The sequence below is a fragment of the Cupriavidus sp. GW823-FHT07B10 genome, from assembly GCF_058794355.1.
Window position 1 is genome coordinate 439,410 of the sequence record NZ_JBXAGS010000001.1, and the last position, 225,127, is coordinate 664,536.

Here is a 225,127-nt window from a genome sequence, read left to right on the forward strand (position 1 = left end):
TCGGGGCCGATCAGCTTTGCGCTGGGCGGCACCGAGTGGACCATCCCCGGCTATATGGTGTGGTTCGCGGCGGGCTATGCGGTGATCGGCTCGCTGGTGGCGCACGTGGTCGGCCGCCCGCTGATCGGCCTGAACTTCCAGCAGGAGCAGTATGAGGCGGATTTCCGTTTCACGCTGGTGCGCCTGCGCGAGAACAGCGAGCCGGTGGCGCTGTACCGCGGCGAGCCCACCGAGCAGGCCGGCCTGCGCGCGCGCTTCGACCGCATCCGCGCCAACTGGAACCAGCTGATGCGCTATACGCGGCGGCTGACCTTTGTCAGCTCCGGCTATGCGCAGTTCGCCATCATCTTCCCGATCCTGGTGGCGGCGCCGCGCTACTTCGCCGGCAAGATGACGCTCGGCGGCCTGATGCAGACCAGCTCCGCCTTCGGCCAGGTACAGGGCGCGCTGTCGTGGTTTGTCGACAGCTACGCCACGCTGGTGGGCTGGAAGGCGGCCGCCAACCGCCTGATCGATTTCCAGGAAGCGATCCGCGTGGCCGAGCGCCAGGACCTGGCGCCGGGCGGCGTGCGCGATATCGAGGTGGAACATACCGGCAAGCCGCAGAATGGCATCACCATCGACGGCCTGGCGCTGGCACTGCCGGTACGCGCCGCGCGCAGCGCGGCCGTGGGCCAGCGGCCGCTGGTGGCGCCGTTCTCGCTGTCGGTCGCGCCGGGCGAGCGCTGGCTGGTCAGCGGCCCGTCCGGCTGCGGCAAGAGCGTGCTGTTCCGCGCGCTGGCGGGGATCTGGCCGTACGGCAGCGGCACCGTGACCATGCCCGACGGCGCGCGCATGCTGTTCCTGCCGCAGCGCAGCTACCTGCCGATCGGCACGCTGGCCGATGCGCTGGCTTACCCGGACGCCGGCACCGTGCATAGCGCGGAAGCGCTGCAGGCGGCGCTGCGCCAGGCGCGGCTGGCGGCGCTGGCGGACCAGCTCGACGTGTTCGACAACTGGGCGCTGCGGCTTTCGCCGGGCGAGCAGCAGCGTCTGGCCTTCGCGCGCGCGCTGCTGCAGAAGCCGGACTACCTGTTCCTGGACGAAGCCACCAGCGCGCTGGACGAGGAAACCGAAGGCGCCATGTACCGGCTGATGGTGGAGTCGCTGCCGCAGGCGGCCATCATCAGTATTGCCCACCGCAGCACCGTGGCGGCCTATCATCAACGGCGCCTGCGTTACGTGCCGCAGAACGGGGAAGCGGCCCGGGCTGCGCAAGCCGGCGAGCCTGGGGTAAGCTATCGGGTCGTATGCGAAGCGTGATGCCGTGCCGTACCGGCAGCATCGCGCGGCAATCACCCCCTCAGGAGCGACCCTAACCGGGCCGCGATCATCATGGCAGGCCTGGAAAAAGACACCCCTCATCCCACCGCGCTGACCGTCCATACGCAATCCCGCGTGCTGGAGATCGGCTTCGACAACGGCCGCAGCTTCCGGCTGCCGTTCGAGCTGCTGCGCGTGTATTCGCCGTCCGCTGAAGTCCAGGGCCACGGCCCGGGGCAGGAAGTGCTGCAGACCGGCAAGCGCGAGGTGGGCGTCAACGCGGTCGAGCCGGTCGGCAACTACGCGATCCAGATCCGCTTTACCGACGGCCACGATACCGGCATCTATTCCTGGGACCTGCTGTACCGCCTCGGCGACAACCAGGATGCGCTCTGGCAGGACTACCTGCAGCGCCTGGAAGCCGCCGGCGCCGACCGCGACACCCCGATGCCCGCCGCCGGCGCTGCCGGCGGCCACGGCTGCGGCCATCACTGAGCCGCGCCGAACCGATTACCCTGGAGTCTGAAAGATGAGTGAAACCCACTTCGGGTTTGAAAAGGTCGACGAAGCGGAAAAGGCCGACAAGGTTGCCGGCGTGTTCCATTCGGTGGCGAGCAAGTACGACGTGATGAACGACCTGATGTCGGGCGGCATGCACCGGCTCTGGAAGATGTTCACCATCGCCCAGGCTGGCGTGCGCCCCGGCCACAAGGTGCTGGACATCGCCGGCGGCACCGGTGACCTGGCCAAGGCGTTCGCGAAGCAGGCCGGCCCGACCGGAGAGGTCTGGCTGACCGACATCAACGAGTCGATGCTGCGCGTGGGCCGCGACCGGCTGCTGAACAAGGGTATCGTCACCCCGGTGTGCCTGTGCGACGCCGAGCGCATTCCGTTCCCGGACAACCATTTCGACCTGGTGACCGTGGCCTTCGGCCTGCGCAACATGACGCACAAGGATGCCGCGCTGGCCGAGATGCGCCGCGTGGTCAAGCCGGGCGGCAAGGTCATGGTGCTGGAGTTCTCCAAGGTGTGGAAACCCCTGGAGAAGGCCTACGACGTCTATTCTTTCAAGGTGCTGCCGTGGCTGGGTGAGCGGGTGGCAGGGGATGCCCCCAGCTATCGCTATCTCGCGGAATCGATCAGAATGCATCCAGACCAGGCTTCACTTGTACGCTTGATGGAACATGCCGGCCTGGAAAATGTCGAATACTTCAATCTGACGGCCGGAGTGGTGGCGCTCCACGTCGGGCGCAAGTATTAAGAAGACTTGAAATCGCCATGCCTCGCCCGCATATAGGGTGAAACTGACAGGGGATAGCAGAATATGTCGTCATTTCGTGGAAAATTCCTGGTTGGGTCGCTGATTACCGCGATTGCCTTGGGATTGATGTTCGACGCCAATGCCAAGCGCATGGGCGGCTCGCGCAGCATCGGCAAGCAATCTGAGTCGGTCACGCAGCGCCAGCAGGCGCCGCAGCCCACTTCGCCGACCCAGCAGGCGCAGCAGCCCGCACAACAGGCGGCTCCGGCAACGGCCGGTGCGGCCGGCGCGGCCGCGGCCGCGGCGCCCAAGCGCAACTGGGGCGGCATCCTGGGCGGCATCGCCGCCGGCCTGGGTATCGGCTGGCTTCTGTCGCACTTCGGTCTGGGCGGGGCGGCACTGAGCTTCCTGTCCAATCTGATCCTGATCGCGCTGGTGGCGTTCGCTGCGATCTGGCTGATCCGCAAGTTCCGTGGCGGCAGCAAGCGCACCCAGCAGCCGGCCTACGCCGGCGCCGGCAACGCGCCGAACCTGGGCCGCAGCGCCGAGCCCATGTTCCGCGGCGAGCCGACGCCTGTGTCTTCGGGTAGCCCGGCTGGCCCGGCCGCCAATACGGTACTGCCGGCAGCATCGGCAGCCCCGGTCGCGGCCGATGCGGTGGCCCAGCAGCCGTGGGGCGTGCCGGCCGACTTCGATACCGAAGCCTTCCTGCGCAACGCCAAGGTTCATTTCGTGCGCCTGCAGGCCGCGTGGGATGCAGGCAACCTGGACGACATCCGCGAGTTCACCACGCCGGAGATGTTCGCCGAGATCAAGATGGACCTGGCCGACCGCGGCGCCGAGGTCAACAAGACCGACGTGGTCACGCTGGAAGCCCAGCTGCTCGGCATCGAGTCGGCTGCGGCCCAGCATATCGCCAGCGTGCGCTTCTCGGGCATGATCCGCGAGAAGTCCGGCGAGGCGGCCCAGCCGTTCGGCGAGGTCTGGAACCTGGCCAAGCCTGCCAGCGGCACCGGCGGCTGGCTGCTGGCCGGCATCCAGCAAGAGTCCTGATGCCGCACCCCGCGGCGGTGATGCGCCGGGGGGAGTAGCTTAGAATGGAGGCCCACGCGAAAGCGTGGGCTTTTTTTGTTTGGGACGCCCGACCTGCGGCGTCGCTGCCTGCCCGCCAACCGCGCTGTCATGAATACTCTGCCTTCCGCCCTGGCCATGCCCGCCATCTCGGCGCTGAACCACCTGCTTGAGCAGGAGCCGTGGGCCCGCAACCAGCTCACGCCGTTTGCCGGGCGCGTGATCCGCTTCGATGCGGCCGCCTTCGTGCTGTCGCTGAAGGTGACGGAGCACGGCTGCACCGAACCAGCGCCCGAGGCCGAGGCGCCCGCGGTGACGCTGCGTGTGCCGGTGCAGCAGTGGCCGCTGGTGGCCGCCGACGTGGCCGAAGGCGGCCAGGCCGCCGCCATGCGCCATGTCCGCATCGAGGGCGACGCCGAGCTGGCCAACACCATCTCGACGCTGGCGCGCAACCTGCGCTGGGACGCCGCCGAAGACCTGTCGCGCGCGCTGCGCGGCATCCTGGGCGGGCCGGTGAGCGACAGCGTGGCGCAGCGCGTGGTCGACGGCGCGCGCCAGGTGCATGAGCAGGCCACGCGCGTGGGCCGCGCCCTGGTCGACAACGTCACCGACTACCTGCTGGACGAGCATCCGACCCTGGTGCGCCACGCCGCGCTCGATGCCTTCGGCACCGACGTGGGCCGGCTGCGCGACAGCCTGGCCCGGCTCGAAAAACGGCTGGAGCGGCTGGAGCGCGCCGGCCCGCCGCCGGCTTCCGGACAGTCGGGCCAGTCCGGCAAGCTGCCGTCGCCGCACCGCTGAGCCGGCCGCGCCCCGATCCCATCCACCAACAACATGACTGCCTGCCCGGCCCTGTGAAGACTCCCGAATGACCCGCCTCCTGCGCCTTGGCAAGATTCTCTTCGTCATCCTCTATTACGGCCTGGACGAGCTGGTGCTCTCGGGCTTCAGCAGCCGCAGGATCCGCTTCCTGGTACGCGTCATCACCATCGGGCGCAAGCTCGAGATGCCGCGCGGCGAGCGCCTGCGGCTGGCGCTGACGCGGCTGGGCCCGATCTTCGTCAAGTTCGGCCAGGTGCTGTCGACCCGGCGCGACCTGATGCCGGCGGACATTGCCGACGAACTGGCCAAGCTGCAGGACCAGGTGCCGCCGTTCGATTCGGTGGTGGCGGTGAAGATCATCGAGCGCGCGCTGGGGCGGCCGCTGGACCAGCTGTTCGAGACCTTCGAGCACCAGCCGGTGGCCAGCGCCTCGATCGCACAGGTGCACTTCGCCACGCTCAAGGGCGGCCCCTGCCACGGCCGCGAGGTCGCGGTGAAGGTGCTGCGCCCGGGCATGCTGCCGGTGATCGACAGCGACCTGGCGCTGATGCGCGACATGGCCACCTGGCTGGAACGCTTCTGGGCCGACGGCAAGCGCCTGAAGCCGCGCGAGGTGGTGGCCGAGTTCGACAAGTATCTGCACGACGAACTCGACCTGATGATCGAGGCGGCCAATGCCAGCCAGCTGCGCCGCAACTTTGCCGACACCAGCCTGCTGCTGGTGCCCGAGGTGTTCTGGGACTGGTGCAGCAGCACCGTGTTCGTGATGGAGCGCATGCACGGCATCCCGATCTCGCGCACCGAGTCGCTCAAGGCCGCCGGCGTGGACATGCACCAGCTGGCGGAAGAGGGTGTCGAGATCTTCTTCACCCAGGTGTTTCGCGACGGCTTCTTCCATGCCGACATGCACCCGGGCAATATCCTGGTGTCGGTGCAGCCCGAGACCTTCGGCCGCTATATCGCGCTGGACTTCGGCATCGTCGGCGCGCTGTCCGAGTTCGACAAGAACTACCTGGCGCAGAATTTCATCGCCTTCTTCCGGCGCGACTACCACCGCGTAGCACTGCTGCACGTGGAGTCCGGCTGGGTGCCGCCAGACACCCGTGTCGAAGAGCTGGAAAGCGCCGTGCGCGCCTGCTGCGAGCCGTACTTCGACAAGCCGCTCAAGGAAATCTCGCTGGGCATGGTGCTGATGCGCCTGTTCCAGACCTCGCGCCGCTTCAATGTCGAGATCCAGCCGCAGCTGGTGCTGCTGCAGAAGACGCTGCTCAATATCGAAGGCCTGGGCCGCCAGCTCGACCCCGACCTGGACCTGTGGAAGACCGCCAAGCCTTTCCTGGAGCGCTGGATGCACGAGCAGGTGGGCTGGAAGGGCGCCTGGGAGCGGGTCAAGGTGGAGGCGCCGCTGTGGGCCAAGATGCTGCCCGACTTCCCGCGCCTGGCGCACCAGTTCCTGGAGCGGCGCGCGCTGACCAGCAACGGCGAGCAGGACAAGCTGCTGGCGATGCTGGTGGTGGAGCAGCGCCGCACCAACCGGCTGCTCGGCACCGGGCTGCTGTTGCTGGGCGGCTTTGTCGCCGGCATCGTGCTGACGCATGTGCTGGGCTGGGCGGGCTACTGGTAGCGCACCCAGGCTGATCCATCTTTGAGGTGACCATGAGCGACCCTGCCAAGCCCGTGCCGACCTTCGCCACCCGCAACGCCGCCGACCCGGCATTCTGGGACGAGCGTTTCGAACAGGGCTTCACGCCCTGGGACCAGGGCGGCGTGCCCGAGGAATTCCGGCAGTTCATTGAAGGCCGTGCCCCATGTCCGACCCTGGTGCCAGGCTGTGGCAACGGCTGGGAGGCCGCGTGGCTGTTCGAGCGTGGCTGGCCGGTGACGGCAATCGACTTCTCGCCGCAGGCGGTGGCGTCGGCGCGGCAGACTCTGGGGCCGGCGGGGGTAGTGGTGCAGCATGGCGATTTCTTTGCCTTCACGCCGCAGCCGGCGTGCGAGCTGATCTACGAACGGGCCTTCCTGTGCGCGCTGCCGCCGGCGATGCGGGCCGACTATGCCGCCCGGGTCGCGCAACTGCTGCCGCCGGGCGGCCTGCTGGCCGGCTACTTCTACCTCGGCGAAAACCGCGGCGGGCCGCCGTTCGCGATGCCGGCCGAGGCGCTTGACGCGCTGCTGGCACCGGCCTTCGAGCGACTTGAGGACCGGCCCACGGCCGCGCCGCTGCCGGTGTTCCAGGGGCAGGAGCGCTGGCAGGTCTGGCGCCGCCGGTCCGGCTGAAGCAGCCGCCGGCCAGCCCTTGTGGCGCAGGCGATGCTCCGCGTGGCGCATTTGCGCCAGCGGGGAATTTTTTTCGCCCACGCTGGTCTGCGTCGCTATAATCCGCGTTTTGATTCGGCTACGACCGCAGCCCCGGCCGCGTTTTCCGCCCAGCGCGAGAACTCCAGGCAGCTCGATATGCGGCCCCGACCGATGAATTGGACTCCGGGCAGATGCGCGCAAGCAACGTGCACTCATGCGCCGCCCGGCATTCGGTTTCTCGCCACAAGGGCACTTCTGCATAGGGCAGCGGCATGCTGATCTGGTTCGTCATCATCTACTGGGTAATCTCGGTCGGCATCGGCCTGTGGGCGGCGCTGCGCGTACGCAACACCACCGATTTCGCCGTCGCCGGGCGCAGCCTGCCATTCCATATCGTCACCGCCACCGTCTTCGCCACCTGGTTCGGCTCGGAGACGGTGCTGGGCATCCCCGCCGTATTCCTCAAGGAAGGCCTGTCGGGCGTGGTCTCCGACCCCTTCGGCTCGTCGCTGTGCCTGATCCTGGTGGGCCTGTTCTTCGCCCGGCCGCTGTACCGGATGAACCTGCTGACCATCGGCGACTACTACCACAACCGCTATGGCCGGCTGGCCGAGGTGCTGACCACGCTGTGCATCGTGGTGTCCTACCTGGGCTGGGTGGCGGCGCAGATCAAGGCGCTCGGGCTGGTCTTCTATACCGTCTCGGACGGCGCGCTGTCGCAGGAGGCCGGCATGATGATCGGCGCAGCCAGCGTGCTGGTCTATACGCTGTTCGGCGGAATGTGGTCGGTGGCCATCACCGACTTCATCCAGATGATCATCATCGTGATCGGCATGCTCTATATCGGCTACGAGGTCAGCGGCCAGGCCGGCGGCGTCACGGCGGTGGTGTCGCACGCGGCCGCGGCCGGCAAGTTCGAGTTCCTGCCGTCGCTGGATTTCATACAGATCATCGGCTTCGCGGCGGCGCTGTTCACCATGATGCTGGGCTCGATCCCGCAGCAGGACGTGTTCCAGCGCGTGACCTCGTCGCGCACCGAGCAGATCGCCGGGCGCGCCTCGGTGCTGGGCGGCGTGCTGTACTTCTGCTTCGCCTTTATCCCGATGTTCCTGGCGTATTCGGCCACGCTGATCGACCCCGGCATGGTGGCCAGGTACATCGACACCGATTCGCAGCTGATCCTGCCGAAGCTGATCCTGCAGCACGCACCGATGTTCGCCCAGGTGATGTTCTTCGGCGCGCTGCTGTCGGCGATCAAGAGTTGCGCGTCGGCCACGCTGCTGGCGCCGTCGGTGACCTTTGCCGAGAACATCCTGCGCCCGTACTTCCGCCACCTCGACGACCGGCAGTTCCTGCGCGTGATGCAGACCGTGGTGCTGGTATTCACCGCGCTGGTGACGCTGTTCGCACTTAACTCGCACCTGTCGATCTTCCATATGGTCGAAAATGCCTATAAGGTCACCCTGGTCTCGTCCTTCGTGCCATTGGCCTTCGGCATGTTCTGGAAGCACGCCACCCGCCAGGGCGGGCTGGCGGCGATCCTGCTGGGCCTGTCCTCCTGGCTGACCTGCGAGCTGGCCTTTGCCGATGCCGTGGTGCCGCCGCAAATGGTGGGCCTGCTGTTCTCGATCAGCGGCATGGTGATCGGTTCACTGCTGCCGCAGTGGATTGCAGATCACGCGCCGGTCAAGGAAGTGCATATCGCCTGACGGCTCGGGGTCTGCCACCCCCTCATTTCCGGCGATCAGGCGGCCCCGGAACGGTTTATAATTCAAGGCTTTGCATCGTCGCACGGGAATTTCCCGCGGCCGCCATGGCCCGCGCCGATGTCCGCCTTTGTACCAATTCCGAAGTTTTCTCGCGAAATAACACCATGCCGATCTATGCCTACCGTTGCGACGCCTGCGGCCACGGGCGCGATGTGCTGCAGAAAATGAGCGATGCCCCGCTGACGGACTGCCCGTCGTGCGGCACCGCCGGCGCGTTCAAGAAACAGCTGACCGCTGCTGGTTTCCAGCTCAAGGGCTCGGGCTGGTACGTGACCGACTTCCGCGGCGGCAGCGCCGGCGCGCCGGCAGCGACCGGTGCCGCTGGTGGCGCCGCTGCAGCGGCGGCCAGCACCCCGGCGGCGGCTGAATCGCCGGCCAGTCCTGCCTCGTCCGCTTCGGCCACGCCCGCGGCAGCCGGCGGCTGCGGCAGCGCCTGCGCCTGCCATTGAGCCGGACCCGCCCCGTGGTTGCCAAGAAGACTTCCGCCCTGAAAACCTGGTTCCTGACCGGGCTGCTGGTGCTGGTGCCGCTGGGCATCACGCTGTGGGTGCTCAGCCTGATCATCGGCACGATGGACCAGAGCCTGGCGCTGCTGCCCGAGGCCTGGCGCCCGGACCGGCTGATGTTCGGCAAGCGCGTGACGGGCCTGGGCGCCATCCTCACGCTGCTGGTGATCCTGCTGGTCGGCCTGCTGGCGCATAACTTCATCGGCCAGCGCCTGGTGCGCTGGTGGGAAGCGCTGCTGGGCCATATCCCGGTGGTGGGCCCGATCTACACCAGCGTCAAGCAGGTCTCGGACACGCTGCTGTCGTCCTCGGGCAACGCCTTCCGCAAGGCGCTGCTGGTGCAGTACCCGCGCGAGGGCTCGTGGACCATCGCCTTCCTGACCGGGCGCCCCGGCGGCGACGTGCAGAACCACCTGCAGGGCGAATACGTCAGCGTCTACGTGCCGACCACGCCGAATCCGACCTCGGGCTTCTTCCTGATGATGCCCAAGGCCGACACCATCGAACTCGACATGACCGTCGACGCCGCGCTCAAGTACATCGTCTCGATGGGCGTGGTGGCACCGGCGGAATTGCCGCGCAAGAACGGCAGCATGTCCCGGCCGGCAGCCCCGGCCAATCCGGCCGGCAGGGCCAGCAGCGAGGAAACGGTCGAGACGACCGATCCTTAAGCATCCAATCTGATCACGGGCCGCCCGATGTGCTTCGGGCGGCCGCGTTTTACCGGGAATCTCCTTATGTCCTCCATGCGTACTCACTACTGCGGTCTGGTGACCGAACAATTCTCGGGCCAGGAAGTGGCCCTGACCGGCTGGGTCCAGCGCCGCCGCGACCATGGCGGCGTGATCTTCATCGACCTGCGCGACCGCGAAGGCCTGGTGCAGGTGGTGTGCGACCCGGACCGCCCCGAGATGTTCAAGGCCGCCGAAGAGATCCGCAATGAGTTCTGCATCCGCGTCACCGGCAAGGTCCGTCCGCGCCCGGCCGGCACCGAGAACGCCAACCTGACCTCGGGCAAGATCGAGGTGCTGTGCCATGAGCTGACCGTGCTGAACCCGTCGGTCACGCCCCCGTTCCAGCTCGACGACGACAACCTGTCGGAAACCACGCGCCTGACGCACCGCGTGCTGGACCTGCGCCGCCCGCAGATGCAGTACAACCTGCGCCTGCGCTACAAGGTGGCGATGGAAGTGCGCAAGTTCCTCGATGCGCAGGGCTTTATCGACATCGAGACCCCGATGCTGGGCAAGAGCACGCCCGAAGGCGCGCGCGACTACCTGGTGCCGTCGCGGGTCAACCCGGGCCATTTCTTCGCGCTGCCGCAGTCGCCGCAGATCTTCAAGCAGATGCTGATGGTCTCCGGCTTCGACCGCTACTACCAGATTACCAAGTGCTTCCGCGACGAAGACCTGCGCGCCGACCGCCAGCCGGAATTCACGCAGATCGACTGCGAGACCTCGTTCCTGACCGAGCAGGAGATCCGCGACCTGTTCGAGGACATGATGCGCACGGTGTTCAAGAACGCCATCGACGTCGACCTGGACGCCAGGTTCCCGGTGATGGAGTTCCGCGAGGCCATGGCCCGCTTCGGCTCGGACAAGCCTGACCTGCGCGTCAAGCTGGAATTCACCGAGCTGACCGAGGTGATGAAGGACGTCGACTTCAAGGTGTTCTCGAGCCCCGCCAACAGCGACAACGGCCGCGTGGTCGGCCTGCGCGTGCCGGGCGGCGGTGCGATCTCGCGCGGCGAGATCGACGCCTACACCCAGTTCGTCGGCATCTACGGCGCCAAGGGACTGGCCTGGATCAAGGTCAACGAAGTGGCCAAGGGCCGCGACGGCCTGCAATCGCCGATCGTCAAGAACCTGCACGACGCCGCCATTGCCGAGATCCTCAAGCGCACCGGCGCCCAGGACGGCGACATCATCTTCTTCGGCGCCGACAAGGCCAAGGTGGTCAACGACTCGATCGGCGCGCTGCGCCTGAAGATCGGCCACTCTGACTTCGGCAAGGCCAACGGCCTGTTCGAAGACACCTGGAAGCCGCTGTGGGTGGTCGACTTCCCGATGTTCGAGTACGACGAGGAAGACGCGCGCTGGGTGGCCATGCACCACCCGTTCACCAGCCCCAAGGACGAGCACCTGGAATACCTGGAGACCGACCCGGGCAAGTGCCTGGCCAAGGCCTACGACATGGTGCTGAACGGCTGGGAAATGGGCGGCGGCTCGGTGCGGATCTTCCGTTCGGACATCCAGAGCAAGGTGTTCCGCGCGCTCAACATCAATGACGATGAAGCCCGCGCCAAGTTCGGCTACCTGCTGGACGCGCTGCAGTACGGCGCGCCTCCGCACGGCGGCCTGGCCTTTGGCCTGGACCGCATCGTCACGATGATGGCCGGCGCCGACTCGATCCGCGACGTGATCGCCTTCCCGAAGACCCAGCGCGCCCAGGACCTGCTGACCCAGGCCCCGAGCTCGGTCGACGAGAAGCAACTGCGCGAACTGCACATCCGCCTGCGCGCCACGGAGCCCAAGCCGACGGCCTGAGTTGCCTGAAGTCCGCAAGGAAGCCGCGCGATTGCGCGGCTTTTTTGCTTTATGCGCAACGTCTGGCCGCCTGCGCTGTGAGGCGCGCGGCGCATTGGTTTCGATTTGTTACCGGTCGGAACGAAGGGCGCCGCGGCGGGGTCTGCTCTCTTTGACACGTAATTTGCCGAGCGGCCTCGCAATGAAGGCTTCCGGCACTCGGGAGGAAATTCGTGACCCTGGATATCGACCTGATCCGCCAGTTCCTGCTGGCCCATGACCAAACCATCCTGACCTGGCTGGTGGCCGGACTGGTGATGATGCTGCTGGCGCGCTTCGAGCTGCGCCGCGCCGTGCGCCGCTCGGCGCAGGCCATGTCTGAATCGGTGGCCACCACGGTGGCCGCCTGCGTGCCCGACATCGCCCATGCGGTGCAGTCGGCCGCGCCCGCCGCGGCGGGCGAGCCGGTGGAAATGCAGCGCGCCGAAGCGCTGCGCCGGCTGGCGCTGGATACCGTCGGCGTGGTCATGACGCGCGGGCGCTGGCTGGACGAGCTCGGCAACCTGCGCCTGGCCGACGACGCCTTGCTGGCCGGCCAGCGCGCCGACGGCGCCGACCCGCTGCTGGTGGTGGCGCCGCAGCCGGTGGTGCAGGCCTACCTGGATGCGCAGCGCGTGTTCGAGGACGAGGCCGCGCAGGTGCAGGCACTGCGCCGCGACGCCCAGCGCGTGCAGGAGGCGCTGCAGGCCCTGGACGCCGAGGTTGCCCATATCGAGCAGGAAACCGGCAGCATCGTGCTGCGTTTCGAGCAGGTCAACGCGCAGGCGGCGCAGGGCATGGATGGCGGCGATTACCAGCGCTTCCTGATCCAGAAGTACAACTCGCTGGGACAGCGCGAGAAGGAAATCGCGCTGGAGCGCACGCGGCTGCAGGGCGAGGTCCGGCACCGCGCCGACGCCCTGGCCACGCACGCGCATGGCGCGTCCAAGCGCTACCGCCAGGCGCTGGCGCCGCTGATGGACCAGCTGCGTGCGGCCTGGGGCCACGGCGATTCGCCCCAGGTGTTCGACACCTGGCAGCGCACTGCCGCCGACGAGCCGTACCTGGCACCCCGTGCCACCTATGGCGCGCGCAGCGCCGCCTGAAGGCCGCCGAGGGTCGACCCGGGCGTGCGCCGCCACGCTTTCGCGTGGCAACGTGGCACGGCTGCGCTATCCTTGGGTTTGTCCTTTCGCCCAGACCCATGTCCTACAAGATCCCGGAATCCGTGCTGGTGGTGATTTACACGCCAGATCTTCAAGTCTTGCTGCTGGAACGCGCCGATCGCCCGGGGTTCTGGCAGTCCGTGACCGGCAGCCTCGACACCCTGGACGAACCCCTGGCCCTGACCGCCGCGCGTGAAGTGGCCGAGGAAACCGGCATCATCGCCGGCGAGCACCAGCTGACCGACTGGGCCCACACCATCCAGTACGAGATCTACCCGCAGTGGCGCCACCGCTACGCCGAAGGCGTCACGCGCAATACCGAGCACTGGTTCGGGCTGCGCGTGCAGGAGGCGCTGCCGGTGACGCTGGCGCCACGCGAACACCTGCAATACCAGTGGCTGCCGTGGGAGCAGGCGGCGCAGCAATGCTTTTCCAGCAGCAATGCCGAGGCCATCCGCCAGCTCGCCTGGCGCGCGGCCGGGGCTGGCGCTGGCGAGCGGCAGGCGGTATACGGAGCGCAGCCATGAAGCTGCGCGTGGTCACCTACAACATCCACAAGGGAGTGACCGGCATCTCGCGGCGCCCGCGCATCCAGAACGTGCGCGCCGGCCTGCATGCGATGGATGCGGACATCGTCTTCCTGCAGGAAGTGCAGGACCGCAACGACCGGCTGGTGGCTGCGGCGCTGTTCGATCCGGAGCATACGCAGCTCAACTACCTGGCCACTGACGCCTATCCGCACTCGGTCTACGGCCGCAACGCGGTCTATGACTACGGCCATCACGGCAACGCGATCCTGTCGCGCCACCCGATCCTGATGTCCGAAAACCTGGATATTTCCGACCACCGCTTCGAGCAGCGCGGGCTGCTGCATGCGGTGGCGGATGTGCACGGGGTGGAAACGCACCTGATCTGCGTGCATTTCGGCCTGTTCGCGCGCAGCCGCGTGCGCCAGGCCGAGGCCCTGGTGGAGCGTGTGCGCAACGTGGTGCCCGCGGGCATGCCGCTGGTGATCGCCGGCGACTTCAACGACTGGAACCACCGGCTCGATGCGCAGATCTGCAATACGCTGGGCGCGGTCGAGGCCTCGCACGCGCGCGGTGCGCGGCTGCATACCTTCCCCAGCCATATGCCGTGGTGGCAGCTCGACCGCATCTATGTGCGCGGCTACGAGATCGAGCGCGCGCATGCGCTGACCGGCCGCGACTGGGCGCAGCGCTCGGATCACGTGCCGCTGGTGGCGGAACTGGGGCATCCGCGGGGCGAGCTGGCCATGCCCGCGGAGCCCGCCGGCAAGGCCGCCTGAATTCAGCGCGCGCTGTCCGGATAGTCGCGGATGAAGGCGAACACCGCCTGCGGGTCGTTCAGGTCCAGCACCGGCAGCGCGGTCATGGCGGCCACTGCGGCAGGGTCGTCGCTTGCCACCGCCACCACGCCCGGCACCTCGTCCCACAGCGGCGTGCGCCCCAGTGCCGGGCGATATACCTCCAGCTTGGGAAAATCACTGCGCTTGTAGCCCTCCACCAGCACCAGTTCGGTGTCGGCCGGCAGCACGGCGAGCGCATCGTCCAGTTCGGGGGAGGGCACCGCTTCCGGGTAGTGGCGCATCAGCGTCAGGTGGCGCGCGCCGACCAGCACGACATTGGCGCAGCCGGCCTCGCGCATGCGCCAGGAGTCCTTGCCGGGCGTGTCGGGGTCAAAGCCGTGATGGGTATGCTTGACGCCGGCCACGCGCAGGCCGGCGGCGACGAAACAGGGGATGAGCTGGTCCAGCAGCGTGGTCTTGCCGCTGCCGGACGATCCGGTAATGCCGAATACCTTCACAATGGGTTCCGTGGGGGCGTCAGTCGTCGCTTGCCCGTCGCTGGCTGCGCGGGCAAGCATCAGTCTCGACGATAGCAGAGATGCGCCTGCCAATGTGCGCGCGGCGCCTTGCGCCCGGCAATCTGTCCGATAATCACGGCATGTCACGGATCTCCCACTCCGCTCATGCCGACACCCGCGCGCACGACCCCGCAGCGGCCGGCGACCACGCGCCGCGCCGCCACATGCTGCGCTGGACCTGGCGCCGCGGCAAGCCCACCACCGGCAATGCGGTGCGGCTGCTGCACGGCGGCCAGGACTTCTTCCCCGCGCTGATCGCCGCCATCGACCAGGCCGCGTTCCAGGTGATGCTGGAAACCTACATCTATGCCAATGACGAGGTCGGCCGCGCGGTCAGCGACGCGCTGATCCGCGCCGCCGCGCGCGGCGTGACCGTGCGCGTGACCGTGGACGGATTCGGCGCCGGCGACATGCCCGCCGAGCTGGCCGCGCGGCTGCGCGCCGGCGGCGTGCAACTGCGCGTATTCCGCATGCTGCGCGGCTTCCGGCTGGCGCGGCGCCACCTGCGCCGGCTGCACCGCAAGCTGGCGGTGATCGACCGGCGCGTGGCTTTTGTCGGCGGCATCAATATCATCGACGACCACAACCACGGCCCGTTCGAAGGCGCCAACCTGGGGCCGCGCTATGACTTCGCGGTGCAGGTCGGCGGCCCGCTGGTGGACGGCATCGCGCTGTCCGCCGAGCGGCTCTGGTGGCGCTTGTCGCTGCGCGATATGCACGGCACCGAACGCGCCGCCGCGGTGGCCGACTACCCGCTGGTCACCGACCTGCCGCCGCGCCCGGAAGCCGCGGGCGGCGTACGCGCCGCGCTGCTGCTGCGCGATAACCTGCGCAACCGCCGCACCATCGAGCGCGAATACCTGCGCGCGCTGGGCGCCGCGCGCCACGACGTGATCCTTGCCAACGCCTACTTCCTGCCTGGCCACAAGATGCGGCGCGCGCTGCTGGCCTGCCGCGCGCGCGGCGTGCGCGTGCGGCTGCTGCTGCAGGGGCGGGTCGAATACCGGCTGCAGCACTACGCCACCCATGCGCTGTATGCCTCGCTGCTGGAGGCCGGCGTCGAGATCTACGAGTATGCCGAGAGCTTCCTGCACGCCAAGGTGGGCGTGGTCGACGAGACCTGGGCCACGGTCGGGTCGAGCAATATGGACCCGTTCAGCCTGCTGCTCGCGCGCGAAGCCAACGTCGCCGTTTATGATGCGGCCTTCGCCGCTGAACTGCGCACCGCGCTGGAATACGCCATTGCGCACCGCAGCGTGCGCGTGATGCCCGAGGTGCATGCGCGCCGCTCGCCGCTGCACCGGCTGGCCAACTGGGCGGCCTATATGCTGCTGCGCCTGGGTGTCGTCATTGCCGGTGTCGCGGGGCGCTATTGAACGACAGCCGCGAACGCGGTGTGCGTTTGCTGCCATGCGGCAGGGCGCTCGCTGCAACCGGTCGCGGCGCAAGCCATGACCGACATGACGGACATGCTGCATTGCAGTCCGTTTAGAAACAGCGGTCTAATTAAAAGCTTGATGGTCGGCTGCTGCGCCAGAATAATCTGAACGACCGTTCTTTTTTGGCTTAGACTGCGTGCATTCGCGGTATGCACCGGCAAATCCGCCGGTTCGGCCGCAAGCAAATAATGCAACGTCAGGGTCATACGCGGGGCCGCAGCAGGGCCCCGCAGAACGGAGAAAAAACATGCGACACCAGTCAGCCCGTCTCGAATCCGCCGCCGCCTCCCCCGCGCCAATGCGCAAGGGTGAAATGACGCGCGTGGCGATTCTGGATGCCGCACTGGAATTGTCGTCCCGCGACGGGCTCGAAGGTCTGACCATCGGGCTGCTCGCGGAACGCATGCAGATGAGCAAGAGCGGTGTCTTCGCGCATTTCGGTTCGCGCGAAGACCTGCAGGTGGAGGTGGTGCGGGAGTATCACCGCCGGTTCGAGCAGGAGGTGTTCTATCCCTCGCTGCAGGAGCCGCGCGGCCTGCCCCGGCTATGGTCGATGGTGCGGCGCTGGATGGAGAAGCGCATCCAGGAAGTGACGACTGGATGCATCTACATCAGCGGCGCCGTGGAGTACGACGACCGTGCCGGCAGCCTGGTGCGTGACGAGCTGGTCAAGAGCGTCACCATCTGGCGGGCAGCGCTCACGCGCGCCATCAACCAGGCGCGGGAGGAAGGGCACCTGCGCGCGGACTGCGATCCGCGCCTGATGCTGTTCGAGATGTACAGCCTTGAACTAGGCTTGCATCATGACGCCCGTTTCCTGCGCCTGCCTGACAGTGCCGAGCTTGCCATGGTCGCGCTCAACAAGCTGATTCAGTCTTACCGTACCTGAGGTCGCCCCGGTCGGACCGTATCGCGCAAGCGGGACGGGCGGCGTGGCGGCATCGCACAACTCCAAGGAGTCTCAGATGGGCCAGTACACCGCACCGTTGCGCGACATGCAGTTCGTGCTCCATGAACTGCTCGGCGCCGAAGCCGAACTCAAGGCGATGCCGCCGCACGCGGACATCGACGCGGACACCATCAACCAGGTTATCGAGGAAGCCGGCAAGTTCTGCTCGGACGTGGTGTTCCCGCTCAACCAGGTGGGCGACCGCGAAGGCTGCACCTACGTCGGCGACGGCGTGGTCAAGGCTCCCACCGGCTTCAAGGAAGCCTACCAGCAGTATGTCGAGGCCGGCTGGCCGGCGCTGGCGTGCGATCCCGAGTTCGGCGGCCAGGGCCTGCCGATCGTGATCAACAATGTGGTCTACGAGATGCTGAACTCGGCCGGCCAGGCCTGGACCATGTACCCGGGCCTGTCGCACGGCGCGTACGAGGCGCTGCACGCGCACGGCACGCCAGAACTGCAGCAGACCTACCTGCCCAAGCTGGTCTCCGGCGTGTGGACCGGCACCATGTGCCTGACCGAGCCGCACTGCGGCACCGACCTCGGCATCCTGCGTTCCAAGGCAGAGCCGCAGGCCGACGGTTCCTACCTGATCTCGGGCACCAAGATCTTCATCTCGGCCGGCGAGCACGACATGGCCGAGAACATCATCCACCTGGTGCTGGCACGCCTGCCGGACGCGCCGGGCGGCACCAAGGGCATCTCGCTGTTCGTGGTGCCCAAGTTCATCCCCGATGCCAACGGCAACCCGGGCGAGCGCAACGGCATCAAGTGCGGCTCGATCGAGCACAAGATGGGCATCCACGGCAACGCCACCTGCGTGATGAACCTGGACGGCGCGCGCGGCTGGATGGTGGGCGAGCCCAACAAGGGCCTGAACGCCATGTTCGTGATGATGAACGCCGCGCGCCTGGGCGTGGGCGCGCAGGGCCTGGGGCTGACCGAAGTGGCGTACCAGAACTCGCTGGCCTACGCCAAGGACCGCCTGCAGATGCGCGCGCTGACCGGCCCGAAGGCGCCGGACAAGCCCGCCGACCCGATCATCGTGCACCCGGACGTGCGCCGCATGCTGCTGACGCAGAAGGCCTACGCCGAAGGCGGCCGCGCCTTCAGCTACTGGACCGCGCTGCAGATCGACCGCGAGTTGTCGCACCCTGACGAAGCCGTGCGCAAGCAGGCCGGCGACCTGGTCGCGCTGCTCACGCCGGTGATCAAGGCCTTCCTGACCGACAACGCCTTCACGTCCACCAATGAGGGCATGCAGGTGTTCGGCGGCCACGGCTATATCGCCGAGTGGGGCATGGAGCAGTATGTGCGCGATGCGCGCATCAACATGATCTACGAAGGCACCAACACCATCCAGGCGCTGGACCTGCTGGGCCGCAAGATCCTGGGCGACATGGGCGCCAGGATGAAGGCCTTCGGCAAGATCGTGCAGGAATTCGTTGAAGCCGAAGGCACCAACGAAGCCATGCAGGAGTTCATCAACCCGCTCGCCGACATTGGCGACAAGGTGCAGAAGCTGACCATGGAAATCGGCATGAAGGCGATGGGCAATGCCGACGAGGTTGGCGCTGCCGCGGTGCCGTACCTGCGCGTGGTGGGCCACCTGGTGTTCTCATACTTCTGGGCCCGCATGGCCAAGATCGCGCTGGAGAAGGAAGCGAGCGGCGACAAGTTCTACACCGCCAAGCTGGCCACGGCACGCTTCTACTTTGCCAGGCTGCTGCCGGAAACCGCCGCCGAGATCCGCAAGGCGCGCGCCGGTTCGGCCACGCTGATGGCGCTGGACGCAGACCTGTTCTGAGTCGACTCTACCCGTCGTTCCCGGCCGGGAACGACGGCTTCGCATCTGTCTAACGCTCACTAATCCAGGAGCGAGCATGTCCAATTTCATCGTCAAGAAGGTCGCCGTGCTGGGTGCCGGCGTCATGGGGGCGCAGATCGCCGCCCACCTGATCAATGCGCGCGTGCCGGTGGTGCTGTTCGACCTTCCCGCCAAGGAAGGCCCCAAGAACGGCATCGCGCTGCGCGCCATCGAGAACCTGAAGAAGCTCTCGCCCGCGCCGCTGGGCATTAAGGAAGAGGCCGGCCTGATCCAGGCGGCCAACTACGAGGACGACATCGCGCTGCTCAAGGAATGCGACCTGGTGATCGAGGCGATCGCCGAGCGCATGGACTGGAAGCACGACCTGTACAAGAAGGTCGCGCCGCACCTGGCCTCGCACGCGATCTTCGCGACCAACACCTCGGGCCTGTCGATCACAGCGCTGTCCGACGGGTTTGATGCGGACCTGAAGTCGCGCTTCTGCGGCGTGCACTTCTTCAACCCGCCGCGCTACATGCACCTGGTGGAACTGATCCCGACCGCGACCACGCAGCCGCAGATCCTCGACCAGCTGGAAGCCTTCCTGACCACCACGCTCGGCAAGGGCGTGGTGCGCGCCAAGGACACGCCCAACTTCATCGCCAACCGCGTCGGCATCTTCTCGATCCTGGCCGTGTTTGCCGAAGCCGAGAAGTTCGGCATCCCGTTCGACGTGGTCGATGACCTGACCGGCTCCAAGCTGGGCCGCGCCAAGTCCGCCACCTTCCGCACCGCGGACGTGGTCGGCCTGGACACCATGGCGCACGTGATCAAGACCATGCAGGACACCCTGCACGACGACCCGTTCGCGCCGGTGTACAAGACCCCGGCCGTACTCAAGGGCCTGGTCGACGCGGGCGCGCTGGGCCAGAAGACCGGTGCCGGCTTCTACAAGAAGGAAGGCAAGGCCATCAAGGTGCTCGACGCCAAGACCGGCCAGTACGTCGATGCCGGCAAGAAGGCCGACGAGATCGTGGTGCGCATGCTGAAGAAGGATGCGGCCGAGCGCATCAAGCTGCTGCGCGAGTCGACCAACCCGCAGGCGCAGTTCCTGTGGGCGGTGTTCCGCGACGTGTTCCACTACATCGCCGTCTACCTGGAGCAGATCGCAGGCTCCGCCGCCGACATCGACCTGGCGATCCGCTGGGGCTTCGGCTGGAACTCGGGTCCGTTCGAAGACTGGCAGTCGGCCGGCTGGAAGCAGGTGGCCGAGTGGGTCAAGGAAGACGTGGAAGCCGGCAAGGCGCTGTCGGCCGCGCCGCTGCCGGCATGGGTATTCGAGGGCCCGGTGGCAGAGAACCAGGGCGTGCACGCCGCTGCCGGTTCGTGGTCGCCGGCGACGCAGTCCTTCGTCGCGCGCAGCAAGCTGCCGGTGTACCAGCGCCAGGCATTCCGTGCCGCGATCAAGGGCACTGCCGCGGCCGATCCGCGCAAGGCCGGCCGCACCGTCGAAGAGAACGACGCCGTGCGCATCTGGGTGAGCGAAGGCCAGGACGACGTGCTGGTGGTCTCGTTCAAGAGCAAGATGAACACCATCGGGCCGGACGTGATCGACGGCCTGACCCGCGCCATCGACCTGGCCGAAGCCGGCTACAAGGGGCTGGTGGTGTGGCAGCCGACTTCGCTGCAGCTGGGCGCACCGGGTGGCCCGTTCTCCGCCGGCGCCAACCTGGAAGCGGCCATGCCCGCCTTCATGATGGGCGGCGCCAAGGGCATCGAACCGTTCGTGAAGAAGTTCCAGGACGGCATGATGCGCGTGAAGTACGCCTCGGTGCCGGTGGTGTCCGCGGCGTCCGGCATTGCGCTGGGCGGCGGCTGCGAGCTGATGCTGCATTCGGCTTCGCGCGTGGCCGCGCTGGAGACGTATATCGGCCTGGTCGAAGTGGGCGTGGGCCTGGTGCCGGCCGGCGGCGGCCTGAAGGAAGCCGCGCTGGCGGCCGCGCGCGCGGCGCAGGCCGCGGGCAGCACCAACATCCTGCAGTTCCTGACCAGCCGCTTCCAGAGCGCGGCCATGGCCAAGGTCTCGGCCTCGGCGCTGGAAGCGCGCCAGATGGGCTACCTGCAGCCGTCCGACAAGATCGTCTTCAACGTGCACGAGCTGCTGTACGTGGCGCAGAACGAAGTGCGCGCGCTGGCCAGCGCCGGCTACCGCGCGCCGCTGCCGACGCTGGTCCCGGTGGCCGGCCGCTCGGGCATTGCCACCATCAAGGCATCGCTGGTCAATATGCGCGACGGCGGCTTTATCTCGGCGCACGACTTCCTGATCGCCAGCCGCATCGCCGAGGCGGTGTGCGGCGGCGACGTCGAGGCCGGCTCGCTGGTGAGCGAGGACTGGCTGCTGGCGCTGGAGCGCAAGGCCTTTGTCGACCTGCTCGGCACCGGCAAGACGCAGGAGCGCATCATGGGCATGCTGCAGACCGGCAAGCCGGTGCGTAACTAACAGGGCAAGCGAGGAACCGACATCATGAAACAACTGCAAGACGCATATATCGTTGCGGCCACCCGCTCGCCGATCGGCAAGGCCCCGAAGGGCGCGTTCAAGAACACGCGCCCGGACGACCTGCTGGCAACCATCCTGAAGGCTGCCGTGGCGCAGGTGCCGGACCTGGACCCGAAGCTGATCGAAGACGCCATCGTCGGCTGCGCGATTCCTGAGGCGCAGCAGGGCCTGAACGTGGCGCGCATCGGTGCGCTGCTGTCGGGCCTGCCCAATACCGTGGGCGGCATCACCGTCAACCGCTTCTGCGCCTCGGGCGTGAGCGCGGTGGCGATGGCTGCCGACCGCATCCGCGTGGGCGAGTCCGACGTGATGATCGCCGCCGGCGTGGAATCGATGAGCATGGTGCCGATGATGGGCAACTCGCCGTCGATGTCGCCGGAGATCTTCACCCGCGACGAGAGCGTGGGCATCGCCTACGGCATGGGCCTGACCGCCGAGAAGGTGGCGCAGCAATGGCAGGTCAGCCGCGAGGACCAGGATGCGTTCTCGCTGGCCTCGCACCAGAAGGCCATCGCGGCGCAGCAGGCCGGCGAGTTCAAGGACGAGATCACGCCGATCGAGATCGTCGAGCGCTTCCCCGACCTCGCCAGCGGCCAGGTGAACGTGAAGTCGCGCACGATCTCGCTGGACGAAGGCCCGCGCCCGGAGACCTCGCTGGAAGGCCTGGGCAAGCTGCGCCCGGTGTTTGCCAACAAGGGCAGCGTCACCGCCGGCAACAGCTCGCAGACCTCCGACGGCGCCGGCGCGCTGATCCTGGTCTCGGAAAAGATCCTCAAGCAGTTCAACCTGGTGCCGCTGGCGCGCTTCGTCTCGTTCGCGGTGCGCGGCGTGCCGCCCGAGATCATGGGCATCGGGCCCAAGGAAGCGATTCCGGCGGCGCTGAAGGCCGCGGGCCTGACCCAGGACCAGCTCGACTGGATCGAACTGAACGAGGCCTTTGCCGCGCAGTCGCTGGCGGTGATGCGCGATCTGCAACTGGATCCGGCCAAGGTCAACCGCATGGGCGGCGCGATTGCGCTGGGCCACCCGCTCGGTGCGACCGGTGCGATCCGTTCGGCCACGGTGGTGCACGCGCTGCGCCGCCATAACCTGAAGTACGGCATGGTGACCATGTGCGTTGGCACGGGCATGGGCGCCGCAGGTATCTTCGAGCGCGTCTGAACGCGCCTGCGGGACGGTCCCTCGGGACTGTCCCGCCCTTCTGCATCAGGTGAAGAAAGCAGTAACCGGGGGCTGCCGCCCGCGACGCGGGTCACCAGGTAGGGAGGAGACAATAATATGCAGGAGACAGCCATCCTGGCCGATGCCGCGTGCGATCTGCCGCGCGACGTCATGGCCCAGCTGAAGGTCCACACGATTCCGTTCCGCATCCGCGCGGGCGAACACTTTGTCGCCGATACGCGCGATGAAGACGCGCTGCCCACGCTCTACCAGCAATACCTGATCGGCCGCCAGGACCACTACGCCGAATCGATCCCGCTGCTCGAGCGCGAGCTGGAAGAACACCTGCTGCGCAACGTGGTGGCCCACTGCGACCGCGCCATCCTGTTCACCATTGCCAGTTCGCGCAGCAAGCTGTATGCGCATGCCACCGGCGCGGTGATCGGCACCGTGGCGCGCAGCGTGCGCCTGCGCAAGGAAGCCGGGCGCACGGGCCTGTTCGACCTGACCGTGGTCGACACCGGCGCGATCGGGCCGGGCCAGGCGCTGATCGTGCGCGAAGCCGCGCGCATGGCCGCCGCCGGCGCCAGCCCGCAGGCGGTGCGGGAAGCGGTCGAGACGCGCCTGCGCGATGCCGCCCATATGTTCCTGGTGCCCGACGAGCTGCTCTACATGTACACGCGCGCGCGCCAGAAGGGCGAGGGCAGCATTACCTGGGGGCGCTATGTGATGGGCAGCGCCTTCAATATCCGCCCGGTGGTGCGCATGCACCGCGGGCACACCGAGGCCATTGCCAGGGCGCGCGGCTCCGAGGAGGGTGCGCGCCGCGTGCTGCAGCATGCCGAGCAGTGCATCCGCGGCGGCGACCTGATGGTGCCGGCGATCTCGGTCTGCTATGCCGGCCCGCTCGATGACGTGCGCGCGATGCCGGCGTTCCAGTCGCTGGAGCGCACCGCGCGCGGACAGGGCGTGGCACTGATGCTGGCGCCGATGAGCCTGACGGTGGCGCTGAATGTCGGCGCGCGCGCGTTCGGGCTGAGCTATCTTTCCGAATCGCCGCCGCCTTTTGAATAAACCCAGCAATGCATCCACAGATGAGGACACCATGAGCATCCGCACCGGCATCGAGCAGGGCATCCTGACCATCGAGTTCGACCGCATCGACAAGAAAAACGCCATCACCGCGGCGATGTACCAGGCCATGGCCGACGCGCTGCGCGTGGCCGAGACCGACCGCAACGTGCGCGCCATCCTGCTGCGCGGCAAGCCCGAGATCTTTACCGCCGGCAACGACCTGGAAGACTTCATGCAGCGCCCGCCCACCGCCGGCGAAGGCGCGGAGCAGGCGCCGGTGTTCCAGTTCCTCTACCAGATCAGCCACGCCACCAAGCCGATCGTGGCAGCCGTCAGCGGTGCCGCGGTCGGGGTGGGCACCACCATGCTGCTGCATTGCGACCTGGTCTATGCGTCCGATACGGCCAAGTTGTCGCTGCCGTTCGTGCAGCTGGGCCTGTGCCCGGAGGCCGCCTCGAGCCTGCTGCTGCCGCGGCTGGTCGGCTACCAGCGCGCGGCCGAGAAGCTGCTGCTGGGCGAAGCCTTCAGCGCGCAGGAGGCGCTGGAGATCGGGCTGGTGACGCGGGTGCTGCCGGTGGCCGAGCTGCACGACTTTGCGTTGGAGCAGGCGCGCAAGCTGGCGGCCCTGCCGGCGTCGTCACTGCGCGAGACCAAGCGGCTGATGAAGGCGGGCGATGTGGCGGTGGTGGAAAAGCAGATGGCCGACGAGGGCGCGGTGTTCCGCAGGATGCTGGTGGCGCCGGAGGCGAAAGAGGCGTTTGCTGCCTTCTTCCAGAAGCGCAAGCCGGATTTTACGAAGTTCGAGTAAGGCCCACGCCTGTCCAATCCCGCTTGTTTTCTCCCCTCTCCCGCTCGCGGGAGAGGGGAGAAAACAGCCAGCAAGCGCTGGCTTATCCCTTCAAGCCGACGGCAGCATCCGCGGCTGCCGCGATTCATCCGTCGCCACATACGTCAGCGTGGCCTCCGTCACCTTGACGATCTCATTGCTGTGGCGCATCCGTTGCGCGTAGACCTCGACCGACACCGTGATCGAGGTACGGCCGGTCTTGACGATGTCCGCATAAAAGCTGACCAGGTCGCCAACGAACACCGGATGCTTGAACAGGAAGGAGTTGACCGCGACGGTGGCCACGCGGCCCTGGGCGCGTTCCACCGCCGGGATCGAGCCGGCGATATCCACCTGCGCCATGATCCAGCCACCGAACACGTCGCCGTGCACATTGGCGTCGGCGGGCATGGGCACCACGCGCAGAGCGGGATTCTTGCCGGCGGGCAGGGCGGGGACGGTGTGGGGAGCGTTCATGACGGTGTGTGGTGGACTGCGGAAGGAGGCGGGGCGCGGCGAAAGACCCTTCGCCTGCCACGTAATGCGAACTCTGCGACAATCGCGCATTGGCCCGAATTCTAACGTATGCGCCGCTATTCCACGACCGCCGAGCCGGCCCCCGCTCCTGCTTCAAACACGCTCTTTCCCGGTCAGCGCGCGCCCCGCAGCGACTGGCAGACGGTGCGCAACCTGCTGCCCTATGTCTGGCACTACAAGTGGCGCGTGATGCTGGCGCTGGCGTGCCTGGTGTCCGCCAAGGTGGCCAACCTGGGCGTGCCGGTGCTGATGAAGCAGCTGATCGACAGCATGAACCTGCAGCCGGGCGATCCGCGCGCGCTGCTGGCCGTGCCGGTCGGGCTGATCGTCGCCTACGGGCTGCTGCGGCTGTCGGCGACACTGTTCACCGAGTTGCGGGAGATGCTCTTTTCCAAGGTCACGCAGAGCGCCGTGCGCGAGATCGCGCTGCAGGTGTTCCGGCACCTGCATGCGCTGTCGCTGCGCTTCCACCTGGACCGGCAGACCGGCGGCATGAGCCGCGACATCGAGCGCGGCACGCGCGGCATCCAGTCGCTGATCTCGTACTCGCTGTACAGCATCCTGCCCACGCTGGTCGAGATGGGGCTGGTGATCGGCTTCTTTATCCTGCACTACGACATCTGGTTCGCGGCCATCACCGGCTGCGCGCTGGTGGGCTATATCGTCTTTACCATCGTGGTGACGGAATGGCGCACGCATTTCCGCCGCCGCATGAACGAGCTCGATTCGCGCGCCAACCAGAAAGCGATCGATTCGCTGCTCAACTTCGAGACCGTCAAGTACTTCGGCAATGAAGAGTACGAGGCGCAGCGCTACGACGAGAACCTGCGCAAGTACCGCACCGCGGCGATCCGCTCGCAGAACTCGCTGTCGTTCCTGAACTTCGGCCAGCAGACCATCATCGCACTGGGGCTGATCCTGATCCTGTGGCGCGCCACCGTGGGCGTGGTCGACGGCAAGCTCACGCTGGGCGACCTGGTGCTGGTCAACACCCTGATGATCCAGCTCTATATCCCGCTGAACTTCCTCGGCGTGATCTACCGCGAGATCAAGCAGGCCACCACCGACATGGACCGCATGTTCGTGCTGCTGGGCACCAACCAGGAGGTGGCCGACGCGCCCGGCGCGCAGCCGCTGCAGGTCAGCGGCGCGCAGGTGCGTTTCCGCGACGTGCGCTTCAGCTATGAGCCGGACCGGCTGATCCTGGATGGCGTGGATTTCACCATCGCGGCGGGCACCACCACCGCGGTGGTCGGGCACAGCGGCTCGGGCAAGTCGACGCTGGCGCGGCTGTTGTTCCGCTTCTACGACGTCAACGGCGGCGCCATCGAGATCGACGGCCAGGACATCCGCGCGATCACGCAGGACAGCCTGCGCCGCGCCATCGGCATCGTGCCGCAGGACACGGTGTTGTTCAACGACAGCATCTTCTACAACATCGCCTACGGCCGGCCAGACGCCAGCCGCGACGAGGTCATCGCCGCCGCGCGCGCCGCGCAGATCGACAGCTTCATCCGCGAGCTGCCGCAGGGGTACGACACCCCGGTGGGCGAGCGTGGCCTGAAGCTGTCCGGCGGCGAGAAGCAGCGCGTGGCGATCGCGCGCACGCTGCTGAAGGACCCGCCGGTGCTGGTCTTCGACGAAGCCACCTCGGCGCTGGATTCACGCACCGAGCAGGCGATCCAGGCCGAGCTGATGCGGCTGGCGCAGAACCGCACCACGCTGCTGATCGCGCACCGGCTGTCCACCGTCGTGCATGCCGACCAGATCCTGGTGATGGACCACGGCCGCATCGTCGAGCGCGGCACCCATGCCGAGCTGATGCGCGCGCGTGGCCGCTACGCCGAGATGTGGGACATCCAGGCGCGCGCCGCCGCCAAGGGCGGCGAAGCCGTGGGCGCGGATGCGCTGGCACTCGACGTGGGCGACGCCACGCAGGACGCCTGACGGGACTGCATTCTCCTGTATCCGCGTGCACCAAGGGGCGGCGGGCATTGTCGACAATCATTGCCGACGATGGCGCTGCGGCAATCGCCTCGCACACTTTTGGTTCGGCAATCGCTTGCGGGCACGCCCTGAAACGGGGCTGAAAAACCTGGCACGTCCCTTGCGGACGAATCCCTCCGAGATCACGATCAACGGAGAGATTCCATGCCTCATTTCCACGCTGCGCTAGCGTCCCCCGGCGTTTGCGCTGCTGCCGCCGAGAACCATGAACATACCGGCACGCGCGCGTCCCGCACTGCGGCACGGCGCCGCCTGCTGAAGCTCGGCGTGATGATCGGCACCAGCCTGGTGCTGTCGACACAGTTCGCCGGCGCGGCCCACGCGCAGGCTGCACCAACCAAGGTCCGCTTCCAGCTCGACTGGCGCTTCGAAGGGCCGGCGGCGCTGTTCCTGCTGGGCGAGCAGAAGGGCTACTACAAGGCCGAGAAGCTCGACGTCTCGATCGATGCCGGCAACGGCTCGGGCAACGTGGTCAACCGCGTGGCCTCGGGCACGTACGACATGGGCTTCGCCGATATGTCGTCGGTGATGGAGTTCTACGGCAACAACCCCGACGCGAAGAACAAGCCGGTGGCCGTGATGATGGTCTACAACAACACGCCCGCCGCCGTCCTCGCGCTGAAGAAGTCCGGCATCCGCGCGCCGAAGGACCTCGCCGGCAAGCGCATGGGCGCTCCGGTGTTCGACGCCGGCCGCCGCGCCTTCCCGATCTTCGCCAGGGCCAACGGCTTGCAGGCGTCCTCGTTCAACTGGCAGGCAATGGACCCGACGCTGCGCGAGACCATGCTCACGCGCGGCGACCTCGATGCCATCACCGGGTTCTCGTTCACATCGATCCTGAACCTGAACGCGCGCGGCGTGAAGGATGAAGACATCGTGGTGCTGCCGTACCCGCAGTTCGGCGTGAAGCTGTACGGCAACGCGGTGATCGCCTCCGAGGATTTCATGAAGAAGAACCCCGAGGCGGTGAAGGCCTTCCTGCGCGCCTTCAGCAAGTCGGCGCGCGACGTGATCGCGCGGCCGGAAGAGGGCATCAAGGCGGTCAAGGCGCGCGACGGCATCATCGATGAGAAGCTGGAAGTGCGCCGGCTCAAGCTGGCGCTGGACAGCGTGGTCAAGTCGCCGGACGCGAAGGCCGAGGGCTTCGGGCGCGTCAGCAAGCCGCGCCTGTCGCTGATGGCCTCGCAGGTGGCCGATGCCTTCGGCACCAAGGGCCGCATCAACCCCGATGCGCTGTGGACCGACGCGTTCCTGCCCAGCGCGGCCGAACTGGATGTGCTGCGATGATGACGCGCCAGGCTGCCTTCATGCCCGCCTCCGGCGGGAGCGCCGCACCCGTGGCCGCGGAGCCCTTTGTCGATTTCAACCGGGTCTGGCTGGCCTATAACGACGAGCTCGCGCACAAGGGCGAGTTCGCGGTCGAGGACATCTCGCTGCAGGTGGCGCCGGGCGAGTTCATTGCCATCGTCGGCCCGTCCGGCTGCGGCAAGTCCACCTTCATGAAGCTGGCGACCGGGCTCAAGGCGGCCACGCGCGGCGTCGTGAGGATTGCCGGCGAGAAGGTGACCGGCCCGCTCAAGCAGGTCGGCATGGCCTTCCAGGCGCCCACGCTGCTGCCGTGGCGCACCACGCTGGACAACGTGATGCTGCCGCTGGAGATCGTCGAACCATATCGCTCCACCCTGCGCGCACGTCGCGACGAGTACGTCGAGCGCGCGCGCAAGCTGCTGCATACGGTGGGCCTGGCCGGCTACGAGGACAAGTACCCGTGGCAGCTGTCCGGCGGCATGCAGCAGCGCGCCTCGATCTGCCGCGCGCTGGTCCACGAGCCGCGCATGCTGCTGCTGGACGAGCCCTTCGGCGCGCTCGACGCCTTTACGCGCGAGGAGCTCTGGTGCGTGCTGCGCGACCTGTGGCAGGCACAGCGCTTCAACGTGATCCTGGTCACGCACGACCTGCGCGAGGCCGTGTTCCTGGCCGACACCGTTTACGTGATGAGCCAGCGCCCGGGCCGCATCCTGATGCGCAAGGAGATCGACCTGCCGCGCCCGCGCGACCTGGAACTGACCTATACCGAGCCATTTGCCGACCTGGTGCACGTGCTGCGCGAGAAGATCGGCCATGTGCGCCAACACTGAGGCAAAGCTACCATGATGACTCTCACTTCCGCGCAGGAGCGCCGCGTGCAGCGCGTGGCGCCCTGGCTGCTGCTGGCCGCGGTGCTGCTGCTGTGGCAGGGCGCGTGCATGGCCTTCGGCGTGTCCGACTTTATCCTGCCGACACCATCGGCGATCGTGGCCTCGCTGGTGGAATATGCCGACGTGATCGCCGGCCATGCGTGGCGCACCTTCTGGACCACCATGGTGGGCTTCGGCGTGGCCATCGCCGTGGGCGTGCTGCTGGGGCTGGCAATGGGCTCGTCACGGCTGCTCTATGCCGCCAGCTATCCGCTGATGACGGCCTTCAACGCGCTGCCCAAGGCCGCCTTCGTGCCGATCCTGGTGGTGTGGTTCGGCCTGGGCGCGGGTCCGGCCATCCTGACCGCGTTCCTGATCTCGTTCTTCCCGATCATGGTCAATATCGCCACCGGGCTGGCCACGCTGGAGCCGGAACTGGAGGACGTGCTGCGCGTGCTCGGCGCCAAACGGCGCGACGTGTTGTTCAAGGTCGGTCTGCCGCGCGCCATGCCGTATTTCTTCGCCTCGCTGAAGGTGGCAATCACGCTGGCCTTTGTCGGCACCACGGTGTCGGAGATGAACGCCGCCAACGAGGGCATCGGCTACCTGCTGGTGTCGGCCGGCTCGGCCATGAAGATGCCGCTGGCCTTTGCCGGGCTGGTGGTGATCGCGGTGATGGCGATGGCGATGTACGAGCTGTTTGCGGTGGTCGAGAAGCGCATGACCGGCTGGGCGCATCGTGGCTGACGGCTTGCCGCCGGACAGGTGACGGAGGCCCGGGCGCGGGTGGATAATCCGCGTCATGGAAATCAAATGGCTTGAAGACTTCGTCAGCCTGGCCGAGACGCACAGCTTCTCGCGCTCGGCCGAGCTGCGCCACGTCACGCAGCCGGCGTTCTCGCGCCGCATCCAGTCGCTGGAGGCGTGGGTCGGCACCGAGCTGATCGACCGCTCGAGCTACCCCACCAGCCTGACCCCGGCCGGCAAGGTGTTCTACGAGCAGGCGCTGGCCATGCTGGCGCAGGTCAGCGAGACCCGTGCGCTGATGCGCGGCCAGCGCTCGGCCAACGCCCAGGTGCTGGAGTTCGCGGTGCCGCATACGCTGTCGCTGACCTTCTTCCCGGAATGGCTCAAGGCGCTGGAGCGCAGGATCGGCACGCTGCCGTGCCGGCTGCGCGCGCTCAACGTCCACGACGCGGTGCTGATGCTGGTGGAGGGCGGCTGCGACCTGGTGATGGTCTACCACCACGCGCGCCAGGCGATCCAGCTGGATCCGGCCCGGTACGACATGCTGGTACTTGGTACCGAGCGGCTGTCGCCCTACAGCGTGCCGGACGCTGCCGGCAAGCCGCAATTCCGGCTGCCCGGCACCGACAAGAAGCCGGTGCCCTTCCTCAGCTACACGCCCAACGCCTTCCTCGGCCGCATGGTCGACCTGCTGCTGGCCGACACCTCCGAGGCGCTCAAGCTCGACAAATGCTACGAGACCGACATGGCCGAGGCGCTCAAGGTGATGGCGCTGGCCGGCCACGGCATGGCCTTCCTGCCCGAAAGCGCGGTGCGCGAGGACGTGGCCGCGGGCCGGCTGGTGCGGGCCGAGTCGGCGCGCGGGCTGCCGTTGTCGATCGACATGGAAATCCGCCTGTACCGCGAGCGCCCGGGCGAGAACGGCAACGAACGCCGCGCCGGGGCACGGCGCAAGCGCCAGCTGGTCGACCAGGTGTGGTCGACCTTGTCGGCGGCCCAGTCCGGCCAGCCGGCCGGCTCCCCGGTTTCCGCCAGATGACAACGTTATGCAGGTTTTGCATGACCGGATGAGCAAACGGCATTGGATTCGGGCGGGGCGCCAGCCCTAAGCTTGCGGGCATTCTTCACACCGGAACCAACCGATGTCTTCCGCAGCACCGACCAATATTGCTGGCCAAAAGCACGCACTCCCGTCTTACCTCAATGCCGACAATCTCGGCCCCTGGGGCATCTACCTGCAGCAGGTCGACCGTGTCACGCCTTACCTGGGCTCGCTGGCACGCTGGGTCGAAACCCTCAAGCGCCCCAAGCGCGCGATGATCGTCGACGTTCCCATCGAACTGGATAACGGCACCATTGCCCATTTCGAGGGCTATCGGGTGCAGCACAACCTGTCGCGCGGCCCGGGCAAGGGCGGCGTGCGCTTCCACCAGGACGTGACCCTGTCCGAGGTGATGGCGCTGTCGGCCTGGATGTCGGTGAAGAATGCCGCGGTCAACGTGCCCTACGGCGGTGCCAAGGGCGGCATCCGCGTCGATCCGCGCACGCTCTCGCACGCCGAGCTGGAACGCCTGACGCGCCGCTACACCAGCGAAATCAACATCATCATCGGGCCGAGCAAGGATATTCCGGCGCCGGACGTGAACACCAACGCCCAGGTCATGGCCTGGATGATGGACACGTACTCGATGAACTCCGGCAGCACGGCCACCGGCGTGGTGACCGGCAAGCCGATCTCGCTGGGCGGCTCGCTCGGCCGCCACGAAGCCACCGGCCGCGGCGTGTTCGTGGTCGGCTCCGAGGCCGCGCGCAATATCGGCCTGGAGATCAAGGGCGCGCGCGTGGCGGTGCAGGGCTTCGGCAACGTGGGCGCGGTGGCGGCCAAGCTGTTCCATGAGGCCGGCGCCAAGGTGGTGGCGGTGCAGGACCACCGCACCACGCTGTTCGACCCGGCCGGCCTGGACGTGCCGGCGATGATGGAATACGCCTCCCACAGCGGCACCATCGAAGGCTTCCGCGGCGAAGTCCTGCGCACCGAGCAGTTCTGGGAAGTCGACTGCGACATCCTGATCCCGGCCGCGCTGGAAGGCCAGATCACGGTGCAGAACGCGCCCAAGATCACGGCAAAGCTGGTGATTGAAGGCGCCAACGGCCCGACCACGCCGCAAGCCGACGATATCCTGCGCGAGCGCAATATCCTGGTCTGTCCCGACGTGATCGCCAACGCCGGCGGCGTGACCGTGTCCTACTTCGAATGGGTGCAGGATTTCTCCAGCTTTTTCTGGACCGAGGAAGAAATCAACCAGCGCCTGGTACGGATCATGCAAGAAGCCTTCCGGGCAATCTGGCAAGTGGCACAGGACAACAAGGTGACGCTGCGCACGGCGGCGTTTATCGTGGCCTGTACGCGGATCCTGCAGGCGCGCGAGATGCGCGGCCTGTATCCCTGATCCGGGCACGGGAAACGGGATAAGGCACTGCCATGGTGCAATGCAATAATCGTCCCGCTCCCCATGGCTCATGACCGTCAGACGCGGTCTCCGGCAAGCGCCGGAGACCGCGTTGTCGTATCCGGACGCCGTGCGCAGTGATTGCCCTGAAGTGGGGTTCTAGGAGAAAACCCAGTTGTATTGCGGCGGATGCTGCGCAATACTGTTTCACCAGTGGGGGTTTTATCTCTAGAATCCCGCTTTCTCTTCATGGTCAAGGAGATGTTATGAATTTCGCCAAGCTGGCTGCCCTGATGATTGCCGGGGGCGTGATGTGCGGGACGGCACAGGCAGCTGAACAACTGACGGGCACGCTGAAGAAGATCAAGGACACCGGCGTCATCACGCTGGGCGTGCGCGAGTCGTCGATTCCGTTCAATTACAACCTGGGCGGCGTGCGTCAGGTCGGCTATTCCTACGATATCAACATGAAGATCGTGGAAGCCATCAAGGACCAGCTCAAGCTGCCGAACCTGCAGGTCAAGGAAATCCCGATCACCTCGCAGAACCGCATCACGCTGCTGCAGAACGGCACCATCGACATCGAGTGCGGCTCCACCACCAACAACCTGGAGCGCCAGAAGCAGGTTGGGTTCACCAACTCCATCTTCATCATCGGCACGCGCATCATGGTGAAGAAGGACGCCGGCATCAAGGACTGGGCCGACCTGAAGGGCAAGAACGTCGTCACCACCGCCGGCACCACGTCGGAGCGCCTGCTGCGCAAGATGAACGACGACCAGAAGCTGGGCGTGAACATCATCAGCACCAAGGACCATGGCCAGTCGTTCCTGACGCTGGAATCGGGCCGCGCGGTCGCGTTCATGATGGACGACGCGCTGCTGTACGGCGAGCGCGCCAAGGCCAAGAACCCGGCCGACTGGATCGTGGTGGGCAAGCCGCAATCGCGCGAGTCCTATGGCTGTATGATCCGCAAGGACGATCCGCAGTTCAAGAAGCTGTCCGATACCGTGATCTCCGGCATGATGAAGGACGGTTCGATCAACACCCTGTACACCAAGTGGTTCATGACGCCGGTGCCGCCGAAGGGCCTCAACCTGGACTTCCCGCTGTCCGAAGACATGAAGGCGTTGTTCAAGACGCCGAACGACAAGGCGCTGGACTGACCTGCCGTTGACAGCAGTGTGAAACGGAAGGCATGTCCTTCCGTTTCTTTTTGAGGACGCAACATGAACTACAACTGGCATTGGGCAGTTTTCCTCGAACAGGCCGCCCAGAACGAGACCTACCTGGACTGGATGATCTCGGGCCTGAAGGTAACGCTCGCCCTGGGACTCTCGTCCTGGGTCATCGCCCTGGTCATCGGTTCGGTGCTCGGCGTGCTGCGCACCGTGCCCAACAAGTGGCTGGCGGGCATCGCCGCCACCTATGTGGAAATCTTCCGCAACATCCCGCTGCTGGTGCAGCTGTTCATCTGGTATTTCGTCGCGCCCGAGCTGCTGCCCGGTGGCGAGGCGATCAAGCAGATGAACCCGTTCGCGCAGCAGTTCCTGGCCGCCATGCTGTGCCTGGGCACCTTCACCGCCGCGCGGGTCTGCGAGCAGGTGCGCTCGGGCATCAACTCGCTGGCGCGCGGGCAGAAGAATGCCGGCCTGGCGATGGGCTTCACGCTGCCGCAGACGTACCGCCACGTGCTGCTGCCGATGGCGTTCCGCGTGATCGTGCCGCCGCTGACTTCCGAATTCCTGAACATCTTCAAGAATTCGGCGGTGGCTTCGACCATCGGCCTGCTGGAACTGGCGGCGCAGGGCCGGCAACTGGTGGACTACACCGCGCGCCCGTATGAATCGTTCATCGCGGTCACGCTGATGTACGCGCTGATCAACGTGACGGTGATGCTGATCATGCGCTGGGTGGAAGCCCGCACGCGCGTGCCCGGCTTTATCGGCGGCAAGTAAGGGGGCGCCATGGCTTATTCCTTCGATTTCACTTCCATCACCCCTGCCACGCTCGAGGTCCTGGGCGAGGGCATGATGGTCTCGCTCAAGATCACCGTCACCGCGGTGGTGGTGGGCATCGTCTGGGGCACCATCCTGGCGATGATGCGGCTGTCGTCGTTCAGGCTGCTGAACTGGTTTGCGCAGGGGTACGTGACCATCTTCCGCTCCATCCCGCTGGTGATGGTGCTGTTGTGGTTCTTCCTGATCATTCCGCAGGTGCTGCAGAACCTGTTCAACCTGTCGCCGGCGACCGACCTGCGCATGACGTCCGCGCTGGTGGCCTTTGCGCTGTTCGAGGCCGCGTACTACTCGGAAATCATCCGCGCGGGCATCCAGAGCGTGTCGCGCGGGCAGATGTTCGCGGCGCAGGCGCTGGGCATGACCTATGGCCAGTCGATGCGGCTGGTGATCCTGCCGCAGGCGTTCCGCAACATGGTGCCGCTGCTGCTGACCCAGGGCATCATCCTGTTCCAGGATACGTCGCTGGTCTACGTCAGCGCGCTGGCCGACTTCTTCGGCCAGGCCTACGGCATCGGCGAACGTGACGGCCGCATCGTCGAGATGCTGCTGTTCGCCGGCGTGGTGTACTTCGTTATCTGCTTCTCCGCTTCGCTGCTGGTCAAGCGTTACCAGAAAAAGGTGGCTGTATGATCGAAATCAACAATGTCTCCAAGTGGTACGGCGCCTTCCAGGTGCTGACCGACTGCACCACCAAGGTCGCCAAGGGTGAAGTGGTGGTGGTGTGCGGCCCGTCCGGGTCGGGCAAGTCCACGCTGATCAAGACCGTCAACGCGCTTGAGCCGTTCCAGAAGGGCGATATCCTGGTCGACGGCACCTCGGTGGGCAATCCCAAGACCAACCTGCCCAAGCTGCGCTCGCGCGTGGGCATGGTGTTCCAGAACTTCGAGCTGTTCCCGCACCTGTCGATCACCGAGAACCTGACTATCGCGCAGATGAAGGTGCTCGGCCGCTCCAAGGACGAGGCGATGGCCAAGGGCCTGAAGTACCTGGACCGCGTGGGCCTGAAGAGCCAGGCGGAGAAGTACCCCGGCCAGCTGTCGGGCGGCCAGCAGCAGCGCGTGGCGATCGCCCGTGCGCTGTCGATGGACCCGATCTGCATGCTGTTCGACGAGCCGACTTCGGCGCTGGACCCGGAGATGGTCAACGAAGTGCTGGACGTGATGGTGCAGCTGGCGCAGGAAGGCATGACCATGATGTGCGTGACCCACGAAATGGGCTTCGCGCGCAAGGTGGCCAACCGCGTGATCTTCATGGACCAGGGCAAGATCGTCGAGGACTGCGAGAAGGAGGAGTTCTTCGGCAATATCGAACACCGCTCCGAGCGCGCCAGGCAGTTCCTGTCGAAGATCCTGCATCATTGACCGGCCTGGCAGGGCAAGCAAAAAGGGACGCCTCGGCGTCCCTTTTTTCGTTCCCGATGGCTCAGGTGCAGGCCGTGTTGGCCGCGTTCTTCGCCTGCACTTCAGGCGGGATCGGCACCGTCAGCGTCATGGTCGGGTGCCCGTCCTCGAACATGATCAGCTCGCCCGGGGCGAAGCGGGTCCAGGTCTCGTTGTCGGTCAGCGGCTGGGTGGCGATCACCGCCACGCGGTCGTCCGGTGTGGTGACCTGGGCGAAGTCGATCGACAGGTCGGCGTCGATCAGGTGCGCGGTCGAGAACGGCCACTGCCGCACGATGTAGTACAGGTGCGTGGAGCAGTGCGCGAACTGGGCCTGGCCGTTGCACAGCAGGTAGTTGAACACGCCATGCAGCGTGATCTCGCGGGTGATGTCGGCCAGCGCATGGCACAGCTCGTTCAGCGGCGGCTGCGAACCCGGGAAGCGCTTGCGCAGGCCCTGCATCAGCGTGCAGAAGGCCAGTTCGCTGTCGGTATCGCCCACTGGCTGGTAGACGCCGGACAGGAACGGGGTGAAGCCCTTCAGGTCGCCGTTATGGGCAAAGATCCAGTGGCGGCCCCACAGCTCGCGCATGAAGGGGTGGCAGTTCTCCAGCAGCACGGTGCCCTGCGTGGCCTTGCGGATATGCGAGATGACGTTCTTGGACTTGATCGGGTAGCGCTTGATCAGGTCTGCCACCGGCGAGGTGCCGGCGGACTGGTTGTCGATAAACAGGCGGCAGGCCTTGTCCTCGAAGAAGGCCACACCGAAGCCGTCGGCGTGATGGTCGGTCAGGCCACCACGCGCGGCAAAGCCGGTGAAGGAGAACGTCACGTCGGTCGGCGTGGCGCAGTTCATGCCTAGCAGCTGGCACATATCGGGGCACCGGTCGGCAGCGGGCTGCCGCTTTGCAATAGAATGCAGACATTATCCCGCGCACCCGGGCCGCTGCCAAGCAGCGTCGGCCGGCCGCGCGCGGCGACCGGCCATCCTGCACGTATCTCCCCAATAACCATGCGCCAATACAAGATCGCCGTGATTCCCGGAGACGGAATCGGCACGGAAGTCATGCCCGAGGGCATCCGCGTGATGGACGCCGCGGCGCGGCGCTTCGGCATCGACTTCCAGTGGGACCACTTCGACTTTTCCAGCTGCGACTACTACGCCCGCCACGGCAAGATGCTGCCGGACGACTGGTTCGACACGCTGGTCAAGTACGACGCCATCTACTTCGGCGCGGTGGGCTGGCCTGATGCCGTGCCTGACCACGTCTCGCTGTGGGGTTCGCTGCTGCAGTTCCGGCGCTCGTTCGACCAGTACGTGAACCTGCGCCCGGTGCGGCTGATGCCCGGCATCAGGAGCCCGCTGGCCGGCCGCCAGCCTGGCGATATCGACTTTTATGTGGTGCGCGAGAACACCGAGGGTGAATACTCCAGCATCGGCGGGCGCATGTTCCCGGGCACCGAGCGCGAGATCGTGGTGCAGGAAACCGTGATGAGCCGCACCGGCGTCGACCGCATCCTGAAGTTTGCCTTCGAGTTGGCACAGAAGCGGCCGAAGAAGCACCTGACGTCGGCGACCAAGTCCAATGGCATCTCGATCACCATGCCGTACTGGGACGAGCGCGTCGAGGCGATGGCGGCCAGCTACCCCGGCATCAAGGTCGACAAGTACCACATCGACATCCTGACCGCGCATTTCGTCCAGCATCCGGACTGGTTCGACGTTGTGGTGGCCAGCAACCTGTTCGGCGACATCCTGTCCGACCTGGGCCCGGCTTGCACCGGCACCATCGGCATCGCGCCGTCGGGCAATATCAACCCCGACCGCACCTTTCCCAGCCTGTTCGAGCCGGTGCACGGCTCGGCCCCGGATATTGCCGGGCGCGGCGTGGCCAACCCGATCGGCCAGATCTGGTGCGGCGCCATGATGCTGGAGCACCTGGGCCATGAAGCAGCCGGCGCCGCCGTACTGGGCGCGATCGAAAAGGTGCTGGCCGCGGGCCCCGAACACGCGCCGCTGACGCGCGACATCGGCGGCAAGGCCGGCACTGCCGACCTGGGCCTGGCTATCGCGGAGGCGCTGTGAGCGCGGCGGTCGCGGGCGATCCCCGCGCCTTGCTGCTGGACAGCTTCCACGCGGCGGTGGCGGCGGCCGATCCGCTGCAGATCGTGGCGCAGCACCTGCCACCCCCGCACGCGGGCGGCCGCACGCTGGTGGTGGGCGCGGGCAAGGCCGCGGCGTCGATGGCCGCGGCGGTCGAGCGTGCCTACGCTGGCAAGGCCACGCTGGAGGGGCTGGTGGTCACGCGCTACGCCCACGGGCTGCCGACCGACCATATCCGCGTGATCGAGGCCGGCCATCCGGTGCCCGACGAGGCCGGCGAGCAGGCCGCCGCCGATATCCTGGCCAGCGTGCAGTCGCTGACGCCGCAGGACCGGCTGCTGGTGCTGGTGTCAGGCGGCGGCTCCAGCCTGCTGTCGCTGCCGGCCGAAGGCATCCCGATGGCTGACCTGAAGGCCGCCACTCGGGAACTGCTGCGCTGTGGCGCGCCGATCACCGAGATGAATATCGTGCGCAAGCATGTCTCGCGCATCCAGGGCGGGCGGCTGGCGCAGGCAAGCCGTGCACCGGTGACCACGCTGATCGTCTCGGACGTGGCCGGCGACGATCCCAGTGCGATCGCCTCGGGCCCGACCGTGGCCGACCCGAGCACCTTTGCCGATGCGCTGGAGATCCTGCGCCGCTGGGGCGCGCAGGTGCCGGCCAGCGTGCAGGCACACCTGGAGCGCGGCGCCCGCGGCGACGTGCCGGAGACGCCCAAGCCGGGCGATGCACTGTTCGCCCGGGTCGACCACCGCATGATCGCCACTGCACATGGCAGCCTGCAGGCGGCCGCGGCGCTGTTCCGCGAACGCGGCATCACCCCGGTGGTGCTGGGCGATACCGTGACCGGCGAAGCGCGCGAAGTGGCCCGCGTCTACGCCGCGCTGGTGCGCGAGATTCGCGCGTACAATGCGCCGTTTGCCGCGCCCGTGGCGCTGATTTCCGGAGGTGAGTGCACGGTCACTTTGCCTGCCGGCGGTGGCGCCACGAAGGCACGGGGCGGGCGTTGCTCCGAATTCCTGCTGTCGCTGGCGGTCGAGCTTGACGGCATGCCCGGCGTGCATGCGATCGCGGCCGACACCGACGGCATCGACGGTTCGGAAGACAATGCCGGTGCGCTGGCCGATCCGACCACGCTGGCGCGCGCCGCGGCCGCCGGCCTGCCGGGACTGCGCCAGCTGGACGCGCACGACGCCTGGGGCCTGTTCGATGCCATCGGCGACCTGGTAGTCACCGGCCCGACGCGCACCAATGTGAACGACTACCGCGCCATCCTGATTCTCTGATTTCGACGAACGCCAGCCGCCGCCGCGGCAGGCCCAAGCTAGCCATGACCCAGAAGCTCACCATCACCCGCCCGGACGACTGGCACCTGCACCTGCGCGACGGCGCGGCCCTGGCCGCCGTGCTGCCCGACACCGCGCGCCAGTTCGCACGCGCCATCATCATGCCCAACCTGAAGCCGCCCGTGACCACGGTGGCGCAGGCGCAGGCCTACCGTGCCCGCATCCTGGCGGCGCTGCCGGCCGGCCTGCAGTTCGAGCCGCTGATGACGCTGTACCTGACCGACAACACCACGGCCGAAGAGATCGCCGCGGCCAAGGCCAGCGGCTTCGTGCACGGCGTCAAGCTGTACCCGGCCGGCGCCACCACCAACAGCGACGCCGGCGTGACCGATATCCGCCGCTGCTACCCGGCGCTGGAAGCGATGCAGCGCGCGGGCCTGCCGCTGCTGGTGCATGGCGAGGTGACCGACCCCAGCATCGACATCTTCGATCGCGAAGCCGTCTTTATCGACCGCGTGATGACGCCGCTGCGCCGCGACATGCCAGAGCTGAAGGTGGTGTTCGAGCACATCACCACCAAGGATGCCGCCGAATACGTGCGCGACGCCAGCGGCCCGGTCGGCGCCACCATCACCGCGCACCACCTGCTCTACAACCGCAACGCCATCTTCACCGGCGGCATCCGCCCGCACTACTACTGCCTGCCGGTGCTCAAGCGCGAGACCCATCGCGAGGCCCTGGTGGCGGCCGCGGTCTCGGGCAGCCCGCGCTTTTTCCTGGGCACCGACAGCGCGCCGCACGCGCGCGGGCTGAAGGAGCACGCCTGCGGCTGCGCCGGCTGCTATACCGCGCTGCATGCGATGGAGCTGTATGCCGAGGCCTTCGACGCCGCCGGCGCGCTGGACAAGCTGGAAGCCTTTGCCAGCTTCAACGGCCCGGCCTTCTACGGCCTGCCGCGCAACACCGGCACGCTGACGCTGGAGCGCGAGGACTGGGAACTGCCGGCCGAGCTGCCCTATGGCGACACCACGCTGGTGCCGCTGCGCGGCGGCGAGACGCTGCGCTGGAAGGCCCGCTAAACCCTGCTGCGGCCTTGCCCATGCAGGCGCAAGCGGGCGACGAGCCCTTCGTCGCCGCGCTGGCCGGGATCGACTGGTCCCGGCCGTGGTTCCAGCTGTTTGCTGCGCAGGGTGCCGCGCTCGCTGCGGCGGTGCAGGGCGGCGCCGATCTGCGCGCGCTGCTAAGTGCGCATGCAGCCCAACTCCGCCTGTGCAATGCCCGCGGCCTGCCGCTGCGTTTCATTGCCCAGCATGCCTTGCCGGAAGGCAGCGCCTATGAGGCGCATATCCATGCCACCGGCGAGATCCCGACCCGCGACAATCTCCACGATTTCTTCAACGCGCTGACCTGGCTGCATTTCCCGCAAGCCAAGCGCGTGCTCAACCAGATCCAGGCCGAGGTCATTGCGCGCGAAGGCGTGCAGACCACGCGCGGCAGCGTGCGCGATGCGGCGACCCTGTTCGACGAAAATGCGGTGCTGTTTGTCAGCACCGACCAGGACCTGGCGGATGCGCTCAAGGGGTTTGCGTGGCAGCGGCTGCTGGTCGAATCCAGGCCGGCGTGGGGCAGGGCCTGCACGGTGGTGCCGTTCGGCCATGCGCTACTCGAAAAACTGGTGCAGCCGTACAAGTCGGTCACTGCCCATGCATGGGTGCTGCCGCTGGCGCCGCAGCAGGCGGCAGGCCCGTGGCTGGACGTCATGCTGGCGCAATCCCTTGCCGCTGCGGCCCAGGCTGGCGCGCTGCGCGGCGGGCGCAGTTTTGCGCCGCTGCCGGTGATGGGTATTCCGGGCTGGTGCGACGATAACGCCGAACCTGGCTTCTACGCCGATACCTCTGTGTTCCGCCCAGGACGGCGCGCCGGCTGAAGGCGCCGCCAATCGGTGTTAGACTGCGGGCCGCAAAGCAGGCCAGGCAACCGCTGCCTGCACCGCAAGGTGCAGGGGGAGGAAAGTCCGGACTCCACAGGGCAGGGTGTTGGCTAACAGCCATCCACGGCAACGTGCGGAATAGGGCCACAGAGACGAGTCTTGCCGCCGGGTTCGCCCGGCGGGAAGGGTGAAACGCGGTAACCTCCACCTGGAGCAATCCCAAATAGGCAGGCGATGAAGCGGCCCGCTGAGTCTGCGGGTAGGGAGCTGGAGCCGGCTGGTAACAGCCGGCCTAGAGGAATGGTTGTCACGCACCGTTTGCCGCAAGGCGGGCGGGGCGCACAGAATCCGGCTTATCGGCCTGCTTTGCTTCTTCTTCCGGCATGACCCGGCGCCACCACGGCGTACCGGGTCTGCATCTTCCTTTCAGGCTTCGACGATTTCCATCGTGTGCGTGATCTCGGCCGTCTTGGCCAGCATGATCGACGCCGAGCAGTACTTTTCGTGCGACAGCTTGATGGCACGCTCGACCGTGGCGGAGTTGAGATTCTTGCCGGTCACCACAAAATGGAAGTTGATGCGGGTGAAGACTTTGGGGTCCTCGCCGGCGCGCTCGGCCTGCAGCTGCACGCTGCAGCCGGAAACGTCCTGGCGGCCGCGCTTGAGGATCAGCACCACGTCATAGGCGGTGCAGCCGCCGGTGCCGAGCAGCACCATCTCCATCGGCCGCGGTGCCAGGTTATGGCCGCCGCCGTCGGGCGCACCGTCCATCGCCACGATATGGCCGCTGCCGGTCTGGGCCACGAAGCTCATGCCGTCGGCACCCATCCATGTCACTTTGCATTCCATTTTGTTCGTTCCTGTCGTTTATATTGTGTGCTTCCGATCACAGGCGCATGATCTCGAATCTTGCAATTCTCAGTATATGGCATCGCCCGGCTTGGGTTGCTGACGCCCAAATCCCTATGAAATCTGAGGGTTTCCTCTAGTATGACAGCTCAATGACATACCTTGATTTTTCGTAAGTCATTGATTTTTAATCGAAATGCCCTGTCTGGTGCGTCACGTTTTTCTTTCCGCAATACGAAATTGCATTTCGCAGTACAAATTTTGCTTGCACTGGGGAAAACCCCATGTATAATTTGAATCATTGAACGACGGCACTGACAGCGCGCCAGAGTGCGAAAGCGAAGCCCCAGGGCAAGCCGCACCGCCCGCCAGTCCCTCCGTCGATCTCCCAGTGTCTCCTCCACCCTCCTCCTTTGGTGGATTCAAACCCAAGCTCAACCGCTTGGGTTTTTTTTCGCCCCTGCGTTCTGGCGCGCTAAGCACTGAAAAGCGCGCGACGCTGCCCTGGTTTGGGCCCGCGATGGCGGCGACCTTGACGAAAAGGTCAGTCTTTGCTTGTGTGGTTCCGGTAGCCGCCAGTATAATGGAAGGCTTTCCGTCATACCCGCGGAAGAAAGAGCAGGATCAGGCCAGCCCTCACGGGCCAGCCACAAGACTTGCAGGGGCGAGTACAAGCCTTCGCGAGTCGGATTTCGGGTACGAACTAATAGTCAGGAAAAATCATGAAGACCTTTTCCGCCAAGCCTCATGAGGTAAAGCGCGACTGGTACGTGATTGACGCGACGGACAAAGTCCTCGGCCGTGTCGCCAGCGAAGTGGCACGCCGTCTGCGCGGCAAGCACAAGCCGGAATTCACTCCGCACGTCGACACGGGTGATTACATCATCATCGTCAATGCAGCCAAGCTGCGTGTCACGGGTACCAAGGAAACGGACAAGAAGTACTATCGCCATTCGGGCTACCCGGGCGGTATCTACGAAACGACGTTCGGCAAGATGCAGCAGCGTTTCCCGGGCCGTGCCCTGGAAAAGGCTGTCAAGGGCATGCTGCCGAAGGGTCCGCTGGGCTACGCGATGATCAAGAAGCTGAAGGTTTACGCCGAAGCCGAGCATCCGCATGAAGCGCAGCAGCCCAAGGCGCTGGAAATCTAAGGAGGCCAATCCATGATCGGTAACTGGAATTACGGTACTGGCCGCCGCAAGAGCGCTGTGGCTCGTGTCTTCATCAAGTCGGGCAAGGGCGATATCATCGTCAACGGCAAGCCCATCAAAGAGTATTTCGCTCGCGAAACCTCGCTGATGATCGTGCGCCAGCCCCTGGAACTGACCGCTCACGCTGAAACGTTCGACATCAAGGTCAACGTGACCGGCGGTGGCGAAACCGGCCAGGCCGGCGCAGTGCGCCACGGCATCACCCGCGCCCTGATCGATTACGATGCGACCCTGAAGTCGGCCCTGTCGAAGGCTGGCTACGTCACGCGCGATGCACGTGAAGTCGAGCGTAAGAAGGTCGGCTTCCACAAGGCGCGTCGTCGCAAGCAGTTCTCGAAGCGCTGATGCGTTTTCGCAGGTCCGGTACTGCCGGATCTTGCGAGACCAAAGAAACCGCACGCTGGCCGTGCGGTTTTTTTTCGCCTGCAGGGTACGGAAATACTCTGGCCTGCCGAAAAAGCGATTGGGCAGCCATACTTTTGTGGGGTATGGGCTGCGCGCGGCTACAATCACGCCCTGTCGCCATCGGCAAGTGCTGCTTGCCGGCGCGAATGCGCCACGGCCGGAGGATTCGGCACGAACGAGAGAGGAGTGAGAGTGATGCTGTTTTCGAAAAAGAAGGGCCTTTCGATCGATACTCTGATCGGCGAAGACACCGCCGTCGACGGCGACCTGGTATTTGCGGGCGGCCTGCGCCTGGACGGCCGCGTGCGCGGCAACGTCACCGCGGCGCCGGGCAAGCCGAGCATGCTGGTGGTCAGCGAGAAAGGCATGGTCGAGGGCGAGATCAGCGTCGGCCACCTGGTGCTCAACGGCACCGTCAAGGGCCCGGTGCAGGCCACCGACCTGCTCGAACTGCAGTCGCATGCCCGCGTGCTGGGCGACGTGCGCTATGCGGCGCTGGAAATGCACCAGGGCGCGCTGGTCGAAGGCCGCCTGATGCCGCTGGTGCAAGGCGAGATCAAGGCGCTGCCGAACCTGGTCGAGGCGGCGCCGGCGGTCGAAGTGACGGAAGCGGCGGACGAGGCTGCTGTCACGGACCGCGCAACGCCCGCTGCCGACACCCAACCCACTGAAAAGGCCGCCTGAGCGGCACCCGCCATGCCGGGAACCCCTTGAAAACACAGGGTTTCGGCACGATCTTTCAGTAGCGCTTAGAATACAGGCGTATCGTGCGACACGCACTATCGTGTCCGGGCAGCTCCAACGTAAGGAGCATCGACCTTGTTGGGACACGGAAAGGCTTCTGCCAGACCGTCTAATCCCAACCAATTTCTTGCTTAGACGAACCCAGCCGAACAGCCAGGGGGAGTCCGATGTGCTGCGGGAGCCGGAGTATTGGCTACCCGCGGTTTGCTTTCTGCTGGATGAATTTCCAGCCATTGCCCAAGGGCGGGGACGCTCGCCTTTGGGCGAGTTTCTTTGTAAACGCCTCCTCTACGGAGGGTGCGGGCGGTTGCGCAACGTTAGTTTGGTTGCGAAGTCGTTACACGGCATTCAAACCGACCCAGTCGGGTCGGCGCTGTACGCCTTGGGACGGAGGTCTGCGCTCGAAAGAGTTCACCCACCGTCAAGCGCTCGCCAATATGGGAGCACATGAAGTAGGAAGTGAGGTCCCGGAGCGCAAGCTCTGCGCGTTATGGTTCGGTCGAATGTGCCCGTGAGGGTGTTTCGATAGAGAACCTGCTATGCGACTAGCAGTAGCCTAAGGGGACATGCGTCACTGGTAACGGTGGGGTGTGAAGCTCTCCTGACAATGTTTCCCCCGCAAGGGTGTCGCCTAGTCGTGAGACTGGACGGCAGAGACTCCGAGCAGCAATTGGGGTTGAGGAGCTAGGCTGGCTGGCATGGGCAACGTATGTGAACTGCTGGTAAACGTCGTCAGTATTGAGATGCCAAAGCTGCTGATAGGCATCAACCAAAAGGTGTGCGGTTGGTTGTTCCGCTGGTACGCCGGAACACGTCGCCATACAACCGCCGGCGGAAAGGCAGGCCCTAACCCGGTCGTGTAATGCGCAGGGAACGTGGTAAGCCCGTATGGCTGCCGGAGCGCAGTTTGGCTCAGGCAGGCGAACCGCAAGGAACGCTGTTGGCTGTGCGGGTATGGGAGGTTGGAGAAAGCGAATGCCGGGCTGTAATGGCTCGGATAGGGATTGAAACATCATCCCACGCGAAAGCGGGCAGACTTCCAACTGGTCAATCGTCGCAGGACGGCTGACTAATCTCGCTTGTTTAAATTTTCTTCCCTTGAGGGGCAACACGTCCCTCAAGGGGCGTGCTGTCTCTTGATGTTGGGGAAGATCCTCAAGATAGGAGAGCAGCATGGAAGCATTGATCCGCAAGGATGAATCTGCGCTCTCCGGCGGGCCGCAAACCTGGGGTGCCATTGATTGGCGCCGCGTGGAGCGGAACGTCCGAGAGATGCAGATTCGAATTGCGAAGGCGACACAGGAAGGGGATTGGCGCAGGGTGAAAGCTTTGCAACGGTCTCTGACCCGCTCGTTTTCTGCCAAGGCATCGGCAGTGAAGCGAGTGACGGAGAACCAAGGTAAGCGAACGGCAGGCGTCGATCGCGAAAAATGGGACTCGCCTGAAACCCGATGGGAAGCCATCGGGCGGTTGAAGCGCCGGGGATATAGACCTTTGCCACTACGGAGGGTTTTTATCCCCAAGGCCAACGGGAAGGAGCGCCCTTTGGGCATTCCGACCATGTTAGACAGAGCCATGCAAGCGCTGTATTTGCTGGCCCTGGAGCCGGTGTCCGAAGGGACGAGCGATCCGAACTCCTATGGGTTTCGGATCAACCGCTCTACCGCGGACGCCATGTCTCAGCTATTCCTAAACCTGTCCAGAAAGGCTTCGGCCCAATGGATCTTGGAAGCGGACATCAAAGGCTGCTTTGACCATATCAGTCACGACTGGCTGGAAAGCAATGTCCCTATGGACAAAGCAATCCTTCGGAAGTGGTTGAAAGCTGGCGTGGTATTTCAAGGCCAGCTTCAGGCGACCGAAGCCGGAACACCGCAGGGGGGCATCATTTCCCCCACTCTGGCAAACGTTGCGCTGAACGGGTTGGAACGACAACTGGTTAAGTCTCTCGAGACTAAACTGGGCGTGGTCAACACGAAGAAGCTAAAAGTGAATGTGGTGCGCTATGCGGACGACTTCGTGATCACTGGCAGTACGCCGGAGATCCTAGAAAGCGAAGTGAAGCCGTGGGTGGAACAGTTCCTGGCAGTACGGGGGCTGACGCTATCGACGGAGAAAACGCGGATCGTCAATATCGCTGACGGCTTTGACTTCCTCGGGTGGAATTTCCGGAAGTATTCGGGAACGCTGCTCATTAAGCCGAGCAAGAAGAATGTGCAAACGTTCTATCGCAAGGTGAAAGGGGTCATCAGTGCCAACAAGACGGCGAAGCAAGTGAACATCATCAACTTGCTGAACCCGATGCTAAGGGGCTGGGCGCAGTATCACAGCCCGGTGGTTGCGAAGGCCACGTTCAACCGCCTGGAGTACGCAGTATCCAAGGCTCTATGGCGGTGGGCGAAACGGCGACATCCACAGAAGACCACCGATTGGGTGCGGAAGAAGTACTACGCGCCAGTCGGGGATCGGAGTTGGGTGTTTGGAACCACGATCGTGGATGACGGCGGCAATAGCCGATGGGTGGGGCTTTATTCCCTTGCGGGTACGCCTATCCAAAGGCACAAGAAGGTTCGAGGGGACTATCACCCCTTCGACCCAGCGCAGGAAAGATACGGCGAAACGCTGCGTCAGGAGCGGATGTTAAACAACATGTCGCACCGGAAGCAGTGGATTAAGCTCTACATTTCCCAGCGGGGCTTGTGTGCGGTGTGTGAGTGCAAGATCACCAAAGAGACAGGATGGGAAGATCATCACATCGAGTACCGTACATACGGAGGCTCGGACGCTCTAGGGAATCGTGTGCTGCTACACCCTGATTGCCACAAGCAAGTGCACCACCACGGCAGACCCGTAGTGAAACCGGTACAATAAACCGTACTTTGAAAGGCTTGAGCCGTATGCGGGGAAACTCGCACGTACGGTTCTTAGGGGGGGATGGGTCAGCAATGACCTGTCCCTACCCAACTAAACAGGAGAACCCCCCATGAACGCAGTCGCAGAGGCACCCGTTACCGAGGACGTGCCGGCACCGTTCGTCTTTACCGACAGCGCCGCCGACAAGGTCAAGCAGTTGATCGAGGAAGAGGGCAATGCCGAACTGAAACTGCGCGTGTTCGTGCAGGGCGGCGGCTGCTCCGGCTTCCAGTATGGCTTCACCTTCGATGAGGAAGTCAACGAAGACGACACCACCATGGTCAAGAACGGCGTCACCCTGCTGATCGACTCGATGAGCTACCAGTACCTGGTCGGCGCCGAGATCGACTACAAGGAAGACATCAACGGCGCGCAGTTCGTGATCAAGAACCCGAATGCCTCGACCACCTGCGGTTGCGGCTCGTCGTTCTCGGTCTGACCGGCACCGGCCCAGAAAAAAACGCACCTTCGGGTGCGTTTTTTCTTTTCCGCGATGGCTTACCGCGCGGCGCGCCAGACCACGGGAAACCAGTCTTCGCGCATGCGCTCGCCGGTCTGCTGATCGATGCCGGGAAAGGGCGGTGAGGTGCGCCCGGGCCGCTGCATGAAGCGCACGTCGTCGCCCAGGAAGCGCGCCGAGAACGCTCGCCGGCGCCCGCTGCCGGTATTGCCGGCAGCGCCATGCACGGTACGGAAGTCGAACACCACGGCATCGCCTGGCTCCAGTTCCGGTGCGAGCAGGGTGTAGCTGCCGTCTTCCACGTCCGGCATCTCCATGAAGGCGTCGTTACCTCCATAGAAGTTCTCGTTGCTGGCCCAGCGCTTGGGCCGCACCAGCCGCGTCCAGCGGTGCGAGCCGGCCACCACGCGCAGGGTATTGGCCTGCGTCACCGGGTCCAGCGGGATCCAGTAGCTCGCGGTCTGGGTGCCGTCGACACAGTAGTAGGGCAGGTCCTGGTGCCACGGCGTGGGCTTGGCCGTGCCGGGCTCCTTGACCAGGATGTGTTCGTGGAACACCTGCACCGCCTGCGACTGCATAATGCGCCCGGCAATGGCAGCCGCCGGCGACTGGCGGATAAAGTCATCGAACGGCGTAATGCGCTGCCAGTTGCAGTAGTCCTCGAAGAAGCGCCCGCTTTCGCCGGGCCGTACGTTCTCGATGGCGAAGGGGCCCGGCTCGGCCAGGTTCTGCGCAAAGCCGTCGCGCAGCCGTTCGACCCAGTCGGTGAAAGCGCCGCGCAGCACCAGCACGCCGTCGCGCTGGTAGGTGTCGATGTGTTCCTGGGTGATGTTCATGGCGATATTGTGTGGGGGCGATGTGCCCAGTATCGCCATGCATTGGGGATAGGAAAAGCATATATTTCCTATGTTGCGATATAGGAAATCATGATCCCCTTCTCTTTCCGCCAGCTCGAATACTTTGTCGCCGCAGCCGAGCACGGCAGCATCAGCGCGGCGGCTCGCGCGCGCCATGTGTCGCAGCCGTCTGTCTCCACCGCGATCGCGCAGCTGGAAGACACTCTGGGCGAGCCTCTCTTCAGGCGCCAGGTCAGCCGTGGGTTGTCGCTGACGCCCGCCGGTCAGCGCCTGCTGGGGCGGGCACGAGACATCCTTGCGCTGGCGGCCGGCCTCACCGTGGACGACGCCACCGGCCGGGGGTTGACCGGCCAGCTCTCGCTGACCTGCTTCCAGGACCTCGGGCCGTACTTTGTGCCACGTCTGCTGGCGGGGCTGCGCCGGCACCATCCGGGCATCTCGGTGACCTTGTTCGAGGCCGACCTGGCGACCGTCCACCGCACGCTGCAGGCGGGCAAGGCCGAACTGGCGCTGACCTATGAACTGGGGCTCGATGCCCGCACCGAGCGCCGCACGCTGGCGGAACTGGCACCCTATGCGCTGCTGCCCGCCGGCCATCCGCTGGCAAGCGGCACCGATGTGAGCCTGGCCGACCTGGCCGGCGAACGGCTGATCCTCGAGGACATCCCGCAGACGCGCGAGTACTTCCTGTCGCTGTTCTGGGCGCATGGCCTGCACCCGGTGCTGCACCAGTACACGCAGACCTTCGAGATGCAGCGCGGACTGGTGGCGCACGGCTATGGCGTGGCGCTGTCGTGCACGCGCCCGGCCGGCGACCACAGCTACGACGGCGTGCCGATCGCCTGCCTGCCGCTGCGCGAGCCGGTGACGCCGCAGCGCGTGGTGCTGGCGCGCTCGCCGGCCATGCGGGCCTCGCCGCTGGCACAAGCGTTCATGGATTGGGTGGAGGCGGGCGGCGCGATGCGCCTGCCTTAGCGCGGATAGATCGCGCCCAGCACGCGCGGCCCGGCGGCGCCGGTCACGGTGGGCACGTTGCCGGGCAGGCGCAGCAGGCACTGGCGTGCCAGCCAGGCAAAGGCGATGGCTTCGACCTGCGACACCGGCACGCCGTAGTCATCCGAGGTCTCGATGGCCACGCCGGGCAATGCCTGCGTCAGTCGTGCCATCACGAACGCATTGCGGGCGCCGCCGCCGCAGACGATCAGGCGGCGCGCATCAGGCGCATGGGTGCGCATGTCGCGCGCGATGGCCTCGGCAGTCAGCGCGGCCAGTGTCGCCTGCACATCGGCAGGCGCGAGGTGTTGGAACGAGGCGAGACGGGCTTCGAGCCAGCCCGGATGGAACAGGTCGCGCCCGGTGCTCTTGGGCGGTGCTGCGCTGAAGTAGGGCTCGGCCAGGCACTGCGCCAGCAGCGCGGCGTCGACCCGCCCGCTGGCGGCCCAGTCGCCGTTGCTGTCGAAGGGAAGCCCGCGGTGGCGGCCGACCCAGTAGTCGAGCAGCGCATTGCCCGGGCCGCAGTCAAAGCCGCTGACGGCGCCGCCCGCCGCGGGCAGGATGCTGATATTGGAGATGCCGCCGATATTGCAGGCAACGCGGGTTTCGGCGTCGCTGCCGAACAGCGCATGGTGCAGCGCCGGCACCAGCGGCGCGCCCTGGCCACCGGCGGCGAGGTCGCGGCTGCGGAAGTCCGCCACCACGTCGATGCCGGCGAGCTCGGCCAGATGCGCCGGATGCTGGCTTTGGCGGGTGTAGCCGATGCCGTCGTACAGGCCCGGCCGGTGGCGGATAGTCTGGCCGTGGGCGCCGATGGCGGCCACCGCGGCCGCGTCGACCTGGGCCTCGCTCAGCAGTGCCGCCACGCAGTCGGCGTAGACCTGCGCCAGTGCATTGGCTGCCAGCGCCTCGCGATGGATCTCGTCCTCGCCCGGCTGCTGCAGGGCAGAGAATGCCGCGCGCAGCGTGTCGGGGAAAGGCTGGCTGGCGGCCGCCAGCACGGCGGGCCGCGCGCCGCTGAAATCCACCAGCACTGCGTCGGCACCGTCCATGCTGGTGCCGGACATGATGCCGATATAGCGTTCGCTGCCAGGCGCGGGCTGGGTCACGATGGGCGCGGTCAGTTGGAGGCGGTCAGCACGTTGTAGGTGCGCAGCGCATTGATGCGGCTGAGCAGCCCGCTGGTGTAGGTCAGGAATTCCTGGCGCGACTTGCCGGTCAGCGTTGGCGATTCCATCAGCGTGATGGTCAGCGGGTTCTGCGGCACGTCGTTGAAGCGGAACTCATAGTGCAGGTGCGGGCCGGTGGCCCAGCCGGTCGAGCCGACATAGCCGATCAGCTGGCCCTGGCGCACCGGCTGGCCCTGGCGCATGCCGGCAAAGCCGGACAGGTGCGCGTAGTAGGTCGAGTAGCCGTTGGCGTGGTTCAGGATGACGATATTGCCGTAGCCGTTCTGCTGGCCCACGAACTCGACCACGCCGTCGCCGGTGGCCAGCACCTTGGTGCCGGTCGGGGCGGCGAAGTCCACGCCCTTGTGCTGCGCCCAGTCATGATGCAGCGGATGCTCGCGGCCGCCGAAGCCCGACGACACGCGCGAGAATTCCACCGGCGAACGCAGGAACGGCCGCTTCATGCTGCGCCCGTCGAAGGTGTAGTAGGCGCCGCCGTCCTTGCTGTCTTCGGGCGCGAACCACAGCGCCTGGTGCAGCTGGTTGCGGTTGATCAGCTCCAGTGCGACCACGCGGCCGTTGCGCACGAAGGTGCCGTCGCGGAAGCCCGCTTCGTAGATGATGCGGAAGCGGTCGCCGCTGGCGATGTCGTGGTGGAAGTCGATCACGCCGGAGAAGATCGACAGCATCTGCTGCACGACTTCGTCGGGCACGTTGGCCGCGTCCATGGCCTTGAAGAAACCGCCCGCGGAAATCGCGCCCGAGGCCATCTCATAGTGCACGTCATTGTCGACGCGCTGCACCTTGGCCTTGTAGGCGGCGGCGGTGTTGTCGCTGGCCGCGCGCACGCGTTCGATCACCAGCTCGCGCGAGGCGGCTGCGTCGCCGCCCAGGTTGGCCTGCAGCGACACCAGCGTGTTGCTTTCGTCGATCTCCGCCTGCACCGCCTGGCCGGGGTTCAGGTTGAACAGGCCGCGCGCGGTCGGGTTCTTGACGATGAACGCCTGCGCGTCGGCATCGTCCACGCCCAGCCGCTTGAGCAGGCTGGCGATGGTGTCGCCGCGCTGCATGCGTTCTTCGCGCACGTAGACGGCCTGGCTGTCGGTAAGCTGTTCAAGTTGCTCGCGCACGTCGGGCATGCGCAGCGCCTGCTGCGTGCGCGGTGCGAGCGGATCGTCAAAGGCGCTGCGCGGCGCAACGCCCATCGCCGCGGCCATGCCGAGCGTGAAGATTGCGCCCACCGAGGCCGTCAGTTGTTTGCGCCGCCGCGCGTGCTGGGGGTTGGTCGGATCGACAAGAACCACCAGCTCACGCGCGAAAACTTCGCGGAGTCTGGACCACATCACGTAAAATTCAACCTTGGTCTGAGCACCGCTGCCGGGGACGATGTGTCTCGTCTGCCTTCCTCCCCCGAGGTGCGGCGCGGGCTCTTCACTGTTATTTGGCCGCCTGCATTGCTGCATAAAGTGGCGGGTGGCGCACTGGAAAGGCTTCCGTAGGCGCCGGGAATCGCGGATTATACCAAAATCCGGCTCTGGCGGCTGTCAGGAAATTTCCTAAAATTTCAAGTATTTCAAAGACTTACGTCATGACTGAAGTTGCCACGGGCCCTACGGCCAAATACCCCCTGACGCCGTCGGTGATGCAGGCCCTGGAAGTCTCCAAGCGAGGCTGCGACGAACTGCTGATCGAATCCGAATGGGCGCAGAAGCTGGCGCGCAGCGAGGCCACCGGCGTGCCGCTGCGCATCAAGCTGGGCCTGGATCCGACCGCGCCCGACATCCATATCGGCCATACCGTGGTGCTGAACAAGCTGCGCCAGCTGCAGGACCTCGGCCACCAGGTGATCTTCCTGATCGGCGACTTCACCTCGACCATCGGCGATCCGTCGGGCCGCAACAGCACGCGCCCGCCGCTCACGCGCGAGCAGATCGAGGCCAACGCCCAGACCTACTACCGCCAGGCCAGCCTGGTGCTGGACCCGGCCCGCACCGAGATCCGCTACAACAGCGAGTGGTGCGATCCGCTGGGCGCGCGCGGCATGATCCAACTGGCGGCCAAGTACACCGTGGCGCGCATGATGGAGCGCGACGACTTCACCAAGCGCTTCCGCTCCGGGATTCCGATCTCCGTGCATGAGTTCCTGTACCCGCTGATGCAGGGCTATGACTCGGTCGCGCTCAAGTCAGACCTGGAGCTCGGCGGCACCGACCAGAAGTTCAACCTGCTGGTCGGGCGCGAGCTGCAGAAGGAATACGGCCAGGAGCCGCAGTGCATCCTGACCATGCCGCTGCTGGTGGGCCTGGACGGCGTCGAGAAGATGTCCAAGTCCAAGGGCAACTACGTCGGCGTGACCGAGGCGCCCAACGAGATGTTCGGCAAGCTGATGAGCATCTCGGACGACCTGATGTGGCAGTACTACACGCTGCTGTCGTTCCGCCCGCTGGCCGAGATCGAGCTGATGAAGCAGGAAATCGCGCTGGGCCGCAATCCGCGCGACTGCAAGGTGCTGCTGGCGCAGGAAATCGTGGCGCGCTTCCACAGCCAGGCCGATGCCGAGAAGGCGCTGGAAGACTTCAACCACCGCGCCCGCGGCGGCGTGCCGGACGATATCCCGGCAGTGAGCCTGACTGGCGCGCCGCTGGGCATCGCGCAGCTGCTCAAGCAGGCCAACCTGGTGCCGTCCACCTCGGAAGCCAACCGCAATATCGAGCAGGGCGGCGTCAAGATCGATGGCGCCACGGTCAGCGACAAGGCCACCAGGGTGGCAGCGGGCACCTATGTCGTGCAGGTGGGCAAGCGCCGTTTCGCGCGCGTGACGCTGGCCTGAGGCGGCCGGGATGATCGCGCTGATCCAGCGGGTGGCCCAGGCCCGCGTCACGGTCGAAGGCCGCACCACCGGTGAAATCGGCGCCGGCCTGCTGGCGCTGGTCTGCGCCGAGCGCGGCGACACCGAGGCGCAGGCCGAGCGGCTGCTGGCCAAGATGCTGTCGTACCGGGTGTTTTCCGATGCTGCCGGCAAGATGAACCTGCCGGTTCAGAACATGGACGGCAACGGCAACGCCGGCGGGCTGCTGGTGGTTTCGCAGTTCACGCTGGCGGCCGATACCAACAGCGGCACGCGGCCGAGTTTCACGCCCGCTGCCTCGCCCGAGGACGGCCGGCGCCTGTACGAGCATTTCGTGGCGCAGGCGCGCGCCGCCCATCCGCAGGTGCAGACAGGCGAGTTCGGCGCGATGATGCAGGTCAGCCTGGTCAACGACGGCCCGGTCACCTTCTGGCTGCGGGTGCCGCCGGCCTGAACAGATTCCAAGCTGCCGCGCCCCGGCGCGGCACCAAGACAGGAGAGACAAATGAAACTCTGGAGCAAGTCCTTCAACGACAACGCGCCGATTCCCGGCGAGTTCGCCTTCTGCGTGCCCGACGCCGCCGCCCACGTGGCCCTGTCGAATAACCGCAATCCCGACCTGCGCTGGGAAGACGCCCCGGCCGAGACGCGCTCGTTCGTGCTGATCTGCCACGACCGCGACGTGCCCAGCAAGGGCGACGACGTCAACCAGGAAGGCCGCGAAGTGCCGGCCGCGCTGCCGCGCGTTGACTTCTTCCACTGGGTGCTGGTCGACATCCCGCCGGGCCTGACCTCGATCGCGGCGGGCTCGCACAGCGACGGCGTGATCGCGCGCGGCAAGCCGGGCCCCGAAGCCACCGGCGGCACCGCCACCGCGGGCGGCCTGCGCCACGGCATCAACGACTACACCGGCTGGTTCGCCGGCGATGCCGACATGAAGGGCGACTACTACGGCTATGACGGCCCGTGCCCCCCGTGGAACGACACGCTGCTGCACCACTACGTGTTCACGCTGTATGCGCTGGACATCGACCGGCTGCCGCTCGATGGCACCTTCACCGGCGCGCAGGTGCGCGAGGCGATCCAGGGCCATGTGCTGGCGCAGGCCAGCCTCACCGGCACTTATACGCTGAACCCCAATCTGGCGAAATAACGTCTGGCCGGCGCCGCGCCAGCCGCGCGGCGCCGGCCTCAAAGGAAATCCCGAAGGAAACGGCATGTCGCAAAGCCCCGGGCCGCATTCGCTGGCCTATACCCACCTGATCGTGATCCGCCACGGCGAAACGGCCTGGAACCGGGAGCGCCGGCTGCAGGGCCAGCTCGACATTCCCCTGAACGAGACGGGCCGCGCCCAGGCGCGCGCGCTGGCCACGGCGCTGGCGGGCGAGCCGATCGATGCGGTCTATGCCAGCGACCTGTCGCGTGCGATGGAAACCGCTGCGCCGCTGGCCGAGGTGCTCGGGCTGCAGGTGCGCCCCGATGCGCGCCTGCGCGAGCGCAGCTACGGCACGCTGCAGGGTAAGACCTACGCCGAAGTAGCCGAGCACCTGCCCGAGGATTTCGCCCGCTGGCAGGCGCGCGTGCCGGACTACGCGCCGCCTGAAGGCGAATCGCTGCTGGGCTTCCATGAGCGCGCGGTCGAGGTGGTGCTGGCGCTGTCGCGCCGGCACCCCGGCGAGCGCATCGCGCTGGTGGCGCACGGTGGCGTGCTTGACTGCCTGTACCGCGAGGCCACCGGCATGACGCTGGAAGCACCGCGCCAGCATGAACTGCTCAATGCCAGCGTCAACCGGCTACGCAGCGACAGCAGCCACCTGACGCTGGCGCAGTGGGGCGATGTCAGCCACCTTGAAAACCTGGCGCTGGACGAGGTGGACCGGCGCGTGCCTTAGCGCTACACGCGGACGCGGAACGGGGTGAAGTCGGTATTGCGGTCGAAATAATCCTCGTTCTCGGCCCGCTTCAGGAACCCGACTACCTTGTACGTCACCGGTGTCATCACCACTTCCCAGCCGGTCTTCAGCACGTACTGCGCCACTGCCACCTGGATCACCTTCTCCAGCGGCCAGATGCCGTAGAACGCGATCACGTAGAACAGCGACGAGTCGACCAGCTCCCCGGCCAGCGTAGAGCCGATCGTGCGCGTCCACAGCCACCTCCCCGAGGTCCACAGCTTCATCTTGGCCAGCACGTAGCTGTTGGTGAAGCTGCCGCAGCAGAAGGCGATCAGCGAGCCGAGCGCAATCCGCCAGGTGTTGCCGAACACGTCCTGCAGGCTTTTCTGGTAGTCCGCCATGAAGGGCGCCACCGGCATGTTCAGCACCACCAGGCTCATGAAGGTGGCGAAAGCCAGCGCGGCAAAGCCGGCCCAGACCACGCGCCGGTCGCGGCCGTAGCCGTAGACCTCGGTCAACACGTCGCCGAAGATGTAGGAGATCGGGAAGAACAGCACGCCGGCGCCGAAGGTCACCGTGCCGATCACGGGCAGCGTCACCTGTGCCGCCTTGGCCGCGCCGATCAGGTTCGAGCACAGCAGCACGGTGACAAAGGCCACCATGACGAAGTCATAGTAACGGTAGACGCGGCCAGCGGGGCCTGCGCTGGCGGGGATGGCGGACATGGGGGCTCCCGGTCGGACGCGCTGGCGCGCGGTGTTTTGGGCGCGATTATGCCAGCGGACCCCGGATTCTGCCGCGGCATGCGCAAGCGTTGCTGCGGCCGCCTGAAATGAAAATTCCCGGCCGAAGCCGGGAATTTCAGGTGGAGCGGCGCAGCCGGTGGCCGGGTCAGATATCCAGCTTGCTGATCTTGGAGCCGTTTACCGAGACGTCGAACATCAGGCCGGCATTGGTCTGCACGAAGGCAATCACCGGCTGCTGGCTGGTCAGGGTGTCGAGCCTGCCGTCCGCGCCGACCTTGGCCACCGCCACGTTGGCATCGGCGCCGGCGGTCCAGCCCTTGCTGGCAACAAACTTGTTGTAGGCCTCCGGGGTCATGAACATGATGATGACGGCCTTGGACTGCCCGCCGGCGGTCAGCCCGACCGAGGCCTGCGTCGTGCTGTAGTAGCCGACCGTCGCGCCCTTCGATCGCAGCGCACCCTCGCCGTACTCGCCGCCTACCACCAGGCCGGCCGAGATGACACGCGGGAACACCAGGACTCCTTGCGCACGCTGCGCCAGGTCGCGTGCGCCGGGGTTGGCGGAGAACAGCCGGTTCAGCGCTCCGTCCACCCCTGCATCGATTTCCTGCTTCTTGGCGACCGGGTCCTTCGAGGCGCTGGTGCCGGTGGTGGTGCAGCCTGCCGCCATTGCGGTGGCAACGAGCAGGCCCGATCCGGCAACCCGGGTAACAAAGTGGCGACGATTCATAGGTAACCTCCTGATGGGAAAAGTACCGCGTCTGGCTCAGTGGCTCAGTTGGCTGCGGCTGCCGCGGGTGCCTTGACCGTAATGGCCACGACTTCACGGTAGACGATCTTGGCCATCTGGCCCTGCTTGATGCCGTTCAGGTCGATGGCCGGATCCTGCACTTTCACGGTGCGCAGCGTCTCGCGCGGACCGCGGAAGGTGATCAGGCGCTTGGCCGGGTCGACCTTGGTGATCTGTGCGGTCACTGTGGTGGTGATCTCGCGCATGATGCCGGGCTTGCCGCCCTCGGCGGCGCGCGTGGTGCGGTCGACCGATTCGGCCAGTGCGGTGGCCTTGCTGTCGACCGGCTCAAGCGCGGCGACCAGCGCGGCGCCACGCGCCACGGTGAGGATGTCGCCCTTGCGGATCTGGCCAAAGTTGCGGGCCTCGTCGCCAGCCACCAGTTCGACCACGTTGCCGCGCGGGCCCTGGACCAGCACGGCCTTGGATTCGGGATCGATATCGACGATCTTGCCGCTGATGACCGCCTCTTCGGCCACGCCGACCGGCGCCGGCGGGCGCTGGGCGTTGGCACTGCCGGCGGCGAACGCGGTGGCGGCGAGGGCTGCGGCGAGCAGGCTGGACGAATGGCGAATCATTGGCTTTCCTTGACGTATTTGTGAAGGTGCCGTGCCTGGCGGGGCGCGGCCATCGCAGCACCGGGCCGGTGCCGATAAAGCCATTGTGGACAATCGGCCACGGGCCAGCAATCCACTTCGAAAAAATTTGGAGCGCGAAATTAAAACGTTTAATTGGTGCTGCGCCGGGGCCCTGCCAAGGCGCTGTTGCTGCTTCGTGCTGTCAGGCGTCGCCGAACAGTTCGCTGGCGCCGCTGCCTTGCGGGTTGGCCAGGCCGAAATGCCGGTAGGCGGCAGCCGTGGCCACGCGCCCGCGCGGCGTGCGCTGCAGGTAGCCTTGCTGGATCAGGTAGGGCTCGAGCACGTCCTCGATGGTGTCGCGCTCCTCGCCGATGGCCGCGGCCAGGTTGTCCACGCCCACGGGGCCGCCGCCGAACTTGTGCAGCACGGCTTCCAGCAGCTTGCGGTCCATCAGGTCGAAGCCGACGCTGTCCACGTCCAGCATGGCCAGCGCCGCGTCGGCCATGGCGCGAGTGATGTTCCCGTCACCCTTGACCTCGGCGTAGTCGCGCACCCGGCGCAGCAGCCGGTTGGCGATACGGGGCGTGCCGCGCGCGCGCCGGGCGATCTCCAGCGCGCCCTGCGGGTCGATACGGGCATGCAGCAGCTGCGCCGAGCGCGTGACGATGCGGGCCAGCTCATCGGCGGTATAGAACTCCAGCCGCGCCACGATGCCGAAGCGGTCGCGCAGCGGGTTGGTCAGCATGCCGGCACGCGTGGTGGCGCCCACCAGCGTGAACGGCTGCAGGTCGAGCTTGACCGAGCGCGCCGCCGGGCCCTCGCCGATCATGATGTCGATCTGGTAGTCCTCGAGCGCCGGGTACAGGATCTCCTCGACGACCGGCGAGAGCCGGTGGATCTCGTCGATGAACAGCACGTCGTTGGCTTCCAGGTTGGTCAGCAGCGCGGCCAGGTCGCCCGGGCGCTCCAGCACGGGGCCCGAGGTCTGGCGCAGGTTGACGCCCATCTCGCGCGCGATGATGTGGGCCAGCGTGGTCTTGCCCAGGCCCGGCGGGCCGAACAGCAGCACGTGGTCCAGCGCCTCGCGCCGGTTGCGCGCGGCGTGCATGAAGATATCGAGCTGCCCGCGCACCTTTTCCTGGCCGACATACTCGTCCAGCAGCTTGGGCCGCAGCGCGCGCTCGAACGCCTCCTCCTGCGACGAGGCGGGGGTGGCGGCAATTACGCGGGCGGGGGCGGCAAGCTTGTCAGTTTCGATCATGGTGGTCAGGGGCCCGGACAGCGGCAACAATCCGCCATTCTACGCGCCTATGCAGGTCTCAAGCCTTGGACAATGCCTTGAGCGCCAGCTTGATGCCGTCCGACACGCCGGTCCCCGCCGGCACCTGCTTGATCGCGGCGGCGGCTTCCTTTTCCGAGTAGCCCAGCGCCAGCAGCGCATTGAGCACGTCGACGGCGCTGTCCGGCACCGCCGGCGTGCCCGGCACGTGGCCCAGCTCCGCGCCCAGCTTGCCCTTGAGCTCCAGCAGCAGCCGCTCCGCGGTCTTCTTGCCGATGCCGGGAATGCGCGTGAGGCGGCCGGCTTCCTGCAGCGTGATGGCCTGCGCCAGCTCGGGCACCGACATGCCCGACAGCACCGCCAGCGCCATGCGCGCGCCGATGCCGGTGATCTTGATCAGCTCGCGGAAGGTGTTGCGCTCCGATGCGGTGCCGAAGCCGTACAGCAGGTGCGCGTCCTCGCGCACGATCAGCTGCGTCAGCAGTGTCACCGGCTGGCCCACCGCGGGCAGGTTGTAGAAGGTGCTCATCGGCACGTCCACCTCGTAGCCGACGCCGTGGCAGTCGACCAGCAGGTGCGGGGGATTCTTCTCGATAAGGGTGCCGGCGATGCGTCCGATCATGGTGCGGAGGAGGGAATGGAAGGTGGGGGTCAGGGACCAGGCGGCCGCAAGTGTAGCCCAGCGGCCGCCCTGCCGGGGTCAGCGCGCCGGCGTATCCACCGCGCGCCGGCCCAGCGCCGGGTCGTCGGTGAAGAAGCCATCGATGCCGGCCGCGATAAAGGCCTGCACTTCCCGCTCCATGCCGGACGGGCTGCGCGTGGCGTCGTCGCCGCCGGTCTGGAGCGCCTTGGGCAGGAAGCTGTTTTCCGGACGGAAGGTGTAGGGATGGACGAACAGCCCGGCAGCATGCGCCTGGCGCACCACCGGCGTCGGCGCAGCCAGCGCGCCCTGCGCATCGCGCGGCACCACGCTGCTCTTCTCGGGGCCGATGCCGTCGGCATAGGCTGCCACCTCGCGCAGGCCGGTTGCGCCCAGCATGTCGCCGAAGGTGCGGCCGTCGCCCGCCAGCTTCCAGTCGGCCGGGCCCTTGCGCGGGTTGCCGATGAGCTGCACCAGCTTCACGTTGGGCTGCCCGCTGCCAAGCGTGCGCCGCAGCGCGCGCAGGCTGCCGGTCTCGAAGCATTGGATAAACACGGGTGCGTTGCGCAGGTAGGGTTGTGCCCGCAGCGCGGCCACCAGCTTGTCCTCGAGCGGCAGCCCGATGCCGCGGAAGTAGCTCGGGTGCTTCAGCTCCGCGTAGATGCCGATGGGTTTGCCGGTGCGCAGCGCGGCCTGCTCGGCCAGGCGCACGATCTCGTCGAAGGTCGGCACCTCGAACTGGTCGTTCAGGCGCGCATTGTCCGGGCGCAGGCGCGGGATGCGCTCACGCGCGCGCAGCGTCTTGAGCTCCGCCAGCGTGAAGTCTTCGGTGAACCAGCCGCTCAGGCGCTCGCCGTCGATCACCTTGGTGCGCTTGCGCTCGGCGAACTGCGGCAGTTCGGCCACGTTGGTGGTGCCGGTGATGTCGTTCTCGTGGCGCGCTACCAGCACGCCGTCGCGTGTCATGACCAGGTCGGGCTCGATGGCGTCGGCGCCGTCCTCGATGGCTTTGGCGTAGGCGGCAAGTGTATGTTCGGGGCGCAGCGCGCTGGCGCCGCGATGGGCGATCACCAGCGGTTTGGGAGGCTGGGTGGCGGCGGCCGCAGGCGCAGCGCTCGCGGCGGGTGCCGGCACCGGAGCCGCGGACACGGGCTTAGGGCGCGGCGCGGTGGCGCAGCCCGCGACCAGCGCGGCGCAGGCCGCGGCGGCCGGAAACAGCCAACGCCGGAAGGCAAGAACAGGGAAGAGGCTGGGGCGCCGGCGCGGCGCGCTCAATCGGGACTGACTAGGCATGCAGCGTTCCTGTGGTGAGACCAAGGCCCGATTGTAAGAGATGGGGAAGCGGGCACAGCAAGCGCCAGCCGCTGGCGTGTTCAGCCGACCAGCCGCCCGCGCCGCACGCGCATGCCTTTGCGCACCAGGTCGGGCGCCAGGCCCGACAGCGTGCCCAGGGTATCGCTGCCGTTGGCATGGCAGATCGCCACGCCGAGCGCATCGGCCGCATCGCTGCCGGGCTGGCCGGGCAGCATCAGCAGCCGCGTCACCATTTCCTGCACCTGCGCCTTGTTGGCGCGGCCGTAGCCGACCACCGCCACCTTGAGCTGCAGCGCGGTGTACTCGAACACCGGCAAGCCGTAGCCCACCAGCCCGCAGATCGCCGCGCCGCGGGCCTGGCCGAGCAGCAGCGTGGACTGCGGGTTGACGTTGACGAAGACCTTCTCGATCGCCGCGCAGTCGGGTGCATAGGTGCGCGACACTTCGCTGATGCCGTCGTAGAGCGTCTTCAGCCGTTCCGGCAACGTTGAATTGCCGTCGCTCTTGATCGTGCCCGAGGCCACGTAGGCAAGCTTGTTGCCGTGCTTCTCGATCACGCCGAAGCCGGTGGTGCGCAGGCCGGGGTCGATGCCTAGGATTCGCATTGGGTGGGTAGGATGGATGCCGTCGCTAGTGTATTGCTTTTTGCACCGGCACCTAAGGCAAAAAGCGGTTTCGCTTTCCCTTGCAGGAGAACGAAACCGCTTCGGAGCCGGCGGCCTTGCCAGGCAAGGCCGCAAGCCTGCCAGTGCTTAGTGGCGGAAGTGGCGCGTGCCGGTCACCACCATGGCGATGCCGCGTTCGTCGGCGGCGGCGATCACTTCGTCGTCGCGCATCGAGCCGCCCGGCTGGATCACGCAGGTCGCGCCCGCGTCGACCACCACGTCCAGGCCGTCACGGAACGGGAAGAACGCGTCCGAGGCCACTGCCGAGCCGGCCAGCGTCAGGCCGGCATTCTGCGCCTTGATGCTGGCGATGCGGGCCGAATCCACGCGGCTCATCTGGCCCGCGCCCACGCCCAGCGTCATGCCGCCGCCGCAGAACACGATGGCATTGGACTTGACGAACTTGGCCACGCGCCAGGCGAACATCAGGTCGTCCATTTCCTTCGGGTTCGGGTGGCGGCGCGTCACCACGCGCAGCTCGGACGGCTGCACGTTCCTGGCGTCCGGGCTCTGCACCAGCAGGCCGCCGCCGACACGCTTGAAGTCATACTGGTTGATGCCCTGGCCCAACGGGATCTCCAGCAGGCGCACATTCTGCTTGGCCGCGAACACGGCACGCGCGCCGGCGCTGAACGACGGGGCGATCAGCACTTCGACGAACTGCCTGGCCACGGCCTGCGCGGCGGTTTCGTCCAGCTCGACGTTGAAGGCGATGATGCCGCCGAAGGCCGAGGTCGAATCGGTCTTGAAGGCCTTGTCATACGCTTCCAGCGCATTCGCGCCCAGCGCCACGCCGCACGGGTTGGCGTGCTTGATGATGACGCAGGCGGCGCCGCTGGCGGCGTCGAACGACTTGACGCATTCCCAGGCCGCGTCGGCGTCGGCGATGTTGTTGTACGACAGTTCCTTGCCCTGCAGCTGCACGTAGTTGGCCAGCGCGCCGTCCACGGCCCTCAGGTCGCGGTAGAACGCGGCGGACTGGTGCGGGTTCTCGCCGTAGCGCATTTCCTGCACCTTGTCGAAGGCGAGGTTCAGCGTCTGCGGGTAGGCGCTGCGGCCCTGGTGCGACTTGTCGGCACCCAGGCTGGTCAGGTAGTTGGTGATGGCGCCGTCGTACTGGGCGGTGTGCGCGAACACCTTGGTGGCCAGGCGGAAATTGGTGTCGTAGCCGACGCTGTTGGCGTTGGCGCGCATTTCGTCGAGCACCACGGCGTAGTCGGCCGGGTCGACGATCACGGTCACGTCGCGATGGTTCTTGGCCGCCGAACGCAGCATGGTCGGGCCGCCGATGTCGATGTTCTCGATCGCGTCGGGCAGGGTGCAGTCATCCTTGGCCACGGTCTGCTGGAACGGGTACAGGTTCACCACCAGCAGGTCGATGGTCGGGATGTCGTGCTCGGCCAGCGCGGCCATGTGCTCGGGCAGGTCGCGGCGCGCCAGGATGCCGCCGTGGACCTTGGGATGCAGTGTCTTGACGCGGCCGTCGAGCATTTCCGGGAAGCCGGTGTAGTCGGCCACCTCCGTCACGGGCAGGCCGCTGTCGGCCAGCAGCTTGGCGGTGCCGCCGGTGGAAAGCAGCGTGACGCCGAGCGCGTTCAGTTCGCGCGCGAAATCGACGATGCCGGTCTTGTCGGAAACGGAGAGTAGGGCTTGCTTGATCATGGCTGTGGGAGACGCTTCAAATTCAAAGTAAACCGTGCTGCTGCAGCTTCTTGCGCAGCGTATTGCGATTGATGCCCAGATAGGCGGCGGCCAGCGACTGGTTGCGCTCGGCGCGCACCATCACGGCTTCCAGCAGCGGCCGTTCGACCGCCTCGAGCACCATGTTGTACATATTGGACGGCTCTTCGCCGTCCAGGTCGCGAAAATAAGTGTCCAGGCTTTCCCGGATGCACTGGTCGATAGCGTTGCGGCTCATGCGGCAAGCAACTCCCCGTTTTTGTTGTTGTTCGCTTCGTCTTGGTCTTGTGCTGCGTCGTCCACGTACACCAGCCGGTCAGAGATCTGCGCCTGCTCGTCGAAGAACGCATTGACCGCCGCCAGTTGTTCGGCGGTGCTCTCCAGTGTGTTCATGCGGTGGCGGAACAGGTTGGCGCCGCGCAGCCCGCGCGTGTACCAGGCAATATGCTTGCGCGCGGTGCGCACGCCGGTGAATTCGCCATAGAAGGCGTAGTGGTCTTCCAGGTGCGCATTCATGATGGCACGGATCTCGGCCACTTCCGGCGACGGCAGCATCTCGCCGGTCTTCAGGAAGTGCTCGATCTCACGGAACAGCCAGGGCCGGCCCTGCGCCGCGCGGCCGATCATGATCGCGTCCGCGCCGGTCAGCGCCAGTACTTGCTTTGCCTTCTGCGGCGTGGTGATGTCGCCGTTGGCGACCACCGGGATCGAGACCGCTGCCTTGACCGCGGCAATGGTCTCGTACTCGGCGTCACCGTGGTACAGGTCGGCGCGGGTGCGGCCGTGGATGGTCAGCATGCTGATGCCCGCGTCCTCGACCATGTGCGCGATGCGCAGCGCATTGCGGTTCTCGCGGTTCCAGCCGGTGCGGATCTTCAGCGTGACCGGCACCCGGTCGCCCACGGCGCCGACCACGGCCTGAACGATGCGCACCACCAGCGGCTCGTTCTGCAGCAGGGCCGAGCCGGCGGCGACGTTGCACACCTTCTTGGCCGGGCAGCCCATGTTGATGTCGATGATCTGCGCGCCGCGGTCCACGTTGTAGCGCGCGGCCTCGGCCATCATCGACGGCTCGGCGCCGGCGATCTGCACGGCGATGGGTTCGACCTCGCCGGCGTGGTTGGCGCGGCGCATGGTTTTCTCGCTCTTCCACAGCTGTGCGTTGGACGCCACCATTTCCGACACCGCATAGCCCGCGCCGAGCTGCTTGCACAGCTGGCGGAAGGGCCGGTCCGTCACGCCCGCCATCGGGGCGACAAACAGGTTGTTGCGGAGTTGGTGAGGTCCGATCTGCACGGTTGGGCGGCGGTTCTGAGAGGCCGTCCCGGTGACCGTAGCGCGCCCTCGCGGCGTGGATGGCGCCAGGGAAGGGGTCGGGACAGCCTGCTCTGAGACGGAAGACGAAACGGAAAAACATGCCCCTGCCGAAACTGCAGCCGGCCTTGGATCGGGACATGTGCGAGGGCAGGATTCTACCGCCAAACCATCGCCATTGCCCAAGATTTGAGCATCCGGAGCGCAACCGGGCAGGGGCCGTGGCGCAAACGCCGCCATGCGCGTGGCGCTTGCGCCACTGGCGGGGTCAGCGACGCATCCCGAACATCATGTGGCGCGCCAGCGCATGCCGCAGCGGCGGCAGGCAGGCCAGCACGGCCAGCGACGCGCCCCGCGCGTGCGCGGCCAGCGGGTAGGCGATGCCGAACACACGTGGCAGCAGGTCGGTCACGCCGATGGTGACGGCGCGGTCGAGCCGGTGGCGGCTGGCGAAGGCTTGCAGCGCCTGCGGCGTGCAGGCGCTGCGCAGCGAATCGGCCAGCGCGAAGGCGTCGCGCAAGCCCAGGTTGAGTCCCTGTCCGGCCACCGGGTGCAGCGTTTGCGCGGCATTGCCGACCGCCGCCACGCGGCCGTTGACGGTCACCGGGGCCGCATTCAGGCCGAGCGGGAAGGCATGGCGCTTGCCGGCCAGCGTGAAATGGCCCATGCGGTCGCCAAAGGCCCGGTCCAGTTCCGCCGCGAACTCCCCTTCCGGCAGCGCGATGCGCCGCGCGGCCTGGTCCGGCGGGCAGCACCACACCAGCGCATAGCCCGGCACGCCATGCTCCTCGTGCGGCAGCAGCGCCAGCGGGCCTTCGTCGGTAAAGCGCTCCCAGGCCCAGCCCGGCTGCGGGCGCGAGCAGGTCACATGGGCGATCACCGCGGTCTGGCGGTAGTCGCGCGTGCGCGCGCCGCGGCCCTGGTGGGCGGCCTGCTGGTGGAACAGCCCGCCCTCGGCCTGCACCACCAGGCGCGCGGCCAGGTGTGCCACCTGGCCGTCGTGGCCGGTGCCGGCCAGTTGCACGGCGCCGGCATCGGGATCGTCCGCGGCGCTCGGCGCAGGATCCTGTGCGATCTGGTCGATGCGGGTCTCGAACACACGCTGCAGCCGGCCTTCGCCCGCCGCCTGCGCGGCATGGGCGAGCGCGCGCTCCAGTGCCTCGCACAAGTCGCCGTAGCGGACCACGTAACCGAGCGCCGGCACGCCGTAGTCGTCATGGTGCAGCCGCACATGGCCGAAGCGGCCGCGCTGCGAGACATGGATATGCTCGATCGGGCTGCCGGGCACCGGCCAGGCGCCGATCTGCTCCAGCAGCTGGCGGCTGCCATGCGACAGCGCGATCGCGCGCGGATCGCGCGCGGCGCGCGCCGGCGTGGCGGCATCGACCAGTGTCAGGCGCCAGCTGGTAGTGCGGAGCAACTGGCAGGCCAGCGCCAGCCCGACCGGGCCGCCGCCGACGATGGCGATATCGCGCAGGCTTTGGAAATCAGGCTGCGCGGCCGGCATCGTCGCTGCCTCCTGCATGACCCGCATCCGCCTCCGTTGGTGCTGCCGCATCGCGCTTCCAGCAGATCGCATCCGAGCGCGATTTGCCGGCCGCGGCGTCGCGCAGCGCGTTCTCGAGCTTCTGGTGGTTGAAACCCGGCAGTGCGCGCAGCTGCTCAAGCAGTGCACCATGGTTGGCGGCATTCAGCGGCGCCACGCAGCCCTGGCCCGAATCGGGCGTGCCGATCAGGATCAGCCAGGCCGTGCCGGCCCAGGGCGCGCGGTCGGACACCCGGACCACCACGCGCTCGAGCGTGTCCCAGGCGACTTCCTCGCGCTGGCCGTCGGGGCGGTGCACCACCACGCGGTCGTCGTACAGGTTGATGATGAAGGGTTCGGACGGATCGGGCCGGCGGTCGCTGCCAGCATTGCTGCCGCTGCGGGCCTGGCCCGGAAAGATCCTGCGCAGCCAGCCGATCATCGCAGACCTCCGGCCGCATTGGCGTTATCGCGCATCAGCGCCTCGATCTCGTCGGCCAGCACCGGCACGCCGCGCGTGATCAGCTCGCAGTCGCCGTCGGTGACCACGGCGTCGTCCTCGATGCGGATGCCGATATGCCAGTAGCGCTCGGGCACGTCCTCGGCCGGGCGCACATAGATGCCGGGCTCGATGGTCAGCACCATGCCCGGCTGCAGCGGCCGCCACGGGCGCTCGCCTTCGCCGCCGTGGCTGGCCACGCGGTATTCGCCCACGTCATGGACATCCATGCCAAGCCAGTGGCCGGTGCGGTGCATGTAGAAGCGGCGGTAGCTGCCGCTGGCGAGCACGTCGTCGAGCGTGCCTTCCTTGTTGCGGTCGAGCAGGCCGGTATCGAGCATGCCCTGCGCCAGCACGCGCACGGCGGCGTCATGCGGCACGTTGTAGGGCACGCCGGCGCGGGTCTCGGCGATGGCGGCGTCCTGCGCGGCCACCACCAGGTCGTACAGCTCTCGCTGCGCCGGCGAGAAGCGGCCCGAGACCGGGAAGGTGCGGGTGATGTCCGAGGCGTAGCCGTCGAACTCGCAGCCGGCATCGATCAGGCAGAGGTCGCCGTCCCTCAGTTCGGCGGGGCCGGCGCGGTAGTGCAGCACGCAGGCGTTGGGGCCGGCCGCGACGATCGAGTTATAGGCCACGCTCTGCGCGCCATGGCGGCGGAACTCATAGAGCAGTTCCGCCTCCAGGTGGTATTCACGCAGTCCGGCGCGGGTGGCCTGCATGGCCCGTACATGGGCCCCGGCGGAGATCTGCGCCGCGCGGCGCATGGTGGCCAGCTCGCCGGCATCCTTGAACAGGCGCATTTCGTCGAGCACGGTGCGGATGTCGAGCGCAACCGACGGCGCGGCCACCCCGGCGCGGCCCTGCATGCGCACGGCGTCCATCCAGCGCCGCATCTGCACGTCGGTGCGGGTCGAGTCGGCCAGCGGGTAGGCAATCTGCGCGCGGTTGGCCAGCAGCGGCGGCAGCGCGGCGTCGATCTCTTCGACCGAATGCGCTTCATCGAAGCCGAACGCGGCGCGCGCGCCATCCGGGCCGAAACGGAAACCGTCCCAGATCTCGCGCTCTTCATGCTTGGGGCGGCAGAACAGGATGCTGCGGTCGGCATCGGCGGGGTCGCCCGGCGCGCCGGCCACCAGCACCAGCACGGCCTCGGGCTCGGTAAAGCCGCTCAGGTAATAGAAATAGCTGTCGTGCCGGTACGGGTAGTCGCTGTCGCGGTTGCGCATGGCTTCCGGCGCCGTGGGCAGGATCGCCACACCGCCGCCGCCGGCGCGCAGGTGCTGCAGCACACGGGCGCGGCGGTCGCGGCAGGCGGCGAGGAGGGCGTTGTCGGGTGAGGACATGGTAGGGCCTGGGATGAGGAGGATCAGGGCGATTCTACCGCCGCTGGCGCCTCGCTGGCCGCGGGATCGTCCGGGCGCCTTGCCAGCCCCCGCCCAGTCAGTCGACCTAGCGCCCGTGCGCCGCCACAGGCGCTGCTGTCGCAAGCGCCGCATCCAGCTCGGCCAGCTGCGCCGGCGTGCCCACGTTCTCCCAGCGCCCGTCGAAGCGTTCGCCGGTAGCGGCGCCGGCCTCGATGGCCTCCCAGTAGTAGGGTGTCATCGGCATTTTGGTGCCAGGTTCGATGGCGGTGAAGAGGCGCGTGTCGTACAGGCCGATATTGCCGAATGTCAGCCGTTCGCCACCGTTGGCCAGTGTCCCGTCGAGCGTCAGCAGCCCGTTCGGTTCCAAGGTGAAGTCGCCGTTCGGGTGAAAGTCCGGGTTGGGCACCATCACCAGGTGCATGCGCGGGGCGGGCGCGCCGGCCATGTCGTGCGCGCGAGGCAACAGCCTGCGGAAGTCGTAGTCGCAGAAAATGTCGCCCGACACGGCCAGGAAGATCTCGCCGCGCTCCGGGTGCGCGGACAGCAGTGGCAGGGCCTGTGCGATGCCACCGGCGGTTTCCAGCGCAGTGCCCTCGGCAGAATAGGCCAGCCGCACGCCAAAACGGCTGCCGTCTCCCAGCGTGGCTTCGATCTGTCCGCCCAGCCAGGCATGGTTGATGACGATGTCGCGCAGGCCGGCACGCGCCAGCGCCTCGATCTTCCAGACGATCAGTGGCTTGCCGCCCACCGCCAGCAGCGGCTTGGGGCAGGTATCGGTCAACGGACGCATGCGGTCGCCGCGGCCGGCGGCGAAGATCATGGCCTTCATCAGAACAGAGCCTCCAGGGCAAGCAGCGCGGCCATGCCACCGGCGATGGTCCAGCCCACGCTGCGGGTTCGAGCGGCGATCAGGATGGCCACCACGCCGGCCACCAGCCGCGCGTTGGCGGGGGTGAGGGCAAGCTCGCCATGCTGCATCAGCAGGTCAGGGGCGATCAGCGCCGACAGCATCGCTGCCGGCACGAACTGCAGCGCGGTGCGGAACCACGACGGCAGCCGCACGCGGCCTTCCACGGCGATGAACGACAGGCGGATCAGGAAGGTTGCCAGGCCCGCGGCAAGGAAGACCCACAGCAGGGTCATCGCACTCATGCGGCCTCCTTGCCGGCTGTTCCGCCTGGCGTGGCATCGGCGCCGCGGCTGGCCGGGCGTTGCCCGGGGCGGTTGCCGCGGCCCAGCAGCAGCATGCCCACGGCAATGCCGCCGAGCGCCGCCACCATCAGCCCGAGCTTGTGCGGCAGGCTGTAGCAGGCCACCGCCAGCACGCTGGCGGCCAGCGCCGCGGCCACGTGCGAGCGGTGCTTCAGGCCCGGCACGATGATGCCGATGAAGGTCAGCGGCAGGAAGAAGTCGAGCGGCCAGTCGCGCGGCACCTGGGCGCCGACCAGCACGCCGGCCAGCGTCGACAGCTGCCAGCTGGCCCACAGCGCGAAGCCGCCGCCGAAGTAGTACCAGTGGCGGTAGCGGGCGCGCGGGCCGCTGTCGCCAAGCCGGTGCGTCATCGCGGCAAAGGCTTCGTCGGTCAGCAGGTAGGCGATCAGCGCCTTCCAGCGCCGCGGCAGGTGCGCGAGCGTGGGCGCGATGGTGGCGGAATACAGCGCATGGCGCAGGTTGACCATGGCCACCGTCAGCGTGATCACCACTGCCGGGGTGCCGGCGGTCCACAACTGGGTCAGGATCATCTGCGAGGCGCCGCCGAACACGACCACGCTCATCGCGCAGGCCAGCCACGCCGGCATGCCGGCGCCGACGGCCAGCACGCCGTAGATCAGGCCGAACGGCACCACGCCCAGCAGCATCGGCGCGAGCGCGCGCGCGCCGGCCAGCCATTCGCCGGCGGCGGTGATGGCGGGCGCGCGGTGGTCGCGCAGAACGGGCTGGTTGTCGGGCACGGCGTCAGAACGTGTAGCCGGCCGGGCTGGCCACGCCTTCGAGCGCGTCCAGTAGCCGGATCAGCTTGCGCAGTTCGGTGTAGCGGCCGGCCACCTGGCGGGTGTACTTCATCACCAGCGGCAGGTTGGCGAGGTAACCGTCCTTGCCGTCGCGGTGGTACAGGCGGGCAAAGATGCCCAGCACCTTGAGGTGGCGCTGCAGGCCCATCCACTCAAAATCGCGATAGAACTCGCCAAAGTCGGCGCTGACCGGCAGGCCGGCCTTGCGCGCGCGCTCCCAGTAGCGGATCAGCCAGTCCAGCTGCTGCTCCTCGTCCCATTCGATATAGGCGTCGCGCCATAGCGAGACCGCGTCGTAGGTGATCGGGCCGATCACCGCGTCCTGGAAGTCGAGCACGCCCGGGTTGGCGCCGCCGTCGAGCACCATCAGGTTGCGCGAGTGGAAATCGCGGTGCACGTAGACCTGCGGCTGCGCAAGGATATTGGCGAGTAGCGCTTCAGTCACTTCGCGCAGGTCCGCCTGCTGGGCCTCGGTCAGAGTGGCGCCCAGGTGCCTGGCCACATACCACTGCGGGAACAGGTCGAGCTCGCGCTGCAGCAGCGCGCGGTCGTAGGCCGGCAGTTCGCCGGGGCGGGTGGCGGCCTGGATGCGGACCAGCGCGGCGGCCGCGTCGGCGTACATGGCGTGGGCGGTGGAGTCATCGAGCCGCGACAGGTAGGTCTGGTTGCCAAGGTCGGCCAGCAGCAGGAAACCCTGCTCCAGGTCCTGCGCCAGCACGGTCGGCACGGTCACGCCGGCCGCGCCGAACAGCCCGCATACGTGGATGAACGGGCGGCAGTCCTCGTGCGCCGGCGGGGCGTCCATCACGATGGCGGTGGGATGCGCCGGATGGCCGGTGCTGACGCGGAAATAGCGCCGGAAGCTGGCGTCGGCCGAGGCGGGGGCGCAGGAATCGGGATCGGCGGACCAAGTCGGGCCAAGTCCGGATACCCAGGCCTTGAGCTGGTCCAGGCGCGGGTCGTGGGGGAGAGCTGCCATACAGATACGTGTGGGGAACGGGCGCAGAGTGGAAACGTAAATGAAACCGAAAGTAAGCGGGAAGGCGACCCTAGGTTGCCCCGTATAATACCCGACCAGACCCGGGCGCCGGGCGGCCCCCGGGTGGGGCCATTCGGTGCCCCGCAGCCTGCTCCGGCGGGGGCTGGCGGCTTGCAGGCGGGCCGCAGCCGACGCCGAGACTGACAACCCGTGCGAATGACCGAACAACGACGATCACCGAACAACAGGGCCTTGCCTTCGCCTGCCCCAACCAGCGTTCCTGCCCGAGCCAGGCGCGCCGGCGGCCTGCACGCGGGCGCACTGCGGCCGCTGGTGCTGGCCATGGCCAGCCTGTCGGCCGGCGCACACGCGCAGATGTCCGGTTCGGCGATCCCCGATCTCGACCAGGTCGAGCCGGTGTTCGAAGCCGCGCCGAAAGCGCCGCCGCTTCCGGTGGAATCCGGCGAACTGGTGCCGCGGCTTGCCGAACCCGGCAAACAGTCTGACGCCGGCTCCGACGCCCCGACCTTTATCGAGGCCGACCGCATGACCGGCTACAGCGAGCGCGGCGTCGAGCTGGAAGGCCATGCCGAGCTGCGCCGTGACGGCGGTGCGATCAAGGGCGACAAGCTGACCTACGACCAGGACACCGACGAAGCCTTTGCTCAGGGCAATGTGCGCATGTCGCGCAGCGGCACGCTGGCGGTCGGTCCCGAGGCGCGGATGAAGGTCGAGGCCAACGAAGGCTATATGCTGTCGCCGGACTATTATTTCCAGCAGACCGGCGGCTCGGGCAAGGCCGAGCGCATCGACTTCCTGGACAAGGACCGCAGCACCGCCAGGCACGCGTCATACACCACCTGTTCGCCGGACAACGCCGACTGGTATTTCAGCGCGAACCGGATCGACCTGGACAACGACCGCCAGGTGGGCGTGGCCTACGGCGGCGTGCTGAATTTCTTCGGCGTGCCGATTGCTGCGGCGCCGGCGTTCAGCTTTCCGCTGAACGACGACCGCCGCAGCGGTTTCCTGCCGCCGCTGATGGGCTACGGCTCGCGTTCGGGCTTCGACCTGACCACGCCATACTACGTCAATATCGCGCCGAACCGCGACCTGACCATCTATCCGCGGCTGATGACGGAGCGCGGCCTGCAGCTCGGCGGCGAATACCGTTATCTGGGCCAGGGCTACAACGGGCGCCTGCGCGCCGAGTTCCTGCCGGACGACAAGAAGACCAATTCGAACCGCTGGGCCTACTCGATCCAGCATAACCAGAACCTGGCCAAGGGTCTCAATGCCTACCTGAATGTGAACCGGGTATCGGACGACCAGTACCCGGACGATTTCAACCGCAGCGTGTCGCAATCGACGCTGCGCCAGTACACGCAGGAAGGCGGCGTTACTTATAACTGGCAGGATTTCACGTTCCTGGCCCGGGTGCAGAAGTTCCAGACGCTGCGCCCAAGCGAGCCGTCGTACGAGCGCGTGCCGCAGCTCAACGGCAAGTACATCCGCTATGACCTGGGCGGCTTCGACGTGCAGGTGGAAGCGGACTACACGCGCTTCCGCATTCCGCTGACGTCCACCGGCTTCCAGCAGCCGCAGGGCGAGCGCATGTTTATCCAGCCGAGCATCAGCTACCCGATCGTACGGGCGGGCTGGTACGTGACGCCGAAGGTCACCTTCAACGCGACCCAGTACCAGATGGAGGCGGCCTCCAACACGCCTACGGTGCAGAATAATTTCTCGCGCGTGCTGCCGACCATGAGCCTGGACTCGGGCATGACATTCGAGCGCGAGGCACCGACGGTCAGCCGCCTCTTCGGCGTGAACTATGTGCAGACGCTGGAGCCGCGCCTGTTCTACGTGTACACCCCGTTCCGCGACCAGAGCCAGTTCCCGCTGTTCGACACGGTGCAGTCCGACTTCGGCTACGGGCAGATCTTCAGCGAGAACCCGTTCACCGGCTACGACCGCGTCGCCGACAACAACAAGCTGACCGGCGGCCTGACCACGCGCCTGATCGAAGCCGACACCGGAATCGAGCGCTTCCGCGGCACCATCGCGCAGCGCTACGACTTCACCGGCCAGCGCGTGCAGATCAACGGCACGCTGGCGGATCCCAAGGCGGGTTTCTCGGATCTGCTGGCGGCCACCACCATCCAGATGTTCCGCGGCTATTACCTGGACGCGGGGGTGCAGTACAACCCGGACAGCGACCGGATCAACTACGGCAACGTGGCGGTCTCTTACCGGCCCGAGTCGCGCAAGGTGATTAACGCAGGCTACCGCTACCGCCGACCGACCTCGGTGACCGACAACACCGCGATCGACCAGTTCGAGGTGTCAAGCCAGTGGCCGATCACGCGCCGTGCCTACGGCATCGCACGCTTTGCCTTCGACCTGGCCGCAAGCCAGATGGTCGATGCGCTGGCCGGCGTCGAGTACGCCGCCGACTGCTGGGTCGGCCGCGTGGTCTACCAGCGCTTCCGCAACACCACGCAAGGCTACACCGGGCGGGTCTTCCTGCAGGTGGAGTTCCGTGGCCTTTCCAAGATCGGTTCCAACCCGTTGAACATCCTGCGCCTGAACGTGCCCGGCTATGAGCCCGTGTCGGCCAAGCCGGTGCCGACGACCCAGTTCGATCACTATGAATGACGGATTACGATGAAACGTCAAGAATTCGCCGTGTTTTCCTTTCTCCTGACGTCCTGGCATCGCTTGCTGCTGCCGGCCGTGCTGGCCGCCATGACGGTGCCGGCTGCCGCGCAGCTCAAGGCGCCCGGGACGGCGCCGCGCTCCAGTGGCATCTTCGTGCCGCAGGCGTCTGACGTCGCGGCGCCGTCGAGCCAGCCCAAGCTGGGCGTGCCCCAGGCCGGCGGCCAGAAGCGTTCGCAACTGGTCGACGAAGTGGTGGCAGTCGTCAACAACAGCGTGATCACGCGGCGCGAGCTGCTCGACCGTGCCGACGAGATCGAAGGCCAGCTGCGTGCCGCCGGCCGCCCGGTGCCCGCGCGCGCCGACCTGCTGGGCGAGGTGCTCGAGCGCCTCGTAATGGAGCGCGTGCAGACCCAGGCCGCACAGGAGGCCGGCATCCGCGTGACCGACCAGGAAATCGACCGCGCCATCGAATCGGTGGCACAGCAGAACCGGCTGAACGCGACCGAGTTGCGCCGCCGCGTCGAGGCCAGTGGCATGACCTGGACCAAGTACCGCGAGGAACTGCGCAAGCAGGTACAGGTGATCCGCCTGCGCGAGCGCGAGGTCGATTCCAAGGTGCAGGTCTACGACGGCGAGATCGACAACTACCTGGCGGCGCGCGGCGGCCAGGGCGCCGCCAGCGGTCCGACCGAATACAACGTGGCGCAGATCCTCGTGCGCGTGCCCGAGAATGCCTCGGACGCACAGAAGCAGGCGCAGCGCGCCAAGGCCGAAGGGCTGCTCAAGCAGGCCCAGGGCGGTGCCGACTTCGCGCAGCTGGCGCAGGCCAATTCCGAGGGCCCCGAGGCGGCCCAGGGCGGCGCGATGGGCTTCCGCGAGATCGGCCGCCTGCCGGCACTGTTCGCCAACGCCGTGGTCGACCTGCAGGCTGGCGGGGTGGCGCCGCAGGTGGTGGAAAGCGCGGCGGGCTTCCATGTGGTCAAGCTGGTGGCCAAGCGCGCGGCGCCGGCATCCAGCCCGGCCGCGGCCTCGAAGATCACCCAGACCCAGGTGCGCCACATCCTGATCCGCACCGGCCCCAACATGCCCGAAGCCGAGGCGCGCCGCCAGCTCAGCACGCTGCGCGACCGCATCACCCACGGCGGCGATTTTGCCGACGCGGCCAAGCGTTTCTCGCAGGACGGCTCGGCGCAGAACGGCGGCGACCTCGGCTGGGTCTCGCCGGGCGAGCTGGTGCCCGAGTTCGAGCAGGCGATGAGCCGCCTGCGCCCGAACGAGATCTCGGAGCCGGTGGTCACGCAGTTCGGCGTGCACCTGATCCAGGTGCTCAACCGGCGCGAGACCGAGATGTCGCCCGAGAAGCAGCGCGACTTCGCCCGTGCCGAAGTCCGCGAACAGAAGCTGCGCGCAGCCTATGATGACTGGGTGCGCCAGCTGCGCTCGCAGGCGTACGTGGAGTACCGGGTCAACCGGCAGCGCTGAAGCGCCGGTCCCCGATCCGCTGACCTGACATGCCCGACCCGCTAGCCCTTGCCATCTCGACCGGAGAACCCGCCGGCATCGGTCCCGATATCACCATCGGGGCGTTGCTGCAGCTGGCGGGCGCCAACAATGGCGTCGGCGGCGGGCAATACCGCTTCCATGTGCTGGGCGATGCCCGCCTGCTGGCCGATCGCGCTGCGGCGCTGGGCGCCACGCACGCCTGGGAGCGGCGCATTGCCGACGGCGACGTGGTGGTCGAGGACATCCCGCTGGCGGTCGCGTGCGAGGCCGGGCGGCTCGACGCGCGCAACGGCCCCTATGTGCTGAAGCTGCTCGATGCCGCCATCCGCGGCTGCCGCGCGCGCGGCAAGGCCGCGCCCCGGTATGCCGCAATGATCACGGCGCCGGTGCAGAAGAGCACCATCAACGACGCCGGCGTCCCCTTCACCGGCCATACCGAATACCTGGCCGAGAGCGCCCGCGTGCCGCGCGTGGTGATGATGCTGGCCGGTCCGCAGCCCGCGCACGACGGCGCCATGCTGCGCGTGGCGCTGGCCACCACCCACCTGCCGCTGCGCGCGGTGCCCGATGCGCTGTCGGTGCCGCTGCTGGTGCAGACGCTGTCGATCATCGATGCCGACCTGCGCCGCTACTTCGGCATCTCGCGGCCGCGCATCCTGGTCACGGGCCTGAACCCGCACGCCGGCGAAAGCGGCCATATGGGCCGCGAAGAGATCGACATCATCACGCCCGCGCTGGCGCAGGCCAAAGATGCCGGCATCGACGCGCGCGGGCCCTTTCCGGCCGACACGCTGTTCCAGCCGCGCCACCTGCGCGATGCCGACTGCGTGCTGGCGATGTACCATGACCAGGGGCTGGCGCCACTGAAATACGGCACCTTCGGCCACGGCGTGAATATCACGCTGGGGCTGCCCTTTATCCGCACCTCGGTGGACCATGGCACCGCGCTCGACCTTGCCGGCACCGGCCAGGCCGAACACGGCAGCATGATCGAGGCCATCCGCAGTGCGGTCACCATGGCCGGCCACGCCAATGGCCGGCGCCCTGGCAGCAACGGTGCCACGGGCAGCCATCCTGGCCACACCCATTCCGGCCTGCAGCCGCCATGCTGAAGCTGGACGAATAACCCATGCGTTCAAACGTGCACCAGGGCCATGTGGCCCGCAAACGATTCGGGCAGAACTTCCTGGTCGACGACACCATCATCCACGGCATCGTCAATGCCATCAGCCCGCAGGCCGACGACGTGCTGGTCGAGATCGGCCCCGGCCTGGGCGCGCTGACCGACCCGCTGCTCGAACGGATCCCGCAGATGCAGGTGGTTGAGCTGGATCGCGATCTGGTCGAGCGCCTGCGCCGCCGCTATGGCGAGCGCCTGCAGGTCCACGCCGGCGATGCGCTGGCGTTCGATTTCGACAAGCTCGCCGTGCCCGGCCGCCCGCTGCGCATCGTCGGCAACCTGCCGTACAACATCTCCAGCCCGCTGCTGTTCCACCTGATGGATTTCGCCGACCACGTGCGCGACCAGCACTTCATGCTGCAGAAAGAGGTGGTGGAGCGCATGGTGGCCGAACCCGGCAGCAAGGCCTTCGGCCGGCTCTCGATCATGCTGCAGGTGCGCTACTACATGGAACACGTGCTGGACGTACCGCCGGGCGCCTTCAATCCGCCGCCCAAGGTCGATTCCGCCGTGGTCCGCATGATCCCGTGGCCGCGCCACAGCGACGGCCGGCTGCGTTCGCCGCATGCCGATTGCGACATCACCGTGCTGGGCGACGTGGTCACTGCAGCGTTCTCGCAGCGGCGCAAGGTGCTGCGCAACACACTCTCGTTCCTGCGCGACCAGGTCGACTTCGATGCGATGGGCTTCGACCTCGGCCGCCGCGCCGAGGAAGTGCCCGTCGGCGAATATGTCGAACTGGCCCGGCGCCTCGGTGGTACGCCATCCGGCCGGGCCGGACAGGCCGCCTGAGGCCCGCGCATCCCGATTCCCGAATTTCCCGCGACTATTTCGTGCAAGACCGTCCCATGACAGCCCAGACCCAAACCAACCGGCGTCCCGTGATCCTGACCGGCGACCGTCCCACCGGCCCGCTGCACCTTGGCCACTATGTCGGCTCGCTGAAGAGCCGCGTGACGCTGCAGGACACGCACGAGCAATACGTGCTGCTGGCCGACACCCAGGCCATGACCGACAACGCGCACGATCCCGACAAGGTGCGCCGCAACGTGCTGGAAGTGGCGCTGGACTACCTGGCCGTGGGCATCGACCCGGCCAAGACCACCATCACCGTGCAGTCGCACCTGCCGGCGCTGGCCGAGCTGACGCTGATGTACCTGAACTTCGTCACGGTGGCGCGGCTCGAGCGCAACCCGACCATCAAGGAAGAGATCCAGGCGCGTGGCTTTGGCCGCGACATCCCGGCCGGCTTCCTGTGCTACCCGGCATCGCAGGCCGCGGACATCACTGCCTTCAAGGCCCACGTGGTGCCGGTGGGCGAAGACCAGGCGCCGCTGATCGAGCAGACCAACGAGATCGTGCGCCGCATCAACCACCAGGTCGGCCGCGAAGTGCTGCCCGAATGCAAGGCCCTGATCCCCGAGTTCGGCCGTCTGCCTGGCGTCGACGGCAAGGCCAAGATGAGCAAGTCGCTGGGCAACGCGATCGCGCTGGGGGCTTCGCCCGAGCAGATCAAGGCTGCGGTGCACAGCATGTACACCGACCCCAACCACCTGCGCGTGTCGGACCCGGGCCAGGTCGAGGGCAACGTGGTGTTCACCTACCTGGATGCGTTCGACCCCAACACCGAGGAAGTCAAGGCGCTGAAGGAGCACTACCGGAAGGGCGGCCTGGGCGACATGGTGCTCAAGCGCCGCGTCGAGGGCATCCTGCAGGACATGCTGGCCCCGATCCGCGCGCGCCGCGAAGAACTGGCCAAGGATCCGGACTATGTGTTCGACATCCTGCGCCAGGGCACCGCGAAGGCACGCGCACTGACCCAGCAGACGCTGGACGAAGTGCGCGACGCGCTCGGCATGTTCTCGTTCGAGGCACGCCGCTGAGCGTCAGGCAGCGGCGGCTCCGGCGCGGCGATTGACCAGCACGATGCCGGCCAGCACCAGGAGTGCCGCCACGGCAAAGCACGGGCCCACCGCGTCGTGCATCAGCACCACGCCGAAGGCGACCCCGAACAGCGGCGTCAGGAAGGAAAATACCGACAGCCGCGACGCCAGGTAGCGCCGCAGCAGCCAGAACCAGGTCAGGTAGCTGGCAAACGCGATCAGCACTGACTGGTAGAACAGGCTCGCCAGCACCACCCCGTCGATCTGCACGGTTGCGGTCTGGCCGGCGGCCACCGCCATCGCCAGCAGCATCACCGCGGACACCGCCAACTGGTACAGCAGGGTCTTGCTGGCCGGGGCGCTGGCCAGCGGGCTGGCGCGCACCACCAAGGTGGTGGCGGCCCACAGTGCGCCGGCGAGGATGCCAAGCGCATCGCCCGGCAGCGTGCTGCCCTGCGCCGACGGCGCGGCAATGCCATCGGCAAAGGCCAGCGCCATGCCCGCGAACGCGAGCGCCACGCCCAGCCACTGCCCCGTGTGCAAGCGCTCGCCCGGCACCACGAAATGCAGGCCCAGCGCGGTGAAGATCGGTGCGGTGTACAGGAACACCGCCATGCGCGAGGCCGTGGTGTGTCCCAGCCCGACGAAGATGCAGAAGAACTCCGCGCCGAACAGCAGCCCGGCCAGCAAGCCGGCGTTCAGCGTGCCGTCGCGCCGCCACAGCGGCGTGCCGCGCCAGGCGGCAAAGCCGAACACCAGCAACGCCGCCACCGCCGAGCGCACGCCGGCCTGCAGCACCGCGCCCATCAGCGGCGCGGTGACCTTGATCACCACCTGCTGCAGGCCCCAGGCGGCGCACAGCACCACCATCAGGCCCACGGCGATGCCGTCGAGCGGCTGCCGGGTCAGGGCTTGCGTGCTCATCGCCAGCGTTCGTCAGGGACGCCTGGCGTCGCGGGTCGAATGGCGCTCGATCAGTTCGATCTTGTAGCCGTCCGGGTCTTCGACAAAGGCGATCACGGTGGTGCCGCCCTTGACCGGGCCGGCTTCGCGCGTGACTTTGCCGCCGGCGGCGCGGATGCGCTCGCAGGCGGCCGCGGCATCGTCGGTCTCCAGCGCGATATGGCCGTAGGCCGTGCCCAGGTCATACTGGTCGACGCCGTAGTTGTAGGTCAGCTCCAGCACCGCGGTCTCGCTCTCGGGGCCGTAGCCGACGAAGGCGAGGCGGTACTTGTACTCAGGGTTGTCGCTCTGGCGCAGCAGCTGCATGCCGAGCACGCGGGTATAGAAATCGATGGAGCGCTGCATGTCGCCGACGCGCAGCATGGTGTGGAGGAGTCGCATTTGAGGGCCTTCAACTGTTTTAGGTATAGGAAGGCGCCATTTTAGTGCGTTTGGCCGAAACGTACCGGTCCGCTCCCGCCCGCTCAGAAAGTCGGCAACAGCTCGGGCGGGTGTGCCCGCAGTTGCGCGCGCGCATCGCGGAACTCGGGGAAGATCGATTCCACGGTCTGCCAGAAGCGCGGGCCGTGGTTCATTTCCTTCAGGTGCGCCAGCTCGTGCGCGGCGACATAGTCGATCATCGACAGCGGGAAATGCATCAGGCGCCAGTTCAGCCGGATCTTGCCGTCGGCGGTGCAGCTGCCCCAGCGCGTGGCGGCCGAGGTCAGCGCAAAGCCGGTGTGGCGCACGCCCAGCTTGTCGGCGTAGATATCGAGGCGCTCGGCCAGCAGCCGGCGCGCCTGCTGCTGCAGCCAGCCCTGCACGCGGTCCTTGATCTGCTGCTCGTCGGCATGGCCCGGCAGCGCCAGGTGCAGCACGCGGCGGTCGGCATCGAACAGCAGCGCGCCGAGCGGCGACTCCAGCGACAGCGTCAGCGGCTGCCCCAGGAAGGGCAGGCTGGCGCCGTCGCGCCATTGCACCGTGGGCAGGATGCGGCGCGACTCGCGGTGGCGCCACTCGCCCAGCTTGTTGAAGATCCAGCGCTGTTTTTCCAGGATGGCCGACTCGATGTCCGCCAGCGTGACCCAGCGCGGCGCCGTGATCGACAGGCCGCGGTCGTCGATGGTGAAGCCGATGGTGCGGCGCGCCGAGCGCTTGAGCGTGTAGTGCAGCGGCCGTTCGCCGATACGCAGCAGGCGTGCATTGGGTTGCGGCACCGGCCAGGCGGGCTGCTGCGGCGGCTCCGGCGCAGGCGGGGCCGCAGGCTGCGGCGCCTGGGCGGACTCCGCCAGCGGCAGCTCCAGCTGCGCGCCGTCGGCGTCGGTGGCGGGTCGCAGCAGCTTCATGCGGCGGGCCCGCCCGGGGCCGCGCTCCGGTAGCTCTGCGGATCGATGCGGCGCATATCGCGCTCGATCCATTCCGCCACCTCCTGGTTGAGCTGGTCCGCGGTCTTGTTGGCCGAGGCGATCGCCGGGCCAACCGAGATCGTCACCATGCCCGGGTGCTTCAGGAACGAATTGCGCGGCCACACCCGGCCCGAGTTGACCGCCATCGGCAGCACCCAGGCGCCGGTTTCCACCGCCAGGCGCGCACCGCCGCTCTTGTAGCGCGCCTTCTCCAGGCCCGAAGGCGTGCGCGTGCCTTCCGGGAACATGATGATCCAGGCGCCTTCGGCCAGCCGCTCGCGGCCCTGACGCGCGGCCGAGGCGAAGGCGCGGGTGCCTTCCTTGCGGTTGATATGGACCATCTTCAGCATGCCCAGCGCCCAGCCGAAGAACGGCACCAGCAGCAGCTCGCGCTTGAACACGAAGCACAGCGGCTTGGGCATCAGCGCCACGTAGGCCACGGTTTCCCAGGCTGACTGGTGCTTGGACAGCAGCACCACCGGCTTGTCGAGCATCACGTCCATATGCTCATGGCCTTCAATGCGGTACTGGATGCCGCAGATGCCGCGCGCGGCCCAGATCACCAGCAGGGGCCAGCCGCGCACGAAGCGGAAGCGCTGGTCGGCATTCATGAACGGGAACACCAGGAAGCAGGCGCAAGCGTACGGCGGCGTCAGCACCAGCAGGTACAGCGCAAACAACAGGGAACGGAGAAACGTCATGCGGGGGGGCGGGGGTGCGAATAGGGAATGGATGCGGGCGGTCAGCCGGCGCTATGAGTGGGTGGGCGCTGTGCGCCGCCGTTGCCGGTCAGCCAGCGCGCAAACGCGAGCAGGTCGTCGTGCACTTGCGTGCCCGGCGGCAGGGCGCCCTGGTCGAGGGTCTTCTGGCCCTTGCCGCTGCGTACCAGGTGCGGCGCGCAACCGACCGCCACGCCGGCTTCCAGGTCGCGCAGCGAATCGCCAACGATGGGCACGCCGCGGAGCTCGATGCCGAAGCGCTCGCTGATCTGCTCCAGCATGCCGGGCTTGGGCTTGCGGCAGTCGCAGCCGTCCGCGGCGGTATGGGGGCAGAAGAACACCGCGTCGACGCGCCCGCCCAGGCGCGCGAGCAACGTGTGCATCTTCTCGTGCATGGCGTTGAGCGCGCTCATCTCGAACAGCCCGCGGCCGATGCCGGACTGGTTGCTGGCGAGGACCACGCGGTAGCCGGCCTGGTTCAGCGCGGCGATGGCCTCCAGGCTGCCGTCGATCGGCACCCATTCATCGGGCGTCTTGATGAACTGGTCGCTGTCGAGGTTGACCACCCCGTCGCGGTCCAGGATGACAAACTTGGGCGGCGTCTGCGGCATGTGCGGCTCCGGTGGCTGAGATCAGGCGGCCAGCTTGGAGATGTCGGCCACGCGGTTGGCCATCGCGTGCAGCGAAGCCAGCAGCGCCAGGCGGTTGGCGCGCAGCTGCGCATCCTCGGCCATCACCATCACATCATTGAAGAAGCGGTCGACGGCATCGCGCAGCTGGGCCAGGTCGCGCAGCGCGGCGGTGAAATCGCCGCTGGCGAAGGCGGCTTCCACGGCCGGGCGCACGCGCTCGATGGCGGCGTGCAGCGCGCCTTCGGCCTCTTCCCGGAACAGCGCCGGATCGACCGCGCCGACTGGCTCGGTGTTCTTGCGCAGGATGTTGGTGATGCGCTTGTTGGCGGCGGCCAGGGCCTCGGCCTCGGGCAGCGCGGCAAAGGTGCGCACGGCTTCCATGCGGCCCAGGATGTCGTGCAGCTGGTCCGGGCGCAGGCTGACCACGGCCTCGACTTCGTTGGTGGTGTAGCCCTTGTCCTTCAGGTAGCCGCGCACGCGGTCGTACAGGAAGTCGGCGATTGCGTCGGGTGCCGGCTTGACTGCAGCGATGCCGGCAAAGGCCTGCTGCGTCAGCGCCAGCAGCGACGACAGCGACAACGCCAGCGGCTTTTCGATCAGCATGCGCAGGATGCCCAGCGCATGGCGGCGCAGTGCGAACGGATCCTTCTCGCCGGTGGGCTGCAGGCCGATGCCCCAGATCCCGACCAGGGTCTCGAGCTTGTCGGCCAGCGCCACGGCGGTGCTGACCGCGCCTGCGGGCAGCGCATCGCCGGCAAAGCGCGGACGGTAGTGTTCGGAGCAGGCCAGTGCCACGTCTTCGGCTTCGTCGTCGTGGCGGGCATAGTACGTGCCCATGGTGCCCTGCAGCTCGGGGAACTCGCCGACCATGTCGGTCAGCAGGTCGGCCTTGGCCAGTTCGGCGCCGCGCATCGCGGCGGCCTTGTCGGTCGGCACGCCGCTGCCGTTGAGGGCGTCAGCGATATGGCCGGCGATCTGCTGCAGGCGCTGCACGCGGTCCAGCTGGGTGCCGATCTTGTTGTGGTAGACCACGCTGGCCAGCTGCGGCACGCGCGACGCCAGCGTCTTCTTGCGGTCCTGGTCGAAGAAGAACTTGGCATCGGCCAGGCGCGGGCGCACCACGCGCTCGTTGCCGGTGATGATCGACTGCGGCGTCTCGGTGGCCAGGTTCGACACGATCAGGAAGCGGTTGCGCAGGTGGCCGTCGGCATCGGTCAGCGCAAAGTACTTCTGGTTGGTCTGCATGGTCAGGATCAGGCATTCCTGCGGCACCGCCAGGAAGGCTTCCTCGAAATGGCAGGCATAGACCACCGGCCATTCCACCAGCGAATTGACTTCATCGAGCAGCGACTCGGGCATGATCACCTGGTCGGCGCCGGCTTCCTTGAGCAGCGCGGCGCGCATGCGCTCGCGGCGCTCGGCGTAGCTGGCGACCACGTGGCCGGCGGATTCCAGCCGCTGCGCATAATCATTGGCATGCGCGATCTCGATCACGCCATGCGACAGGAAGCGGTGGCCCTGGGTCAGGTTGCTGGCCTGCAGCCCCAGCAGCGTCACCGGCAGGATCTCGGCGCCGAACAGTGCGATCAGGCTGTGCGCCGGGCGCACGAAATGCACGGTGCTGCCGTCCGGGCGCTGGTAGCTCATGACCTTGGGGATCGGCAGCTTCGCAATGGTGTCTTCCAGCGCTGCCTGCACCGCGGCAGCCAGTTCGGCGCCGCGCGCGGTATAGCGGTAGAAGAAGGCCTCGGCCTTGCCGTCGGAGGCGCGCTCCAGCGACTGCCAGTCGATCTCGGCAACGCCGACCGACTTGGCCAGCGCAGCCAGCTTCTTGGCCAGCGGCGCGGTGGGCTCGCCGTTGGCGTCCAGCGCCACCGACAGCGGCAGGACCTTCTCGCGCTGCTCGCGGTCCGGCGCGCTGCGGCGCACGCCCGACACCAGCGCGGCCAGGCGGCGCGGGGTGGCGAACGGCGTCACGGTGGCGCCCGGCTCAAGCAGGTCGCGCTCGCCCAGGCCGGCGAACAGGCCCTGCGCGAAGGCGTCGCCCAGGCGCGCCAGCGCCTTGGGTGGCAGCTCTTCGGTGAACAGTTCGATCAGCAGCGAGTCGGTCATGGGTTGCGACATGAATCGTATCCAACAGGTTGTAGCGCGCGCCGCTTGTCAGCAGCGCGGCGAAAGATTAGGTTCCACTCCGGACAGCAGCCACAGGCCGTTCTGTTGCCGGAATTGCAGCGTGGTGTAGGCGCATTGCGCGGCCGCCGCGGCGCTGGCCGCGCCGTTGCTGCCGCCGCGGCTGCCTGCAGCCGGGAAGCGTGCGTCGATGCGGCGCAGGCGCTTGTCGTAGCGGATCTCGTCGATGCGCCCGCCCACCCAGAAATCGATCTTCGGCGGCAGCTGCGCCGCCGAATAGTAAGTCTTGACCGTGCGGCGGGTGCGGCCGTTGCGGGTCTCCATCTCCACCCACGTCAGCGGGTAGCGGATCGCGCTTTCATAGGCGCGCAGCGGCACGCGGTGCCACCCCAGGTCGCGCTGGCCGGACAGGTCGCACGAGAACGAGCGCACCAGCTGCGCCCACTGGTCGAGCGCGTTCAGCGACGGGCGCCATTGGCGCGCCATGGCCAGCTGCAGCGCCTGCGGATCGGCCTCGCACACATTGCTCAGTTCGGCCGGCAGCATCAGCACCTGCGCGCTGGGTGCCGCCTGCGCGCGCGCGCCGATGGCATTGCCGGCGGCGGCGAGCGCGGCGATCGCCATGGCGCAGCACAGCGCGCTGCGCGCCAGTTGCGTCATGCCCGGGCTCCGCCGTTGCCGCACATCGGGAAGCCGAGGGCCTCGCGCGAGTCGTAGTAGGCCTGCGCCACCTGGCGCGACAGGTTGCGGATGCGGCCGATATACGCCGCGCGCTCGGTCACCGAGATCGCGCCGCGCGCGTCCAGCAGGTTGAAGGTGTGGGCGGCCTTGAGCACCTGCTCGTAGGCGGGCAGCGCCAGGCGCGTGCCGGCGGCCTGGCCTTCCTCGGCGCCATCGCCGTTGCCCATCAGCCGCTTGGCTTCGCCTTCGTGCTCGGCGAAATGGCGGAACAGGATCTCGGTGTTGCTGTGCTCGAAGTTGTAGGTCGACTGCTCGACTTCGTTCTGGTGGTACACGTCGCCATAGGTCAGGCGGCGCGTCTCGCCGTTCTCGACCCACTCGGTCCAGATCAGGTCATAGACGTTCTCGACCTTCTGCAGGTACATCGCCAGGCGTTCGATGCCGTAGGTGATCTCGCCGGTGATGGGCTTGCAGTCGATCCCGCCCACCTGCTGGAAGTAGGTGAACTGCGTCACTTCCATGCCGTTGAGCCAGACTTCCCAGCCCAGGCCCCAGGCGCCCAGCGTGGGGTTCTCCCAGTCGTCCTCGACGAAGCGGATGTCGTTCTGCTTCAGGTCCAGGCCGAGCGCCTCGAGCGAGCCCAGGTACAGCTCCAGGATGTTCTCCGGCGCGGGCTTGAGCACCACCTGGTACTGGTAGTAGTGCTGCAGGCGGTTGGGGTTCTCGCCATAGCGGCCGTCCTTGGGGCGGCGCGACGGCTGCACGTAGGCGGCACGCCACGGCTCGGGGCCGAGCGCGCGCAGGAAGGTGTGTACGTGGGATGTGCCGGCGCCGACCTCCAGATCGATGGGTTGCAACAGCGCGCAGCCCTGCCGGTCCCAATAGGCCTGCAGGGTCAGAATCATTTGTTGGAAGGTCAGCATATGAAGACTAGGTAGAGGCACCCGGGCGCGGTCGCGGCGCCCGGCATGCAGGCCGCGCGGCGCGTGCCGGAGCCGGCGCATGCGGATTTTGCCAAACCCTGAATTCTATCGGCTTTTTGGCGAGGCGCCCCGTTTGGCGGGGCCGGCTAGGTCACGCACCGATGGTGGAGGATGTCCGCCAATGTCGGTCCTACGCAACGCATCGGGAAAATACCGAGGCGGATTTCAGGTTTGGCCGCTGCTGGCCGATAACGTTTTTGTATACAGTATGAGTAAGCAACCCGTTTCAGAGCGTTGCGATTGACAGTCCGTGCCGGCATGGCGGGCACGGCGGCTGCTGGCTGGCACCGCAGTAGCCGTTTGTCGGTAACTGATTATTGATGGGGACTTGGCATCATGGCACTTCTTTCTCGCAAACCTTACCTGGTCGCAATCGCGGTCATGATCGCCGCGGCCACCGTGTCCGTGGCGACCGGGCTGCTGAACTGAACCGGCTGGCGCCCACCTGAGGCGCCACCACCGGCACCGCAATCCAGCGCCGGACGGTGGCGGCGATCCCGCCGGGTCCGGTGCCTGCGCCAGCCTGTGCCTTCAGTCTGCACCGCGCAGCTTGCGCACACGCCAGGCAGCAAGCCCCAGCACCAGTGCAAACAGCGCCAGCACCGGCGCGTTCCCCCAGCGGATATAGGGCGTCAGCCCCTGCATGCCCTGCACCTCGGCCGCCAGCGTGCCGACCGTGAAGGTCGGCAGGCGTTGCTGCACCGAGCCGTCCGGACGCACCACCGCGGTCATGCCGGTATTGGTCGAGCGCAGCATCGGCCGGCGCGTTTCCAGTGCGCGCATGCGCGAGATCTGCAGGTGCTGGTCCAGCGCGATGGTGTCGCCGAACCATGCCAGGTTGGTCAGGTTGGCCAGGACATTGGCCGGCGCCGGCTGCTGGCGCAGCGTCTGCGCGATCTCCTCGCCGAACAGATCCTCGTAGCAGATATTGGGCGCCACGCGCACGCCGCGCACCGGCAGCGAGGCCTGGTCGAGCCCGCCGCGGCGGAAGTCGCCCAGCGGCATCTTCATCATGTCGACGAACCAGCGGAACCCCAGCGGGATGAATTCGCCGAACGGCACCAGGTGGTGCTTGTTGTAGCGGTACAGGCGTTCGGTCTCGGGGCCCAGGCCGAAGACGCTGTTGGTGAAGTCCACCGGCGAGTCGGCGCCGGCGGCGCCGAACAGCACCGTGGTGCCGCTGGCCAGCGCGTAGTCGCGCACCGCCACGGCCACGTCGACCGGCAGCTCCTGCAGGATGACCGGGAACGCGGTTTCCGGCGTGACCACGAGGTCGGCCGGCGCGGCGGTGATCATGTCGCGGTACAGCTCGATCGAGCGCTGGATGCCGGCGGGCTCGAACTTGATGTCCTGGGCCACGTTGCCTTGCAGCAGCCGCACCGACAGCGGCTTGCCGGCGGGCGTGGTCCAGGCCAGCGGCGCCAGCGCGGCGCCCGCGGCGGGCAGGGCCAGTGCCAGTGCCAGGGCGCCCAGCGCCCGGCCGCGCTCGCCGCGACCCAGCCCGCGTACTGCAGCCGCCAGCAGTGCCGCCACCGCGGCTGCCAGCGCGCCGATGCCGTACACGCCAAGCAGCGGCGCGAAGCCGGCCAGCGGGCCATCGGCATGGGCATATCCGCCCGACAGCCACGGGAAGCCGGTAAACACCACGCCGCGCAGCCATTCGGTGAGTCCCCAGGCAGCGCCGAAGGCCAGCGGCGCCAGCAGCGTGGCCCGGGGCAGGCGCGCCGTCAGCCGATGCCACAGCGCGCCGGCCAGTGCCGGGTAGAGCGACAGGAAGCCCGAGAACAGCACCACCGCGAGCGCGGCCATCCACGCCGGCATCTCGCCGTAGACGTGCATGCTGATATAGAGCCACCAGATGCCGGACAGGAACCAGCCCAGCCCGAAGGCATAGCCAGTGGCGGCGGCCAGGCGCGCGCGCGGCGCGTCGGCCATCAGCGCGGCCAGGCCGGCCAGCGACAGGATCTGCAGCCACCACCAGTCATGGGGGGCAAAGGCTTGCGTATGGGCGATGCCGAGCACGCCGGCCAGCAGCAGCCGCGCCATGGTCGCCGTGCGCGAATGCGCGCGCGTGCCAGGCACGCCCGCCGGGGCGGCGTCGGCAGCGGCGGCGCCGTTGAGGATCGGGGCGGAACGCTTCATGCGCCGGCCGCGCCCGCGTTGTCGCCGTTGGATTCCCGGTGCACCTGCAGCAGGTGCACCTGGCGCGCGTCGGCGCGCAGCACTTCGAAGCGGATCGGCGGCAGGGTGATGACCTCGCCGCGGTGGGGCACGTGGCCCACGTGGTTGGATAGCAGCCCGCCCACGGTATCGACATCGTGGTCGGAGAAGGCGGTGCCGAAGGCGTCGTTGAACTGGGCGATCTCGGTCAGGCCGTGCACGCGCCAGCTGCCGTCGGGCATCGGCAGGATATTGTCCTGGTCTTCGTCCAGGTCGAACTCATCCTCGATGTCGCCGACGATCTGCTCCAGCACGTCCTCGATCGTCACCAGGCCTGCCACGCCGCCATACTCGTCGACGACCATGGCGATATGGTTGCGGTTGATGCGGAAGTCGCGCAGCAGGATGTTCAGGCGCTTGGACTCGGGGATGAACACCGCCGGGCGCAGGGTCTCGCGCAGGTCGAAGGCGGGGTCGGTGTAGTAGCGCAGCAGGTCCTTGGCCAGCAGGATGCCGATGATGTTGTCACGGCTGCCTTCATAGACCGGGAAGCGCGAGTGCGCGGTCTGCTGCATGAAGGGGATGAACGCCTCCGGGGCATCCGCGATATTGACCATATCCATCTGCGCGCGCGGCACCATGATGTCGCTCGCGGTCAGTTCGGAGACCTGGAACACGCCCTCGATCATCGACAGCGAGTCGGCGTCGATCAGGTTGCGCTCATGCGCTTCCTGGAGCACTTCGAGCAATTCCGCGCGGGTGTCCGGCTCGGGGGAAATCAGGTCTGACAGGCGTTCGAGAAGCGATCTGGGCCGATCGGCCTGCTTCAGGTAAGCGGGCTTCGAACTGGGATAAGGGTCGTTCATTTCGCGGCGAGCGCGTGGTGGAGATCGTCTGAAGGATACACTAAAAGCCTGGCCGTCCCGTGACGGCGGGCGGTGGCCTGCGACAATATGTGCAGCAGGCGGCGCCCGGTCGGCGCCGCCCGTGAGAAAGGAATTACGCGGGGATCACGCGGTGCGATCGCCCTGGTAAGGGTCGGCGTAACCGAGCGCCTGCAGCGTTTCGGTCTCGATCGCCTCCATTTCCTCGGCCTCGGCGTCTTCCTCGTGCTCGTAGCCTTGCGCATGCAGCACGCCGTGCACGATCAGGTGCGCATAGTGCGCTTCCAGCGGCTTGCGCTGCTCGCGCGCCTCGGTTTCCACCACCGGGCAGCAAAGCACGATATCGCCCGTGACCGGGTCTTCCTCGTTCTCCGCATAGGCAAAGGTCAGCACATTGGTGGCGTAATCCTTGCCGCGATAGGTGCGGTTCAACGTGCGGCCCTCTTCCTCATCGACGAAGCGGATGGTCAGCGCGGCGTCGGCATACAGCGCCGACTTGACCCAGGTCTCGATCTTGCGGCGCGGCGGCAGGCCGGCGCGCTTGCCGACGCCGTCGCCGTTCTGGATCTCGAGTTCGAGTCCGGGCGGGGTGGCCGGCGTGCCCGTGGTGGTGACCACCGGCGTGGCGGTCACGGCCACCGACAGCGAGTCATGGTTGTCCGGGCGCACCAGCAGGCCAGCCTGCTGGTTGGTGTCGGTGTGCTCGGCCAGCAGCGCGACCACGCCGTCGGCGGCCTGCGACAGGTCCAGCGTCAGGCTGCGGCCGTCGGGCAACTGCACGCGCAGCGCGTGCGCGGCGCTCTTGCGCGCGCGGCCGTCGCCGTCGAACAGGGTCAGGCTCACGGCGGAAGACTTGGATTTCTGGGATTTCAATTAAGCGTCCTTGTGCTGGGCGTGGTATTCGTCATAGGCATCGACGATGCGGGCCACCAGCGGATGGCGCACCACGTCGATGCTGGTAAAGCGGGTGCAGGCAATGCCGCGCACGTCGCGCAGCACGTGCAGCGCCTCCACCAGGCCGCTCTTCTGCCCCCTGGGCAGGTCGATCTGGGTGGTGTCGCCGGTGATCACCGCCTTGGAGCCGAAGCCGATGCGCGTGAGGAACATCTTCATCTGCTCGGGCGTGGTGTTCTGCGCCTCGTCCAGGATGATGAAGGCATGGTTCAGCGTGCGCCCGCGCATATAGGCCAGCGGCGCGATCTCGATCATCTGGCGCTCGAACATCTTCTGCGTGCGGTCGAAGCCAAGCAGGTCGTACAGCGCGTCATACAGCGGGCGCAGGTAGGGGTCGACCTTCTGCGCCAGGTCGCCAGGCAGGAAGCCCAGGCGCTCGCCGGCTTCCACCGCCGGGCGCGTCAGCACGATGCGCTTGACCGCGTCGCGCTCCAGCGCATCGACCGCGCACGCCACTGCCAGGTAGGTCTTGCCGGTGCCGGCCGGGCCGACACCCAGCGTCAGGTCGTGCGACAGGATATTGCGCAGGTAGTCGCGCTGCGCCACGGTGCGGCCCTGCAGGCCGGTGCGGCGCGTGTGCAGCACCGGCGATTCGTCGCCGATCTCGCGCTCTTCGACATTGTCGCCGTTGCCGGGCAGGTAGCTGCCATGCGCGGACAGCTGGCGCGTTTCCACCAGGCCCAGCTGCACGTCGTCGATCGACAGCGGCGTGCGCGCCTGGTTGTAGAAGCGCTCCAGCGCCGTTGCCGCATCCTGCGCGTTGCCGCCGCGCACCGTCATGCGGTGGCCACGGCGCTGGATGTTCACGTCCAGCGCCTGCTCGATCTGGCGCAGGTTCTCGTCGAGCGGCCCGCACAGGTTCTGCAGCCGGGTGTTGTCGTCCTTGGGGGCGACGAATTCTGCGGAAGGGATTTTCATCGGTAGGCGATGGCCTCGCTGGATGGTGCCTGGTTACTGCCGAACCACGATCTCGCCGCGCAGCGAGTGCGGGAAGGCCTGCGTGATGCTGACATCGACCAGCTGGCCGACCAGCCGGTCGCGGCCTGCCTGCGGCACGCCCGGCAGCGCAAAGTTGACCACGCGGTTGTTCTCGGTGCGCCCGTGCAGCTCGGTCGGATCCTTGCGCGCGGGGCCTTCCACCAGGATGCGCTGCACCGTGCCGACCATGTTCTGGCTGATGCGCTGCACGTTTTCCTCGATGGTGGCCTGCAGGCGCTGCAGCCGGCGCAGCTTGACCTCGTGCGGGGTGTCGTCGTGCAGGTTGGCAGCGGGCGTGCCCGGGCGGGGGCTGAAGATGAACGAGAACGAGGTGTCGTAGCCGATCTCTTCGATCATCGCCATCAGCTTCTCGAAGTCGGCATCGGTCTCGCCGGGGAAGCCCACGATAAAGTCCGAAGACATCGACATATCCGGGCGCAGCACGCGCAGCTTGCGGATGATGCTCTTGTACTCCAGCACGCTGTAGCCGCGCTTCATCGCCATCAGGATGCGGTCGGACGCATGCTGCACCGGCAGGTGCAGGTGGTTGACCAGCTTGTCGCAGCGGCCGTACAGCTCGACCAGGCGCGAGGTGAATTCCTTCGGGTGGCTGGTGGTGTAGCGGATGCGCTCGATGCCGGGGATCTCGGCCACGTACTCGATCAGCAGCGCAAAGTCGGCGATCTCGGTGGTGTCGCCCATTTTGCCGCGGTAGGCGTTGACGTTCTGGCCCAGCAGCGTGACTTCACGCACGCCCTGTTCGGCCAGGCCGGCGACTTCGGCCAGCACGTCCTCGAACGGGCGCGACACTTCCTCGCCGCGGGTATAGGGCACCACGCAGTAGCTGCAGTACTTGGAGCAGCCTTCCATGATCGAGACAAAGGCGCTCGGGCCTTCGACGCGTGCCGGCGGCAGGTGGTCGAACTTCTCGATCTCGGGGAAGGAGATATCCACCTGCGACTGGCCGGTGCGCTGGCGGCGCGCGATCAGGTCGGGCAGGCGGTGCAGCGTCTGCGGGCCGAACACCACGTCGACATAGGGTGCGCGCGAGACGATGCTGGCACCTTCCTGGCTGGCCACGCAGCCGCCCACGCCGATCACCAGGTCGGGTTTGACGGCCTTGAGCGCCTTCATCCGGCCCAGTTCCGAGAACACCTTCTCCTGCGCCTTCTCGCGCACCGAGCAGGTGTTGAACAGGATCACATCGGCGTCTTCGACGTTGTCGGTGGGTTCCAGCCCCTGGCTGGCGTTGAGGACGTCGACCATCTTGTCCGAGTCGTACTCGTTCATCTGGCAGCCGTACGTCTTGACGAAAACTTTCTTCATATGCCGATCTCAGTGGTTGACCTGGGGGCATCAGGATGTTGCAACAACACGGCCGGCGCGTGGGGCACGCTGGTCGCACTTCCGGGGGACTACGATTTCTTCTTCAGCGCCTTCTGTTCCGGCTCGCTCAGCACCCAGGCGGTCAGCAACTGGCCGTACAGGTCCAGCTTGTACCGCACCGGCAGCTTCTGGCCCGCCACCGCGGCACTGGCCAGCAACTGGTTGTCGGAGCCGAACAGGCGCAGGCCCGGCGCCACGCCGACGGTCTTGCCGTCGAGCGTGGCCGTCTGCGGGGCACCGGCAGACGGCGTGGCGATAACGAGCCTGGCCGCCTGCGCATCGTCCGGGATCGCCCGCACCGGCTGGGCCATCGCGCTTGCCGCACCGAGCAGCAGGGCGGCGGCGCAGGCCAGCGCTGGCAACAGCCTGCGGGCGCGCCCGGGTTGGACAGACTCCGGCGCCTCGCGGCGCGCATCACGACCTGCTGGCATGGGGGAGAACTCCGACAAATGGGACGACGCGTTGGCGGGAATGGCCCAAAGGCGGGCGCAACCCGGCATTTTACCCCGCTGGCGGCCTGGCCGGGTCGGCGATGCGGCGGGGCTCAGAACAGGCAGGATGCCTCTTGCAGCACACGCTGCTTGGACACCGTGCCCATCAGTTCGCGGCCGGCGCTGTCGCGCACCAGCGGGATGCGGTTGATGCCGTGCTCGGCAAACACCGCCAGGGCGTCGCGCAGGCGCGAATCCGGCGTCAGCGCGGGGAAGTCGCGCTCGGCCAGCGCCAGCACGTCGTCCGCGGCGCCCTCGCGCTGGGCGCGCTGCAGCGCATGGATTGACAGCGCGCCCAGCAGGCGGCCATCCGCTTCGACCAGATAGAGGTAGCGCGTGCCGGTCTCGGCAAACTTGTCGGCTGCGGCCGACAGGGTGGCGTTGGGGTCGAGCACGGTATCGGTCGGGTCGCACAGGCCCGCCAGCGTCAGCGTGCGGGCGTGTTCGGCCGCGGCCGAGGCCTGCGCGCGCTCGGCGATCACGCTGTACAGCGACAGCGTCTGGCAGCGTGACGCGGTGTAGTACGCCGCCACTGCGCCGATCATCGACGGCAGCAGCAGCGCGGGCGCCAGCGTCATCTCGAACACCATCAACACCGACATCAGCGGCGCCTGGCTGGTGGCCGCCAGGAACGCGCTCATGCCCACCAGCGGCAGCAGCGGCGCCGCAGCGGCCGCCGTGCCCTGCATGCCGATGGCCAGCAACTGCCCGAGCGCCGCCCCCACGAACAGCGACGGCGTGAACACGCCGCCGACCGCCCCCGAGCCCATGCTGATCACCGTAGCCACCAGCTTGGCCAGCAGCACGCCGGCCACCGGCACGCTCAGCGGCTGCTCCTGCAGGATGGTCTGGATGGTGGAATAGCCGTTGCCAACCACCTCGGGCACCGCCATCGCGAGCACGCCGACCAGCGCCCCGCCCAGCGTCAGCCGGGCCACCGGGCCGCCAGGCATCGCTGCAAAGCGGCTGCGCGCAAAGCCCGCCGCACGCATGAACAGCGCGCCCGCAATGCCGGCGGCCACGCCCAGCGCGGCCGCGGCCAGCAGGATGTGCGGGCGCAGGTCGGGGGCGATATCCAGGCCCGGGTAGAGCGGCTGCAGGCCGCCGTGCCACTGGCTGACCATGGCACCGGCCACCGAAGCCAGGAAGAGCGGCATCAGGCGCTGCACCGCGAGCGCCCCGAACACCACTTCGGCAACGAAGACGGCAGCGGAGAGGGGGGTGTGATAAACGGTGGCAAGGCCCGCCGCGGCCCCGCAGGCGGTCAGCATGCGGCGCATGTTCGAGCCGCCGCCGCGTTCCAGCCGGGTCGACGGGAACAGCGAGCCGCACAGCGCCGCCAGCTGGATCATCGCGCCTTCCTTGCCGACCGAGCTGCCGCTGACGATCGAGAAAAACGACGAGAGCGCGCGCAGCAAGGTGATCCGCACCGGCAGGCGGCCGCTGCCGCTGGCCACCGCTTCCATGTAGTCGGTGGCGCCGCCGTGGCTGCCGGCCAGGCGATTGGCCAGCACCAGCAGGCTGCCCGCCAGCGCGCCGCCCACGGCCGGCACCACCACACGCCACGCCAGCGCCAGCGTGGCGAATACGGCGACCACGTCGGCATGGCTGGAAAACAGGACCACGCCCGCGCCATCCAGCGCCTCCTTGAACAGCGTGGTGGCAATGGCCGCGACGATCCCGACCGGGATGGCCGCGAACAGGGTGACTTCCTGGTCTTCGAGGAAACGCAAGCGCATGGCGGCTTTCCGGGGCACATGTGGAGCGGGTGCGGAGCCGGAGAGGGGCGGGCAGAGGCTGTCATGATAGCGCAGCGCCACCCGCGCAGACCCGATGTGCGCCGGCGCGCATGCGGGGCCGCGCGCGGTGCAGAACCCGCTGGTCCCGGACTGGTACACTACCGCTCTTTCCTTCGCGGGCGGGCCGGTGCCCTGCCATGCCGGCTTCCCGGCGTTCGCGTTCCGATTCCGATCCGATTACCAGGAGCCATCCGGCGTTTGGCGCACCGCGTGCGCAGCGATGGCCCAAGCAGCAATTCATGTCTTTTTCTGAACTCGGCTTGTCCGACAAGATTGTGCGTGCCGTGGCCGAACAGGGCTACACCACGCCGACTCCCATCCAGGCCCAGGCGATCCCCGCCATCCTCAAGGGCGGCGACCTGCTCGCCGGCGCGCAGACCGGCACCGGCAAGACCGCCGGCTTTACGCTGCCGATGCTGCAGCTGTTGTCCGACTCCGCGGCGCGCGGCGCCAATGGCGCGCAGCGTCCGGCCCGCCTGCCGGTGCGCGCACTGGTGCTGACGCCCACGCGCGAACTGGCCGCCCAGGTCGAGGAGAGCGTGCGCAACTACGGCAAGTACCTGCGCCTGCGCTCGATGGTGATGTTCGGCGGCGTCGGCATCAATCCGCAGATCGAGCAGCTCAAGCGCGGCGTCGAGATCGTGGTGGCCACGCCCGGCCGCCTGCTGGACCACGTGTCCCAGCGCACCATCGACCTGTCGCAGGTGGAACTGCTGGTGCTGGACGAAGCCGACCGCATGCTCGACATGGGCTTCATCCACGATATCCGCAAGATCCTCAACGTGCTGCCGGCCAAGCGCCAGAACCTGCTGTTCTCGGCGACGTTCTCCGACGACATCCGCGCGCTGGCAGACCGCCTGCTGAACAACCCGGCCTCGATCGAGGTGGCGCGGCGCAATACCACGGCCGAGACCGTGGACCAGCGCGTCTACCCGGTGGACCGCGAGCGCAAGCGTGAACTGCTGGCCCACCTGGTGCGTCAGCATGACTGGCACCAGGTGCTGGTGTTCACCCGCACCAAGCACGGCGCCAACCGCCTGGCCGAGCAGCTGACCAAGGACGGCCTGTCGGCACTGGCGATCCATGGCAACAAGAGCCAGTCGGCGCGCACGCGCGCGCTGTCGGAATTCAAGTCCGGCACGCTGCGGCTGCTGGTGGCAACCGATATCGCCGCGCGCGGCATCGATATCGACCAGCTGCCGCACGTGGTCAATTTCGACCTGCCCAACGTGCCCGAGGACTATGTGCACCGCATCGGCCGCACTGGCCGCGCCGGCGCCGAGGGCGAAGCGATCTCGCTGGTCTGCGTGGACGAGATTGCGCTGCTGCGCGATATCGAACGCCTGATCAAGCGCAAGCTCGAGCAGACTGTGCTGCCGGGCTTCGAGGTCGACCCGAGCATCGCACCCGAGCCGATCCAGAAGGGCCGCCAACAGCGTGGCGGTGGTGGCCAGGGGCAAGGACAAGGCCAGGGCCGCGGACGCGCCCAGGCGCGTCCGGCCGGCAACGAAGGTGAGGGCGCCCAGCGCCAGCGCCCGGCGCGCGAAGCGCAGGCTGCGCCGCGGCAAGCCCAGGGCGGCCAGCCGCGCACGCGGGCTGCCGAAGGCGGCCCGCGCGGCAACGGTGCAGCCAACGGCAACCGTGGCGGCCAGCCCGCCGGCGGCGCGCGCAATCCCGCACCGCGCCGCGACGGCCAGGAGCCGGCGCGCCAGCAACGGGCCGCGGCGCAACCCGCGCGCCAGCCGCACGACGCGGCCCCGGCACCGGCGCGCAATCGCCGTCCGGCGCCGCAGGCCGCGCTGCTCGGCGGCAACCGCAAGCCGGCGCGCTGAGCGGGACAGGCTGACACCATGCACGCGTCCGACACCCCGGCCGACCCCGGCGTTCCCTACGCCGGCCTGACGCCGGAGCTGATGCTGGACGCGCTGGAAGGCGCCGGCCTGCGCCCCGACGGGCGCCTGCTGGCGCTCAACAGCTATGAGAACCGCGTCTGGCAGCTGGGCATCGAAGATGCCGCGCCGGTCATCGCCAAGTTCTACCGTCCGGGCCGCTGGACCGATGCGGCCATCCTGGAAGAACACGCCTTCGTGCAGCAACTGGCCGATGCCGAGATCCCGGCCGTGCCGGCCATGGTGCTGGCACCGGGCGCGGCTGGCACGCTGCTGCATCACGCCGGCTTCCGTTTCGCGGTATTCCCCCGCTGCGGCGGCCGCGAGCCGGCGCTGGACCGTTCCGACACGCTGACCTGGCTCGGCCGCTTCATCGGCCGCATCCACGCGCTGGGGGCGACGCAGCCCTACCAGGCGCGCCCGGCGCTAAATCTTGAAACCTTCGGCGTTGCCCCACGCGACTGGCTGCTCGCCAGCGGCTGCATTCCCGCCGACCTGCTGCCCGCATGGCAATCGGTGGCCGACCTGGCGCTGGACGGCGTGCGCCGCTGCTATGAGCGCGCCGGCGAGGTGCGTCTGCTGCGCACCCACGGCGACTGCCATCGCGGCAATGTGCTGTGGATCGGCGAGGACGACGCGCGCGGCGGCACCCATGGCGCAACGGGCCCGCATTTCGTTGACTTCGATGACAGCCGAATGGCGCCGGCGATCCAGGACATCTGGATGCTGCTCGAGGGCGACCGCGCGGCCATGCAGGACCAGCTGGCCGACATCGTTGCCGGCTATGAGGACTTCGCCGAATTCCAGCCGCGCGAACTGTGGCTGGTGGAAGCGCTGCGCACGCTGCGGCTGCTGCACTACAGCGCCTGGCTCGCCAGCCGCTGGGCCGACCCGGCCTTTCCGGCCGCGTTCCCTTGGTTCGGCACGGCGCGCTACTGGCAGGATCGCATCCTGGAACTGCGCGAACAGGTGGCGCTGATGGACGAAGCGCCCCTGTGGGGCGCCTGAGGTCTACCGGTCGGCGCCGCCAGGGCGCCGGTTTTCCACTACTTTGCTCAACCCTTCTTTTCCGGCGCCTTGACCAGCAGCACCGGGCACTCGGCCTGCGCCAGCACGCGGCCTGCGACTGAACCGATCACCGCATCGAAGAACGAACCGCGGCCATGCGTGCCCATCACGATGGCCGCGGCGTCGACCGAGCGCGCACAGGCGACGATGCGCTCCGGCGCGAAGCCGTGCAGCGGGTGCCGCTCGAACGGCACCTTGGCTGCGGACAGGATCTCGCAGACCGTCGCCATGGCCTTCTCGCTGGCCTCCTTGTGCCAGTCATCGATGGTCTCCTTGCTGACAAAGGCGCGCACCTGGCCGCTTACTTCCGGCGCTACATGCACGACATGCACGGTGAAGCCGCTCTGCAGCAGCTTGCCTTCGGCGATAAAACGGGCCGCGGCGTCGCTGAAGGCCGAACCGTCGGTGGCGAGCACGATATTGGTCATGTTGGAAATCTCCTGGATGGGGGCTGTCGGCAGGCGGTGCGCCATGAGGCGGCACCGCCATCTGGAACCATCATGGCACCTAGTGTCCTGCCAGGACCCGATTTAGATCAAGTCGGATCGGATTTATCCGATTTCGCCGTGCGATAGCCGGCCGGCTGACGGATTCCGTCAAGCCGGCTGAAGCATTTGGCCATTGCCCCGTCAACGCCGTGGCGCGTAGCATGCTCCCGAGCCCCGCGGCAGGCATTCGCACGTCCGCGCTGCCGCAGGCACGGCCCATCCCATACCAATTCAATGCAAGCTGTCCCCCGGCCATGGCCCGGGCGGGCGGCGATTCCGGAGACGACGATCATGAGTGAGCGTGGCAACCTGCTGCCCCTGCGCGGTATCAAGGTGGTGGAATTCGAAGGCATCGGCCCCGGCCCGTTGTGCGGTGCGATGCTGGCCGGCCTGGGCGCCGAGGTCACGCTGGTGACCCGGCCGGTCGCGCCGGATGCCCGCCGCATCCTGCGCGGCCAGCCCGTGCCGCCTGAGATGGAGCTGGAGCACGGCAAGCGCGTGGTGCAACTGAACCTGAAGTCTGCGGACGACGTGGCCGCCGCACTGGACCTGGTGGCCGGCGCCGACGCGCTGATCGAAGGGCTGCGCCCGGGCGCGATGGAGCGCCTCGGCCTGGGCCCGAAGGCGTGCCATGCACGCAATCCGCGCCTGGTCTACGGGCGCATGACCGGTTGGGGCCAGACCGGCCCGCTGTCGCAAAGTGCCGGCCACGACCTCAACTACATCGCGCTGACCGGCCTCTTGTCGATGGCTGCGCGCGAAGGCTCACTGCCGATGGTGCCGCCGACCGTGATGGGCGATGCCACCGGCGCGCTTGGCCTGGCATTCGGCATCACCAGCGCCATCCTGAGCGCGCGCGCAAGCGGCGAGGGCTGCGTGGTGGATGCGGCCATCACCGATATCGTCGCCATGCTGGGCTCGCTGGTGCAGGTGTCGCGCGCAGCCGGCACGCTCGGCGGCCCGCAACCGAGCCCCTTCCACGATTCGCCGTTCTATGACGTTTTCCCTTGCGCCGACGGCCGCGCCATCACGCTGGGCGCGCTCGAGCCGCAGTTCTACCGCGAGCTGCTCGAGCGGCTCGAGCTGACCGACATCGACCCCGCCACGCAGTATGACCGTTCCCAGTGGCCCGCGGTGAAGGCCCGCATTGCCGCTTGCATCGCAGGCAAGTCAAGCACTCACTGGGAGGCGTTGCTGGGCGGCACCGACGTGTGCTTTGCGCGCGTGCTGACCCTGGACGAGGCCGCGCGCCATCCGCACAACCAGGCACGCGGCACGTATCGGCTGTGCCGGCAGGGCGAGCGCGAGGTGCCGCGTTCGGCGCCGGCGCCGCGCTTCCTGCCCGCGGGCACGGAATGACCTGGGGCCGCGGCACCGATGCCGCGGCCTCTCGAATCGGCTTGATCGGTTCGGCTACCATGCGGCATCCACCCAGACCGGAGACCCATGCCATGGCCGAACCCAGCCTGCAGCAACTGGTGACGGAGTTCGCCTGGGGCACGGTCTGGACTCGCGACGGCCTGGACCGCAAGCAGCGCAGCCTGGTGTCGATGCTGATTGCGCTGAACCGGCCGCAGGAGCTGGCCGGGCATCTGCGCGGCGCGCTCGCCAATGGCGTTACGCCGCAGGAACTGCGCGAACTGATGGTGCACAGCGCGATCTACTGCGGATTCCCCGCGGCGCTGGATGCCAGCCGCAAGCTGACTGAAGTCCTCGACGCTGCCAACGGGTAACGCCGACCGCGGCATCGATACGAAAACAGCGATGCAGAAGAGTCTGACTCTGATGCAGATTTTGCCGCATCTGCGCGGCGAGGATTCGGCGCATCAGGATCTCTCCGGCCCCTTAACCTTGGCACCAGGCCAAGCCATGCAAGTCGTTAAGGAGCCTCAAATTGCATCTCGCGCTGATCGTCGACGAACCCTCCCGGTTCCGCACCACGCTGTCCGCTGAAATCCGCGCTGAGTTGGGCGCCGGTGAAGTACTGGAAATGGACGGCATGCAGGAAGCATTCCGGCTGGTCCGCGAGCAACGGCCGGGGCTGGTGCTGGTCGATATCGAGTGCTTCGGCAATCCCGGCATCGACTTTGTCCGGTGCGTCTCGGCGACGCAGCCCACCGTGCCCTTGCTGGTACTGTCCGACAGCGACGCCACCCTGGCCTCGGTGCGGGCGCTGCGCGCCGGCGCCCATGGCTTCGTGGTCAAGCAGCGTGGGCTGGCCGAGGTGATGCAGGCCGTACGCGGTGTGCTGAGCGGCTACCTGGTCTTTCCCATGCATACGCTGGAAACCGTGCGCCAGATCGGCGAGCAGCGGGAATCCGGCTTTGCGCGGCTGAGCAACCGCGAGATCACCATCCTGCAATACCTGGCGCGCGGCCATTCCAACAAGTCGATCGCGGCGCAACTGCTGATCAGCAGCAAGACGGTCAGCACGCACAAGGCCAACATCATGGCCAAGCTCAATGTCGGCTCCCTGGTCGAAATGGTGGACTACGCGCGCCGGCATCAGCTGGTGTGGTAACGCGCACCCCGGGCGGCTTGCGGCACCATGCCGCCATCGCGGGTAGACTGTTGGCGTGTGTGACGAATCCGAACTTTTCGCCCGATGCCACCGACCCTGAATGCCGCCGCACGCCGCCTGGGCGCTGTCGTGCTTGCCTGTGCCGCCGCATGCCAGGCCACGCCTGCCTTCGCCAACGAACCGATGTGGTTTGCGCAGGGCCGACCGGTGCCGGCGGCCCGCCAGGCCGTCGATGCGCTGGCCGCGGCCGCGGCCGACGGCCTCGACCCGCGCGACTACGATGCCGACGCCTTGCGCCAGGCCGTGGCCCAGGCCGCCAGCGGGCCAGCATTGCCGCCGGACGCGGCCGCACGCGTGGATGCGGCGCTGAGCGCCGCGATGGAGCGGATGCTGGCAGACCTGCACGGCGGGCGCGTCAACCCGCGCGCGGTCCATGCCAACTTTGCCCCCCAGGCGGAACGGCCCTTCGATGCCGCCATCTGGCTGCGCGATGCCGTCAGGCAGCAACGGCTGCCCGATGCCATCCGCCAGGCAGCGCCCACCTTCCCGCTCTATGGCACGCTGCGGGAGGCCCTGGCGCGGTACCGCGAGATCGCGAAGCAGCCGGCCTGGGGGCAGCCGCTGCCACCCTTGCCGGCGAGCAAGCTGACGCCGGGCCAGCCCTGGGCCGGTGCCGCGGCGCTGGCTGCACGCCTGGTTGCGCTGGGCGACCTGCCCGCCGGCACCCAGGTGCCGGCCCGCTACGAAGGGACCCTGGTCGACGGCGTCAAGGCGTTCCAGTCGCGCCACGGCCTGGAGGCCGACGGCGTGATCGGCGCGGCCACGCTGGCACAACTCAACCTGCCCATCGCCAGCCGTGTGCGGCAAATCGAACTGACCATGGAGCGGCTGCGCTGGACGCCGCTGGACGGTCCGCGCATGATCGTGGTCAATGTGCCGGAATTCATGCTGCGCGCCTATGAGATCCGCGACGGCAAGCTCGACATCAAGCTCGAGATGAAGGTGATCGTGGGCAAGGCACTGGATACGCGCACGCCGTTGTTCGAGGAGGATATGCGCTACATCGAGTTCAGCCCGTACTGGAACATCCCGCCCTCGATCGCGCGCCGCGAGACCGTGCCGCACCTGCGCCGCGATCCGGCCTATTTCAACCGGCAGGGCCTGGAGTTCGTCACCGGCGACGGCAAGGCCGTGACCACGCTGTCCGAGGAAAATCTCGAGGCAGTGCTGAACGGCCGCATGCGCATCCGCCAGCGGCCGGGCCCGCTGAACGCGCTGGGCGATATCAAGTTCGTGTTTCCCAACAACGAGAACATCTACCTGCACCACACGCCCTCGCCGCAGCTGTTCAAGCGCGGCCGGCGCGACTTCAGTCATGGCTGCATCCGCGTGGAAGCCCCAGTAGCATTGGCCCAGTTCGTGTTGCACGATATGCCGGACTGGAACGAGACCCGGATCCGCGAAGCGATGACGCGTGGCAAGTCCAATACGGTGCGCCTGCAGCAGCCCTTGCCGGTGGTGCTGGCCTACGGCACGGTCATTGCGCGCGCCGATGGTCGTGTATCCTTCTTGCCTGACATTTACGGTCACGACAAATTGCTGGAGAAGGCACTGCGGCAACGCAACGGACGGCCCCAGCAACCAGCTATTGCAAGCGCCTCTGGCACCACCCGCTGAGGCGCCACTGGCACATTCAGAGGAAGTACCATGACTGATGCGACGCGCCAGGCACGCCGCCGCTTTCTTCATACCGCCGGAGGCCTGGCCCTTGCCGCCGGCCTGATGCCGCTGGCGCCGCGCCAGGCGCTGGCAGGCCTGCCTGCAAACCGGGCCCTGGCTGGCCTGCCGGACGCCCGCACGCTGGCGTTCGACCACACCCACACCGGCGAACGCGTGTCGTTGGTCTATGCCGTTGGCGACCGCTTCGTGCCCGACGCGCTGACTACGCTCAACGGCTTCCTGCGCGACCACTATTCCGGCAAGGTCGGCATGATCGACCCGCAACTGTTCGACCTGCTGTTCCAGGTCCGCCGCGAGCTTGGCACCGACCAGCCGTTCCAGGTCATTTCCGGCTACCGCAGTCCGACCACCAATTCGCGCCTGCGCAACACGCGCGGCGGCGGCGTGGCCAGGCACAGCCTGCACATGGACGGCAAGGCCATCGACATCCGCCTGGCCGGCGTGCCGCTGGCGGACGTGCGCGACGCGGCCAAGTCATTGCAGGGCGGGGGCGTCGGCTTCTATGAGTCTGACCAGTTCGTGCACATCGATACCGGGCGCGTGCGTTACTGGTAAGCGTCGTCTGTGGCCGCCCCATGATGGGCGGTTCTCGTTTGCGCGCCCTGGTAACGACCCAAAGCAAAAAGCCGCGAACCCATGCGGGATCGCGGCTTTTTAAATAGATGGTGGCGAATCAGGGACTCGAACCCCGGACCTGCGGATTATGATTCCGTCGCTCTAACCGACTGAGCTAATTCGCCAACGAAGACTGAGATTATACCTGGGCTTTCGATGCTGTCAACACCTTCGTGTGAAGATTTTGCACGAAGGGCCCATGCATAAAAAAACGGCAGGCCGAATGGCCTGCCGTTTCCGTTAGTGCCGGACGACTGCTCAGTCGTTGGCGTAGATGTTCACGTCCTTGGTCTCGCGGATGAACAGCGCGCCGATCACGAAGGTGATGGCTGCGATGATGATCGGGTACCAGAGACCGTAGTAGATGTTGCCGTTCTGGGCCACCAGCGCAAACGAGATGGTGGGCAGCAGGCCGCCGAACCAGCCGTTGCCGATATGGTAGGGCAGCGACATCGAGGTGTAGCGGATGCGGGTCGGGAACAGCTCCACCAGCATGGCGGCGATCGGGCCGTACACCATGGTGACGTAGATCACCAGGATGACCAGGATCACCAGCACCATGATCGTGTTCATCTGTGCCGGGTCGGCCTTGGTCGGGTAGCCGGCGGAGGCCATCGATTCACCAACCTCCTTCTTGAACGCCGCGATCTGCTTCTTGCTGGGCTCGTCGAAGCTGTGGCCGTTCACCAGCTGCGCGTCGAAGGCCTTGATCTCCTTGTCGCCGATCTTGACCGTGGCCACGGTGCCGGCCGGGGCCTCGACCACTTCATAGCTGGCCGATGCCTGGGCCAGCGTGCGCTTGGCAATGTCGCAGGAGCTGCGGAAGTCGATCTCGCGGGCGATCGGGCTGCCCTGGAACGAGCACTGCTTCGGGTCGGCGGTGACCACGATCTGGGCGCTCTTCTGGGCGCGCTCCAGAGCCGGGTTGGCGTAGTGGGTCATGGCCTTGAACAGCGGGAAGTAGGTCAGCACGGCCAGCGCGCAGCCCGCCATGATGATCCACTTGCGGCCGATCTTGTCCGACAGCGAGCCGAAGAAGATGAAGAACGGCGTGCCGAGCACCAGTGCGCCGGCGATCAGCAGGTTGGCCGTCTTGGCATCGACCTTGAGCACCTGGGTCAGGAAGAACAGCGCATAGAACTGGCCGGTGTACCAGACCACGGCCTGGCCGGCGGTCAGGCCGAGCAGGGCCAGGATCACGATCTTCAGGTTGCGCCACTGGCCGAAGGACTCGGTCAGCGGGGCCTTGGAGGTCTTGCCCTCTGCCTTCATGCGCTGGAACGCCGGCGATTCATTCATCGACAGGCGGATATATACCGACACGCCCAGCAGCAGGATCGACACCAGGAACGGGATGCGCCAGCCCCAGGTCTCGAAGTTGGGTCCGGTCATTTCGCGGCACAGCAGGATCACGATCAGCGACAGGAACAGGCCCAGCGTGGCCGTGGTCTGGATCCACGAGGTATAGGCGCCGCGCTTGCCGTGCGGTGCGTGCTCGGCCACGTAGGTGGCGGCACCGCCGTACTCGCCGCCGAGCGCCAGGCCTTGCAGCATGCGCAGTGCGATCAGGATGATCGGCGCGGCCCAGCCGATGGTGGCATAGCCCGGCAGCAGGCCGACGATGAAGGTCGACAGGCCCATGAGCAGGATCGTCACCAGGAAGGTGTACTTGCGCCCGATCATGTCGCCCAGGCGGCCGAACACCAGCGCGCCGAACGGCCGCACGATAAAGCCGGCGGCGAATGCGAGCAGCGCGAAGATGAAGGCCGAGGTGGGATCCAGTCCGGCGAAGAACTGCTTGGCAATGATTGCCGCCAGCGAGCCGTAGAGATAAAAGTCGTACCACTCGAACACCGTGCCCAGCGATGAGGCAAAGATCACCTTGCGCTCTTCGGCTGTCATCGGTGCGTTCTGCGCGCCCCCTGCGGGCACCGCAACGTTTTGCACGTTTGCCATATTGTCTCCTCCGTCTGGAATGGATCTCGGGTGGGCGTGGCGCGGGAAAGACCGCGCGGCTGGCCGCTATGCCTGAGTTGCAGAGGATTGTGGGTGGCGAAACTTACTGCGTTCTGACAGAACGGGGCACGGAATCGTCAAAGAATATCGGGGTATACGCTAGCCGTGGGCGCGAGTTTGGCTGCTGCGCTGCGGGGCGCAATTCACTTGTGTGGCGGAATGGCGCGCTTTGCAGGGCTGCGGCTATGCAGCATCAGTGCCTGTTCCGCGCGAGGCGCCCTGCGAAGGCGCAGGGGCGGGCGCGGCCAGGCTATCGGCGTCCGCTTCGCCGTCGGCGCGGTTCATGCGCCAGGCGTAGAGCGCGGCCATCAGCACGTAGACCACCAGCGCGCCTTGCGCGCCGACCCAGAACGAGAACGGCCAGCCAAAGAAGTCGAAGCGCAGGTCGCGCGCAAACCATGCCACCACGAAGGTGACGGTGAACCAGATCGCGAGCAGGCCGCAGATCCAGCGCAGGTTGCGCCGCCAGGCCTGGCGCTGGCGGGCTTCGGCACTATCGGGGGCGGGGCTGTCGTTCATGCGGGCGGCAGGTAGTCGGGCCGGCGCAGCGTCACGCGGAAATGCGCGCCGGCCAGCCGTGGCGATTGTTGGTAGACGTGGTCGGAAATCTGGACGTCGCCGCCGTGCTGCTGCACGATCTCGCGCACGATGGCCAGGCCCAGGCCGCTGCCTTCGGTATTGGTGCCGAGCACGCGGTAGAAGCGCTCCATCACGCGCTCGCGCTCGGCCGGCGCAATGCCCGGGCCGGTGTCTTCCACATCCAGGTAGGCGAACGGCTCGAAGGCATCGGCGCTGACGCGCACCGTGGCGTGCCCGCCGCGCGGCGTGTAGCGGATGGCGTTGTCGAGCAGGTTGTTCAGCATCTCGGTCAGCATCAGGCGGTTGCCTTGCACCATCACCGGATGTTCGTCGGCATCCAGGCCCAGGTCGATGTCGCGCGCCCAAGCCTGCGGCAGCCAGTCCTTGACCACCTCGCGCGCGAGCGCCGCCAGGTCCAGCGCGGCCATGCCGCCGGTGCCCGCCAGGTTTTCCATGCGCGCCAGCGACAGCAGCTGCGTGACCAGGTGCGCGGTGCGCTCAGAGCTGCCGGCGATCTGCGCCAGCGAGCGCCGCAGCTCTTCCGGCGACTGCTCGCGCTGCGCCAGCTCGGCCTGCATGCGCAGGCCCGCCAGCGGCGTCTTCATCTGGTGCGCGGCATCGGCGATAAAGCGCTTCTGGGTCTGCACCGACTGGTCCAGGCGCGCCAGCAGGTCGTTGAACGAACCCACCAGCGGCGTGATTTCCTGCGGCGCGGCGCGTTCGTCGATCGGGCTGGTATCGCCGGGGTTGCGCGCGCGGATGCGCTGCTGGATCGCGGTCAGCGGCGCCAGCCCGCGCGACAGCCCGAACCACACCAGCACCACCGCCAGCGGCAGGATCACGAACTGCGGCAGGATCACGCCCTTGATGATCTCGTTGGCCAGGCGCGCGCGCTTGTCCAGCGTCTCGGCCACCTGCACCAGCACCGGCTGGCTGCCGCTGACCTGCTTCAGGTCGATATAGGTGTAGGCCACGCGCACGTCGTTGCCGGCCACGCGGTCATCGCGCAGGGACACCAGCCCCGCGTGGCCCTGGTCCTCCTCGGACGGCAGCGGCAGGTCGTGGTCGCCGGCGATGTATTCGCCGCGCTTGCCGACCACCTGGTAGTAGATGTTGTCGGTCTCGTCGGCGCGCAGGATCTCGCGCGCCGACAGCGGCAGCTGCAGCGTGATGCGCCCGTTGACCTCGCGCACCTGCTGCGACAGCACGATGGCGCTGGCTTCCAGCGCGCGGTCGAAGGGCCCGTTGGCGATCGACTTGGCCACCAGGTAGGTCACCGCGATGCTCATCGGCCAGAGCAGCAGCAGCGGCGCCAGCATCCAGTCGAGGATCTCACCGAACAATGAGCGCGGCGCGGAATTTGCCGCGCTTTCCTCCAGGTGCGGCAACGCGTCGGCCAGATCCTGGTCGGTAGTGTCCGGGGCCGGGGCGGCGGAAGGAGGGGGTGGCGCGGGGCGGGGCACGCGCCGCCAGGGCAGTCGCAGCAGGCTCATCTCGGCGAGGTTGCGCTCAGGTCAGTCGCGTGGCCTGCGGTGGGGTCGGATCAGTGATGCGTGGCCACCGCCGGCTGGAATTTCTCCAGGCAGTAGCCAAGCCCGCGCACGGTGGCGATGCGGATGCCGCCGACTTCGATCTTCTTGCGCAGCCGGTGCACGTAGACCTCGATGGCGTTGTTGCTGACTTCCTCGCCCCATTCGCACAGGTGGTCCACCAGCTGCTCTTTCGATACCAGGCGGCCGCTGCGTGTCAGCAGGATCTCCAGCAACCCGATCTCGCGCGCGGACAGGTCCAGCATCTGCTCGTTGAGATAGGCGATGCGTCCGACCTGGTCGTAGGCCAGCGGCCCGTGCCGCATCAGCGTGGCGCCGCCGCCGGCGCCGCGCCGCACCAGCGCGCGCACGCGCGCTTCAAGCTCGGACAGGGCAAAGGGCTTGGCCATATAGTCGTCGGCGCCCAGGTCCAGGCCCTTGACGCGCTCGTCGACGCTGTCGGCGGCGGTCAGGATCAGCACCGGCAGCATGGCGCCGCGCGCGCGCAGGCGCTTGAGCACTTCCAGCCCGGACATGCGCGGCAGGCCCAGGTCCAGGATCAGCAGGTCGAAGGTCTGGGTCGACAGCGCGGAATCGGCTTCCAGGCCGTTGGTGACGTGGTCGACGGCGTAACCCGAGTGGCGTAGCGAGCGCGTCAGGCCGTCCGCCAGCACGTCGTCATCTTCGGCGATCAGAATGCGCATGGTTGTCTCCACCCTGGCCGGCATAGCCGGCGCCGGCGGAATGGGGCGCGATGGGGCTTGCCAAGCATACTGTTTTTTTATACAGTACCCGCACGTTCCGCTGGGGCTGCCCGGGGAGACCCCCTGGAGAGCGGCCGCGCAGACAGCCGGGCCGGCGCTGGAGCCGGAAAATGCCGGTGCCGCGCCACATGCGGCCTATTTATACACCATTGATTCAAGGACGACCATGGACGACAAGAAGGCAGGTGCCGGCGTGAGCGCCGAGAAGCAGAAGGCGCTTGCCGCCGCGCTCTCCCAGATCGAGAAGCAGTTCGGCAAGGGCTCGATCATGCGCCTGGGCGACGGCGAGGTCGAGAAGGACATTCAGGTGGTATCCACCGGTTCGCTCGGCCTGGACATCGCGCTTGGCGTCGGTGGCCTGCCGCGCGGCCGCGTGGTCGAGATCTATGGTCCGGAATCGTCGGGCAAGACCACGCTGACGCTGCAGGTCGTGGCCGAGATGCAGAAGCTGGGCGGCACCTGCGCCTTTATCGACGCCGAGCATGCGCTGGACGTCAGCTACGCCAACAAGCTGGGCGTCAACGTCGGCGACCTGCTGATCTCGCAGCCGGACACCGGCGAACAGGCGCTGGAAATCACCGACGCGCTGGTGCGCTCGGGCTCGATCGACCTGATCGTGATCGACTCGGTGGCGGCGCTGGTGCCCAAGGCCGAAATCGAAGGCGAAATGGGCGATTCGCTGCCCGGCCTGCAGGCCCGCCTGATGAGCCAGGCGCTGCGCAAGCTGACCGGCACCATCAAGCGCACCAACTGCCTGGTGATCTTCATCAACCAGATCCGCATGAAGATCGGCGTGATGTTCGGCTCGCCGGAAACCACCACCGGCGGCAACGCGCTCAAGTTCTACGCCTCGGTGCGCCTGGATATCCGCCGCATCGGCTCGATCAAGAAGGGCGACGACGTGATCGGCAACGAGACCAAGGTCAAGGTGGTCAAGAACAAGGTCTCGCCGCCGTTCCGCGAAGCCTTCTTCGACATCCTCTACGGCCAGGGCATCTCGCGCCAGGGCGAGATCATCGACCTGGGCGTGGACGCCAAGATCGTCGAAAAGTCCGGCGCCTGGTACAGCTACAACGGCGACAAGATCGGCCAGGGCAAGGACAACGCGCGCGAATACCTGCGCGAGAACCCTGACATCGCCGACGAGATCGAGAACAAGGTGCGCGCGGCGCTGGGCGTGGTGGCCATGAACCCCACGGCGGCTGCCACGCCGGTAGCGGTCGAAGACTGACCGCGCCAGCGGCCATTGCGCCATCCGGAAGGCCGGGGCATCGCCGATGCCCCGGCCTTTTTGCTTGGCGCGGATCCCCTCCATCCACAGATTCCGGCAACCCATGGCAACCCGTCCCCCGCTTTCGCTGAAGGCCCGCGCCGTCGGCTACCTGTCGCGCCGCGAGCACAGCCGTGCCGAGCTGGCGCGCAAGCTGGCGCCGCATGCCGAGTCGGCCGAGCAGCTGGAGCAGTTGCTGGACGCGCTGGAGCGCGAGAACTGGCTGTCGAACCAGCGCTTTGCCGACAGCCTGGTGCACCGCCGCGGCGCCCGCTACGGCACCGCGCGCGTGATGCAGGAAGCCAAGACCCACAAGCTCGGCAGCGAGCAACTGGGCGATCTGCAGGAGCGGCTGCGCGCCACGGAAGTGGAGCGCGCCCGTGAGGTCTGGCGCAAGCGCTTCGGCACCCCGCCGGACACGCCCGAAGCGCGGGCCAGGCAGATCCGCTTCATGGTGGCGCGCGGGTTCTCGCGTTCGGTCGTCGGCAAGATCATCCAGGGTGCGGACGAAGACTACGGCGACGACGGTGGCGAGGCCTGATGCGCCATGGTCGGCCGACAATCCCGCTGCGACAGTTGCTGCACAAGGATGTTCCCGGCCAAAGCGGCGCGGCATGTTAAACTCCCCCGGTTTTCGGTGCTCCGGCACCGCCGTTCCCCAGCCCCCGTATTTCCAGCCTGGCCATGCCTCTGTCCCAGCCCGTCAACCGCTCCCAGCGTCACCGTCGCGCCATTACGGCCGAGGCGTACCAGAGAGAGGACGGCTTGTGGGATATCGAGGTGCGCCTGACCGACACCAAGCCTCGCGACATCGAACTGGCCGGCGACCGCGTCCGCCCGGTAGGCCAGCCCCTGCACGACCTGTGGTTGCGCGTCACGATCAATGAGGAAATGACGGTGCTGGATGCCGAGGCCTGCTCGGACTGGGTGCCGTATCCATCTCATTGCGACACGATCGGCCCGGCTTACCGCAAGCTGATCGGCCTGAACCTGCGCAAGGGCTTTCGCAAGGCCGTGCGCGAGCGCCTGGGCGGCATGCACGGTTGCTCACACCTGACCGAGGCCGCTGGCGTGCTGCCCAGCACGGCGATCCAGGCCTTTGCCGGTGAAGTCATCAATATCCGCGACAACGGCGAGGACGACCCGAATCCGGAGCCGCCCTATCAGTTGAACGGCTGCCACGCCCTGCGTTTCGATGGCGAGGTGGTTCGTCAGTTTTACCCGCGCTGGTATGGTCACCAGCCGACGCCCAAGGTACGGGCCGAGGCAGCACCTGCCGTCGCAACTGCGCCTCAGGCGCCGCCCGCGGCCAATGGCGACCGCGGCAATGATGGCAACGACGCTGTCCCGGCCGAGCGGCCGACCGGCACCTCCGGCTGATTCTCAGGATTGGCCAGCCTGACGAGAGAGTTCGTCTTCTTTCAGATTCTTCCCTTCTACCTTTTACGCCTACCCGAAAGGAAACACGCATGAATATCCATGAGTATCAAGGCAAGGAAATCCTGCGCAAATACAATGTGCCGGTTCCGCGCGGCATCCCCGCGTTCTCGGTTGACGAGGCCCTGAAGGCCGCAGAAACGCTCGGCGGCCCGGTGTGGGTCGTCAAGGCTCAGATTCATGCGGGTGGCCGCGGCAAGGGCGGCGGCGTGAAGGTTGCCAAGAGCATCGACGACGTCAAGACCTACGCTTCGAACATCCTGGGCATGCAGCTGGTCACGCACCAGACCGGCCCGGAAGGCAAGAAGGTCAACCGTCTGCTGATCGAAGAAGGCGCCGACATCAAGAAGGAACTGTACGTTTCGCTGGTGGTGGACCGTGTTTCGCAGAAGGTCGCGCTGATGGCCTCGAGCGAAGGCGGCATGGACATCGAAGAAGTCGCCGCCCACAGCCCGGAAAAGATCCACACCCTGATCATCGAGCCGTCGGTTGGCCTGACCGACGCTGAAGCCGACGACATCGCCCGCAAGATCGGCGTGCCCGACACGAGCGTGGCGCAAGCCCGCCAGGCCCTGCAAGGCCTGTACAAGGCGTTCTATGAAACCGACGCTTCGCTGGCTGAAATCAACCCGCTGATCCTGACCGGCGACGGCAAGGTCATCGCGCTGGACGCCAAGTTCAACTTCGACTCGAACGCGCTGTTCCGTCACCCGGAAATCGTTGCCTACCGCGACCTGGATGAAGAAGACGCCAACGAAATCGAAGCCTCGAAGTTCGACCTGGCCTACATCTCGCTGGACGGCAACATCGGCTGCCTGGTGAACGGCGCCGGCCTGGCCATGGCCACCATGGACACCATCAAGCTGTTCGGCGGCGAGCCGGCCAACTTCCTCGACGTGGGCGGCGGTGCCACCACCGAGAAGGTGACCGAAGCCTTCAAGCTGATGCTGAGCAACAAGAACGTGCAGGCCATCCTGGTCAACATCTTCGGCGGCATCATGCGTTGCGACGTGATCGCCGAAGGCGTGATCTCCGCTTCCAAGGCCGTGCACCTGACGGTGCCGCTGGTCGTGCGCATGAAGGGCACCAACGAAGACCTCGGCAAGAAGATGCTGGCCGACTCGGGCCTGCCCATCATCTCGGCCGACACGATGGAAGAAGCCGCCCAGAAGGTGGTGGCCGCTGCCGCTGGCAAGTAAGCCGTCGCACGAACGCAACCATACGCGAACGCGGGCGGTGCGCAGGCGCTCCCTTGAGCCCCTGTGCGCGCCGCTCGTAGCCAAGCAAAGGATTACAGCATGTCGATTCTGATCAACAAAGACACCAAGGTCATCACCCAGGGCATTACCGGCAAGACCGGCCAGTTCCACACCCGTGGCTGCCGCGACTACGCCAACGGCAAGAACGCCTTCGTAGCAGGCGTGAACCCCAAGAAGGCCGGCGAAGACTTCGAAGGCATTCCCATCTACGCCAGCGTCAAGGACGCCAAGGCCCAGACCGGCGCCACCGTGTCGGTCATCTACGTGCCGCCCGCAGGCGCCGCTGCCGCGATCTGGGAAGCCGTTGACGCCGACCTGGACCTGGTGGTCTGCATTACCGAAGGCATCCCCGTGCGCGACATGATGGAAGTCAAGGACCGCATGCGCCGCGAGAACAAGAAGACCCTGCTGCTGGGACCGAACTGCCCGGGCCTGATCACGCCGGACGAAATCAAGATCGGCATCATGCCGGGCCACATCCACCGCAAGGGCCGCATCGGCGTAGTGTCGCGCTCGGGCACGCTGACGTACGAAGCCGTGGGCCAGCTGACCGCGCTGGGCCTGGGCCAGTCGTCGGCTGTCGGCATTGGTGGCGACCCCATCAACGGCCTGAAGCACATCGACGTGATGAAGATGTTCAACGACGATCCGGAAACGGACGCCGTGGTCATGATCGGTGAGATCGGCGGTCCGGACGAAGCCAACGCGGCTTACTGGATCAAGGAAAACATGAAGAAGCCGGTGGTTGGCTTCATCGCTGGCGTGACCGCGCCTCCGGGCAAGCGCATGGGCCACGCCGGCGCGCTGATCTCGGGCGGTGCCGATACCGCCCAGGCCAAGCTGGAAATCATGGAAGCCTGCGGTATCAAGGTGACCAAGAACCCGTCGGAGATGGGCCGCCTGCTGAAGGCAATGCTGTAAGTCGTACCTCGCCATTCCAGCGAGCGCTGGAATGGCGAACCAGGCAATGCCCCCGCCCGCGCGGGGGCATTGTCATTCTGGAGGACGGATTCGGCGTGGCTTCCGGCACGAAACATTACAGGATTGAAATCTAATCGAAAGGTTCGTGCGGTAAACAGTCATGTCCGTGTTTCGAGACATCCGAAATCCCGTCAGATGACGGGTGTGCAACCTATAAAATTCGAGGAGCCCTCCCGTGGAACTGCTGTCTTCCACCACATTCTGGATTGCGTTGGGATCGATCATCCTGACCAATATCGTCCTGTCCGGCGACAACGCGGTGGTGATCGCGCTCGCCTCGCGCAACCTGCCGCCCGCCCAGCAGAAGAAAGCCATCTTCTGGGGCAGTGCCGCCGCCATCATCATGCGCGTGGTGCTGACCGTGGCCGCGGTCAAGCTGCTGAGCCTGCCGTACCTGAAGATCGTCGGTGCCGTGCTGCTGGTCTACATCGGCGTGCAACTGCTGACCGGCGATGACGATGAGGAAGGCCACGACGGCAAGGACAATATCTGGGCCGCCATCCGCACCATCCTGATCGCGGACCTGGTGATGTCGCTCGACAACGTGGTGGCCGTGGCCGCCGCCGCGCAGAAGGGCCCCGAGGGCAGCCAGCTGATGCTGCTGATCATCGGCCTGGGCCTGTCGATCCCGCTGATCGTGTTCGGCAGCACGCTGCTGCTCAAGGTCATGGAGCGCTTCCCGGTCATCATCGTGCTGGGTGCCGCGCTGTTGGGCTACCTGGCCGGCGAAATGCTGGTCAGCGACCCGGTCGACGCCGCCTGGTTCGAAGTCCACGTGCCGCACGCCCACCTGGTATTCGGCGCCGCCGGCGCGATCATGGTGGTGATCATGGGCAAGCTGCTGAGCCGCCGGTCGGCACAGGCCGCCTGACGAGATTTCGCCCAGGCGAGAAGGGCGGCCAGCTGGCCGCCCTTTTTCGTTGGCGCGCCGCAAGGCGGCCGTCGGTGCCTTGGCCAACTAACTCATGTGAGTGATCGCACATTTTGTCGCTTCGCGCGGCGGTAGCGAGCGCAAGTGACAAATTTTGGCGCATACGGCATGCATCCCCCTGATGGGTGACGAAATTTGTCGCTTTTCACCCCCAACCGATGGGGGATGCCGCTGGCACGGTTACTGCTCAATAGTCCCCGCGTCACGAAACCGAAGACGTGCAACGCTCAACTAAAATCTCTTCGAGGGGTCAAATCATGCAACGGGTACAACAACTGAAGAAGCTGGGCCGTCGTGTCCAGAAGGGCTTTACGCTGATCGAACTGATGATCGTGGTGGCGATCATTGGTATTTTGGCGGCTATTGCGATTCCGCAGTATCAGGATTATGTGACGCGGTCGCGTTGGTCGGACGTCTATTCGCAAGTTGCCCCTTTGAAAATGGCCATCGCTGAGTGCAGTCAAGTCAATAACGGCGTAATCGATGCCAAATGCGATACTGATGTACTCTTGAAGACGGCCACTGGCTATCCGGCACTTCCGGCGCCGACCAATGCCACTGTAACCTTGACCGCGAAGACCGGGGCAGTTGTGATGACGGGTAAGGCTGCACTGCTCGGTTGTGAAGTCACGCTGACTCCGGACAATACTAGCAACGCGAACGCGATTAAATGGGCAGCTACCAACACTGGTGCCGCGCCCTGTACCAAGGCAAAAACGGGTATCTGATTCTGTCTGATTGCTACCTAAAGAAGAAGCGCCTTCGGGCGCTTTTTCTTTAGGTAGCGCCCAAGCTATCATGCGCCTTTCCCCTAACCAGGCGCCTCAATGCCGCCGTCCCGGACCAACATCCCGTCGGCTGCCCTCATCGCAGCCATCGTCTTTCCCCTGCTAGTCTCCCGGCACACGCTGCCGCTCGCGACGTTCTACGGCGAATGGACCGCCGCGCTCTGCGCGCTCGCCGTCCTCGCGATCCATGCGGGTCGCCGCCCAGTGGCATCGCCTGGAGTGTCGCTGCCGTGGGTGACACTGCTGTTTCTCTGGCTGGTCGTCGTCGGACTTGTCTCGGGCGCCACTGGCCATCACGACATCACTGGTAGCCGCCTCACCACCATCCTCACGCTGTTCCTGGGCGCAGCGGTGACATGCGCCGCATGGTCGTACCGAGGCACGCCTGCGGCATCCACTCAGAACATCGGAGACACCCTCGCCACCGCCTTCTTCATCGCCGGCCTGCTGGGCACCCTCACGCAATGGGTGCAGCTGTTCCATCTCGAACCCCGCGCCTTCGGCCTCGTCTCCAGCTATTTCTACGACAACAACCGCCGCCTGTGGGGCAACCTGAACCAGCCCAATCACCAGGCCACCGTTGAAGGCCTGGCGCTGGTGGCATCCGTGTGGCTGGCCTCGCGTGGCCGCCTACGTTTCCCGATGTGGCTAGCCGCCGTGGCCCTGCTGGAAAGCGGCATCGTGCTATCCGGTTCGCGCACTGGCGTGCTGCATGTTGGCCTCGCTGCGATCTACGCGCTGGTCGCGGCGTGGCTCACGCGAGGCGGGCGGCGCGACTCGGACCCAATGCAGCGGCCAGTCGGTCTGCTCGTCGCAGCCGTAGCAATGGTGGCGATGCTACTGATCCTGCAACCCGCAATCCGCGCCGCAGGGCAAGCCTTCGACTGGCGTCTGTTCGACACCATCGCGCAACTCGAAGCCGAAGACCAGATGTCCGCGCGCGGCGCACTGTGGACCCACGCGCTGGCAATGTTCCGCTCCCACCCGTGGTTCGGCGTCGGCTGGGGCGAGTTCGGCTGGGCGCAATTCCAGCAGTTGCAGCAAGTCGGCGTGAAGGTGGAGATGTCCCTGCACGCCCACAACGCCATCCTCGACCTGCTGGCAAAGACGGGCATCGTCGGTACCGCCGGCGTAGGCCTGATCCTGCTGGCGTGGCTATGGCGCGTGATTCGCGTTCGCTTGTGGCACGGCGATAGCGAAGAGCGCAAGCAGACCGTGCTGGTTCTCACCTGGCTGGCGATGCTGTGCGCGCATTCGATGCTCGAATACCCGCTGCATTATCTCTATTTCTTCCTGCCGTTCTGCTTCATGCTCGGTTGGCTGGAGCCGTCGGGTTTCGGGCGTTGGCGCGTGCCGATGCCAGTGGCACGTGGGCTGGCGCTCGCGTTTGTCGTGGTGGCTGTGGCCGTGCTGGCCACCATGTGGCAAGACTACCGCCGCGCCGAAGCCCGCGAATACGCCAGCAGCGAAGGCCGCAACGCCTTGCCGATGCCGCGCTTCTGGTTCCGCCAGCACGCGCAGGCCGACGCTGCCGGCCTGGCCACCATTACGCCGGCCAATGCGGCAGAGTTGTTGCCCGCCCACATCGCCGCCGTCCACCTGCTGCCTACGCCGACCATGATCGCGCGCACCGCATGGCTGCTGGCGCTGACCGGCGATCCTGCGCAAGGCCGCCAGTGGATGGAACGGCTGCGCTGGTACTACCTTGGCGATGAAGTCGCGCAATACGCCGAGATTGCGAAGGCCTGCCGCGACCTGACGCCAGACGAACGCCCGCAGGCATTCTGCGCATGGGTCGGCGACCGTTCGCGTCGGTATTCCGAATGGCGCCGGGACTGACCTAGTAGTACGGATACGGGCTGTAATAGACCGGTGGCGGAGGCGGCGGATAGTAGTAGTACCGTGGTGACGGCGGCGCAGCGGCGACGCGTCCGGGGGCCGGCACGCGGTTGCCGCTGGCGTACATGCACTGTACGTAGGCGGCATCGTATTGCTGTTGCGTGCCGTAGCCGGCGTACTGGGCATTGCCAGCGCCGACCGCCGCGCCAGTCAGCAGGCCGACGCCCGCACCCACCGCCGCACCCGATCCGCCATTGAACGCCGCGCCCGCCGCTGCGCCCAGCGCGGTGCCGACCACGGCGCTGCCGACGGCGGCATTGTTGGCGGCCTGCGAGGATGAGACACCGCCCACCCGCCCGAAGGCGAACTGGCGGCAGTTGTAGTCGTCGGCGCGGAACTGGTCGAAGCTCTTGCCGGTGCCCGGCAGCACCATCACGCTGGGGCCGGCAGGCATCACGGCGCAGGCGCCGAGGGTCAGGGTAGCCACGGCCAGCGTGGCGCGGGTCAGGGCATGCATGGTGTCACCCCGCATCAGAAGTTGGCCGGCGGCTGTGCCGGTATGCGCTGCCAGCCGCCGGGGCAGGACTGCACATAGGGGTAGTAGCCTTCGGGCTGGTCGCAGTGGTACCACCAGCCCTGCTGCGGCGCTACGCCGTCCGGGCCGGGGACCGGCACGGGGCCGTTCGGACCCTGTTCGATGTACTGCGGCGGCGCCGCGGGTGCGGTGACCACGGCGGGCGGGTAGTAGTACGGGGCGGGGTAGCCATACGGGTAGCCGCCATAGAACACGCCGGGCCCGAAATAGAGGCCCACGCCGACGCTTGTGCGTGTCTTGATGAAGCCGCCGCGTGCGTCGCTATCGTGCAAAGCGGCATCGTGGAGATCGGCCCGCCCGGCGAGGGCGGCGCCGCTTGCGGCCGTGGCCGCGAGTGCCAGGGCGATCTGGCAGAGCATGCGCCCGTTCATGGTATCCACCTCATCCCCGCGCGCACCGCATGGCACGCCACGGACAGGGTCAGCAGGCCGCAACCAGCGGCGGGCCTGCAATCATATTGAATACCAAATTGTCCCGCGCCGGCGCCACGGCGGCCCGGCTGGAAATGCGGCGTTACCTCTATTACCGGGGAACGACCCTGGCGTAAGACATCGTGACACTGCCCATCGCGGCGCGTGTTGCAGGCGTCACGTGCGGAGGTCAGCCGACCGCCACCCAATCCCCCGACTTGCCCCCATGCTTTTCCAGCAACTTCACATTGCCGATCACCATGCCGCGGTCCACCGCCTTGCACATGTCGTAGATCGTCAGCAGCGCCACCTGCACGCCGGTCAGCGCTTCCATCTCCACGCCGGTCTGGCCGCGGGTTTCGGTGCGCACGGTGCAGGCTACGGTGGCGGTGGCCTCGTCCAGCGCGAACTCGACCGCCACCTTGGTCAGGCCGATCGGGTGGCATAGCGGGATCAGGTCGGCGGTGCGCTTGGTGGCCATGATCGCCGCCACGCGGGCGATGCCGATCACGTCGCCTTTCTTGGCGCTGCCGTCGCGCACCAGCGTGAAGGTGGCTGGCTGCATGGTGATGGTGCCGGTGGCCACGGCGACGCGGTGGGTGCTGGCCTTGTCGCCGACGTCGACCATGTGGGCTTGTCCGGCGGTATCGAAATGGGTGAGCTGGGTCATGATCGAGAGCTTCAGTGCGAACTGCGTGCTGGTGGCCGCCGGCGTCCCTGGGAAGCATCCGATGGGAACGGCCACGGGAGGCCGCTATCATAGCAACATGCCAAAACACCCATCGCTTCGCAGGTCTGCCGCACGCGGCCCCGGCGCCGTGGCGGACGCTGTTCCCGCCGGCTCCGCGTCACATCGCGCAGGCGCCGGCCATTGCCGCGCTGGCGGCGCATGGACGCCATGGCGGCGGCCGCTGGCGGCGCTGCTGGCGCTGACGTTCGCGGCGCCGGCCTGGCCCCAGGGTACGCCGCGCACGGCCCCGGCGCCAGCCACGCCGGTGGCGGCTGCGCCCGCGGCCCGGCCCCCGCAGCCGGTGCCCGCCATCTCGGGCGAGGCCAGCGACCAGGTCTATGACAACCTGAACCGCAGCGTGAAGGCGGGCCAGAAGTCCGAGTTCGGCCTGCGCACCAACAACGCGGTGGTGGAGGCCGGCGGCGTGCAGCTGCCGGACCTGGGCGACCCGTCCACGGCGTCGCTGTCGCCCGACATGGAAAAGCGCCTGGGCGACCGCATCATGCGCGATATCCGGCGCGACCCGCTGTACGTGCCGGATCCGCTGCTGTCCGATTACCTGAACGCGCTGGGCTACCGGCTGGTGCAGGCGGCGCGGCGCCAGAATATCTCCGGCTCGACCGGTGCGGGCACCTTTGCCACCGGCTTTGACCTGTTCGCGGTGCGTGACCGCAGCATCAACGCGTTTGCGCTGCCGGGCGGCTATATCGGCGTGCATACCGGGCTGCTGGTGCAGTCCGATACGGAATCGGAACTGGCCTCGGTGCTGGGCCATGAAATCGGCCACGTGATGCAGCGGCATATCGCGCGTGGCATCACCTCGCAGGACCAGTCGATGTGGATCGCGCTGGCCTCGATGGTGCTGGCGGGCCTGGCCGCCACGCGCAGCCCGGACGCCGCGGCGGCGCTGGCCATGGGCGGGCAGGGCGCGGCCATCGCCAACCAGCTGTCGTTTTCGCGCGGGGCCGAGCGCGAGGCCGACCGGGTCGGCTTCCAGATCCTGACCGCGGCGGGGTTTGACCCGCAGGGCATGCCCGATTTCTTCATGCGCCTGCAGCGCGCATCGGGGACCGCGGAAAACTCGGTCCCGTCTTATGTGCGGACTCACCCGCTGACCTCCGAGCGGATTGCCGACATGCAGGACCGCGTCAGCCATGCCAGCAAGCGCAAGGTCGCCAACACGCCTGAATACGAGTTTGCGCGGATGCGGGCCCGCGTGATCCAGGAATCGTCGCCCAGCGACCTGCAGAACCTGCGCGCGGCGCTGCGCACGCAACTGCCGGGAGCAACGGCACTGCGTGCTCCGGCGCTGCACTACGGCCTTGCCTTCACCGAGCAGCGGCTGGGCCGCTACCCGGCCGCCGAACAGGAGCTGGCCGAGGCGCGCCGTCTCTACGGCAATATTCCCGGCGCCTCCTCGGGCAGCCCCATGCTGGACGTGATGGCGGTGGAACTGGCGCGCGCGCAGGGCCGCGTGCCCGAGGCGCTGTCCCAGGCCAGCGCGTCGATGAAGGCGTTCCCGCTGTCGCATGCGGTGGCGATTGCCTATGCCGATACCCTGGTCGGCTCAGGCCGCTATGAAGAGGCCGTGCGCTTCCTGCGCGAACGCACGCGCCAGGAGACCAGCCGCAGCGAATGGTGGGAGCTGCTGGCGCGCGCCTACGCGGGCCAGGGCAAGCGCTTGCAGCAGCACCAGGCGCTGGCCGAGAAGTATGCGATGGACGGCGCCTACCAGGCCGCGATCGAGCAGTTGCAGATCGCGCGCAAGGCCGGCGACGGCGACTTCTACACGCTGTCCGAGGTCGATGCGCGCCTGCACCAGCTGGAGCGCCAGTACCGCGAGGACAAGCAGGACAGCAAGGGCATGCCTAACTGAGGCAGGCGTTCAGCCAGCCGGCGGCGCCGGCTGGCGCACGAAGCCAAAGCGCCTGGGCACCTCGCTCTCGGCAACCGGCTCGATCGGGATGTCGCGGCCATTGTGGTGGAATACGCCCAGGTCAGTGCCGCAGGCTTCGCCATGCCAGGTGCTGGCGCCGCTGAACAGTTCCAGGTCGTGGTCGTGCAGCAGGGCGGCCTGCTGTGCCGGCGGGCTGCCTTGCGCCATGCCCTCGACCGTGCCGGCCAGCACCACGTTGCCGTGCTCGTCGGCGTAGCAGGCCTGCAGCGTGAAGGCCTGCTGCGTGGTCGTGCGCAGCGCGCCTTCATGCAGCCGCACCACCCACGGCGCATAGCCCAGCGAAACGAACACCCGCTGCGGACCGTTCTGGAAGTACCAGGCGCCGCGCTCGTCGCACAGGTAGTTGCGTTCGATAAAGCCGATCAGCGCTTCATGGCGGATGGGGTCGCCCGAAAGCCCGTGCTGCTGGGCGTACTCATTGCGCAGGCGCCACTGGCCGCGGCGGTCCAGTGCCAGCCAGCCGTAGGCGTTGGGCACGTTGGGCCAGCGTGCCATGGCTTGCCTGACGATCTCGTCCATGTCTGTCTCCTCGGCGGGCCGTGGGGGGACTGCGCCCGCCTCACATCATGCCGTCAAAAAATCTCAGGATCCGTGCCGGCAACCATTCGATGTCGCCGCTGAAGCTCCCGTCGGGCAGCAGGGGCAGGTGCCGGCGCCAGCCCTCGGGCGGGGTCATGAAGCCGACATGGCCGCCGTGCTCGGGCTGTTCCAGCCATACCTGGGGGCTGGCGTCGGCCGGGCCGGGCAGGTGCCGGGCCGGCAGGAAGGGATCGTTGCGCGCATTGAGCACCAGCGTGGGCACGGCGATGTCGCGCAGCACGGGTTTGCTGGCGGCGCGGCGCCAGTAGTCGTCGGTATCGACAAAGCCATGCAGCGGCGCGGTGACGACGTTGTCGAAGGCGTACAGGTCGCGGCTGGCCAGCATCGTGTCGCGGTCGAACAGCCCCGGGAACTGCCCCAGCTTGGCCAGCGACTTGCGCTTGAGCGTCTGCAGGAACATGCGCGTATAGACCAGGTTGAAGCCGGCTGACAGCGCCGCGCCGCCGGCAGCCAGATCCAGCGGCGCGGAGATCGCCGCGGCCGCATGCACGTGGCCGGCGCTGGTGCCGTCCTCGCCCAGGAAGCGCAGCAATGCGTTGCCGCCCAGCGAGATCCCCACCACCAGCAGCTTGCGCCCGTTGGCGCAGTGGCGCTGGCGCATGCGTTCCAGCACCCAGCGGATCTCGGCCGAATCGCCCGAATGGTAGAAGCGCGGTGCCAGGTTGAGCTCGCCCGAGCAGCCGCGGAAATGCGGGACCACGCCCTGCCAGCCGCGCAGGGACAGCGCATGCATCAGCGCCTGCGCGTAGTGGCTGCCGGAATCGCCCTCCAGGCCGTGGAACATCACCACCAGCGGCGTGTCCGGGCGCACCGGGTGGGTGGTCCAGTCGAGGTCGATGAAGTCCTGGTCGGGGGTATCCCAGCGCTCGCGGCGGAAGCTCACGCGCGGCGGGCGGCGCGTGAAGCGCGCGGGGATGATGGTCTGGGCATGGCCGCCGCGCAGCCACCAGGGCATCGGCACGCCTTCGCCGTAGCCATGGCCGGGCGCCGTGGCGGGATCAGCCTGGGCGGCGTGGACGGCCTGGGGAAGGCGGTGGTGCGGAAGCTGCGTCATGCCGGCGTGGTGTTGCAGCAGGCCGCGGCGCGGCGGCCATGCGGGTTCAGTGCAGCGCCTGCCCCGGCGCGGCGGCCACGGCGGCAACCTGCACCGCGTTGGCCGGGCTGCAGTGGATATGCGCCAGGCGCCAGCCTTCGTGGTTCTGCATCAGTACATAGGTGGTGTGCACGTACAGGTCGGCCTCGACGCGGTCGCCGCCGAAGCGCAGCGCCTCGGTCACGTCGAAGATCGACACGGCCATCGACGCATGGCTGCTGGTCTCGATTGCATCGACCAGCACCGGCTGTTCTTCCAGCAGTTGCAGGAAGGCCTGGCGCAGCTGTTCGTGGCCGATCAGGCGCTGGCCGTCGGGCAGCACGCAGGTGATCGAGTCTTCGTCCAGCCACAGGCGCAGCGCGCCGTCTGCGTCGCGCAGCTTCAGCGCTTCGCGAAAGGCTTCGACGATGTCTTCGGCGGAATCGAACAGGCGGGCAAAGCGAGGCATGGTGGCAGTAGAAGTGGCGAGGGCAGTGAGGTCAGGGCCGGTGCAGCAGCTTGCGCAGCTCGACGAACACCATTTCAGGTTCGATCTCTTTCAGGCAGCGCAGGTGGCCCAGCGGGCACTCGCGCTTGAAGCAGGGACTGCACTCCAGTTGCAGCCACATGATACTCGCTGCCTGTGACAACGGCGGCGTGTGGCGCGGGTCGCTCGAGCCGAACACCGCCACCTGGGGCCGGTTCAGCGCCGCGGTGACGTGCATCAGGCCGGAGTCGTTGCAGACTGCGGCTTCGGAGAGCGCCAGCAGGTCCACGGCGTCATCCAGCGAGGTCTGGCCGCACAGGTTGCGCACGAACGGGGCCTCGCTGACGATCTCGGCGGCGATCTCGGCGTCCTTGGCCGAGCCCAGCGTGATCATCTGCGCATACGGGTAGGAACGCCGCAGCATCTGCGCGAGCCTGGCGAAATGCCCGGCCGGCCAGCGCTTGGCCGGGCCGAACTCGGCACCCGGGCAGAACGCGATCACGCGCGTGTGCGGGGCGATGCCAAAGCGCTCGGCGGTGGCCGCCATGCGCGTCGGGTCGACGCGCAGGCGCGGCTCGGGCAGGTCTTCGGGCAGGCGCGCGCCGGGCTTGAGCGCCAGGCGGGCGTAGTGCTCCACCATCGGCGGGCGCTTGTCGCGCGGCGGGTTGGCGTGGCGCACGTTGAGCAGGCCGAAGCGGGCTTCGCCGCGGTAGCCGATGCGCAGCGGGATGCCGGCCAGCCAGGGGACCAGTGCCGACTTGAGCGAGTTCGGCAGCACGTAGGCGAGGTCATAGCCTTCGTTCTTGAGCTGCTGCGCGAACATCAGCCGTGCCGACAGCTGCAGCTTGCCGTGCGCGAGGTCGGACGGGAACACGCGGCCGATCTCCGGCATGCGCGCGAGCACGGGCGCGACCCACTTGGGCGCGAGTGCGTCGATAACCAGGCGCGGATGGCGCGCCTTGAGCAGCGCAAAGAGCGGCTGCGCCATCAGGGCGTCGCCGATCCAGTTGGGGGCGATGACGAGGGCTTTCTTCATGGGCGGGGCGCTTGGAGCCGGCACGGGAGCGTCGGCGCGGACGCCGGCAATGCCGACGCTCCGGGGCGCCTGCAAGCGGCCCGGAGCGTCAGGATCGTGCGAATGCGGGCGGCTCGGGTCAGTGGTGGCCCTTCAGCACGGTGCCCGGCTTGAGCTTGTAGACGGTGCCGCAGTACGGGCACTTGGCTTCGCCGGTGTCTGCCACGTCGAGGAACACGCGCGGATGGTAGTTCCATGCCGGGGTGTTGGCGGTCGGGCAATGCAGCGGAATGTCTTCAGCGCCGATTTCGATGATGGTGGCGGTTTGCGTCATGGTGTTGCAGGGAGTGATGCTTATTGTTCGATGAAAACAGAGGGTGTGCCTCGCCCGGCAGTGCCGGGCGCGCGCAACAGGGGCTGGCAGCCGGTGCTCAGACCAGCGTCAGCCACTTCTTGTACTTTTCGTTGGTGCCGCCCACGGCGGCAAAGAACGCGTCCTGGATCTGCTTGGTCACCGGGCCGCGGCGGCCTTCGCCGATGACGCGGTCGTCCAGTTCGCGGATCGGCGTGACTTCGGCGGCGGTGCCGGTGAAGAAGGCTTCGTCGGCGCAGTACATCTCGTCGCGGGTGATGCGCTTTTCACGCACCTCGATGCCCAGGTCGCGCGCGATGGTCAGGGTGGCGTCGCGGGTGATGCCGTCCAGGCACGAGGCCAGGTCCGGGGTGTAGATCACGCCGTTGCGCACGATGAAGACGTTCTCGCCCGAGCCTTCGCTGACATAGCCCTCGGTGTCGAGCAGCAGCGCTTCGTCGTAGCCCAGGCCGGTGGCTTCCTGGTTGGCCAGGATCGAGTTGATGTAGTAGCCGCTCGCCTTGGCGCGCACCAGCGACACGTTGACGTGGTGGCGCGTGAACGACGAGGTCTTCACGCGGATGCCGCGCTCCATGCCTTCCTCGCCCAGGTAGGCGCCCCACGGCCAGGCCGCGATTGCCACGTGGATGGTGTTGCCCTTGGCCGAGACGCCCAGTTTCTCGTCGCCGACCCACACGATCGGGCGGATGTAGCAGGATTCCAGCTTGTTGGCGCGCACCACTTCTCGCTGCGCCGCTTCCAGCGTGGCCTCGTCGAAGGGCATGACCATCTGGAAGATCTTGGCCGAATTGAACAGGCGGCGGGTGTGCTCCTTCAGGCGGAAGATGGCGGTGCCTTCGGGGGTCTTGTAGGCGCGTACGCCCTCGAACACGCCCATGCCATAGTGCAGCGTATGCGTCAGCACGTGGATCTTGGCGTCGCGCCATTCGATCAGCTTGCCGTCCATCCAAATCTTGCCGTCGCGATCCGCCATCGACATGTCTGTTCTCCCTGCGCCGTGGAAATAGCAAAAACGATATTGTAAGCCCGGGGGGCATGGGTCACAACGCGGTGCGGGCGCCGCTGCGGTCTAGAATTCTCTTTTTCGGGCATTCTTGCCCTGTTCCGCGCACCGTGCCGCCGCGCTGGCGGCCTTGATTCCCACACTCGCCGTGCCTTTGACCCCACATCCCGGACCCGATGTCCCGCCTGACAGGGCTTCCGACCCCGGCGGCGCGTCCGCGCCGCAGGCCGGCTGGCAGCAGGCGCTGGAGGCGCTGCGCGCGCTCGCCGGCAGCGAGCCTGCCGCCGGGGGCGAAGGCGGCAGGCGCCTGCTGTGGGCGCTGACGCTGGATGCCGACGGCGCGCCCGGCACGATCGAGCCGCTCGAGCAGGTGCGCGGCGCGCGCGGCTGGGGCAAGCCCAGGCCGGTGCCGCTGGCGCGCGTGGCCGAGGACGACCGGCTGGAGCCGTGGGACGCCCGCGTGGCCCGCGCCATCCGCCGCGACCAGTCGCACAACCGGCGCTACGTGCTCGACCGCGCCGCCGCGGCGATGGCGCTGGTGGGGCACCCGGGCGTGGTGCTGGCGCATGCGCCGTCGCAGACGCTGGAGGTGGTGGAGGACGCGCCCGCGCTGGAAGCGGTGCGCAGCGCCGGCCGCTACGTGCTGCGCATGTTCCCGCCGGTGCGCGAGGCGCCGGCGATGGAAGCCTTGCTGCCGGCCGCCGCGCGCCAGGAGGCCGAGGCCCTGCGCCAGCTCACGGTGGTGCGCGACGGCCCGCACCGGCTGCGGCTGATCCGCTTTACGCCGGCGCAGTTCGAGGCTGCCCGGCTGATCGGCGATGGCCTGGCGATCCCGGAGGACGGCCACGCCCAGCTCGACCAGACCTTGCGCGCGCTGGCCGGCCAGTTCCAGGTCCAGGCCGACCAGGCGGGCGGATCGCGCGCGGTGGAGGCTGACGCGCGCCTGCGCGCCGAGGTGGCACCGTTGGGCGGGCTGGCGGGGCGCGGCATTTCGCTGCGGCTGGTGGTGACGCCGCTGGGGCCGCTCGGGCCGCGGCTCGCGCCCGGCGCCGGACGCGAGCGCCTGATGGCGGCGGTGCGCGGCGAGACCCTGGCCACGCAACGCGACCTGGATGCCGAGCTGGCCAGCGTGGCCGAGGTCTTCGCGGCATTGCCGCAGCTGGTGGCGCTGGCGCCGCCGGGCGGCGAATACACCTGGATGCTGGACGATCCGGAGGACGCGCTCGCCGTGGTCGAGGCGCTGCCCGGACTGCCCGCCGTGCAGGCCGTGGAATGGCCGCGCGGCAAGGAGATTCGCGTGCTGCCGGCCGACCTGCGGCAGCTGGGCGTGCAGATCGAGAGCCGCGGCGCGTGGTACCGGCTGGCCGGCGAGCTGCGCGTGGCCGAGGGGCTGGTGCTGGAGCTGGGCAAGCTGATCGACTGGACCGGCAGCCACGCCGGGCGCTTCGTGCCGATGGGGCAGGGCGTCTACGTGGCGCTGACGCGCACGCTGCGCGGCCGGCTGCGCGACCTCGCCGGCGTCGGTGAGCATGTGCCCGACGGCATTCGCGTCCCGCAGATGGCCACGCCGTGGCTGGATGACGTGCTGGCCGGCGCCGGCGTCGATCCCGATGCGCATTTCCGCCAGCGCATCGCCCGGCTGCGCGCCGCGCGCGAGGCTGACATCGCGCTGCCTGCCACGCTGGCGGCTGAGCTGCGGCCCTACCAGGAGGCTGGCTACCGCTGGGCCATGACGCTGGCGGCCTCGGGCCTGGGCGCCTGCCTGGCCGACGACATGGGCCTGGGCAAGACCCTGCAGGCGCTGGCGGTGCTGGTGGCGCGCGCCGGCGGCGGCGCCGCGCTGGTGATCGCGCCGACTTCGGTGTGCGGCAACTGGGCGGCCGAGGCGCGGCGCTTTGCGCCCACGCTCAACGTCCATGTCTATGCCGAGGGCGATCGTGAGACGCTGCTGGCGCAGGCCGGGCCGCATGACCTGGTGATCATCTCGTACACGCTGCTGCAGCAGGCCAGCAAGGCGTTCTGCGCGCGCGAATGGCATACCGTGGTCGCGGACGAGGCGCAGGCCTTCAAGAACGCGGTCACGCGGCGGGCGCAGGCCATGTTCGCGCTGCCGTCGGGCTTCCGCATGGCGCTGACCGGCACGCCCGTGGAGAACCGGCTGGCCGAGCTGTGGTCGGTGATGCGGTTCTGCAATCCGGGCTTGCTGGGCTCGCTGGCCCGCTTCAACGAACACTTTGCCAACCCGATCGAGCGCGGCGGCATGCGCGAGGCGCGCCAGCGGCTGCGCCGCATGATCGCGCCGTTCGTGCTGCGCCGGACCAAGACGCAGGTGCTGGACGAACTGCCGCCGCGCACGGAGCTGGTGATTCGGGTCGAGCCCGAGCCGGTCGAAGCCGCGCACTACGAGGCCCTGCGCCGCCAGGCCCAGACCGAGGCCGAGGCCGCGCTGGCGCGCGTGGAAGCGGCACGCAAGGCCACCAAAGGCGCGCCTGCCGGGGCCCGTGCGCGCGCCCTGGCGCAGGCCCAGCACCAGGCCCAGGCGCGCATCCACGTGCTGGCGCAGCTGATGCGGCTGCGGCGCGCCGCGTGCGACCCGCGCCTGGTCACGCCGGAACTCAGCGGCCAGCTGTCCGAAGGCGCCAAGGTGCGCGCCTTTGTCGAGCTGGCCAGCGAGCTTGCCGCGAGCGGCCACAAGACCCTGGTGTTCAGCCAGTTTGTCGACTTCCTGCAGCTGCTGCGCCAGGGGCTGGAGCGCGCCGGGCTGGCGCCGCAGTACCTGGACGGCGCCACCCCCGCGGCCGAGCGCACCCGCCGCGTGGCCGCCTTCCAGGCGGGCGAGGGCGATGTCTTCCTGATCAGCCTGAAGGCCGGCGGCTTCGGCCTGAACCTGACCGCGGCCGACTACGTGATCATTGCCGACCCCTGGTGGAATCCCGCCGCCGAAGACCAGGCCATGGGCCGCGCGCACCGCATCGGCCAGCAGCGCCCGGTGACGGTGTACCGGCTGATCAATGCCGGCACCATCGAGGAGCGCATCGTCGACCTGCACCGCGACAAGCGCGCGCTGGCCGACGGGCTGCTGGAGGCCGACGACGACAGCGCCGCGGGAACCGGCGCGCCGCTGCCGGACGTGGACGAGCTGGTGGGGTTGCTGCGGCGCTGAGGCGATGCCGAGGAGGCGTACATATGCCCCGATCGAATACCCTCAAGCGAACACGGTCGTTTGGTTTTGGCAGGAACCTTGCTATCGTGTGGCGCTGGCCCGGGGCTCAGATCCCGGTCATCATTGTGCCGACCCGCCGCGCCGGGTCTTATCTTGCTGATACTTACCGACGGTGCCCCCCATGCCTACTTCGTCCCGCCTGCTTCCGCGCTTGTCCTTCCGTTCCGCTACCGGCCTGGCCGCGCTGTGCGCCGCCGCTGCCATCAGCACGGTCAGCTCGCCCGCCCGCGCGCAAGGGGAGTGGCCGACGCAGCCGGTGACGATCCTGATGGGCTTTACTGCCGGCTCCGGCGTCGACATCGTCGGCCGCACGCTGCAGGAGTCGCTGCAGAAGTCGCTGAAGACCACCATCATCTACGACTACCGGCCGGGCGCCGGCGGCAACGTCGCCTCCGAGGTGGTGGCGCATGCCAGGCCGGATGGCTACACGCTGCTGCTGGGCACCGCCGCCACGCACGGCATCAACCCGGCGCTGTACAAGAACCTGCCGTTCGACGCCGAGGCCGATTTCACCCCGATCGCGCCGCTGGTCGAGGTCTCCAACGTGCTGACCGTCAACCCGGCGGTGCTGGACGTGAAGTCGGTCAAGGAGTTTATCGAGAAGGTCAAGGCCAACCCGGGCAAGTACAACTTTGCCTCCACCGGCAACGGCACCGGCACGCACCTGGCCTTTGCCGAGTTCAATGCGCGCGCCGGCCTGGACATGGTCCACGTGCCCTACAAGGGCGGCCCCGACGCGCTGCAGGCGGTGGTGAAGGGCGAGGTCTGCTGCATCTTCAACCAGGTGCAGAGCGTGCTGCCGCAGTACCGCGCCGGCAAGGTGCGCCTGCTGGGCGTGACCACCAAGCAGCGCGTGCAAGTGATTCCCGACGTGCCGACCATTGCCGAGAGCGGCCTGCCCGGCTTCAACAGCACCATCTGGTTCGGCTTCTTCGGGCCCAAGGGGCTGGATCCGAAGATCGCGCGCAAGGTCAACGATGCGGTGAAGGTGGCGCTGGAAACGCCGGCGATCCGCCAGAAGCTGATCGATGCCGGCAACACGCCGCGGGTCGAGACCGTGGATCAGTTCAAGGCTACGGTGAAGGGGGATCGGCAGAAGTGGGCGGGGGTGGTCAAGACCGTGGGCGCGTCGATCGACTGACGCGCGCCGGCCTCGGTCAGGTCCGTACCCCCAGCCGCGTGAGCAGGTGCGCCAGTTGCGCCTGCGTGCCCGTCCCGGTCTTGGTGAAGATCGCCTTGAGTTGCGTGCGCCCGGTCTCGCGCCGGATGCCGATCAGCTCGCACGCCTCGGGCAGGCCGATGCCCGATGACAGCTGCAGTGCCAGCCGGGTCTCGGCCGGCGTGAGGCCGTAGAGGTCGCGCAAAACGGCTGGCAGCGTCATCGGCGCGGTGCCGGGCTCGTGGATCGCCACCAGCACGCTGGGGCGCTGCCAGTCCATCGCCAGATGGTGTGCAGGCGGCAGCGGCAGCAGCACGACCTGGGCCTGGCGGCCGGCGCTGTCGGCCGCACGCAGCGCCTGCGCCGGCTGCGGGTTGGCGGGGTTGCATGCCGCCCGCAGCGCCTCGGCAAACGGGCGCGACAGCTGCCAGTCGGCTTCCTCGCGCACGGCTATGGGGGGCGGCGCCACGGCGCGGGTTTCGACCGACACCGCCGGCAGCAGCCGGCGCACCCAGGTCTCGCCAATGCTGTTGGCCAGCAGCGGCTTGCCGTCGTCGCGGAACACGATCACGCCGAACGGCAGCCGCTCCATCAGTTGCGCCGACGCATGCGCCAGTGTCGACACCTGGTGGGTGCGGTCGCGCAGCGCCATCGCATGGCGCATGTGCGGGATGGCCCAGTCGAGCGCGCGCGCGTCTTCGGGCGAATAGTGGTCGTGGCCCTGCGGGCGCTGCAGCGACAGGAACACGTCGTAGTGCGGCTGGCGCTCGATCAGGCAGGCCATCACCGACGACTGTTCGAATTGCCGCAGGAACTCGCCGTAGAAGGGCGACTTGCGCATCGCCTGCGCGCCCAGCTCGCGTGAATCGATATACCAGTTGCCCACCGACATGCGCCTGGCGAACGGCAGGGCCGGGTCGATGGCAACGTACTGTTCGCTGTAGGCGGCCACTGCCTCCGGCATGGGGTTGACCTCCTGGTTCACCAGCACGCGCTCGTTGACCGTGTCGAGCACCAGCAGATGGGCATGCGTGCTGCCGCTGGCCTGGCACAGCGCGCCCAGGCTGCGCTGCCAGGCATCGGCATCGAAGATCCCCTCGTACAGCGCGCGAATGGTGTCGTGCATCTGTGTGTCGCTCATGGCTTCCCTTCTTTTTACTTCTTTTATTTTTAGCACTTTCTTCGCGGGGCAACGGGCGGGCCGCGGGCGCGGCGCCGGCCCGCTGCCGGGCGCGTGGTGTTCAGGCCTCGTCCAGCGCCGCGCCCAGGCGCGAGAGCAGATGCGTCAGCTGGGCCTGGCTGTTGCAGCCGGTCTTGTGGAATATGGCCTTGAGCTGGGTGCGCGCGGTTTCGTGGCGGATGTTCAGCTGCTGGCTGGCTTCGGGCAGGCCCTGTCCGGTGGCGAGCTGGGTGGTCAGCCGGGTCTCCGCCGGGGTCAGTCCGTACAGGTCGCGCAGCACCGGCGCCAGCAACAGCGGCGCGCTGTCCTGCTCATGCACGATCACCAGCGCCGCCGGTTCCTGCCATGGCGCGGCAAAGGCGTGCGAGGGCGGCAGCGGCAGCACGATCACCTGCGCGCAGGCGCCGTTGCCGTCGGTGGCGCGGGCGGCCTGCGCGGCGACCGCGCGCTGCGGGTCGCAGGCGGCCTGGACCATGTCGGCGAACGGGCGCGACAGGTTCCAGTCCGACACCTTGCCGGCCGGGTCCAGGCGCCGCGCCCAGCGCTCGCCGGCGCGGTTGCTCAGCAGCACCTGGCGCTGCGGCGAGAACACCAGCAGGGCAAAATTGAGCCGCTCCACCAGCTGCGTCGACAGCCGCGCCAGCACCGTCAGCCCCAGCGTGCGGTCGCGCATGGCCATGGCGCTGCGCATATGCGGGATGATCCAGTCCATGCCGCGGGTGTCGTCGGGCGAGAACAGCGGCTGCGTGCGCGCGCGCTGCATCGAGAAATAGACTTCGTAGTGGGGCTGGCGCTCGACCAGGCAGGCCACGTAGGAGCGCAGGTCGTAGCGGTGGAAGAAGTCGCGGTAGAACGGATGGCGGGCCATGGTGCCTTCGCCCAGTTCGCGCGCGTCGATATACCAGTCGCCCGGCCGAAGGCGCGGCGCGAACTGCTTGGCCGGATCGATGGCCTGGTAGTCCGATTCGTACTCGGTAAACAGTTCCACCACCGGATTGACGATCTCATTGACGGTGACCTGGTCGCGGACGGTGTCCCAGACCATCATCGAGGCATGTGCCGTGTCCGCCAGTTCCGTCAGGGTGCGCAGGCTCTGCTGCCAGGCACCGGGATCGAGAATGCCCTCGTACAAGCCACGGATCGCTCCGTGCATGTCGGCTTCTTTCATCTGACTCACCCCCTGCATTCGCGACAAGGAAATGCGCGGCGCCGGCGCTGCGTCTGATCGCACACCGGCTGCATTCTTTTTGGCTGCTTGTTATTTTGGCCGCCTGTTGTCATGGCCGTTTCAAGACCGGCTCTGGCGCTTTTTGCGTGTCTGTTATAGCAGACGTTGCATACATTACCGCACTCGGGGGTCAAGAGGGGCATGGAGCTGACCCTTCTTTCGTGGGGAGGTATGTCACTAGCACCCTGTGGGGTTGCCCTGAATGTGCCGCAAGGGCCGCATGCTAAGTGCGTAACGGTCCGGAATCGGCAAAGCGTTGACCACGATCAGGTAAAATGCCCGTTTCCCCGAATTCCAGCGAAATCTCGCGCCATCCATCGCCATGACCTCTGTCCTGCGTCTTTCCGACCTGATTTCCCAAGGCAAAATCTCCGGCAAGCGGGTGTTTATCCGCGCCGACCTGAACGTGCCGCAGGATGACGCCGGCAACATCACCGAGGACACCCGCATCCGCGCCTCGGTGCCGGCCATCGAGGCCTGCCTGGCTGGCGGCGCAGCGGTGATGGTCACCTCCCACCTGGGCCGCCCGACCGAGGGCGAGTTCAAGCCCGAGGACTCGCTGGCGCCGATCGCCACGCGCCTGTCCGAGCTGCTGGGCAAGCCGGTCAAGCTGGTGCAGAACTGGGTCGACGGCGTCGAGGTGGCGCCGGGCCAGGTGGTGCTGCTGGAAAACTGCCGCGTGAACAAGGGCGAAAAGAAGAACAGCGACGAACTGGCCCGGAAGATGGCCAAGCTGTGTGACGTCTACGTGAATGATGCCTTCGGCACCGCCCACCGTGCCGAAGCCACCACGCATGGCATCGCCAAGTACGCCCCGATCGCCTGCGCCGGCCCGCTGCTGGCCGCCGAGATCGACGCGCTGGGCAAGGCGCTGGGCCAGCCGGCGCGCCCGCTGGTGGCGATCGTGGCCGGCTCCAAGGTCTCGACCAAGCTGACCATCCTGAAGTCGCTGGCCGACAAGGTCGACAACCTGATCGTCGGCGGCGGCATCGCCAATACCTTCATGCTGGCCGCCGGCCTGAAGATCGGCAAGTCACTGGCCGAAGCCGACCTGGTCGGCGACGCCAAAACCATCATCGACATCATGGCCAGGCGGGGCGCCTCGGTGCCGATCCCGGTCGACGTGGTGTGCGCCAAGGAATTCAGCGCCACTGCCGCGGCCACCGTCAAGGACGTCAAGGACGTGGCCGACGACGACATGATCCTGGACATCGGCCCCAGGACCGCCGCGATGCTGGCCGAGCAGCTCAAGGCTGCCGGCACCATCGTCTGGAACGGCCCGGTGGGCGTGTTCGAGTTCGACCAGTTCGGCAACGGCACCAAGGTGCTGGCCCAGGCCATCGCCGAATCGAAGGCGTTCTCGATCGCCGGCGGCGGCGACACGCTGGCGGCCATTGCCAAGTACGGCATTGCCGATCGCGTGGGCTATATCTCCACCGGCGGCGGCGCGTTCCTGGAATTCCTGGAAGGCAAGAAGCTGCCCGCATTCGAAGTGCTGGAGCAGCGCGCCGCAGGCTGACGCATCCGCCGGGCCCGGCGGTATTGCCGGGGCCCTGAACCAGGAATTCCGCGCATGACTCGTTCCACCAAGATCGTCGCCACCATCGGCCCCGCCTCCAGCTCGCTGGAAATCCTGACCCGCATGATCGCGGCGGGGGTCGACGTGGTGCGGCTGAATTTTTCGCACGGCACCGCCCAGGACCATCTCGACCGCGCCCGCCTGGTGCGCGAAGCCGCGCAGGCATGCGGGCGCGAGGTCGCCATCATGGCCGACCTGCAGGGCCCCAAGATCCGCGTCGGCAAGTTCGAGCACGGCAAGATCACGCTCAAGGTGGGCGATCCGTTCATCCTGGATTCGAGCTGCCAGCTCGGCAACGAGCAGCGCGCTGGCCTGGACTACCAGGACCTGCCGCGCGACGTCGGCCCGGGCGACCTGCTGCTGCTCAACGACGGCCTGATCGTGCTGGTGGTGGACCGTGTGTTCGGCAGCGAGATCTTCACCACCGTGCGCGTGGGCGGCGAGCTGTCCAACAACAAGGGCATCAACCGCCAGGGCGGCGGGCTGTCGGCGCCGGCGCTGACCGCCAAGGACATGGACGACATCAAGACCGCCATGGCCCTGGGCGCGGACTACGTCGCCGTCAGCTTCCCCAAGAATGCCACCGACATGGAAATGGCGCGCCAGCTGACCGCCGTGGCCGGCCAGCCGCACGGCCACAAGGCCCGCATGATCGCCAAGATCGAGCGTGCCGAGGCGATCCGCCCGGGCGTGCTGGAAGAGATCCTGCAGGCGTCCGACGGCATCATGGTGGCGCGCGGCGACCTGGCCGTGGAAGTGGGCAATGCCGCCGTGCCGGCGCTGCAGAAGCGCATGATCAAGCTGGCGCGCGAGGCCAACAAGCTGACCATCACCGCCACCCAGATGATGGAGAGCATGATCGTCAACCCGGTGCCCACGCGCGCCGAGGTCTCGGACGTGGCCAACGCCGTGCTGGACGGCACCGACGCGGTGATGCTGTCGGCTGAAACCGCCGCCGGCCGCTACCCCGTGGAGACGGTCGAGGCCATGGCCGCGGTCTGCATCGAAGCCGAGAAGTCCGAGGTGGTGCAGCTCGACACCGATTTCCTGAACCAGACCTTCTCGCGCATCGACCAGTCGGTGGCGATGGGTGCGCTGTTCACGGCCTATCATTTGCAGGTGAAGGCGATTGCCGCGCTGACCGATTCCGGCGCCACCGCATTGTGGATGAGCCGTCACCGCATCCATGTGCCGATCTATGCGATGACGCCCAACCTGGCCTCGCAGCGCAAGATGCAGCTGTACCGCAACGTGGTGCCGCTGCCGCTGCAGTCCAGCGCCGACCGCGACACCGCGCTCGAGCAGGCCGAAGAGCTGCTGCTGGCGCAGGGCGTGGTGCAGCGTGGCGATTTCATCGTGCTGACCATCGGCGAACCGATGGGGCAGCCGGGCGGTACCAACACCCTGAAGATTGTCAGGGTGGGGTATTGAGCGCCGACAGAAAAATACAGAGACACCCAATTTTTATTTAGGAGTTAGACATGCCACTCGTATCGATGCGCCAGCTGCTGGACCACGCGGCCGAGAACAGCTACGGCCTGCCGGCCTTCAACGTGAACAACCTCGAGCAAGTGCAGGCCATCATGCAGGCGGCCGACGAGGTCAACGCCCCGGTGATCATGCAAGCCTCGGCCGGCGCGCGCAAATACGCCGGTGAGCATTTCCTGCGCCACCTGATCGAAGCCGCGGTCGAAGCCTACCCGCACATCCCCGTGGTGATGCACCAGGACCACGGCCAGTCGCCGGCGATCTGCCAGGGCGCGATCGACCTGGGCTTCTCGTCGGTGATGATGGACGGCTCGCTGCGCGAAGACGGCAAGACCCCGGCCGAGTACGAGTACAACATCGACGTCACCCGCAAGGTGGTGCAGCTGGCCCACGCCGTCGGCGTGACCGTGGAAGGCGAACTGGGCTGCCTGGGCTCGCTGGAAACCGGTGAAGCCGGCGAAGAAGACGGCATCGGCGCCGTCGGCGTGCTGGACCACTCCATGCTGCTGACCGATCCGGAGCAGGCCGCCGACTTCGTCAAGGCCACCCAGCTGGACGCCCTGGCCATCGCCATCGGCACCTCGCACGGCGCCTACAAGTTCACGCGCAAGCCCACCGGCGACATCCTGGCGATCAGCCGCATCAAGGAAATCCACGCCCGCATCCCCAACACCCACCTGGTGATGCACGGCTCGTCGTCGGTGCCGCAGGAACTGCTGGAAGAGATCCGCAAGTTCGGCGGCGACATGAAGGAAACCTACGGCGTGCCGGTCGAGGAAATCCAGGAAGCGATCAAGTACGGCGTGCGCAAGATCAACATCGACACCGACATCCGCCTGGCCATGACCGGCGCGATCCGCCGCTTCTTCGCCGAGAACCCGAGCAAGTTCGACCCGCGCGAATACCTGAAGCCGGCCCGCGAAGCCGCCAAGCAGGTGTGCAAGGCGCGCTACATCGCCTTCGGCTGCGAAGGCCAGGCCGGCAAGATCAAGCCGATCGGCCTGACCGATATCGCGCAGCAGTACAAGGCGGGCAAGCTGTCGCAGGTCGTGCAGTAAATGTCCCTAGTCCGCCTTCCGCGCTAGGGGAAGGCGGATTGCAGTTCCGGCCGCCGCGGCACGCATCCAGCGCCCGGCGGCTTCGCCGTTTTATCGGAACCATCATGTCCAACGCTCTCTACCAGTCCTCCATCAACTCGCTGCCGCTGCTGGGCCACGGCAAAGTGCGCGACAACTATGCCGTCGGCAATGACAAGCTGCTGATCGTCACCACCGACCGCCTGTCGGCGTTCGACGTCATCATGGGCGAGCCGATCCCCGACAAGGGCCGCGTGCTGAACCAGATGGCGAACTTCTGGTTCCGCAAGCTCGCGCACATCGTGCCGAACCACGAGACCGGCATCGCGCCCGAGACCGTGGTCGCGCCGGAGGAAGTGGAGCAGGTCAAGGGCCGCGCCGTGGTGGTCAAGCGCCTGCGGCCGATCCTGGTCGAAGCCGTGGTGCGCGGCTATCTCGCCGGCAGCGGCTGGAAGGACTACCAGGCCACCGGCAAGGTGTGCGGGATCGAGCTGCCCGCCGGCCTGCAGAACGCGCAGAAGCTGCCCGAGCCGATCTTCACCCCGGCCGCCAAGGCCGAGATGGGCGAGCACGACGAGAACATCTCGTTCGCCGAAGTCGAGGCCCGCATCGGCATCGCGCTGGCGCGCCAGATGCGCGATATCTCGATCCGCCTGTACAAGGAAGCGGCCGAGTTTGCGGCCACGCGCGGCATCATCATCGCCGATACCAAGTTCGAGTTCGGCCTGGACGACAATGGCGTGCTGACGCTGATGGACGAGGTCCTGACCGCCGATTCGTCGCGCTTCTGGCCGGCCGATTCGTACCAGGTGGGCACCAACCCGCCGTCGTTCGACAAGCAGTTCGTGCGCGACTGGCTGGAAGCCGTGCGCATCGACGGCAAGCCCTGGCCCAAGACCGCGCCGGCGCCGCAACTGCCGGACGAGGTGATCGAAAAGACCGCCGCCAAGTACCGTGAAGCGCTGACGCGCCTGACGGGCGAAGAACTGCAGTAAGTTATCAATTTCCCGACGGTGTTCTCCCTCTCCCCTCAGCGGGAGAGGGGTGGTTTAGCAAGGCGCCACGCGTCGGGAAACGCCAGCCCTCTCCCCCGGCCCCTCTCCCGCAAGCGGGAGAGGGGAGCAAACAATCAAGGATCTGAAGTGAGCAAGCAAGACAAGCCGCTGGTCGGCGTGGTGATGGGCAGCAGTTCCGACTGGGACGTGATGCAGCACGCAGTGGCCATGCTGAAGGATTTCGGCGTGCCGTTCGAAGCCCAGGTGGTGTCCGCGCACCGCATGGCGGACGACATGTTCCGCTTTGCCGAGAGCGCGCGCAGCCGCGGCATCCGCGCCATCATCGCCGGTGCCGGCGGCGCCGCGCACCTGCCCGGCATGATCGCCGCCAAGACCATCGTGCCGGTGTTCGGCGTGCCGGTGCCGTCCAAGTACCTGCGCGGCGAGGATTCGCTGCTGTCGATCGTGCAGATGCCCAAGGGCGTGCCGGTGGCCACCTTCGCCATCGGCGAGGCCGGTGCCGCCAATGCCGCGCTGCACGCGATCGCCACGCTGGCCACCACCGACGAGGCGCTGGCCGGCGCGCTGGAAGCATTCCGCGCGAAGCAGACCGAAGCCGCGCGCGCGATGACTTTGCCACTGTAATGCTGCCGCTGTAATCATCCGGACATCCCACGGAACCTAGCAATGCCCACCGATATCCATCCCTATCTCTCCGAAGCCCACACGCCGGAATCGCGCGCCGAGTTCGGCGTCGACCGTCCCGACGCGCCCATCCTGCCTGGTGCGTGGCTCGGCATGCTGGGTGGCGGCCAGCTCGGCCGCATGTTCACGCATGCGGCGCAGGCGATGGGCTATCGCGTATGCGTGCTCGATCCGGACCAGGACAGCCCGGCCGGTTCGGTGGCGGACAAGCATATCTGTGCGCAATACACCGACGAGGCCGCGCTGGCCGAGATGGGCAAGCTGTGCCAGGCGGTAAGCACCGAGTTCGAGAACGTGCCGTCGCTGTCGCTGGACCGGCTCGAGCAGCTGGGCGCCTTTGTCGCGCCGCGCGGCTACTGCGTGTCGATCGCGCAGAACCGCATCGGCGAGAAGAAGTTCTTTGCCGCGTGCGCCGAGCGCACCGGCGTGTCGCCGGCCCCGCACTGGGTGATCCAGCACGATGCCGATGTCGACCAGCTGCCCGACCACGTGCTGCCCGGCATCCTCAAGACCGCGCGCATGGGCTACGACGGCAAGGGCCAGGCGCGCGTGAAGACGCGCGACGACGTGCGCGCCGCCTGGAACGCCATGCAGCATGTGCCGTGCGTGCTGGAGCAGATGCTGCCGCTGGCTTATGAGGTCTCGGTGCTGGCCGCGCGTGCCGCGGACGGCTCCACCGCCACCTGGCCGCTGGCCGAGAACGTGCACCGCGACGGCATCCTGTTCTCGACGGTGATGCCGTCGACCAGCGTGTCGCCCGAGATCGCCGACCGCGCGCGTGCCGCAGCGGCTGCCATCGCCACGGAGATGGGCTACGTCGGCGTGCTGTGCATCGAGTTCTTCGTGCTGACCGACGGCTCGCTGGTCGCCAACGAGATGGCGCCGCGCCCGCACAACTCCGGCCATATCACCATGGATGCGTGCGAGACCAGCCAGTTCGAACAGCAGGTGCGCGCCATGGCGCGGCTGCCGCTGGGCAGCACGCGCCAGCACTCGGCCGGCAAGATGCTGAATCTGCTGGGCGACGTGTGGTTCGAGTTCGGCCTGGAGCGCACGCCTTCCTGGGACGAGGTGGTGGCGCAACCCGGCGCCAAGCTGCACCTGTACGGCAAGGGCGATGCGCGCCCGTCGCGCAAGATGGGCCACGTCAACTGCGTGGGCGAGCATGCGGAAGCGGCCGCCGCCGCCTTTGCCGCCGCCGCGCAGGCGCTGCATATCCCGCTCTGAAGCCATAGCTCCAAGGAACACGATGTCGCCGCGCATGCCCACGGCCGCTGAACTGGACGAAGCCGTCCGCCTGCTCGAGGCCGGGCAACTGGTCGCCTTTCCCACCGAAACCGTCTACGGGCTCGGTGCGGATGCCGAGAACCCCGAGGCGGTCGCCCGCATCTTCGCGCTCAAGGGCCGGCCGTCGAACCATCCGGTGATCGTCCACGTGGTGGACGGCGCCGATATCGGCTACTGGACCGACGAGGTCCCCGAGGCAGCGCAGCAACTGATCGACGCGTTCTGGCCCGGCCCGCTGACGCTGATCCTGAAGCGCGCCGCGCATATCCATCCGGCCGTCGCCGGCGGCCAGGACAGCATCGGCGTGCGTTGCCCCTCGCACCCCGTGGCGCAGGCGCTGCTGGCGCGCTTCAAGCGCGGCCGCGGCGGCATTGCCGCGCCATCGGCCAACAAGTTCGGCCAGGTCAGCCCGACCACCGCGCAGCATGTGCGCGATGAATTCGGCGATGCGGTCTATGTGCTGGAAGGCGATGGCGTGGAGGTCGGTATCGAATCGACCATCGTCGACCTGTCGCGGCTGGACCAGGGCATCGGCCCGGTGCTGCTGCGGCCGGGGGCGATCACCGCGGCGATGATGGCGCAGGTACTGGGCGCGGCCCCGCTGCCGCCCGACGCGGCCGCGCCGCGGGCTTCAGGCACGCTCAAGGCTCACTACGCGCCGCACACACCGCTGCTGCTGGCCGATGCGCAAGCAGCTTCGGCGCAGCTGGCCTCGCTGCCGGACGATGCCCGCGTGGCGTGGGTCGGCCGGGCGCCGCTGGTGGACCAGCGCTGTACCTGGGTGCAGGCGCCTGCGGATGCGGCGGCCTATGCGCGCGAGCTTTACCGCTTGCTGCGCAAGCTCGACAAGCAGGGCTATACGCAGCTGATGTTCGAGGTGTTGCCTGAAGGGCAGGATTGGGCGGGGGTGCGGGATCGGCTGGAGCGGGCAGCGGCGGCGTTTGGGGGATAGGGGGCGGTGGCTTGCCTGGGGGCTTTACTTCGTTGAAGCTCCGGCCCTCTCCCCAACCCTCTCCCGCAAGCGGGAGAGGGAGCACACAGGCGGTGGTTCCTGACTCATGCGGTGCAAATAACCTGCCGGTTTGCTCCCCTCTCCCGCAAGCGGGAGAGGAGCCAGGGAGAGGGCCGGCGTGTGCCAAGCACGATGCCGCCAATTCAGCCGCCCAGCAGCCTCAGCGCCGTATACACCGCCATCCCCACCACGATCATCCCCACCATCTTCCGCGTCAGCAGGTAGAACAGCGTGGCCGCAATCCCCGCCATCAGCTTGTCGTTGGAGAACGCCACCGTGAAATGCCCCTGCCAGGTCATCAGGTCCGGCAGGATGATCGCCGCCAGCGCCGCGGCCGGTGCATAGCGCAGCGCCCGCGCGATGCGGTCGGGCACGGTGACATGCTCGCCGGCCATCAGGAACAGCGCGCGCGTGACGATGGTGACGACCGCCATGCCAAGGATGGCAATCCAGATTTCAAGATGGCTCATGCGCGGTCTCCCGGCGGCGTTTCCGGCGCGGCGGCGTTGGTGACCTCGGGGGCCTTGGGCTTGCGCCGACGGATGCCGCGCAGTGCCGCGCGCGCGGCCAGGTCGTCGCTGGCCATGCCGGCGGCAATCGCGCCCACCACTGCCACCACCAGGCTGAGACGGTACGGCAAATCGAAGCAAAGCAGCGCCAGCACCGCCGACACCACCACTGCCAGCAGCGTCGAGCGCGAGTTGATGGTGGCGATCATCACCGGGATCAGCGCCATGGTGCCGGCCAGCCCCAGGCCCCAGCTGTCGGGGAACAGACTGGCCAGCACGATGCCGATGATCGACGACAGCTGCCACATGCAGAAGTTGGTCAGCGCCATGCCCCAGAAGTAGCCTTCCTTGCCGGGCTCGTAGCCGGGCGTGCTGTACTTCTGCAGGAAGTAGACGAAGTGCAGGTCGCCGTTGAACGAGCCCAGGATGGTGCGCCGCCATAGCGGCATGTAGCTGAAGTGCGGCTGCATGCCGGCGCTGAAGATCACAAAGCGCAGGTTGACCACGGCCGCGGTCAGCCAGATGGTCCACAGCGGCAGGCCCGCGGCGAACAGCGGCAGCACGGCCAGCTGCGCCGAGCCGGCATAGACCAGCAGCGACATGCCGATGGCTTCGGGCACGGTCATTACGGATTTGCTCATCGCCACGCCGGTCACCAGGCCCCAGGAGAAGACCGCGGGCAGGGACGGGGCAAAGTAGCGCGCGCCGTCGATAAAGCCGGCGCGTTCGGCGGGTGCGAAGCGATGCCAGAGGCGCAACCACACCGGGGGTTGTCGGGAAGTCATGTCAGAGGGCGAGGGGGCAATGCAGGCCCGGGGCCGAGGGCCGGCCCGGAAGGCTGCCGCCGCAGGACGCGGCCGGCACCCTGGCATTATAGGGGCGGATCGGACGCTGGTAAGCGTCCGCTTAACAAAATGCGGCCGCGGCGTTGGCGCCAGGCCACGGCGCCGCGCCGCGGCCTGCCCGGCGCGGACTCAGGGTGCGCCGCGGTACACCCATTGCAGCAAGGCGTCGTGTGCTTCCAGCGCCTGCGCGGCATTGGGATGGTTGATCATGCTGACCACCACGTAGCGGCCGCCGTCGGCAGCATCCACATAGCCGGCCAGCGCGCGCACGTCGGCCAGCGTGCCGGTCTTCAGGTAGCCGTTGCCGGCCGCGTTGGCGCGCGTCAGGCGGTTGCGCAGCGTGCCGTCGACGCCCAGCACCGGCAGCGAATCGATCAGCACCGGCCCCACGTTGCTGGCCGCGGCCTGCTGCAGCAGGCGCGCCATGTCATAGGCGCTGATGCGTTCCTCGCGCGACAGGCCCGAGCCGTTGTCCAGCACCAGGCCGGGCATGTCCAGCCCCTGGCGCGCCAGCCAGCGCTGCACCACGCGGATCGAGCGCCCGGTGCTGGCCGGGCCGCCGCGGTCCATTTCTGCGCCGATGGTCAGGAACAGCTGGCGTGCCATCACGTTGTTCGAGAACTTGTTGATGTCGCGCACGATGTCTGCCAGCGGCAGGCCGTAGTGGCGCGCCAGCAGCACCGCGCCGCGCGGCACCTTGCCGCTGCGCAGCGCGGGCATATGGGCAAAGCGTCCGCCGGCGCGCTGCCATTCGGCGACGAAGCCGCCCCATGTGAACTCCGCATGCGACAGCGTGGCGATATTGAGTACGTGCTCGCCGCAGTCGCTGGCATAGTCGCCCGAGAACGACGCCAGCACGGTGCCGTCCGCCTGCGGCAGCACGCTCGGGCTGGCGCTGGACTGCCAGTCGCCGCAGCGGCCGTTGGTCAGCGTGAGCCGGTTGTCCAGCTTGAGCTGCGCCAGCTCGGGCGTGACGCTGACTGCCACGGTCTGGCTGGCCGGGTCCGGCGTCAGCGTGAATGACAGTGTCTTGAACGCATACAGCAGCGCATCGGGGCCGACGTTGTAGGCGCGCTGCACTTCGCCGTCGATGGTGCCGTTGCCGTCCAGGCCATCGGCAAAGTAGCTGCGGTCCAGCACCAGGTCGCCGTTGATGCCGGTAGCGCCCCCGGCGCGCGCCTTCGCCACCAGCTTGGCCATTTCCTCGGGCACCAGCTTGGGATCGCCGTGGCCGCGCAGGTAGACGTTGCCGTTGACGGTGCCGTCGAAGCCGGGCTGGGCGTCGGCATAGAGCGAGGTCTGCCAGCGGTAGTCGGGCCCCAGCAGCTGCAGCCCGGCAAAGGTGGTGACCAGTTTCATGGTCGAGGCCGGGTTCATCGGCTGCTGCGCATTCCAGCTGGCGCGGGCGGTGCCCGCGCCCAGCCTGACCACGTAGAAGCTGGCGGCCGACGCCGGCACGCCGGCTCGGCGCAGCGCCGCGGCCACCGGGGCCGGCACGCCGGCGCTCACCAGTGCGGGATCGGCAGCGGTTTTTGCGGCGGTGGCGGCCTTCGCCGCTTTTGCCGCCTTGACCGTCTTGGCGGGCGCCTTGGCTTGCGCCGGGGTGAGCGCGGGACCGCCGGCCAGCAGCACGGCGGCAAGGATGGGCGAGAGCAGTGGCGACAGGCGGCGCAGCAGGGTGCCGGGTCGCAATGCAGTAGGCGCGGCGATTGTTCTTGGCATGGCGGCCATGTTAACGCATGGCCGCAGGCCGGCGGATGACAGTCTTGCCGACTGCCCTCAGCCGGCGCGCGGCGGCGCCAGCCGAGCCAGCAGCGACTTCAGCGTGGCCTGCTCGGCCTCGCTCAGCGCCGAGCCGACGTGCGCGTCGTGCGCCACCACCGCCTGCGTGGCGGCTTCCAGCGTGCGGCGGCCGGCTGCCGTCAGCACCAGGCTGTAGGCGCGGCGATCGCCGGCTGCCGGGCGGCGTGCCACCAGGTTCATCTCTTCCAGCGCGTCGACCAGCAGCACCGCCCCCGAGCGCGCGATGCCGAGGATCTGCGCCAGTTCGGTCAGCTTCAGGTGCGGGTTGCGCGAGATGATGATCAGCGCCGAAAAGCGCGGCGGCGTGATCTGCCATTGCGCCAGCGACAGCACGAAATCTTCATAGATGCGGATCTGCGCGCGGCGGATGGCGTAGCCGATCAGATTGTCGAGCACGCCATAGTCGATGTTCGGCACATGCGGGTCGAAACCGGCATCGGCACCGCCGCTTGCGGCCGGATCCGGCGCAAGCGGGTCTCGCGCCTTACGCCGCGCGGACGCGGCGGTGGTGCTGCGCGGGCGCGGGGGTGCGGCGGGCGGTGTGCCGGATGCGTCGGGATTCATTTCAGCAGTTTCCAGTTGCCGTTGTCGATGGTCAGCATAACCCGCCCGCGCTGGTCGAAGCCATAGTGGTCTTGCCCACTGTAATTCAGCACGCCGTGCGAGACCACGATGTCGCGCTCGGTCTCCAGTGCCTGCCGCAGCGCCTGGCGGAATGCCGGCGTTCCCGGCCTGGCGTGCCTGAGCGCCACCGGCACGATGCGCTCCAGCACCAGCCCGGCGTCGTAGGCGTGGGCGCCGAACTGCGTGCGGCTGTCGGCCCCGTATTGCTTCTCATAGCGGGTGACGTAGTCCAGCCCCGGCTTGCGCACCGGGTCGCCCGCGGGCAACTGCTCCGGCACGATCACCGGCCCGGCCGGCAGGATCGCGCCATTGACCATGCGCCCGCCGATGCGGATCAGGTCCTTGGTGGCCGCGCCATGGGTGTGGTAGATGGTGCCGCCGTAGCCGCGCTCGCGCAGCGTGGTGTGCGGCAGCGCGGCGCCGGTGCCGGCGCCGGCGATCAAAATGGCGTCGGGTTTGGCGGCAATCAGCTTGATGGCCTGCGCGGTCACGCTGGTATCGGCGCGGCCGTAGCGCTCGGTGGCGATCAGGCGGATGCCGTTGGCGCTGGCGGCGGCGGTGAAGTCCTTCAGCCAGGTCTCGCCGTAGGCATCGGCAAAGCCGATAAAGCCGATGGTCTTGACGCCGTTGGTCTTGGCGGTGGCGGCCACGGCATTGGCCATCAGCCGCACCGGCTGAGCCAGCCGGAAGGTCCAGCCACCGCGCCCGGGCTTGAGTTCGATCGGCGAGAACGCCAGCTGCACGGTCTGGGCCTCATCGGCCACCTCGGCAATGGCGATCGACGGCGCCACCGCGGACGAGCCCAGGATGATGTCGACCTTGTCCTCGGAGACAAAGCGGCGCGCCACCTTGGCGCCCTGGGTGGGGTCCGAGGCATCGTCCAGCACGATGTAGCGTACCGCCTCGCCGCCGACCTTCTGCGGCAGGTAGGCCAGCGAGTTCTTCTGCGGGATACCCAGCGACGCCGACGGGCCGGTGGTGGACAGGCTGACGCCGACGGTGATGTCGGCCAGCGCACTGCCGGCGCTGAAGGCGAGGGCCGCGGCCAGTGCGAGGCGGGCCAGCTTGGTGGTGGTCAGGGGCGCCATGGTGTCTCCTCTCTCGATGGTCTTGTTCTGCATTGTCAAACCTGCCGGATCCTACCGCTTGCCCTGCATCGACTGCCGGTCGAATCCCGCCAGCTGCTTGTACCGCAGCGAGATCGCCTCCAGTTCCGCGCGCGGGATCACCTGGTCGATGTCGGCAAAGCCCTGCGGCGCGCGTTCCTCGGCCAGCTGCATCACCTGCTCGGGCCCGTTCATGCGGTTGCGCAGCACGATTCCGGCGGTGCGCGGCAGGCGCTCGGCCTCGTATTCGCGCAGCCCGTAGCCGGTGTCGGGCGTGCCGAGCAGGCTGTCGAGCAGGTAGCGCGCGTCCAGGATCGCCTGGGCGCTGCCGTTCGAGCCGATCGGGTACATCGGGTGCGCGGCGTCGCCCAGCAGCGTGACGCGGTCGAAGGTCCAGCGCGGCAGCGGGTCCTTGTCGACCATCGGGAATTCGTAGATCGCCTCGGCACCGTCGATCAGCGCGGGGATGTCGATCCAGTCCCACCGCCAGTCGGCAAACGCGGCGCAGAACACGGATTTGTCGACCTGCTTGTTCCAGTCGCTGCGCGGCGGGGTGTCGGGCACGCTGTCGGGCACGCGCAGCTCGGCGATCCAGTTGACCAGCGAGCGGCCCTGGCGGCGCAGCGGTTCCGAGATCGGATAGGCCACGAACTTCTGGTCCTGGTGCCCGGCCATGAACATCGAGCAGCCGTCCAGGTAGGGCGACGCCTCGGTGACCGCACGCCACAGCAGGCGGCGCGAAAAGCGCGGCAGGTCGCCGGTGGGGTAGAAATGGCGGCGCACCGCCGAGTGGATGCCGTCGGCGCCGACCAGCACATCGGCGCTGGCCTCGACCTCGGCATTGTCGCTGCGGCGGCGCAGGCCAAAGCGCGCCTGTCCGCCCGCGCCGGTGTCCAGCACGGTCTCGAAGCTATGGCCGGTATGCACGGCGCCGGCGCCCAGGCGCTCCACCACGGTACGGTGCAACAGCATCTGGAATTCGCCGCGATGGATCGAGAATTGCGGCCAGTCGTAGCCGGCCGCCAGCCCGCGCGGCTCATGCCAGATGCGCTGGCCGCGCTTGTTGTAGTACGAGAGCGACGAGGTCTCGATGGCGATATCCGCCAGCGCGTCGCGCAGTCCCAGCTCGGACAGGATACGCACGGCGTGCGGCAGCAGGTTGATGCCCACGCCCAGCGGGCGCAGCGTTTCGCTGGCCTCCCAGACCTCGGCCTCGATGCCGTGGCGGTGGCATAGCAGCGCCAGCGTCAGTCCGCCGATGCCGCCACCGGCGATTGCGATCTTCATGGTGTCTCCCCCGCGTGCAGGATGCGCCGGTACGCAAGCGCGGGCGCGCTGCCTCCGGTCGAATTGGATTTGTTATGGAGTATAACAATTCGACCGGATGCGACAAGATGGGGAAGACCCCGGAGTGACGCCTCCGGGGTCGGGAAAAACCCGCGCTCAGCCGAGCGCGGCGCCTTCCGGCTTGGCTTGTGCCTGCAGTGAAGGCACCGGGAAGACGATGTCGTACAGCCAGTTGTACACCAGCGCGTAGACCATGTAGAAGCCGGCCACGGCGAGGTCCATGATGAGCGCATCGACCAGGCTGATGTCCAGGTACCAGGCCACCGACGGCAGGAACACCACCAGCAGGCCCAGCTCGAACAGCACGGCGTGCAGCACGCGCACCGGCACCGACTTGCGCAGCTGGCCGGTGAAACGCAGCATGCCCTTGTCGAACAGCACGTTGTACAGGTAGTTCCAGCCGGTGGCGATCAGCGAGGCGACCGCTCCGATCACGCCCATCTCGTGCAGTTCATAGCCGAAGGCCCAGCTGGCCAGCGGCGCGAAAATCAGCAGGCCGACCACCTCGAAGCCGACGGCGTGGCGAATCCGGTCCCAGGTCTTGCGCATCGTTGTTCTCCTTGCGTGTCAAACGCGATGGGAGCTAGTCTATCTGCTGGGTAGGGATTGCCAAGTTGGATACTATCTGTAAAACAGATAGATAAGCATGGAAAGTTATTTATGAGCCTCTCCATCGAGCAATTGCAGGCATTCGTCGCGGCGGCTGACACCGGTTCGTTCTCGGCCGCCGCGCGCCGGCTGGGCAAGGCGCAGTCGGTGGTCAGCGCGGCGGTGTCCAACCTGGAAATCGACGCCGGCAACGCGCTGTTCGACCGCTCCGCCCGTTACCCGGTACTGACCCCCGCGGGCGAGCGGCTGCTGGCCGAGGCGCGCGTGATCCTGGAGCGCTGCGAGCACTTCCGCGGCGTGGCCAAGAGCCTGGGCGAGGGCGTGGAGACGCGGCTGGTGCTGGCGGTGGACGAGCTCTATCCGGAAGAGACGCTGGGCATGCTGCTGGAAGAGTTCTCCAGCCGCTTCCCGGCGGTGGAGCTTGAGTTGCTGTTTCCGCTGATGGAGGACGTCAGCCGGCTGGTCCTGGAGGGCGGCGCCGACCTCGGCATCATGTGGCGGCAGGAGGTGCTGCCACCGGCGCTGGGCTTCCATGCGCTGGGCTGGGTGCCGATGCAGATCCTGTGCGCGCCCGAGCATCCGCTGGCCGGCCAGCGTGTGGACTGGGAGGAACTGAAGCGCTATCGCCAGCTGATGGTCGCCACCCGCTCAGACAGCGAAGAGAAGATGCGCCTGCGCGTGGCCGCGGACGTGTGGTGGGTGGAAAGCCAGTGGGTGATCGTGGAGCTGGTCAAGCGCGGGCTGGGCTGGGCCTTCGTGCCGTGGCACGTGGTGGCCAATTCGCCGGCCGCGGCGCAGCTGGTGACGCCGCCGCTGGCATTCCAGCAGCAGGACTGGCCGGTGGCGATGGAGCTGGTCTGGCACAAGCAGCGGCCGCTGGGCAAGGCTGCCACCTGGCTGCGCGAGCGCATCTGCCAACAGCCGCTGCCGCGCGCGCCTGCGGCTAGCGCTGGCTGACGGCCTGGTTCGAACCGGCCTGTGCCGGCGCAGCCTCCGCACCGGGCGCATGCCAGCCGCCGCCCAGCGCCTTGATCAGTACCACCGCCGCCGTGTACTGGCGGCCGGCGATCGACAGCGCGGTGCGCTCGGCGGTATAGGCGCTGGTCTGCGCCGTCAGCACGTCGAGCAGGCCAGCGGTGCCGGCGCGGTAGCGGTTGTTCACCAGCACCAGCGCCTCGCGCGCCGAGCGCAGCGCGTCGTTCTGCACCACCGCTTCCTGTTCCAGCAGCCGTTGCGCGGCGAGGTTGTCCTCGACTTCCTGGAACGCGCCCAGCACGGTCTGGCGGTAGTTGGCCACGGTCTGGTCGTAGGCCGCCACCGCCTGCGCCTTGGCCGCGCTGCGCAGCCCGCCGTCGAACAGCGTGCCGGCCAGGCCGCCGCCGATCGACCAGATCCGGTCCGGCAGCGACATCCAGCGCGCCAGCGTGCTGGCGGTCAGGCCGCCGCTGGCCGACAGCGACAGGGTCGGATAGTAGGCCGCCTGCGCCACGCCGATCTGCGCATTGGCCGAGGCCATGCGGCGCTCGGCCGCGCCGATGTCTGGGCGGCGTTCCAGCAGTTGCGACGGCACCGCGGCCGGCACGCGCGGCAGCGCGGTGCGGAAGTCGTCGGCGGCCAGCGTCAGCGCCGCGGGCGGCTTGCCCACCAGCACCGCGATGGCGTGCTCCAGCTGCGCGCGCGTGATCTGGATGTCGATCTGCTGCGCCTGCGCGCTCTTGAGCTGGGTCTCGGACTGCAGCACGTCCGAGCGCTGCGCGGTGCCCGCCGCATACTGGTTCTGCACCAGCTGCAGCGACTTCTGGTAGTCGGCCACGGTGCGGTCCAGCAGGGCCTTCTGCGCATCGGCCACGCGCAGCAGGAAGTAGCTCTGCGCCAGCGTTGCCTGCGTCGACAGCAGCGTCGAGGCCAGGTCGGCCTGGCTGGCTTGCGCGCTGGCCTCGCTGCTTTCCACCTGGCGCCGCACGCGGCCCCAGACGTCGATTTCCCAGGTTGCGCCCAGGGTCGCGCTCTGCCCGTTGAGCGTGCTGCCGCTGGCGCCGCGCGCGCGCGAGGCGCCGGCCTGTGCGTCGACGGTCGGGAAGAAGCCGGCGCGCGCGGCCTGCAGCGACGCCACCGCCTGGCGGTACTGCGCCTCGGCGGCCTTGATGTTCTGGTTCGAGATCTGCACCTCGGACATCAGCGCGTCGAGCTGCGCATCGCCGAACACGGTCCACCAGTCGGCGCGTGCCAGCGCATCCTGCGGCTCGGCGGGCTTCCAGTCGCCGGTCCAGGCGGGGGTGGCGGCATCGGCTTCCTTGAAGGATGCGGAAACCGGCGCGTCGGGGCGCTGGTAGTCGGGGCCGACGGCGCAGCCGGCCAGCAGCAGCGCGCAGGCCAGCGACACCGGCAGGGCATGGGTCAGGAGGCGGGAAAGAACTGTCATGTCGAGTCTTCGCAAATCTAGACGGCGGCCGGCTGGTCAGGCGTGCCGGCACCACGGCGGCGCTGGCGCCAGGCCTTGACCTTCAGGCGCCAGCGGTCCAGCGTCAGGTAGACCACCGGCGTGGTGTACAGCGTCAGCAGCTGGCTTACCACCAGCCCGCCGACAATGGAGATGCCCAGCGGCGCGCGCAGTTCGGCGCCGTCGCCGCGGCCGATTGCCAGCGGCACCGCGCCCAGCAGCGCGGCCATGGTGGTCATCAGGATCGGGCGGAAGCGCAGCAGGCAGGCGCGGTAGATCGCGTCGCGCGGCGACAGGCCGTCGCGCCGTTCGGCATCGATGGCGAAGTCGATCATCATGATCGCGTTCTTTTTCACGATGCCGATCAGCAGGATCACGCCGATCAGCGCGATGATGCTGAAGTCGGTCTTCGATGCCAGCAGCGCCAGCAGCGCGCCCACGCCGGCGGAGGGCAGCGTCGACAGGATCGTCAGCGGATGCACATAGCTTTCATACAGCACGCCCAGCACGATGTAGATCGTGATCAGCGCCGCCAGGATCAGGATCGGCTGACTCTTGAGCGAATCCTGGAACGCCTTGGCGCCGCCCTGGAAGTTGGCGCGCAGCGTCTCCGGCACGCCGATGCGCGCCATCTCGCGCGTGATCGCGTCGGTCGCCTGCGACAGCGAAGTGCCCTCGGCCAGGTTGAACGAGATCGTCGAGGCCGCGAACTGGCCCTGGTGGTTCACGCCCAGCGGCGTGCTGGACGGGGTCACGCGCGCGAACGCCGCCAGCGGCACGCGGTTGCCGTTGCCGGTGACCACGTAGATGTCCTTGAGCGCATCGGGCCCTTGCAGGTATTCCTGGCTCAGCTCCATCACCACGCGGTACTGGTTCAGCGGATGGTAGATGGTGGACACCAGCCGCTGGCCGAAGGCATCGTTGAGCACCGCATCCACCTGCTGCGCGGTCACGCCCAGGCGCGAGGCCGCGTCGCGGTCGATGATCACCGAGGTCTGCAGGCCCTTGTCGTTGGTATCGGTGTCGATATCCTCCAGCCCCTTCAGGTTCGACAACGCGGCGCGCACCTTGGGCTCCCACGCGCGCAGCACTTCCAGGTCGTCCGACTGCAGCGTGAACTGGTACTGCGAGCTGCTCTGCCGCCCGCCGATGCGGATATCCTGCACCGACTGCAGGAACAGGCTCGCGCCCGGCTCCTTGGACAGCTTGCCGCGCAGCCGCGCGATGATGGCGTCGGCCGATTCGTTGCGCTCCGACAGCGGCTTGAGCGTGACGAACATCTGCCCGGTATTGCGCTGGGAACCGCCGGTAAAGCCGGTCACGTTGACCACGGCGGGGTCGGACTGGACGATCTTGATGAAATTGTCGAGCTTGCCGCGCATGGCCTGGAACGAGGTGGCCTGGTCGGCGCGGATAAAGCCGATCAGCCGGCCCGTGTCCTGCTGTGGGAAGAAGCCCTTGGGAACGATCACGTACAGGTACACGTTGAGTGCGATGGTGGCGATCAGCACCAGCCACACCAGCGGACTCAGGCGCAGCGCCGTGGACAGCGAGCGCGCATAGCCGTCGTGCAGCCACTGGAACATGCGCTCGGTGGCACGGAAGAAGCGGCCCTGCTTCTCCGGCTCGGGCGGGCGCAGCATCCGTGCGCACATCATCGGCGTGGTGGTCAGCGACACCACCAGCGACACCAGGATCGCCACCGACAGCGTAATCGCGAATTCCTGGAACAGCCGGCCGACGATGCCGCCCATCATCAGCAGCGGGATGAATACCGCGATCAGCGACAGGCTCATCGACAGCACCGTGAAACCCACTTCGCGCGCCCCGCGCAGTGCCGCGGCAAGCGGCTTCATGCCTTCCTCGATGTGGCGCGAGATGTTCTCCAGCACCACGATGGCATCGTCGACCACAAAGCCGGTGGCGATGGTCAGCGCCATCAGCGACAGGTTGTTCAGCGAGAACCCGGCCAGGTACATCACCGAGAACGTGCCGATCAGCGACACCGGCACCGCCACGCTGGGGATAAGGGTGGCGCGCACATTGCGCAGGAACACGAACACCACCATGATCACCAGCGCCACCGAGATCATCAGCGTGTTCTCGACCTCGCGCAGCGAGGCGCGGATGGTGGGCGTGCGGTCCATCATCACGTCCATCGAGATTGCCGCGGGGATCATCTTTTGCAGCTGCGGCAGCATCTCGTTGACGCGGTCGACGGTCTCGATGATGTTGGCGCCGGGCGAGCGGTTCAGCACCAGCAGCACCGACGGCTTGCCGTTGGCCGAGCCGGCGTTGCGGATGTCCTGCACCGAGTCGACCACATTGGCCACGTCGCGCAGCCGCACCGGCACCGCGAACGAGTTGGGGCCGCTGGTGGCACTGGTGCCTCCGGTGGCGCCGCTGGTGATGGTGGTGGTGCCGCTGCTGGTGGTCAGCGTGGTCACGGTCACGCCGTTGACCACCTTGGTGCTGACGCCGCCGCTGGCGGCGGCGTTGGCGGTGCTGGCAATCAGCGCGCCCGCCGACGTCGACGAGAAGGTTCCCGGCGTGGCAAAGCGGATGATCAGCGGCATGTAGTCTTCCGCCTTCATCGCCTGGTCGTTGGCGTAGACCTGCCAGTTGCTGGCGGCGTTCTCCAGCGTGCCCAGCGGCCGGTTGGCGTTGGTCGCGCTGATGGTGTTGCGCACATCCTCCAGCGAGATGCCGTAGTTGTTCAGCGCGGTCGGGTTCAGCTCGACCCGCACGGCCGGCAGCGAGGCCCCGCCGATGGTGACCTGGCCCACGCCATCGACCTGCGACAGCTTCTGCGCCAGGATGGTCGAGGCCGCGTCGTACAACTGCCCGCGCGTCATGGTCGGCGAGGTCAGCGCGATGATCATGATCGGCGCATCGGCCGGGTTGACCTTGCGGTAGGTCGGGTTGTTGGGCAGGCTGGTCGGCAGTGTCGCGCGCGAGGCGTTGATGGCCGCCTGCACGTCGCGCGCGGCGCCGTCGATATTGCGCGACAGGTCGAACTGCAGCGTCACCCGGGTGGAGCCGAGCGAACTGCTCGAAGTGATCTCGGTCACGCCGGCAATGGTGCCGAGCGCGCGCTCGAGCGGCGTCGCCACGGTGGCGGCCATCGTTTCAGGACTCGCGCCTGGCAGCGACGCCGATACCGAGATGGTCGGGAAGTCCACCTGCGGCAGCGGCGACACCGGCAGCAGCCGCAGCGCGGCCAGCCCCGCCAGCAGGATGCCGAGCGTCAGCAGCGCGGTCGCGACGGGGCGGTGGATGAAGGCAGCCGAGAGATTCATCGTTACACCGGCTCCTCGCCCGTGCCGCCTTCCTCCGGATCACCGAAGCGCCGCTTGCGCCAGCCTTTCACGCGCGTGGCCACGCGGTCGAACGCCAGGTAGATCACCGGCGTGGTGAACAGCGTCAGCACCTGGCTGACCAGCAGGCCGCCCACCATGGTCACGCCCAGCGGCCGGCGCAGTTCGCTGCCGATGCCGGAACCCAGCATCAGCGGCAGCGCCGCCAGCAGGGCCGCCATGGTGGTCATCAGGATCGGGCGGAAACGCAGCAGGCAGGCCTGGAAGATCGCATCGCGTGGTTTCATGCCGCCCTCGCGCTCTGCCTCGAGCGCGAAGTCGATCATCATGATCGCGTTCTTCTTGACGATGCCGATCAGCAGGATGATGCCGATGATCGCAATGATGCCCAGGTCCTGCCCCGCCAACAGCAGCGCCAGCAGCGCGCCGACGCCCGCCGATGGCAGCGTCGACAGGATGGTGACCGGGTGGATGGTGCTTTCATACAGCACGCCCAGCACGATATACATCGTCACCACCGCGGCCAGGATCAGCCACAGCGTGTTCGACAGCGACGCGCGGAAGGCCAGCGCGGCGCCCTGGAAGCTGGTCTGCATCGAGATCGGCAGGCCCAGCTCCTGCTCGACCCTGATGATCTTGTCGACCGCGGCGCCCAGCGATTCGCCCGGCGCCAGGTTGAACGAGATCGTCGCCGCCGGGAACTGGCCCTGGTGGTTGATCACCAGCGGGCCGGTGCGTTCGGTGATGCGCGCGAACGCGCCCAGCGGCACCTGGCCGCCGGAAGAGGAGGGCAGGCGCAGGTCGGCCAGCGACTGCGGATTCTTGCGGAATTCCGGCATGGTCTCCAGCACCACGCGGTACTGGCTCGACTGCGTGAAGATGGTCGACACCAGCCGCTGGCCGAAGGCGCTGTACAGCGCGCTGTCGATCACCGCGGTGGTGATGCCGAAGCGCGCCGCGGCGTCGCGGTCGATATCGACATAGGCGCGCAGGCCGTTGTTCTGCTGGTCGCTGGTGACGTCGCGCAACTCGGGTTCCTGGCGCAGGCGTTCCACCAGCTTCGGCACCCACGCGGCCAGCGTGGCGGGATCGGGGTCCTCGACGGTGAACTGGTACTGCGTGCGCGAGACCTTGTCCTCGATGGTCAGGTCCTGCACCGGCTGCGTGTACAGCGACACGCCGCCCAGTTCGTGCACGGCCTGCTGCAGGCGCTGCGTGACCACGTCGATGGGGTCGCGCTCGCCCTTGGGCTTGAGGTTGATCAGCATGCGCCCGGCGTTGAGCGTGGTGTTGGTGCCATCCACGCCGATGAACGACGACAGGCTTGCCACTGCCGGGTCCTGCATCACCACCTTGGCCACGGCCTGCTGCCGGCGCGCCATGGCGTCGAACGAGGTGGTCTGGGCGGCCTCGGTGATGCCCTGGATCACGCCGGTGTCCTGCACCGGGAAGAAGCCCTTTGGCACCAGCAGATACAGCAGTCCGGTCAGCACCAGCGTGGCCACGGCCACGACCAGCGTCGCTTTCTGACGATCGAGCACCCACTCCAGCGCACGGCCGTAGCGCTCGATCACGTTGTCGAAGAAGCGGCCGCTGGCGCGGTGAAAGCGCGACAGCTTCTCTTCCGGCACATGGTGCAGCAGGCGCGCGCACATCATCGGCGTGAGCGTCAGCGATACCACTGCCGAGATCAGGATCGACACCGCCAGCGTGATCGCGAATTCCCGGAACAGGCGCCCGACCACGTCGCCCATGAACAGCAGCGGGATCAGCACCGCCACCAGCGAGAAGGTCAGCGAGATGATGGTGAAGCCGATTTGTTTCGAGCCCTTGAGCGCCGCCGCCATCGGCGAATCGCCCTTCTCGATGTAGCGCATGATGTTCTCGATCATCACGATCGCATCATCGACCACGAAGCCGGTGGCTATCGTCAGTGCCATCAGCGTCAGGTTGTTGATCGAGAAGCCGGCCAGGTACATCACGCCGAAGGTGCCCACCAGCGACAGCGGCACCGCCACGCCCGGGATGATGGTGGCCGGTATATTGCGCAGGAGCAGGAAGATCACCAGCACCACCAGCGCGATCGCCAGCAGCAGCTCGAACTGCACGTCCTCGACCGAGGCGCGGATGGTGGTGGTGCGGTCGGTCAGCAGCTGCACGTGGACCGAGGCCGGCAGCGCATTCTGCAGTTGCGGCAGCAGCGCCTTGATGCGGTCCACCACTTCGATCACGTTGGCACCGGGCTGGCGCTGGATATTCAGCACGATCGCGGGCTTGTCGTTGGCCCAGGCGGCCAGGCGGCTGTTCTCGGGGCCGTCGACGATCTCGGCCACGTCGGTGATGCGGATCGGCGCGCCGTTCCTGTAGCCCAGGATGATCTGGCGGTATTCGTCGGCCGAGCGCAGCTGGTCGTTGGCGTCGATGGTGGAGGCGCGCGCGGGGCCGTCGAAGCTGCCCTTGGCGCCGTTGACGTTGGATGCGCCAATGGCGGTGCGCAGGTCGTCGATCGACATGCCCAGCGAAGCCAGCGCGGCCGGGTTGGCCTGGATGCGCACCGCGGGGCGCTGGCCGCCGCTGATGGTGACCAGGCCCACGCCCTGGATCTGCGAGATCTTCTGTGCCACGCGCGTGTCGACCATGTCCTGCAGCCTGGGCAGCGGCATGGTGTCCGAGGTCATGGCGATGGTCATGATCGGCGCGTCGGCCGGGTTGACCTTGCTGTAGACCGGCGGCATCGGCAGGTCGGATGGCAGCAGGTTGCTGCCGGCGTTGATGGCGGCCTGCACCTCCTGCTCGGCCACGTCCAGCGGCAGCGTCAGCTCGAACTGCAGCGTGATCACCGAAGCGCCGCCCGACGAGGACGACGACATCTGCTTCAGGCCCGGCATCTGGCCGAACTGCCGCTCCAGCGGCGCGGTCACCGACGAGGTCATCACGTCCGGGCTGGCGCCAGGATAGAGCGTAGTGACCTGGATGGTCGGGTAGTCGACCTCGGGCAGCGCCGACAGCGGCAGCAGCCGGTACGCCACCAGCCCGGACAGCAAGATGGCCAGCATCAGCAGCGCCGTGGCGACCGGGCGCTCGATGAAGAGGCGTGAGGGGTTCATGCGCTGTCCTTACTGCTGCGCGCCGCCGGCGGGCGGGGCGCTGGCGCCGGCCTGGCGGTGGCGGCGATGTTCGCCGGCCGCGCCGGGGGCCGCGGCCCCGCTGGCGTCGGCGTGCGCGCCGCTGGCACCGCCGCCGTCCCGGTTGCGGCGGCCGCGCCCGCGCGGCTGGCTGGCCGGCACCACCGCGGCGGCGCGCGCGGCCGGGTCGACGGCCTCCACCGTCATGCCTTCCTTGAGGCGGTCGGCGCCGTCCACCACCACGCGCTGGCCGGGCTCCAGGCCCTTGAGCACGGCATTGCGGCTGCCGTCGCCCGGGCCCAGCGTGACCACCTGCACCTTGACCTTGCTGCTGTCATCCACGGTGTAGACGAAGGTACCCTGCTGGCCGCGCTGGATCGCCGCCACGGGGATCACGGTGGCGTCCCTGAGCGTATCGACGCGCGTGCGCACGTTGACGAACTGGTTGGGGAACAGCATGCCGTCGGCGTTGGGGAAGACCGCCTTGAGCTTGACCGTGCCGGTGGTGGCGTCGATCTGGTTGTCGGTGGTCAGCAGCGTGCCTTCGCCGAGCTGGTTGCGCACCTGGCGGTCCCACGCCTGCACCGGAAGTTCTTCGCCGGCGTTGAGCTTCTTCAGCACCGAGGGCAGGTTGTCCTCGGGGATGGTGTACATCACGGCGATGGGCTGGATCTGCGTGATCAGCGCGATGCCGTTGGTGTCGCTGGTATTGACGATATTGCCGGGGTCGACCTGGCGCAGGCCGATGCGGCCCGACACCGGCGCGACGATCCTGGTATAGCCCAGCTGCAGGCGCGCGTTGGCGACATTGCCCTGGTCGGTCTTGACCACGCCCTCGTACTGGCGCACCAGCGCGTCCTGGGTATCGACCTGCTGCTTGGAGATCGAGTCCTGGCCCAGCAGGGTGCGGTAGCGCTGCTGGTCGAGCCTGGCGTTCTGCAGCAGTGCCTGGTCGCGCGCGAGCTGGCCCACGGCCTGGTCCAGCGCCGCCTGGAACGGGCGCGGGTCGATCTCGGCCAGCACGTCGCCGGCCTTGACCATCTGGCCTTCCTTGAACAGCACCTTGAGCAGCGGGCCGGACACCTGCGCGCGCACGGTGACGTTGGACACCGGGGTCACGTTGCCCAGGCCGTTGAGCACCACATCCATATCGCGCTTGGCCACGGTGGCGACCACCACGGGAGAGCGCGGCATGCCGGGGCCGCCGGCGCCACCCCGCGCGCCCGGGCCGCTGGCGCCCCGCTGCGCGCCTGCAGCCCCGGCCGTCTCCTGCGGCGCCTGGCCGCGATGGGCGTACCAGTACCAGGCGCCCCCCGCGAGCAGCAGCACCAGCACGCCGGCGGTCAGCCGGCGCCGGCCGGTGCGCCGCGGCGGAGTGCCCTCGGGCGCAGGCGAAGACGGGGTCGGGGAGGGGGTAGGCTGGCCTTGTTCGGGGTTGGACATGTCCGCAAATCCTGGGGGCGGCGCGCGCGGCGCGCCTGCAATGTTCGGTCTGGCAAGTGACGATGCAGCAGTATGCCGCAACGCCACGGGCGCCGGCCCGCCGCGTGGAGGGGCACGCCGCGGGTGGCCGGCAGGCCGGCAAGTGCCGTGTGGCGCGCAATGCGGCGGCGCCGGTGGCACGTCATGCCGCAAGGATAATGTGCGGGCCCGGACGCCCGTATTTCGGCGCCCGGCGCTTTTATTACAGCGGATTACCAGCGCCCCGGGTGTAACCTCCGGAAACAAAACCGCCCGGCCAAACCGGCATGTGTGGCGCCGGGGCTGACTATCATGTGCCTATGCGAACGAACCAGCCTACCCAGATCCTCGTCGTCGACGACGATCCCGAACTTCGCGACCTGCTGCGCGAGTACCTGACCCAGCAGGGCTTTGCCGTCTCGGTGATGCATGACGGCGACGGCCTGCAGGCGCGCCTGGAGCGCGAGCGCCCGGCGCTGATCGTGCTGGACCTGATGATGCCCAAGGTCGACGGCCTGACCGCGCTGCGCAACCTGCGCGCCAAGAACGACGACATCCCCGTAATCCTGCTCACGGCCCGCAGCGACGAGATCGACCGCATCGTCGGGCTCGAGATCGGCGCCGACGACTACCTCGGCAAGCCGTTCTCGCCGCGCGAGCTGCTGGCGCGCATCAACGCCGTGCTGCGCCGCAAGCTGGCACGCCCCGCGGCCGCGCCCGAGGACCGCGAATCGGTCGCCTTCGGCCCGTTCCGCGTCAATTTCCGCCAGCGCACGCTGAGCCGTGCCGGCCAGACGCTGTCGATCAGCGATACCGAGTTCGCGCTGCTCAAGCTGCTGCTGATGCATCCGCTCGAAGTGCTGTCGCGCGAGCGCATCGTCGAGCTGATGTACGGCAGCGCCAGCGGCATCAGCGACCGCGGCATCGACGTGCAGATCTGGCGCCTGCGCCGGCTGCTCGATGAAGACGCGCAGCGCCCGCGCTATATCCAGACCGTGCGCGGACGCGGCTATACCTTCGTGCCCGACGAAGCGGAAGAGATGTCCGCGGGACTCCCCGAATAATGGCCGCGGCGCCCGCCCCCTGGCGCCGCATGCCACCAGACCCTGCTTTCCGATGAAGTTGCGACGCATCGACACCCTGTTCGGCCGCATTGCGCTGCTGATTGCCGCCGTGCTTGTGATCAGCCATTTCTCATGGCTGGCCATCCTGCGCATGGACCGCCGCCAGCAGCAGGTGGACTATTCAGTCGAGCAGATGCTGTTCCAGCTCGACAGCATCGAGCGCGCACTCGACGCGCGTCCGCCGGCGAAGCTGCCCAGCCTGGTTGAGACAGCCAACACGGCCGACGCCGAAGAGCATGCCGTCGTGCCCAAGGGCGGGCGCTCGCGCCGGCTGGTCGAGCAGTTCATCGGCAGGCTGCCGCAGGGCACTGAGATCCGGCTGGAGGACGAGACCACGCCGCGCATCTGGATCAAGCTGCCCAGCCGCGCCCGCTGGATCGCCATGCCGATCCTCTGGGTCCACAATCCGCCGCCTGACAACCGGCTGGTGCCTGGCGTGATGCTGGTGGTGGGCGTGGCCATCGTCTTTGCCGTGCTGATCGCCTGGCAGATCCAGCGGCCGGTGCGCGACATGGCCAATGCGGCAGAGCTGCTGTCGCGCCAGCACGCCGTGCCGCCGCTGCGCGAGCGCGGCCCGCATGAGCTGCGCCAGCTGATCGAGCGTTTCAACCGCATGGTGGCCGACCTGGCGCGCATCGACCAGGAGCGCAACACCATGCTTGCCGGCATCGCGCATGACCTGAAGACACCGCTGGCGCGGCTGCGCCTGCGCGCCGAGATGCTGGCCGATCCCAAGGCCGCCGCGGGGGTGACGCGCGACGTCGAGTCCATGTCGGCCATCGTCGAGCAGTTCCTGAGCTTCGCGCAGACCAGCGAGTCGACCGCGCGCCCGGTGCCGGTGGACCGGCGCGTCAATGAGCTGGCCGCGTCGCTGGCCGAGCAGGAGCGCCAGGTGGTGCTGTCGCTGGGCGCGGGCGAGGGCTTTCGCATGATCGCCACGCAGCTGGACCGCATCGTCGGCAATCTGGTCGACAACGCCTACGCGTATGGCAAGCCGCCGGTATGCATCGCGACCGCGCGCACGCCGGAGGGTTACCTGCTGGTGGTGGAGGACCAGGGCGCCGGCATTCCCGAGGATGACAAGGAGCGCGCCACGTTGCCCTTTGTACGGCTGGACCCGGCTCGGGGCGGCAATGCGCATTCCGGGCTGGGGCTGGCGATCGTGGACCGGCTGGTGCGGCAGGCGGGCGGTAAGCTGAACCTGGTGAATGCCGATGGTGGCGGGTTCCGGGTGGAGATGCTGTTCGGGGCAGCCGAGGCCTGAGCCGGCGTCAGGGCTGCCTCAGGCCGTTTTCAGACCTTCTTTTTCTCCCCGATCCGGCTTTCCTTGCCGGCCAGCAGCTTGGCAATATTCTGCCGGTGCCGCGCAATCAGCAGCACGCTGATCACGAAGATCGCCCCGGTCATCACATCCACGCCGTTCATCAGCACATGGAAGAACGGCGCGAAGATCGCCGCCACCAGTGCCGCCAGCGACGAGTAGCGGAAGAAGAACGCGATGATCAGCCACGTGGCCAGCGTGCCCAGGCCCAGGATCGGGTCGATGGCGAGCAGGATGCCGGCCGCGGTGGCCACGCCCTTGCCGCCGGCGAAGCGGTGGTACACCGGGAACAGGTGCCCCAGGAAGACCGCCAGCGCCACCAAGGCCAGGCCGGTTTCGTTGAGCCCGTAGGCCGGCCCGAAGCGCGCGGCCAGCCATACCGCCAGCCAGCCCTTCAGGGCATCGCCGATCAGCGTCAGGATGGCGGCCTTCTTGTTGCCGGTGCGCAGCACGTTGGTGGCACCGGGATTGCCGGAGCCATAGGAGTGCGGGTCCGGCAGCCCCATCAGCTTGCTGACGACCACAGCGAAGGAAACGGAGCCGATCAGGTAGGCGGCGAGGGCGAATAGCAGATTGGCCATGTGTAGTGGGGTGTTTTCAGGCTGGCGCGATTGTAGCGCGGCAGGGGCCTCGCTACGTCCGTGACTTCCCGGATTGGCATCGAGGCTGCCCTCGGTTTGCGCGGGGGCACTCAGTCAGGCAGTGCGCATTGCACCGGCTGGGCGTCCACCAGCATGGGCAGCAGCTTCGGGTCCACGCTGACCAGGTAGCCGCGGCGCCCGCCGTTGATATAGATGCGCGCCAGCTCCAGCACGGTCGATTCGACGTAGACCGGCATGCGCTTGCGCGTGCCGAAGGGCGAGGTGCCGCCCACCATGTAGCCGCTGTGGCGCTGCGCCACCTCGGGCTTGCACGGCTGCACGCTCTTGCGGCCGGCCTGGCGCGCCAGGTTCTTGGTCGAGACCGAGCAGTCGCCGTGCATCAGCACCACCAGCGGCTGCGCGCGCTCGTCTTCCATGATCAGGGTCTTGATCACGTCGTGCTCGGGAACGCCCAGCTGGCGCGCCGATTCGCCGGTGCCGCCGTGCTCGACATAGTCATACGGATGCTCGCCGAAGGCGACGCCATGCTTGCGCAGGTACTGCGTCGCGGGGGTTTCTGATACGTGCCTGGTCTTGCTCATGACAGTGGTCGCCGCCCGCTTGCTCAGCCGCGCGGATGGTGCTGCTGGTGCAGCTCGCGCAGGCGTTCGCGGGCGACGTGCGTATAGATCTGGGTGGTGGAAATATCGGCGTGGCCCAGCAGCAGCTGCACCACGCGCAGGTCGGCGCCGTGGTTGAGCAGGTGCGTGGCAAAGGCGTGCCGCAGCGTGTGCGGCGACAGCGGCGCGTGCACGCCGGCATCGCGCGCATGGCGCTTGATCAGGTGCCAGAACGCCTGCCGCGTCATGCCTTCGCCGCGCTGCGTGACAAAGAGCGCGTCGCAGGCGCGCCCGGCCAGCAGCGCGGGGCGCGCACTGGCCAGGTAGCGGCGCAGCCAGTCGCCGGCCTGCTGGCCGAACGGCACCAGCCGCTCCTTGTCGCCCTTGCCGCCGACCACGCGCGCCACGCCTTCGTTCAGGCCGATCTCGATGGTCTTCATCTGCGTGAGCTCCGACACGCGCAGCCCGCTGGCGTACATCAGTTCCAGCATGGTGCGGTCGCGCAGCCCCAGCGGCGTGTCGATGTCGGGCGCTTCGAGCAGCGCGTCGACCTGGGACTCGGTCAGGGTCTTGGGGTAGCGCGGCGGCTGCTTGGCGGGGCGCAGCAGCAGGCAGGGGTCGGCTTCGACCAGGTGTTCGCGCAGCGCCCACTGGTAGAAGCGGCGGAACACCGCCAGGCGACGGTTGGCCGACGAGGCGCGGCTCTGCGTGTGGCGTGCGTTGAAGTAGGCCGACAGCGCGCCGTCGTCCGCGCCCGGCAACTCGCCGCGGTGCTCATGCTGCAACCAGCGCGCCAGCAGCGTCAGGTCGCGCCGGTAGGCATCGATGGTATTGCGCGAGAGGCCGTCTTCCAGCCACAGCGCGTCGCAGAAGCGGCTGACCAGTGCCACGTCGGCGTCGCTGGGCGCGGCGGCGATGTCAGGTGCCTGGGCGGCGCCGCTCATATCAGCATGGCGCCCTCATGGCGCAGCAGCCAGCGTTTGACGTCGAGGTAGAAGCCGTCTTCGGCATGGTGCGAGAACCCGCCGATGCCGCGCGCCGAGACTACGCGATGGCAGGGGATCACGATCGGGAACGGGTTCTGCCCGCAGGCCTGGCCCACCGCGCGCGGCATCGCGCCGATGGTCTCGGCGATGGTGCCATAAGTGGTCACCGCGCCGCGCGGCACCGCGCTGATGGCCTGCCACACGCGCTGCTGGAAGTCGCTGCCGGCCGGGGCCAGCGGCAGGTCGAAGGCGGCGTCGGGGTTGGCGTAGTAGGCCTCCAGTTGCGCCGCGAGCTGTTGCGTCAGCGCGTCCGCCGGGGCGCGCGCCTCGACGTGCCCGGGAAGGTACACGATGGCCCGGATGCGCGCGCCGTCCGTGCGCACCCCGATCTTGCCGAAGGGGGCGGGGAGGATGGCGTCATAGGTGGCGGGCATGGCGGTCAGGCTGGGGCGAATGCTGGATTTTAGTGCTTTTTGGCGCGGGCAAGAAAAAAGGGCCGCCTCGCGGCGGCCCTTTGCGGGTGGCGTCACACCGGCCGGATCATTGCTCCAGCTTGATGTTCTGCACCTTCACAAGATTCTTCATCTTGTCGAATTCCTTCTTGATCTCGGCCGCATGCTGCGCCGGCGTGTTGCCCGACGGCTCGGCGCCGGCGGTGCGCAGGCGCTGCTGGAAGTCCTTGTCCTGCAGGGCCTTGACGGCGGCCTCGTTGAGCTTCTTGATGACGTCGTCAGGCGTGCCGGCCGGCGCCACCAGGCCGTACCAGGCCGGGTCGTTCGGCTCCTTCAGGCCCATTTCGCCGAAGGTCGGCACGTTGGGCATGGATTCCAGGCGCTTGTTCCAGGCCACCACGATCGGGCGCAGCTTGCCGGCCTTGATGTAGGGGATCGAAGAGGGCAGGTTGTCCACCATGATCGGCACCTGGCCGGCCAGCACGTCGTTCAGCGCCGGGCCCGCGCCGCGGTACGGGATATGGACCATGAAGGTCTTGGTCGAGACCTTGAACTGCTCGCCCAGCATGTGGCCGAAGCCGCAGGTGCCCGACGAGGCGTACGAATACTTGCCCGGGTTGGCCTTCAGCACGGCCAGGAACTCCTTGTAGTCCTTGGCCGGGAAGCTCGGGTTCACGGCGATCACGTTGGCCACGTTGGCCAGGTTGGTGATGGGCTTGAAGTCCTTGATCGGGTCGTACGACAGCTTGGGGTTGCAGGCCGGGTTCACGGCCATGGTCGAGACCGTGGAGATGCCGATGGTGTAGCCGTCCGGCGCGGCCTTGGCGATCGCGTCGGCACCGATCGAACCGCCCCCGCCGGCGCGGTTCTCCACCACCACGGGCTGGCCCAGGATGCGGCTCATCTGGTCCGCGGCGCCGCGGCCGACGATGTCGGTGGTGCCGCCGGGTGCGAACGGAATGATCAGTCGGATCGGCTTGGTGGGGTAGCTCTGGGCCTGCGCCGCGGTGGCGGCGGCGGCCAGGGCCAGGGTCAGTGCGAGTTTGCCAGCTTGCATGAGATCATGTCTCCCGTCAGGAAATCCGGGCAGGGTGCCGCCCGGAAGAAAAGAAGCCGTCGCCGTGCCACAGGTGGGGCCGTGCGCCGGCAGCGTAATTGTGTCAGCCGCCCAGCAGCCCGCGCTTGACCTCGGCGTCGACCGGGCGCTCGCCCAGGAAGACCCGCAGCACGGCCTGGTAGAAGTCTTCGCCGGGGATCGGCCGGCCGCGAGGCGTGCCGTTGATGGCGATGACGGTCCCCGTCTGCGGGGAAAAATCCAGGTTGATCACGTCGCCCTTGTGCGCGGTGCCGACCTCGCCCAGGGTGCGCTCGAACTGTACCAGCCGCGTGGCCAGCCCCTGCATCTGCTGCTCGCTGTGGTTGTTGCGGATACCCTGGCGGATGGCGCGCACGACGTCCGGCGGTTCGGTCTCGCGCAGCATGCGCAACTGTAGCCGCTTTGCGCCGGGCGTGCCCAGCACCAGGGCCGCGTTGCGGGCTTTCTCCTGCAGGTACAGGGCGGCCACGTAGCCCTTGGCCAGGAAGCCCGCGCGCAGGGCGGTGCCGTTGAGCTGCAGTTCCTTGCCGCCCACGCGCGCCGCATCGTCAAAACGTATCCCTTCGATTTCCACCGAGCGTGCCGGCACCGGTACGGCGCCCGCGGCCGTGGCGGCGCACAGCGCCACCAGCACGGCGGCCAGGCGCAGGCAGCGGCCCGGGTGCAGACCAGGGCGGAAGGGGGCTCGGAGGTGGGTGTCCGGGCGCGACGGCGCGGACCGGGTGCGGGACAACATGGCGGCAGGCGTACAACTTGGCATGCCATGCTGGCCTAAATCTGGAAAAATACCTATCCGTATCTGCCCTAGTCCGCACATTACGGTTTTTTGCCGTTATCTACCCCCCCGCCACCGCCGCCGCAATCCCGCGCGACGGCCCGCAGGGCAGCTGCCGCGTCATGCCACCGCCACCAAAACAACGATAAATGTCTTCTGCTCTCCTGCTGGTCCCGGACTTCAGCCTGATCCTCATCGGCTGGCTGCTGGTGCGGTATACCCCGTTCGACCGTGCCTTCTGGGGCGGGGTGGAGCGCCTGGTCTACTTCGTGCTGTTCCCGGCGCTGCTGCTGCAGTCGACCAATACCGCGGTGCTGGATTTCTCGTCGACCTCGGCCATGCTGGGGCTGGCGCTGCTGGTGATGGCCACCGGCATGGCCGGCGGCTACGCCGTCAAATGGGTGTTGCGGCCGGATGCGCTGAGCTTTGCCTCGGGCCTGCAGACCGCGTTCCGCTTCAATTCCTATATCGGGCTGGCGCTGGCCTCGCGCCTGGGTGGCTCCGAGGGGCTGGCGCTGATGGCGGTGATCGTCGGCTGCACGGTGCCGCTGTGCAACGTGGCGGCGGTGTGGGCGCTGGCGCGGCACGGCCGGACCGCGCTGTGGAAAGAGCTGGCGCGCAACCCGCTGATCCTGGCCACTGCCGGCGGCCTGCTCACCAACCTGATGGGGCTGCATGCGCCCGAGGTGCTGGGCATGACGCTGAACCGGCTGGGCTCGGCCTCGACCGCGCTGGGGCTGATGACGGTGGGCGCCGGGCTGCAGATGAGCGGTGCCACCGGCACCGCGGGGCCGGTGGCCTGGTGGACCGGGGTCAAGCTGCTGGCGATGCCGTGCGTGGCCTGGCTGGTGGGGCGGCACCTGCCGCTGACCGCGCTGCAGTACCAGATCGTGGTGCTGTATGCCTCGCTGCCCACGGCCTCCAGCGCGTATATCCTGGCGGTGCGCATGGGCGGCAACGGGCCGATGGTGGCGGCGACGATTTCGCTGATGACGGTGGCGGCGATCGTGACCACGCCGCTGTGGCTGGCGCTGGTCAGCTAGTCCGACGGCGGGCCGCCCTGGGCCAGGGCCCAGTCGATATGCTCGCGCACCAGCGGCGTGGCGCTCTCGCGCCGCTCCAGCAGTGCTGCGCGGATGCGCGCGGCCAGGGCCGCGTCTTCGGCGCGCGTGCCCGACAGCGCCGCGCGCAGGCTGTTGCCCAGCCCCACAGCCAGGTTGCGCAGCCAGCGCTCATGGCCGATGCGGCGGATCGGGCTGCCTTCGAGCCGCTGGTTGAATTCCGCTTCGGTCCACTGGAACAGCGCCACCATGTCGGGCGCGTCGAGCCCGTTGCGCACGTCGAAGTCCGGCACCATGGCCACATGCGCGAACTTGTTCCACGGGCAGGCCAGCTGGCAGTCGTCGCAGCCGTAGACGCGGTTGCCCATGGGCGCGCGGAACTCCACCGGAATCGGGCCCTTGTGCTCGATGGTCAGGTAGGAGATGCAGCGGCGCGCGTCCAGCCGGTACGGCGCCACGATGGCGCGCGTGGGGCAGATGTCCAGGCAGCGGTGGCAGTTGCCGCAGTGGCCGGACTCGGGGGCGTCGGCCGGCAGCGGGATGTCGACCAGGATCTCGCCCAGGAAGAACATCGAGCCGCCGTCGCGGTCCAGCAGCAGCGTATGCTTGCCGCGCCAGCCGAGCCCGCCCTGGCTGGCCAGCGCCACTTCCATGACGGGTGCGGAATCGGTAAAGACACGGTAGCCGAATTTTCCGATTTCGGCCTCGATCCGGCTGGCCAGCTGCTGCAAACGGCTGCGCAGCACCTTGTGATAATCGCGGCCGCGCGCATACAGCGACACCACCGCCGTGGCCGGATCGTCCAGCCGCGCCAGCTCGTGCCGGCGCCAGTCGGTGGCGCCGGCCTGCGCGCCGGCAGCCGGAAGGTACGGCATCCGCGCCACGATCGCGCGCACGGTGCCGGGCACCAGTTCGGCCGGCCGGGCGCGCCGCAGGCCGTGGTTCGCCATATAATCCATGTCGCCGTGGTAGCCCTGCGCCAGCCACGCCATCAGCCCCGGCTCGGCATGACTGAGGTCGACATCGGCGATGCGCACCGAGGCAAAGCCCAGTTCCGCGCCCCATGCGCGGATCGACGCGGCCAGTGCCGCAAGTTCCCCGGGGCCCGCGGCCAGGTGGGCGGCGGTGCCGGGAACGGGGGTAGGTGGCGCATCTGCCTGCCCTGGGGCGACTCGGTCGATCATCCCTGAATTGTACGCAATGCCCTTGCTCGAAGAACGCACCCTGACGCTGCCCGACGAAGCCGCCACCGCGCGCCTGGGCGCCGCGCTGGCCGCCGCCGTGCAGGCCATGCCGCCGCGCACGGTGCATGTGCAGCTGTCCGGCGACCTGGGCGCCGGCAAGACCACGCTGACGCGCACGATCCTGCGCGCGCTCGGCCATGCGGGCAAGGTCCGCAGCCCCACCTACACGCTGTGCGAGCCCTACGAGGTGGCCCGCGCCGACGGCTCGCCGCTGACTGTCTACCACTTCGACCTGTACCGCTTTGCCGATCCCGAAGAGTGGATCGACGCGGGTTTTCGCGACTGCTTCGCCGAACCGGCTTTCAATCTGGTCGAGTGGCCGGAAAAGGCCGGCCGCCTGCTCGGGGAACCGGATCTCCATATGTTGCTCCAATCGGACATGGCCGGGGCGGATGATGCCGGCGAGCGGCGGATCGCGACGATGCGCGCCTATACTCACACTGGACTTACCCTGCTGAACGCATGCTGATCAAGCGACTTGCCACCGACCGCCCCGATGGACCCGACGGCCTGCTGCAGGCGCGCCGCAAATGGATGGCGCAGGCACTGAAGCTGGGCGCGGGCACGGCCGTGCTGACCCTGGCCGGCCCGCAGATCGCGTTTGGCGCCGGCATCGTCGCGGTGCGCGTGTGGCCGGCCGAGGACTACACCCGCGTCACCATCGAATCCGATTCCCCGCTGGCCGCCGTGCACCAGATGATCCGCGACCCCGACCGGCTGGTGGTGGACATCGACGGCCTGGACCTGTCGCCCACGCTGCGCGAGCTGGTGGCCAAGATCACCCCGAACGACCCCTATATCCAGACCGTGCGCGTCGGCCAGAACCGCCCGCGCGTGGTCCGCATGGTGTTCGACCTGAAGGAAAACGTGGCGCCGCAGGTGTTCACGCTGGCGCCGATCGGCAGCTACCGCAACCGCCTGGTGTTCGACCTGTACCCGGTCAATCCGCCCGATCCGCTGTGGAAGCTGGTGCGCGACACCGAGGAAAAGCAGCGCCGCTTCGCCACCTCGGACCCGGCGCCGGGCAACGATGGCATCGCCGGCGCGCCGGCCGGTGCCGAGGAAGACGCGATTGGCGCGCTGGTGCGCCGCTTCGACGAGAAGGGCGAGGTGCCGCCCACCACCGCGCCGCTGCCGCCGCCGGTGGCCTCGGCCCGGCCCAGGCCGTCGGCACCGCCGGTGCCGAGCCCCAATGCCCCGGTGGTGCCGCCGGTCGCACGCGACAATCCCACCGCCGAACGGCCCTTCAAGATGCGCCGCCTGCTGACCGTGGCGATCGATCCCGGCCATGGCGGCGAAGACCCGGGCGCGATCGGCGCCGCCGGCTCGCGCGAGAAAGACGTGGTGCTGCAGATCGCGCACCGCCTGCGCGCCAAGATCGATGCCCAGCCCAATATGCGCGCGATGATGACGCGCGACGCCGACTTCTTCGTGCCGCTGAACGTGCGCGTGCAGAAGGCGCGCCGGGTGCAGGCCGACCTGTTCGTATCGATCCACGCCGATGCCTTCCTGTCGCCCGAGGCACGCGGCGCGTCAGTGTTCGCGCTGTCCGAGCGCGGCGCCTCCAGTACCGCGGCTCGCTGGCTAGCCAACAAGGAAAACGCTTCCGACCTGATCGGCGGCGCCAACATGGGCAACAAGGATGCGCAGGTGGCGCGCGTGCTGCTGGACCTGTCCACCACCGCGCAGATCAATGACAGCCTGCAGGTCGGCAAGGCCGTGCTGGGCGAGATCGGCGGCATCAACAAGCTGCACAAGGGCAGCGTCGAGCAGGCCGGGTTTGCGGTGCTGAAGGCGCCGGATATCCCGTCGATCCTGATCGAGACGGCCTTTATCAGCAATCCGGAAGAAGAGCGCAAGCTCAACGATAACGCGCACCAGGAGCAGCTGGCCAATGCCATCCTGAAGGGGATCCGGTCGTACTTCGCGCGCAATCCGCCGCTGTCGAAGAATCCGTCAGTGTGAGTCTGGCGGGCACAAAAAAACCGGGGCATGCCCCGGTTTTTTCATGGCTGCGTGCCTCAGGCGCGCGCCGCGGCCTGGTCCTCCTGCAAGGCATCGCGGTCGGCATAGCGCGACGCGATCACCGAGCACACGATCAGCTGCAGCTGGTGATAGACCATCAGCGGCAGCACCAGCAGGCCCAGCGCCGGATGGCCGGCAAACAGGATCTTGGCCATCGGGATGCCGTTGGCCAGGCTCTTCTTGGAGCCGCAGAACACCGCCGTGATCTCGTCCTCGACAGAGAAGCCAAGGCGGCGCGCGGTCAGCGTGGTAAAGCCCAGCACCACGAACAGCAGCACCGCGGCGATCAGCATCACTGCGCCGATGGTCTGCCACTGGTACTGGTGCCACAGGCCCTGGGCGGTGGCATCGCAGAATGAGGAATAGACGATCAGCACGATCACGCCGCGGTCGATCTTGTTGGTGATGTGCTTCTTTTTCGCCAGCCAGCTGCCGATCAGCGGACGCAGCAGCTGCCCCAGCGCGAACGGCAGCAGCAGTTGCAGTGCCACGCCGGTGAGCGCCTTGCCCAGCGGCATCGAGGCGCCGCTGGCGCTGATCACCAGCCCCATCAGCAGCGGCGTGACCAGCATGCCGATCAGGCCCGAGATGGTGGCGTTGAAGATCGCTCCGGACACATTGCCGCGCGCCATCGAGGTCATGGCCACCGACGACGATACCGTCGACGGCAGCGCGCACAGGAAGAACACGCCCAGCAGCAGGTCCGGCGGCAGCGTATTGCGCAGCGACAGCATCAGCAGCACGCCCACCACCGGGAACACCACGTAGGTGAAGGTCTGCACGAACACATGCAGGCGCCAGTGCTTGGCACCCGACACCAGCTTATCGCGCGAGAGCGCCGCGCCGTGCAGGAAGAACACCAGCGCCACGCCCAGGCTGGTCACCACGCCCAGGTGCAGCGGGCCGTCGCCGGCGCCGATTTCAGGGGCGGCCAGCGCAATGGCGATGGCCGTCAACATGACGAGAACGAAGCCGTCGATCAGGTCATAAAGTTTCTTGAGCTTGCGGACAATGCGAGACATGACTGCGGGTGGATCCTGCGATGTTAGGGTTTTGCCTAGTATTGGACGCCAGCCAAGTCTAGAATGCAAATTCATTTATAGAATCTATTTATCCGGCCGTTGCATGAATTACACACTGCGCCAGTTGCGCGTCTTCCTGGCCGTGGCCAATACCGGCGGCTTCAGCCGGGCCGCCGATGTGGTCGGCCTGACCCAGCCTGCGGTCAGCCGCGGCGTGGCTGAGCTGGAAGAGGCACTTGGCGTGCGCCTGCTGGACCGCACCACGCGCGAGGTGGTGCTGACCGAGGCCGGCCACGCGCTGGCGCCAGCGCTGGAGCGGCTGCTCGGGCAGCTCGACGACACGCTGGAAGAGACGCGCCAGCTTGGCGAACGCTATCGCGGTCGCGTAGTGATAGCTGGTGCGCCGACGATCTCGGCCCGGCTGATGCCGCTGTACGTGGCCGCCTGCGCCGCCCAGTACCCCGAGATCCGCCTGACCGTGCGTGACAACGTGCAGGCCGACGGCCTGGAGCAGGTGCGCGCCGGCGCCGTGGACTTTGGCGTGCTGATCGATCCGCTGGTGCGCGACGGGCTGGTGGTGGAGCCGGTGGCGACCGACCCGTTCTGCTTTGTCTGCCGGCGCGACCATCCGCTGGCGCAGTCGCCTTCGGTGCCATGGGCGGCGCTGCATGGGATGCAACTGGTGCTGCTGGACTTTGCCTCCGGCAGCCGGCCGCTGATCGACCGCGTGTTCGGCCGGCATGGCGTGGTGCCGCTGGTGGTGCAGGAGCTGGGCCACTCGGCGAGCGTGTTCGGCATGGTCGAGGCCGGCATCGGCGCATCGGTGCTGCCGTCGTTCTCGCTGCCGCTGCCGGCGGCGTCGCCGCTGGTGTGGCGCCCGCTGGTGCCGTGCGAGGAGCGCAGCATCGTCATGGTCCGGCGCGAGGACCGTTCACTGTCGCCGGCCGCGGCGGCGGTGTGGGACCTGGTGCGCCGCCTGACCGTGCGCGCCGAGGCGCCCGCAATGAGCGCCGCGGCCTGACCCGGTCACACTCTGTCAACGCGCGGTGACCATCACCGCTTCCAGTTCAAAGCTGCCGTCGGCCTGTACGCGATAGTGCGCGCGCACTTCCGCAGGCGCCATCTGCCACAGGTGGCGGATGGCCTCCACGGCCACCGGCGCGGTGCGCATGCGCCTGACCCAGCTGTCGAACTCGATGCCGATGCGCCAGATGTCCGATACGGCGATGCCATCGGCGCCAAAGCCTGCCGCCTCGAACATCGACTGCCACCCCGCCGGCGTGTAATCGCGCACGTGCGAGGGATCGCGCAGCAGTTCCACCGATTGCAGCCAGGTATCGCGCAGCGGATCCGGCGCACCGGCAATATCGATCAGCACCACTTTGCCGCCGGGCTTGAGCACCCGCCGGATCTCGGCCAGTGCCGACGGGACGTCGCGCCAGTGGTGCGCGCTCATGCGCGAGACCACCGCGCAGAAGCTGGCATCGTCGAACGGCAGCTGCTCGGCAGCGCCCTGGCGCGTGCGGATATTGGCCAGCCCGCGCTCGCGCGCCGCGGCCTCGACCACGGCCAGCATGTCCGCCGACAGATCGTAAGCCGTCACTTCGCCCGCAATCGCTGCCGCGGCGAAGCTGGCATGGCCCGCGCCGCAGCCCAGGTCCAGCACGCGGCTGCGCGGGCGGTTGGCTGCGGGGATCAGCGCGGCCAGTTCGTCTTTCAGTTGCTGCAGGTCCGCGCCGCTGGCGTGGACGGCGCTGGTGAGGTAGGCGCTGGCGGTGGCGCCGAACTGGGCGGCGACGAGTTCCTGCTGTTGCATGGTGCTGGGCTCCTTGGGCCACGCCCAGATCGGCGGGCGGCCTTCTTTGTTGGGGGAGGGGACTTGCCCGCGAGGCGGGTTCGGCATACTGTAGGCGGGCAGTTTTCCCGGTACAAGTTACCGATTTATCCTGGTATAAGCGACACCAGCCTGTCATGCCCTTGTCTGCCGATCCCGCTGTTGTCCCGTCTGCATCGCCATCGTCGCGCGAATCCGTGCTGGGCGCTTTCCTGCGTGCGCACCGTGAACGGCTGGCGCCGGCCGATGTCGGGCTCGCACCGGGCCGGCGCCGCCGCACCCCCGGCCTGCGCCGCGAGGAAGTCGCGCAACTGGCGGGCTTGAGCGCGACCTGGGTGACGTGGCTGGAGCAGGGGCGGCCGGTATCGCTGTCGGCACGCGCGCTGGCCAGCCTGGCTGCCGCGCTGCGGCTGTCGCGCGCCGAGCGCGCCTACCTGTTCGAACTGGCGGGCCGCCGCGACCCGCAGCAGGCCGCGGACGAAACCGTGCCGCCGGTGGTGCTGGCCAGCGTGCATGCCATCGGCGGGCCGGCCTACCTGCTCGACCGGCAATGGACCGCGCTGGCCTGGAACGACGCCGCCGCGGACCTGTTTATCGGCTGGCTCGATGCCGCCAGCGCCGAGCGCAACCTGCTGCGCGCGATGTTCGTGTCGCCGGGGCTGATGGCGCTGGTGGAAGACTGGCCGCACCGCGCGGCACGGCTGGTGGCGGAATTCCGCGCGCACAGCATCCGCCATGCGGACGAGGCGCCGACGCGTACGTTGATCGAGGGGCTGATGGCTGAGAGCGCGGCCTTCCGCGATGCCTGGTTGTCGCAGGACGTGGAAGACCGCGAGGGCGGCCGCCGCGGCTTTCACCATCCGCAGCAGGGCGCGCTGCAGTTCGAGCAGCTGACGCTGGTGCCGGCGGCGGCGCCCGGTTTGATGCTGGTAATGCTGCTGCCCGGCTGAGCGGGCAGCGCCGGGGCTTTACTTGGGCTGCATCCGGATCGCGCCGTCCAGGCGGATTACTTCGCCATTGAGCATGGTGTTCTCGATGATCGAGCGGGCCAGCTTGGCGTATTCAGCCGGGCGGCCCAGGCGCGGCGGGAACGGCACCATCCTGCCGAGCGCGTCCTGCACTTCCTGCGGCATGCCCAGCAGCATCGGCGTTTCGAAGATGCCGGGGGCGATGGTCATGCAGCGCACGCCGTCGCGCGACAGGTCGCGCGCGATCGCCAGCGTCATCGCCACCACGCCGCCCTTGGATGCGGCATAGGCGGCCTGTCCGATCTGGCCGTCAAAGGCCGCCACCGAGGCAGTATTGATAATCACGCCGCGCTCGCCTTCGCTGTCGGGGGTGTTTTGCACCATGGCCGCGGCGGCCAGGCGGATCATGTTGAAGGTGCCGACCAGGTTGATGCGGATGGTCTTGTCGAAGGCTTCCAGCGGATGCGGGCCGTTCTTGCCGACGGTCTTGTTGGCGGTGGCGATGCCGGCGCAGTTGACGATGCCGGAGAGCCGGCCCAGTGCCTGGGCGGCCGCTACCACGGCCTGGCCGTCGGCTTCGGAGGTGACGTCACAGCGGACGAACTGGCCGCCCAGTTCAGTTGCCAGTGCCTGGCCGGCGGACTCGTTCAGGTCGGCGATCACGACCCTGGCGCCGGCTTCGGCCAGCATGCGGGCGGTGCCTGCACCCAGGCCCGAGGCGCCGCCGGTGACGATGAATACGTTGCCTTGGATTTGCATTTGGGCTTGTCTCCTTGGATTGGGTATTTGTTGCCGTTTACGTAAACGTCAATTCGTTGGCGGTATTTTACGGGGTGGTGGGGGATGTGCAAGGGGTGGGTTTGCTAGGCGCCAAGCCAGAAACCATCCCTGCCAGGCGCGACCCCATTCAATCGCCAAAACAAAAGCGGCCCAAAGGCCGCTTTCATGACGCATAAAACTGAGCAGTCGAAACGATTACTTCAACGCCTCAAACACCCGCGCAGTAATCTCATCGACATTACCCACCCCCAGGATCTTCCGATACTGAGGCGGCGCCACCTTGGCCGAGGCATCTCCCTTGGCAGCCCACTCCGAGTAGTAATCCACCAGCGGACGCGTCTGCTGCGAATAGACATCAAGACGCTTCTTGACCGTCTCTTCCTTGTCATCGTCACGCTGGATCAGCGCCTCGCCGGTCTCGTCGTCCACGCCCTCGGTCTTGGGCGGGTTGTACTTGACGTGGTAGGTGCGGCCCGAGGCCACGTGCACGCGGCGGCCGCTCATGCGCTCGATGATGGCGTCGAACGGCACGTCGATTTCCAGCACGTAGTCGATTGCCACGCCCGCTTCCTTCATCGCCTCGGCCTGCGGAATGGTGCGCGGGAAGCCGTCGAACAGGTAGCCGTTCTTGCAGTCGTCTTCCTTGAGGCGGTCTTTCACCAGGCCGATGATGATGTCGTCCGACACCAGTCCGCCCGCGTCCATGACCTTCTTGGCTTCTACGCCCAGCGGGGTGCCGGCCTTTACCGCGGCGCGCAGCATGTCGCCCGTGGAGATTTGCGGAATGCCGAACTTCTCGCAGATGAACTTGGCTTGCGTGCCTTTGCCGGCGCCGGGCGCGCCCAACAGGATCAAACGCATTTACGGGTCCTCAGAGTTTTTAATCTGTATGGCGGGAGATCAGAAGGAGGGTAACGCCGTAACTTGACGCAGGACTTACTGCGGTCCTGATGCGTTCTGACTGCGTTCAGCGCGGGCACTGCTCAGGCGTACCCACGCATACGGCCGGCGGCGGCTGCCAGGGGGATGGCGGCGCGGCACACCGGACGGGCTCTATCTTTATCTCCCCACCGAGCCTTGGCCGGCGGCACGCTTGCGCATGCCGGCCGGGCGGCTCTGTATCGGCAAGCATTATGCCATGAGGCGGCGCCAAATCGGCCCGAAATCCGCCCCCTGGTTCAGGTTGCAGCTGTATGAACCTGAGCGGGCAGGCGCCCGCGCGGGTCACTTTCCGGCGGTTTGGTCAGGGCCCTTCCTGGGCCATCGACTGCGCCCACAGCGCGCGCACCCGTTCCAGGTCGGCCGGGGTGTCGACCCCGGGGGCCGGCGCGGCGCTGGTCTGCAGCACCGCAATGCGCTCGCCATGCCACATGGCGCGCAGTTGCTCCAGCGCCTCGGTCTGCTCCAGCGGCGCCGCCGCCAGCGTCGGGAAGCGGCGCAGGAAGCCCGCCCGATAGGCGTACAGCCCGATATGGCGCAGCACCGGCATGCCGGGCAGCGGCACTTGTGCCAGCGCCGCGGGCACGGCCGGCACGCCCGACCAGGCATCGCGCGCCCACGGGATCGGTGCGCGCGAGAAGTACAGTGCGCGGCCGGCGGCGTCGCATACCACCTTGACCACATTGGGATTGAAGACTTCGGCGATGTCCTGCAGCGGATGCGCCGCGGTGGCGATGGCGCAGTCGGCGTGGTGCGCCAGGTGCAGCGCCACCTCGTCGATCAGCGACGGTTCGATCAGCGGCTCGTCGCCCTGCACATTGACCACGATGGCGTCGTCGGCCAGCCCCAGCTGGGCGGCCACTTCAGACAGGCGGTCGGTGCCGGAAGGGTGGTCGGCGCGGGTCAGCACGGCTTCGATGCCGTGCGCGGCGCAGGCCTGCGCCACCGCGGGCGCATCGGTGGCGACCACGGTGCGCTGCGCCGACGACGCATGCGCGCGTTCGGCCACGCGCACGATCATCGGACGCCCGCCGATATCGGCCAGGGGCTTGTCAGGCAGGCGCGTCGAAGCGAGCCGCGCGGGAATGACAACAGTGAACGCCGGGACGGTCATGGCGCGCACTCAGTTGCCGGAGGCAGGGGCGTCCGGGTTGACCGCGCGGCCCGGCACCGACTGGCGGGCCTCGTCGGCCAGCATCACGGGGATGCCGTCGCGGATCGGGTACGCCAGCTTGTCGGCGTGGCAGATCAGCTCCTGCGCGGCGCGGTCGTATTCCAGCTTGCCCTTGCACAGCGGGCAGACCAGGATTTCAAGCAGCCGGTTGTCCATCTCGGTGTTCCTCGTTGCGCCCTGCGGCGCCGGGCGTGGTTGCCGGCGCGGTCGGCGCGGGTTTGATTTGCGCCAGCACGGCGCGGCGGATTTTTTCGATCAGGCCGGCATCGATCACGGACCTGGTGGGGACGACCCAGATGCGGGGGTCGTCGAAGCGCTCGCATTTTACGGCATCCTTCTCGGTGATCAGGATCACGTCGGCGTCGAGCGCGTCGGGATGGTCGACGAACGGGTCGGCGACAAAGTCATAGTGGTCCGGCAGCGGCAGCGTCTTCGGTGTCAGGCCCGCGCCGCGCAGGCTGGCGAAGAAGCGCTCGGGGTTGCCGATGCCGGCCGCGGCCAGCACGCGCCGGCCGGCAAAGGCGCTGACCGGCCGCGCCATGGTGGGGTCGGCCAGCTGCCAGGCATCGTCCAGCTCCAGCCGCATGCCGTACATGCCGGGGCGGTCGGGCGTGGCGCGGAAGTTGGGGTCGTTGATCAGGGTCGCGTCGCGCGGGCGCGAAAGCGGCTCGCGCAGCGGGCCGGCCGGCAGCAGCAGGCCGTTGCCGCCCATGCGCGAGTCGAACATCACGATCTCGAAGTCGCGCTGTAGCTTGTAGTGCTGCAGGCCATCGTCGAGCAGCAGCACATTGACGCCCGGGTGCGATACCAGCATGGTCTGCGCGCACAGCGCGCGGTCGGGGAAGACCCAGACCGGCACGTCGGTGGCGCGCGCAATCAGGAGCGGCTCATCGCCTACGTCGGATGCCTTTGATGTCGGCTTCACGCGGCGCGGGTGCTTGAGTTCCACGCCGTAGCCGCGCGACACCACGCCGGGGCGCAGTCCCGCCTCGGTCAGCGCTTGTGCCAGCGCGATCACCGCCGGCGTTTTGCCGGTGCCGCCCACGGTCACGTTGCCGACCACCACCACCGGCATCGGCAGCCGCGTCGACTTGAACCAGCCGCGCTGGTAGCCATGGCGGCGCACCCGCGCGATCAGCCCGAACAGCAGCGAGAACGGCAGCATCGCCCACGCGAACCAGCCGCGGCGTTGCCACTGGGCGGTCACGAAGTCGGCAAGGGCATGTCGGGGAACGGGCATGGGCGCGGCGGGCGGTGGAGTCGGTGGTTGGGATGGGATTGTAGTGCGCCCGCGGCTTCGCTCCCTGGGGGCGCAGGCGGCTCAACCATTATGGGCATTGCACAGCGCATGCGGCAAGCCCGCCGGCCGCATGCGCCACGGCGCCCGGGGTCAGCGCGGCTGCGCGCTCTGCGTGGCGAAGGTCAGGCGCGACAGCCCGGCCAGCCGCGCGGCCTCCATCACGTTGATCACGGCCTGGTGGCTGGCCTGCGCGTCGGCATTGACGATCACCACCGGCGGCTGGCCACCGGAGTTGGTGCCCGAGGCGGCGCGCAACTGGTCGGCCAGGCTGGTGACGTCCTTCTGCTCCATCACCTGCCTGTTGACGGAGTAGACCCCGCGCGATGACACCGACACCACGATCTCCTGCGGCCGCTGCTGGGCGCGCTCGGCGTCGGCGGTGGGCAGCTGGATCTGCAGCTCGGTAAAGCGCGAGTAGGTGGTCGTGATCATCAGGAAGATCAGGATCACGAGCAGCACGTCGATCAGCGGGATCAGGTTGATCTCCGGCTCTTCGCGCCGCTGGCGGGAACGGAAGTGCATGGCGTTCGTTCCGTTCGGCGATCAGGCGCGGCGCTGCGGCAGGATCGCGTCGAGGAACGACGTGGCGCGGAATTCCAGCTCGGCCACGTAGTCATCCACGCGCCGGCGGAAGTAGCGCCAGAAGATCAGCGCCGGGATTGCCACGATCAGGCCGAAGGCGGTGTTGTACAGCGCCACCGAGATGCCGTGCGCCAGCTGTTCAGGGCTGGCGCCGGTGCCGCCCTGGCTGCCGAAGATCTCGATCATGCCGATCACCGTGCCCAGCAGGCCCATCAGCGGCGCCACCGAGGCGATCGTGCCGAGCGCGTTCAGGTAGCGCTCGAGCTCATGCGCGACCACGCGGCCGGCTTCCTCCACCACGTCCTTGGCGGCATCGCGCGAGGTGTGCGGCTGCAGCACCACGTGGCGCAGCCCGGCGGCCAGCACCCGGCCCAGCGGCGAGTTCTGCTCAAGCGTGTTGACCACTTCCGGCGTGGCGCGGCGCTGCTGCGCGGCCGCCAGCGCCTCTTCATAGAGCCTGGCGGGCAGGACCCTGCTGCGCTTGAGGGTAAGAAAACGTTCGACGATCAGCGCCAGCGCGATGACCGAGGCGAGCAACAGCGGCCAGATCGGCCAGCCGGCCGCTTGAATGATGGAAAACAATTGGACCCCCGGGATCGACAACCGAATAACAAAACCCCAAACCACCTGGACGGCATGCCTTGATGCGCGTCTGGCCGCTGGCGGCGCGCGCTCCGGCATTGCTCTGAAAAATCAGGCGCCACTCTAACCTGCGCCCTGTCGCACGGCAAGACGGCACCCGGCGCTGTCTCGGCCACGCATCGCTCGTGCCGGTCCATTTCCACAGCAAAGCGGGACAGTGTTGTGGATCGATTGTGGAAAGCCGCCTGACAAGCGTGCTAACACATTGATCCATAAGGGCAAAGATGTTCCTGCCTAAATTTTGTGCAAATGCCCGCCGCAAGCCCTGCGGCGCATGGTGCACGCAGCCAGGCACCGCTCTCCACAACCTGAGGAGGCGCGTCGGTGTGCTGGCGCACCTTGCGGTGCGGCTTTCCACACAGCGCCGGGACAGGATTGTGGAGCGCTTGTGGAAAGCTGCCTGAGAGGTCATCTAAGTCGTTGATTTATAAGGTGGCACCATGGATTGCTTAAAAAACGGGCAAACGGGTGTATCAGTGCAGCGCGCGGTCGATGTGGCGGCAGGCAGGACAAAAACCGGATTTTTCCACATTCCGCAGGGAGAGCACTGTGGACGGCCTGTGGACAAATCCGGGAGAAGCCGGTTAACCCATTGATTTTTATAGCCTCACAGGGTCCTGCTCAGAAATTGTGCAAATGCAGCATGGACGCTGCGCCGCGGACGGCCGGCAACGCTGCGATACGCCACGCGCCGCGTTGGTCGCTTTCCATGGGACCGCAAGCGGGGTTGGGGCCACTTGTGCTGGAAAAGTGTGGTTTACGGCCCGTTTTATCCAGAGAAGCTGTGGATAACTTTGTGAACAAGCCTGCCGGGCACTTTGTAAGTGATTGATGCAAAAGAGAATTGGTTATATTGCCTAATTTTTGTTTTACGCGTAAAGCTCATAAGAATCAAAGGGTTGCACGAACCCATGCGCCTTTCGGGGGAGGCCGCCGGCATCAGCGCTACCCCCTTGACATAGAGGTTATGCTGTGGACATGTCCCATTCACGCCGCTTGCCACCAGTGCGCCATGCCAGACTTGCCGAATTTTTCGCGTGACCCTTCCTCCACCGCGCCGCGCAGCGGCCGCGATGTCATCCCTGTCGGTGAGCTGAACCACACAATCGCCAGGCTGCTTGAACGCAGTTTTCCGCTGGCCTGGGTGCGCGGCGAGATTTCCAATTTCACGCGCGCCGCCAGCGGGCACTGGTATTTCTCGCTCAAGGATGCACGCGCGCAGATCCGCTGCGTGATGTTCCGCGGGCGCAACCAGCATGTCGACTTCCAGCCGCGCGAGGGCGAAGCGGTGGAGGTGCGCGCCGTGGTCACCATGTATGAGGCGCGCGGCGAGGTGCAGTTGGGCGTGGAGGCAATGCGCCGGGCCGGGCTGGGCAACCTGTACGAAGCCTTCCTGCGCCTGAAGGAAAAGCTGGCGCAGGCGGGGCTGTTCGCGCCGGAGCGCAAGCGCCCGGTGCCGGCGCATCCTCGCACCATCGGAGTGGTCACCTCGCTGCAGGCGGCGGCGCTGCGCGATGTGCTGACCACCTTGCGCCGGCGCGCGCCGCATGTGCCGGTGCTGGTCTATCCGGTACCGGTGCAGGGCGCGGGCGCGGCGCAGAAGATCGCCGACATGCTCGATGCGGCCAGCGCGCGGTGCGAGTGCGACGTGCTGATCCTGTGCCGCGGCGGGGGCAGCATCGAAGACCTGTGGTCGTTCAACGAAGAGGTGGTGGCGCAGGCGATTGCGCGCTGCGCGCTGCCGGTCATCTCCGGAGTGGGCCACGAAACCGACTTCACCATCGCCGACTTTGTCGCCGATGTGCGTGCGCCCACGCCGACCGGCGCGGCCGAGCTGGTCAGCCCGGATCGCGCGCACCTGCTGGCACAGGCGATGCGTGCGCGCGACGCGCTCACGCAGTGCATGCGGCGCGGGCTGGACCTGCGCGCGCAGCACCTGGACTGGCTGGCGCGGCGAGTGCGCAGCCCGCAGGCGCAGCTGCAGGAGCGGCGCGCGCGCGTCGACAATCTGGCGCGACACTTGCGCTCGGCATTGCGCGACACGGTGGTGTCGCAGCGCCACCGCCAGCAATTGCTGGCGATGCGCTGGAGCGCGTGCCGTCCCGATGCCAGCGCCGCCCATGCCGACGTGGCCCGCCTGTGGCAACGCCTGCAGGCCGCCGCCGTGCGCCAGCACGAGCGCGCCGGCCAGCGCCTGGCGCGCAGCGCCGGCGCGCTTGAGTTGCTGGCGCCGCAGCGTACGCTGGAACGCGGCTATGCGGTGCTGCTGGACCAGCGCGGACGCGCGCTGCGCTCGCCCGCCGAGATCCGCGCGGGCAGCGTGGTCGAAGCGCACCTGGCCAAGGGCGTGGCCGACCTGGCGATTGCCGGCGTGCAGGCCAAGCTGCCGGATTTCTGAGCGCCTGCGCGGCCCGGGAACGCCTCCCATTCGCGATGCCGCGGCGGGCGCGAAACGCTCAGGCAAGCCGGGCGGAAATCCCCCCGGAAACCCCTGCCAGGACAAACTAACATCGGAGCAGGGGGCTTTGTCCCGCGGTTTGCGCGGGTATTGCAAGTCCCCTACAATCGCCAATTCCGGACCCACAACCCCAACCCACAGAGACAGAACAATGGAACACAAGCTCCCCCCGCTGCCGTACGCGCATGATGCCCTGGCTCCGCATATCTCCAAGGAGACGCTGGAGTTCCATCATGACAAGCACCACCAGACCTACGTCACCAACCTGAACAACCTCATCAAGGGCACCGAGTTCGAGAACTCGACCCTGGAAGAGATCGTCAAGAAGTCGTCGGGCGGTATCTTCAACAACGCTGCCCAGGTGTGGAACCACACCTTCTACTGGGATTCGATGAAGCCCAACGGCGGCGGCCAGCCGACCGGCGCGCTGGCTGATGCCATCAACGCCAAGTGGGGCTCGTTCGACAAGTTCAAGGAAGAGTTCACCAAGACCGCCGTGGGCACCTTCGGTTCGGGCTGGGCCTGGCTGGTCAAGAAGGCCGACGGCTCGCTGGACCTGGTCTCGACCTCCAACGCCGCCACCCCGCTGACCACCGACGCCAAGGCGCTGCTGACCTGCGACGTGTGGGAACACGCCTACTACATCGACTACCGCAATGCCCGCCCGAAGTACGTCGAGGCATTCTGGAATGTCGTGAACTGGGACTTCGCCGGCAAGAATTTCGCTGGCTGATCCGCTGTAGCGTGACAATTTAGTTTGGAAAGCGGCGCAATAGTTTGGAAAAACCAAGCTGGCTGTCGCGCTAAAGTCGAGAAAGTGCAATCAGAGCAGGGCCCTCCATAAGCAGAGGGCCTTGTTTTTTTGGGGTATCCGAATTTCGCAAGTGATGCCCCATCGCATGCTTGCAATGCAAGCCGCTTACGCCACCTCCGCCACCTCGCCCACGGGGGCCTCCTGCACCGCCACCTGCGCCGGCGGCCGGATCTGGAACCAGATCGCATACATCGCCGGCAGGAACACCAGCGTCAACAGCGTGCCGGCGAGCGTCCCCCCGATCAGCGTATAGGCCAGCGTGCCCCAGAACACCGAGTGCGTGAGCGGGATGAAGGCGAGGATGGCCGCCACGGCCGTCAGTAGCACCGGCCGGGCCCGTTGCACGGTAGCTTCCACCACCGCGTCGTACGGCGACAGTCCCTCCTTCAGGTTGCCCTGGATTTGCCCGATCAGGATCAGCGTGTTCCGCATCAAGATGCCGGACAGCGCCACCAGCCCCACGAGCGCATTGATGCCGAACGGCTGGTGGAAGAGCAGTAGCGTCGGGACCACGCCGATCAGGCCGAGCGGACTCGTCAGGATGACCATGACCATGCCCGCCATCGACCGCACCTGAAACATGATGATCAGCAGCGTGATCGCCAGCATGATGGGGAACAGCGGCGCCAGCGCCTTGTTCGCCTTGCCCGATTCCTCGATGGAACCGGCCATCTCGATGCGGTAGCCGGAGGGCAGCTTCTGGATGACCGGCTGCAGTTGCGCCAGGATGGCCTTCGATACGTCGGGCGGCTGCTGGTTGTCGGCAATGTCGCCCCGCACGGTGATGGTCGGCGTGCGGTCGCGTCGGCGCAGGATGGGATCTTCCATGCGCACGTCCACCGTGCCGACCTGCGAGAGGGGAACGCGCCCGCCGTTGGCGCCGATCAGCGTGAAGCCGGCGATGCGCTCCGGGTCGAGGCGGATGTCGCCCGCGGCGCGCGCCACCACCTGCACCGAGCGGATGTCCTCGCGCACCTCGGTCACCGGCACGCCGGTCAGCAGAAATTCAAGCTGCTGCGCCACGTCGTGGGAGGTCAGGCCGACCGCCTGCAACCGGTCCTGCTGGAGCGTAAAGTGCAGCCCCGGCACCCGCGGGCCCCAGTCGGTGTTGACGGTGCGCATCAGCGGGCTGGCGTCCATCACGCCCTCTACCTGCTCCGCGATGGCGCGCAGCTTGTCGGGGTCGGGGCCCATGACGCGGAACGCGACCGGGAAGGGCGAGTAGGGCCCGAACACCAGTTGCGTCACGCGCACCCGCGCGCCCGGCGAAAGGCCTTCGGCGATGGCCTGGCGGAGCCGGCCCTTGAGCACGTCGCGTTCTTCCTGGTTGTCGGTGCGCACCACGATCTTGGCGAAGGACGGGTCGGGTAGTTCCGGCGACATCGCCAGGTAGAAGCGCGGAGCCCCCTGGCCGATATAGGACGTCACGATCTTCGCTTCTGGCTGTTTGTCGAGCCACGCTTCCACCTTCTCCGCCGCGGCGCTGGTCTGTTCGATGGACGTGCCATAGGGCATCTGCACCTCCACCAGCACCTCGGGACGGTCAGAGGTCGGGAAGAACTGCTTGCGCACGGCGCCCATGCCGACCACGCTCGTGGCGAACAGTCCGACGACGATTGCCGCCACGAGCCATTTCCGCCCGATGACCCGCCCCAGCAGCCCACGAAAGCGCTGGTAGTTCGGCGTGGCGTAGATGGCGCCATGGCCGCCTTCCACCTTTGTCATCTCGGGCAGCAGCTTCACGCCGAGATAGGGCGTGAAAACGACCGCGACGATCCACGACGCGATCAACGCGATCCCCACGATCCAGAACTGGTTGCCGGTGTACTCGCCTGCGGAAGACTTTGCAAAGCCGTTCGGCATGAAGCCCACGGCGGTGACGAGCGTGCCAGACAGCATCGGCGCGGCCGTATGGCTCCAGGCATAGGCCGACGCCGCGATCCGTCCATACCCTTCCTCCATCTTCACCACCATCATTTCGATGGCGATGATGGCGTCGTCCACCAGCAGTCCGAGGGCCAATATCAGGGAGCCCAGCGTGATGCGGTCGAAGCTCTTTCCGGTCGCGGCCATGACCACGAAGACGGCGGCCAGCGTCAGCGGCACGGCCGCCGCGACCACGATACCCACCCGCCAGCCCATGCTGACGAAGCTCACCACCAGCACCACGATCAGCGCGGCGAAGAACTTGACCATGAACTCCTCGACGGCCGACTTGATGTTGACGGCCTGGTCGGTGACCTTGCTCAGTTCCATGCCCAGCGGCAGCTCGGCGTTGACCTTCGCTACTTCCGCTTCGAGCGACTTGCCGAGGTCGAGGCCGTTCCAACCGTCGCGCATCACGATGCCGAGCAGCAGCGCCGGCTCGCCCTTGTTGCGCACGACGAAGGTGGCCGGGTCCTGGTAGCCGCGTTCGACGGTGGCGATGTCAGACAGCTTCAGCGTGCGGCCGTGTGCCACCACGGGGGTGTCGCGGATGCGTTGCAGCTTGTCGAACGCGCCGTCGAGCCGCACGAAGACCTGCGGCCCGTCAGTGTCGATGGAACCCGCGGGGGTGAGCACATTCTGGCTGTTGAGCGCGGCGAAGATGTCCTGCGGCGTCACGCCGAGCGTGGCCAGCCGGTCGTGCGAGAACGACAAGTAGATGCGCTCCGCCTGCTCGCCGATGATGTTGACCTTCTTCACGCCGGCCACATGCAGGAGGCGCTGGCGGATGGTCTCCGCCTCGCGTACCAGCAGCCGCTGCGGCTCGCCCCTGGCCTTCAGCGCGAAGAGGCCGAAGGTCACGTCGGAGTATTCGTCGTTGATGAGCGGGCCGATGACGCCGGCCGGCAGGGAACGCGCCTCGTCGCCGAGCTTCTTGCGGGCCTGGTAGAACTCCTCGGGGACTTCCTTTGGCGGCGTGCTGTCGAGCAGCGTGACGGTGGTGAACGCCAGTCCGGGCCGCGTGTAGGTTTCCGTGCGGTCGTAGTAGCGCAGTTCCTGCATGCGCTTTTCCAGCTTTTCAGCGACCTGGTCCTGCATTTCCTGCGCCGTCGCGCCGGGCCATGCCGTGATGAAGATCATCGACTTGACGGTGAATGGCGGGTCCTCCGCGCGGCCGAGTTGGAAGAAGGCGACGAAGCCGGCGACCGAGATGAGGATGATCAGGAAGAGGGTGACGGCACGCTCGCGCACGGCGAGTGCCGAGAGATTGAAGCCACTCATTGCTGCTCCCGCACGCCGTTGACGGGGTTGCGGCCTTTACCGTCGGTGGCGGCTTCGGCCACCTTCACCTCCGACGCCAACCTGACCTGCTGCCCTTCGTTCAGCAGGTGCGCCCCCAGCGCCACCACGCGGTCGCCGGGCTGGATCTGGCCCTCGACCCTCGCGGCATCGTCGCTGATGGCGCGCACGGTGACCGGCCGCCACGTCACGTGCGCCGGGGTGCCGGTGAGCACCCAGACGCCGGGGCCCTTGCCCGGATCGTGGAGCGCGCCGATGGGAACCTGCAGGCCGGATTGCGACGCTTCCTGTGGATCGGCCACCTGCAGCGTGACGGTGGCGCCGAGCGGCGCATCGGTCAGTGCGCCGCCAAGCACGTAGCGCGCCTCATAGGTGCGGGTCTGGCGGTCGGCGGCGTCGGAAAGCTGCCGCAGGGTCGCGGTGACTGCCATGCCGTCCTTGCCGTAGAGTGTCGCGCGGGCTGTGGAGCCTACCGGCGGGCGCAGGGTTTCGGGCAGGTGGATGATGGCCTCGCGTTGTCCGGCGCGGGCCAGCCGCGCCACCACCTGGCCGGCATTCACGACCTGCCCGGGTTCGGCGAGGGTCTCGACCACGACGCCGTCGGCATCGGCCAGTAGCACGGCGTAGTCGGACGCGTTGCGCGCCACGTCGGCCTGTGCCTCTTCCGCCCTGAGCTGCGCCCGCGCCGAATCGGCGGAGGCCTTGATCTGGTCATAGGCAGATGCCGATACCGCCCCGGCCGCCACGAGGTCGCGGTAGCGCTCCTCGTCAGCCGCCAGTTGCGTGGCGCGCGCCTTGGCGGCGGCCACGGCTTCCTGCCGCGCGCGTGCTGCCAGCTTCAGGTCGACGGGGTCGAGCCGCATTAGCGGCTGGCCGCGCTTCACGGATTGGCCAGTGTCGACCAGGCGCTCCAGCACCTTGCCCGACACGCGGAAGCCCAGGTCGCTCTGCACCCGTGCGGCGACGATGCCGGTGAAGGCGCGCCGGGCGGCTGACGCGTCCTGCACATTTTCCACCCTCACCAGTGGCGCTTGCACGCGGGGATCGGGCTGTGGCTTGCCGCTACATGCCGCAAGTGCGAGCGGTAGGAGGCACATGGCCGCGAAGGCAGGAGCACTGGTGGCGGCGTGGGTGACGGTGGATGCGGAAAATCGGCGCTGAAGCATGAGGGCCCTCCATACAGATGGCCTTCACTGTAGTAACGGTGACCAATTTAGTCAATGGTCACTCTCATTTTCGCGCCCGAGGACCTGCGCACACTCGGAGGGATCAGGGTGCCAGGCTGCGCAGGATCAGGCTGCTGAGCTGCGCCGGCGCCACTTCGACGAAGTCAAGGTTGTGCTGGAGCTGTAGCGGGTCGAGGTAGGGCTTCATCACGAGGTAGATGGCGTGAGCCGTTTCGTCGAGCGGCGTCTTGCGCTCGAACTCACCCGACTCGCGCCCCTCGCGCACGATCTGCAGGATCAGTTGCTGCATATGGGCATCGTAGGCGCGGGCCGAAGCCCACTGTTCCTCGCAGGCCACCACGGCAATGGCGTACAGCTTGCGGTCCTGGAAGAAAAGCCGGCTGCCAGCCTCCGCCAGCGTGCCGAAGAGGCGTCGCAGCCGCTCGGAGGCCGAGTCGGCGCCGGCCACCGCCTCGTCCACGGCCTGCCGCATCTGGTTGAGGCAGTTGCAGCAGATGACCTCGCCGATTGCCTGCTTAGAGTCGAAGAACTTGTAGACGTAGGCCTTCGAGAATCCGATGGCCTTGGCCAGGTCGGACACCGTGGTCTTTTCATATCCGTAGAGGCTGAAGTGCTCGGTGGCCGCCTCCACGATTTGGTTGCGCACGCCGTGGTCCACGGGACCGCGCGGCTGGGGAGTGGTGGGTTGGGTATCGGTCATGTCGTGAGCTTACACGTTGAATCGTCATTGACAAAGAGTGACCAGTTTGTATTATGGTCACAAGTCACGAAAAAAGTTCGACCATGTTATTCCGGCAGCCCATGCATTCCCGACGCCTCCCTTCCCGTTCCCGATCGCTCACTCACCTGTCCGGCCTCGTTGCCGCCGTGACTGCTCTGGCGGCGCTCGCCGGCTGTGCCGTCGGCCCCGACTACCGCAAGCCCGAGGTGCCCACCGCCGACCGCTTCCTCGGGCAACGCGACGTGGAGCAGCGCCGGGCCGCCACCCGGGCGGATCTCGAAGTCTGGTGGGAAGGGTTTGGCGACCCCCAACTGACGCGCTTCGTGCGGCTGGCGCTCGACCAGAACCTCAACCTGGCGGTCGCCTCCGCCCGGGTCACGCAGGCCGGGGCCGGACTGCGCTTCGCCACGGCCGCGCTACTGCCCTCGGGCGCCGTCAGCGCCCAGGCCGCGAAGCAGTACCAGTCCCTGGAGACGCCGCTGGGCCGGGTGCTGAATGCAACGCCAAACTTCGACCGGCATGGCAGCCTGTACGAGGCCGACCTCACCGCAAGTTGGGAGATCGACATCTTCGGCGGCCTGCGGCGGGAGCGCGAGGCGTCGCAGGCGGAGTACCAGGCGTCGGAGGCCGGGCTGGCTGCCACCCGCGTGGAGGTGGCGGCACAGGCCGCCGACACCTACGTGACCATCCGTGGCCTGCAGGCCCGGCTGTCGATCGCGCGGCAGCAGGTGGATACGCAGCAGAAGCTGGTCTCGACCGTCAGGCTGCTCTACGCCAAGGGACTGGCCGCCGCGCTGGAGGTGCAGCAGGCGGAAGGTGCCCTCGCGCAGGTGGAGGCCACCATTCCGGAACTCGAAGCCGGACTCGACGCCGCGCTGAACGCGATGGACGTGCTGCTCGGCAGCCAGCCGGGCACCTACCGCGCCGAACTCGCCGACATCAAGGTGATCCCGGCCGCGCCGCGGATCGAAGCCACCGGCACGCCCGCCGACTTGCTGCGGCGGCGCCCCGACCTGATCGTGGCGGAACGCCGGCTGGCGGCGTCGAATGCCCGCATCGGCGCGGCCATCGCCGAGTACTACCCGAAGGTCTCGCTCAGCGGGCTGCTGGGCAGCGCGACGACCGTGGCCAGCGGCAACCTGTTCTCGGCCAGTGCCAACCAGGCTGCCGGCGTGGCCGGGCTGCGCTGGCGACTGTTCGACTTCGGGCGCATCGGGGCGCAGATCGACCAAGCGAAGGGGCAGGAGGCCGAGGCGCTGGCGGGCTATCGACTGGCCGTGCTGCATGCGTCGGAGGATGTCGAGAATGCCTTCACGGCGCTGGTCAAGCGCGAGGAACAGACCAATGCCCTTGAACGTGGGGAACAGGCGCTCCGGCAGGCGCGGAATTCGTCGTTCGCGGCCTACGAGAAGGGCGTTGTCCGCCTGATCGAGGTGCTGCTCGCCGACGAGAACCTGCTGAAGACATCCGATGCGAAGGCGCAGGCCGAAGCGCAGTCAGCCCGCGCGGCCATCGCGGCATTCAAGGCCTTGGGCGGGGGGTGGCAGGCGGCTGCGGTGCCGCCGGCGCCGGGGGGTACGGTGCTGTAGGCGGGCTGCGACCGGCCTGCGCGTGTGTTGAGGGCACGGCATGACATGACTCACGCCATACTGTCTCGTCCGAGGTTCACTATCTTTATCAGGCAAACGCTTGTTTCCGGCCTTCGAGGCTGCAGCCTATGTTACCGGCGCCATCATTCCTGCCGACTGTGGGTGGTCTGTAGCGGGCGTGCGACTCAACAGTTGACGGGCGTGCCGGTTCAGGAACCGGGTTGACTCGCCGCACCCACTACGGCCGCCTGGAAGCGAGAAGCGACGCTTGGACGTTCGACGCGCTGGCGTGGACGAATGTCACATCATGGCCCGACACCGGCCGAAGCTTGGTAATTCGCGAAGGGCCGTGAATCGGCCGACGCGGTCACCCAAAATGTTGGGATGACTGACTCAAATTGGCCGACTACGGCCCGACGCTGAACACAGCCGAGTGCTCGTCCTGCACCGATCCACATAGGACAGAAGGCGACCCCAAAGAGGCGTTCGAGGCAACGCGCTGAACGGCAGAATCTGCGGGCCCATATCCGACGCCACCCTTTCGCGGAAACTGCAGCTTTCCTCTACATCAGCTTTTGACCCAACAGGTCTCCTTGGCAAGGCCGGCACGAGATGCATAGACTACGATGGCGCCCGTGCCCAGGAGCCATCATGACAACTACCGTCCCTGCCGCCAAAGGAATCAACCGGCTGAAATCGATGTGGCGAAATGGCCAAGCAACGCTTGGCGCCATCGCGACCATACCTTCGGTTCAGACCATCCAGATCATGGCTCATGCCGGTCTCGATTGGGTCCTCATCGACATGGAGCACGGCGCAATCGATGCCGGCACTGCTCACGCGATGATTTGCGCGACTTCCGGCACCCCGCTCGTGCCGCTGGTCCGGGTTGCGGCAACCAATGCGTGGCAGGCCAAGGTCCCTCTTGACCTCGGCGCTTTGGGGGTCTGCTTTCCGATGACGACGACCCGGGCCGCTGCAGAGGCGGCAGTGCGGGCTGTCCGCTACCCGCCCGAAGGAGATCGCTTCTGGGGCCCGTTCTATGCCCCGCCGCGATGGGGTCTAACCATGCGCGAATATCTGGATTGCGCAGATGGCGAGGTGCTTGCCATTGGCACGATTGAACACGTCGATGCCATTGGCAATATTGAAGACATTGTCGCAACGCCCGGACTTGACCTTGTTTTCATCGGTCCCGGGGACCTTGCCACCAGCATGGGATACCGGGGGCGGACGGACCTCCCCGAGGTGCAAGCGGTAATCGCACAACTTGAGACCCCAATTCTAAAGAGCCGGGTTTTGCTCGGCGGCGTCGCGCCGACTACCGACCTGGCAAATGCCATGATCGCACGCGGCTACCGCGCGGTCGTCATCGGTATGGACTGGTCCCTGCTCCAAAGGGGGCTAGCATCAGTCGTTGACGGCATCAGTCGGTAGAAGTTCGTCACAACCAACAAATCCTCCCTAAGCGGCGAGTCCTCGCCCATCGCTTCGCGAAGCCGCCATACTCGGCATCTCAGCCGTGGGTTATCAGTGACCGTGATGGCCGCACAACAGCCCTTGGGCTTCGGTCGGCGACCGTCTCTTGATGGCCGGAGGGTTACCGCGCGAGCGGTTTAGGCCACCGACCCTTCTGAGCCATTCAGACTCCCGAAGGCGAAGGGCCGGTTTGGCCGATGAACGGACGGTGGCAGGGAGCCACCACAACGACGGCAACCGCCCAGGAGCGCGCATGTGTCTGCCGAGTTCCGGTCAGTTCCCGTGCGCACCATGTGCACGCATGTTTTCCAGCCACCGGGTACGTGTCCTCTCGTTGGCAAAGGTAAGCCCATACAGGTTCTCGCGGATCGGCTTGATCCCGGCGAAACTCAGCATACTGCGCTCGAAGCCGCGGACTCCGTATGCGCCAAAGTACCAGCGATACAGCAGCGCCGGCATTCCCATGGTCACGATGATGCGTGCCGAGCGGCCGGCGAGCAGTCGTCTGGGGAACCCTTTCTCCTTGTAATCCATGGCAAATCCGGGCCGAAAGATGTGTTCGAGAAAACCCTTGAATAGCGCCGGCATGGTTCCGTGCCATAGCGGAAACAGGAAAACCCAATGCTCCGCCCAGCGCATGTCCTCCCTTGGCTGCTCCAATGCAGGAGGCAGTGTGCCAGTCTCGAACTCAGCCTGCGTGCGAAGCAGCGGGAAGTCGAGCTTCGCCACCTCGATGCGCCGTACGCCGTGTCCTGCCGTGGTCGCGCCTTGAGCGTAGGCGTCCGCCAGCGCATGCAGCAAGCGCTGGCCCGATGGGTCTGGATGCCCCTGGATGATCACGATGCGCTTGGACATGTTGCGGGTGGAGCTGTTCGGAAGGCCAGCGGTACGACGCACTAAGGCACGCCGTGCCAGAGGGCAAGCCTCACGGCCAACGGGTCGTCTACCACGGCAGACGGCGTGTCGAAGCGCATCGTTGACCTGTGGACCGGATCGTAGGTGGGCCAGCCGCAATCGCCGTTGACGGCGAACGCAACCCAGGCCCGGTGCATCGCGTCGGCGAGCGACTGTGGCGGTGTTGGGCCGACCAGCGCCTCTGCTCCGGGGCCCAAAGTATCGAAGATGAATGGTATCTCCACCCCATGCGCCGCGCCCAGACGACCTCCCAACTGAGGCGAACGCCACGCGAACTCATACATGTACGTCGAAATCCGGGCATTCGCCGCGTGGGCGTCTGCGAGTCGAACGGCAGGGATGCGCCAGTACCAATCCGTCTGGATTTCCGAGAACAGCTCACCAGCGGTGGCCGTGGGATGTGCTGCGCGGTAGCCGCTCAGGCCTCCGGCCGACAGGCCGTACGCGGCCACCAGCGCCAGGACGGAGGCCTCGGTAATGCGATCTATGGCTCCGCTGGGGACCAGGAAGAGCCGGGTCTCCTCGGTATTCGAACCGACCAACAGTGCTGTGTTCGCGGCCACGCCCGCGCGAATGGCGTCGATTGGGGGGGCAGGAAGAATTGCTCCATCGACCGTAGGCGCCCACGGGAGGCTGCTAAGCGCAACCTCCCCCCAGAAAGCCGGGTCCGGATCGGCAGTCAGTTCCTCGCGCAATTGCGCCTGTGCCTGCAGAACCTGCGCGGGCGTGGTTGAGGCAATCGCCTCCCTGGTGGGATCGACCTTCAGGAGCGCCGCCAGCCTGTGGCCAATGCGTTTCGCCGTGTTGGCCGAAGTGACATGGGGTGTGTTTCCGCTTTCCACGATTGCCCGCCGAAACAACCCTTGCGCGCGTGGCACGGTAAAGAGGGTTGCGATGCTCATCCCGCCGGCCGACTGCCCAAAAATAGTGACCTGACCTGGGTCCCCGCCAAATGCATCAATGTTCTGCTGCACCCACTCGAGCGCGGCGATCTGGTCAAGTAGTCCGAGATTGGCGAGACCGTCGCCGAGGCAATCCTCGCCGCCGCCAACGAGTTCTCCGAGTGCCTCCGCGATGCCGGGCGGGTACGCAATCTGTGGCGATTTCGGCCCAAACGAGAGCGCATCCCGCACGCCACGCCAGGGTGCTGCGGATTGCGGCGGCCGCAGCCTGTTCATGCCGAACGGTGGGCCAGCATATGGGATGCCCTTGAACGCGTACACGCCATCGCAGCGGAGGCCTCGCACCTTGCCAAGACGCGTTTCGACAATCGGGTACATGGCCGGCTCCCCCGAAAGGTTGGCACTTGGATAGTGAATAGTCATGAAGGGCCGTGGCTGCTTTGCGCCGGATCAAGAGAAAGCGAGTCCTGGATGTCCCCGCTTCGACCGCGTTCCAATTGCTGCGGATCACCGACCGTTTCAAGGTCGGGAACGGCGCTTCGCACCGTTTTGAAAAACCCATTAGGACAGAATTGGCCTGGCTTGCCCTGAATTCTTGCTTGTCCACGCAAGTCGCCCGCCTCAACGGTATTGGCGGCGTACGCTTTGGGGACGAACTCAGGGCGGTCGCGCGAGTGGCCACATTAGAAGGAGCTTCCGCCGTTGGGTGCCACCTGTTGGATGGCAGAAACTGGCAGTTACTAGGCCGGCAAGCGACCGCGATCCGGCCACGCACCTCACTCCAAGATAGCGCGCTGTGCTCTCAAGTGGTATGGCCGACAAACAATTGAACGGCACGCAGATTCTTGGTCCGTCGATAGATCAGTGATGCTCTTTGGTGCGTCGGATGGAATGCATTCTGTAGGCTGAATCGTCAAGGCCAACCCCGTTGACTTAGGTCAACCGCGCTGGCGAGATAGCACCTAGTTTTAATGCAGAGGCTGCGTACATACGAGCCGCTAGTCTCAAGGCTTTGTCGCTAGTGTCGACGATCTGCGACGTTGTTGTGGTACGAGACGGATACTCTCCAACGCTATGAAACACAGGCGCATCATAGTCACCAACTACGGCGGGCCCGATGCGCTTCACGTAGTGGAGGAGGAATGCCCCGAACCCAAGGTCGGCGAAGTGCGGGTGAGGGTGCTGGCAGCAGGTGTGGGCCAACCGGACATAATGATGCGCGAGGGCTTTCACCCCGAAACGCCCCCGCTGCCTTTTACGCCCGGTTGGGATCTGGTCGGCATGGTGGACAAACTAGGCAGTGGGGTCTCCGGGGTTGAACCCGGTCAGATCATTGCAGCCTTGCCGATCAGCGGCGCATACGCCGAGTTCGTCTGTCTGGCTCAGCGCGAACTGGTTCCCGTGCCTCCGGGAGTGGACGTGGCCGAGGCTGTCAGCCTCGTACTGAACTACGTTACTGCGTACCAGATGTTGCATCGCTGCGCCAAAGTCGAGCCGGGTCAGCAGGTCTTGATTCACGGTGCGGCGGGCGGAGTTGGCTCGGCACTATTGCAGCTTGGGCGCCTCGCCGGGCTGCAAATGTACGGGACCTGTTCATCGCAAGATGCGATGGCGGTTTCTGGCCTGGGCGGCATACCCATTGACTATCAAAGGCTTGATTTCGTGGAAGAGATACGCCGCCTGACGGGTGACGGCGTAGACGTCGTCTTCGACGGGATCGGCGGCAGCAACATCTGGCGTTCCCGCGACGCTCTCCATCCCCGCGGGAAAGTCGTAGCCTATGGCCTTACTGCCTCGCTACGTGGGGGACGCCTGGCATCAGGTCGCTCGGGGCGTCGTAACCGCTTCCAGCGACTTGCGATTTTCGGTGTGTGCATTGTTGGAGGCTGGCTCCTCCCGGGCCGGAAGCGGGTGGTCCCCTACAGCATTCAATGGCTCAAGCGGATGAAACCGGCATTGTTCCGGCAGGACTTGACTGTTCTGCTGGACCTACTTCAACAAGAGAGAATCAAGCCGCTGATTGCTCGGAAATTCTCTCTTAGCGAGGCAAAACTTGCGCACGAGTTGCTCGGTGAGAAAGGCGTGGCCGGCAAAATCGTGCTCATGACCAACGAGGCATTGATGGGGTGACCGACGCCAAGCTCGAAAACTCGCAAGTCAGGATTGGCCTGACTGAGGCGGAAAGGGCGAGCATGTAACGCTGGCCTGCCGCAACTACAGACTTCCGTTTGCGACCCATCTCCGCCATCGACTGGGTGTCGATTCAACGACCGTTCATGCCGTCTCTACGGACAAATGATCATACCCCGTTAGTCGGAGGAAAGATCCACGGCCGCCCCTGCTTTCAAATTCTGGTTCGATCGACAAGAATAGGAGTCGGCGGTGAGTCGCCGTCACCCACAGAAAGTGCCGAATTTGGCTCAATCCTGCTACAAAGGAGATTGCCATGAGCAAGCCCTACAAGCGGTTGGACAAGAATGATGCAGCCGTTCTCTTGGTCGATCATCAGGCCGGTCTTCTCTCCCTCGTTCGCGATATCGAGCCAGACAAGTTCAAGAACAATGTTCTGGCCGTTGCAGACCTTGCCAAGTATTTCAAGCTCCCCACCGTTCTGACCACCAGTTTCGAGGATGGACCAAATGGCCCTCTGGTCCCGGAGTTGAAGCAGATTTTTCCCGATGCACCTTTCATTCCTCGGCCAGGACAAATCAATGCGTGGGACAACGAGGACTTTGTCAAAGCAGTGAAGGCCACGGGAAGGAAGCAGTTGATAATTGCCGGCGTGGTCACTGAGGTCTGCGTTGCCTTTCCAGCGCTTTCCGCGATGGCCGAAGGCTATGATGTGTTCGTCGCCACGGATGCATCGGGTACGTTCAATGAAGTAACGCGCCACTCGGCGTGGAACAGGATGGCAGAGGCTGGGGCACAGTTGATGACGTGGTTTGGTATCGCCTGCGAACTGCACCGCGACTGGAGGAATGATATCGAGGGACTTGGAACGCTATTTTCGAATCACATCCCTGATTATCGAAATCTGATCACGAGCTACACGACCGTAAAGGCAGGCCAGTAACGCAAGAGGCCTACTTCAATCAAGCCGGCCTGATCGGCGCCTCCAACGTGCTGGATATCCAGCCGTCGCTGACGCTGGTTCCCGCGGCCGGCATCAAGCTGACCTTCGCCTGTGACTTCATCTGGCGGGCAACCACGCACGACGCGGTCTACACCTCGGCGGGCATCCCGGTTCCCGGCACCGCGGGCCGCTCCGGCCAGTACAGCAGCAGCCAGCTCTCTGTGGATGTTGCATGGCAGGCGAGCCGGCATGTGCTGGTCAATGGCGGCGCCGTGTATGTGGATGAGAGCCGCACGCTGAAAGCCGTTGGCGGACACAACACGCGCTTTCTCTACCTGGCGCTCGGCTATACGTTCTGATGCGGCGGGTGCCATGCGACACATCCACAAGCTATTGAGCGCGACGAGCGGTCATGGCTGCCTGCGGCCGCGCCCGGGAGTGCGCGGCATAGCGCACGGCTTCCGGCGTCCAGCGTCCTATGCCTGGAACGCAGTGGTACAGCCACACCGGCTACCAGGCACGTCCCCAAGTACCTATGCTCAAGCCCGACAGCGTCGGCTTTTGCGGCACTGGCAAGGCGTGGCGCGGGCCCGGTATTCCAATAACAAATCGGTATGGTGACGAAAAGAAAATGCGAATGGACGCTGTGATTCACCATTTCTAGAATCACCTCACGCTGAATGGTCGCGTAAATCCGCCGCACTAAAAGAGCGCCACCAAGAATCCACCAGATGCTGATGCCGTAAATGGGGCAGGGGTCGTTGTTGCCCGCGGTTTCGTGCACAGGGCGGGGCAGGCATCCCCGTATCGGTTCGGACAGGCGCAAGACACTGGAGACAATATGAAGAACCCCCTTGCGGGTGCCGCCTTTGCGGCGCTTGCGGCCTGCTGCACCGGCGCCTTCGCACAGAGCAATGTCACGCTCTATGGCCGGCTGAATACATCGATGGAGTATTCCGATGCGTCGACGGCTTCCGACGGCACCAAGCTGGGCGGCACCGGCCGGCTGACCAACAACCGCTCGGTCTTCGGCATGCGCGGCGAGGAATCGCTGTATGGCAGCCTCAAGGCGATCTGGCAGATCGAGAGCAATATCTCATTGGATACGGGCAGCGGACAACTGGCCAGCCGCAACACCCGCATTGGATTGGCCGGCTCAGCTGGCAGCTTTTTCATGGGCAACTGGACCACGCCCTACCTGGAAGCCACCTCGTCCTACGATCCGTTCTATCCGACCACGGCTGGCTACATGGCGCTGATCGGCAATGGCTCGACCCCGACCTCCGACAATGTCCAGGACACCAGCTCCTTCGATCGCCGCCAGAAGAACAGTGTCCATTACCGCAGCCCGAAGTGGAACGGCTTCAGCGGCGGCGTGACCTGGGGTATCAACGAAGAGCGCATTACGGTGCCGCGCAACCCGAGCCTGTGGTCGTTCGCGGGGGCCTATGACAACGGCCCGCTCAATGTCGTGTTGGCCTATGAGCGCCACAACAACTACCAGACCGCGGGACGCGATGACGAAGGTATGAAGATCGGGCTGTCGTACCAGTTCCCGACCACCAAGGTCTCGGCCATCTATGAGCGGCTGCACTACCGCACCGCCACCGGCGACCTGAAGCGCGATGCCTACTACGCGTCTGTGGTGCAGAAGCTATGGACGGGCAGCCTGCGCGCCGGCGTCGGCGTGGCCGGCAACGGCCGTGGCAACGCCACCGAGACTGTCGGCTTCTTCCGCAGCGGAGCGGATACCGGCGCGGTCCAGGCCACCCTGGGCTATGAGTACCCGCTGTCCAAGCGCACCTCGGTGTTTGGCTTCTACAGCCGCATCTTCAACAAGAAGAATGCCACCTACGACTTTGCGATCAATGAGCTGGGCATTTCCGCCGGCGCCGATCCGCAGACCGTTGCGCTGGGCATGCGCCACGTCTTCTGAGCACGGCGCACGTCAGGCCATCCCCCACGATTCCAGGAGTACCCCAATGAAATTCCAGAACATCCTGCGCGCGGCGCTTGCGACGGCGCTCTGCCTGCCGCTGCTGCACGGCGCGGCGCAAGCCGAAGCGTATCCCGACAAGCCGATCCGCATGATCGTGCCGTTTGCTGCCGGCAGCGCCACCGACCTGCTCGCACGCATCGTCAGCGCCGAGATCGGCACCAGCTCGAACATGCAGATCGTGGTGGACAACCGCCCCGGCGCGGGTGGGACCATCGGCACCGCGGTGGTGGCCAAGGCGCCCGCGGACGGCTACACGCTGCTGCTGACCTCCGCCGGGCATGCGGTCAATCCCACGCTCTATCCCAAGCTGCCGTACGACACCACCCGCGACCTGAAGGGCATCTCCACGGTGGCGACCATGCCCTACCTGCTGGTGGTCAGCGCCTCCAGCCCCTACCGCACGCTCAAGGACCTGCTGGCGGCTGCGCGCGCCAGGCCCGATTCCGTCACCTACAGCTCGGCGGGCAGTGGCAGCTCTTCGCACCTGAGCGGCGAGCTGTTCAACGTGACCGCGGGCGTGCAGACCCGGCATATCCCGTACAAGGGCGCGCCGGCGGCGATCACCGATGTGATGAGCGGGCGCGTCGACATGTTCTTCGCGCCGTCCATCACTGCGCTGCAGTTCGTCAAGGACGGCAAGCTGCGCATCCTGGGCGTGGCCACGGCGGCGCGGGTGCCGTCGCTGCCGGACGTGCCCACCATCGCCGAAGCGGGCGTGCCGGGCTATGTCTTCGATGCCTGGTTCGGCGTGCTGGCGCCCGCGGGCACGCCCAAGGATGTCGTCGCCCGCCTGAACACGGCGATGCAGCAAGCGCTCAGCGCGCCGGCGACCAAGGAGAAGCTCATTGCGCAAGGCGCCGAGGCCAAGCCCTCGACGCCGGCTGCCTTCGACAAGCTGATCGCCGCCGACATCGCCAAGCTCGAGCCCATCGTCAAGCGCTCGGGCGCACAGCCGGGCCAGTAACGCCGCCACGGCGCCCGGGGGGCCGGGCGCCACCTCTCCTGCACGAAGGGAACATCGATATGCGTTGCATTGCACGGGCCCTGGCGCATGCCATGGCCGTCGGCTGCCTGGTGGCGGCTTCGGGAGCGCAGGCGCAAGCCGGCGCGTATGCCGACCGGATCCTGGTCAATGGCACGGTACTCACCATGAACGCCACGGACACAGTGGCGCAGGCCCTGGCCATCCGCGGCGACCGCATTGCCGCGGTGGGGACCAGCCGGGACATCCGGCGCCTGGCCGGCCCGCGCACGGAGGTGATCGACCTGGGCGGGCGCACGGTCATCCCCGGCCTGATCGACACCCATATCCACGCCATTCGCGGCGGCCAGAGCTATGCCTTCGAGACCTACTGGTATGAAGGCGAGACCACCAGCCTGGCCGCGGGGCTGGGGCTGCTGCGCAAGACCGCGCTGTCGCGTGGCCCCGGCAAATGGGTGGCCGTGACAGGTTCCTGGCACCCCGACCAGTTCACCGAGAAGCGCGCGCCGACCCCTGCCGAGCTGACCGCGCTGCTGCCTGACAATCCGGCCTATGTGCAGTACCTGTACGACTATGCACTGGTCAACGCCAGGGCGATCGAAGCGCTCAAGCTCGACCAGCCGGATGCGCTGCCGCCGGGCATCCGCGTGGAGCGCGACAGCGAAGGGCGCCCCACCGGCCGGATCTTCGGCGCGATCCGGCCGCTGTCGGCGCTGTTCGGCCGCATCCTGGCGCAGAGCCAGGTCGACGCCAGGGCTAGCCTGCAATCCTTTTTCAGCCGCCTTAACAGCCTCGGCGTCACCGCGCTGATCGACCCTACCGCGGGACCGGGCCCGGCCTACGATCCGCTGTACGCGTTGTGGCGCGAGGACAGCCTGTCGCTGCGGGTCGGCTACCGCATCCCGACCATGGTCGCTGGCAACGAGGCCGAATGGTTCCGCAATACGCTGGCCTACCTGCCGCCGCGCCTGGGCGACGGCAAGCTGCGCTTCCTCGGCCCGGGCGAGATGCTGGTGTTCGGCATGGACGACGGCGTGAAGATGGGACCTGGCTTCCAGCCGTCGGCGAAGGACCGCGAGGAACTGCTCAAGGTGGCAACGTTCGCCGCCAGCCGCGGCTATCCGGTCGAGATCCATGCCTATACCGACGATGCCGCCAGCGTGATCCTCGATGTCTTCGAGGAAGTGGGCAAGCGCCATGACCTGGGCAAGCTGCGCTGGGCCATGGCCCACCTGAATACCGGCAAGCCGGAGACGTTCCGGCGCATGAAGGCGCTTGGGCTTTCCTACACGGTGCAGATGGGGCCGTACTTCGAGGCCGGCGCCATCGGCCACGCCAACGACCACCATGTGGCCGAGGCCGCGCCGCCCGTGCGCCTGGCCCTGCAGCACGGGCTGAAGGTGGCGGGCGGCACGGATGCCACGCGCATCGGCATCCCCGGCGTCTGGCGCGCGCTGGAGTTCCACGTCGGCGGCTATTCGATCGGCAAGGAAGTCAGGCGCAAGGAGGACTTCCGGCTGTCGCGGCTGGAGGCGCTGCGGCTGTACACCGCCAATGCCGCGTGGATTTCATTCGACGAGGCCTCGCGCGGCACGCTGGAGGCCGGCAAGCTGGCCGACCTGGCGGTGCTCGACAAGCCCTACCTGACCGTCCCCGTTGAAGACATCCACCGCATCCGTTCGGTGCTGACGATGGTCGACGGCAAGGTGGTCCATGCCGACGGCGGCTTTGCCGCGCGCAAGGCGCGCTAGCCATCGGCGCCGCAAGCGCACAGGAGGGAATACGCCATGCCGCACCTGATCGTCGAATACACCCACAACCTCGCGCCGGTCGTGCGCATCGATGCCTTGCTGGCCGGACTGAGCGCGGTCCTGATCGCGCAGGACGGCGCGTTTCCGGTGGGCGGCATCCGTGCGCGCGCGCTATGCCTGGAGTCCTACCGCATGGCCGACGGCAGCAGCGACGATGCCTTCGTGCACGTGACGCTGGCCGTCGCGCGGGGGCGCTCGCAGGACGTGCTCGACCGTACCGTCAGCGCCTTGTTCGATACCTTGACCGCGTATTTCGCCGAGCCATACCGGCGCCGCTACCTGGCCTTGTCGCTGGAGCTGCGGGAGTTTGCCGGTGCCTACCGGAGCCTCAACAACATCCATCAGCGCTACAACACCACGGCTGCATAGGGCGGCGGCCGCGTACCACCACAACGACAAGAAAGACCCACGGAGGAGACAGCAAATGAAGATCGGAACCATGGGGGCCGCGCTGCTTGCGCTTAGCCCGACGCTGGCCGCGGCGCAGTCCGTGACGATGTACGGCGTGATCGATACCGGCGTGGAATACGTGAACAAGGTCGGCGCGGGCGGCGACAGCCTGGTGCGCATGCCGACCCTCACCGGCACCGTGCCGTCGCGCTGGGGCCTGCGCGGCACCGAGGACCTGGGCGGCGGGCTCAAGAGCGTGTTCGTGCTGGAGTCCGGCTTCGCCCCCGATACCGGCGGTGCCAACCAGGGCGGACGGCTGTTCGGGCGGCAGGCGCTGGTGGGGCTGAGTGGCAAGTGGGGCCAGCTGTCGCTGGGGCGGCAGTACACCATGCTGTTCTGGGCCAACCTGGACTCGGACATCCTCGGCCCCAACGTGTACGGCGCGGCGTCGCTCGACAGCTACCTGCCGAATACGCGTGCCGACAATGCGGTGGCTTACAAGGGCACCTTCGGCGGGCTGACCGTCGGTGCCACCTACAGCTTCGGGCGCGATGCGATCAACGCCGGCCCCAGTCCGGCCGGCACCAATTGCGCGGGCGAGAACCCTGCCAGCAAGTCTGCCTGCCGGGAATGGTCGGCGCTGATCCGGTATGAGCACAAGGGCTGGGGCGTCACCGCTGCCTATGACTCGCTGCGCGGCGGGCCCGGCGCATTCGGCGGGCTTGGCAACAAGTCGCTGACCGACGACCGCCTGTCGCTGAGCGGCTATGTACTGCTGTCGCGCGCCAAGCTGGGCGTGGGCGTGATCCGCCGCGACAACGAAGGCAGCGCGACGCCGCGCAGCGAGCTCTGGTATGGCGGCATGGCCTACGACATCACGCCGGCCTTCACGCTGGCCGGGCAGGTCTATTACCTCAAGTTCCATGACAGCGCCAACAAGGCCATGCTGTATGCGCTGCGCGGTGCCTATGCCTTTTCCAAGCGGACTTCGGTCTATGCCACGGCTGGATTCATCGATAACGGTGGGCAGCTTGCCCAGTCAGTCAGTGCCGGGGCGGCGGGGTCCAATCCCAGGGCGGGTGGGTCGCAGTTCGGGACGATGGTGGGGGTCAAGCACGTCTTTTAGCGGGCTGTCTGCATTGGCGCCATGCGGTCGGGTGTCGTGCCGAGGCAGACAGGTCTGCAGGCGGCAGCGGAATGCGCTGCATGATGGCTAGGAATCGTCCTAATTTGCTGGCTTTTCGATAAACGTTGCAATCTTTGACACGTGTAACGCACGTTTTGCGGATAACATCGCCTGCGCTCCGCAGAAGGTGCTTCGCGCGTAATACGGGTGCCATGCGGTAATCCTCTCTCAGGAGGCCGCTCGCATGGGTATTCGCGACAACCTGCCTTTTCCCGCCCGCACCGTCACGGTCTCCGGCCCCGCCTTGCCGGATATTCTCGGGCAATCCCCCTTCACCTTCGTGCGCCTGGAGGGCAAGGAAGGCGTCTGCGGCCTGTTCGAATACGACATCGAACTGAAGACGCCGGACAAGGCCTACAACTTCCACGGCCCGGAAGGCAACTTCGACTTGCGCGAGATGAACGGGCGCGAGCTGACCGTACATGTCGAACTCGACGGCATGGGTACGGGGTTGGCGGGACGCATTGGCGCAGGCACTCGCGAGATCAGCGGCATTGTCGATCGTGCCCGCTACCTGCGCGCCGAAGGGCGGCACTTCGTCTACGGACTGACGCTGCGCCCCTGGCTGTGGATCGCCTCGCAGAACCGGAACAGCCGCGTCTTCGAGAACCGCACCGACATCGAGATCATCGAAGAGGTCCTGTCTGCGTACTCCTTTCCGGTTGAGCGCAGGCTCGACGTGGCGAAATACCCCAGGCGGGTGTACCGCACCCAGTGCGACGAGAGCGACTACACCTTCATCGCCCGCCTCATGCAGCACTGGGGCATATCGTGGTTCTTCGAACATTCTGACGGCAAGCACCGCCTGGTTCTGGTCGATCACGTCGGTGGCTATTTCAGCATGCCGAGCGAGGCGTACCAGGCGCTGGAAATCCATCCGCCTGGCGCCCGGGTCGATCAGGAACACCTCGATGCCTTCTCGGTTGTCGATGCCGTGGTCGCAGGCAAGTACACGACCAATGCCTACAGCTTCACCCAGCCACGCGGCAACCTGAGCGCCAGCAGTTCGGACCCGCGGGACACTGGCCTGAACACTGGCGCGCTGCATCAGGAGGTGTACGACTTCCCCAGCGAGCACGCCCAGCCCGCCACGGACAACCGCCCGTGGGACGAAGGCGACATGATCGCCCGCATCCGCATGGAGGAGATCCGTTCGCGCGGCCTGCGCTGCTTTGGCGCCGGCAACCTGCGTGCCGTGGTGCCCGGCTGCACCATGCACGTCAAGGGACACCCCCAGCACGCCGCCAACCGCGAATACGTGGTGCTCAACACCAGCCTCAGGCTGGAAGACGTGGCCGAAGCCTCTGGTGAAGGCCAGCGGTGGCACTGCCGGGTGGAATTCGAGTGTCACCCCACCCATGAGGTCTTCCGTCCGGCACTGAGCATCCCGTGGCCAGTGGTCACTGGCCCGCAAAGCGCGACGGTAGTTGGCCCCGAAGGCCATATCGTATGGCCCGACCGCTTCGGGCGCGTGCGCGTGCAGTTTCCGTGGGACCGCTTCAACAGGATGTCCTGCTGGGTACGCGTGGCGACGCCATGGGCGGGTTCGCAGTACGGCCAGGTCAGCATCCCGCGCATCGGCAGCGAAGTGCTGGTGATGTTCCTGGACGGCGGTGATCCGGACAAGCCCATCGTGATGGGCGCGGTGCCGAACAGCCTCAACATGCCGCCGTGGCAGCTACCGCATCAGCATGCGCTGACCGGCATTCGCAGCCGTGAGCATGACGGCTCCAGCAGCGGTCATCTGGTGTTCGACGATACCAAGGGGCAAATCCAGTCCCAGCTGTCCTCGGACTACCAGCGCTCGCAACTGAGCCTGGGCTACCTGAGCCGCATCGAGGACAACCGGGGTCGCCAGGATCATCGGGGCAACGGCTTCGAATTGCGCACCGATGGGCACGGTGCCGTGCGCGGCGGCGATGGCCTGCTGATCAGCACCGAGCCCCGACCCGATGCCAGGGCGCACCATAAGGACATGGGCGAGACGGTTGACCGGCTGCAGCAGGCCCAGCATGCCCACGACACCATGGGCCAGCTCGCGCAGCACCATCACGCGCAGGATGAGGAACAGCAGGACGTCGCCAAGGCGCTCAAGGCCCAAGATGAAGAAATCCGCGGTTCGGGCGAGATCAATGGCGAGTTGACCTCGCCTCATCTCGTCCTTGCGTCGGCAGCAGGATTGGCCGCGACAACCGCCAAATCCACCCAATTGCACAGCGGCGAGCATCTGGCTGTCACGACTGGCAAGCATGCATCCATCGTCAGCAGCGGCGGCATCTTTGCCAGCGCGGCGCGACGGATTGCGCTGTTCGCGCACAGCCTCGGCATACGGCTGGTGGCCGCCACGGACCACATTGCGCTCGAAGCGCAGGATGGCGACATCAAGGGCACCACCAAACGCAACATTCATTTCCGCGCGCTTGGCGACATCGTTTTCGAGGCCGACCAGGGCATTCTGTTCAAGGTCGGGCAGACCTATATGCGCGTGACTCCCTCGCAGATCGTCGAGGGCATGGGCGGGGTAAGGCAGATTCACGCGACCGATTTCAGTGTCGATGGCCCGGATGGCATGAACCCCAGCGCCCTGGCGCTACCACAGAGCGATTTCGATCAGGAGGTGTACTTGCATCTGCCCGACGGCTCGCCCGCCAGGAACCGGAAATTCCGGCTGACGCAATCCGACGGCAACGTGATCGAGGGCCTCACCGGCCCCGATGGGCTGACCAAGTTCCAGCAAAGCCAGGGCGCTGAAAACATCATGATTCAGATTCTGGAGTCCGCAAGTGGCCACTGATCGCATCCATCTGAAAACCGGCGAAGAGATCGGCGGACACGCCGGAGCCGTCGTTGCACTCACACCTTCGACCGACACGCGCCGCGCCAGTCTGCCGGTGCCGCCTGACAAGGTGATTCCGGTCATCTTCCTGCCGGGCATCATGGGGAGCCACCTTCGCATGAGCCGGAAGCGGCAGGAAGATCTCAAGCGCGACGACAACATTGCCTGGCGGCCGGATGACACTGGGGACACGCTTGCCCGCCGCAACGACTCTCCGGGTCGGCGGCAAATGAACTTCGATCCCGATGAAACCGAAGTGGACCGTTACGAGATCACCGAGGACGCCGGAAAGTTCGACATGACCGGCGAGGAAACGGTCAATTCCGACAAGCGGCACGCCAACGTCCCCGATGGGCTGCCCGATATCGGCTTGCTGATGAGCGCGCCGTTGCCGCCTGCCGCCGAGCAGTGGAAGGCCAAGCGTGGCAAGCACGAGGCCACCGCCGCGCAGAAGGCCCGCTGGCGCGGCTGGAGCGAAGTCATGTTCGAGACCTACGGCGAGGTGATCAAGCTGATGGAGGCTCACCTGAACGACATGCTGGTGGCCGGGGAGCTCTCGCCGGCCTGGAAGAAGGGCAAGAAGGTGGAAGTGCTGGGCGTCAACCCCGCCTATTGGGGCGGCGCCGGCGATGCGCTGACCGAGGCCGATGTCCTGCGCGTGGCGAACTGCTGGTATCCGGTCTACGCGATGGGCTACAACTGGCTGGAAAGCAATGGCACGTCCGCAAAGAAGCTGGCCAGGCGCATCGACGAAATCATCGGGATGTACAAGGCCAACGGGCGGCAGTGCAAAAAGGTGATCGTCGTCACGCACTCGATGGGTGGCCTGGTGGCCCGCGCCCTGCTGCATCCGGACTACGGCAACGCGCAGGACAAGATTCTCGGCGTCTACCATAGCGTCCAGCCTGCGCTCGGCGCCGGGGCGGCCTACAAGCGCGTGCGCACAGGGTCCGACGTGCAGGACAATCTGGTTGGGAACATTGCCCGCAATGTGATGGGCAGAACAGGCAAGGAAGTGACGGCGGTATTTGCCAATGCCTCGGGGCCGCTGGAGCTGCTGCCGACCGCCTCCTATCCGCGAGGATGGTTGCGTCTGCAGACCGGCGACTACCGGCAGGCCATGGCGCTGCCGATTGCATCGGATGCACCGCTGAAGGCGTATCTGAGCGATCTGGACTTGCATCAGAAGCTGGGCGTGGACAAGCCGGCGCCGCCGATGGCGGTGGGCGATCCGGTCTACGACATCTACACGCGCAATCCTCAGGCATGGTGGCGGCTGTTGAATCCGGAATGGATTAATCCGGCAGATAAGGATCTTAGAGGGGCGGAGCCGTACGCACTTGCGAAGAAGCGGATTGCCGCCGCGCAGCTTTTCCACAAGAACATCAAGGACCTGTACCACCCCACGACCTATGCCAGCTACGGCGAGGACAGTTCGCAGAAGTCCTACGGCAGCGTGACCTGGCGGGCGGAGACGGCCGATCTCGCGCCACATGGCGACCCACTCACGTGGACCATCGAGAGCGAGGATGCCGAGGGCCGCATCGTGGTGCGCACCAAGAGCAGACAGCCGCTGACACTGCGCCTGGAGCCACCGATTGACGCAGGTGACCAGACGGTGCCTGCCAAGGCGTCCGCCGAAGCCGTGCGCGGTACGCTATTCCGGCAAACTGGCTACGAGCATCAGGGCAGCTATCAGAATGACCAGGTGCTGGCGAGCGCGCTGTATTCGATCATCAAGATTGCCAACACTGCGACATGGTGGGGCCAATGACCCGCCGCGGCTTCACCAAGGTCTTGGCTGGCCTGCTGCTCGCGGGCTGCCAATCGTTTGCGTATCCGGAGAACAAGATGTCGGAACCCGTTGCGCTGTCGCCGCGCCTGCAGACCCTTTTCGCCAAGACCAAACCGGTGTGCTTTGGCCGCTATGTGATGGAAGTCCCGGTCGAAGCCGAGATGCTGTGGGGATTCCGGGAGTTTCCCGGCAAGATTATTACGCACGTCGGACAAGCGGAGCGCTTGAAAGAACGAGCGGAGTCATTTCGTCGCGAGATCCTTAGTAAAGATCGAACTGCCAAGATTAGCTATTTTGGTCAGGCGGCGACTTCGCGAAGCTGGGAAATTCGATATTTTGAAGACCAGCTCTCGATCGACTACGGGGTGGAAATGAAGCATACCTTCGTAGCATCTGGTTCGAATCTGTTCGAGTGGTTTACTGGTGGCGATAAGCTCGCCCCCTTAGTGCGTGGCATACGGGCACGCGACAACGCAGAAATCCCCACGGCCCCCGGCGTCTGCATCGACCACGGCTTCGTCGCGGACGCGTCCGGCAGCTATCAGGAAATCTTTGGCGCAGGCATTCGGCTGCCCAGCCTGCCCGATGTGAGCTTTTCCGTGGACTCCAACAAGCTGGCCAGCGTGGACGGCGAACCTGGTCTGCTGACTTCGATTGCCGAGCAAAGGAAGTACCTGGGTAGCCGCTACCCGAAATTGACGACCCTGCGCGAGGGCAAGCGCACGGTCGGCGTCTGGCAAGGGGAAGAATCGCTGGTCCGCCGTGCGGATGGCACACATGACTTCGAGTGGGAAGCTGTTGGCAGGGAGCGAACGACGCTGCATCCGGCAGTGATCGGCGCCAAGATGTACACCAAGGTGGCGGCCAATCGCATCGGCGCTGCGGATCAGGCATCGCTGACGGACGAAGAAGCTGTAGCCCTCTGGGACAGGCTGCTGGATGGTGTGCGTTTCCGCGTGAACGCACCGCCGACGCAGACCGGCGATCCGGTCACGGTTCGGTCGGGCGAAACCACCCCGCTGTCCGGCATCTGGCGCGCCTCGCTTCCGCCCGGACACCCTCAGGCGGATTGGGTGGCCAGCAAGTCCGGCATCCTGCGGCAAAAAGGGATGCCGATGATCCGCTTCGGGCTTTTGCCGTCCGACGAAGCGCTGGTTGTCTGGACGTGGATGGGCGAGGCCAGCACATGAGCCCCCGCCGCATCATCACGGTCGGTGACATGACAGATCGCACAAGCACTACAACATGGGAGGAGCAATGATCCACCGCGCCTTGGCCATCATCAGCATGACTGCCCTGCTGATGGTGGGCGGCCAATCGTATGCCGCGCCGGAGAACGGAAAGTTGGAATCCGTAGCGATGTCACCGCGCTTGCAGACCCTCTTTGCCAAGACCAAGCAGGTTTGCTTTGGGCGCTATGCGATGGAGGTCCCGGCGGAAGCTAATCTCGGGAGTGGTGCCCAATACTTTAGTAGGGAACGTTCTACGCTGCACCCAGCTTGGATCCACGCGAATATGCGAACAGAGGTCGTCGCTGCGGACAAGGCATCGCTGAGCGACGAGGAAGCCATTGTCCTTTGGGACAAGCTACTGGAAGGCGTGCGTTTTCGAGTCAACGCGCCGCCCACCCAAACGGGCGATATGACCGACCACAATGGCGTGGTGGCCACGGGTTCCCCCAAAATACAAGCGCCGTAGCGCGGCTGCATGACGAGGTGGACTGCCCAACAGCCGCGCCCGCCAAGCGCGTCCGCTAACTATCCAAGACCTCCCCCAACAACCGACTATTAGGCCAGTTCCCATCAACCGCCAATTCCCTGGCAACATCCCTGAGCGTTTCCATCACAGCCAGCGTCGCCCGCGACGGCGGCCGCGCGGCCGCATAGCCGATCATCCGATGCAACTCCAGCCCACGAATCGGCAAGGCCTGCAGACGCTGCGCCTGCAGCTCGTCGCGTATCGCCGCGGCAAAGTGCACGGTCCAGCCGAACCCGCGCACCACCAGGCGCCTGGCCACCTCGATTGATTCGACCTCCATCGTGACTTGCAGCTCCACCCGCTGGCGCGCCGCCAGCGCTTCCAGCGCCAGGCGCACGCCTGACTTGGACACCCCGGTCAGGATCAGAGGCAGGCCCTGCAGCTGTTCAATGTCCACAGGCCCATCCCCCAGCGACGCAGCGCCCCAGGGGCCGATCGCGCACAGGCTTTCGGCAACCAGCGGCACTACCGAGACCCCGGGGCTCGACACCGGCCCGCTCAGCAGCCCGACGTCGAGCGTGCCTTGCAGCAACGCATCCTGTAGCGCGGGCGCAAAGTTCTCGACCAGTCGCAGCCGGATTTCCGGATAGCGCTGGCGCAGCGCCTCGGCCAGCGGGATGAACAGCAGCGGCGCCAGCGCCGGGGTCAGTCCCAGCGCCACCAGCCCGCGCGGCGAGGCCGCCAGGTCGGCGATGTCGACCTTGACCTGGTCAGCATAGCGCAGCAGGAAGGACGCGCGGTCCAGCAACACCAGGCCTTCCGGCGTGGGCGTGGCGCCGCGCACATGGCGTTCCAGCAGTCGCACGCCCAGCTCTTCCTCGAGCAGCCGGATCTGCCGGCTCAGCGCGGGCTGCGCGATATGCAGCGCAGCCGAGGCGCGGCCGAAGTGCTGCAGCGTGGCCAGCACCTTGAAATAGCGAAGCTGTCGGAGATCCATCGTCATGCCTCAGGGTAGGTGCCTTATCGTGCAATCGATTGCACGATAAGGCACAAAGAAGCGGAGCCATATGGCGGCCGCCTTACAGGGGCCGGGTTGATGCCCGCACCACCAGCTCGGGAGTCAGCAGGGTCCGCGCCGTGGTGGCGATGCTGCCGTCGAGCGCGCCAAGCATCAGCGCCGCCGCGCGCGTGCCCATCTCGTAGAACGGCACGCGGATGGTGGTCAGTGCCGGCGACACCGCGTGCATCAGCAGCATGTCGTTGTGACCGACCACGGACAGGTCCGACGGACAGCTGCCGCCCGCCGCGCGCACGGCCGCATAGCAGCCGAGCGCAAGGAAATCATTGGCGGCCACGACCGCGGTGATGCGCTGCCGCCGCGACAGCAGCTGCGCGCACGCGGCCTGGCCGGCGTCTTCCGTATAAGCCGGCGCACGCTCCACCGGGCATTGGGACGCGGACAGGCCCAGGTCAGCCACTGCCTGCAGGAAGCCCGCCTCGCGTTCATGCCCGGTCGACAGGCTGGATGGCCCGGCAACATGCCCGATGCGGCGGTGGCCCAGCGCATGCAGGTGGCCGACGGCCAGCGCCATCGCCTGGCGGCTGTCGCCGACCACGCTCGACACGCGCCCCGCATCGTCGCTGCGGTTGACCATCACAATGGGCACGCCCTGCGCCAGGCAGTGCGCCACCACGGGGTCGTTGCGCTCGGCGGTGGCCAGGATCAGGCCGTCCACCTGGCGCGCCAGCAGCTGGTCGACGATAAAGGTCTGGCGCGCCTTGTCGCCGCCGGCATTGGCCACGATCGGAATATAGCGATGCCGGGACAGGGCGTTCTCGATGCCCAGTACGATCGGCGGGAACACCGGGCTGCCGATGTCAGGCACCACCACGCCGATGGTGCCTGAGCGCCGCGTGCGCAGTGCCGCCGCGATGCGGTTGGGCGAGTAGTGCAGGTCCTGTGCCGCCTTGAGCACGCGCGCCACCAGTTCGTCGCCGATGCGGTGGCGGGTCTCGGGGTTGAGCACGCGCGACACGGTGGAAGGATGGACGTCCAATGCCTCGGCGATCTGCTTGATGGTGGGTTTGCTCATCGCTGTCGTGCCATGTGCGGCAGGCTGCTTGCCATACCTTCTGGTTATCGGGATGCCGCCAAAAAGTGGATTGGACGCCGGGCTGCGGCCATTCCTAGAATCGGCCTCGATGCCGGCCAGCTTCGCGTTTGTTGTGCAATCGATTGCATTGTAATCTGCTGACCAGGCGATGCCAAGTCGCAGATCGACCCGGACCAGAAGGACATCAAGGACAAGGAGAAGCACATGAAAGGAGCGGTTTCGCTCGCCGGCAGGGCGCCGGTGTACCAGGAGTTTGACGATCCCACCCCGGCGGGCGGGCAGGTGGTAGTTGACGTAGGCGCCGCGGCGCTGTCACGGCTGGATATGGCCATTGCCGAGGGCCGGCATTACATCAAGCCGGCGGCGGGCAGCTTTGTCGTCGGGCGCGAGGGCGTGGGGCGGCTTGCGGATGGACAACGGGTCTACTTCAACGTCAACGCACCGGTCGCGCCGTTCGGCTCGATGGCGCAGCGCGCGCTGGTGGATCCGGCGCTGACCTTCCCGGTGCCGGACGGCATCGATGACGAGCGCGCCGCCGCGCTCGGCAACGCCGGCCTGGCGGCATGGCTGCCGCTGTCGTGGCGGGCGCGCATGCAGCCGGGCGAGACCGTGCTCGTGCTCGGCGCGACCGGTATCTCGGGATTGCTGGCGGTGGCCGCGGCAAAGCTGCTGGGTGCCGGCCGCGTGATCGCGGCAGGGCGCAATGTGCAGGCGCTGCAGCGCGCACGCCGGCTTGGCGCGGATGCGGTGGTGCCGCTCGACCAGCCCGGCGACTTGCTGGATGCCTATCGCAACGCGGCCGACGGCAACGTCGACATCGTGCTGGATTACCTGTGCGGCGCGCCGGCAGAGGCCGCGCTGCTGGCGCTTGGCCACGGCGGGCGGCTGGTCCATATCGGCACCACGGTGGCGCCCACCATTGCCTTTGCCGGCGCCGCGGCGCGCAAGGCGTGTTTCGACATCATGGGCTTTGCCTACTACCACGCGCCCGTCGCGGTCCAGGCGCAGGCCTATGCCGAGCTATGCCGGCATACCGCGGCAGGGCGCATGGAAATCGATATCGTCACCGCGCCGCTGGAGGATGTCGGGCAAGTGTGGGCCGCGCAGGCCAGGGGCGCGCGCCAGCGTTTCGTGCTGGTGCCCTGAGTCGGCAGGGGTTCTTGCCAAGCGGCATCGAGCGATGCCGTTTGGTCATGACGCCGGAAGAACAAGCCCGGCCGGATCGCCGCGTCCGCGCATGGCGCCGGACTGGCGACCGCCAGCACTGCCACGATTGCGTGGACATCCAATGCTGGCGGTCGCGTGACCTGAATGAACTACGGAGCGAGCACGTCAGGGTCCGCGGCTTCGGCGCCAAGTTGCAGGGCGCCGGGCGGGCAGGTTCAACATCTCCGTGAGTCGAAAGAGGTTCAGGGCAAGGGCGGCTTGGGCAGGCGCGTCTCCCCCGGTTCGAGTTTCAGTTCGACATCGAGACGGAAGCCGCCGCCATCGACCGGCTCAAAATCGCGCAGCAGCGAGCCGACGGCGCCAAACGCCGCGTCGCTGAAGGCAAAGGGATCCAGGGCATCGAAGATCTGCGTGGTCAGTACCTTGTGCCCTGGTGCGATGGCGATGAAGTGAAGATGGGCCGGGCGCATGTGGTCGCGGTTCTGCAGGGCCAGGAGGTCGCCGCAGGGGCCGTCGATCGGGACGCCATAGCCTGAGGGCCGCACGCTCTCGAACCAGAAGCGCCCGTCGGCATCGGTCTCGAACGCGCCACGCAGGTTCATGTCCTCCTGGTGTTCGTCCTGGTTCTCGTACAGGCCGCTTGGCGCCGCCTGCCATGTCTCGACGCGCGCGCCGGTGATCGGCGTGCCGTCGATCGACACGACGCGTCCCTGCACGAACAGCGGATCGCCCGTGGTGTCCGGGGTTGCGATGTGCGCGCCGTTGGCGCGAACCGGCTGGTTCGCACGCCAGAACGGGCCGATCAGCGCGGGCTCGGTGCCGCCGGCTGCAAGCACGGCCTTGGCATCCATCAGAAGCACCAGCGTGGCAAGCCCGAGAATATCCGCCAGCAAGATGCCCTCGTGTTTTTTCGGTCCGGTGGCCTGGCCGATGCGGACCATGAAGTCCAGGCCATGGTGGAGTTCCTCATAGGTCAGTTGGACCTCTGACGCGAAGGCGTGCGCATGCCGGATAAGCGCATCAAGAATGGTCCTGGTGCGCGGGTCGTGTGTCCCGGAATTCGCTTTGAGCACGGCCTTCAGCAGTGCCTCGGGGGTGGCTGGAATCGATTGCGCGTTCGATGCGGATGGCGCAAGCGCGCTTTCTGCGGAGGCAGATGTCATGATGGTCGGCTCCTGATGATTGAAAGAGTGGATGTTGCCTGGCGAGGAGACGGACATTGGCGCCCGGTCTCAGTCGCTCTGGATACGTGCCTTGTTCGCGACTTCGGCCCGGCGCGGGACATTTTCCGCGACCCGGGCAGCGAGTTCTGTGGGCTGGCACAGCCACGGCCTCGAAGCCGAGATCGCGCGACTGTTGCCGCACTTCGCTGCTCGGCAGGATGCGACGGACGTACAGGTGGCGGCTCGGGTGCGCCTGCCGGAGCAAACAGCGCCTGTATGGTCTCGGAACGATAGCCCGCAAAGCCGGACTCGGCCAAGGTCGGAATCTGCGGCAGCCCGGGCCAGCGCCGAAGGCTACCGGGCGCAAGCACCCTGAGCGACCCGGCGGCCGTCTTCAGTCTGCGGCGCGGTGTTCCGCCTTGTCCGCTTCCGTTTCCGTGATGTAGCCGTCCTTGCCGTAGACGAGACCGGTGGCCTCGGCTGCCTTCACTACGTCCGGGTGCCAGGCAATGCGGCCGCACTCCTCGTCGGTGCCGCCGACCACCGAGTACACGACCAGGGCGTGGTCGTTAGGGTTGCGGAACCCTCTCATCACGCCGATCGGGCAGGAGATCACATCCCACTGGTTCAGCATCAGCGAGTACTGGCCCTTCTCGCCCCAGATGACTTCCATCTGGCCATTCAACGGGCAGAACACTTCCTCGGTCTTGTGCGCGTGCAGGCTGGCGCCTTGCCCGACCGGGATTTCGATAAAGGTCACGCCGAAGCGGTGGTTACCCGGAATCGCCGGCTCGACGCCTTTGTTCTCGAGCACGCCGCGGTTCATGATCTTGTAGATGTTCTTCTTCATGCCGGGCAGGCGGCTTTCGATGAAGGTCTCACCGTAAGGTTTGACCTTGCCCCAGCGCGCGATGCGGGTGGCTTCCATTTCCTGAGGAGTGGGATCCATGCTGATTCCTTGGTGCAATGAAGTTGGGAGAACGAGAGGGCGATCGCCTTCTGTCCGTGCAACTTTAAGAAGCGCCCAGCGATTAATCCATTACCATTTTTCTCGCGACTCGATAACATTTCGGTATCGAGAACTTGCAAGACTTCGGTACTTTGTCGTGACGGTATCCTGCCGGCCGATGGAATCTTCTCCCTTCAGGGAGTGGCCTGCTGCTTCAGCCTTCCGCGCCGCCGCGCGCCAGCCGCGCGGCGGCGCGCAGGCTGCGCACGATGCGGTCGAAGGTGGCGGCTCGCGCCTCGTCGGTGCGCTGGCGCAAGGCGAACGACGGGTGGTAGGTGGCGATGACAAGCCGTCCCTCGTGCTCGACTGGCGTCTCCATCATTCCAGCCAGGGACACGCTCTTGCGGCCCAGCACCGCACGAGCCGCGGTGGCGCCAAGCGCGACCACGACCCTGGGCCCGACCTTCTCCAGTTCGCGCTCCAGCCACAGGCTGCAGGCCTCGATCTCCTGCTGTGCCGGCGACTTGTGCAGCCGGCGCTTGCCGCGCCATTCGAACTTGAAGTGCTTGACCGCATTGGTCATGAAGAGCTTGTCGCGGTCCAGCCCCGCGCTGGCCAGTGCTTCGTCCAGGAGGTGCCCGGCCGGGCCGACGAAGGGGGAGCCCTGCAGGTCTTCCTGCGCCCCCGGTTGCTCGCCAACCAGCATGATGCGCGCATGGGCGGCGCCGGCGCCGGGCACGCCCTGGGTGGCATTGCGCCACAACGGGCAACGCCGGCATTGGTTCAGTTCATCGCGGCTGACGGGCAGCTTCCTGTGCTCGGGCATGGGGGCACGGCGCGCTGTGCTGCTGTCGGTCTCATCCGGTGGCAGCTTCGGTCGCCGATTCTTCAGCGTCGGCCATGGCCGCGGATGCCGCATGGGGCTGGGCGCCTGGCTCGGCGGCGCGGATGCGCAGCACGGTCTGGCGTGAAGTGCTGAAGCGCCGCGCGGTCTCGCTCACTGAATTGCCCGCGGCCAGCGCGTTCAGGATCGCATGGCGCTGTTCAGGCGTGTGCTTGGGCGGGCGGCCCACCTGACGTCCCATGGCCTTGGCCGCGGCCAGGCTCTCGCGCACGCGCACGCTGCGGGCGGCGCCTTCCAGCGCGGCGACCGCACGCAGCACCTCGACCGCCTCCGGCGGCGTGGTGTTGGCCAGGTCGTCACGGGACAGCTGCACGCAATACAACACCACCCCCAGCAGGCGGAAGCGCCGGATGGTGGCCAGCACCTCGGGCACGCTCCAGCCCAGGCTGCACAGCCGCAGTGACACGACCGAGTCGGCCGGCTGCACCTGGTGCTGCAGCGCGCGCAGGCGCGGGCGCTGCAGCGCGGGCACTGACGCGGGCTCTTCTTCCCAGAAGGCATGGCGCGCATCTACGCCATAGCCGGCCTCGCGCGCGGCTTGTAATTCGTCCATCATGGCCGGCTGGCCATCGGCACAATTGGAGTAGAGGAATGAGGTCGGCATGGTGGTGATGAACGGCGCGGACGTGCCGTCCGGTATCGGTTGCATTTCGGACAGGGATACTCCTGTTTCGGCTTACTGCGCCACGCCGCAAATTTCATGCCGCGCTTGCCCCGCACAGGGCAAAGGTGAGGGGGCTCCCAAGGCACGGTATGCAGGCAAATGAAGCCGCGGCAAGCCTGGTCCGACCGACGCGGCGCTGCGGGCACAATTACAAGGCTTCGCGCAGGAATTGCAACGACTGGCAGGTGCGCTGCCTGCGCTGGGGCGGGCACGGAATCTGCGTTCTCCCCAGCGCAAAGCCGGAGCGCCGGCAAATCCCACCAGGAGAAAGCCGTGGACAAGTCGAAGATTCCCGCAGACCAGGCCCAGGCCCTCGGCGCATTGATGGACGACCATCGCGCTGTCAAGAAGCAGTTCAAGGCGTTCAAGGACACTGAAGATCGCGACGAGAAGCAGGCGATCGCGCTGGACGTGTGCCACCAGCTCACGGTGCACGCCACCATCGAGGAGGAGATCTTCTATCCGGCGCTGCGCGGCGTCAGCGACGAGATCGACGACCTGCTGGACGAGGCCGAGGTCGAGCACCAGGTGGCGAAGGACCTGATCGCTGCGATCGAGGAGGATCCGGCCGGCGACAAGCTCGAGGCCAACTACACGGTGCTGTCAGAATACGTTGCCCACCATATCGAGGAAGAGGAGGGCGAGCTGTTCAAGAACGCGATCAAGGAAAAGGTCAACCTGCGCGACGTGGCACAGGCCATGGCGGCGCGCAAGGAGGAACTGATGCGCGAGACCGCTTGACGCGCCTGCGCCCGGGCCAGGCCGGGCGCGGCTCTTCAGCGGATTTGAAGGAGTCGCACAATGCGGCGCGTCCCGCGCCCGCGGGCGGGGCGTTACCATCACGCGGTCATCACCCGCCGTACCGCAACTGCCCCATGACCTTTGTCGTGACGGATGCCTGCATCCAGTGCCGCCATACCGATTGCGTCGAAGTCTGCCCGATGTCGTGCTTCCACGAAGGGCCCAACTTCCTCGCCATCGACCCCGACCAGTGCATCGATTGCTCGATGTGCGTGCCGCTGTGCCCGGTCGGCGCGATCTACTCGGAGCATGACCTGCCCGAGGACCAGCGCCATTTCATTGCCCTCAATGCCGAACTGTCGCGGCGCGCTGACTGGCTGCCGTTGCTCAAGGCCAAAGGGCCGATCCCCGGCCATGAGCAATGGGCCGGTCATCCTGACCGCCTCTCGTTGCTGGAGCGCTAGCGCGCCTCAGCGTAATCCGGGAACGCTTCTTCCAGCGTCAGCACGGTGCCGGTCAGCGTGCCGTCGTAGCCGGGCAGTGCATTGACGCGCTGGCGGAAGGCTTCGCTGGTAAGCGCGTCCACCGCGCCGGCCAGTGCCGCGCTGCGCAGCTTGGCGCGCTCGATCGCAAAGAAGTAGCGCTCCTTGATCACCGGCACGAACGCCAGCCCGAAGCGCCGCGCCGCGGTTTCCACGCCAAAGCCCACGTCGGCCATGCCGCTGCCGATATACGCGGCCACCGCGGCGTGGGTGAATTCACCGTTGCTGTAGCCCTCGATGCGGGCCGTGTCGATGCCGCGCGCGGCCAGCATCAGGTCCAGCAGCAGGCGCGTGCCCGAGCCCACCTGGCGGTTGACGAAGCGCACCTCGCGCCGGGTCAGGTCTTCCAGCGTGTGGATGCCAAGCGGGTTGTCCGGCCGCACGAACAGTCCCTGGCTGCGCACCGCCAGGTGCACCAGGCAGTGGGTGTCCGGCTTGAGCCAGGTGGTGAAATGCCGCCACATGCCGTGCTCGAACTCGCCCACCGGCACATGGAAGCCGGCGATATCGCAGGCGCCTTCGGCCAGTGCCGCCACGGCCTCGACGCTGCCGCAGTACTTCAGGTCGTGCCGCACCTGCTGCTCGTCGAGGAAGTCGCGCAGCGCCGCCACCGCGAAGCCGTGGCTGGCATGCAGCCGCGCCGTGGCTTCGGGCTGGTCCATCAGCTTCTTCAACTCGATCTCCAGCTCGGACGCCAGGCTGTCCAGCGTCGGCGACAGCCGCGCGCCGATCCGCTTGCTGGCCCACACCAACTGCTGCGCCAGCGGCGTCAGCGCGCTGCCGCGCCCGCGGGTCTTGTCGATCAGCGGGCCGCCGAACAGCGCCTCGGCATCGCGCAGGATGCCCCAGGCGTAGCGGTAGGACAGCGATACCGCCTGCGCCGAGTGGCTGATGCTGCCGGATTCCTCGATATGGCCGAGCAGGGCCACCAGGCGGGACACGTCCAGGGCCTCGCCACCGGGGCTGGCGTCGTCCCGGATCTGCAGGTGCGGGTGGATCGAGATGCGAATCATATGTAGAAAATAGCTTATTGAAGGGCCGCTGTCACTCTCATATAGTCCTTCAAACGGGAAAAAACGGCGACGTCACAGCCCGTAAATAGGAAAAAAATAGCATATAAGAGGCCGCGCTGCCGATCTGCGCAACGCCTCACAGGAGACGCTATGCCAGATATTTCCCCCCACGCACCGGCATCCGCCGACGCCACGCGCATCGCCGCCATCGTGGCCGCGCGCCAGGACATGCCGGGCGCCTTGCTGCCGATCCTGCATGAGATCCAGGACACACAGGGCTATATCCCCGACGCCGCCGTGCCCGTCATTGCCCGCGCGCTGAACCTGTCGCGCGCCGAGGTGCACGGCGTGATCACCTTCTACCACCATTTCCGCCAGCAGCCGGCCGGGCGCCACGTGGTGCAGGTCTGCCGCGCCGAAGCCTGCCAGTCGGTCGGCGCCGAAGCGCTGGCCGAGCATGCGCAGCGCGCACTTGGCTGTGGCTTTCATGAAACCACCGCGGACGGGCAGGTGACGCTGGAGCCGGTTTATTGCCTGGGCCAGTGCGCCTGCGGCCCCGCCGTGATGGTCGGCGAGCAGCTGCACGGCTATGTCGATGCCAGGCGCTTCGACGCGCTGGTGCGCTCGCTGCGCGAATCGTCCGCGGAAAAGACCACGGAAGCCGCGGAGGCACAGGCATGATCACGATCACCACCATCTTCGTGCCGCGCGATTCCACCGCGCTGGCACTGGGCGCCGACGACGTCGCCCGCGCCATCGCGCGTGAAGCCGCGGCGCGCAACGAGCACGTGCGCATTGTGCGCAATGGCTCGCGCGGCATGTTCTGGCTGGAGCCGCTGGTCGAGGTGCAGACCGGAGCCGGCCGCGTGGCCTATGGCCCGGTCAGCGCCGCAGACGTGCCGGGGCTGTTCGACGCCGGCTTGCTGCAAGGCGGCGAGCACGCGCTGTCGCAGGGCGTCACCGAAGAGATCCCCTTCCTGAAGCAGCAGGAGCGCCTGACCTTCGCCCGCGTCGGCATCACCGATCCGCTGTCGCTGGACGACTACCGCGCGCATGAGGGCTTTGCCGGCCTGGAGCGCGCGCTGGCGATGCAGCCCGCCGAGATCGTGCAGGAGGTCACCGACTCCGGCCTGCGCGGCCGCGGCGGCGCGGCGTTCCCGACCGGCATCAAGTGGAAGACCGTGCTGGGCGCGCAGTCCGCAGTCAAGTACATCGTCTGCAATGCCGACGAGGGCGACTCGGGCACGTTCTCCGATCGCATGGTGATGGAAGACGACCCGTTCATGCTGATCGAAGGCATGACCATTGCCGCGCTTGCGGTGGGTGCGGAGCAGGGCTACATCTACTGCCGTTCCGAATACCCGCACGCGATTGCCGTGCTGGAAAGCGCGATCGGCATCGCCAACGCCGCCGGCTGGCTCGGCGACGACATCCGCGGCAGCGGCAAGCGCTTCCACCTCGAAGTGCGCAAGGGCGCCGGCGCCTATGTCTGCGGCGAGGAAACCGCGCTGCTGGAAAGCCTGGAAGGACGGCGCGGCGTGGTGCGCGCCAAGCCGCCGCTGCCGGCGCTGCAGGGGCTGTTCGGCAAGCCCACGGTGATCAACAACGTGATCTCGCTGGCCACCGTGCCGGTGATCCTGGCGCGCGGCGCGCAGTACTACCGCGACTACGGCATGGGCCGTTCGCGCGGCACGCTGCCGTTCCAGCTTGCCGGCAACATCAAGCAGGGCGGACTGGTGGAAAAGGCGTTCGGCGTGACGCTGCGCGAGCTGCTGGTCGACTACGGCGGCGGCACGCGCAGCGGCCGCGCCATCCGCGCGGTGCAGGTGGGCGGGCCGCTGGGCGCCTACCTGCCCGAGTCGCGCTTCGACGTGCCGCTGGACTATGAAGCCTATGCCGCGTTCGGCGGCGTGGTCGGCCACGGCGGCATCGTGGTGTTCGATGAAACCGTCGACATGGCAAAGCAGGCCCGCTACGCGATGGAGTTCTGCGCGATCGAATCGTGCGGCAAGTGCACCCCGTGCCGGATCGGCTCGACCCGCGGCGTCGAAGTGATGGACCGCATCATCGCCGGCGAGCAGCCGGTCAAGCACGTCGCCCTGGTGCGCGACCTGTGCGACACCATGCTCAACGGCTCGCTGTGCGCGATGGGCGGCATGACCCCGTACCCGGTGCTGTCCGCGCTGAATGAATTCCCCGAGGACTTCGGCCTCGCCTCCAACCCAGCCAAGGCCGCCTGAGCCAGGTCCAGCAGAGACACGGGAGACAAACCGCCATGAACGCCCGCAACGAGATCGATTTCGGCACGCCCGCCAGCCCATCCACCGAACTGGTCACCCTGGAGGTCGATGGCGTCAGCGTCACCGTGCCCGCCGGCACCTCGGTGATGCGCGCCGCGATGGAAGCGCAGATCGCCGTCCCCAAGCTGTGCGCCACCGACAGCCTCGAAGCCTTCGGCTCGTGCCGGCTGTGCCTGGTCGAGATCGAAGGGCGCCGCGGCTATCCGGCATCGTGCACCACGCCGGTCGAAGCCGGCATGAAGGTCAAGACCCAGAGCGACAAGCTGGCCGACCTGCGCCGCGGCGTGATGGAGCTGTATATCTCCGACCACCCGCTCGATTGCCTGACCTGCCCGACCAACGGCAACTGCGAGCTGCAGGACATGGCCGGCGTGGTCGGCCTGCGTGAAGTGCGCTACAACGACGGCGGCCCGGAAGCTGCGCCGATCGCGACGCACACGCAGATGAAGAAGGACGAATCCAATCCTTACTTCACCTACGACCCTTCCAAGTGCATCGTCTGCAACCGCTGCGTGCGCGCCTGCGAGGAAACGCAGGGCACCTTCGCCCTGACCATCAGCGGCCGCGGCTTCGATTCCCGCGTTTCGCCCGGAACCAGCCAGTCGTTCATGGAATCGGACTGCGTCTCGTGCGGCGCCTGCGTGCAGGCGTGCCCGACCGCGACGCTGACCGAGACCTCGGTGATCAAGTTCGGCCAGCCCTCGCACAGCACCGTGACCACCTGTGCCTATTGCGGCGTGGGCTGTTCGTTCAAGGCCGAGATGAAGGGCAATGAAGTGGTGCGCATGGTGCCGTACAAGGACGGCAAGGCCAATGAAGGCCACGCCTGCGTCAAGGGCCGCTTTGCCTGGGGCTACGCCACGCACAAGGACCGCATCCTCAAGCCGATGATCCGCGCCAAGATCACCGATCCGTGGCGCGAGGTGTCGTGGGAAGAGGCGATCGACTATGCCGCGTCGCAGTTCAAGCGTATCCAGGCCGAGCACGGCAGGGACTCCATCGGCGGCATCGTGTCGTCGCGCTGCACCAATGAAGAGGGCTACCTGGTGCAGAAGCTGGTGCGCGCAGCCTTCGGCAACAACAACGTCGACACCTGCGCGCGCGTGTGCCATTCGCCGACCGGCTACGGCCTGAAGCAGACCCTGGGCGAATCGGCCGGCACGCAGACCTTCAAGTCGGTGGAGAAGGCCGACGTGATCATGGTGATCGGTGCCAACCCGACCGACGGCCACCCGGTCTTTGCGTCGCGCATGAAGAAGCGCCTGCGCGCCGGCGCCAGGCTGATCGTGGTCGATCCGCGCCGCATCGACCTGGTCGACTCCCCGCATATCCGTGCCGACTATCACCTGCAACTGCGCCCGGGCACCAACGTGGCGCTGGTGACCTCGCTGGCCCACGTGATCGTCACCGAAGGCCTGCTCAACGAAGCTTTCATCGCCGAGCGCTGCGAGGACCGCGCCTTCCAGCAATGGCGCGATTTCGTCTCGCTGCCGGAGAACTCGCCGGAGGCGATGGAAAGCGTGACCGGCATTCCGGCGGAACAGCTGCGCGGTGCCGCACGCCTGTATGCCACCGGCGGCAACGCTGCGATCTACTACGGCCTGGGCGTGACCGAGCATGCGCAAGGCTCAACCACCGTGATGGGCATTGCCAACCTCGCCATGGCCACCGGCAATATCGGCCGCGAAGGCGTGGGTGTGAACCCGCTGCGCGGGCAGAACAATGTGCAGGGCTCGTGCGACATCGGTTCGTTCCCGCATGAGCTGCCGGGCTATCGCCACGTGTCGGACTCGACCACGCGCGGTCTGTTCGAAGCCGCGTGGAATGTCGAGATCAGCCCCGAGCCGGGCCTGCGCATCCCCAATATGTTTGAAGCCGCGCTGGCCGGCAGCTTCAAGGGCCTCTACTGCCAGGGCGAGGACATTGTCCAGTCCGACCCGAACACGCAGCACGTGTCCGAGGCGCTGTCATCGATGGAATGCATCGTGGTGCAGGACATCTTCCTGAACGAGACCGCCAAGTACGCGCACGTGTTCCTGCCGGGCTCGTCCTTCCTGGAAAAGGACGGCACCTTCACCAACGCCGAGCGCCGCATCTCGCGCGTGCGCAAGGTGATGCCGCCCAAGGCGCGCTATGCCGACTGGGAAGCCACCATCCTGCTGGCCAATGCGCTGGGCTACCCGATGGACTACAAGCATCCGTCGGAGATCATGGACGAGATCGCGCGCCTGACGCCGACCTTCGCCGGTGTCAGCTACAAGCGCCTGGACCAGCTCGGCAGCATCCAGTGGCCGTGCAACGCCGACGCGCCGGAAGGCACGCCGACCATGCATATCGACACCTTCGTGCGCGGCAAGGGCAAGTTCATCATCACCAAGTACGTGCCCACCACCGAGAAGATCACGCGCGCCTTCCCGCTGATCCTGACCACCGGCCGCATCCTGTCGCAATACAACGTCGGCGCGCAGACGCGCCGTACCGACAACGTCTACTGGCATGCCGAGGACCGGCTCGAGATCCATCCGCACGATGCCGAGGAGCGCGGCATCAAGGACGGCGACTGGGTCGGGGTGCAGAGCCGTGCCGGCGACACGGTGCTGCGCGCGATCGTCAGCGAGCGCATGCAGCCGGGCGTGGTCTACACCACCTTCCACTTCCCGGAATCCGGCGCCAACGTGATCACCACCGACAACTCCGACTGGGCCACCAACTGCCCGGAGTACAAGGTGACCGCGGTGCAGGTGCTGCCGGTGGCGCAGCCGTCGGCGTGGCAGCGGGAGTACCAGGAGTTCAACGCCCAGCAGCTGCAACTGCTGGAAGCCGCCAGCGCCGACCCGGCGCAGGCCGTACGCTGAGCGGAGGGCCGCACCATGATGCGCTGCATGCAGTCACCGGAGGTGCATCCGGCCGCGGCCGGAGACGCCGAGCCGCCCACTCACAGCACCTTCGCCGTCAGCCGCTGGCGCCGCGGCGAGCTGATGCTGAGCCCCGATGAAGTGGCCGAGGAAGTGCCGGTCGCGCTGGTGTACAACGGCATCTCGCACGCGGTGATGCTGGCGACGCCGGCCGACCTGGAGGACTTCGCACTCGGCTTCAGCCTGAGCGAAGGCATCGTTACCCGTGCCAGCGACGTCTATGACATCGAGATCGACACGCGCGAGCACGGCATCGCCGTGCAGCTGGAGATCGCATCGGAAGCCTTCATGCGGCTCAAGGACCGCCGCCGCTCGCTGGCCGGGCGCACCGGCTGCGGGCTGTGCGGCACCGAATCGCTGGAACAGGTGATGCGCCTGCCGGCACCGGTGCGCAGCGATGCCAGCTTCCATACCGACGTGATCCAGGCCGCGTTCGTGCAACTGCAACTGCGGCAGGAACTGCAGCAACACACGGGTGCGACGCACGCTGCCGCATGGCTGCGTGCCGATGGCCATGTATCACTGGTGCGTGAAGACGTGGGCCGCCACAACGCGCTGGACAAGCTGGCGGGCGCGCTCGCCAGCAGCGGCGAGGACATCTCCAGCGGCGCGGTGCTGGTGACCAGCCGCGCCAGCTATGAAATGGTGCTGAAGACCGCCGCCATCGGCGCCGGCGTGCTCGCCGCAGTGTCCGCACCGACGGCGCTGGCCGTGCGGCTTGCCGAACAAGCCAGCATCACCCTGGCCGGCTTCGTGCGCGCCGGCGCGCACGTGGTCTATGCCCATCCCCAACGTCTGCAGCACGAAGCGAGCCTGGCATGAAGATCGACAACCTCATCACCATGGCCAACCAGATCGGCAGCTTCTTCGAGGCCATGCCGGATCGGGAAGAGGCCGTCTCTGATATTGCAGGGCATATCAAGCGGTTTTGGGAGCCGCGCATGCGCAAGGCCTTGCTGGGGCATGTGGATGCCGAGGCAGGGAGCGGGCTGCTGGACATCGTGCGCGAGGCGCTGGGGCGGCATCGGGCGATGCTGGAGTAGCTTGCAGGCCGGTTGCCGCTATGTGTCCTGCGCCCAGCGCTCCACCAGATCCGCAGGGATCGCCTGGAACACTTCATCGAAGCGCTTGCCGGTCAGCCGCTCGGCTTGCCTGAGCAGCAGTGCCACCGGGCTGCTGGGTTCGTGGAACTCGAACCATTGACGCGCGGTGCGGATGGCGGCCAGGGCGGCATCGCGATCCCGCGGTTTGCAGGCGCCTGAGTGCACGGCGGTTGCGGCAGGGGAAAGACCGCCGGCAGCATCGCCGCATGAAGGAGAAGCGACTGGCGCGGCGGTGGATGCAGCGACCGGCGGTGCCGGCGCGGTCGCGACAGTGCTCGTCATCATGCCAAGCAGCTTGAGCAGAGGGCTCAAGTCGGGGCTGTCCTGCCGGAGGTTGGCTTTTGCCCAACCGTCAATGGCCGCTGCCTGGCCTGCGGCCTCGTCGAGTGCCGTGAGGGCGGGGCTGTTCTGCTGGCGCAGATCCTGCATTTGCTGCCGCACCGATTCCGGCGCCAGGGCGTCCGCGGGCCGCGGCACGCCGAGCGAGCGCTCGACATCCCGGATCTGCAGCCGGAGCGCCGCGTTGCCTGTGATCGTCAACTCCCGCACGTCCCGCATCAGCCCCTCCGGGTCGGTCAGCGCGGCGAGCGCATTGGCGCGCATCGCGGGATCGGTTTCGCCATCGACGCATAACTGCGGATGGATGGCATCGGGCCATTTTGCCAGCAGCCGCGCCATGGCCGCGAGTCCGTCGCGCAGGCCGCTTGCCTGGCCTAGCCGGGTACGGCAGCGCAGCAGCAGCGCCAGGATGCGGATGTCGCGCGTGCGCAGCAGCAGGCGCCGGCAGTCGCGCTCCAGATCCGCCCAGTTGATGGCCTCGGGCTCGCTGACGAAGTTGCCGTACTGCGCGTCGGGCTTCGGCGCCGCCTTGGCCAGCAGCACGACGAACTCAGGGTCGTACTCCAGGTCGTCACCGCATGGCCTGTCGGGTGCGACAGGTTCCAGCAGTTCCGGGAAGGGAAAGTCAGGTCTTGGCACCGGTACGGCCTTGGCTTTGGCATTCATGGTCAGTGTGTTGCATAGTGTTCGGGCTCGAACACCATGCCGGTGATGGCGCGGCTTCGATCCGGTTCGCCCAGCCATGTGGACCAGCCCAGGCGTTCCTGCGAGCCCAGGATGGCAGGCGGCGCCGAGTCCGGGATCACCTGCAGCTCGGCTTCCCAGACGAACTCGAAGCCGACGAAGGCGCGCACCCATTCGATGAGCGTCGGAAGATCCCTGCCGTTCGGCGTGAAGTTCAAGTATTGCTGCAACCCGAGCGGGCCGATCACCAGGCGGAACTTGTGTTGGCGGTCCGGCACCATTTCGCCAAGCATGGCGCCTTGCCCCATGACGCCTGGGGCGCCCGGGTGTCCCAGGCGGCTGCGCTCGGCCGGATCGACGGCGATCCAGTGCAATACATACTCTTCAAGCCTGACGGGCACACCAAAGAAGTGAGAAAGCGTGGCCGCGATGCCGTCGGGATTGCGCGCTTCGCGCACCTGGTGCGCACTCGCAGCGAGCCGGGCGTGCGGCGGCAGGGTGCTGTGTGCGATTTCGTCGGCTTCATTGCCCGCCAGCCAGCCGACATAGCGGGAGAACACCTCGCCGTCGCGCCGATCGAGGCCCGCGGTGGCTTGGGCGCTTGCCCACGCGCGGTAGAACTGCGTAAAGGCGCGATGGTGGAAAAGATCCAGGAAGTCGGCGGTGGTGTTGTCCCGGTGTGCTTCGCTACGCTCGCGTACAACTTCCGTCAGGTGAATCGGCAGCGCCCCGTTCGGCCCCAGCATGCCCAAGCCAAACAATTGCACCTTGAGCCGGCCGGCCAGCGGCTGCACCTGCGCGATCTCCCGGGGCGCGAAGGTGAGCGCGGCCTGCTGGCCAGCCCGGAAAGGCTCGTCGCGTGGCCGGCTTGCCTGCCCGATCGGGGGCAAGTCAGGGTGCCGGGCGGACAGATGCCGCAGGAGCCCCAGGAAGCTCAGCTTCCACGGCGCGTGGCCGGCATAGTTTCCGGGCGCGGCCGTCGCCGCCGGCGAGGGCGGCACATTGTCGTCGTTGCCTTTGAACATGGCTACACGGCGCTGCGGCCGCCCATGCGCACGGGCCAACGATGCACCAGGCCGCGTTGCATGGAGTGCAGTTCGGTTTGCGTGAAGACATTGACCGAGACGTGGCGCGCCAGGAAATGCTCCAGCACCACGCCGAACAGATATGGGCTGATGCCGGAGAAGCCGCCTTCGTCCACCGTGAGCTGGCACTGGATGCCGCGGCCGTAGATCAAGGGCCCGTTGCCTGGCAGCCGGCGCATGACTGGCTTCACGTTCGCGCCGATCAGGCTCTGGATTTGCCCCTGGTGCGCGAGGTCGTCGTTCGCCACGAAAAGCCGCAGCATGTCACGCAGGCCCTGGCCGCCTGAGCGATGCTCCAGGTCGGTCAGCGACAAGTAGTTGAAGCCCAGCAGCCGTATCAGGCGCCAGGCCATTTCTCCGTCCGCATAGGGCGGCCGTGGTGCCGACGGCGCGCGGATCAGGCCGATCCCGTCCACGGGGATGGAAGCTGCCGGGGTCAGGTCGTGCCGGCCATTGCGCGGTACCAGATTGGGCAGATCGCGATTTGTAACCAGCGATTCCACTGACAGGTAGCGCAAGGCGTCCGGGTAGGGAGCTTCGTTCTGGTCCACCAGCGACACGAACAGCTCGGTGCCGACGTATGCCGTGCGTGTGCCGTACTTGCGAGCCTGCTCAGAGATCAGCCGACGCTCGCGCCGCAGGGAAAAGTAGCGGCCGTGGTTGCCTTCATCACTATTCAGGGTGGTAAAGAGCGGCTGGAAGTCGATGCCTGCGCTGTGCTCGGACCTTTGTGCGCAGAGCTGCCTGACGGTGTGGATTTCGTAGTCAAGCGGATGCTGCCGGTCGGCGACCAGGTGAAACTCGGCGCGGCCCGGCGTGACCTCGATGCGATCGGTGCGCTTTGGAAACAGATTGACCACCGGTGTGCAAAACAGCGCGAACTGTTCGCGGTCGACCTTGCTGGTCAGATCCCGGGGCGGCTTTGACAGCAGCACGACGATCTCGGCTTCCTTGCCGCGGATCCGGCTCAGGCCCTGAGCGAGCTTGTTGAGGCCGAAGAAATAGAAGCGCTGTGGGCAAGCGAAGTACTCATGCAACAGGTTGTGCCCGTGGAAGCTGTTCCACTGCAAAGGCAGCGCGCCTTCGCCCGGTCCCATTCCCACGTAACTGACAGCATCCTGCGCCACTGCGCAGGGGCGCTCGCTCATGGCCCCGGGGTGTCCGATCAGCGTCGCCACACCGGCGCTGTGCAACAGTTCGAACAGTTGTGAGGCGATCAGGTCATCGCCGCGCAGATAGACCGGCAGGTGGTCCAGGCCGGGCAGCTGGTCGAAGGTCGCGCCTCGCGTACAGCGCAGGCGCAACCGCAGTGCACCCTGTACTGTCACATGGGCGGGCACATAGCGCTCCGGCCCCCTGACATCGGGCGGAATGCCAGTGAGCCGCGCTTCGGTGATCTCAACCGGCCACAGTGTCAACGGCTGCGTGGTCCTGAACTGGCAGGCCGTCTTCTCTCCAGGCGCCGCCGCCGCGTTGACCTCCGTGCCGCGCGGAACCTCCACGCCATGCGCAAAATCGCCCTCGTTCTGGCTGGGTCGGAACTGCGCGACCGCAATCGATGGCGTCGGCGCCACATAGTTGGGGTAGAT

The 225,127-nt window shown here is 67.2% G+C and carries 204 protein-coding genes, 1 tRNA gene, 1 other RNA gene and 2 pseudogenes (2 of these 208 only partly in view); 108 read left to right on the top strand and 100 right to left on the bottom strand.

What is annotated here, in order from left to right:
- The 14 genes from AC1Q6V_RS02175 to AC1Q6V_RS02240 all read left to right on the top strand — a co-directional run.
- A protein-coding gene (locus AC1Q6V_RS02175) for an ABC transporter ATP-binding protein/permease (protein ID WP_454749226.1) crosses the window boundary here: on the top strand, positions 1-1,302 show its 3' portion. Its footprint begins 564 nt before the window's first position; 1,302 of the gene's 1,866 nt are visible here — the last part of the coding sequence; its start codon lies beyond the left edge, outside the window; it ends in the stop codon at positions 1,300-1,302.
- Between the two features lie 72 nt (positions 1,303-1,374).
- The gene (locus AC1Q6V_RS02180; RefSeq protein ID WP_011614521.1) at positions 1,375-1,797 is read left to right on the top strand and encodes a gamma-butyrobetaine hydroxylase family protein; all 423 of its coding nucleotides are present in this window, start codon (positions 1,375-1,377) and stop codon (positions 1,795-1,797) included.
- A 34-nt stretch (positions 1,798-1,831) separates the two neighbouring features.
- Positions 1,832-2,563, top strand: a complete 732-nt coding sequence (gene ubiE, locus AC1Q6V_RS02185) for a bifunctional demethylmenaquinone methyltransferase/2-methoxy-6-polyprenyl-1,4-benzoquinol methylase UbiE (protein ID WP_010814445.1) — start codon at positions 1,832-1,834, stop codon at positions 2,561-2,563.
- A 63-nt stretch (positions 2,564-2,626) separates the two neighbouring features.
- The gene (locus tag AC1Q6V_RS02190; protein ID WP_454749227.1) at positions 2,627-3,616 is read left to right on the top strand and encodes a Tim44 domain-containing protein; all 990 of its coding nucleotides are present in this window, start codon (positions 2,627-2,629) and stop codon (positions 3,614-3,616) included.
- A gap of 129 nt (positions 3,617-3,745) precedes the next feature.
- On the top strand, positions 3,746-4,435 hold the full coding sequence (locus AC1Q6V_RS02195; protein ID WP_041687137.1) for a ubiquinone biosynthesis accessory factor UbiJ: 690 nt from the start codon (positions 3,746-3,748) through the stop codon (positions 4,433-4,435).
- 67 nt (positions 4,436-4,502) lie between these two features.
- The gene (gene ubiB / locus AC1Q6V_RS02200; RefSeq protein WP_010813941.1) at positions 4,503-6,080 is read left to right on the top strand and encodes a ubiquinone biosynthesis regulatory protein kinase UbiB; all 1,578 of its coding nucleotides are present in this window, start codon (positions 4,503-4,505) and stop codon (positions 6,078-6,080) included.
- Between the two features lie 32 nt (positions 6,081-6,112).
- Positions 6,113-6,733: a methyltransferase domain-containing protein gene (locus tag AC1Q6V_RS02205; RefSeq protein WP_454749228.1), complete on the top strand. Its 621-nt coding sequence runs from the start codon at positions 6,113-6,115 to the stop codon at positions 6,731-6,733.
- A gap of 293 nt (positions 6,734-7,026) precedes the next feature.
- On the top strand, positions 7,027-8,463 hold the full coding sequence (locus tag AC1Q6V_RS02210) for a high affinity choline transporter 1 (protein WP_010813939.1): 1,437 nt from the start codon (positions 7,027-7,029) through the stop codon (positions 8,461-8,463).
- Between the two features lie 164 nt (positions 8,464-8,627).
- Positions 8,628-8,972 carry an FmdB family zinc ribbon protein gene (locus AC1Q6V_RS02215; protein WP_010813938.1) on the top strand — a complete coding sequence of 115 codons (345 nt, stop codon included), beginning with the start codon at positions 8,628-8,630 and terminating at the stop codon, positions 8,970-8,972.
- Between the two features lie 14 nt (positions 8,973-8,986).
- Positions 8,987-9,700, top strand: a complete 714-nt coding sequence (locus AC1Q6V_RS02220) for a DUF502 domain-containing protein (RefSeq protein WP_010813937.1) — start codon at positions 8,987-8,989, stop codon at positions 9,698-9,700.
- Positions 9,701-9,766: 66 nt separating this feature from the next.
- Complete coding sequence (gene aspS / locus AC1Q6V_RS02225; protein ID WP_011614526.1) at positions 9,767-11,575, top strand: aspartate--tRNA ligase; 1,809 nt, start codon at positions 9,767-9,769, stop codon at positions 11,573-11,575.
- 212 nt (positions 11,576-11,787) lie between these two features.
- Complete coding sequence (locus AC1Q6V_RS02230) at positions 11,788-12,699, top strand: hypothetical protein (RefSeq protein ID WP_439671249.1); 912 nt, start codon at positions 11,788-11,790, stop codon at positions 12,697-12,699.
- 98 nt (positions 12,700-12,797) lie between these two features.
- Positions 12,798-13,286 (top strand): dihydroneopterin triphosphate diphosphatase, encoded by a 489-nt coding sequence (gene nudB / locus AC1Q6V_RS02235; RefSeq protein ID WP_058697892.1) that lies wholly within the window; start codon positions 12,798-12,800, stop codon positions 13,284-13,286.
- Positions 13,283-14,065, top strand: a complete 783-nt coding sequence (locus tag AC1Q6V_RS02240) for an endonuclease/exonuclease/phosphatase family protein (RefSeq protein ID WP_010813933.1) — start codon at positions 13,283-13,285, stop codon at positions 14,063-14,065. Before nudB ends, AC1Q6V_RS02240 begins: the two co-directional genes overlap by 4 nt.
- Before the next feature lie 2 nt (positions 14,066-14,067).
- Here the strand turns inward: AC1Q6V_RS02240 and mobB are convergent, their stop codons facing one another.
- The gene (gene mobB / locus AC1Q6V_RS02245; RefSeq protein WP_010813932.1) at positions 14,068-14,583 is read right to left on the bottom strand and encodes a molybdopterin-guanine dinucleotide biosynthesis protein B; all 516 of its coding nucleotides are present in this window, start codon (positions 14,581-14,583) and stop codon (positions 14,068-14,070) included.
- 92 nt (positions 14,584-14,675) lie between these two features.
- On the opposite strand from mobB, the gene clsB reads away from it, so the two are divergent.
- On the top strand, positions 14,676-16,019 hold the full coding sequence (gene clsB, locus AC1Q6V_RS02250) for a cardiolipin synthase ClsB (protein WP_037025323.1): 1,344 nt from the start codon (positions 14,676-14,678) through the stop codon (positions 16,017-16,019).
- Here the strand turns inward: clsB and AC1Q6V_RS02255 are convergent.
- Positions 16,013-16,288 (bottom strand): hypothetical protein, encoded by a 276-nt coding sequence (locus tag AC1Q6V_RS02255; protein ID WP_041687143.1) that lies wholly within the window; start codon positions 16,286-16,288, stop codon positions 16,013-16,015. The genes clsB and AC1Q6V_RS02255 overlap by 7 nt on opposite strands.
- Before the next feature lie 92 nt (positions 16,289-16,380).
- On the opposite strand from AC1Q6V_RS02255, the gene AC1Q6V_RS02260 reads away from it, so the two are divergent.
- The 6 genes from AC1Q6V_RS02260 (at position 16,381) to AC1Q6V_RS02285 (ending at position 24,438) form a co-directional block, all read left to right on the top strand.
- Positions 16,381-16,971 (top strand): TetR/AcrR family transcriptional regulator, encoded by a 591-nt coding sequence (locus AC1Q6V_RS02260; RefSeq protein ID WP_026201385.1) that lies wholly within the window; start codon positions 16,381-16,383, stop codon positions 16,969-16,971.
- Positions 16,972-17,047: 76 nt separating this feature from the next.
- Positions 17,048-18,835, top strand: a complete 1,788-nt coding sequence (locus AC1Q6V_RS02265) for an acyl-CoA dehydrogenase C-terminal domain-containing protein (RefSeq protein WP_010813929.1) — start codon at positions 17,048-17,050, stop codon at positions 18,833-18,835.
- Between the two features lie 76 nt (positions 18,836-18,911).
- Positions 18,912-21,335, top strand: coding sequence for a 3-hydroxyacyl-CoA dehydrogenase/enoyl-CoA hydratase family protein (locus AC1Q6V_RS02270; RefSeq protein ID WP_454749229.1), 2,424 nt, complete (start codon positions 18,912-18,914; stop codon positions 21,333-21,335).
- Positions 21,336-21,356: 21 nt separating this feature from the next.
- A complete protein-coding gene (locus AC1Q6V_RS02275) occupies positions 21,357-22,556 on the top strand; it encodes an acetyl-CoA C-acyltransferase (protein ID WP_454749253.1) in 1,200 nt (399 codons plus the stop codon).
- Positions 22,557-22,673: 117 nt separating this feature from the next.
- Entirely contained in the window at positions 22,674-23,630 is a 957-nt protein-coding gene (locus AC1Q6V_RS02280) for a DegV family protein (protein WP_454749230.1), read from the top strand.
- Between the two features lie 31 nt (positions 23,631-23,661).
- Entirely contained in the window at positions 23,662-24,438 is a 777-nt protein-coding gene (locus tag AC1Q6V_RS02285; RefSeq protein WP_010813925.1) for an enoyl-CoA hydratase, read from the top strand.
- A 90-nt stretch (positions 24,439-24,528) separates the two neighbouring features.
- Here the strand turns inward: AC1Q6V_RS02285 and AC1Q6V_RS02290 are convergent, their stop codons facing one another.
- A complete protein-coding gene (locus AC1Q6V_RS02290) occupies positions 24,529-24,933 on the bottom strand; it encodes an acyl-CoA thioesterase (RefSeq protein WP_037025319.1) in 405 nt (134 codons plus the stop codon).
- A 108-nt stretch (positions 24,934-25,041) separates the two neighbouring features.
- Here AC1Q6V_RS02290 and AC1Q6V_RS02295 point away from each other — a divergent pair, with 108 nt between their 5' ends.
- From AC1Q6V_RS02295 to AC1Q6V_RS02340, 10 genes are all read left to right on the top strand, one after another.
- Positions 25,042-26,940, top strand: coding sequence for an ABCB family ABC transporter ATP-binding protein/permease (locus AC1Q6V_RS02295; RefSeq protein WP_011614532.1), 1,899 nt, complete (start codon positions 25,042-25,044; stop codon positions 26,938-26,940).
- Between the two features lie 204 nt (positions 26,941-27,144).
- On the top strand, positions 27,145-28,287 hold the full coding sequence (locus tag AC1Q6V_RS02300) for an ABC transporter substrate-binding protein (protein WP_010813922.1): 1,143 nt from the start codon (positions 27,145-27,147) through the stop codon (positions 28,285-28,287).
- On the top strand, positions 28,284-29,138 hold the full coding sequence (locus AC1Q6V_RS02305; protein ID WP_058697890.1) for an ABC transporter ATP-binding protein: 855 nt from the start codon (positions 28,284-28,286) through the stop codon (positions 29,136-29,138). Before AC1Q6V_RS02300 ends, AC1Q6V_RS02305 begins: the two co-directional genes overlap by 4 nt.
- A gap of 12 nt (positions 29,139-29,150) precedes the next feature.
- A complete protein-coding gene (locus AC1Q6V_RS02310; protein ID WP_010813920.1) occupies positions 29,151-29,924 on the top strand; it encodes an ABC transporter permease in 774 nt (257 codons plus the stop codon).
- 55 nt (positions 29,925-29,979) lie between these two features.
- Positions 29,980-30,963, top strand: a complete 984-nt coding sequence (locus tag AC1Q6V_RS02315) for a LysR substrate-binding domain-containing protein (protein ID WP_010813919.1) — start codon at positions 29,980-29,982, stop codon at positions 30,961-30,963.
- Positions 30,964-31,066: 103 nt separating this feature from the next.
- Positions 31,067-32,374 (top strand): Glu/Leu/Phe/Val family dehydrogenase, encoded by a 1,308-nt coding sequence (locus AC1Q6V_RS02320; RefSeq protein WP_439671255.1) that lies wholly within the window; start codon positions 31,067-31,069, stop codon positions 32,372-32,374.
- Positions 32,375-32,640: 266 nt separating this feature from the next.
- On the top strand, positions 32,641-33,540 hold the full coding sequence (locus AC1Q6V_RS02325) for a glutamate/aspartate ABC transporter substrate-binding protein (RefSeq protein ID WP_010813917.1): 900 nt from the start codon (positions 32,641-32,643) through the stop codon (positions 33,538-33,540).
- A 63-nt stretch (positions 33,541-33,603) separates the two neighbouring features.
- Positions 33,604-34,332 (top strand): amino acid ABC transporter permease, encoded by a 729-nt coding sequence (locus AC1Q6V_RS02330; RefSeq protein ID WP_010813916.1) that lies wholly within the window; start codon positions 33,604-33,606, stop codon positions 34,330-34,332.
- Between the two features lie 9 nt (positions 34,333-34,341).
- The gene (gltK, locus tag AC1Q6V_RS02335) at positions 34,342-35,025 is read left to right on the top strand and encodes a glutamate/aspartate ABC transporter permease GltK (RefSeq protein WP_010813915.1); all 684 of its coding nucleotides are present in this window, start codon (positions 34,342-34,344) and stop codon (positions 35,023-35,025) included.
- Positions 35,022-35,756, top strand: coding sequence for an amino acid ABC transporter ATP-binding protein (locus AC1Q6V_RS02340; protein WP_010813914.1), 735 nt, complete (start codon positions 35,022-35,024; stop codon positions 35,754-35,756). The genes gltK and AC1Q6V_RS02340 overlap by 4 nt, the downstream gene beginning before the upstream one ends.
- Positions 35,757-35,817: 61 nt before the next feature.
- Here AC1Q6V_RS02340 and AC1Q6V_RS02345 read toward each other — a convergent pair whose 3' ends face one another.
- Complete coding sequence (locus AC1Q6V_RS02345; protein WP_010813913.1) at positions 35,818-36,648, bottom strand: class II glutamine amidotransferase; 831 nt, start codon at positions 36,646-36,648, stop codon at positions 35,818-35,820.
- Between the two features lie 138 nt (positions 36,649-36,786).
- On the opposite strand from AC1Q6V_RS02345, the gene AC1Q6V_RS02350 reads away from it, so the two are divergent.
- The 5 genes from AC1Q6V_RS02350 to rnpB all read left to right on the top strand — a co-directional run bounded on the left by AC1Q6V_RS02350 (position 36,787) and on the right by rnpB (position 41,466).
- A complete protein-coding gene (locus AC1Q6V_RS02350; RefSeq protein ID WP_010813912.1) occupies positions 36,787-37,860 on the top strand; it encodes a tartrate dehydrogenase in 1,074 nt (357 codons plus the stop codon).
- Entirely contained in the window at positions 37,857-39,164 is a 1,308-nt protein-coding gene (locus AC1Q6V_RS02355; RefSeq protein ID WP_454749231.1) for a glycerate kinase type-2 family protein, read from the top strand. The genes AC1Q6V_RS02350 and AC1Q6V_RS02355 overlap by 4 nt, the downstream gene beginning before the upstream one ends.
- Positions 39,165-39,208: 44 nt before the next feature.
- The gene (pyrC, locus tag AC1Q6V_RS02360; RefSeq protein ID WP_011614536.1) at positions 39,209-40,243 is read left to right on the top strand and encodes a dihydroorotase; all 1,035 of its coding nucleotides are present in this window, start codon (positions 39,209-39,211) and stop codon (positions 40,241-40,243) included.
- Between the two features lie 20 nt (positions 40,244-40,263).
- Complete coding sequence (locus AC1Q6V_RS02365; RefSeq protein ID WP_454749232.1) at positions 40,264-41,091, top strand: DUF3025 domain-containing protein; 828 nt, start codon at positions 40,264-40,266, stop codon at positions 41,089-41,091.
- Between the two features lie 34 nt (positions 41,092-41,125).
- Positions 41,126-41,466: RNase P RNA component class A (gene rnpB, locus AC1Q6V_RS02370), an RNA gene on the top strand.
- 54 nt (positions 41,467-41,520) lie between these two features.
- Here the strand turns inward: rnpB and AC1Q6V_RS02375 are convergent.
- Positions 41,521-41,943 carry an OsmC family protein gene (locus AC1Q6V_RS02375; RefSeq protein WP_454749233.1) on the bottom strand — a complete coding sequence of 141 codons (423 nt, stop codon included), beginning with the start codon at positions 41,941-41,943 and terminating at the stop codon, positions 41,521-41,523.
- 722 nt (positions 41,944-42,665) lie between these two features.
- Here AC1Q6V_RS02375 and rplM point away from each other — a divergent pair.
- From rplM to erpA, 5 genes are all read left to right on the top strand, one after another.
- Positions 42,666-43,094: a 50S ribosomal protein L13 gene (gene rplM, locus AC1Q6V_RS02380; RefSeq protein WP_010813907.1), complete on the top strand. Its 429-nt coding sequence runs from the start codon at positions 42,666-42,668 to the stop codon at positions 43,092-43,094.
- Positions 43,095-43,106: 12 nt separating this feature from the next.
- Positions 43,107-43,499, top strand: coding sequence for a 30S ribosomal protein S9 (gene rpsI / locus AC1Q6V_RS02385; protein WP_010813906.1), 393 nt, complete (start codon positions 43,107-43,109; stop codon positions 43,497-43,499).
- Positions 43,500-43,754: 255 nt separating this feature from the next.
- Complete coding sequence (locus AC1Q6V_RS02390) at positions 43,755-44,243, top strand: bactofilin family protein (RefSeq protein WP_454749234.1); 489 nt, start codon at positions 43,755-43,757, stop codon at positions 44,241-44,243.
- Positions 44,244-45,476: 1,233 nt separating this feature from the next.
- Entirely contained in the window at positions 45,477-47,174 is a 1,698-nt protein-coding gene (gene ltrA / locus AC1Q6V_RS02395) for a group II intron reverse transcriptase/maturase (RefSeq protein WP_116317115.1), read from the top strand.
- 112 nt (positions 47,175-47,286) lie between these two features.
- Positions 47,287-47,655, top strand: coding sequence for an iron-sulfur cluster insertion protein ErpA (erpA, locus tag AC1Q6V_RS02400; RefSeq protein ID WP_010813904.1), 369 nt, complete (start codon positions 47,287-47,289; stop codon positions 47,653-47,655).
- A gap of 59 nt (positions 47,656-47,714) precedes the next feature.
- On the opposite strand, the gene AC1Q6V_RS02405 is transcribed toward erpA, so the two are convergent.
- The gene (locus AC1Q6V_RS02405) at positions 47,715-48,512 is read right to left on the bottom strand and encodes a phytanoyl-CoA dioxygenase family protein (protein ID WP_454749235.1); all 798 of its coding nucleotides are present in this window, start codon (positions 48,510-48,512) and stop codon (positions 47,715-47,717) included.
- A 90-nt stretch (positions 48,513-48,602) separates the two neighbouring features.
- Between AC1Q6V_RS02405 and AC1Q6V_RS02410 the strand changes: the two genes are divergently transcribed.
- On the top strand, positions 48,603-49,508 hold the full coding sequence (locus AC1Q6V_RS02410; RefSeq protein WP_011614539.1) for a LysR family transcriptional regulator: 906 nt from the start codon (positions 48,603-48,605) through the stop codon (positions 49,506-49,508).
- Here the strand turns inward: AC1Q6V_RS02410 and AC1Q6V_RS02415 are convergent.
- Both AC1Q6V_RS02415 and AC1Q6V_RS02420 read right to left on the bottom strand, forming a co-directional pair.
- Positions 49,505-50,635, bottom strand: coding sequence for an anhydro-N-acetylmuramic acid kinase (locus AC1Q6V_RS02415; protein ID WP_010813901.1), 1,131 nt, complete (start codon positions 50,633-50,635; stop codon positions 49,505-49,507). The two genes, AC1Q6V_RS02410 and AC1Q6V_RS02415, sit on opposite strands and share 4 nt — an antisense overlap.
- A gap of 11 nt (positions 50,636-50,646) precedes the next feature.
- Entirely contained in the window at positions 50,647-52,038 is a 1,392-nt protein-coding gene (locus AC1Q6V_RS02420; RefSeq protein ID WP_010813900.1) for a M23 family metallopeptidase, read from the bottom strand.
- A gap of 245 nt (positions 52,039-52,283) precedes the next feature.
- Between AC1Q6V_RS02420 and tyrS the strand changes: the two genes are divergently transcribed.
- The 4 genes from tyrS (at position 52,284) to AC1Q6V_RS02440 (ending at position 55,435) form a co-directional block, all read left to right on the top strand.
- A complete protein-coding gene (tyrS, locus tag AC1Q6V_RS02425) occupies positions 52,284-53,525 on the top strand; it encodes a tyrosine--tRNA ligase (protein ID WP_010813899.1) in 1,242 nt (413 codons plus the stop codon).
- A gap of 10 nt (positions 53,526-53,535) precedes the next feature.
- A complete protein-coding gene (gene dtd / locus AC1Q6V_RS02430) occupies positions 53,536-53,997 on the top strand; it encodes a D-aminoacyl-tRNA deacylase (protein ID WP_010813898.1) in 462 nt (153 codons plus the stop codon).
- Positions 53,998-54,048: 51 nt separating this feature from the next.
- Positions 54,049-54,696, top strand: a complete 648-nt coding sequence (locus tag AC1Q6V_RS02435) for a YbhB/YbcL family Raf kinase inhibitor-like protein (RefSeq protein WP_010813897.1) — start codon at positions 54,049-54,051, stop codon at positions 54,694-54,696.
- A 64-nt stretch (positions 54,697-54,760) separates the two neighbouring features.
- Complete coding sequence (locus AC1Q6V_RS02440) at positions 54,761-55,435, top strand: histidine phosphatase family protein (protein ID WP_010813896.1); 675 nt, start codon at positions 54,761-54,763, stop codon at positions 55,433-55,435.
- 2 nt (positions 55,436-55,437) lie between these two features.
- Here AC1Q6V_RS02440 and AC1Q6V_RS02445 read toward each other — a convergent pair whose 3' ends face one another.
- From AC1Q6V_RS02445 to AC1Q6V_RS02525, 17 genes are all read right to left on the bottom strand, one after another.
- Positions 55,438-56,163, bottom strand: coding sequence for a queuosine precursor transporter (locus AC1Q6V_RS02445; RefSeq protein WP_010813895.1), 726 nt, complete (start codon positions 56,161-56,163; stop codon positions 55,438-55,440).
- A gap of 166 nt (positions 56,164-56,329) precedes the next feature.
- The gene (locus AC1Q6V_RS02450; RefSeq protein WP_010813894.1) at positions 56,330-56,914 is read right to left on the bottom strand and encodes a BPSL1445 family SYLF domain-containing lipoprotein; all 585 of its coding nucleotides are present in this window, start codon (positions 56,912-56,914) and stop codon (positions 56,330-56,332) included.
- A gap of 44 nt (positions 56,915-56,958) precedes the next feature.
- Positions 56,959-57,552 carry a hypothetical protein gene (locus AC1Q6V_RS02455; protein ID WP_010813893.1) on the bottom strand — a complete coding sequence of 198 codons (594 nt, stop codon included), beginning with the start codon at positions 57,550-57,552 and terminating at the stop codon, positions 56,959-56,961.
- Positions 57,553-57,754: 202 nt separating this feature from the next.
- Positions 57,755-58,813, bottom strand: a complete 1,059-nt coding sequence (ruvB, locus tag AC1Q6V_RS02460; protein WP_010813892.1) for a Holliday junction branch migration DNA helicase RuvB — start codon at positions 58,811-58,813, stop codon at positions 57,755-57,757.
- 58 nt (positions 58,814-58,871) lie between these two features.
- The gene (gene ruvA / locus AC1Q6V_RS02465; RefSeq protein WP_010813891.1) at positions 58,872-59,453 is read right to left on the bottom strand and encodes a Holliday junction branch migration protein RuvA; all 582 of its coding nucleotides are present in this window, start codon (positions 59,451-59,453) and stop codon (positions 58,872-58,874) included.
- A 78-nt stretch (positions 59,454-59,531) separates the two neighbouring features.
- Positions 59,532-60,764 (bottom strand): glycerophosphodiester phosphodiesterase, encoded by a 1,233-nt coding sequence (locus AC1Q6V_RS02470; protein ID WP_454749236.1) that lies wholly within the window; start codon positions 60,762-60,764, stop codon positions 59,532-59,534.
- Positions 60,765-60,844: 80 nt separating this feature from the next.
- Positions 60,845-61,390, bottom strand: coding sequence for a crossover junction endodeoxyribonuclease RuvC (ruvC, locus tag AC1Q6V_RS02475; RefSeq protein WP_010813889.1), 546 nt, complete (start codon positions 61,388-61,390; stop codon positions 60,845-60,847).
- 147 nt (positions 61,391-61,537) lie between these two features.
- A complete protein-coding gene (purH, locus tag AC1Q6V_RS02480) occupies positions 61,538-63,112 on the bottom strand; it encodes a bifunctional phosphoribosylaminoimidazolecarboxamide formyltransferase/IMP cyclohydrolase (RefSeq protein WP_010813888.1) in 1,575 nt (524 codons plus the stop codon).
- Between the two features lie 22 nt (positions 63,113-63,134).
- On the bottom strand, positions 63,135-63,368 hold the full coding sequence (locus AC1Q6V_RS02485; protein WP_010813887.1) for a Fis family transcriptional regulator: 234 nt from the start codon (positions 63,366-63,368) through the stop codon (positions 63,135-63,137).
- On the bottom strand, positions 63,365-64,426 hold the full coding sequence (gene dusB, locus AC1Q6V_RS02490) for a tRNA dihydrouridine synthase DusB (protein ID WP_454749237.1): 1,062 nt from the start codon (positions 64,424-64,426) through the stop codon (positions 63,365-63,367). The genes AC1Q6V_RS02485 and dusB overlap by 4 nt, the downstream gene beginning before the upstream one ends.
- 286 nt (positions 64,427-64,712) lie before the next feature.
- The gene (locus AC1Q6V_RS02495; RefSeq protein WP_454749254.1) at positions 64,713-65,951 is read right to left on the bottom strand and encodes a UbiH/UbiF/VisC/COQ6 family ubiquinone biosynthesis hydroxylase; all 1,239 of its coding nucleotides are present in this window, start codon (positions 65,949-65,951) and stop codon (positions 64,713-64,715) included.
- Positions 65,932-66,411, bottom strand: a complete 480-nt coding sequence (locus AC1Q6V_RS02500; RefSeq protein WP_010813884.1) for a hypothetical protein — start codon at positions 66,409-66,411, stop codon at positions 65,932-65,934. Before AC1Q6V_RS02500 ends, AC1Q6V_RS02495 begins: the two co-directional genes overlap by 20 nt.
- Complete coding sequence (locus AC1Q6V_RS02505) at positions 66,408-67,811, bottom strand: aminopeptidase P N-terminal domain-containing protein (protein ID WP_010813883.1); 1,404 nt, start codon at positions 67,809-67,811, stop codon at positions 66,408-66,410. The genes AC1Q6V_RS02500 and AC1Q6V_RS02505 overlap by 4 nt, the downstream gene beginning before the upstream one ends.
- A gap of 106 nt (positions 67,812-67,917) precedes the next feature.
- Entirely contained in the window at positions 67,918-68,661 is a 744-nt protein-coding gene (gene murU / locus AC1Q6V_RS02510) for an N-acetylmuramate alpha-1-phosphate uridylyltransferase MurU (protein WP_454749238.1), read from the bottom strand.
- On the bottom strand, positions 68,661-68,984 hold the full coding sequence (locus AC1Q6V_RS02515) for an AzlD domain-containing protein (protein ID WP_010813881.1): 324 nt from the start codon (positions 68,982-68,984) through the stop codon (positions 68,661-68,663). Before AC1Q6V_RS02515 ends, murU begins: the two co-directional genes overlap by 1 nt.
- The gene (locus AC1Q6V_RS02520) at positions 68,981-69,784 is read right to left on the bottom strand and encodes an AzlC family ABC transporter permease (protein ID WP_010813880.1); all 804 of its coding nucleotides are present in this window, start codon (positions 69,782-69,784) and stop codon (positions 68,981-68,983) included. Before AC1Q6V_RS02520 ends, AC1Q6V_RS02515 begins: the two co-directional genes overlap by 4 nt.
- 4 nt (positions 69,785-69,788) lie before the next feature.
- Positions 69,789-70,823: an aminoglycoside phosphotransferase family protein gene (locus AC1Q6V_RS02525; RefSeq protein WP_058697878.1), complete on the bottom strand. Its 1,035-nt coding sequence runs from the start codon at positions 70,821-70,823 to the stop codon at positions 69,789-69,791.
- Positions 70,824-71,039: 216 nt separating this feature from the next.
- Here AC1Q6V_RS02525 and AC1Q6V_RS02530 point away from each other — a divergent pair, with 216 nt between their 5' ends.
- The 5 genes from AC1Q6V_RS02530 to trpS are packed head-to-tail and all read left to right on the top strand — an operon-like array spanning position 71,040 to position 78,050.
- Positions 71,040-73,481, top strand: coding sequence for an LPS-assembly protein LptD (locus AC1Q6V_RS02530; protein WP_011614549.1), 2,442 nt, complete (start codon positions 71,040-71,042; stop codon positions 73,479-73,481).
- A gap of 9 nt (positions 73,482-73,490) precedes the next feature.
- On the top strand, positions 73,491-74,966 hold the full coding sequence (locus AC1Q6V_RS02535; protein ID WP_010813877.1) for a peptidylprolyl isomerase: 1,476 nt from the start codon (positions 73,491-73,493) through the stop codon (positions 74,964-74,966).
- Positions 74,967-74,995: 29 nt separating this feature from the next.
- The gene (gene pdxA / locus AC1Q6V_RS02540; RefSeq protein WP_011614551.1) at positions 74,996-76,099 is read left to right on the top strand and encodes a 4-hydroxythreonine-4-phosphate dehydrogenase PdxA; all 1,104 of its coding nucleotides are present in this window, start codon (positions 74,996-74,998) and stop codon (positions 76,097-76,099) included.
- 17 nt (positions 76,100-76,116) lie between these two features.
- Positions 76,117-76,959, top strand: coding sequence for a 16S rRNA (adenine(1518)-N(6)/adenine(1519)-N(6))-dimethyltransferase RsmA (gene rsmA / locus AC1Q6V_RS02545; protein WP_010813875.1), 843 nt, complete (start codon positions 76,117-76,119; stop codon positions 76,957-76,959).
- Between the two features lie 56 nt (positions 76,960-77,015).
- Complete coding sequence (trpS, locus tag AC1Q6V_RS02550; RefSeq protein ID WP_010813874.1) at positions 77,016-78,050, top strand: tryptophan--tRNA ligase; 1,035 nt, start codon at positions 77,016-77,018, stop codon at positions 78,048-78,050.
- A gap of 3 nt (positions 78,051-78,053) precedes the next feature.
- Here the strand turns inward: trpS and AC1Q6V_RS02555 are convergent, their stop codons facing one another.
- The 15 genes from AC1Q6V_RS02555 to AC1Q6V_RS02625 form a co-directional block, all read right to left on the bottom strand.
- Entirely contained in the window at positions 78,054-78,974 is a 921-nt protein-coding gene (locus tag AC1Q6V_RS02555) for a DMT family transporter (RefSeq protein ID WP_454749239.1), read from the bottom strand.
- Between the two features lie 12 nt (positions 78,975-78,986).
- Positions 78,987-79,394 (bottom strand): lactoylglutathione lyase, encoded by a 408-nt coding sequence (gloA, locus tag AC1Q6V_RS02560; protein ID WP_010813872.1) that lies wholly within the window; start codon positions 79,392-79,394, stop codon positions 78,987-78,989.
- Between the two features lie 83 nt (positions 79,395-79,477).
- The gene (locus tag AC1Q6V_RS02565; protein ID WP_010813871.1) at positions 79,478-80,338 is read right to left on the bottom strand and encodes a M48 family metallopeptidase; all 861 of its coding nucleotides are present in this window, start codon (positions 80,336-80,338) and stop codon (positions 79,478-79,480) included.
- Positions 80,335-81,099: a lysophospholipid acyltransferase family protein gene (locus tag AC1Q6V_RS02570; protein WP_011614553.1), complete on the bottom strand. Its 765-nt coding sequence runs from the start codon at positions 81,097-81,099 to the stop codon at positions 80,335-80,337. The genes AC1Q6V_RS02565 and AC1Q6V_RS02570 overlap by 4 nt, the downstream gene beginning before the upstream one ends.
- A 41-nt stretch (positions 81,100-81,140) precedes the next feature.
- On the bottom strand, positions 81,141-81,728 hold the full coding sequence (gene gmhB / locus AC1Q6V_RS02575) for a D-glycero-beta-D-manno-heptose 1,7-bisphosphate 7-phosphatase (protein ID WP_010813869.1): 588 nt from the start codon (positions 81,726-81,728) through the stop codon (positions 81,141-81,143).
- Positions 81,729-81,749: 21 nt separating this feature from the next.
- Positions 81,750-83,873, bottom strand: coding sequence for a glycine--tRNA ligase subunit beta (gene glyS, locus AC1Q6V_RS02580; RefSeq protein ID WP_011614554.1), 2,124 nt, complete (start codon positions 83,871-83,873; stop codon positions 81,750-81,752).
- A gap of 36 nt (positions 83,874-83,909) precedes the next feature.
- Positions 83,910-84,539 (bottom strand): hypothetical protein, encoded by a 630-nt coding sequence (locus AC1Q6V_RS02585; RefSeq protein WP_010813867.1) that lies wholly within the window; start codon positions 84,537-84,539, stop codon positions 83,910-83,912.
- Complete coding sequence (gene glyQ / locus AC1Q6V_RS02590; RefSeq protein WP_010813866.1) at positions 84,536-85,483, bottom strand: glycine--tRNA ligase subunit alpha; 948 nt, start codon at positions 85,481-85,483, stop codon at positions 84,536-84,538. Before glyQ ends, AC1Q6V_RS02585 begins: the two co-directional genes overlap by 4 nt.
- A gap of 591 nt (positions 85,484-86,074) precedes the next feature.
- On the bottom strand, positions 86,075-87,685 hold the full coding sequence (lnt, locus tag AC1Q6V_RS02595) for an apolipoprotein N-acyltransferase (RefSeq protein WP_454749240.1): 1,611 nt from the start codon (positions 87,683-87,685) through the stop codon (positions 86,075-86,077).
- On the bottom strand, positions 87,682-88,569 hold the full coding sequence (locus AC1Q6V_RS02600; protein ID WP_010813864.1) for a CorC family transporter: 888 nt from the start codon (positions 88,567-88,569) through the stop codon (positions 87,682-87,684). Before AC1Q6V_RS02600 ends, lnt begins: the two co-directional genes overlap by 4 nt.
- 144 nt (positions 88,570-88,713) lie before the next feature.
- On the bottom strand, positions 88,714-89,460 hold the full coding sequence (gene ybeY / locus AC1Q6V_RS02605; protein ID WP_010813863.1) for an rRNA maturation RNase YbeY: 747 nt from the start codon (positions 89,458-89,460) through the stop codon (positions 88,714-88,716).
- Entirely contained in the window at positions 89,461-90,459 is a 999-nt protein-coding gene (locus AC1Q6V_RS02610; protein WP_010813862.1) for a PhoH family protein, read from the bottom strand.
- A gap of 33 nt (positions 90,460-90,492) precedes the next feature.
- Complete coding sequence (gene miaB / locus AC1Q6V_RS02615) at positions 90,493-91,845, bottom strand: tRNA (N6-isopentenyl adenosine(37)-C2)-methylthiotransferase MiaB (RefSeq protein ID WP_010813861.1); 1,353 nt, start codon at positions 91,843-91,845, stop codon at positions 90,493-90,495.
- A gap of 89 nt (positions 91,846-91,934) precedes the next feature.
- Positions 91,935-92,336 (bottom strand): hypothetical protein, encoded by a 402-nt coding sequence (locus tag AC1Q6V_RS02620; protein WP_010813860.1) that lies wholly within the window; start codon positions 92,334-92,336, stop codon positions 91,935-91,937.
- A 113-nt stretch (positions 92,337-92,449) separates the two neighbouring features.
- Positions 92,450-94,135 carry a ClcB-like voltage-gated chloride channel protein gene (locus tag AC1Q6V_RS02625; protein ID WP_454749241.1) on the bottom strand — a complete coding sequence of 562 codons (1,686 nt, stop codon included), beginning with the start codon at positions 94,133-94,135 and terminating at the stop codon, positions 92,450-92,452.
- A gap of 299 nt (positions 94,136-94,434) precedes the next feature.
- Between AC1Q6V_RS02625 and AC1Q6V_RS02630 the strand changes: the two genes are divergently transcribed.
- Positions 94,435-96,027, top strand: a complete 1,593-nt coding sequence (locus tag AC1Q6V_RS02630; protein ID WP_454749242.1) for a DEAD/DEAH box helicase — start codon at positions 94,435-94,437, stop codon at positions 96,025-96,027.
- A gap of 18 nt (positions 96,028-96,045) precedes the next feature.
- A complete protein-coding gene (locus AC1Q6V_RS02635) occupies positions 96,046-97,092 on the top strand; it encodes a serine/threonine protein kinase (protein WP_010812233.1) in 1,047 nt (348 codons plus the stop codon).
- Between the two features lie 47 nt (positions 97,093-97,139).
- On the opposite strand, the gene AC1Q6V_RS02640 is transcribed toward AC1Q6V_RS02635, so the two are convergent.
- Entirely contained in the window at positions 97,140-97,580 is a 441-nt protein-coding gene (locus AC1Q6V_RS02640; RefSeq protein ID WP_010812232.1) for a universal stress protein, read from the bottom strand.
- 351 nt (positions 97,581-97,931) lie between these two features.
- Between AC1Q6V_RS02640 and AC1Q6V_RS02645 the strand changes: the two genes are divergently transcribed.
- The 5 genes from AC1Q6V_RS02645 to AC1Q6V_RS02665 all read left to right on the top strand — a co-directional run bounded on the left by AC1Q6V_RS02645 (position 97,932) and on the right by AC1Q6V_RS02665 (position 102,456).
- Entirely contained in the window at positions 97,932-98,999 is a 1,068-nt protein-coding gene (locus tag AC1Q6V_RS02645; RefSeq protein WP_454749243.1) for a CaiB/BaiF CoA transferase family protein, read from the top strand.
- A complete protein-coding gene (locus tag AC1Q6V_RS02650; RefSeq protein ID WP_011614564.1) occupies positions 98,996-99,373 on the top strand; it encodes a carboxymuconolactone decarboxylase family protein in 378 nt (125 codons plus the stop codon). Before AC1Q6V_RS02645 ends, AC1Q6V_RS02650 begins: the two co-directional genes overlap by 4 nt.
- Positions 99,374-99,534: 161 nt before the next feature.
- Positions 99,535-100,161: a LuxR C-terminal-related transcriptional regulator gene (locus AC1Q6V_RS02655; RefSeq protein ID WP_010812229.1), complete on the top strand. Its 627-nt coding sequence runs from the start codon at positions 99,535-99,537 to the stop codon at positions 100,159-100,161.
- Positions 100,162-100,245: 84 nt separating this feature from the next.
- A complete protein-coding gene (locus AC1Q6V_RS02660; protein ID WP_062804664.1) occupies positions 100,246-101,838 on the top strand; it encodes a L,D-transpeptidase family protein in 1,593 nt (530 codons plus the stop codon).
- 30 nt (positions 101,839-101,868) lie between these two features.
- Entirely contained in the window at positions 101,869-102,456 is a 588-nt protein-coding gene (locus AC1Q6V_RS02665) for a YcbK family protein (protein ID WP_010812227.1), read from the top strand.
- Between the two features lie 108 nt (positions 102,457-102,564).
- On the opposite strand, the gene AC1Q6V_RS02670 is transcribed toward AC1Q6V_RS02665, so the two are convergent.
- From AC1Q6V_RS02670 to AC1Q6V_RS02690, 5 genes are all read right to left on the bottom strand, one after another.
- Positions 102,565-102,641, bottom strand: a tRNA-Met gene (locus AC1Q6V_RS02670).
- 133 nt (positions 102,642-102,774) lie between these two features.
- Positions 102,775-104,472 carry an MFS transporter gene (locus AC1Q6V_RS02675; RefSeq protein ID WP_010812226.1) on the bottom strand — a complete coding sequence of 566 codons (1,698 nt, stop codon included), beginning with the start codon at positions 104,470-104,472 and terminating at the stop codon, positions 102,775-102,777.
- 243 nt (positions 104,473-104,715) lie between these two features.
- On the bottom strand, positions 104,716-105,051 hold the full coding sequence (locus AC1Q6V_RS02680) for a DUF4212 domain-containing protein (protein WP_010812225.1): 336 nt from the start codon (positions 105,049-105,051) through the stop codon (positions 104,716-104,718).
- Positions 105,048-106,604: a sensor histidine kinase gene (locus AC1Q6V_RS02685; protein WP_454749244.1), complete on the bottom strand. Its 1,557-nt coding sequence runs from the start codon at positions 106,602-106,604 to the stop codon at positions 105,048-105,050. The genes AC1Q6V_RS02680 and AC1Q6V_RS02685 overlap by 4 nt, the downstream gene beginning before the upstream one ends.
- 50 nt (positions 106,605-106,654) lie before the next feature.
- Positions 106,655-107,344 carry a response regulator gene (locus AC1Q6V_RS02690; protein WP_010812223.1) on the bottom strand — a complete coding sequence of 230 codons (690 nt, stop codon included), beginning with the start codon at positions 107,342-107,344 and terminating at the stop codon, positions 106,655-106,657.
- Positions 107,345-107,570: 226 nt separating this feature from the next.
- Between AC1Q6V_RS02690 and recA the strand changes: the two genes are divergently transcribed.
- The 8 genes from recA to AC1Q6V_RS02730 all read left to right on the top strand — a co-directional run bounded on the left by recA (position 107,571) and on the right by AC1Q6V_RS02730 (position 115,909).
- Positions 107,571-108,635 (top strand): recombinase RecA, encoded by a 1,065-nt coding sequence (gene recA, locus AC1Q6V_RS02695; protein WP_010812222.1) that lies wholly within the window; start codon positions 107,571-107,573, stop codon positions 108,633-108,635.
- A 103-nt stretch (positions 108,636-108,738) separates the two neighbouring features.
- Positions 108,739-109,215: a recombination regulator RecX gene (gene recX, locus AC1Q6V_RS02700; protein WP_011614566.1), complete on the top strand. Its 477-nt coding sequence runs from the start codon at positions 108,739-108,741 to the stop codon at positions 109,213-109,215.
- Between the two features lie 143 nt (positions 109,216-109,358).
- A complete protein-coding gene (locus AC1Q6V_RS02705; protein WP_011614567.1) occupies positions 109,359-110,054 on the top strand; it encodes a DUF2889 domain-containing protein in 696 nt (231 codons plus the stop codon).
- Between the two features lie 89 nt (positions 110,055-110,143).
- Positions 110,144-111,310: an ADP-forming succinate--CoA ligase subunit beta gene (sucC, locus tag AC1Q6V_RS02710; RefSeq protein WP_010812219.1), complete on the top strand. Its 1,167-nt coding sequence runs from the start codon at positions 110,144-110,146 to the stop codon at positions 111,308-111,310.
- A gap of 99 nt (positions 111,311-111,409) precedes the next feature.
- On the top strand, positions 111,410-112,291 hold the full coding sequence (gene sucD, locus AC1Q6V_RS02715; protein ID WP_010812218.1) for a succinate--CoA ligase subunit alpha: 882 nt from the start codon (positions 111,410-111,412) through the stop codon (positions 112,289-112,291).
- 235 nt (positions 112,292-112,526) lie between these two features.
- Complete coding sequence (locus AC1Q6V_RS02720) at positions 112,527-113,222, top strand: TerC family protein (protein WP_010812217.1); 696 nt, start codon at positions 112,527-112,529, stop codon at positions 113,220-113,222.
- Positions 113,223-113,539: 317 nt separating this feature from the next.
- Positions 113,540-114,010: a pilin gene (locus AC1Q6V_RS02725; RefSeq protein WP_454749245.1), complete on the top strand. Its 471-nt coding sequence runs from the start codon at positions 113,540-113,542 to the stop codon at positions 114,008-114,010.
- A gap of 99 nt (positions 114,011-114,109) precedes the next feature.
- On the top strand, positions 114,110-115,909 hold the full coding sequence (locus AC1Q6V_RS02730) for a PglL family O-oligosaccharyltransferase (RefSeq protein ID WP_454749246.1): 1,800 nt from the start codon (positions 114,110-114,112) through the stop codon (positions 115,907-115,909).
- A gap of 1 nt (position 115,910) precedes the next feature.
- On the opposite strand, the gene AC1Q6V_RS02735 is transcribed toward AC1Q6V_RS02730, so the two are convergent.
- The 3 genes from AC1Q6V_RS02735 to moaC form a co-directional block, all read right to left on the bottom strand.
- Complete coding sequence (locus tag AC1Q6V_RS02735; protein WP_011614572.1) at positions 115,911-116,426, bottom strand: glycine zipper family protein; 516 nt, start codon at positions 116,424-116,426, stop codon at positions 115,911-115,913.
- 14 nt (positions 116,427-116,440) lie between these two features.
- A complete protein-coding gene (locus AC1Q6V_RS02740) occupies positions 116,441-116,875 on the bottom strand; it encodes a hypothetical protein (RefSeq protein WP_454749247.1) in 435 nt (144 codons plus the stop codon).
- Between the two features lie 229 nt (positions 116,876-117,104).
- A complete protein-coding gene (gene moaC, locus AC1Q6V_RS02745) occupies positions 117,105-117,584 on the bottom strand; it encodes a cyclic pyranopterin monophosphate synthase MoaC (protein WP_454749248.1) in 480 nt (159 codons plus the stop codon).
- Between the two features lie 97 nt (positions 117,585-117,681).
- On the opposite strand from moaC, the gene AC1Q6V_RS02750 reads away from it, so the two are divergent.
- Complete coding sequence (locus AC1Q6V_RS02750; RefSeq protein WP_037025090.1) at positions 117,682-119,520, top strand: beta-barrel assembly-enhancing protease; 1,839 nt, start codon at positions 117,682-117,684, stop codon at positions 119,518-119,520.
- A 9-nt stretch (positions 119,521-119,529) separates the two neighbouring features.
- On the opposite strand, the gene AC1Q6V_RS02755 is transcribed toward AC1Q6V_RS02750, so the two are convergent.
- The 6 genes from AC1Q6V_RS02755 to AC1Q6V_RS02780 all read right to left on the bottom strand — a co-directional run bounded on the left by AC1Q6V_RS02755 (position 119,530) and on the right by AC1Q6V_RS02780 (position 124,127).
- Complete coding sequence (locus AC1Q6V_RS02755) at positions 119,530-120,120, bottom strand: DUF2946 family protein (RefSeq protein WP_454749249.1); 591 nt, start codon at positions 120,118-120,120, stop codon at positions 119,530-119,532.
- 40 nt (positions 120,121-120,160) lie between these two features.
- A complete protein-coding gene (locus AC1Q6V_RS02760; protein WP_058698378.1) occupies positions 120,161-121,255 on the bottom strand; it encodes a YheT family hydrolase in 1,095 nt (364 codons plus the stop codon).
- Positions 121,256-121,301: 46 nt separating this feature from the next.
- Positions 121,302-121,742 carry a YybH family protein gene (locus tag AC1Q6V_RS02765; RefSeq protein ID WP_010812207.1) on the bottom strand — a complete coding sequence of 147 codons (441 nt, stop codon included), beginning with the start codon at positions 121,740-121,742 and terminating at the stop codon, positions 121,302-121,304.
- Positions 121,743-121,773: 31 nt separating this feature from the next.
- Positions 121,774-122,796 carry a lipopolysaccharide heptosyltransferase II gene (gene waaF / locus AC1Q6V_RS02770; protein ID WP_010812206.1) on the bottom strand — a complete coding sequence of 341 codons (1,023 nt, stop codon included), beginning with the start codon at positions 122,794-122,796 and terminating at the stop codon, positions 121,774-121,776.
- Positions 122,797-122,914: 118 nt separating this feature from the next.
- Positions 122,915-123,109, bottom strand: coding sequence for a zinc-finger domain-containing protein (locus tag AC1Q6V_RS02775; protein ID WP_010812205.1), 195 nt, complete (start codon positions 123,107-123,109; stop codon positions 122,915-122,917).
- Positions 123,110-123,206: 97 nt separating this feature from the next.
- A complete protein-coding gene (locus AC1Q6V_RS02780) occupies positions 123,207-124,127 on the bottom strand; it encodes a branched-chain amino acid transaminase (RefSeq protein ID WP_010812204.1) in 921 nt (306 codons plus the stop codon).
- 172 nt (positions 124,128-124,299) lie between these two features.
- Between AC1Q6V_RS02780 and AC1Q6V_RS02785 the strand changes: the two genes are divergently transcribed.
- Positions 124,300-127,314, top strand: coding sequence for an SNF2-related protein (locus AC1Q6V_RS02785; RefSeq protein WP_454749250.1), 3,015 nt, complete (start codon positions 124,300-124,302; stop codon positions 127,312-127,314).
- 181 nt (positions 127,315-127,495) lie between these two features.
- Positions 127,496-128,515 (top strand): Bug family tripartite tricarboxylate transporter substrate binding protein, encoded by a 1,020-nt coding sequence (locus AC1Q6V_RS02790; protein ID WP_010812202.1) that lies wholly within the window; start codon positions 127,496-127,498, stop codon positions 128,513-128,515.
- 16 nt (positions 128,516-128,531) lie between these two features.
- Here AC1Q6V_RS02790 and AC1Q6V_RS02795 read toward each other — a convergent pair whose 3' ends face one another.
- Together AC1Q6V_RS02795 and AC1Q6V_RS02800 are read right to left on the bottom strand one after the other, a co-directional pair.
- A complete protein-coding gene (locus AC1Q6V_RS02795) occupies positions 128,532-129,674 on the bottom strand; it encodes a helix-turn-helix transcriptional regulator (protein WP_454749251.1) in 1,143 nt (380 codons plus the stop codon).
- Positions 129,675-129,774: 100 nt separating this feature from the next.
- Entirely contained in the window at positions 129,775-130,881 is a 1,107-nt protein-coding gene (locus tag AC1Q6V_RS02800; RefSeq protein ID WP_439668552.1) for a helix-turn-helix transcriptional regulator, read from the bottom strand.
- Between the two features lie 382 nt (positions 130,882-131,263).
- Between AC1Q6V_RS02800 and AC1Q6V_RS02805 the strand changes: the two genes are divergently transcribed.
- The 7 genes from AC1Q6V_RS02805 to AC1Q6V_RS02835 all read left to right on the top strand — a co-directional run bounded on the left by AC1Q6V_RS02805 (position 131,264) and on the right by AC1Q6V_RS02835 (position 139,023).
- Positions 131,264-132,460, top strand: coding sequence for a phosphoglycerate kinase (locus tag AC1Q6V_RS02805; protein ID WP_011614581.1), 1,197 nt, complete (start codon positions 131,264-131,266; stop codon positions 132,458-132,460).
- A gap of 54 nt (positions 132,461-132,514) precedes the next feature.
- On the top strand, positions 132,515-133,951 hold the full coding sequence (gene pyk, locus AC1Q6V_RS02810) for a pyruvate kinase (protein WP_010812198.1): 1,437 nt from the start codon (positions 132,515-132,517) through the stop codon (positions 133,949-133,951).
- Positions 133,952-134,001: 50 nt separating this feature from the next.
- Positions 134,002-135,066: a class II fructose-bisphosphate aldolase gene (gene fba / locus AC1Q6V_RS02815; protein WP_010812197.1), complete on the top strand. Its 1,065-nt coding sequence runs from the start codon at positions 134,002-134,004 to the stop codon at positions 135,064-135,066.
- A gap of 104 nt (positions 135,067-135,170) precedes the next feature.
- A complete protein-coding gene (locus AC1Q6V_RS02820; RefSeq protein WP_010812196.1) occupies positions 135,171-136,079 on the top strand; it encodes a phosphoribosylaminoimidazolesuccinocarboxamide synthase in 909 nt (302 codons plus the stop codon).
- 147 nt (positions 136,080-136,226) lie between these two features.
- A complete protein-coding gene (gene purE, locus AC1Q6V_RS02825; protein WP_454749320.1) occupies positions 136,227-136,724 on the top strand; it encodes a 5-(carboxyamino)imidazole ribonucleotide mutase in 498 nt (165 codons plus the stop codon).
- Between the two features lie 42 nt (positions 136,725-136,766).
- The gene (locus tag AC1Q6V_RS02830) at positions 136,767-138,011 is read left to right on the top strand and encodes a 5-(carboxyamino)imidazole ribonucleotide synthase (RefSeq protein WP_010812194.1); all 1,245 of its coding nucleotides are present in this window, start codon (positions 136,767-136,769) and stop codon (positions 138,009-138,011) included.
- A 22-nt stretch (positions 138,012-138,033) separates the two neighbouring features.
- Positions 138,034-139,023 carry an L-threonylcarbamoyladenylate synthase gene (locus AC1Q6V_RS02835; protein ID WP_010812193.1) on the top strand — a complete coding sequence of 330 codons (990 nt, stop codon included), beginning with the start codon at positions 138,034-138,036 and terminating at the stop codon, positions 139,021-139,023.
- Positions 139,024-139,226: 203 nt separating this feature from the next.
- On the opposite strand, the gene AC1Q6V_RS02840 is transcribed toward AC1Q6V_RS02835, so the two are convergent.
- The 7 genes from AC1Q6V_RS02840 to AC1Q6V_RS02870 all read right to left on the bottom strand — a co-directional run bounded on the left by AC1Q6V_RS02840 (position 139,227) and on the right by AC1Q6V_RS02870 (position 145,866).
- Positions 139,227-139,553 carry an AzlD domain-containing protein gene (locus AC1Q6V_RS02840; protein WP_011614584.1) on the bottom strand — a complete coding sequence of 109 codons (327 nt, stop codon included), beginning with the start codon at positions 139,551-139,553 and terminating at the stop codon, positions 139,227-139,229.
- Positions 139,550-140,377: an AzlC family ABC transporter permease gene (locus AC1Q6V_RS02845; protein WP_041687155.1), complete on the bottom strand. Its 828-nt coding sequence runs from the start codon at positions 140,375-140,377 to the stop codon at positions 139,550-139,552. Before AC1Q6V_RS02845 ends, AC1Q6V_RS02840 begins: the two co-directional genes overlap by 4 nt.
- 189 nt (positions 140,378-140,566) lie before the next feature.
- Positions 140,567-142,168 (bottom strand): D-alanyl-D-alanine carboxypeptidase/D-alanyl-D-alanine endopeptidase, encoded by a 1,602-nt coding sequence (gene dacB, locus AC1Q6V_RS02850; RefSeq protein ID WP_439671278.1) that lies wholly within the window; start codon positions 142,166-142,168, stop codon positions 140,567-140,569.
- Positions 142,169-142,216: 48 nt separating this feature from the next.
- The gene (locus AC1Q6V_RS02855; protein WP_010812189.1) at positions 142,217-142,804 is read right to left on the bottom strand and encodes a MarR family winged helix-turn-helix transcriptional regulator; all 588 of its coding nucleotides are present in this window, start codon (positions 142,802-142,804) and stop codon (positions 142,217-142,219) included.
- The gene (locus tag AC1Q6V_RS02860) at positions 142,801-143,952 is read right to left on the bottom strand and encodes an ABC transporter substrate-binding protein (RefSeq protein WP_454749319.1); all 1,152 of its coding nucleotides are present in this window, start codon (positions 143,950-143,952) and stop codon (positions 142,801-142,803) included. The genes AC1Q6V_RS02855 and AC1Q6V_RS02860 overlap by 4 nt, the downstream gene beginning before the upstream one ends.
- Positions 143,953-144,003: 51 nt before the next feature.
- Complete coding sequence (locus tag AC1Q6V_RS02865) at positions 144,004-145,257, bottom strand: flavin-dependent oxidoreductase (RefSeq protein WP_454749318.1); 1,254 nt, start codon at positions 145,255-145,257, stop codon at positions 144,004-144,006.
- Between the two features lie 156 nt (positions 145,258-145,413).
- Positions 145,414-145,866, bottom strand: coding sequence for a PACE efflux transporter (locus AC1Q6V_RS02870; protein ID WP_010812186.1), 453 nt, complete (start codon positions 145,864-145,866; stop codon positions 145,414-145,416).
- Positions 145,867-145,977: 111 nt separating this feature from the next.
- Between AC1Q6V_RS02870 and AC1Q6V_RS02875 the strand changes: the two genes are divergently transcribed.
- Positions 145,978-146,883, top strand: coding sequence for a LysR family transcriptional regulator (locus AC1Q6V_RS02875; protein ID WP_454749317.1), 906 nt, complete (start codon positions 145,978-145,980; stop codon positions 146,881-146,883).
- Here the strand turns inward: AC1Q6V_RS02875 and AC1Q6V_RS02880 are convergent.
- Genes AC1Q6V_RS02880 through AC1Q6V_RS02895 form a run of 4 tightly spaced genes read right to left on the bottom strand, consistent with a single transcriptional unit; the run spans position 146,870 to position 156,251 of the window.
- A complete protein-coding gene (locus AC1Q6V_RS02880) occupies positions 146,870-148,348 on the bottom strand; it encodes an efflux transporter outer membrane subunit (protein WP_454749316.1) in 1,479 nt (492 codons plus the stop codon). The genes AC1Q6V_RS02875 and AC1Q6V_RS02880 overlap by 14 nt on opposite strands.
- 17 nt (positions 148,349-148,365) lie before the next feature.
- Positions 148,366-151,665 (bottom strand): efflux RND transporter permease subunit, encoded by a 3,300-nt coding sequence (locus AC1Q6V_RS02885; RefSeq protein ID WP_454749315.1) that lies wholly within the window; start codon positions 151,663-151,665, stop codon positions 148,366-148,368.
- Between the two features lie 2 nt (positions 151,666-151,667).
- Positions 151,668-154,790: an MdtB/MuxB family multidrug efflux RND transporter permease subunit gene (locus AC1Q6V_RS02890; protein ID WP_454749314.1), complete on the bottom strand. Its 3,123-nt coding sequence runs from the start codon at positions 154,788-154,790 to the stop codon at positions 151,668-151,670.
- Between the two features lie 9 nt (positions 154,791-154,799).
- Entirely contained in the window at positions 154,800-156,251 is a 1,452-nt protein-coding gene (locus tag AC1Q6V_RS02895; RefSeq protein WP_439668556.1) for an MdtA/MuxA family multidrug efflux RND transporter periplasmic adaptor subunit, read from the bottom strand.
- Positions 156,252-156,589: 338 nt separating this feature from the next.
- On the opposite strand from AC1Q6V_RS02895, the gene AC1Q6V_RS02900 reads away from it, so the two are divergent.
- Together AC1Q6V_RS02900 and AC1Q6V_RS02905 are read left to right on the top strand one after the other, a co-directional pair.
- Complete coding sequence (locus AC1Q6V_RS02900; protein WP_010812236.1) at positions 156,590-157,333, top strand: response regulator; 744 nt, start codon at positions 156,590-156,592, stop codon at positions 157,331-157,333.
- A 52-nt stretch (positions 157,334-157,385) separates the two neighbouring features.
- Entirely contained in the window at positions 157,386-158,657 is a 1,272-nt protein-coding gene (locus tag AC1Q6V_RS02905; protein ID WP_010812237.1) for an ATP-binding protein, read from the top strand.
- A 29-nt stretch (positions 158,658-158,686) separates the two neighbouring features.
- On the opposite strand, the gene plsY is transcribed toward AC1Q6V_RS02905, so the two are convergent.
- From plsY to AC1Q6V_RS02935, 6 genes are all read right to left on the bottom strand, one after another.
- A complete protein-coding gene (gene plsY, locus AC1Q6V_RS02910; protein ID WP_010812238.1) occupies positions 158,687-159,295 on the bottom strand; it encodes a glycerol-3-phosphate 1-O-acyltransferase PlsY in 609 nt (202 codons plus the stop codon).
- A gap of 110 nt (positions 159,296-159,405) precedes the next feature.
- Entirely contained in the window at positions 159,406-159,897 is a 492-nt protein-coding gene (locus tag AC1Q6V_RS02915) for an aminoacyl-tRNA deacylase (RefSeq protein WP_010812239.1), read from the bottom strand.
- Between the two features lie 23 nt (positions 159,898-159,920).
- The gene (xerD, locus tag AC1Q6V_RS02920) at positions 159,921-160,859 is read right to left on the bottom strand and encodes a site-specific tyrosine recombinase XerD (RefSeq protein WP_454749313.1); all 939 of its coding nucleotides are present in this window, start codon (positions 160,857-160,859) and stop codon (positions 159,921-159,923) included.
- Entirely contained in the window at positions 160,856-161,335 is a 480-nt protein-coding gene (locus AC1Q6V_RS02925) for a methylated-DNA--[protein]-cysteine S-methyltransferase (protein ID WP_454749312.1), read from the bottom strand. Before AC1Q6V_RS02925 ends, xerD begins: the two co-directional genes overlap by 4 nt.
- Positions 161,336-161,441: 106 nt before the next feature.
- Positions 161,442-162,410, bottom strand: a complete 969-nt coding sequence (locus tag AC1Q6V_RS02930) for a tripartite tricarboxylate transporter substrate binding protein BugE (protein ID WP_010812242.1) — start codon at positions 162,408-162,410, stop codon at positions 161,442-161,444.
- A gap of 103 nt (positions 162,411-162,513) precedes the next feature.
- A complete protein-coding gene (locus AC1Q6V_RS02935; protein WP_231881378.1) occupies positions 162,514-163,185 on the bottom strand; it encodes a chalcone isomerase family protein in 672 nt (223 codons plus the stop codon).
- A 188-nt stretch (positions 163,186-163,373) separates the two neighbouring features.
- On the opposite strand from AC1Q6V_RS02935, the gene AC1Q6V_RS02940 reads away from it, so the two are divergent.
- Positions 163,374-164,267, top strand: a complete 894-nt coding sequence (locus AC1Q6V_RS02940; protein ID WP_058698354.1) for an AEC family transporter — start codon at positions 163,374-163,376, stop codon at positions 164,265-164,267.
- On the opposite strand, the gene queG is transcribed toward AC1Q6V_RS02940, so the two are convergent.
- The gene (gene queG / locus AC1Q6V_RS02945; RefSeq protein WP_454749311.1) at positions 164,264-165,469 is read right to left on the bottom strand and encodes a tRNA epoxyqueuosine(34) reductase QueG; all 1,206 of its coding nucleotides are present in this window, start codon (positions 165,467-165,469) and stop codon (positions 164,264-164,266) included. The genes AC1Q6V_RS02940 and queG overlap by 4 nt on opposite strands.
- 16 nt (positions 165,470-165,485) lie before the next feature.
- Here queG and tsaE point away from each other — a divergent pair, with 16 nt between their 5' ends.
- Positions 165,486-165,998, top strand: coding sequence for a tRNA (adenosine(37)-N6)-threonylcarbamoyltransferase complex ATPase subunit type 1 TsaE (tsaE, locus tag AC1Q6V_RS02950; protein WP_010812246.1), 513 nt, complete (start codon positions 165,486-165,488; stop codon positions 165,996-165,998).
- Positions 165,992-167,494 carry an N-acetylmuramoyl-L-alanine amidase gene (locus AC1Q6V_RS02955; RefSeq protein WP_010812247.1) on the top strand — a complete coding sequence of 501 codons (1,503 nt, stop codon included), beginning with the start codon at positions 165,992-165,994 and terminating at the stop codon, positions 167,492-167,494. The genes tsaE and AC1Q6V_RS02955 overlap by 7 nt, the downstream gene beginning before the upstream one ends.
- 56 nt (positions 167,495-167,550) lie before the next feature.
- Here AC1Q6V_RS02955 and AC1Q6V_RS02960 read toward each other — a convergent pair whose 3' ends face one another.
- Positions 167,551-168,576: a bile acid:sodium symporter family protein gene (locus AC1Q6V_RS02960; RefSeq protein ID WP_058698352.1), complete on the bottom strand. Its 1,026-nt coding sequence runs from the start codon at positions 168,574-168,576 to the stop codon at positions 167,551-167,553.
- Positions 168,577-168,679: 103 nt separating this feature from the next.
- On the opposite strand from AC1Q6V_RS02960, the gene AC1Q6V_RS02965 reads away from it, so the two are divergent.
- The gene (locus AC1Q6V_RS02965; RefSeq protein ID WP_010812249.1) at positions 168,680-169,597 is read left to right on the top strand and encodes a LysR family transcriptional regulator; all 918 of its coding nucleotides are present in this window, start codon (positions 168,680-168,682) and stop codon (positions 169,595-169,597) included.
- Positions 169,598-169,612: 15 nt separating this feature from the next.
- Here the strand turns inward: AC1Q6V_RS02965 and AC1Q6V_RS02970 are convergent, their stop codons facing one another.
- A complete protein-coding gene (locus AC1Q6V_RS02970; protein WP_011614597.1) occupies positions 169,613-170,392 on the bottom strand; it encodes a class I SAM-dependent methyltransferase in 780 nt (259 codons plus the stop codon).
- A gap of 155 nt (positions 170,393-170,547) precedes the next feature.
- On the opposite strand from AC1Q6V_RS02970, the gene AC1Q6V_RS02975 reads away from it, so the two are divergent.
- The gene (locus AC1Q6V_RS02975) at positions 170,548-171,360 is read left to right on the top strand and encodes an MmyB family transcriptional regulator (RefSeq protein WP_010812251.1); all 813 of its coding nucleotides are present in this window, start codon (positions 170,548-170,550) and stop codon (positions 171,358-171,360) included.
- 18 nt (positions 171,361-171,378) lie between these two features.
- On the opposite strand, the gene AC1Q6V_RS02980 is transcribed toward AC1Q6V_RS02975, so the two are convergent.
- The 7 genes from AC1Q6V_RS02980 to AC1Q6V_RS03010 all read right to left on the bottom strand — a co-directional run bounded on the left by AC1Q6V_RS02980 (position 171,379) and on the right by AC1Q6V_RS03010 (position 176,735).
- Positions 171,379-172,137: a 3-hydroxyacyl-CoA dehydrogenase gene (locus AC1Q6V_RS02980; RefSeq protein WP_011614598.1), complete on the bottom strand. Its 759-nt coding sequence runs from the start codon at positions 172,135-172,137 to the stop codon at positions 171,379-171,381.
- 216 nt (positions 172,138-172,353) lie between these two features.
- A complete protein-coding gene (gene adk, locus AC1Q6V_RS02985; protein ID WP_010812253.1) occupies positions 172,354-173,019 on the bottom strand; it encodes an adenylate kinase in 666 nt (221 codons plus the stop codon).
- 382 nt (positions 173,020-173,401) lie between these two features.
- Entirely contained in the window at positions 173,402-174,211 is an 810-nt protein-coding gene (gene kdsB, locus AC1Q6V_RS02990) for a 3-deoxy-manno-octulosonate cytidylyltransferase (protein ID WP_010812254.1), read from the bottom strand.
- 9 nt (positions 174,212-174,220) lie between these two features.
- Complete coding sequence (locus AC1Q6V_RS02995) at positions 174,221-174,427, bottom strand: Trm112 family protein (protein ID WP_439668562.1); 207 nt, start codon at positions 174,425-174,427, stop codon at positions 174,221-174,223.
- Positions 174,408-175,511, bottom strand: coding sequence for a tetraacyldisaccharide 4'-kinase (gene lpxK / locus AC1Q6V_RS03000; protein ID WP_454749310.1), 1,104 nt, complete (start codon positions 175,509-175,511; stop codon positions 174,408-174,410). The genes AC1Q6V_RS02995 and lpxK overlap by 20 nt, the downstream gene beginning before the upstream one ends.
- A 150-nt stretch (positions 175,512-175,661) precedes the next feature.
- Positions 175,662-176,093 carry an ExbD/TolR family protein gene (locus AC1Q6V_RS03005; RefSeq protein WP_011614599.1) on the bottom strand — a complete coding sequence of 144 codons (432 nt, stop codon included), beginning with the start codon at positions 176,091-176,093 and terminating at the stop codon, positions 175,662-175,664.
- A gap of 21 nt (positions 176,094-176,114) precedes the next feature.
- Positions 176,115-176,735, bottom strand: a complete 621-nt coding sequence (locus tag AC1Q6V_RS03010) for a MotA/TolQ/ExbB proton channel family protein (RefSeq protein WP_010812258.1) — start codon at positions 176,733-176,735, stop codon at positions 176,115-176,117.
- Positions 176,736-177,807: 1,072 nt separating this feature from the next.
- Here AC1Q6V_RS03010 and xseA point away from each other — a divergent pair.
- Both xseA and sodB read left to right on the top strand, forming a co-directional pair.
- Positions 177,808-179,193 carry an exodeoxyribonuclease VII large subunit gene (gene xseA / locus AC1Q6V_RS03015; protein ID WP_439668563.1) on the top strand — a complete coding sequence of 462 codons (1,386 nt, stop codon included), beginning with the start codon at positions 177,808-177,810 and terminating at the stop codon, positions 179,191-179,193.
- Between the two features lie 211 nt (positions 179,194-179,404).
- Positions 179,405-179,986 (top strand): superoxide dismutase [Fe], encoded by a 582-nt coding sequence (gene sodB, locus AC1Q6V_RS03020; protein ID WP_010812260.1) that lies wholly within the window; start codon positions 179,405-179,407, stop codon positions 179,984-179,986.
- 186 nt (positions 179,987-180,172) lie between these two features.
- Here sodB and AC1Q6V_RS03025 read toward each other — a convergent pair whose 3' ends face one another.
- From AC1Q6V_RS03025 to AC1Q6V_RS03035, 3 genes are all read right to left on the bottom strand, one after another.
- Positions 180,173-183,274: an efflux RND transporter permease subunit gene (locus AC1Q6V_RS03025; RefSeq protein ID WP_454749309.1), complete on the bottom strand. Its 3,102-nt coding sequence runs from the start codon at positions 183,272-183,274 to the stop codon at positions 180,173-180,175.
- Positions 183,271-184,458: an efflux RND transporter periplasmic adaptor subunit gene (locus AC1Q6V_RS03030; protein ID WP_081645155.1), complete on the bottom strand. Its 1,188-nt coding sequence runs from the start codon at positions 184,456-184,458 to the stop codon at positions 183,271-183,273. Before AC1Q6V_RS03030 ends, AC1Q6V_RS03025 begins: the two co-directional genes overlap by 4 nt.
- Positions 184,459-184,561: 103 nt before the next feature.
- On the bottom strand, positions 184,562-185,179 hold the full coding sequence (locus AC1Q6V_RS03035) for a TetR/AcrR family transcriptional regulator (protein ID WP_010811215.1): 618 nt from the start codon (positions 185,177-185,179) through the stop codon (positions 184,562-184,564).
- Positions 185,180-185,280: 101 nt separating this feature from the next.
- Between AC1Q6V_RS03035 and AC1Q6V_RS03040 the strand changes: the two genes are divergently transcribed.
- Both AC1Q6V_RS03040 and AC1Q6V_RS03045 read left to right on the top strand, forming a co-directional pair.
- The gene (locus tag AC1Q6V_RS03040; RefSeq protein ID WP_052181670.1) at positions 185,281-186,789 is read left to right on the top strand and encodes an efflux transporter outer membrane subunit; all 1,509 of its coding nucleotides are present in this window, start codon (positions 185,281-185,283) and stop codon (positions 186,787-186,789) included.
- Between the two features lie 651 nt (positions 186,790-187,440).
- Positions 187,441-188,226, top strand: coding sequence for an HpcH/HpaI aldolase family protein (locus AC1Q6V_RS03045; RefSeq protein WP_041687165.1), 786 nt, complete (start codon positions 187,441-187,443; stop codon positions 188,224-188,226).
- Between the two features lie 315 nt (positions 188,227-188,541).
- On the opposite strand, the gene AC1Q6V_RS03050 is transcribed toward AC1Q6V_RS03045, so the two are convergent.
- The 3 genes and pseudogenes from AC1Q6V_RS03050 to AC1Q6V_RS03060 all read right to left on the bottom strand — a co-directional run.
- On the bottom strand, positions 188,542-189,123 hold the full coding sequence (locus tag AC1Q6V_RS03050) for an NAD(P)H-dependent oxidoreductase (protein WP_010811218.1): 582 nt from the start codon (positions 189,121-189,123) through the stop codon (positions 188,542-188,544).
- 41 nt (positions 189,124-189,164) lie between these two features.
- Positions 189,165-190,463 (bottom strand): carboxylesterase/lipase family protein, encoded by a 1,299-nt coding sequence (locus AC1Q6V_RS03055; protein ID WP_454749308.1) that lies wholly within the window; start codon positions 190,461-190,463, stop codon positions 189,165-189,167.
- Positions 190,464-190,862: 399 nt separating this feature from the next.
- Positions 190,863-191,018: pseudogene (locus AC1Q6V_RS03060) on the bottom strand (integrase); the annotation flags it as partial.
- A gap of 141 nt (positions 191,019-191,159) precedes the next feature.
- Between AC1Q6V_RS03060 and AC1Q6V_RS03065 the strand changes: the two are divergent.
- From AC1Q6V_RS03065 to AC1Q6V_RS03120, 12 genes and pseudogenes are all read left to right on the top strand, one after another.
- Entirely contained in the window at positions 191,160-192,215 is a 1,056-nt protein-coding gene (locus tag AC1Q6V_RS03065; RefSeq protein WP_010811220.1) for a medium chain dehydrogenase/reductase family protein, read from the top strand.
- Between the two features lie 316 nt (positions 192,216-192,531).
- On the top strand, positions 192,532-193,158 hold the full coding sequence (gene ycaC / locus AC1Q6V_RS03070) for an isochorismate family cysteine hydrolase YcaC (protein WP_010811221.1): 627 nt from the start codon (positions 192,532-192,534) through the stop codon (positions 193,156-193,158).
- A 14-nt stretch (positions 193,159-193,172) separates the two neighbouring features.
- Positions 193,173-193,517 (top strand): annotated as a pseudogene (locus AC1Q6V_RS03075) (alginate export family protein); the annotation flags it as partial.
- A gap of 482 nt (positions 193,518-193,999) precedes the next feature.
- Complete coding sequence (locus AC1Q6V_RS03080) at positions 194,000-195,094, top strand: porin (protein WP_011614608.1); 1,095 nt, start codon at positions 194,000-194,002, stop codon at positions 195,092-195,094.
- A 46-nt stretch (positions 195,095-195,140) separates the two neighbouring features.
- The gene (locus AC1Q6V_RS03085; protein ID WP_010811224.1) at positions 195,141-196,121 is read left to right on the top strand and encodes a tripartite tricarboxylate transporter substrate binding protein; all 981 of its coding nucleotides are present in this window, start codon (positions 195,141-195,143) and stop codon (positions 196,119-196,121) included.
- 59 nt (positions 196,122-196,180) lie between these two features.
- Positions 196,181-197,890: an amidohydrolase gene (locus AC1Q6V_RS03090; protein WP_454749307.1), complete on the top strand. Its 1,710-nt coding sequence runs from the start codon at positions 196,181-196,183 to the stop codon at positions 197,888-197,890.
- Positions 197,891-197,926: 36 nt separating this feature from the next.
- Entirely contained in the window at positions 197,927-198,319 is a 393-nt protein-coding gene (locus tag AC1Q6V_RS03095) for a 5-carboxymethyl-2-hydroxymuconate Delta-isomerase (protein WP_454749306.1), read from the top strand.
- A gap of 55 nt (positions 198,320-198,374) precedes the next feature.
- On the top strand, positions 198,375-199,466 hold the full coding sequence (locus AC1Q6V_RS03100) for a porin (RefSeq protein ID WP_010811227.1): 1,092 nt from the start codon (positions 198,375-198,377) through the stop codon (positions 199,464-199,466).
- 244 nt (positions 199,467-199,710) lie between these two features.
- Positions 199,711-202,320, top strand: a complete 2,610-nt coding sequence (locus AC1Q6V_RS03105) for a type VI secretion system Vgr family protein (protein ID WP_492316310.1) — start codon at positions 199,711-199,713, stop codon at positions 202,318-202,320.
- Positions 202,310-204,136, top strand: coding sequence for an esterase/lipase family protein (locus AC1Q6V_RS03110; protein WP_454750031.1), 1,827 nt, complete (start codon positions 202,310-202,312; stop codon positions 204,134-204,136). The genes AC1Q6V_RS03105 and AC1Q6V_RS03110 overlap by 11 nt, the downstream gene beginning before the upstream one ends.
- A complete protein-coding gene (locus tag AC1Q6V_RS03115) occupies positions 204,133-205,347 on the top strand; it encodes a T6SS immunity protein Tli4 family protein (protein WP_454750032.1) in 1,215 nt (404 codons plus the stop codon). Before AC1Q6V_RS03110 ends, AC1Q6V_RS03115 begins: the two co-directional genes overlap by 4 nt.
- A 67-nt stretch (positions 205,348-205,414) precedes the next feature.
- Positions 205,415-205,855 (top strand): T6SS immunity protein Tli4 family protein, encoded by a 441-nt coding sequence (locus tag AC1Q6V_RS03120; RefSeq protein WP_011614615.1) that lies wholly within the window; start codon positions 205,415-205,417, stop codon positions 205,853-205,855.
- Positions 205,856-205,910: 55 nt separating this feature from the next.
- Here the strand turns inward: AC1Q6V_RS03120 and AC1Q6V_RS03125 are convergent, their stop codons facing one another.
- Both AC1Q6V_RS03125 and AC1Q6V_RS03130 read right to left on the bottom strand, forming a co-directional pair.
- Positions 205,911-206,852 (bottom strand): LysR family transcriptional regulator, encoded by a 942-nt coding sequence (locus AC1Q6V_RS03125; RefSeq protein WP_037025144.1) that lies wholly within the window; start codon positions 206,850-206,852, stop codon positions 205,911-205,913.
- Positions 206,853-206,934: 82 nt separating this feature from the next.
- A complete protein-coding gene (locus tag AC1Q6V_RS03130) occupies positions 206,935-207,948 on the bottom strand; it encodes a LacI family DNA-binding transcriptional regulator (protein ID WP_010811233.1) in 1,014 nt (337 codons plus the stop codon).
- A 225-nt stretch (positions 207,949-208,173) separates the two neighbouring features.
- Between AC1Q6V_RS03130 and AC1Q6V_RS03135 the strand changes: the two genes are divergently transcribed.
- Positions 208,174-209,115, top strand: a complete 942-nt coding sequence (locus tag AC1Q6V_RS03135; protein ID WP_010811234.1) for a zinc-binding dehydrogenase — start codon at positions 208,174-208,176, stop codon at positions 209,113-209,115.
- Positions 209,116-209,378: 263 nt separating this feature from the next.
- On the opposite strand, the gene AC1Q6V_RS03140 is transcribed toward AC1Q6V_RS03135, so the two are convergent.
- From AC1Q6V_RS03140 to AC1Q6V_RS03155, 4 genes are all read right to left on the bottom strand, one after another.
- Positions 209,379-210,299, bottom strand: coding sequence for a dioxygenase family protein (locus AC1Q6V_RS03140; protein ID WP_454750042.1), 921 nt, complete (start codon positions 210,297-210,299; stop codon positions 209,379-209,381).
- 394 nt (positions 210,300-210,693) lie between these two features.
- The gene (locus tag AC1Q6V_RS03145; RefSeq protein ID WP_011614618.1) at positions 210,694-211,248 is read right to left on the bottom strand and encodes a cupin domain-containing protein; all 555 of its coding nucleotides are present in this window, start codon (positions 211,246-211,248) and stop codon (positions 210,694-210,696) included.
- Between the two features lie 214 nt (positions 211,249-211,462).
- On the bottom strand, positions 211,463-212,074 hold the full coding sequence (locus AC1Q6V_RS03150) for a UdgX family uracil-DNA binding protein (protein ID WP_041687167.1): 612 nt from the start codon (positions 212,072-212,074) through the stop codon (positions 211,463-211,465).
- Between the two features lie 31 nt (positions 212,075-212,105).
- A complete protein-coding gene (locus AC1Q6V_RS03155) occupies positions 212,106-212,801 on the bottom strand; it encodes a recombinase family protein (RefSeq protein WP_454750033.1) in 696 nt (231 codons plus the stop codon).
- Positions 212,802-213,089: 288 nt separating this feature from the next.
- Here AC1Q6V_RS03155 and AC1Q6V_RS03160 point away from each other — a divergent pair, with 288 nt between their 5' ends.
- A complete protein-coding gene (locus AC1Q6V_RS03160) occupies positions 213,090-213,557 on the top strand; it encodes a hemerythrin domain-containing protein (RefSeq protein WP_010811239.1) in 468 nt (155 codons plus the stop codon).
- Between the two features lie 134 nt (positions 213,558-213,691).
- Entirely contained in the window at positions 213,692-214,021 is a 330-nt protein-coding gene (gene fdxA, locus AC1Q6V_RS03165; RefSeq protein WP_010811240.1) for a ferredoxin FdxA, read from the top strand.
- Here fdxA and AC1Q6V_RS03170 read toward each other — a convergent pair.
- The gene (locus AC1Q6V_RS03170) at positions 214,018-215,112 is read right to left on the bottom strand and encodes a substrate-binding domain-containing protein (protein ID WP_010811241.1); all 1,095 of its coding nucleotides are present in this window, start codon (positions 215,110-215,112) and stop codon (positions 214,018-214,020) included. The genes fdxA and AC1Q6V_RS03170 overlap by 4 nt on opposite strands.
- Positions 215,113-215,262: 150 nt before the next feature.
- Here AC1Q6V_RS03170 and AC1Q6V_RS03175 point away from each other — a divergent pair, with 150 nt between their 5' ends.
- Genes AC1Q6V_RS03175 through AC1Q6V_RS03195 form a run of 5 tightly spaced genes read left to right on the top strand, consistent with a single transcriptional unit; the run spans position 215,263 to position 221,370 of the window.
- Positions 215,263-215,793, top strand: a complete 531-nt coding sequence (locus tag AC1Q6V_RS03175) for a formate dehydrogenase subunit gamma (protein WP_454750034.1) — start codon at positions 215,263-215,265, stop codon at positions 215,791-215,793.
- Positions 215,790-217,352 (top strand): formate dehydrogenase beta subunit, encoded by a 1,563-nt coding sequence (locus AC1Q6V_RS03180; protein ID WP_011614622.1) that lies wholly within the window; start codon positions 215,790-215,792, stop codon positions 217,350-217,352. Before AC1Q6V_RS03175 ends, AC1Q6V_RS03180 begins: the two co-directional genes overlap by 4 nt.
- A gap of 35 nt (positions 217,353-217,387) precedes the next feature.
- On the top strand, positions 217,388-220,267 hold the full coding sequence (fdhF, locus tag AC1Q6V_RS03185; protein WP_058698342.1) for a formate dehydrogenase subunit alpha: 2,880 nt from the start codon (positions 217,388-217,390) through the stop codon (positions 220,265-220,267).
- A gap of 15 nt (positions 220,268-220,282) precedes the next feature.
- Positions 220,283-221,149, top strand: a complete 867-nt coding sequence (gene fdhD / locus AC1Q6V_RS03190; RefSeq protein WP_010811245.1) for a formate dehydrogenase accessory sulfurtransferase FdhD — start codon at positions 220,283-220,285, stop codon at positions 221,147-221,149.
- Positions 221,146-221,370, top strand: a complete 225-nt coding sequence (locus AC1Q6V_RS03195) for a formate dehydrogenase subunit delta (protein WP_010811246.1) — start codon at positions 221,146-221,148, stop codon at positions 221,368-221,370. The genes fdhD and AC1Q6V_RS03195 overlap by 4 nt, the downstream gene beginning before the upstream one ends.
- Before the next feature lie 18 nt (positions 221,371-221,388).
- Here the strand turns inward: AC1Q6V_RS03195 and tssA are convergent, their stop codons facing one another.
- The 3 genes in view from tssA to tssF are tightly spaced (at most 2 nt apart) and all read right to left on the bottom strand, a layout consistent with a single transcriptional unit that may run on beyond the window.
- Positions 221,389-222,435 (bottom strand): type VI secretion system protein TssA, encoded by a 1,047-nt coding sequence (gene tssA, locus AC1Q6V_RS03200; protein WP_454750043.1) that lies wholly within the window; start codon positions 222,433-222,435, stop codon positions 221,389-221,391.
- A 2-nt stretch (positions 222,436-222,437) separates the two neighbouring features.
- Positions 222,438-223,478 (bottom strand): type VI secretion system baseplate subunit TssG, encoded by a 1,041-nt coding sequence (gene tssG / locus AC1Q6V_RS03205; protein ID WP_454750044.1) that lies wholly within the window; start codon positions 223,476-223,478, stop codon positions 222,438-222,440.
- A gap of 2 nt (positions 223,479-223,480) precedes the next feature.
- Positions 223,481-225,127, bottom strand: the 3' portion of a protein-coding gene (gene tssF / locus AC1Q6V_RS03210) for a type VI secretion system baseplate subunit TssF (RefSeq protein ID WP_041687169.1). 234 nt of this gene lie beyond the right edge of the window; the window shows 1,647 of its 1,881 coding nt (coding positions 235-1,881); its start codon lies off the right edge, out of view — the gene reads right to left on this strand; its stop codon occupies positions 223,481-223,483.

Excerpts from the sequence above, each read along its gene's own strand:
- AC1Q6V_RS02180 (WP_011614521.1), top strand. The coding sequence starts at position 1,375 with ATGGCAGGCCTGGAAAAAGACACCCCTCATCCCACCGCGCTGACCGTC.
- ubiE (WP_010814445.1), top strand. The coding sequence starts at position 1,832 with ATGAGTGAAACCCACTTCGGGTTTGAAAAGGTCGACGAAGCGGAAAAG.
- AC1Q6V_RS02190 (WP_454749227.1), top strand. The coding sequence starts at position 2,627 with ATGTCGTCATTTCGTGGAAAATTCCTGGTTGGGTCGCTGATTACCGCG.
- AC1Q6V_RS02195 (WP_041687137.1), top strand. The coding sequence starts at position 3,746 with ATGAATACTCTGCCTTCCGCCCTGGCCATGCCCGCCATCTCGGCGCTG.
- ubiB (WP_010813941.1), top strand. The coding sequence starts at position 4,503 with ATGACCCGCCTCCTGCGCCTTGGCAAGATTCTCTTCGTCATCCTCTAT.
- AC1Q6V_RS02205 (WP_454749228.1), top strand. The coding sequence starts at position 6,113 with ATGAGCGACCCTGCCAAGCCCGTGCCGACCTTCGCCACCCGCAACGCC.
- AC1Q6V_RS02210 (WP_010813939.1), top strand. The coding sequence starts at position 7,027 with ATGCTGATCTGGTTCGTCATCATCTACTGGGTAATCTCGGTCGGCATC.
- AC1Q6V_RS02215 (WP_010813938.1), top strand. The coding sequence starts at position 8,628 with ATGCCGATCTATGCCTACCGTTGCGACGCCTGCGGCCACGGGCGCGAT.
- aspS (WP_011614526.1), top strand. The coding sequence starts at position 9,767 with ATGTCCTCCATGCGTACTCACTACTGCGGTCTGGTGACCGAACAATTC.
- nudB (WP_058697892.1), top strand. The coding sequence starts at position 12,798 with ATGTCCTACAAGATCCCGGAATCCGTGCTGGTGGTGATTTACACGCCA.
- AC1Q6V_RS02240 (WP_010813933.1), top strand. The coding sequence starts at position 13,283 with ATGAAGCTGCGCGTGGTCACCTACAACATCCACAAGGGAGTGACCGGC.
- clsB (WP_037025323.1), top strand. The coding sequence starts at position 14,676 with ATGTGCGCGCGGCGCCTTGCGCCCGGCAATCTGTCCGATAATCACGGC.
- AC1Q6V_RS02255 (WP_041687143.1), bottom strand. The coding sequence starts at position 16,288 with ATGACCCTGACGTTGCATTATTTGCTTGCGGCCGAACCGGCGGATTTG.
- AC1Q6V_RS02260 (WP_026201385.1), top strand. The coding sequence starts at position 16,381 with ATGCGCAAGGGTGAAATGACGCGCGTGGCGATTCTGGATGCCGCACTG.
- AC1Q6V_RS02265 (WP_010813929.1), top strand. The coding sequence starts at position 17,048 with ATGGGCCAGTACACCGCACCGTTGCGCGACATGCAGTTCGTGCTCCAT.
- AC1Q6V_RS02270 (WP_454749229.1), top strand. The coding sequence starts at position 18,912 with ATGTCCAATTTCATCGTCAAGAAGGTCGCCGTGCTGGGTGCCGGCGTC.
- AC1Q6V_RS02280 (WP_454749230.1), top strand. The coding sequence starts at position 22,674 with ATGCAGGAGACAGCCATCCTGGCCGATGCCGCGTGCGATCTGCCGCGC.
- AC1Q6V_RS02285 (WP_010813925.1), top strand. The coding sequence starts at position 23,662 with ATGAGCATCCGCACCGGCATCGAGCAGGGCATCCTGACCATCGAGTTC.
- AC1Q6V_RS02290 (WP_037025319.1), bottom strand. The coding sequence starts at position 24,933 with ATGAACGCTCCCCACACCGTCCCCGCCCTGCCCGCCGGCAAGAATCCC.
- AC1Q6V_RS02295 (WP_011614532.1), top strand. The coding sequence starts at position 25,042 with ATGCGCCGCTATTCCACGACCGCCGAGCCGGCCCCCGCTCCTGCTTCA.
- AC1Q6V_RS02300 (WP_010813922.1), top strand. The coding sequence starts at position 27,145 with ATGCCTCATTTCCACGCTGCGCTAGCGTCCCCCGGCGTTTGCGCTGCT.
- AC1Q6V_RS02305 (WP_058697890.1), top strand. The coding sequence starts at position 28,284 with ATGATGACGCGCCAGGCTGCCTTCATGCCCGCCTCCGGCGGGAGCGCC.
- AC1Q6V_RS02310 (WP_010813920.1), top strand. The coding sequence starts at position 29,151 with ATGATGACTCTCACTTCCGCGCAGGAGCGCCGCGTGCAGCGCGTGGCG.
- AC1Q6V_RS02315 (WP_010813919.1), top strand. The coding sequence starts at position 29,980 with ATGGAAATCAAATGGCTTGAAGACTTCGTCAGCCTGGCCGAGACGCAC.
- AC1Q6V_RS02320 (WP_439671255.1), top strand. The coding sequence starts at position 31,067 with ATGTCTTCCGCAGCACCGACCAATATTGCTGGCCAAAAGCACGCACTC.
- AC1Q6V_RS02325 (WP_010813917.1), top strand. The coding sequence starts at position 32,641 with ATGAATTTCGCCAAGCTGGCTGCCCTGATGATTGCCGGGGGCGTGATG.
- AC1Q6V_RS02330 (WP_010813916.1), top strand. The coding sequence starts at position 33,604 with ATGAACTACAACTGGCATTGGGCAGTTTTCCTCGAACAGGCCGCCCAG.
- gltK (WP_010813915.1), top strand. The coding sequence starts at position 34,342 with ATGGCTTATTCCTTCGATTTCACTTCCATCACCCCTGCCACGCTCGAG.
- AC1Q6V_RS02340 (WP_010813914.1), top strand. The coding sequence starts at position 35,022 with ATGATCGAAATCAACAATGTCTCCAAGTGGTACGGCGCCTTCCAGGTG.
- AC1Q6V_RS02345 (WP_010813913.1), bottom strand. The coding sequence starts at position 36,648 with ATGTGCCAGCTGCTAGGCATGAACTGCGCCACGCCGACCGACGTGACG.
- AC1Q6V_RS02350 (WP_010813912.1), top strand. The coding sequence starts at position 36,787 with ATGCGCCAATACAAGATCGCCGTGATTCCCGGAGACGGAATCGGCACG.
- pyrC (WP_011614536.1), top strand. The coding sequence starts at position 39,209 with ATGACCCAGAAGCTCACCATCACCCGCCCGGACGACTGGCACCTGCAC.
- AC1Q6V_RS02365 (WP_454749232.1), top strand. The coding sequence starts at position 40,264 with ATGCAGGCGCAAGCGGGCGACGAGCCCTTCGTCGCCGCGCTGGCCGGG.
- AC1Q6V_RS02375 (WP_454749233.1), bottom strand. The coding sequence starts at position 41,943 with ATGGAATGCAAAGTGACATGGATGGGTGCCGACGGCATGAGCTTCGTG.
- rplM (WP_010813907.1), top strand. The coding sequence starts at position 42,666 with ATGAAGACCTTTTCCGCCAAGCCTCATGAGGTAAAGCGCGACTGGTAC.
- rpsI (WP_010813906.1), top strand. The coding sequence starts at position 43,107 with ATGATCGGTAACTGGAATTACGGTACTGGCCGCCGCAAGAGCGCTGTG.
- AC1Q6V_RS02390 (WP_454749234.1), top strand. The coding sequence starts at position 43,755 with ATGCTGTTTTCGAAAAAGAAGGGCCTTTCGATCGATACTCTGATCGGC.
- ltrA (WP_116317115.1), top strand. The coding sequence starts at position 45,477 with ATGGAAGCATTGATCCGCAAGGATGAATCTGCGCTCTCCGGCGGGCCG.
- erpA (WP_010813904.1), top strand. The coding sequence starts at position 47,287 with ATGAACGCAGTCGCAGAGGCACCCGTTACCGAGGACGTGCCGGCACCG.
- AC1Q6V_RS02405 (WP_454749235.1), bottom strand. The coding sequence starts at position 48,512 with ATGAACATCACCCAGGAACACATCGACACCTACCAGCGCGACGGCGTG.
- AC1Q6V_RS02410 (WP_011614539.1), top strand. The coding sequence starts at position 48,603 with ATGATCCCCTTCTCTTTCCGCCAGCTCGAATACTTTGTCGCCGCAGCC.
- AC1Q6V_RS02420 (WP_010813900.1), bottom strand. The coding sequence starts at position 52,038 with ATGTGGTCCAGACTCCGCGAAGTTTTCGCGCGTGAGCTGGTGGTTCTT.
- tyrS (WP_010813899.1), top strand. The coding sequence starts at position 52,284 with ATGACTGAAGTTGCCACGGGCCCTACGGCCAAATACCCCCTGACGCCG.
- dtd (WP_010813898.1), top strand. The coding sequence starts at position 53,536 with ATGATCGCGCTGATCCAGCGGGTGGCCCAGGCCCGCGTCACGGTCGAA.
- AC1Q6V_RS02435 (WP_010813897.1), top strand. The coding sequence starts at position 54,049 with ATGAAACTCTGGAGCAAGTCCTTCAACGACAACGCGCCGATTCCCGGC.
- AC1Q6V_RS02440 (WP_010813896.1), top strand. The coding sequence starts at position 54,761 with ATGTCGCAAAGCCCCGGGCCGCATTCGCTGGCCTATACCCACCTGATC.
- AC1Q6V_RS02445 (WP_010813895.1), bottom strand. The coding sequence starts at position 56,163 with ATGTCCGCCATCCCCGCCAGCGCAGGCCCCGCTGGCCGCGTCTACCGT.
- AC1Q6V_RS02450 (WP_010813894.1), bottom strand. The coding sequence starts at position 56,914 with ATGAATCGTCGCCACTTTGTTACCCGGGTTGCCGGATCGGGCCTGCTC.
- AC1Q6V_RS02455 (WP_010813893.1), bottom strand. The coding sequence starts at position 57,552 with ATGATTCGCCATTCGTCCAGCCTGCTCGCCGCAGCCCTCGCCGCCACC.
- ruvB (WP_010813892.1), bottom strand. The coding sequence starts at position 58,813 with ATGATCGAAACTGACAAGCTTGCCGCCCCCGCCCGCGTAATTGCCGCC.
- ruvA (WP_010813891.1), bottom strand. The coding sequence starts at position 59,453 with ATGATCGGACGCATCGCCGGCACCCTTATCGAGAAGAATCCCCCGCAC.
- AC1Q6V_RS02470 (WP_454749236.1), bottom strand. The coding sequence starts at position 60,764 with ATGCCTAGTCAGTCCCGATTGAGCGCGCCGCGCCGGCGCCCCAGCCTC.
- ruvC (WP_010813889.1), bottom strand. The coding sequence starts at position 61,390 with ATGCGAATCCTAGGCATCGACCCCGGCCTGCGCACCACCGGCTTCGGC.
- purH (WP_010813888.1), bottom strand. The coding sequence starts at position 63,112 with ATGATCAAGCAAGCCCTACTCTCCGTTTCCGACAAGACCGGCATCGTC.
- AC1Q6V_RS02485 (WP_010813887.1), bottom strand. The coding sequence starts at position 63,368 with ATGAGCCGCAACGCTATCGACCAGTGCATCCGGGAAAGCCTGGACACT.
- AC1Q6V_RS02495 (WP_454749254.1), bottom strand. The coding sequence starts at position 65,951 with ATGCCGGCCGCGCAGCCTGATTTCCAAAGCCTGCGCGATATCGCCATC.
- AC1Q6V_RS02500 (WP_010813884.1), bottom strand. The coding sequence starts at position 66,411 with ATGATCGGCTGGCTGCGCAGGATCTTTCCGGGCCAGGCCCGCAGCGGC.
- AC1Q6V_RS02505 (WP_010813883.1), bottom strand. The coding sequence starts at position 67,811 with ATGTCCTCACCCGACAACGCCCTCCTCGCCGCCTGCCGCGACCGCCGC.
- murU (WP_454749238.1), bottom strand. The coding sequence starts at position 68,661 with ATGAAGGCCATGATCTTCGCCGCCGGCCGCGGCGACCGCATGCGTCCG.
- AC1Q6V_RS02515 (WP_010813881.1), bottom strand. The coding sequence starts at position 68,984 with ATGAGTGCGATGACCCTGCTGTGGGTCTTCCTTGCCGCGGGCCTGGCA.
- AC1Q6V_RS02525 (WP_058697878.1), bottom strand. The coding sequence starts at position 70,823 with ATGGCAGCTCTCCCCCACGACCCGCGCCTGGACCAGCTCAAGGCCTGG.
- AC1Q6V_RS02530 (WP_011614549.1), top strand. The coding sequence starts at position 71,040 with ATGACCGAACAACGACGATCACCGAACAACAGGGCCTTGCCTTCGCCT.
- AC1Q6V_RS02535 (WP_010813877.1), top strand. The coding sequence starts at position 73,491 with ATGAAACGTCAAGAATTCGCCGTGTTTTCCTTTCTCCTGACGTCCTGG.
- pdxA (WP_011614551.1), top strand. The coding sequence starts at position 74,996 with ATGCCCGACCCGCTAGCCCTTGCCATCTCGACCGGAGAACCCGCCGGC.
- rsmA (WP_010813875.1), top strand. The coding sequence starts at position 76,117 with ATGCGTTCAAACGTGCACCAGGGCCATGTGGCCCGCAAACGATTCGGG.
- trpS (WP_010813874.1), top strand. The coding sequence starts at position 77,016 with ATGACAGCCCAGACCCAAACCAACCGGCGTCCCGTGATCCTGACCGGC.
- AC1Q6V_RS02555 (WP_454749239.1), bottom strand. The coding sequence starts at position 78,974 with ATGAGCACGCAAGCCCTGACCCGGCAGCCGCTCGACGGCATCGCCGTG.
- gloA (WP_010813872.1), bottom strand. The coding sequence starts at position 79,394 with ATGCGACTCCTCCACACCATGCTGCGCGTCGGCGACATGCAGCGCTCC.
- AC1Q6V_RS02565 (WP_010813871.1), bottom strand. The coding sequence starts at position 80,338 with ATGAAGCTGCTGCGACCCGCCACCGACGCCGACGGCGCGCAGCTGGAG.
- AC1Q6V_RS02570 (WP_011614553.1), bottom strand. The coding sequence starts at position 81,099 with ATGACGTTTCTCCGTTCCCTGTTGTTTGCGCTGTACCTGCTGGTGCTG.
- gmhB (WP_010813869.1), bottom strand. The coding sequence starts at position 81,728 with ATGCCGCAGACGCCGCCCAAGTTTGTCATCCTGGACCGCGACGGGGTG.
- glyS (WP_011614554.1), bottom strand. The coding sequence starts at position 83,873 with ATGTCGCAACCCATGACCGACTCGCTGCTGATCGAACTGTTCACCGAA.
- AC1Q6V_RS02585 (WP_010813867.1), bottom strand. The coding sequence starts at position 84,539 with ATGACGCAACTGGCGCGCAGCGCGCTGTGCTGCGCCATGGCGATCGCC.
- glyQ (WP_010813866.1), bottom strand. The coding sequence starts at position 85,483 with ATGCTGACCTTCCAACAAATGATTCTGACCCTGCAGGCCTATTGGGAC.
- lnt (WP_454749240.1), bottom strand. The coding sequence starts at position 87,685 with ATGAAGCGTTCCGCCCCGATCCTCAACGGCGCCGCCGCTGCCGACGCC.
- AC1Q6V_RS02600 (WP_010813864.1), bottom strand. The coding sequence starts at position 88,569 with ATGAACGACCCTTATCCCAGTTCGAAGCCCGCTTACCTGAAGCAGGCC.
- AC1Q6V_RS02610 (WP_010813862.1), bottom strand. The coding sequence starts at position 90,459 with ATGAAAATCCCTTCCGCAGAATTCGTCGCCCCCAAGGACGACAACACC.
- miaB (WP_010813861.1), bottom strand. The coding sequence starts at position 91,845 with ATGAAGAAAGTTTTCGTCAAGACGTACGGCTGCCAGATGAACGAGTAC.
- AC1Q6V_RS02620 (WP_010813860.1), bottom strand. The coding sequence starts at position 92,336 with ATGCCAGCAGGTCGTGATGCGCGCCGCGAGGCGCCGGAGTCTGTCCAA.
- AC1Q6V_RS02625 (WP_454749241.1), bottom strand. The coding sequence starts at position 94,135 with ATGCGCTTGCGTTTCCTCGAAGACCAGGAAGTCACCCTGTTCGCGGCC.
- AC1Q6V_RS02630 (WP_454749242.1), top strand. The coding sequence starts at position 94,435 with ATGTCTTTTTCTGAACTCGGCTTGTCCGACAAGATTGTGCGTGCCGTG.
- AC1Q6V_RS02635 (WP_010812233.1), top strand. The coding sequence starts at position 96,046 with ATGCACGCGTCCGACACCCCGGCCGACCCCGGCGTTCCCTACGCCGGC.
- AC1Q6V_RS02640 (WP_010812232.1), bottom strand. The coding sequence starts at position 97,580 with ATGACCAATATCGTGCTCGCCACCGACGGTTCGGCCTTCAGCGACGCC.
- AC1Q6V_RS02645 (WP_454749243.1), top strand. The coding sequence starts at position 97,932 with ATGAGTGAGCGTGGCAACCTGCTGCCCCTGCGCGGTATCAAGGTGGTG.
- AC1Q6V_RS02650 (WP_011614564.1), top strand. The coding sequence starts at position 98,996 with ATGACCTGGGGCCGCGGCACCGATGCCGCGGCCTCTCGAATCGGCTTG.
- AC1Q6V_RS02660 (WP_062804664.1), top strand. The coding sequence starts at position 100,246 with ATGCCACCGACCCTGAATGCCGCCGCACGCCGCCTGGGCGCTGTCGTG.
- AC1Q6V_RS02665 (WP_010812227.1), top strand. The coding sequence starts at position 101,869 with ATGACTGATGCGACGCGCCAGGCACGCCGCCGCTTTCTTCATACCGCC.
- AC1Q6V_RS02675 (WP_010812226.1), bottom strand. The coding sequence starts at position 104,472 with ATGGCAAACGTGCAAAACGTTGCGGTGCCCGCAGGGGGCGCGCAGAAC.
- AC1Q6V_RS02680 (WP_010812225.1), bottom strand. The coding sequence starts at position 105,051 with ATGAACGACAGCCCCGCCCCCGATAGTGCCGAAGCCCGCCAGCGCCAG.
- AC1Q6V_RS02685 (WP_454749244.1), bottom strand. The coding sequence starts at position 106,604 with ATGAGCCTGCTGCGACTGCCCTGGCGGCGCGTGCCCCGCCCCGCGCCA.
- AC1Q6V_RS02690 (WP_010812223.1), bottom strand. The coding sequence starts at position 107,344 with ATGCGCATTCTGATCGCCGAAGATGACGACGTGCTGGCGGACGGCCTG.
- recA (WP_010812222.1), top strand. The coding sequence starts at position 107,571 with ATGGACGACAAGAAGGCAGGTGCCGGCGTGAGCGCCGAGAAGCAGAAG.
- recX (WP_011614566.1), top strand. The coding sequence starts at position 108,739 with ATGGCAACCCGTCCCCCGCTTTCGCTGAAGGCCCGCGCCGTCGGCTAC.
- AC1Q6V_RS02705 (WP_011614567.1), top strand. The coding sequence starts at position 109,359 with ATGCCTCTGTCCCAGCCCGTCAACCGCTCCCAGCGTCACCGTCGCGCC.
- sucC (WP_010812219.1), top strand. The coding sequence starts at position 110,144 with ATGAATATCCATGAGTATCAAGGCAAGGAAATCCTGCGCAAATACAAT.
- sucD (WP_010812218.1), top strand. The coding sequence starts at position 111,410 with ATGTCGATTCTGATCAACAAAGACACCAAGGTCATCACCCAGGGCATT.
- AC1Q6V_RS02725 (WP_454749245.1), top strand. The coding sequence starts at position 113,540 with ATGCAACGGGTACAACAACTGAAGAAGCTGGGCCGTCGTGTCCAGAAG.
- AC1Q6V_RS02730 (WP_454749246.1), top strand. The coding sequence starts at position 114,110 with ATGCCGCCGTCCCGGACCAACATCCCGTCGGCTGCCCTCATCGCAGCC.
- AC1Q6V_RS02735 (WP_011614572.1), bottom strand. The coding sequence starts at position 116,426 with ATGCATGCCCTGACCCGCGCCACGCTGGCCGTGGCTACCCTGACCCTC.
- AC1Q6V_RS02740 (WP_454749247.1), bottom strand. The coding sequence starts at position 116,875 with ATGAACGGGCGCATGCTCTGCCAGATCGCCCTGGCACTCGCGGCCACG.
- moaC (WP_454749248.1), bottom strand. The coding sequence starts at position 117,584 with ATGACCCAGCTCACCCATTTCGATACCGCCGGACAAGCCCACATGGTC.
- AC1Q6V_RS02750 (WP_037025090.1), top strand. The coding sequence starts at position 117,682 with ATGCCAAAACACCCATCGCTTCGCAGGTCTGCCGCACGCGGCCCCGGC.
- AC1Q6V_RS02755 (WP_454749249.1), bottom strand. The coding sequence starts at position 120,120 with ATGGACGAGATCGTCAGGCAAGCCATGGCACGCTGGCCCAACGTGCCC.
- AC1Q6V_RS02760 (WP_058698378.1), bottom strand. The coding sequence starts at position 121,255 with ATGACGCAGCTTCCGCACCACCGCCTTCCCCAGGCCGTCCACGCCGCC.
- AC1Q6V_RS02765 (WP_010812207.1), bottom strand. The coding sequence starts at position 121,742 with ATGCCTCGCTTTGCCCGCCTGTTCGATTCCGCCGAAGACATCGTCGAA.
- waaF (WP_010812206.1), bottom strand. The coding sequence starts at position 122,796 with ATGAAGAAAGCCCTCGTCATCGCCCCCAACTGGATCGGCGACGCCCTG.
- AC1Q6V_RS02775 (WP_010812205.1), bottom strand. The coding sequence starts at position 123,109 with ATGACGCAAACCGCCACCATCATCGAAATCGGCGCTGAAGACATTCCG.
- AC1Q6V_RS02780 (WP_010812204.1), bottom strand. The coding sequence starts at position 124,127 with ATGTCGATGGCGGATCGCGACGGCAAGATTTGGATGGACGGCAAGCTG.
- AC1Q6V_RS02790 (WP_010812202.1), top strand. The coding sequence starts at position 127,496 with ATGCCTACTTCGTCCCGCCTGCTTCCGCGCTTGTCCTTCCGTTCCGCT.
- AC1Q6V_RS02795 (WP_454749251.1), bottom strand. The coding sequence starts at position 129,674 with ATGAGCGACACACAGATGCACGACACCATTCGCGCGCTGTACGAGGGG.
- AC1Q6V_RS02800 (WP_439668552.1), bottom strand. The coding sequence starts at position 130,881 with ATGAAAGAAGCCGACATGCACGGAGCGATCCGTGGCTTGTACGAGGGC.
- AC1Q6V_RS02805 (WP_011614581.1), top strand. The coding sequence starts at position 131,264 with ATGACCTCTGTCCTGCGTCTTTCCGACCTGATTTCCCAAGGCAAAATC.
- pyk (WP_010812198.1), top strand. The coding sequence starts at position 132,515 with ATGACTCGTTCCACCAAGATCGTCGCCACCATCGGCCCCGCCTCCAGC.
- fba (WP_010812197.1), top strand. The coding sequence starts at position 134,002 with ATGCCACTCGTATCGATGCGCCAGCTGCTGGACCACGCGGCCGAGAAC.
- AC1Q6V_RS02820 (WP_010812196.1), top strand. The coding sequence starts at position 135,171 with ATGTCCAACGCTCTCTACCAGTCCTCCATCAACTCGCTGCCGCTGCTG.
- AC1Q6V_RS02830 (WP_010812194.1), top strand. The coding sequence starts at position 136,767 with ATGCCCACCGATATCCATCCCTATCTCTCCGAAGCCCACACGCCGGAA.
- AC1Q6V_RS02835 (WP_010812193.1), top strand. The coding sequence starts at position 138,034 with ATGTCGCCGCGCATGCCCACGGCCGCTGAACTGGACGAAGCCGTCCGC.
- AC1Q6V_RS02840 (WP_011614584.1), bottom strand. The coding sequence starts at position 139,553 with ATGAGCCATCTTGAAATCTGGATTGCCATCCTTGGCATGGCGGTCGTC.
- AC1Q6V_RS02845 (WP_041687155.1), bottom strand. The coding sequence starts at position 140,377 with ATGACTTCCCGACAACCCCCGGTGTGGTTGCGCCTCTGGCATCGCTTC.
- dacB (WP_439671278.1), bottom strand. The coding sequence starts at position 142,168 with ATGGCCGCCATGCCAAGAACAATCGCCGCGCCTACTGCATTGCGACCC.
- AC1Q6V_RS02855 (WP_010812189.1), bottom strand. The coding sequence starts at position 142,804 with ATGAATCCCGACGCATCCGGCACACCGCCCGCCGCACCCCCGCGCCCG.
- AC1Q6V_RS02860 (WP_454749319.1), bottom strand. The coding sequence starts at position 143,952 with ATGGCGCCCCTGACCACCACCAAGCTGGCCCGCCTCGCACTGGCCGCG.
- AC1Q6V_RS02865 (WP_454749318.1), bottom strand. The coding sequence starts at position 145,257 with ATGAAGATCGCAATCGCCGGTGGCGGCATCGGCGGACTGACGCTGGCG.
- AC1Q6V_RS02870 (WP_010812186.1), bottom strand. The coding sequence starts at position 145,866 with ATGCGCAAGACCTGGGACCGGATTCGCCACGCCGTCGGCTTCGAGGTG.
- AC1Q6V_RS02875 (WP_454749317.1), top strand. The coding sequence starts at position 145,978 with ATGAGCCTCTCCATCGAGCAATTGCAGGCATTCGTCGCGGCGGCTGAC.
- AC1Q6V_RS02880 (WP_454749316.1), bottom strand. The coding sequence starts at position 148,348 with ATGACAGTTCTTTCCCGCCTCCTGACCCATGCCCTGCCGGTGTCGCTG.
- AC1Q6V_RS02885 (WP_454749315.1), bottom strand. The coding sequence starts at position 151,665 with ATGAATCTCTCGGCTGCCTTCATCCACCGCCCCGTCGCGACCGCGCTG.
- AC1Q6V_RS02890 (WP_454749314.1), bottom strand. The coding sequence starts at position 154,790 with ATGAACCCCTCACGCCTCTTCATCGAGCGCCCGGTCGCCACGGCGCTG.
- AC1Q6V_RS02895 (WP_439668556.1), bottom strand. The coding sequence starts at position 156,251 with ATGTCCAACCCCGAACAAGGCCAGCCTACCCCCTCCCCGACCCCGTCT.
- AC1Q6V_RS02900 (WP_010812236.1), top strand. The coding sequence starts at position 156,590 with ATGCGAACGAACCAGCCTACCCAGATCCTCGTCGTCGACGACGATCCC.
- AC1Q6V_RS02905 (WP_010812237.1), top strand. The coding sequence starts at position 157,386 with ATGAAGTTGCGACGCATCGACACCCTGTTCGGCCGCATTGCGCTGCTG.
- plsY (WP_010812238.1), bottom strand. The coding sequence starts at position 159,295 with ATGGCCAATCTGCTATTCGCCCTCGCCGCCTACCTGATCGGCTCCGTT.
- AC1Q6V_RS02915 (WP_010812239.1), bottom strand. The coding sequence starts at position 159,897 with ATGAGCAAGACCAGGCACGTATCAGAAACCCCCGCGACGCAGTACCTG.
- xerD (WP_454749313.1), bottom strand. The coding sequence starts at position 160,859 with ATGAGCGGCGCCGCCCAGGCACCTGACATCGCCGCCGCGCCCAGCGAC.
- AC1Q6V_RS02925 (WP_454749312.1), bottom strand. The coding sequence starts at position 161,335 with ATGCCCGCCACCTATGACGCCATCCTCCCCGCCCCCTTCGGCAAGATC.
- AC1Q6V_RS02930 (WP_010812242.1), bottom strand. The coding sequence starts at position 162,410 with ATGCAAGCTGGCAAACTCGCACTGACCCTGGCCCTGGCCGCCGCCGCC.
- AC1Q6V_RS02935 (WP_231881378.1), bottom strand. The coding sequence starts at position 163,185 with ATGTTGTCCCGCACCCGGTCCGCGCCGTCGCGCCCGGACACCCACCTC.
- AC1Q6V_RS02940 (WP_058698354.1), top strand. The coding sequence starts at position 163,374 with ATGTCTTCTGCTCTCCTGCTGGTCCCGGACTTCAGCCTGATCCTCATC.
- queG (WP_454749311.1), bottom strand. The coding sequence starts at position 165,469 with ATGATCGACCGAGTCGCCCCAGGGCAGGCAGATGCGCCACCTACCCCC.
- tsaE (WP_010812246.1), top strand. The coding sequence starts at position 165,486 with ATGCCCTTGCTCGAAGAACGCACCCTGACGCTGCCCGACGAAGCCGCC.
- AC1Q6V_RS02955 (WP_010812247.1), top strand. The coding sequence starts at position 165,992 with ATGCTGATCAAGCGACTTGCCACCGACCGCCCCGATGGACCCGACGGC.
- AC1Q6V_RS02960 (WP_058698352.1), bottom strand. The coding sequence starts at position 168,576 with ATGTCTCGCATTGTCCGCAAGCTCAAGAAACTTTATGACCTGATCGAC.
- AC1Q6V_RS02965 (WP_010812249.1), top strand. The coding sequence starts at position 168,680 with ATGAATTACACACTGCGCCAGTTGCGCGTCTTCCTGGCCGTGGCCAAT.
- AC1Q6V_RS02970 (WP_011614597.1), bottom strand. The coding sequence starts at position 170,392 with ATGCAACAGCAGGAACTCGTCGCCGCCCAGTTCGGCGCCACCGCCAGC.
- AC1Q6V_RS02975 (WP_010812251.1), top strand. The coding sequence starts at position 170,548 with ATGCCCTTGTCTGCCGATCCCGCTGTTGTCCCGTCTGCATCGCCATCG.
- AC1Q6V_RS02980 (WP_011614598.1), bottom strand. The coding sequence starts at position 172,137 with ATGCAAATCCAAGGCAACGTATTCATCGTCACCGGCGGCGCCTCGGGC.
- adk (WP_010812253.1), bottom strand. The coding sequence starts at position 173,019 with ATGCGTTTGATCCTGTTGGGCGCGCCCGGCGCCGGCAAAGGCACGCAA.
- kdsB (WP_010812254.1), bottom strand. The coding sequence starts at position 174,211 with ATGACCGTCCCGGCGTTCACTGTTGTCATTCCCGCGCGGCTCGCTTCG.
- AC1Q6V_RS02995 (WP_439668562.1), bottom strand. The coding sequence starts at position 174,427 with ATGGACAACCGGCTGCTTGAAATCCTGGTCTGCCCGCTGTGCAAGGGC.
- lpxK (WP_454749310.1), bottom strand. The coding sequence starts at position 175,511 with ATGCCCGTTCCCCGACATGCCCTTGCCGACTTCGTGACCGCCCAGTGG.
- AC1Q6V_RS03005 (WP_011614599.1), bottom strand. The coding sequence starts at position 176,093 with ATGCACTTCCGTTCCCGCCAGCGGCGCGAAGAGCCGGAGATCAACCTG.
- xseA (WP_439668563.1), top strand. The coding sequence starts at position 177,808 with ATGCCAGACTTGCCGAATTTTTCGCGTGACCCTTCCTCCACCGCGCCG.
- sodB (WP_010812260.1), top strand. The coding sequence starts at position 179,405 with ATGGAACACAAGCTCCCCCCGCTGCCGTACGCGCATGATGCCCTGGCT.
- AC1Q6V_RS03025 (WP_454749309.1), bottom strand. The coding sequence starts at position 183,274 with ATGAGTGGCTTCAATCTCTCGGCACTCGCCGTGCGCGAGCGTGCCGTC.
- AC1Q6V_RS03030 (WP_081645155.1), bottom strand. The coding sequence starts at position 184,458 with ATGCTTCAGCGCCGATTTTCCGCATCCACCGTCACCCACGCCGCCACC.
- AC1Q6V_RS03035 (WP_010811215.1), bottom strand. The coding sequence starts at position 185,179 with ATGACCGATACCCAACCCACCACTCCCCAGCCGCGCGGTCCCGTGGAC.
- AC1Q6V_RS03040 (WP_052181670.1), top strand. The coding sequence starts at position 185,281 with ATGCATTCCCGACGCCTCCCTTCCCGTTCCCGATCGCTCACTCACCTG.
- AC1Q6V_RS03045 (WP_041687165.1), top strand. The coding sequence starts at position 187,441 with ATGACAACTACCGTCCCTGCCGCCAAAGGAATCAACCGGCTGAAATCG.
- AC1Q6V_RS03050 (WP_010811218.1), bottom strand. The coding sequence starts at position 189,123 with ATGTCCAAGCGCATCGTGATCATCCAGGGGCATCCAGACCCATCGGGC.
- AC1Q6V_RS03055 (WP_454749308.1), bottom strand. The coding sequence starts at position 190,463 with ATGTACCCGATTGTCGAAACGCGTCTTGGCAAGGTGCGAGGCCTCCGC.
- AC1Q6V_RS03065 (WP_010811220.1), top strand. The coding sequence starts at position 191,160 with ATGAAACACAGGCGCATCATAGTCACCAACTACGGCGGGCCCGATGCG.
- ycaC (WP_010811221.1), top strand. The coding sequence starts at position 192,532 with ATGAGCAAGCCCTACAAGCGGTTGGACAAGAATGATGCAGCCGTTCTC.
- AC1Q6V_RS03080 (WP_011614608.1), top strand. The coding sequence starts at position 194,000 with ATGAAGAACCCCCTTGCGGGTGCCGCCTTTGCGGCGCTTGCGGCCTGC.
- AC1Q6V_RS03085 (WP_010811224.1), top strand. The coding sequence starts at position 195,141 with ATGAAATTCCAGAACATCCTGCGCGCGGCGCTTGCGACGGCGCTCTGC.
- AC1Q6V_RS03090 (WP_454749307.1), top strand. The coding sequence starts at position 196,181 with ATGCGTTGCATTGCACGGGCCCTGGCGCATGCCATGGCCGTCGGCTGC.
- AC1Q6V_RS03095 (WP_454749306.1), top strand. The coding sequence starts at position 197,927 with ATGCCGCACCTGATCGTCGAATACACCCACAACCTCGCGCCGGTCGTG.
- AC1Q6V_RS03100 (WP_010811227.1), top strand. The coding sequence starts at position 198,375 with ATGAAGATCGGAACCATGGGGGCCGCGCTGCTTGCGCTTAGCCCGACG.
- AC1Q6V_RS03105 (WP_492316310.1), top strand. The coding sequence starts at position 199,711 with ATGGGTATTCGCGACAACCTGCCTTTTCCCGCCCGCACCGTCACGGTC.
- AC1Q6V_RS03115 (WP_454750032.1), top strand. The coding sequence starts at position 204,133 with ATGACCCGCCGCGGCTTCACCAAGGTCTTGGCTGGCCTGCTGCTCGCG.
- AC1Q6V_RS03120 (WP_011614615.1), top strand. The coding sequence starts at position 205,415 with ATGATCCACCGCGCCTTGGCCATCATCAGCATGACTGCCCTGCTGATG.
- AC1Q6V_RS03125 (WP_037025144.1), bottom strand. The coding sequence starts at position 206,852 with ATGGATCTCCGACAGCTTCGCTATTTCAAGGTGCTGGCCACGCTGCAG.
- AC1Q6V_RS03130 (WP_010811233.1), bottom strand. The coding sequence starts at position 207,948 with ATGAGCAAACCCACCATCAAGCAGATCGCCGAGGCATTGGACGTCCAT.
- AC1Q6V_RS03135 (WP_010811234.1), top strand. The coding sequence starts at position 208,174 with ATGAAAGGAGCGGTTTCGCTCGCCGGCAGGGCGCCGGTGTACCAGGAG.
- AC1Q6V_RS03140 (WP_454750042.1), bottom strand. The coding sequence starts at position 210,299 with ATGACATCTGCCTCCGCAGAAAGCGCGCTTGCGCCATCCGCATCGAAC.
- AC1Q6V_RS03145 (WP_011614618.1), bottom strand. The coding sequence starts at position 211,248 with ATGGATCCCACTCCTCAGGAAATGGAAGCCACCCGCATCGCGCGCTGG.
- AC1Q6V_RS03150 (WP_041687167.1), bottom strand. The coding sequence starts at position 212,074 with ATGCCCGAGCACAGGAAGCTGCCCGTCAGCCGCGATGAACTGAACCAA.
- AC1Q6V_RS03155 (WP_454750033.1), bottom strand. The coding sequence starts at position 212,801 with ATGCAACCGATACCGGACGGCACGTCCGCGCCGTTCATCACCACCATG.
- fdxA (WP_010811240.1), top strand. The coding sequence starts at position 213,692 with ATGACCTTTGTCGTGACGGATGCCTGCATCCAGTGCCGCCATACCGAT.
- AC1Q6V_RS03170 (WP_010811241.1), bottom strand. The coding sequence starts at position 215,112 with ATGATTCGCATCTCGATCCACCCGCACCTGCAGATCCGGGACGACGCC.
- AC1Q6V_RS03175 (WP_454750034.1), top strand. The coding sequence starts at position 215,263 with ATGCCAGATATTTCCCCCCACGCACCGGCATCCGCCGACGCCACGCGC.
- AC1Q6V_RS03180 (WP_011614622.1), top strand. The coding sequence starts at position 215,790 with ATGATCACGATCACCACCATCTTCGTGCCGCGCGATTCCACCGCGCTG.
- fdhF (WP_058698342.1), top strand. The coding sequence starts at position 217,388 with ATGAACGCCCGCAACGAGATCGATTTCGGCACGCCCGCCAGCCCATCC.
- fdhD (WP_010811245.1), top strand. The coding sequence starts at position 220,283 with ATGATGCGCTGCATGCAGTCACCGGAGGTGCATCCGGCCGCGGCCGGA.
- AC1Q6V_RS03195 (WP_010811246.1), top strand. The coding sequence starts at position 221,146 with ATGAAGATCGACAACCTCATCACCATGGCCAACCAGATCGGCAGCTTC.
- tssA (WP_454750043.1), bottom strand. The coding sequence starts at position 222,435 with ATGAATGCCAAAGCCAAGGCCGTACCGGTGCCAAGACCTGACTTTCCC.
- tssG (WP_454750044.1), bottom strand. The coding sequence starts at position 223,478 with ATGTTCAAAGGCAACGACGACAATGTGCCGCCCTCGCCGGCGGCGACG.